The sequence below is a fragment of the Corynebacterium marambiense genome, from assembly GCF_016342275.1.
GTDB lineage: Bacteria > Actinomycetota > Actinomycetes > Mycobacteriales > Mycobacteriaceae > Corynebacterium > Corynebacterium marambiense.
Genome location: NZ_JAEIOT010000007.1, coordinates 288,358 through 519,043 on the forward strand (window position 1 = coordinate 288,358; position 230,686 = coordinate 519,043).

Here is a 230,686-nt window from a genome sequence, read left to right on the forward strand (position 1 = left end):
AGGACCGTGGACGTTGTGGTGTCACTCACCGCAACAGTGTTGAAACTGTCCCGGGGAATTCCAGAAAATTCGAGGACGATCTCGCGGGGAAACTCGTCGACCGTGGCACCGTCTGCGGGCGTTGAGTCGAGCACGACATCGTGTGCTACGGCGTAACCGCTGGACCAGGACGGACCTAAGCCCGATTGACAACCCACTATCACGACAGGGGCACTCAACGCAGCTGCGGCGATAGCCGCAAGCCTGCGGTACCGATGTCCGTACTGTCGGGTCACGATCAACTCCATGGTCGTTGTTGGGTGGCCTGCCGTAGCTCGGAAGACGGAGACATGGGACACCAGACGGTTCCCATTTTTTGAGGGCCTCTTCCACTAGTCGGTTGGTCCGGGCAGAAAGTTCCCGACCGACGGGACCAACCGGCGCGGCTTTGTCGAGCTGCATCTTCTCCGGGCCTTCTCCAGCGCCTGCTTCGGGGGTGAACGGCAACTGTTTCTGTCCCCACCCAGGGTACGCCGAACGGGCAGCCCGGACATCGGACTTGCCCTGGGAACAGCGGAAAAGCCCGGCCATAGTATGGTGGCCAGGCTAGTTGCGGTGGTCCCAGCTGGGATCGAACCAGCGACCTTTCCGGTGTGAACGGAACGCTCTTCCACTGAGCCATGGGACCTTCGACGAGTACGCCTCGCCTGCCTAGTAAGTTAACACGATCGCCGAGCGCTCACCTAATCCGCTGGTGGTGCACCGGTGTCTCCGCGACACTCACCGGGAGCAGTCCCCGTGCCTACCGGGACCCGTTCGGCGACAGGTGTGCCCCGTCACCCCCGGGTGACCGTAATCCAGTTCTGTGGAACGAAGAAATCTCGCGACAGGTGTGCCCCGTCACCCCCGGATAACCGTACCGAGGCTTCCGAAAGAACAGCCCGAGGAACATCGACCGGGTGCATCCCAACTGCCGATTTGTGCCCGAGTCCCGAATAGGGCTAGAGTTTGGTCTCGCACCACACCGGGTCCACGGATCCAATAAGTGTAGTGATGCGGATGTAGCGCAGTTGGTAGCGCATCACCTTGCCAAGGTGAGGGTCGCGAGTTCGAGTCTCGTCATCCGCTCTGGTATGGTTTTCGTACCTGCACAGCCACGGTGGAATGGCCGAGTGGTGAGGCAACGGTCTGCAAAACCGTGCACACGGGTTCGATTCCCGTTTCCACCTCCAATTTTATAGTCCTGCGCGTTTAGCTCAGCGGGAGAGCGCTTCCCTGACACGGAAGAGGTCACTGGTTCGATCCCAGTATCGCGCACCGGAGTAGCACAACTCCTAAAAATGTGCGTGCGGATGTAGCGCAGTTGGTAGCGCATCACCTTGCCAAGGTGAGGGTCGCGAGTTCGAGTCTCGTCATCCGCTCTGGAAATACTGCACCGCAGTCTTTCTCCCCGCGCGTTTAGCTCAGCGGGAGAGCGCTTCCCTGACACGGAAGAGGTCACTGGTTCGATCCCAGTATCGCGCACCGGAGTAGCACAACTCCTAAAAATGTGTGTGCGGATGTAGCGCAGTTGGTAGCGCATCACCTTGCCAAGGTGAGGGTCGCGAGTTCGAGTCTCGTCATCCGCTCAATGATCACAGTGGCCCGGCCCTCGACGGCCGGGCCACTTTTGTCATGCGGTGCCACGGACTATCCTTGCCCTCCATGAGCGATTTCCCAGGTGCCGTCCCCGCGGACGTACTGATCGGACCGACGCAGCCAGTCGGGATCTCTCAGATTCGCGCCGTGTCCGCCGTGACACTGACCGGAGCGACCACGATTGGCGGCACATCGGGACCGCTCGGCAACGCCACGGACACGAAACTGCTCCTCGCGCTCCGATCATGGAGTGATGTCATTCTCGTCGGCGCCGCGACCGTTCGAGCCGAGAACTACGGCAGGGTCGTCCTTTCCCCTGGCGACCGCGCCCGCCGAACGTCGGAGGGACGTCCACCGCTACCACGGGTCGCGGTCGTAACCCGTTCCTTCAACCTCTCCCCGGATTCCCCCTTGTTCGCCGACAGTGAGGTCCCGACGCTCGTTCTCGTCCCGGCACAGGCATACGCGGACCCGAGACTGGCGGGGCCTCGCGACGCGATCATCCGTGCGGGCGGGCGGATCGTGTCGACGGAAGGTGGCACACCGGGCGAAATCATCGGATGCCTCCGGGAACAGGGCCACCGTCGGATCATCTGCGAAGGCGGGGCACAGCTCCTCGGACAGCTGGTGCGGGCGGATCTGATCGACGTCCACCACATCACCATTGACCCGAGCCTCACCCTCCCTGTCCATCCGGGACTGATCGCCGAGGTGGACACCCGACCGAAGGACCCGCAGGAACACCACCGCCTCTGTCTCGACGAGGTCCGCGCCACATCGGACGGGTGTGTGTTTCTCCGGTATACCAGGAAACACCCCGGCCTCGCTCCCTGATCAGGGAGCCTCCCGCGGTATGGTGGGACAGTGACTGACCTAGCCCACTCCCGCTTGACCACGATCTGGAACTCTCCCGGCCCTCGTGTACCCCCGACGGCACCGACGCCCAGGACAACCGGTTTCGACCGTGTGGCACAGATGGTTTTCTGGCCCCTGTCACTCATGCTGATCATCCACCGTATCCTCGTGCTCTCGGTCAACGGGTCCGTGACCGACGACTTCTCCACGGTCTACTACGCTCTCCGCCGGTTCCACGACGGTGTGCCGATCTACAACGAGATCTACCACCACGTCGATCCCCACTACCTCTACTCCCCTGGCGCGACGCTCGTCCTGTCGCCACTGGGACTGCTGACTGATTTCGACAGTGCCCGGATGTGGTTCATCTGCATCAACGCGGCCGCGATCGTCACAGCACTCGGCGTGCTGACCAGAATGTTCGGTTACGCCCTGTCGTCGGCCGTGTTCCCGGGTGCCGTGTTCTTCGCGTTCCTCACCGAGGCGGTCCAGAATACGCTGGTGTTCTCGAACATCAACGGTGTCCTTCTGCTCGCTCTCGCCGGATACCTCTACTGTCTGCTCCACGAGCGGCGGTGGGCCGCGGGTATCCTCATCGGCCTCGCCATCCTCGTGAAGCCGATCTTCGCCCCCCTGCTCTTTCTTCCCTTCGTGAAGCTGAACTGGCGGACCGTCGGCACCGGTGTACTGGTCCCGGTCGTCACGAACGTCATAGCCTGGCCCATCGTCCCCGGTGCCGGAGACTATGTGACCCGAACCGTGCCTTATCTGGGTGAGGTGCGGGACTACGCCAACAGCTCGCTGCCCGGCATCGCAACCTACTACGGTATGCCGTGGTGGCAGGAGAAGTTCTGGTTCGTCTTCTTCGCCGTCGTCGTCGCGGTCGGTGTAATCGTTCTCCTCAGGTGGCGGTACACCGATCCCCTGCTCTGGGTCAGCACCACCACCGGCCTGCTCCTCGCCGGCGTCTTCCTATTGTCCTCTCTCGGACAGATGTACTACTCAATGCTGCTGTTCCCGCTCCTGTTCACAGTGCTGCTCCGGCGTTCAGCGATGCACTCGCCGGTCGCCTGGGTCGCCGTCTACTGCTTCCTCTCCGCGGATGTCTGGTTCTCGGACGAGTGGCTGGATCTCGGGCGCGCCATGCACTATCTCAAGCCGACCGTCGGTTGGGCGCTCATCATCCTGACGATCACGGTGGCCGCGGTCGTATGGTGGTGGCAGGAGCGTCACGGTCACGCAGCCACAGCCACGGAGCCACCGGCGACTACGGGCGACGGGAGCGGACAGGTCGCTGTACCCGCACGTCAGGACACCATCAGGACCACATTCACCCCGACGACGACATCCACGGAGAATGACGATGACCGATTTCAGACTCATCAGTGACGATCAATGGCGCGAGCGGCTGAGCGCCGAGGAGTACCGGGTGCTGCGTCGTGCCGGAACCGAGGCTCCACACACCGGACGGTACACCGACACCGAGACCGAAGGCGTCTACTCCTGCAGAGCCTGCGGTACCGAGCTGTTCCGTTCCACGGAAAAGTTCTCCGCCCACTGCGGTTGGCCGGCGTTCTTCTCCCCGCTCGCCGGGGACCGTGTCATCGAACGTGAGGACCGGTCACTCCCGGGCCGACCCCGCGTCGAGGTGTTGTGCGCCACCTGCGACTCCCACCTGGGGCACGTGTTCACAGGTGAGGGATACGATACCCCCACGGATCAGCGCTACTGCATCAACTCGATCTGTCTCACCCTGGAGGAGAAGCCCATCAGCTAGCAGCGGAGACGACGGACGCCCGTCGTCCCGGAATGGGGCCGACGGGCATCATTTCGCTCCGTACATTTTCGTCGCGATCACGGCATGACCGCGATGATCTCCTCGACATCATCAACCCGGCGACCGGAGAAGAATGGGATCTCCTCGCGCACGTGTCGGCGAGCCTCCGTGTAACGCATGCGGTACATCAGGTCGACGATGCGGTGCATCTCGGGTGCCTCGAACGCGAGGATCCACTCGTAGTCACCGAGGGAAAACGCGGGGACGGTGTTGGCGCGGACATCCGGGAAGTCACGCGCGGCCATACCGTGCTCGACGAGGATCTTCCGGCGTTCCGCGTCGTCGAGCAGATACCAATCGTAGGAACGGACGAAGGGGTAGACGGAGATCCACCGGCCGGGTTCCTCCCCCATGATGAAGCTCGGGAGATGCGACTTATTGAATTCGGCCGGCCGGTGCAACGCGGTTCCCGTCCAGAACGCTTCGGTGCACCGGCCGAGTGTGGTGGTGCGTCGGAAGTCGTTGTATGCCCGCTGGATGTCCTCGATCTCTTCGGAATGCCACCAAATCATCACGTCAGCCTCGGCACGGAGCCCGGAGATGTCGTAGATGCCACGGACGGTCACGGGGCCTTCCCCAAGTCCCCTGAAGAACTCTCTGGTGTCGGCTATCGCCTGCGTGCGGTCATCGCCGAGCGCCCCGGGTATGATCCGGAAGGCGGCGAACTGGGAGTACTGCTGCATCGAATTGAGTTTCTCGAAATCCTTGCGCTGGGCCACTGTATTCAGGTTCCTTTCATGGTGGGGCGGTCCCTGCAATGGGGCCTCCGGTAGACGCCGACAACGCGGTGTTCTCCGTCGTCGGCCGCTGGTCTCCATCATAAGTTGGATACCCGTCCACGGGTGCCACCACCCCGGTCGGCGCGCCTCCCCGCCCATCATGTTTCCCGGAGTTAGGTTGAGAGTCGTGACCGAATCCGAAGCCCCCCAGCATCCCGCATCCGCCGGGACATCGGCCGACACCGACGCACCCCTTCTGTTCAACGAAGCTGTCAAGTCAATGCATCGTGCCCGGCTCCGCTCCGAGGTGTCTCTGGGAACGATCCGTCCACCCCAGCGTCTCGCCCCATACAGCCACGCCGTCGGTCTCGAGGTCGAACGCGCCATCGACGACAACGGCATCGCCACGGACAGTGATGGCGACGCTTTCGGTCGGCTCATCCTGCTCCATGATCCCGGAGCAGAGGAGTCTTGGGAGGGAAAGATGCGGCTCGTCGCCTACATCCAGGCGGACATGGATGATTCGGTGGCGGGTGATCCGCTTCTTCCCGATGTTGCCTGGGACTGGCTGAAGGAGTCCCTCGATGAGTCAGGGGCCACTTACACGAATCTCGGTGGAACCGTCACCTCGACAGCGTCCGTCCGGTTCGGTGACATCGGCGGTCCGCCCCGCGCATTCCAGGTTGAGATGCGCGCCTCATGGACAGCCGTCGACAACGATCTGTCCGATCACGTCACCGCGTTCGGCGAACTGCTCGGACACGTCGCGGGCCTCCCGCCGGAGGGGGTCATTCCGCTCGGCAGACTCCGTGGAATGCCCCTTCCCTAAGCTATTGTAAGGCGTTTAGAAGTACACGGCGACGGGTCGGCCATCAACCTCGGTCACGGTCAGGTCGACGTCGTAGAGAGACGCCAAGTTCTCCGTGGTCATCAGTTCCGCGGGAGTGCAGTAATGTACCAGACGACCGTTCTTCATGGCGATGATGCGGTCGGAGTACGCGGCCGCGAAGTTGATATCGTGGATCACCACCACGACCGTCCGTCCGAGTTCCTCGGCGGTCCTGCGCAGGAGTTTCATCATCGCCAGTGAGTGTTTGATGTCCAAATTGTTCAGTGGCTCATCGAGCAGGATGTAGTCAGTCTCTTGGGCGAGAACCATAGCGACGAACGCGCGCTGGCGCTGACCACCGGATAATTCATCGAGGTTTCGTTCCGCAAACTCCTCAAGCTCCAGGTATTCCATGGCACGCTCGATCGCTTTCTCGTCTTCCCAGGTCAACCGGCCCGCGCTGTGCGGAAAGCGTCCGAAGGCGACGAGTTCCCGCACCGTCAGCCGGACTGCGACCCGGTTGTCCTGCCGCAGCACCGAGAGTATCTGCGCAAGTTTTTTCGACGATGTGGTCGACACGTCGTGACCGTCCACGCTCACCGATCCACCGTCGGCCCGAATCAGACGGCTCACTACTCCGAGCAGGGTCGACTTGCCTGCACCATTGGGGCCGATGACGCTGGTCACTCCCCCGGCGGGAATGTCCACGCTGATATCATCGACGACCGTGTCGGAGTCATATGTCTTGGTCACACCAGAGATCCGGATCAACGGCCCAGGCCTTTCTTTGACAACAGGAGGTAGAGGAACAGGAGTCCGCCAGCGAACTCGATAATCACCGACAACGAGGTGTCGAAGGAAAATAGTCTGCCGAGCACCCACTGGCCGACGACGAGAAACACCACACCGAGGGCGGAGGCGGCCGGGATGGTCCATCCGTGTCTGTCGCTCCGGACGAGCAGGTACGCGAGATTGGCGACGAGCAGACCGAAGAAGGTCACGGGGCCGACGAGGGACGTCGACACACTCACGAGTACCGAACAGATCACCAGCGCCGTGATCACCTCACGCCGGTGATTCACACCGAGGGACACGGCGGTGTCCCGACCGAGGAGCAGCACGTCAAGCTGCCTGCGGCGGTACAGAAAGATCCCGACGCACACGATGGTCACCAAACCCGCCCAGGGTAGGAGTTTCTTATCGACCACCGAGAATGTCGCGAAGAAGACATCCTGGAGTACCTGGTACTCCCCCGGGTCCAGCATGCGTTGCAGCAGAGCGGACAGGGAACGGAAGAAGACACCGGTCACGATGCCGATGAGCAGGAGCAGGTCAATCGAGGTACGTCCCCCAGCGAATACGGTTCCGAAGAGTAGGAGGGAGAATCCCACCATGATGACCGTGTTGACCAGGAACATCGCGGCGGACGGCACCGTTGAGAAGAACATCGAACCCAACCAGTAGACGATGACCGTCTGGACGAGCAGATAAAGACTGTCGAAGCCCATCAATGCTGGGGTCAGTATCTTGTTCGCGGTAATCGTCTGGAACACCACCGTCGATGCCCCGATGGCAACGCCGACGATCACGAGTCCCGCGACCGTCGAGACACGTAATTTCAGCGCGAACTTCCAGACCGAGGGAAGGTCCCAGGTCAGGAAGAAGGCAATGCCGAGTACAGACAGGAGGATCAGACCAGCGACGAGAAGTCTGCGGAACCGGTCCGCCCTGCCCCGCCGTGCGTGCTGCTCCCCGGCGAGGGATGGGGTGTTCGGTACTGTGGTTTCAGCTGCGGACACGGGAATTCCTCCGGTATAGGATAGCCAGGAAGATGGCGGCGCCGATGACACCCATCACGGTGCCGACGGGCATTTCATAGGGGAAGCGGATCGTCCTTCCGAGAATGTCGCAGACCATGCACATCATCGCCCCGATGAGAGCGACCCAGGGAAGCGAACGTCTGGTGTTGTCCCCCATCACGAAGCTCACCAGGTTCGGGACGACGAGTCCGAGGAACGGGATCGCACCGACGACGGTGACCGTCACTGCGGAGACGACCGCGACGACAGCCAGACCGAAGGTCTCTACGGCGCGGGCGTTGATGCCCGCGTTCACCGCGTAGGAGTGCCCGAGCCCGAGGATCGTGAATCTGTCGGCGGCCACGTAGCTGACAACTACCAGTATCCCGATGATCCACAGCAGTTCGTAGCGACCGCGCAGCACTCCCGCGTAGCTACCCAACTGCCAAGACCCGAGGGACTGGAGCAACCCGTAGTTGTAGGCGATGAAGGTGGCTAGTGCCCCGATGACGCTACCGAGCATGATGCCCACTAGTGGAACGGTGAACAGGCCGGGATTCGGTATCCGCCGAATAGCTCCGAGAAACAGGGCTGTTCCGGCGAGAGCCGTCAACGACGCCGCCACCATCTTCCACCCAATCGGGGCTGCCGGGAAGAAGAGGGTGACTAGGAGCAGCCCAAGTGCCGCCGACTCCGTCGTACCGACCGTCGACGGCTCGACGAAGCGGTTGCGCGCCAGCAGCTGCATTAGCAGTCCCGCCACCGCGATCGTCGCTCCGGAGAGCAGAATGGCGACGGTCCGGGGGATCCGCGAGACGACCATGATCCGCCAGTCCGAGTCGGCGACGCCCACCAGCAGACTGACGGCGGACAGCACCGAGAGCGCCAGAATAGCCGGAAGTAGCAGCGTCGTTGAGTTGAATCTCATTCCGCCGGGTCAGCCCCTGTACGCGGAGCCTGCAGCGTCGATCATCTTGGACATCGTGGTCAGACCGCCGACGACGAGGTACCAGTCCGAGGAGTCGAGGTAGACGATGTTGCCGTTCTTGGCGGCCTTCGTGTTGTTGATCAGCTCGTTGTCGAGAGTGGCCTGGGCGGTGTTGCCGTCACGCCCGATCGCGGCGTCTCGGTCAACCACGAAGAGGTACTCTGGATCGGCGTCCGCCACGAACTCGAAACTCACGGGGTCACCGTGCGGTCCGGCTTCATCCAGCTTCGCCGCGGGAGTGTAGCCAAGGTCGAAAATCATTCCGAAGCGGGATTTTTCGGAGTAGGTCGACAGTTCTCCGCCGTTGGTCATGATGACGAGCGCGGTAGGAGCACCGGCGGAGATCTTCTTTTTATAGTCGTCAGCCTTCTTCTTGAGCTCCTCGGCCTTCTCCTCAGCCTTGTCTCCGACACCGAATGCGGCGCCGACCATCTCGGCGGACTCGGCATTGGATTTCAGGTAGTCGTCGTACTCAACCGTGACATCGATGGTGGGGGCGATCTCGGACATCTGCTCGTAGGTTCCCGCCGTGCGTCCACCAATGACGATCAGGTCCGGTTCGAGGGAGGCGATGGCCTCGTAGTCGGGCTCGCGGAAGGAACCGATGGTCTGCTTATCCTGGAAGCCGTCGAGAATCTCCGGAGCAGCACCAGCGGAGGTGACACCGACGATGCGGTCGCCGTAGCCGATTGAGACCAGGTAGTCGACGCCCGAGTAGTTCATGGCGACGATCTTCTGCGGCTCGGCTTTGATCTCGGTCTCGCCCTGACGGTGCTTCACCGTGACGGGGTACTGGGCCGCGACCTTGCCGTCGTCCGACTTCGTGGTAGCCGAGCTGGCGGAGCTGGATCCGGTGGTGGCGTTCTGGTCTGCGTCGTCATCTGCGGACGAGCAGCCTGCGAGCGCGAATGCTGCGACTGCCGCCACAGCGGTGACACGGGTCCTGATGGTCATAATCTTCCTTTTCCTTCTGCGAAATTTCGGGATTTGGGCCACCCTTGTCACACCCTGTGGTACATCCGGGTCCAACCGGATACACACATTTCCGGGCGGGCCCATCTGTCCGCCACGCACAAACGGGGGGTACCTCGGCTCATTGGACAACGCATGTCCAAACTTCCGACTGGGGATTACCCCATTTGCGGACGGCCGTGCCAGGATAGCCCAGCCTCCCCTACACGGACCACCGTGGACTACCCACCCCCGTCAACTTCACCCCCGATCGTTCATATTTCTGAACTTAACCTAAACAATATCTGAACATTCTGAGTGGAACCCATTCCGGCGTCTTTGGAGAACATCAGGGGCACGGACCGCACTACACTTAGGGGCCATGGCAGTACCGCTGACTTCACCGACCGGTGGCACACCGAAGCTCATCGACAGCGCCCGGGGTTTCAGTGCCGCGGCACAGGCGTTGTCCGCGGGGCGCGGTCCGATAGCCGTGGACACCGAGCGCGCATCCGGATACCGGTACGACGAAAGAGCATTCCTTATCCAACTACGTCGCCGGGACACGGGAACCTTGCTCCTCGACCCGGAAGGACACCGTGACGAGCTCCGCGAGGCGTTCGCCCCGGTCTTGAATTCCGCGACCTGGATCATCCATGCCGCCCCCAGTGATCTCCCGTGCCTCGCACAGTTGGGGCTGTACCCCGCAGATCTCTTCGACACAGAACTGGCAGGCAGGCTCGCCGGCATGGACCACGTCAATCTGGCGGCCATGACCGAGGACATCCTCGGGTACACGCTGTCCAAGGGACACGGGCAGGAAGACTGGTCGACGAGGCCGCTTCCCGACGAATGGTTGGATTACGCCGCTCTGGACGTCGAACTGCTCAATGAGCTCGCCGAGGCCATGGTTGAGATACTTGATGCCGGGGGGAAACTCGACTGGGCTGTCCAGGAATTCCAGCACATCAGACGTCTCCACGCCCCAGGGGCTAGCTCCATCCCACCGACGTGGGTGCGGGCCAAGGGCATCAACGGCCTGAACCGGCCGGAACAGCGGGTTGTGGCGCGGGAACTGTGGCTCGAACGGGATCGTATCGCACGGAAGCGGGACTGCGCGGTCCACCGAATCCTCAAAACAAGAACGATGATCGAGATCGCACGAAGGCTCCCCGAATCTCCTCGGGATCTGACGACGATCAGCGGATTTCCCAAGCGTGACGAACGAGCGCGGGCCAGATGGATGTCCGTGGTCGACAGGGCGCGACGCAGCCCCCGTTCTTCCTGGCCAAAGCTCCCCGAACACGGGTCGTGTCACGTTCCGGGACGATCGGCGATGGCCTCTTATCCGGAAGTCAAGGAGACTCTGACCCGGGCCAGGGAATCACTCTCGGAGGTCGCCGAACAGGTTGATGTCCCGGTGGAGAACCTTCTCGCCCCCGCTACGCTCCGTTCCACCGTCTGGAACGCCGTGGAGACGGGGACGATCCGGTCTGTGGGGCAGCTGGTCGATCACCTCGAGGGTCTGGAGGCCCGGCCCTGGCAGATCGATCTTACCGTCCCGGTCCTGGCCCGGGAGCTGCTCTGACCCGGCCCCGCGCGGACCGGACCACAATGTCGAAGTCAGCGGCCTGCAGGTGTCTCCGGTGTGTCGGCAAACCCAATCCCACGGAGCCACGAGTCGATCTGTGCCGTGACACCAGCGGTGTCGAGCCCCAGATCTCTGAGAACCTCGCCGCGTGAGGCATGATCGAGGAAACGTTCTGGGACAGCCATCTGCCGCAGAGGGGTATCGACCTCACTCGCGTTGAGTGCCTCGGAGATCATCGAACCGATACCTCCGTGCACGACCCCGTCCTCGATTGTGACGACGAGATCATGATCTGCTGCCAGCGCGAGAACAGATGGTGCGACGGGGATAACCCACCGGGGATCGATCACGGTCACGTCCACCCCCCGTTCCCCGAGCTCCGTCGCCGCCGCAACCGCGGTGTGGGCCATCGCCCCGACCGAGACGATGAGAACCGAGGGTGCCTCAGGATCGTCTGTCGCATCCGTACCGGGGCGCTCCTCCGGCCCGAAGGAATCCGAGTAGACGAGAACATCGACACCGTCCCCGAGGGTGAAGGACGCCGGGAGTTCATCGGGCAGCGGCCCCTTCGGGAAACGCACGACGGTGGGTCCGTCGTCGACGTCGGTGGCCTCGCGGAGCAACTCCGACAGCCGCCGACCGTCCCGGGGCGCAGACACCCGGATGCCCGGCACGATTCCGGTGACCACCATGTCCCACACCCCGTTGTGACTCGCGCCGTCGGAACCGGTGACTCCAGCCCGGTCAAGGACGAGTGTGACGGGCAAATCGAGGAGGGCTACGTCCATCAGCAGCTGGTCGAATGCCCGGTTGAGAAAGGTCGAGTAGACCGCCACGACCGGATGCAGGCCCCCCAGCGCGAGGCCGGCCGCTGACGTCAGCGCATGTTGTTCCGCGATACCGACGTCGAAGAAACGGTCCGGATAGGCTTCCCCGAACCTGGTCAGCCCCGTGGGGCCCGCCATCGCCGCGGTGATGGCAACGATGTCGTCCCGTTCCGCGCCGATCTCGACGAGGTCCGCAGCGAAGAGCCCCGTCCACCCGGGAGCGGAGACTCCCACGGCCTCGCCGGTCGCGGGGTCCATGACTCCGGTGGAGTGCATCAGATCGGCGACGTTGTTCTCCGCCGGAGCGTAACCGCGTCCCTTCTCGGTGACGCAGTGCACGATGATCGGCCCCTGGTGCTCCCGCGCGTAACGGAAAGCGTTCTCCAGGCCCGCCAGGTCGTGTCCGTCGACCGGGCCGATGTACTTCATACCCAGTTCCGGGAACATCTCACTGGGGATGACGGAGTGCCTGACACTCTCCTTGACAGCGCGGAGAGCCTCGAACGTGCGCCGACCAACCCAGCCCATGGAATTCAGCGTCGTCTTGCCCTGTTCCATGACCCGGTCGTAGAACGGCTGCATCCGCAACGAGGCGAGGTTCTCCGCGAGACCACCGATGGTGGGTGAATAACTGCGTCCATTGTCGTTGACGACGATCACGACCCGCCGTTCGTATCCGGCGGCGATGTTGTTGAGCGCCTCCCAACACATGCCACCGGTAAGTGCTCCGTCGCCCACCACGGCGACGACCGTGCGGTCCGTCTGACCGGTGATCTCGAAAGCCTTGGCCAATCCGTCGGCGTAGCTCAGCGATGCTGACGCGTGGGAGGATTCGGTCCAGTCGTGCTCGCTCTCACTTCGACTGGTGTACCCCGACAACCCGCCTTTCTGCCGCAGGGAGTCGAAACGATCTGCCCGCCCGGTGAGTATCTTGTGCACGTAGGACTGGTGGCTTGTATCGAAGATCATCGGGTCATTCGGGGAGTCAAACACCCTGTGCAGCGCGATGGTCAGTTCGATGACACCGAGATTAGGGCCGAGGTGCCCACCCGTTGCGGAGACCTTCTCCACGAGGAAGTCGCGAATCTCCTCCGCGAGTCCCTCCAGCTCAAGATCACTGAGGGTGCGGAGGTCAGCGGGAGTGTGGATGCGGTTGAGGATCTCCATTGGCGTGAGTCAGACACCTTTTCTTTCGTCGGGCTCAGTCGGTGGGTGACCGGGAGCCCTGGTCGGGCGTGCCGTCCGGCTGGGAACGGCGTGATGGTCGGGAAACTGGGTCACACTCGAGCCGTCGCCTCGAATCAGGAACATCACGTGTTCCTGCCGGTATCCGTGACGCGATCCGTCTAGGACCTGTGCTGCGGTACCCGACTCCGTCCGGACCGGAACGGGTCCGGGTGCGGCGGAACGACCCGGGTGTGGTTGTTCCGCCAATCCTACCCCGTGTCGATTTGCCTATGCCATCTGGGAAAGGAACCGCCCCCGGGTCCAGATGCCCGATTCATTAACCATGGTCCGGTACGAGAAGGCCGAACGCCTCCAGATGGTGGGTCCCCGGGAAAGCCCCGATGACCGCCAACCTGGCCAGTCGGAACCCGGAGGCGGACCAAGCGGCAATATCCCGTGCGAACGTCGCCGGATCGCAGCCGACATGAATAACCGCGGACGGGCGGGCGCCGGCGATTGCGCTGACGGTGTCAGCTCCGGCTCCGGTCCTCGGTGGATCAAGCACAACCGCTCGAGGTGCCGGTAACTGGGGAACCTCCGCGTCCACCTCCCCAGTTCGGAACTCTACGGGCAGGTCAGCGAGTGCCGACCGGCCGCATTCCCCGGCCATCGCGGACTGTTCAACGGAGATGACGGAGGAATCAGAGTACCCGGAGGTCTCCCGCAGAGCATCAAGCAGAGCGGGCGCGAACAAACCTGCACCTCCATAGAGGTCCCAACCGACAGGTGCACCGGGTGCTGACGGCACCGCATCTGTGTCAGAGGATAGCGCGTCGGTGAGCCACGACCGGACGATTGCGGTGAAGGTCGCCGGGGCCTCCTTGTGCGCCTGCCAGAAAGCAGTGGCCGGGAGGTGGTAGGTGTGCCCGCCAATCTTCTCGGTGCAGACGCCGCTCCCCTCCAGCGTCCGTTGGATCGCCTCCGTTCTCCGACCGCGTGCCGCCCGCCGCGATTCAACCACGTGGCGGTCACCGGTGGAATCGACGGCGACAATGAGCTCGGCGCCTGGCGTGAACCGTCCGGCCCCGGGACCGACCACTCCCTCAAGCATGCCCGGGAGCGCCTGCATGCAGGCGATCGATAGAAGCTCGTGACTACCGGCGATCCTCGTCCCGGCGTGCCCGGTCGCGTCCACGCCCAGGCGGACGCGCGTCCGCCACCCCGAGACCGGTTCCAGGGCAATGCTCTCGACCTCCGGAATATCCTCGTCGCTGAGACGTCCGATCCGGTGGAGCTGATCGAGCAGTACCGCACGTTTGAGCGCATCCTCCGCCGCCGGGTCAACATGCCCATAGTCACAGCAGCCCGCTCCCCGTGCGGCAGCTGCGCACCGCTGGGGGACCCGATGTGGAGACGACTGGACCACGTCGATGATCCGGGCCGCAGTAAACCGCTTCTTTACCTTGGTGATCTCGACCCGGAGCACATCACCGGGAATCCCACCGCGGACGAAAACGATACGACCGTCCGGCAGATACGCGATCCCTTCACCGCCGTGGGCTGGTCGATCAACGTTCACTGTGATGCGGTCACCGACTGCGACGGGGTGCTGCTCCGTCGGACGGGAACTATCGGGGGATATATTTTCGGTCACTGGGGTCCAATCGGTTCAAGGTTGAGAATGGGGAAACTGGTGAATGGTGCCTCGCCGCCCGAGGTCAGGTTGGCATCCCGGGTCCGGAGGCATCCGGTTTCCCGGTTGTCTCCGCCGCCGCCATCGCTTTCGATGCATGACGTACCGCCCACACGGTCAGGAGCGCAGCGACACCGGTGAGGGGCCACCCCATGGCGATCCGCGCGACCGCGAGAGCGTTCGTCGCGTCAGCCTCGTAGAGATTCCACTGCACGAGGAATCTGGCGAGAAACACCAGCGACCAGGCAATCGTCGCCCCGGAGTAGGCGCGTCGCGCCCCGGGGATGAGGCGCCAGGTCATGTCATGACCGTTCAACCCACGCCAGGCGACGCCGACCATGGGCCAGCGCACCACCACGGAGGTCAGGAACACGACCGCGAAAAGCAGCGACATCCAGATCCCGTAGAGGAAGTAGGCCTTCGCGTCGCCGGTGAACAGGGCGAAGGCAGCACCAATCGCCACACCGAAAAGACCGGATATCGCCGGCTGGAGATTCTCCCTGCGGGCGAGCCGCCAGGTGAAAATCGCGACGGCCACGGCGAGTGAAGCGGTGAGCGCCCAAATCAGCCCGAACCGGTTGTTGACCGGGATCAGGACGAGGATCGGGAGCGTCGAGGAGACCAGGCCCCCGAGTCCACCCATCTGTTCGAGCAGCGTCGGGGTCGGCGGTTCAGCTGACGCCGCACCGTCCGCGACAACCTGTTCCTCGGCGCTGCTGTGGTCGCCGGCCACTACCGGTCCGTCTTTCGGATCTCCTGCATCGCAGATGCTTCAACCCGCGGGCCGGAACCAGGGTCCTCGGTCGTCTGCCGGTTGCCGGGACCGTCGGCGTGGCTTTCGGGGGAAGCGTCGGCAGGAGTTTCCGCGGTACGCTGCTGCTGTGCGGCCTCCTCTGGGGTCGCGGTGCGCGCCCGCAGGTCACGGGTGTCCATCTTCCCGGTCTCCTGCGCCTTCTTCAGTCGTTCCTGCATAGCCTGGGTGACCTGCCTGGCCAGGGCTTCGGGGAGTGCGACGGGGAGCGACTGTCCGGCCGGCATCGGCCCGTCGCCGCGGTACACGAATGTCCGGGCGGTAACGTCTCTCCCGAGTTGAGCGAGCTCATCGGCCGATCCCGCAGGCGCAGCGAGGGTCATCCGGAGCATCCACCGGGGACCGTCGACGCCGATGATCCGGATCACGGCTTCACCCGCTGCACCCACGACCTCACGGCCCCAGGGACCGTGTTCGACATGCACGGTGAGACCGTCCTTCCGCATGCCCTCGACGATTTCTCTGGTCGACTCCCGCCACTGGCCGGCTGACCGCGGGGCAGCGAACGCAACCGGTGTGATGCGACCGTACGCCGTGATGATGTGCAGCATCCGAGGGCCCTTTTCCCCCATCTCCACCTGGACCTCAGAGCCACGGGGCATCGGCACCGCGAGCGATCCGAGGTTGAGCACGCCGTCTGCGAAGTCGGAGAAATCGAATTCCCGGACATCGACGGACTCTCCGTCGAAGGGGCCGACCTCACCGGAGACAGCATCGTGGAGTGAGTCGGGGCCGTCGATCTCGATGCTGTTCTGTGTCCCAACCTCTGACTCCACCTTCGCTGAATCTCCGCTGTCGTCAACACCGGAGAGAGACACCTCCTGGGGCTCAGGTGTATCCCAGGACTCGTCATATGACGGATTGTCCTGCTGGCCTTTTTTCTTTCCGAATCCGAATAGCGCCATGTGCTGTTCAGTCTCCTTCCCCGTGTCACCGGTGTTCTGATGCCGACGGCACGCCGAATCGGTTGCGGGTTGTAGTTGTTTGTCGTTGTGTTCCAGCCCAGGTCGCATCTGCCCCGGCCGCCACCGGAACCGGTGCCGACCTCCATTATGCAGCTACCCGAGCAACCGCCGTCGTTGGATGAGGCTGTTCGGTGTCCCAGCTACCGCCGGATCCTCAACCGATCCCGGTGGAACCGTACCCGGATGCACCGCGCACCGTTTCATCCAGTGCGTCGGTCTCGACGAAATCACAGAGTTCCACCTTCTGGATCACGAGTTGTGCGATGCGGTCCCCGGGTTCGATGGTGATCGGCTCCCGCGGATCGAGATTGATCAGGCACACCTTGATCTCACCCCGGTAGTCGGCGTCAATGGTGCCGGGAGTATTCACGATGGACAATCCGTAGCGTAAGGCCAGGCCGCTCCTGGGGTGGATCAGACCGACGTAGCCGAGAGGCAACGCGATGGCCAGACCGGTACCAACCAGGGCTCGTTCACCCGGTTCGATTACGGTTCGCTCCAGGGCGGCGAGGTCAACCCCTGCGTCTCCTCGATGGGCGCGGCGGGGTATGACGGCACCCGTGTCGAGCCTGAGGAAACGGATTGCCGGGGCAGTCTGATTCGTATGAGTCACGCCCCCAACACTACGCAACGTGCGACGGGTCCTCGCGAGGCCCACCCGAGCCGGCCCGAGTTCGCGGTGCAGTAGAATACCCCGTGTGAGTGAATCCGTATCGAACGCCACCAGGGTCGTCTACCGCGAGCGGCAGTGGGTGCCGTGGTCGTGGTGGATTTTCGGTGGCCTTATTGTTGCGCTGCTCACCGGACAACTGGCCCACAACCGGTCGGAGATCTGGCTGTACGCCCCCGGAGTCATTCTCACGGGAACGGCAGTCTGGGTGCTGCTGTCACTCTCAGGAACCGTTATCTCGGTTGAAGAGGACGAAGAAGGTGTCCGCTGGCTGCGCGCGGGAGACGCGATCCTCCCCGATGACGCGGTCTCGCGGACGCTGGCAGTACCTGCGTCCGCCAAACGGAACGCGATGGGCCGGCAGCTCGACCCAGCCGCCTTCGTCGTCTCCCACGGGTGGGTCCCGGAGATGGCGATGTTCGTTCTCGACGATCCGGAGGACCCGACCCCCTACTGGCTCATCGGGTCCAGGGATCCGGAGTCATTGATCGCGGCATTGCTACCGGAACAGCACACTCCCGCCGCGTAACACCACCGCACCCACACACCCCGCTGGTGCCAACCGCCAGACTGAAGAGGTGCGCCCGGTACATCCCATATCCAGGCGCGACCCAGTGTATGGACGGCTTCGGGATACGGCCCCGGCTCAGATCAGATCAGGCGCAGTCGAGGCAGATCTGGTCGCCGTTCTCCTCGACGTGTGAGAGCCGGTTCTGGCGTTGCACGAGGAAACAACTTCCGCAGGTGAACTCATCGGCCCGCCGGGGAACAACCTGGATGTTGAGTTCCTCCCCCGAAAGATCCATCGCCGGGAGTTCGAAGGGCTCGACAATCTCTCCGTCATCATCCAGGACGGTCTGGGCGCTCTCGGAAGCCTTCAGCCCTTCGAGGGAATCGGTCTCGATGTCGTCATCGGGCCGCAGCCTGGGGGCGTCGTAATCGGTAGCCATGGTGTCGGCTCCTTTGTCTCACAATGTGGTCGGGCGGTGCAGATCAGGTAGCGGGGCCTGGCCCGCCATCGTATTGCATGTCGACGCGCATATTAAGCCTTAAACGCGCCCTTGTCATATTCAGCTCTCCTCAACACAGTTTCGGCAGTTCACAGCGTCGAGAGCAAAGGATCTACCCACCAATGCCGCCGGGATACGGTGTCATTCTGCGCTCTGGACTCTGGCAACGGCACCACACCGTTCCAGAAGGGCCCCGAAGTCGTCTGCCACGGTCTCGGCAGCCGCCCAGATCAGTTCCCCGTCCGCTGATCTCGAGTCCAGTGTCGGCGCCACCACGCGGGCCCCCGACTCCCGGGCTATCACGATTCCCGCGGCGAAGTCCCACCCGTTCAGTGCGTGCTCGTAATAGGCGTCCACGCGCCCACACGCCACCTGACAGAGATCGAGCGCAGCACTGCCCATCCTCCTGATGTCCCGCACCCGGGGCAGCATCCGGGCGAGCATCTCAGCCTGACGCCCACGGAGCGCGGAATCATAGGAAAACCCGGTCGCGACCAGTGCATGACCGGTGTCACTGACCTCGTTGCACCGCAATCGGCGCAGCCGGTCATTGGCCCCGGTGACGAACGCGCCACAACCGGTCGCTGCGGAGTAGAGTTCGCCGGTTGCCGCATTCAGGACGACACCCGCGACGGGTGTCCCGTCAACGGCGGCCGCGATCGACACCGCGTACATCGGAACACCGTAGAGGAAGTTCACCGTTCCGTCGATGGGATCGACCACCCAGTGGACAGAGGTCGAGGATTCCCTGTGCGCGCCTTCTTCCCCGATGAGTCCGTCCCCCGGCCGCTGCTCCGCGATGAGAGAGGTCACCAGTTCCTCGACGGCTCTATCCACGACGGTGACGGGGTCCACCTCCGAGGATTTGAATGTGACGGACGCACTGAGATTATCTATCCGCGACAGTTCGCTGACGATGAGGTGGTGGGCCCGGCGCGCCCACCCGATCGCGAGGTCACGGAGGATTCGCGGATCCGTGGTCTGCTGTTTGTCCCCATCTGCCGAAGCGTTGATCTCGTTCATACCTCCATTGTGCCGCCAGTGACCCCGGACGTCACGACAGCGGATCCGGGAAGTTGAGTTCGTCGAATTTGTACAATGAACCCATGACAAACATCGGTTTTGGAATTGACGTCGGCGGATCGGGTATCAAAGGCGCCCGGGTCAACCTCGACACCGGCGAATTCATCGACGACCGTATCAAGATCCCCACACCGCGACCGGCGACACCCGAGGCCGTGGCCGGGACCGTCGAGGAGATCGTGCGCCTGGCAGATTGGGACGGCCCCGTAGGTATCACGGTACCTTCGGTCATCCGGGAGCAGCGCGCCCTGACCGCGGCCAATATTGATCCCACCTGGGTCGACACCGATGTGAATGCGCTCTTCCACGAGACCGTCGGCCACCGACGCATCAGTGTTCTCAACGACGCCGACGCCGCCGGGCTCGCTGAGGTCTCCTTCGGGAACCCTGAGGCCCGAACGGGATCCGTGATTCTGTTGACCTTCGGTACAGGTATCGGAAGTGCGTTTCTTATGGATGGGGAGCTGTTCCCGAACACCGAACTCGGCCACCTGCTGATCGACGGCACCGAGGCCGAACACCTCGCTTCCTCAGCAACGAAGGTTCGTGAGGATCTCGGGTACGGGCAGTGGGCCCGCGAACGCGTGTCCCCGGTGCTCCGAGAATATGAACGCCTGTTCTGGCCGTCGCTGTTCATCGTCGGGGGCGGAATTTCCCGCAAGGCACACAAGTGGGTACCCAAACTCGAGTGTTCCACCCGGGTCGTACCTGCTGAATTGCGGAACCGTGCCGGAATCGTGGGAGCGGCCATGGCCGTGGACCGGAACCTCGCCCCGTAGCCGCCGCGGGACGGGAGCCGCCTTTCCACGGCGACAGCGGCGGCTGTGGGTGTACCGTCGGCCACGAACACCTCGCAGTTCATCTATACTGGCGAGTTGACCGTGAATTAACCTCGTCTCACTGTAGCCGTCACAACCGATCAGGAAACCGGCCTTGAACCGGTGGTAATACAGCCCACTCCGTCGGATGGGACCGCGGTGAGCGCACCTGATTCACCCATGTGGCCGGTGCTGGTATTCGTGGAGCTCATTGTTCTGCGGTCAGCTCCCGCCCCTGAGCGGACCTCCTGACGGGGCTCAACTGGGGGCAAGCATCCAGCACCGGACACAGAACACGATCTCAAGGCGAAAGGGCGCACGTGGCAGCCACTGATTCTTCAGACCTGGCCCGACCGGAGGACTCTGAGAGCTCCTCCTCGGACACACCCGCAGCACGCAAAACGGTAAAGAAAACAGCCCGGAAAACCGCGCGCAAGGCATCGGCCCGGAAGGCCACCCCACGAACTGCGCGCACCGCGGCAGCGACTTCCGCGGCCGGGAACGGTGACGCCGACGAAGCCCAGGAAACCACCTCCGTCCCGGTGAAGAAAACGGCAAAGAAGACGGCCAGGAAGAGCACCCGGAAGGCAACGCCGAAGAAGGCCACGCCGACAGCCAAACCGAAGACCGCACCCGACTCCACCCCCGCGACCGCGGAGGAAACAGAGACGACGGGGACGTCCGCGACCGCCAAAGCCGTGAAGAAGCCCACGAAAAAGACGGCAAAGAAGACAGCCCGCAAGGTTCCGGCCACAAAGGCGGCACCGAAAAAGACCACAAAAACGGTGGCGCCGAAGAAAACGGACAAGGATCCAGACGTACCGCAGGATGACACAGACGAGGTGGTCATCACCGCTGATCCTTCGGACGATGAGGACTTCACGGGCGGTGATCTTCCCGCCGACGAGGACAACGAGGTCACCGACACAGACGATGTGACCGCGTCGGACGATGAGGACGAAGATGGATCCTCCGTCTGGGACGAGGACGAGTCCGCCGCGCTCCGCCAAGCCCGCAAGGACGCGGAGCTGACCGCGTCCGCCGACTCTGTGCGTGCCTATCTCAAGCAGATCGGTAAGGTCGCGCTGCTGAACGCCGAGCAAGAAGTCTCTCTCGCAAAGCGGATCGAGGCGGGACTGTACGCCACGTACCGCATCGAGCAGATGCAGGAGGCGTTCGCCGCCGGCGACAAGGATGCGAAACTCACCCCTGCCGTCAAGCGGGATCTCCGGGCGATCGCCCGCGACGGTAGGAAGGCGAAAAACCACCTGCTTGAGGCGAACCTCCGCCTCGTGGTCAGCCTGGCCAAACGCTACACCGGTCGCGGCATGGCCTTCCTCGATCTCATCCAGGAAGGCAACCTCGGACTGATCCGCGCGGTGGAGAAGTTCGACTACACCAAGGGCTATAAGTTCTCGACCTACGCCACCTGGTGGATTCGCCAGGCGATCACCCGCGCCATGGCGGACCAGGCCCGCACCATCCGTATCCCGGTCCACATGGTCGAAGTCATCAACAAGCTCGGTCGTATCCAGCGTGAACTGCTCCAGGACCTGGGCCGCGAACCCACCCCGGAAGAGCTCGCGAAGGAGATGGACATCTCGGAGGACAAGGTCCTCGAGATCCAGCAGTATGCCCGTGAACCGATCTCCCTCGATCAGACGATCGGTGACGAGGGCGACAGCCAGCTGGGTGACTTCATCGAGGACTCCGAGGCGGTTGTCGCCGTCGACGCGGTGAGCTTCACACTCCTCCAGGATCAGCTCCAGGATGTCCTGCAGACACTGTCTGAGCGTGAGGCTGGTGTAGTCAAGCTGCGTTTCGGCCTGACCGACGGCATGCCCCGGACCCTCGATGAGATCGGGCAGGTCTACGGCGTGACCCGCGAGCGGATCCGGCAGATCGAATCTAAGACGATGTCGAAACTCCGGCACCCGTCACGGTCCCAGGTTCTGCGGGACTACCTCGACTAGACAGGCGACAGGCGCACCCCCGAGCACCCGTAGCGACGGCCCGGATCGTGATCGCCGGTATCGCAGATCCGGGCCGTTCTGTTGTCTCCTGCCCAGCCAAGCCGGGATTTTCCGGGTAGGGGTCAGTGCTCTTACCTACCCGGCTCTCCCCGGTCATCGACGATCGGATCGCGGCCGGCCACCGGCTGGCCCCAGTGCCGCGGTAGCCCCGCTCTCCCGTAGGCGAGCCTGCGGTGCAGCCATTCCAGCGGGCCAGGACGACCGAGACGCTCGAGCACCACGGCGATCACCACCGTCACGAGCCAGACGACGATTCCTGCGGCGGTACCCGCGGCAGCGCTGCCCGGGGTGACCAGATGGAGCCCGAAGGAGGAGAGGAACACCACGCACAGCACCGACTGGAGGACGTAGCCGGTCATGGACCGCCGCCCGAGGGCGATGAGGGCCCTCGTGCAGAAATCCGGTCGATGCTCATCCCCCGCCGCACGCGCGGCATCAATCCTCCGCTGGAGGGGCACGCTGCCCAGGGCGATCGCCGCGACGAGGCCCGGTCCGGTGAACATCCCGACGATGGCGTTGACCGCCTCCAGCCGTGGCGCCCAGCCGACCGGAGCCCAACCCGCCATCGACAGTCCCCACGGAAGCCCGACGAGAACCATGACGGCGACCGCGGCCCCGACAGCGGTCCACAACACCCGCAGGTGTCTCTCCGGATGTGTGAGCACGCCGTTTCGGGCGGCGACGAAACCGACGATGATCACGGGTGCGATCATCGCGAACTGGACCGGGAACAGGAACAGGGACCCGATGAGGACCATCCCGCCGACCGCGACGTATTCGCCGTAGCTGCTGAAGTCCAACGATCCCTGCATGTCGAGATCCGAGCTGAACATGATCATCGGGATCAGGAACAGCAGCGCGATCGCCTGGAGCACCGCGGCGATGATCAGCAACGTCCGGTCCCTGAGCGGGAGAAGGAAGGCGAGGATCACGCCCATCAGCCCGTAGAAGGTCATGATGTCGCCGTAGTAGAGCACCAGCATGTGCACGGCACCGAACGCAGCAAGGAAACCGTAGCGCCGGGCGAGTACCGCACGCGCCCCACTGACCGGGAAACCCCGGCGCCACAGACTGAGGGCGAGGAGCCCGAATCCGTAGCCGAGGAGCGTGGAGAACATCGCGACACCGCGGACGTGGATGAACAGTGCCCCGAACACCACGGCGAGACGGTCGTAGAGGCTGCCATCCGCGATTCCGCCCGCGGCGGCCGCCAGATCGGGTTCGTCGCCAACCGGGGCCAGCCAGGTACTGGTGATGTTCGCGATCGCGATACCGAGGAGCATGAGTCCCCGGGCGAGGTCCGGGCTCACGAGCCGCGCCCGCGGGGGCACCGTTGATGCACCGGTCGCGCGGTGTGAGTCGTCTCCGGACTTCTCCGGCGGTTTGTGTGAGGGGGATGTGCTCACTGTTCTCCTGGTACGGATGTCGGGGACATTGTTCTCATGAGGTGCCGAGCCTACGCCCGTTCCACGCACTTCGGTGTCTCGGACTTCTCACCAGTCCCGCAGGTAGGCGATCCGGTCACGGAGTTGCTCCGCCGTACACAGTGCGGTCGGCGGGCCGCCGCAGTTCTGCCGGACCTCGTTGTGGATGGCTCCATGTGGGCGCCCGGTCCTGCCGGAGGTGATGGACACCAGCGTGTTGAGTTCCTTACGTAGCCGGGGAATCTCGTCCGACGCCGTGGATTTCGTCTCCTCCTCCGCCTGGTTCCGTTGCACGGACCTTCTCTCCTGCTCGTGGCGGTGGTCCTCGGCGCGCGCCTCCACCTGTTCGGCCTGGCGCTGTTTGAGCAGCTGGCGCATCTGCTCCGCATCGAGCAGCCCCGGTAGACCGAGGTAGTCGGCTTCTTCGGCGGAGCCGGCAATTGTGCCGGTTCCGTAGGTTGAACCGTCGTAGATCAGCGAATCGAGTTCCGCCTCCGCGCCGATTGACTCATAGGACTTCGTTTCGTCCGGCTCGTTCTTCTCCCTGTTCGCCTCCACGAGGAGCTCGTCGTCCCAGCCCTCCTTCACCCGGTCCGGTTTCCCCAGGACATGGTCGCGCTGGGTTTCCAGCCGGGAGGCGAGATCAAGCAGAACGGGAACCGACGGGAGGAACACCGACGCGGTCTCACCGGGCATCCGGGAACGCACGAACCGGCCGATGGCCTGAGCGAAGAACAACGGCGTCGATGCGGAGGTGGCGTAGACACCGACTGCGAGGCGCGGCACGTCGACGCCCTCGGAGACCATACGGACCGCGACCATCCACTCGTCCATCGAGTTCGAGAAGTCCTCGATGCGTTGCGACGCCCCAATCTCGTCGGAGAGCACGACCGTGACCGGGGTCGAGGACATGCTACCGAGGATCTTGGCGTAGGCGCGTGCCGTGGTCTTGTCCGTGGCGATGACCAGGCCACCGGCGTCCGGCATCCGCTCACGCAGCTGCATCAACCGCGTGTGCGCACCACGGAGGACCGCCGGGATCCAGTCACCCCTGGGGTCGAGGGCCGTCTTCCAGGCGCGGGCGGTCTGCTCGGCGTTGAGTGGTTCCCCGAGCCGCGCGGCGAACTCCTCCCCCGCCGAGGTACGCCAGCGGGCCTCACCGGAGTAGGCGAGGAACACGACCGGACGCACCACTCCGTCGGCGAGCGCGTCGGCGTACCCGTAGGTGTGGTCGGCCCGGGACTTGAGGTAGCCCTCCCCGTCGTCGGTGTACCGGACGAACGGGATCGCCGCATCATCCGAACGGAACGGGGTACCGGTCAGCGCGAGCCGACGTTCGACGTCGTCGTAGGCCTCCCGGATACCGTCGCCCCAGCTCTTAGCGTCACCACCGTGGTGGATCTCGTCGAGGATCACCAGGGACCTGTGCGCCGTCGCGACGGCGCGGTGCTTGTACGGGTGCATCGCGACCTGCGCATAGGTGACCACGATGCCGTGGTACTCGGGATTGACTACACCGGCAGTGTTGGTGAAGTGCGGATCCAGCGAGAGCCCCACGCGCGCGGCCGCCTGGGACCACTGCACCTTGAGGTGCTCAGTCGGCACGACCACGATAACCCGGTCGACGGTCCTGTTCCCCACGAGTTCGGTGGCGAGCCTCAGCGCGAAGGTCGTCTTGCCTGCACCCGGGGTTGCGACGGCGAGGAAGTCCTTCGGCTGGGCGGCCATGTACTTGTCCAGCGCCGCACGCTGCCAGGCGCGTAGTCTGCCGCCGCTCACTTCTTGCGCAGGGACCGGTAGACACGCTCACAGTCGGGGCATACCGGCGATCCGGGCTTGGCCTGCTTGGTCACGGGAAAGGTCTCTCCGCACAGCGCAACCACCATGCGGCCGGAGACGGCCGACTCGACGATCTTGTTCTTCTTGACGTAGTGGAAGAACTTCGGGGTGTCGTCGGACGTCGTCGTGTCTTCCCGGACATCGGGACGTTCAATGGTTTTCGTCGTGGTGTTCACGGAACCCATCATGCCCCAATCCCGGCCCCCCGGGCACAACAGGGTTATCGTGGGATCATGGTGCAGCAGCGGAGCGACGATGAGTCCGGAGGTGATTCCGGTGGTCACACGTCCGCCGACCGATCCTCCCGGGACAGCGTCGCCGCCGCGGCATCGGCGCCCGCGCGGCGCCGGGGACTGCGCCGGTTGCTCCCCCGGCGCGGCCGGGTCGAGCTCATCACCGACGCCCGCCAGACCCCGCTGGACAACCTGAACGCGAGACGCAGGAAGTACGCGATCCTGCAGGGTTCTCGAATCCCGTTTCTTCTCGCGAGTGCGGCGACCTGGGTCTGGTGGGAGAACACGTGGATCTCGGCGATTCTCTTCCTCATTTCGGTCCCGCTGCCGTGGATAGCGGTCGTCATCGGCAACGGCGCCGGTGAACCCCGGGACCCCAGGGTGAAACAGGTCTACAAACCGGCCGTGATCCGCGAACGGAACGCCCAACATATACTGCAGACCGACAGAACCCCCGAGCTGGGGCCCACCATCGTCGATTCCGAAGGAGACGGAACGACATCCCCCGGGTCCGCGGACTCCGGTGGGCCCGTCATAGATCACGACTGACCCGCCGGACCAGTCCCGGCGGAGGCAATCCACCGTTCTTCCGAGGAGTTTCCCTTGCCCGACGCCCTTTCCGCAGCTGTACCCCACCTCGTCCGGGTCTTCGGGGAACATGGTTTCACCGAGAGCGGGATCTCGGCCCAGTTGGGCGCGGCCGCGGCCGCGGCCCTGCTCCGCGGCGAGTCCGCGGCGGTGCTGCGGGCGACGGACGGATCGGGCGACCCCGGTAGGGCCGAGCTCATCCGGGTGTTCCTGCTCCGGCAGCCGACCGGACGCCGGGAACTCGCCGAGCTTCTCGGCACGAGGACGGTCGGGCTCCTGGATGACGCCGGGGTGTTGGAGCATGAACCCGGATCCGGCAAGGTCCGGATCTCGGTGGACATTCGGCCCCGGACGATCGACGGCGCCGACCGGTGGGTCTTCGCGGACCCGGATCCGGCGGTGAGCGACCGGAGCCCCGACCCGGATCACGTCCCGGGTGTCGGTGCGGCCTCACTCTCTCTCCTGCAGGCGACACCGACCACCCCGGTGGACAGCGTTCTCGACCTCGGAACGGGGTGCGGGATTCAGTTGCTCGGGCAGCTGAGCTGCGCGGAACGGATAACCGCCACGGACATCCACGATCGTGCCCTCGACTTCGCGGAGGCGACTCTCGCAGGCACCGGGATCCCGGTGACCCGGGAGGGACGGCGGGTGAGCCGCACCGAGTCCAGCAGCGGCGGCGTGGCGATGGTGGATCTGCGCCGCGGGTCGTGGTTTGAACCGGTCTCCGGGATGCGATTCGACCGGATCATCGCGAACCCGCCGTTCGTGGTCAGCCCCGGTGGCGGGTTCGTCTACCGGGACTCCGGTCTCGACCTGGATGCCGCGAGTCAGCTCGTCGTGTCAGGCGCCGTGGAACACCTGAAGCCCGGTGGTACCGCGCATCTACTGGCCTCGTGGGTGCATACCGCTGCAAGCTCCTGGACCCAGCGCGTGGCGTCATGGATCCCGGACACCGGTGTGGCCGCGTGGATCCTCCAGCGGGATGTCGCGGATCCGGAACTGTACGTCTGCACCTGGCTACGGGACGGCTCCGTCGATCCCCGCTCCCCGGAAGGGGCGCGGAGCACGATCGAGTGGCTGGACCACTTCGCGGACAATGACGTTACCGGCATCGGGTTCGGGTTCGTCGCTCTCCAGCGGATCGATGACGACCTGCCCTCCGAGGTCACCGCGGAGGACTTCCGGATGAATGACACCTCCGACCTCGGCACTGAGGTGACCGAGTTCTTCACCCGCTCCGCCTGGCTTCGGGGCAGGACAGCCGACGAGGTGGCGGACTCCCGGTTCCTGGTGCGTCCCGGGGTCGCCGTGGAGGATGTCCGCACCACCGATGACGAAGCGTGTCGGGGTTTCCGCCCAGCGGCCCTCCGCATCAGCCGGACCGAGGGGCCACGGTTCACCCACGACATCGACGAACACCTGCTGGCGATCCTCTCCGGGCTCCACCCGGAGGGCCTCAGCCTCGCGGAAACGGTGGAACTCTACTGCGCCGCACGGGGACTGGATTTCTCCCTGGTTCTCCCCGAGGCCACCGCCGCGGTCGTGGATCTCATCCGTCACGGTATCGTGTTGCCCGCGGACATCACCGTCAGCGACGACGAGGCACACGAGGTGCCCCGGTAGTTCGAAGGAGGATTCCTTGAAAGCTGTTCTGACCCGAGTTTCCCGTGCCAGCGTCGCCGTCGACAATCAGGTGGTGGGTGAGATCAACTGCCCGGACACCTGCGGACTGCTCGCTCTCGTCGGCGTCGCCCGCGGCGACGGCGAGAATCCCTCACGGGTTGAGACCATGGTGCGGAAGATCGCCGAGCTGCGGATCCTGCCGGACGAGGAATCCGTGGAGTCGGTCGATGCTCCGGTCCTCCTCGTCAGCCAGTTCACGCTCCAGGGGCGCACCGCGAAGGGGCGTCGGCCGAGTTGGTCCGACGCCGCCCCCGGTGACGAGGCCGAGCCGGTGATCGCCGCCATCGCGGAAGGTCTCCGTGCCCGGGGGATCACCGTCGCCGAGGGCCGGTTCGGGGCGATGATGCGGGTCTCCTCCGTCAACGAAGGGCCGTTCACCGTCCTCGTCGACTGCTGAATTACGAGATTCCGTATTGCCAACCTGCAGATACTGACCCCCGGAGTCTCCGGGAACTATCCCAGCACCTTGTCCGTTAAACGGATTGAGAACCCGATGAAAGCAGGAGGCCAGTATGACGACCACGTCCCAGCAGGGCATCGATGTCGAGGAGCCCGACCGCGGATCACGTCGGGGCCAGACCAATGACAATCCGTCAGCTGACCTGGTCCGCGTCTATCTCAACGGAATCGGGAAAACGGCACTCCTCACTGCCGAAGACGAGGTGCATCTGGCTCAAACCATCGAGATCGGCCTGTACGCCGACCATCTGCTCGCAGACCCCGGCAAGAAGCTGACGCGGGCGATGAAGCGTGATTTGAAGGTCCTGTCTAAGCAGGGAAAACAGGCTCGGTCGCACCTGCTCGAGGCCAATCTGCGCCTCGTGGTCAGTCTGGCGAAACGCTACACGGGCCGCGGAATGCCCCTTCTTGATCTCATCCAGGAGGGCAACCTCGGTCTCATCCGCGCGATGGAGAAGTTCGATTACACCAAGGGGTTCAAGTTCTCCACGTATGCGACCTGGTGGATCCGTCAGGCGATCACCCGTGGCATGGCGGACCAGTCCCGCACCATCCGTCTCCCGGTTCATCTGGTCGAACAGGTCAACAAGCTCTCCCGGATCAAGCGCGAGCTCTACCAGAGCCTCGGACGCGAAGCCACCAACGAGGAGCTCGCCGAGGAGAGTGGCATCGACGAGTCCAAGATCGAGATGCTCCTCCGGCAGTCCCGAGACCCAGTAAGCCTCGATATGCCCGTTGGTGCCGATGAGGAGGCGCCGCTCGGGGATTTCATCGAGGATTCCGATGCGACCGATGCCGAAGCAGCGGTGGTCGCTTCCCTCCGGCACTCAGACGTCCGCGCGGTGCTCGCATCGTTGGAGGTCCGTGAGCAAGAGGTCATCCGGCTGCGGTACGGACTCGATGACGGCGTGCCCCGAACACTCGATCAGATCGGCAGGCGCTTCGGGTTGTCCCGGGAGCGGGTCCGTCAGATCGAACGCGAGGTGATGAGCAAACTCCGCGACGGGGAACGTGCGGACAAGCTCCGCGCCTACGCAAACTGAGTCCCTGGACTGTCGAGTTCCGCCTCATTCATCGCACGTCTGCCCCACTTCTCCCTACGAAACGGTACGCTAGTTCGATAACGGATATCCGCCGGAGGTCCGGTTCATAACCAGCTTCACTTCTTGATTTTGTACCGAGGCGGTACTCCCGCTCGCCGCATGGAACCGTGAGAACCGGCAACACGTGGGGGACAGCGGGGGTAGTCACGCTGTCCCACGGGAACAACATGGTCCCTTTTCTCGTTGATCGGTATGCGACGGTAGTAGACGTCCAGACCAACCACCGAACGTGGTCCTGGCTCCGTCGGACTTCCGGTGCTCGATGAAGTGAATACGGCATAATTATATTTATCTATCGGGCACATTAAAACCTGAGGAAAGGCGTTATCTCCGTGAAGGACCTGGTCGACACCACTGAAATGTATCTCCGCACCATCTACGAGTTGGAGGAAGAAGGCGTCGTCCCACTGCGCGCACGCATCGCGGAGCGCCTCGAGCAGTCTGGTCCCACGGTGAGTCAGACCGTGGCCCGGATGGAGCGCGACGGACTCGTCCACGTCGCCCCTGACCGGAGCCTCAAGATGACGGACATCGGCCGGTCGACCGCCATAGCGGTCATGCGCAAACACCGACTCGCGGAACGTCTCCTCACCGATATGATCGGCTTGGACATCCTCAAGGTCCACGCAGAAGCATGCCGGTGGGAGCATGTCATGAGTGTTGAGGTCGAGCAGCGGCTCGTCGCCGTACTCGATGACGTTTGCTCGAGCCCCTTCGGCAATCCGATTCCGGGGCTGAAGGAGCTTGGTGTCGAGAACGCGAAGGAGGTCGCGTTCGGGGAACGAGCAGTCGACCTTCCTCAGGATCAGACACTGACGTGTCGGGTACTGCAGTACAACGAGATCCTCCAGGTCGATGTGGAACAGCTGAAGGCCCTCATCGATGCCGGGATCACGATCGGCACCGAGGTTGAGGTCACGAACACCGATGGGGTCGTCACTCTCACCCTGGACGGAAACAGCGTCACCGTGGATCAGGATCTCGGACACGCGGTCCGCCTGGAACGCCTGGGCTGATTCGCGCTGGACCGGGCTGTGGGGCCGACCTGATCGGTCGGCCCCACAGCCATATCAACGGCAGCTTTCGAGTATGAGATCGAAGCGTCCACGCCCGTAAGCGGAAAGCAACAAACCGGTCAACCGGTGTGACGGATTCTCCTCGTACGAGTTCCGGAGCGCGGACCAGACCCTCGTGGTCCGGCCACACGCGATCACCGCAACGGTATAAACGCACAGCGCATTGCACCGGATGTCGCCGCTGAAAGTCCGTGCCACAGCGAGCATGAGCTCGGCCAGCGGGGGAGCAACCTCCGGTCCGGTCGCGACTCCGAGTACAACATCCCTGGCCTTGGTGTGAGCGACGAGTCGGGCCGCGCCGGAAAGCAAATCTTTTTTCTTCAACAGGTTCTCCCCTTCGGCAAGCAACCGACGCGTCTCATCGATCAGGCCCTCGACGAAATCGGCGAGGAACATCCGGAAATCAGAACTCCGATGATCATCACACAGTGCATCAACTATCCCGGTGCCGCGATCCACCACACCTCTGGTGATTCGCTCGACGACGTCAACGGGCAGACCTACCGTGGTCCGGGCGAAAAACTCCAGGGCCTCTCCCCTGTCCACCGCCGGTAGCATTCCACCGCCGGAAACCAGTTGACGTACCGCAGCATTGGCGGCGATATCCGGGATAACACCGCTCTCCCACCCACCGTCATCATCGTGTGAGTTCGACCCCGTGGTGTCCAAGAGAATCCGGTACGGGGTACCTGACAAGATGCACGGCACCCACCACACCCCGAGGATCCGGATGTTCCGGTCGGACGCCTCCTGGTGGAGGAGGGCTGCAGTCTCTCTGTCGGGGATATCACCGTTCTTTCCTTCCCCAATGAAGAAGGCGAATGCCGATGTGGCACCCACATCGCACAGTGCTCCGAGCGTCGCGGTGACCGAATCGCCGTCGGTGATGTCCGCCCTGGTGATTGGACCGATCCGGGAACACCCCGGCTGCGTCGAACGGGGATTGAGGGCCACCATGACCAGCGAGTTGCTCGGGTAGAAACCCAGGAATGCGGGGATACTCGCGATGAGGTCGGCCGGCATGGATAGTGTTTCTGTCATGACGCCGAGGGTGGCACGCTGCGCTCCTCGGTGCCTTCACCCGAGACCACGACGTACGCGCTGGGCCCTACCGGAGCGGCCATGCACAGCCGACGATCACTGTCATGGCGGATGAAGTACGAAGCGGTGTATCCTTATGGGTCAGTCTCTATTACCCTGATTTTCTCGCGCCACGGTGGATGCGGTGAACTCAGTGGATGCGGTGGAGGACTGCGATCGCGATGGGCCGGTGGAACCACTGACGGTCTCGGCGAAACGACATCCGGGTAATTCCACCCGGAATATCCTCCCGCCGAATCATGTTGACGGATATGGAGCATCCCTCAGCAGGGTCTGCGGGAAAATCGGCCACTGGCCGGAGGACGAGCGCACCGACGTACGAAGGAGAAACACACATGCAGGACAACAGCCGCCGCATGTATGAGCTGGAGTACCCCGCGCCCGAGATGAAGCCGAAAAACGGAACCACTCTCGTGGTGGCCCTGCAGGGCTACGCGGACGCGGGTCAGGCCGTGGACTCCTCCGCCAGTCACCTGTTGAGTTCCCTGGAGAACAGCCCTGTGGCGGCGTTCAACAACGACGAACTGATTGACTACCGGTCACGCCGTCCCGCGGTCCGGATCTCCAACCACGAGGTCGTCGGCATGGACGAACTCACGCTCGGGCTCTACGCCATGCGAGATTCTGCGGGCAACCCGTTTCTGCTGCTGGCGGGACCAGAACCCGACATGCGGTGGAACGCCTTCACGGATGCCGTCATCGATCTCTCAGAACGATTCAACGTCAGCCGGACGATCTGCCTGTACTCGGCGCCGATGACGGTCCCCCACACCCGACCTTTACTCGTCACCGCGCACGGTACCGCAGATGAGATCACGCGCCGACACTTCCGGGTGAACAGCAATATGACGCTGCCGGGCTCAGCTTCCCTCCAGCTCGAGTACGTGCTGGGATCGAAGGGACGGTCTGTCGCGGGATTCACGGCGCACGTCCCCCACTACATCGCGGCGTCAAATTATCCCGAGGCTACGTTGAAGCTCCTGCGAGCGGTGGAAACGGCCGGGTCACTGTCCCTTCCGTTGGGTAGTCTCGAACAGGACTCGGCGAAGATGATGACACTCCTCCGGGAACAGGTCGATGATTCCGGAGAGATCGCCGCCATGGTCCAGTCCCTTGAGCAGAGCTACGACGAGGAAATCGAGTCCTACCGCGAGGACAATCCCGAAGCACTACTCCCCGGCGCCACGGAAGCCACGGATGCTGATGCCCTCGCAGAGGAGTTCGAGAGATTTCTCGCTTCCGTCGACAAACCGGCGGATCCCCGGGATGGAGAGGACGATTCCTCCGATATCTCCGGGGACGGCGAAGATCCGGCACCGGGCCCCGACGATCGGGATTCCTGACCGATACTGCCAATGGCGTTGGTCCGGGCCGTCCGGTTACGCTGGAGGACGTGACCCTCACCCAGATTCTCCCCGACCTGTCCGATGTCCCCGAATCCCTCATCGACGACTGCATCTGGGATTCCTTCACCGGGTGGACCAGGGACAAGGGGATACAACTGTATCCGGCCCAGGAGGAAGCGGCGCTCGGGATCCTGGCCAGTAACAACGTGATCCTGGCGACCCCCACCGGCTCCGGTAAGTCCCTGGTGGCCACGGCAGCGCACTTCATTGCCCTCGCCCGGGGACAACGGACCTTCTACACCGCTCCGATCAAGGCACTGGTGAGTGAGAAGTTCTTCGCTCTCTGTGACATCTTTGGCCCCGAGTCCGTGGGCATGATGACCGGCGATGCCACCGTCAACAGCGGGGCGCCGATCATCTGTGCGACGGCGGAGATCGTCGCCAACATTGCGTTGCGCGACGGAGCGGACGCCGACATCGACCAAGTCATCATGGACGAGTTCCACTACTACTCGGAGCCGGACCGCGGCTGGGCCTGGCAGGTGCCCCTGCTCGAACTGCCCAGGGCACAGTTCCTCCTCATGTCTGCGACACTCGGCGACACGGCGTGGCTCGAAGCGGACCTGACCCGGCGTACCGGCCGGGACACCGAGCTGGTATCGGGGAGCGAGCGTCCTGTCCCACTCGAATTCTCCTATGTGTACACGCCGGTCCACGAGACCATCGAAACTCTCATTCAGGAGAATAAGGCACCCGTCTACGTCGTTCATTTCGCTCAGCGGGAAGCGATCGAGCGCGCGCAGGCACTGACATCGATGTCCATCATCAACAAGGAGACCAAGGAACGAATCGTCGCCGAGATCGGGGACTTCCGTTTCACCACCACGTTCGGCCGCACGCTGTCGAAACTGCTCCGCAAGGGCATCGGTGTGCACCATGCAGGGATGCTGCCGAAGTACCGGCGTCTCGTGGAAAAGCTCTCGCAGACCGGTCTCCTCAAGGTGATCTGCGGTACCGACACCCTGGGAGTGGGAATCAACGTCCCGATTCGGACAGTCCTACTCACCGGCCTGTCGAAGTTCGATGGGACGAACCAACGGATGATCAAGTCCCGTGAGTTCCACCAGATCGCGGGGCGCGCGGGGCGCGCCGGGTACGACACGATCGGGCACGTCGTCGTGGAGGCACCGGAACATGAGATAGAGAACTACCGCCTGCGGCAGCGGGCCGGGAGTGATCCCAAGAAACTTAAGAAACTACGCAAGAAGGCTGCCCGTCCGGGTGAGGTCAGCTGGACGGAGAAGACGTACCAGCGGCTGACTACCGCAGAACCGGAGGCACTGAGCAGTCAGTTCCGAATCTCCACCTCGATGCTGCTCAATGTCATCGCGCGGCCAGGCGACGGATTCGCGCACATGCACCACCTCCTGCGGGACAACCACGACACCCGCCGGAAACAGAACGAAGATATCCTGACGGCGATCGAGTTGTTCCGTGGTCTGGTGTCGGCAGGAATCGTCCAGCAGGTTCCTGATGGGCCGGATACTACCGGGCGTCACTGGCACCTCACCGAGGATCTCCAACGGGACTTCGCACTCAACCAGCCACTGGCTCCCTTCGCATTGGCCGCACTCGACTTGCTCGACCCCGATTCGAACACCTACGTCCTCGATATCATCAGTGTCTTCGAGTCGATCCTCGACGACCCCCGTCAGCTCCTGATCGCGCAGCAACGCACCGCGCGCGGCGAAGAGATCGCGGCCCTGAAATCCGAGGGTGTGGACTACACGGAGCGAATGTCCATCGTCGAGGACATCAGCTGGCCGAAGCCACTCGAGGAACTGCTCGAAGCGGGCTACGAGTCCTACGCGGAGGGCCACCCGTGGGTCAGGGAGTTCGAGCTGCGTCCGAAGTCCGTCGTCCGTGACATGATCGAGCACGGCATGACCTTCTCAGATCTCATCGCTACCTACGGCCTCGCACGTAGCGAAGGTGTGGTTCTGAGGTACCTGACCGACGCGTGGCGCACCCTGCGCCAGTCAGTGCCTCCCGAGCACACACCGGAGGAACTCGAGGATGTCATCGTCTGGTTGGGTGAGATGATCAGGCAGGTTGACTCCTCACTCGTCGATGAATGGGCACAGCTGGCCGATCCGGACGCCCCGGTATCCCGGGAAACCCTGGAGCGCGAGCTGGCCTACGGTGTTGAGGACCCGACAGCGCTCACCGCCAACCGTCGGGCCTTCACGATCATGGTGCGTAACGCCATGTTTCGGCTTGTGGAGCTGTTCGCCTACGAGAAGGAGGATCAGCTCATGGAATTCACGGAGTACCTCGACAACCCTCCGGACTTCGGAGCAGGTATGGACGCGTACTTCGAGGAGTACGCGGACATGGATACCGGTCCCGCAGCCCGGGGGCCCGAGTTTTTCCGGGTGGCCCAGGAGGGCCGACTGTGGACGGTCCGGCAGATCCTCAAGGATCCCGAGGGCGACAACGCCTTCGCCTTTGTCGCGGCCATCGACCTGGATGCCTCAGATGCCGCCGGTGAGGTGCGCTTCGCGGAGCTGGCCCTCGAGCACAACTAGTCACCCGCCTGCATGCGGCGTGTGGTGGCCTGCCCCTCGCAGTCGAACGTGACGTAGTGAACCTCGCCGCGGGCGTCCGAGACGACCGTCGCGAGGTTCGTTCTCCCCTCCGGCAGCAGCCGGACGGTGACCTGTCCGTCGACAGCTGAGTCGATGATCTCAGCTGCGGCCGAACGAACCCCGACGAGCACGGCGCACTCCGAATCCGGGTCCCCTCCGGGCACACCAAGGAGAGAAGTGGACTCTGACCGCTCGTCGAGAAGCACGACCCGCACCCCCCTCGATCTGGCCTCCCAGACAGCCCGATTCACCCGCGGACGATCAAGCAGGGGCGATCTGATCGCGTCCCGGAGCCTCAGTTCGAGGCGCTTCGCGTCCCTCCGCCTGTCGGCCTCCGGGCGTGCGTCATCCAGGATGACACGGACGAGGTCACCGACCCATTCGCAGCTTTCCCCGAGATAGCTTGACCGGGTGGTGTCCCGGGACAGTCCCGCACTTCGCATTCGCGTCGCCTCGACGGCAACCGGGAATCCCGCAGTGGCCCGCCGAACGAGCACTGGAACCAACGCCCCGGTGATGGTTGTCGCCGTGAATATGAGGATGCCCGTGTCCGCTCCCTGGACCTCGGTACCAGCCAGCACCAGTGCGCGGACGAACGCCGCGCAGACGAACGTCGTGGCCAAGGCGATACCGGCCCGGCACCGGATTGCCAACAGCGGGAGTGAAACCTGTGTGGCGTACACCCACCACCCGGCGGGCCACGCGTCGGTAGATCTGGTACCGGTGAATGCACCAGCAATGACCATCACCATGACGGAGAGGACGACGATCGCGGTGGCCCGGCCCCCCAGTTTCTCGGTGGTTCCGGAGGTCACCGCGAATACCGAGGTGATCAGTGCGGCGATCCCGATCGCCCACGGGAGGCCATGGGCGCATCTCTCATCGACGAGTGAAATACCGGTGAATATCGTGATTGCGACCAGCGCGAACCACGGGCTGTGGGTGATGTACATGCCGGTCAGTCGGTATAGCGGAGGCAGAGCAGGCTCTTCCCGGTTGCCCGCGTCCGCAAGGGCCCGGCCCGGGCGGCGGCGCCAGTTGAGCGTGACCCGGGTACCTGAGCCCAGACTGGAACGGACATCGACGGAGCATCCGGGGGTTGCGGCGACGCGCCTGGTGATAGATACCCTGACGCCGGCGCGGTTCTCCGGGACGGAAGCAGGATCGAAACCGATGCCGTCATCGATGAATTCCACCCGGAACCCACTGAGTTCGCCTCTGATTGTGTTCCAGCTAATCATGCAGCGCCGGTCATCGGTCTGCGCATGGCGGATCGAATTCAGTGCCGCTTCACCTACCGCGCCACAGATGGCCGTGACCACCTGACCGGGTAGTCCTGCACCGACTGGCAGCGGCTTCTCGGTCACGATGACTCTGCTGCCCGGAGCAGCTTCCATCACGACCTCACGCACCATCCGGACAGCCTCAGCGACGGGTATCCCGGTCTCCGGGGTTGGGACCTCTGCTGGAGCGAGATGGGACAGGATGACGTCCTTGTCCGGTGGGAGGCCACCGGATGCCACCGCGCGTAGGAGCGTGAGAACCGTGTCATGGATGTGAGCGAGGAACTGGGCTTCAGTCTCACGCAGTTCCCGAGAACGGATTTCACACAAGATCTCCCGATGCGCGCGGCTGATCCTCGCGTCCAGTCGCCGAGCCGCTCTGAGGCCCATGGTGAAGGCGACGAAGAAAGGCAGAGGCACGATCCAACCGTGTCCTACCGACAACAGCTGGAGGACCGGCGTGCTGACCTGGTTGTTCGCAATCGCCGACACCGCAGTCATTATGAGGGCGAGAATGAAGCCCAGAGGCAGACCGAGGGCCGCCGCGATCATGATTGCCGGAATCCCGCAGTAGTCCCCCAGGTGCACCGGTTCAAGCCGTGAATGCCCCCGGGAAAAGAACAGGGTCACGTCGATCGTCAGCATCAGCAAGTAGATACCTCCGCCGGCCGCCATGGCGAGCCGGTAGGCGAAGGCACGCTCGGAGAAACAGGCCACCAGCTGGACCAGGGCGCAGCCCACCAAGATCGCGTACGCCCCTGCGACGAGAGGATCACCACCGACGCCTCCGCTACCCGTCGTGGTCCGCGACGTATACGAGGCCACCAGATGCAGCAGCAGGGAGATGCCCGTGACCAGAGCCGTTATCCGCAGAACCGACACCTCTGCATCCTGGTGGCGGGCGAGACGGGCGAGAAATTCCTCGGAGATCCGGCTTCCCCGGTGCGAGGGAGCGGATGAGAAGAGCCCCTCGGCAGGATCGGGGGAGTCATCCACTGGATGCGGTACCGGCGGGGCGGTATTCCGGGGAGCACACGTCGTGCTGTCGGAGGACGAGTGCGGCATGGTCGGTGTCAGTGGTCCAGGGGACCCCGAATATAGCCGTCCTGCTGGGCACGGCGGTAGAGCTCTACCTTGGTGACTGCAGCGCGTCCGGCATCGACGTACTTACGGCGGATTCGGTTCAGGTGGTCCTGAACTGTCGGCGCCTTCAAGCCTGTGGCCCGGGCCACGGAATCCGCGGTCATCCCGCTCGCGTAGAGAACGAGGATCTCCTGTTGCCGTTCAGTGAGGTCGATCGCCTCCGCAAGTGGGTCCGAGTCGATCAGTGATGCCCAATCACTGGTGGCGTAGGTGTCGTCGGCGGCGGCTATCTTGATCGCACCGATCAGTTCCGCCGAATCCACGGACTTCTGAACCATCCCGTTGACGTCAGCCAGGAGTGCCCGCCGCATGAAGAAAGGACTCTCCATTGCGGAGAACACGAGGACCTTGAGCCCGCACTGCCGCAGACGCACGACGTTCATGTATGGATCGGATTCGTCTCCGAGCCGTAGATCCAGGAGTACGAGATCGACTGGTGGTGCGTCGGGCGCACGGAGAAACTCCGTTAGGGAGTCGACGTTCGGGAAACCTCCGACCAGATTGCACTCATCGGATTCCTCGAGGACGCACCGGATACCAACCAATGCGACATCATGGTCATCAACTGCGACGACATTGATAGACATGAAAAACTATAATAGTAGTTATGCAGCGGAATAGCGCCTGTTTTCGGTCTGACTCCCCCCGCATGGGTTGACCCGACCGGTACCAGTGGCGGCGCGCTGCCGCCGCCCCGCAGCACACGACGGATCCCCGACCCTGACCCGAAGGAAACCGGAACGGGGATCCACATCGTGCGACGCGGGAACCGACTGACCGCCTTCCTAGCGGGCGGCCTCGATCTGGACGGCCTGGGCGACACCGGAGATCGTCGCGGCGATCTTGACCGCCTCGAAGACCTGTTCCTTGGTGAGTCCTTCGCCACGGACGGTCTTGTCATGGGCCATGGTGCAGTCCGGGCAGCCGTTGATCGTGGAGACAGCCAGGGACCATAGCTCGAAATCGACTTTGTCGACGCCGGGTTTACCGATGATGTTCATCCGCAGGCCCATCTTGACCTGACTGTAGTCGTCGCCGAGGAATTCCTTGGCACGGTAGGCGACGTTGTTCATCGCCATGATGGATGCGGCACCGAGGGAAGCCTCCACAGCTTCGTCCGAGAGGTGGCTCGAGGCCTCCTCGGAAATCTCGGAGAAGACGGTGTCGTTGCGGGTTGCCGCAGCACAGGCGAGGAAGGTGCCCCAGAGCTGCTGCTCACTGAGCTCGGTGCTGCGGGCAAGGCTGCTCAGGTTGAGCTTCAGATCCTTGGCGTACTCAGGAAGTCCGGACTTCAGGTTATCGATCGACATTTACTTGAGCTCCTCCTTCAGGACGTCCATCTTGTCGATGGTCTTCGTGGGATCGTTCTTCTGCCAGTTGCAGGCACAGACCTCTTCGGACTGGAGCGCATCGAGGACGCGGAGAACCTCGTCGACGTTACGGCCGACAGCATCCGGGGTGACGGAGACGAACTGGATAATTCCGTCGGGATCAACGATGAAGGTGGCACGGTCGGCAACACCCTCAGCGTTCTCGACACCGAGTGCGCGCATCAGGTCGTGGCGGATGTCGGCGAACATCGGGAACGGAACGGTCTTCAGCTCGGGGTGGGTGGCACGCCAGTTGAAGTGGGAGAACTCATTGTCGCCGGAACCGCCGAGAACCTGCGTGTCGCGGTCCTGGAATTCCTCGTCGAGCTTGCCGAAAGCGGCGATCTCGGTGGGGCAGACGAAGGTGAAGTCCTTCGGGTAATAGAAGAAGATCTTCCATTTGCCCGCGTACGAGTCATTGGTAATGGTCTCGAAGTAATCCTCGGGCTGGTTGGCCTTCACGTCGTGGAGGGAACCGCCCTTGAGTGCGGTAAGTGAAAACTCCGGGAACTTGTCGCCGATGGTCAGCAATGCCATGTCATGCCTCCTGGTAGTGATTCAGTGAACGATTGTCAGTTCTTTCAGCGGCCCGATGTACCGGCTGAGCGACTGTCTTCTGCCTGCCGGTGTCGAACACAGTCGAGTATGCCCGGATCCATCCGGCACGTCAAAAGGTTTATCTTTAGGGTGTGTTATATAGTGATAGGTATGAGCAATAAAGAGTACCGCCCGACACTCGCGCAGTTGCGAACATTCGTCACCATCGCCGAAAACCGCCACTTCGGGACGGCTGCAGCGAAACTGTCGATCTCTCAACCGAGTCTGTCCCAGGCACTGGTGGCGCTCGAGACCGGACTGGGGGTACAGCTGATCGAGCGCTCCACCCGGCGCGTGATCGTCACCCCGACGGGTGAGGAACTGCTTCCATCCGCGAAGGCGACCCTCGACGCCGCAGAGACGTTTCTCGCCATGGCTCGTGGAGCCTGCGGAAGCCTCACCGGTCCACTGGCGCTCGGAATGATCCCGACCGTCGCCCCGTACATCCTTCCGAGGCTCCTCCGGCACGTCACCTCGGAGCTACCCGATCTCCAACCCTGCATCATCGAAGACCAGACCAAACACCTGCTCGAACAACTCCGGGACGGACAAATCGACTGCGCCGTGGTCGCGCTTCCCGTAGCGGGGACCGGGCTCGCGACCGATGCTCTCTACGATGAGAATTTCGCCATCGTCGTGCCGGAGACCTCTCCGCTGGCGGGCCGCGAGGACGTGACTCTCCCGGAGGTCAGGCAACTGAACCTCCTGCTCCTTGATGATGGCCATTGCTTACGGGACCAGATCATCGATCTCTGCCAGAGCCCGGACTTCTCTCCGATCTCCTCAGGACCGGGAACAGCGACGACCCGCGCGGCAAGTCTGTCGACAGTGATGCAGTGTGTGGCCGGCGAGCTGGGAACGACACTGGTCCCGGTCAGCGCGATCCCCTCCGAATGTAACCGCCCCGGCCTTGCCGTCGCACACTTCGCCCCGGGGATCGACGCGCACCGGACCATCGGGCTCGCTTACCGCGCATCCTCGGCACGGCGGGAGGAGTTCCAGCAACTCGGCGAACTCATCCGCTCCGCCTACACGGAAACCGTGTCCGGGCTCAGCGGCACGTCAATGCCACACGCCACAGATGCCGATTGACAACACCCTCCCCTCACCGCCACCGCCACCGCCCGCGACTCCGCACCCGGTTAAGATGAACCCCTAGTGATGACAACGACTGACTCCAGCCCCCAGGCCACCGCCCCATCGAAGAAGGACCTCACCGAACGTCTCCACGACGTGTCCCTCGCCGATGAGAGATCCCTCCGTCGGAGACTCCGTAAGGCACGCTCCCCCCAGGCGTTGCACGCTATCGCGCGTGACATCGGTACCGCACAGGTGAAGATGGCTGCCCGGGTTGCGGCGATCCCCGCCATCACTTTCCCGGCCCAACTCCCCGTTACCGCGCGGCGCGAGGACATTGCGGACGCAATCCGGGACAACCAGGTGGTGATCATCGCCGGGGAAACCGGTTCCGGCAAGACCACCCAGATCCCGAAGATCTGCCTCGAACTGGGCCGCGGACGGCGTGGGCTCATTGGACACACACAGCCGAGGCGTCTGGCTGCCAGGACCGTGGCAGAACGGATCGCCGATGAGCTCGAGCAGAGCGTCGGCGAGTCCGTCGGCTACGCCATCCGCTTCGATGACCGGGTCTCGGCATCGACATCGGTCAAGTTGATGACCGACGGTATTCTCCTCGCCGAGATGCAACGTGACCGGTACCTCTACGCCTACGACACGATCATCATCGACGAGGCCCACGAACGCAGTCTCAACATCGACTTCCTCCTCGGGTATCTCAAGCAGCTGCTCCCTCGACGGCCGGACCTGAAGGTCATCGTCACCTCGGCGACCATCGATCCCGAGGCATTCGCGGAGCACTTCCACGACGCCGGGGGAAGACCCGCCCCGATCATCGAAGTATCGGGCCGGACCTTCCCGGTCGAGATCCGGTACCGGCCCCTCGAGTTCGAGGTAGACGGTAAGACCGTCGACCAGGATCCACTCGATGGGCTTCTCGACGCCATCGAGGAGCTCATGACCATTGGCCCCGGTGACATCCTCTGTTTCTTTGCCGGGGAAAGCGACATCCGGGATGCGATGGAGGCCATCGAAGGGCGCCGATGGCGGGGTGTGGAGGTCACTCCCCTGTTCGGCCGGCTCTCCAACGCCGAACAGCACAGGGTGTTCTCGAGCCACCGAGGCCGCAGGATCGTCCTCGCCACCAACATCGCCGAAACCTCGCTGACTGTCCCCGGAATCCACTACGTCGTCGACACCGGTCTGGCCCGGATATCGCGCTACTCCGTCCGGACGAAGGTGCAGCGCCTTCCCATCGAACCGATCTCGCAGGCTTCCGCTAACCAACGGTCCGGCCGCTGTGGACGCGTCGCGGACGGCGTCGCCATCCGCCTCTACTCGGAAGACGACTTCACCACCCGACCGGAGTTCACGGATCCGGAAATCCTCAGGACGAACCTGGCCAGCGTGATCCTGCAGATGGCGTCCCTCCGGCTCGGGGACATCACCGACTTCCCGTTCATCCAGGCACCTGACAACAGGTCTGTCCGCGACGGTCTTCTGCTTCTCCACGAACTCGGAGCCTTAGCCGAGGGCGAAGACAACGGCGCACCCGAGCTCACACCGGTGGGCCGACAACTCGCCCGTATCCCGGTCGATCCCCGCATGGCCCGCATGCTCGTCGAAGCGGAGAAGCTCGGTTGCCTGCACGAGGTCATCGTCATCGTCGCAGCACTCACGATCCAGGACGTCCGGGAACGGCCCCTCGATCACCAGGCACAAGCCGATCAGTCGCACGCTCGGTTCAAGGACACTACCTCGGATTTCCTCGGCTACCTCAAGCTGTGGGGCTACCTCCACGACACACGCGACGAAGTGAGCGGAAACGCATTCCGGAAACGGATGAAGAAGGAGTTCCTCCACTACGTCCGGATCCGCGAATGGTTCGATCTGGTCAGGCAACTGCGTGGTGTCGCCAAACAACTCGGGTGGACTGCGGCCGAGGACGTGGCGACAAAGACCGACCCCCGTTCCGTTCATACCGCGTTACTCTCCGGTCTCCTTTCCCACATTGGCATGAGGATCGGCGATTCCCGGGAGTTCCAGGGCGCCCGCGGAACAAAGTTCATGGTGTTCCCCGGCTCAGCCCTCGCCAGGAAGCCGCCGCAGTTCGTCATGGCTGCGGAGCTCGTCGAAACCTCAAAGCTGTGGGCCCGTGATGTGGCAGGAATCGAGCCCGAGGCTGTCGAGCGAATCGCGCCGCATCTGCTGCGCCACTCCTATTCGGAACCGTTCTGGTCGGCCAAGCGGACGGCGGCGATGGTCCACCAGAAGTCAACGCTCTACGGGGTCACAATCATCGCGGATCGGAGTGTGCCGTACCACCGCGTTGATCCGACCGCGGCCCGGGACATGTTCATCCGGCACGCGCTCATCGACGGCGACTGGACGACCCACCACAGTTTCTTCCACGAGAACCGCGAGATGCTCGAGGACGCCGCCGGCCTCGAGGACAAGGCACGCCGTCGCGACATCGTCGTCGACGAGGACACGCTCTTCGAGTTCTACGATGCCCGCCTACCAGAGACCGTGACCACCGGCCGGAACTTCGATTCCTGGTGGAAGAAGACCCGCCGGAGCGACCCGGAACTCCTCAACTTCGATCCCAACGCGCTCATCAATGAGGGAAGCCACGGCATCGACGAGGAGGCATTCCCCGATTTCTGGCGTCAGGGCAGCCTCGATTACGCGCTGACCTACCACTTCGAACCCGGGGCCGATGATGACGGAGTCACCGTCCGGATCCCGATCCCCCTTCTCGCCGGGGTATCGGACGCGGGATTCGACTGGCTGGTGCCGGGCGTACGCCGGGAGCTGGTGACTGAGCTGATCCGGACCCTGCCTAAGGCGCTCCGCCGATCCGTTGTCCCGGCGCCAGATTTCGCCGAGCGTGCTCTTCCCCTGCTCCGCCCCTACTCGGGAACGATCTGCGGTCAACTCGCTGATGTCCTCCGTGGTCTCGGCGGGACCGGCATCAACGATACCGATTTCCGTCCCCGGAACCTGCCGGAGCATCTCCGTATCAGTTTTGCGGCAGTGGACAAACGGGGAAGGGTGGTGGACCGAGACCGAAGTCTCGGGGCTCTGAAGCAGCGCAATGTGGAGCAGATCAACGCCTCCGTCAACCGTGTCAGCAAGGGTATCCAGCGGGCCGCGGCGAAAAACTGGGATGCAACGACCATCGGCAACATTGAGCCCGAGGTTCTGACCCACGTCGACGGACAGGAGGTAACTGCATACCCTGCGTTGGTAGCCACCCCTGAAGGAGTCGCCGTCCGGGTCATGCCGACAAAACAGGCAGCGGACTCGTCAATGCTGACAGCCACGCTCACCCTCCTCATGCGGGAGATAAAGGTGCCGACCAAGCAGATGCTCAAGGGCCTGCCGTTGAAGCAGCGGGTCGCCGTCGAGAACTATCCGCACGGAGGTGCCGACGGGCTGGTGAATGATGCGCGGGTCGCCTCGATCCGGGATACTCTGCTCGAGGCAGGTGGGCCGGTACGGAAGCCCGATGCTTTCCGGGGACTCGTGGACAAGGTCGCACCCGAGGTTCCCCGACGGGTACGGGAGGCGGTCACCGGCCTGGCACCGGGACTCGTGGACTATCACCGGGTCGCGGACGAACTGTCCCGGTGGACCGGAGAGGCGATCGAGGACATGCGCGCCCAGCTCGATTTCCTCGTCCCGGATCATGCGGTGTCGATCCACGGGATCAGCCATCTCAGGCACCTCCCCCGATACCTGGAGGCGATGGCGATCCGCCTCGATTCGATGGAACAGGAACCCGACCGGGATGCGGACAATCAGGAGACCGTACAGGCGGCCGCCGATTACCTCGAGGACAAGCTGCGCAAGCTACCGGCGGGCCGCGCGAAGACAGCGGAGGTGAAGGAGATCCGCTGGATGATCCAGGAACTCCGGGTGAGTCTGTTCGCACAACGGCTCGGAACCCCCCGGCCGGTGAGTCTCAAGCGGATACAGAAGGCAGTTGATCGGCTCCGCTGAGAACGTTCTTCCCCTCAGGCTTCACGGGAGCGACGACGCATCAACCGGATCTCCGATTCGAAGTCACCGGCCGATTCGAAGGACTTGTAGACCGACGCGAACCGCAGGTATGCGACCTCGTCGAGCTCACGAAGGGGCTTAAGGATCGCCAACCCGATCGTGTTCGCCGGAACCTGCGAACTACCGTGTTGACGGACGGTCTCCTCCACCTGCTGAGCGAGGCGTTTGAGCGCGTCGTCAGAGACATCCCGCCCCTGGCACGCACGCCGTACACCGGTGATAACCTTCTCCCTGCTGAATGGCTCGGACACCCCGTTTCGCTTGACCACCATCAGCACAGCCTTCTCGACGGTCGTGAACCGACCGTGACAGCTACTGCACTCACGACGCCGTCTGACCGCCGAACCACCGTCGACGGTGCGCGAATCGATCACTCGGGACGTTGACTGGTGACAGAAGGGGCAGTGCACTGGCGGATCCTCATCAACTCGGAGATTCTGGGGCCGGACCTCGGACCTCCATCCTAGTTCGGACGCGGTGCATCAGTGAACCGCTGCCGAGGGCTAACGCAGGACCGCAACGGAGCTCGTGGAAGATTGCGTCCCCTCCCCTGCGGGCGCACCACCGGACGGTGCGGAGATGAACAGCCCCGCGAACAGGGCGCTACCGATAAGCGCTCCTGCGAGATACGTCCGCAACGCTGCACCCCGACCCGCTGCACGTCCGACAGCCCAGCCGTCACGTCCAACACCGTCATCGCAGTGCTCCCGCGGAGTTGGACCGGGTGTTCTATATTCGCATTTTATGATTCGAACGCCACCACCGCCATACGGGGAGATGGGCCAACACTGGCCATTCCAAACGGCGGCCGCGGAAGCACCGGAAGATCTGGCGAATTCATTGCCCTGACGTCGGGATACCCTGTTTCCTACATTGCCGTTCAGGATGGTCACGTTCTGTTCCTTCGTCATGTCGGTGAGCGTAGCTGAAGCATCGGACCTTTCGAACATTGTTTTCGTTCAAGTGTTCGAACTGGACCGTATGTTCGATTTATAACAGGCGACCGGGACATTGTCTAGCCCCAGCCCCAAATTTTCGAACACGCGTGTTAAGATCGTGCAAAACTATGTAGGGTGGAGTGCACCATTAACACCACTTCCTCACCACCTCAACGAACTGTTCGAACGCCGAAGAGAAGCCTGAGACAGCGAGGAGACAATGCTGGGGGCGACCTGGAATCACCGGCCGCTTCGCAGAGTCCCAGCTAAACCTCAAACCCAAAGGCCTATAGGACACGGCGGCCAAGACCTCCGGGCCCACGTTCCCACCAAGCAACAGGCCCCGCACCACACCACGACGACAACCAGGAGACCCAGATGTCGACCGCCAGAAAATACGACCCGTCCGAACTCTCCCCACGACAGCGCCGAATTCTCGAAGTCATCCAGGATGCCGTGGTACTACGTGGCTACCCGCCGAGCATCCGCGAAATCGGTGATGCCGCAGGCCTCCAATCCACCTCCTCCGTGGCCTATCAGCTCAAGGAACTCGAGAAGAAGGGCTTCCTCCGCCGAGACCCGAACAAGCCTCGCGCCGTGGACGTGCGCAACATGCCCGGCCCGACACGGAGCCGGGCCCGGAAGGTTCAGCAGCCGGAGTCCACAGATCAGGCTCAAACCAGCATGGTCCCCGCTCTCGGCGCCATCGCGGCAGGCAGCCCGATTCTCGCCGAACAGAATGTGCAGGAGTATTATCCGCTCCCCACGGAGTTCGTGGGAGACGGTGAGCTCTTCATGCTTGAGGTCGTCGGGGAGTCCATGCGTGACGCGGCGATACTCGACGGCGACTGGGTCATTATCAGGAGTCAACCGGTTGCCGAGCAGGGTGAATTCGTTGCAGCGATGATTGACGGCGAAGCCACCGTCAAGGAGTTCCACCGCGATTCATCTGGTGTCTGGCTGCTCCCCCACAACGACGCATTTTCGCCGATCAACGGCGACCACGCTGAGATCATGGGCAAAGTCGTCTCGGTCATCCGTAAGCTCTAACCACCACCGGAAACGACCCCAGGCGACACGAGGCCGATATCGGGCAACTACACGCGATCGGGGGGTTGTTGTCTGTTTCTCAGAAAACACCAGCCGGTTCCCCCAATCCGGTTTCCGAATCCCACATATTCCCGTTAAGCTGCGATTATATGTGGTTTTCTATATCTTCTCCACGAAAGGACACCTGCTGAACGCCTGTGAATTTGTGGTTTTGCTCTCCTACCAGCGCCCTATTTCGTCCGTTTGTTTCGTTTTTGTGGGAGACTGGAACAGTTAATCAAAAAGGCAGGCCAAGTCACCGACTGTCGATGATCCTCCCCCACGTCGCACCCGAAACAATCATCATGCCCGCGACGTATTCATCATCCAGCCGTTGTTCCCAGTGGTGGAACACTGTTCCCACCACAACAGGTTCCTGCCGTGCACCAAGGAGGACCCATGTACGCAGAGGAACGCCGTAGGCAGATCGCGTCACTGACCGCTGTAGAGGGCCGTGTCAATGTCACCGAATTGGCAGAACGCTTTGAGGTGACCGCGGAGACCATCAGGCGAGATCTCGCGGTACTCGACAGTGAAGGAACCGTTCACAGGGTTCACGGTGGCGCTGTCGCTAGTCAGAACTTCCAGACGGCCGAGTTAGCAGTTGATGTTCGGGCCAAGAGTGCGTCATCAGCCAAATCCGCCATCGCCCGCGCCGCCGTCGATTACCTACCGGATCCCCAGGGCGGAATGTTCCTGGACGCCGGAACGACGCTCGCCGCACTCGCTGACCTCATTTCAGCCCATCCGATGGGCCCGCGCTGGTCCATCGTGACGAACTGCCTTCCAATCGCCCTCAAGATGGCTTCCGCCGGATTGGATGAAGTTCAGCTCCTCGGTGGATCTGTCCGTTCCATTACCCAAGCGGTCGTCGGGGACACAGCACTTCGGACCCTCGCTCTCATGCGGGCGGACGTCGCGTTCATCGGGACCAACGCCCTGACACTCGACCATGGGCTCTCCACGGCTGACAGTCAGGAAGCCGCTGTGAAGCGGTCGATGATCATCAACGCACGGAAAGTCGTCGTCCTCTGCGACGCGACCAAGATGGGGTGCGACTACATGGTCAGTTTCGCGAGTGTCGATGACATCGACGTCGTCATCACCGATTCCGCGGCACCCCGGTCCTTCGTTGATGCACTTCGGGAACGCGATATTGAGGTCGTGATCGCGGAGTGATTCTCACGGTTACTCCGACCCCCGTACTCGAACGGTCAGGCGTGATCGGTGTCCCTCTCACCGGTGGTGATGTCCTCCGGCTCCAGCAGGTGGACACCTACCCGGCAGGGTGCGGGGTGACGGTGTCACGTCTGGCCTACCTCGCCGGACATCGGACACACGCCATTTTCCCAGCGCCGGAGATCAGCCAGTACCTCCGAATGATCGGACTCGTGGGGCTACCACACGACTATGTTCCGGTTGCCGGCCCAATCCAGACCCGGTTCCTTATCACAGACAGCACCGGCGAATCCACGCAGTTCCTAGATCCGGCGATGCCCCTTGATGCTATTCAACTCGCACAACTCCGGGATCTCACGGTGACCAGGGCCGAGGACGCCGAGTGGGTTGTCCTTGGAGGTCCGCTCCCTGACGTCGCCCCGAATGGGTGGTACGTCGAGGTCATCCGGGCCCTCGCCCTCTACCATCCAGGGGTCCGGACCGCGGTCGCCACCTCCGGGGGACCACTCCGCGCTCTCCTCCGACAGCTTTCAGCCATCACACCGTCCGTCCTTGCGCTTCGCAACGAAGACATCACTGATCTGCTCCCCGGGTCGACGTTGGCTGCGGTCGACGTTGCTCTCCGGGCCGGTGACTTGGCACTGCTCGGGCCGGCCATCTGCCCTATGCTGGAGGCCGGTGTGTCAGAGGTTGTCGTCAGCTGTCCGCCGGATACGGCAGTAGTCTTCGGAACCGGTTCCGGCTACGTCGCCCGGTCCACCTTACGTACAGCTGCCGACGGTGACCGTTTCCGGGAAGTTCTCCTCGCGGGTTACCTCATGAGTGACGCAGACGACGAGCGGGAGAAAGTGTCCTCCGCACTCGCCTATGCCACGGCCGACGAGTCTCTCCACGACGACGAGCTACCCACCCCGGACCTGGTGGACCTCGGAACGGTGTACGGAACCAGGCTGAGCTACTGAGTTCGGATCTTCCGGTACCAGGATTCTCCGGTCGCCCACGGACAGAAAAGCCGCCCCAGAACCTCGCGGTTTCCGGGACGGCCTTCTTGTTGGACCTACACCTGCGGAAGCGGGATGATGTCCCGGACCGCATCCCGGGCAGCCGTGGCGCCCTCGGCGTCAAGTGCAGCCTTCGCTGCGCGGACACAGGTGTCCAGATCAACCTCGGCGAGCTGGGCGCCCACCGCCGCCAACGCCGTCGATGCCGCAGACAGGGAGTTAACTCCAAGGCCCGTCAACACGCACGCGAGCAGCGGGTCAGCTGCGGCCTCACCGCAGACACCGACCGGAGTCTCGGTCTTCCTGCCTTCATCGCACGTCATCTTGATGAGCCGGAGCACTGCGGGCTGCCACGGATCAGTGAGATAGGCGAGCTGCGGCGACATCCGGTCGGCCGCCATCGCGTACTGCGTCAGGTCGTTTGTCCCGATCGAAACGAAGTCGAGGTGGGGCATGATCTTGTCGGCCATCAGCGCAGCTGCCGGGACCTCGATCATCGCTCCGGCAGTGAGACCACGCTCGGCACAGAGCCCGGCGAACCACTTCGCCTCTCGGGCGGTGGCAACCATCGGCGCCATGACCCAGGTAGGCGTTTCTTCGCCTCTTCCGAGGTCCTCAGCGGCCTTCGCGATAGCGTCGAGCTGCCGGATCAGCAGACCTTCGTTTGCCCTGGCGATACGCAGACCGCGGACACCGAGTGCCGGGTTCATCTCGTCGGCGAGGGTCGCGAAGGCGACGGGCTTGTCAGATCCGGCATCCAATGAGCGAACAACCACCTTGGAATCAGGGAACGCCTCGAGGACCTTGGTATAGACCTTGGCTTGCTCCTCGACGGAAGGCTCGGACGTGGCCGACAGGAAGCACATCTCGGTGCGGAACAGGCCGATACCCTCGGCTTCCGTTTCAGCCGCGGTTGCAGCTGCCTTGCCGTCCTGGACATTGGCAAGCAGCTGAACGCGGTGTCCGTCACTCGTCTGCGCCGGGCCGCGCCACAATGCCACTTTCTCAGCGAGAGCCTTAGACTCGGCGACCTGCCTCTTGGCGTCTTCGGGATCAGCACCGATCTCAATGCTGCCTTCACCGCCATCAACAAGAACCATCTCGCCTGCGGCGATTTTGTTCACGTCTTCCCCGACCGCGACGATGCACGGCACGTTGAGCTGCCGGGCGATGATGGCCGTGTGGCTCGTTGGTCCACCAAGCTCGGTGACGAGTGCCGTGAACTGGGTGGTGTCGAGTGCTGCGGTGTCCGCGGGGGAAAGATCATCGGCGAAAAGCACGACCTCCCCGTCGACCTCCGGGAGTCCGGGTTCGTCCTCGCCCCGAATCTCGGCGATGGTCCGATCACGGATGTCCCTCAGATCGGTGACTCGCTCCGCCATGATTCCACCGGCTGCCTCGAACATTGAGATGAACTTGGTCGTCGCCGCAACCACCGCATAGTCGGCGGGATGTCCGGCTGCGGTGTTCTTCTTCACCGCTTTGCGCCAGCCACGGTCTCGAACCAGACCTGCCGTGGCATTCAGAACCTCGCTGGCAGCTCCGACCGCGCGTTCCCCCCTGGCCGAAAGCCGTTCAGCAACCGTATCGGCAGCGGCCACGAAACGCTCGTACTCTGCGCCACGCTGCCCCTCGTCGACCTGGGCACCCGCCTGCGGTAGCTTCGGCCGCGGCTTGATCCACACCGCCTTCGCGTACCGGATCCCCGGAACAACCGCGGTTCCGTGAAGCACTGTGTCTTTCGTGTCCTGTGTCACATTATTCATATTCCAGTTCCTGTCCTCACTATTGCTGCAGTGCTACCGAAGATACCACCGACAGAACCGGAACGTCATGGGTTCCCACATATCCCACACAGGAACGGGAGAATTCGGACAGAAACACAGTATCAAGGGGTAGTTCCCCGCCCTTGGATTAGGTTTTCTTTCCCCTCCGCGACCTGCCGTCACCTGCAGCTGGTGGCAGCCGGACCGGCTGAGGGAACCGTATCCGGGGACATACCGAACTGAACCACTGCTCTCGACCGCACCATGGTCCCCGCCGCCTGCTACGGTTGTCGCAGCCTCAGCAGAGCACGCCGCGTCGCCCCACCCGGTGCAGACCGGACTCCGTGGGAGGTCCGGGAGGACCGGGGTCCACCTGCATCTTCCGAGGAGCCCTGCAATCCAGCTCGTGTATCCCTCTGCGCCACCGATCAAATCTGAGGACCTCCCCTTGATTCTCACCCTGACCCCGAATCCGAGTATCGACCTCAGTCTGAGTCTTCCGACTCCGCTCCAGCCGGGCGGCGTACAACGCCTCACCTCCGTCACCCAATCACCCGGAGGAAAAGGGATCAACGTCGCACACGCCTGTCATTCCGCCGGAGTCGACACACTCGCATTGTTCCCCGCCCCGGCACAGGGGACGTTCGTCCGGCTCATGTCGGAGACCGGAGTCCCCTACCGGATCATTCCGGGTGGTGTCTCAGTCCGAACGAACACGACGGTAACAGAACCGGACGGGACGACGACAAAACTCAACGGCCCCGGTAACCCACTCTCCCCCAAAGCTGTCAAGGCTGTTGAGGAGGCACTCATCATCGCCGCTGGCGCAGCGGAATGGGTTGTGCTGAGCGGCTCCCTCCCGCCGGGTGCGCCGCATGGTTGGTACCAGGATCTACTGGGCCTGGTCCGCGACACCTTCCCCGACATCCCAGTGGCGGTAGACACGTCGGACGGCCCCCTCCTCGAGTTGGCCGACCGGGTCCGCGGTGGAGCACCCGCTCCGACGCTAGTCAAGCCCAACGGACACGAGCTCGGACAGATCACCGGGATCGACGGATCAGTGATCGAGAACTCGGCACTCGACGGTGATTTCGCTCCCGCGGTCGACGGTGCACGGCAGATTCTCCGGTACGGGGTGCAGCGGGTCCTGGTGACGCTGGGTGCCGCCGGTGCCGCTCTGGTGACCCCCGAAGGAGCCTGGACGGCCCCGGCACATCCGATTCGTCCGGTCTCGACAGTGGGCGCCGGTGACTGCACCCTGGCGGGCTATCTCATGGCCGATGTGCGGGGCGCCGTACCGGCGGTCGCGCTCGCGGAAGCGGTGGCCCTGGGGGCCGCAGCGGCGAGCCTGCCGGGCACATCGATCCCGCGTCCCGGGATGGTCATCCCGGATGCAGGTCTCGTCCGTAAATTCCAGTAACGGGTCAGCACAACCGGACCTGAAGCGGACATGCAGCGGGTCCGTGTCGTCGCCAGAGTTGTGAAATTCACCCTGAACTGCAAGAACAAGGAACCCTGATGTGGTCTGGGCAACCTTTCCAACCTCCTTGTGGCGCATGTCGCGGGATAGTGCGTAGAGTTGTAACCGGTACCTCACCGCCTGCCCCACAGGATCGACCCCCGTGCTCCAGTGGGCGGCAGAGGTTCGTAAACAGCTAAGGAACCACTTCGCCCATGCCTCACGCATGAGGTAAGAAAGGACTGCCACATGGCTTCCAAGACCGTTACCGTCGGCTCTTCCGTCGGACTCCACGCCCGACCTGCAACCATCGTCGCTGAAGCAGCTGCCGAGTACGATGAGGATATCTTCCTCTCTCTCGAAGGTGAGGACGCGGACGAAGACCCCACTGACGCCGCATCGTCGATGATGATCATGGCCATGGGCGCCAACTCCGGAGACCGCGTCACCGTGACTTCCGAGAACGCGGAAGCTGTTGAGAAGATCGCCGCGCTGATCGAGAAGGACCTCGACGCCTGATTCCCACCCGTGCGGCCGGGGCGTTCCCCGCACCGGTCTCGCACAAGAAAAGCCTCGGTACCGCAGTCGCAGTACCGAGGCTTTTCTTGTGCGAGGGAAGGCGTCATCACCGACCAGAGATCAGAGGAACTGGCCTTCGCCGATATACCGGTAGAGGCGGTTGAGGATCGGGTAGACGATGATGATACCTGCAGAACCCCAGGCGATTCCCTGGAGCTCGAGGCCGAACACGGTGAGCGTGAGATTACCGATTCCCGCGATCATCGCGACTGCAGCGGCCATCAGGTTAACCGGGCTGCTGAAGTCAACCCGGTTATCCTGCCAGATCCGAACGCCCAACATCCCGATAAGTCCGTAGAGCACGATGGTGGCTCCGCCCATAACTCCACCGGGAACGGTGTTGATCAGAGCCCCGAACTTGGGAACGAAGGCCAGCGCCACCGCTGTACCCGCAGCCACCCAGTAGGCAGCCGTGGAATAGACGCGCGTCGCGGCCATCACGCCGATGTTCTCGGCGTAGGTCGTCGTTCCGGAACCACCGAATCCCCCGGCCAGCGTCGTCGCCAAACCGTCCGCGATGAGCGCATCGCCCGCGACATTATCGAGATCCCGGCCGGTCATGGCAGATACCGCCTTGACGTGCCCCACGTTCTCCGCGATGAGCACGATGACGACCGGTAGGGTGACCAGCACAGCGGATACCTGGAACGATGGCGTGTGGAACGTCGGGAAGCCAATCCAGTCTGCTGCGGAGACCGCTTCCGTCGCGCCTTCACGGAGTTGCCCGGTCACGGCGGCGAACACCCAACCGACGATGACACCAGTGAGGATCCCCAGCCTGGCGATCATTCCCCGCCCGGCCACCGAACAGAGCAGAATCACCGCGAGGGTCACGGCCGCCACCCCAGGCTGCGCGGCGAAGTCCGAGGCCGCTACGGGAGCGAGATTCAACCCGATGAGAGCCACGATCGCGCCGGTGACGGCGGGCGGCATCACGGCGTCCAGAACCCGCTTCCCAGCGAGTTTAACGACCGTTCCGACCCCGACCAGCACAAGACCCGCGACGACGATGCCACCGAGCTGGACCGCGATCCCCTCCCCCTGCGTCGCGATGAGGGGGGCTATGAACGCGAAGGAGCTACCCAGGTAGCTGGGGAGCCGGTTCCGCGTGATCACCAGGAACAGCATCGTTCCGAGACCCGAGAACAACAAGGTCGTGTTGACCGGGAATCCAGTCAGGGTGGGAACCAGCAGGGTCGCGCCAAACATCGCAATGACATGCTGCATACCGATGCCGATGGTACGCGGCCAGCTTAACCGTTCCTCAGGGTTGACAACCGCACCGGGACTGATCTTCTTGCCGTCGCCGTGGACGGTCCATCCGCATATTTGGCTCACAACGTGCCATTATTCGCCGGAGAGTGTCCGTTAGGCAATCTGACCACCGTCGAACGCCATTAAGTGTGTCCTCAGGATGGGATGACTGTCCCGAGGGTTACCCGTCAAACGGCCGCGCCGCCTCGATGCGTCGTGTGATCTCGAGCAGCGCCGCTGTATCGGTGTCCGCGGTGTCGATGGTCACCGCATACTTGCCGAACACGTCCACAGCGAGATTCTGGGTCACCGGAATCAGCGGAACAGTGGCCCGGGCTGCGCCCCCTGCGGTGAGCTCCAGCAGTCCTTCGGACCTGCCGACAAGCGCCACGCCGCCCTGCTCCGTCATCAGGCCATGGATCTTCTCGACGAGCTGGCGGCCGCGGTCGAGGACCTCATTCGACTCCTCGAAACTCATCTGGGACGTCAGTCCCTGTTCGATCAAGGTGATTCCGTAGGGTGCCGCCTCCGGGTGCTGCCGGTAGTACTCGACGAGGTCGTGGAGATTTTCGAGGCGCCCGGAGGGGTTTCCGGAGAAGTAGGTTTCCATGGACGGGCCGACGCCGGCCACTAGAGCGTCGATGAACGGGAGATTCTTCAGTTCCTCGATGGTCTGCTGGAGCTCGGTACTGGGTTCCACGACGGTGATGTGGGCACGGTCGAGCGCCTTCACGAGTACCGGATCGAGTCCCATGCCGATGACGGTGAGCTCGGCGCCCGTCGCTTTCGCCGGGTTGATACCGCAGGCGGCCCGGAAACCGAGGGCTAGGTCGGCTGCACTCCGCCCGAACACCCCAGGCGAATCGACGCGATCGTCGATCGGGACGATGCCGCGGATGTCACACTCACCGTAGCCGGCCTTCGCCCCGTAGACCCCCGCGACCATGGCCGGCGAGATGACCGACCCCTGGGTCTCGGTTCCGAAGGTTAGGTCCGCGTAGTCGAGGGCGATGGCGGTGGCCGATCCCGTCGAACTGCCGGAGGGATCCCGGTTCAGTGGGTCCCGCGCATCGAGGGTCTGCCCGCCGACAGCACTGAATCCGTTGGGCCCTTCGAGGGTGAGGAAGTTGGCTAATTCGCTGAGATTGGTCCGGCCCGCGACAATGGCTCCGGCTGCGCGAAGTTGCTCGACGAGCGGCGAGTCCGCATCCGCCACCGCGGAATTCAGTGCCCTCGATCCCGAATCATTCGGCAGCCCTGCAACCGCAATGTTTCCTTTGACGAGGACCACCGCACCACGGAGGGGATGATCCTCGCTGGGACCGACTCCGCGGGCATCGAGCTCCGCTGCCTTCTCCACGGCCGTCGGATCCAGCTGCAGAACAGAGCGGTAATAGCTGTTCGATTCCCTCATGTTCGCCACGTAGTAGGCCAGCGACTCGGTGTTCGTCACGCCGAGATCCCGCCGCGCCTGCGCCCGTCCGGCGAGATCCCGCCCCTCGAAAGCGAGGGAAATCTGGTGGTGCCGCTCCGGACTCAGGTCCGCGAGGATGCTGTCGTACGGTGCGTAGTCGATCTCCGTCTGGCCTGTGTAGGAGTTCACCTCCTCATCGAGGGTGAAATCACCGTCGAGGCGCCGCTGGAGGGAACCATCCCGGCTGCTGAGGTTGTTGTAAGTGATGACACCGGCGACGGTGATGACGCCGATCGCGATGATCGAGGTGACGACTCTGGTTATCGTGCGCATGATCCGGCTCATTTCTCGTGGACGGGTGATTGGTGCTGCATGGTTGGGAGATGGCCGGAGCACGGCTTGCGGCCGTCCTCCGGTCTCCACACCTCACACATTGTTTCTACTCGGACGGACGGGACACCGTGGGTAGTTCAGTGTGTCGCAGGTCGGTGCAGAGCGTGTCAGTGTCCGGTGGTGTCCCCGGGGACCGTGAACTCGGCGAGTTCGGCGGCCACCGACTGCGGGAGCCGGACGTCCACGATCGTGCCCGTTTCGCCGTAGGTCTCCGACAGTACGGTCCCCTGCTCATGCAGCCTCGCGACAATGTCTCCACGACTGAAGGGGACATCGAGGTGGACATGGGCGTCGAGCGAGTTCAGGAACGCCTCGACCCGTTGCTCCAATTCAGGGATGCCCTCCCCCGTCAATGCCGAGACGAAGACAATGTCATCGATGGCATGGCGGAGTTCCGCTAGGACTAGAGGATCTGCGGCATCGATCTTATTGACGACGATGAGTTCCGGAGGCGCGGATACATCGAGTTCGCGGACGATGTCGGTGATCACCCCGTTGACTGCCTCGATCTGCTTCAGCGGGAACGGATCCGAACCGTCCACGACGTGCAGCACAAGATCTGCCTCCACGACTTCCTCGAGGGTGGAACGGAATGCCTCGACGAGCTGCGTCGGTAGGTGCCTGACGAATCCGACGGTGTCGGTGAACACGACTGCCCGACCATCAGCGAGTTCAGCTCGCCGAGTCGTCGGATCGAGTGTCGCGAACAGTGCGTCCTCGACGAGGACCCCAGCGCCGGTCATCGCGTTGATCAGTGAGGATTTACCGGCGTTGGTGTAGCCTGCGATCGCGATCTGAGGAATGGTCGAGCTCCGACGTTTCGACCTCTTGATGTCCCGCGAGGTCTTCATCCCCGACAGCTCCCGGCGTAACTTCGCCATGTCCTGACGTAGTCGTCGGCGGTCTGCCTCGATCTTCGTCTCACCCGGACCACGCAGTCCGACGCCGCCGTTGGACCCGGCACGCCCGCCTGCCTGGCGGGACAGCGCCGAACCCCAGCCACGAACCCGGGTTATCAGGTATTCCATCTGGGCCAGAGAGACCTGTGCCTTACCCTCCTTCGACTTCGCGTGCTGGGCGAAGATATCGAGGATGAGCATCGTCCGGTCGATGACCTTGACGTCGAGGGCCTTCTCGAGCGCAATGAGCTGACCCGAGGAAAGCTCGCCGTCGCACACCACGGTGTCCGCACCGGTCGCGGTCACGATCTCCTTGAGTTCCCGGACCTTCCCCGAGCCGATATACGTTCCGGCGTCCGGGCGGTCCCGCTTCTGGTAGATCATCTCGACTACTTCAGAGCCCGCGGTCTCGGCGAGTGCCTTCAGCTCCGCCATCGTCGCCTCGATCTCCGCGGTCGTTCCCTCCATCCAGACACCGACGAGGACGACACGCTCGAGTCGCAGCTTCCGGTATTCGACGTCGTAGCCGTCGGACTGTTCGGTGGTGTGGGTATTCGCGCCACGGGTGAGTCGGCGGAGGCTGGTTCGGGCCTCGAGGTCGAGTTCGCCGGTGGTCGGATCATGCTTCGGAGCACCTACATCCTTGCTCGATGTGGCGTCACCGACGGTCTCAAGCTGGGCGTCGGGCGCGGACTGATTCCTTGGATGGTCGACCGGATTTCCGGGGGCGTAGCCCGCGACATGATCCTCGAAGGCGGCTGCGAGCAGGTCATCGTTGTTTCTCTGAGTCATTGCCGTCCATTGTGGCACAAACCCACCGGACTGGGGCCGGAGTTGATCCAGCGGCGTCTGATCACGCGGTCGCATCACCCCGGCCCCTGGCATCCCAGGTGCCCGAAGCAGCTTCCCCGAACATCACCACCTAGAATCGGTGGCATGAGTGAAGATCTCGCAAGCATCGGCCTCCAGTACGACCGGTGGCAGGACGCCGTGGAAGCTGCCATCGCCTCCGGACAGCTGTCCGTGACCGGGGAGGTCAGGGGTGGTCAGTTGATCCAGTTCACGGACCCATCGGGCGCGTGCATAAACATCCTCGCGGTGGAGCCGTTCGCCACCTGGGCCGGGTTTGAGTCGACCACAGATGCTCTCGGACACGTCACCATGCTCACCGATGTGCTGGCGTTCTGTGATGTCGTGACCGGAGACGGTGAGCAGGTCGCCTCCGTCACCGCGAATCTCGCACAGGGACCGTTGCTCGTCGACGAGAACGCCCAGCAGTGGCAACAGCTCGCAATCACCGCCCTGGCGGTGGACACCATGGTGTATCCCTCCGCCGACGACTTCACGACACAGAAGGGTGGCGAAATCGGGATGCTGGTGAGTCACGGAGCCGCGGTGGTTCTCGCGGGGGACGGATCGCGGGCTCCCGATGCGGGAGCGACTCTCACAGCAGAGGTGCGCTCCGCCGAATACCGGACCACGGCACTCTCCGGACAACGCTTCATCCACTGTGACATCGAGGCGCCGTTCCCGATGGACCTCTGTCTTCCGGATTCGCCGGAGTTACCTGCCCCTGGTTCCGTGGTCGCCGGTACCGTTATGCTCACCGCCGCGGTCAAGATGCCCGCCGGTTGTGGCTCCGGCAGTGGTGGCTGCGGTTGCGGCTCCGGCGGTTGCTCTTAACCCCGGCTCCCGGATGACTGACGGGGCGGTTCCACCGTCACCTTCCTGAACAGTGAGGATGTGAGCGATCATGGACGACGACACACTCCCCGAACGGAGTGGTGGTGGCAGTCCTGTTGCGGCATGGCCACTCGTGGTCACCGGTTTCCTCTGTCTCCTGCTTGCCTCATGGCTGAAGCTCGAGGGGATCATTCTCGGGGCGCTCATCATGTCGATGGCCTATTTCGTGCTCCACCACCGACCTGATGGAGCGGAAGCGGAGTCCCTCGCCACCTCCATCCGACTGTCTGCCGAGGACATCGCCGATGTCATCGAGGAATTTGAGAGATTCCGTCACGGTACTGATGCGGACACTGTGGCGGACAGATCGCAGAAGCGTCCGGCACTGGCTGATCCCGATTGCAGCCACCCCGACATCGAGACCTTCTACCTGGAGTACGGGACGGCACGACGTTTCCTTGATCGCCTCGATGAGCGGCTCTCGGGTGATCTGAGTGTTCCCCAGTTGGAGACCCTGCTCGGGGTCACCGACCGGAAGGCGTTGGACCTCCGGGACGCCTGGGCCAGAGCACGGCGGGCGGCGCTCCACCTCGGCGCCGACTACGACTGATCCACCGATCACCCCTAGGATGACCACCATGATGCATCCCGTTGATCCACGTCCCACCACCGGTGCCTCCGGTGCCGAACCAGCACGTGGTTCGACCCCCGACGCCCTCGCCCATATCCCGGACGGCAACGGGGTGGCCATCTTCGCCCTGTGTGTCGCAGGGCTCCTGGGGGTCGGATTCCCTCTCTACCAGGAGTACCCGGTGCTCCAGTGGGTCCTGTTCAGCATGTCGACACTGGTGGGTGTCCTCGCGGTCCGGCGGGCGCTGCAGATACCCCGCGGCCAGCAGGGCCGCAGACTCGTGATGTCGGTCGCCGCGATACTCATCTCCCTGTTCATGTTGTGTTTCACGGTCTGGTTGGAGTTCTACGTCATCCGCGGGGGCAACCCGATCCCCGGACTCGAACAGTTCGTGACGGTCCCCGGCCAGGCCTGATCCTGGACACCACCGCAGCCGACAATCGTCTCCGGGCGTCCGGGATCCTCCCCTTTCTTTTACCGTCCGGTGACGTCGAGTGCATCCCGGTCGATGACTCCCTCTGCGACGATCAATGACGGACCGGTGAGCGTCGATCCATTCTCCCGGATTGTGACCGTGATTTCACCTCCAGGGACAACCACAGTCACCTCACCAATAACCTCACCGGCGTCGGCGAGCGCCGCGACGGCGGCCGCTACTGTGCCGGTACCGCAGGAGAGCGTCTCTCCCGCACCACGTTCGTGCACCCGCATGTGGATCCGACCGTCGGTGAGCTCCGTGAGGACCTCAACGTTGGCACCGTCCGGGAAGAAATCGGGATCGAGATCGAAAGGCTGATCCACGGGAAGCGTAGCGAGTCCCGCCGGATCCAGGCCTGGCAGTACGCAGGCGAGATGGGGGTTACCCATGTCGATCCCAATTCCACCGAAACGCTGCCCTGAAACGGTGCACGTACTCACACCGGTCACCTCCGGTATGCCCATCTCCACGGCAATCTCCGCGGAGGTGCCGGAGCAGTTCTCGATCCGGACCTGTCGGAGTCCGGCCCTGGTGCCCACCCGCACTGCGTCCCCGTCGACCGTCCCGCTCGACCGGAGCCAATGTGCGAACACCCTGACTCCGTTGCCGCACATCTCCGCCGTCGTGCCGTCGGCGTTGCGGTAGTCCATGAACCAGTCGTCCGCGGCGACTCCGCCGGGCAGACCCTCGAAGACTCCGGCGTCGACCAGATCCTCAGCCCGGGCGACCCGCAGAATACCGTCGGCACCGATGCCCCGGTGCCGGTCACAGAGCGCCCGGATAAGACCCGGTGAAAGGTCGATCCGAGCCTCAGGATCGGGGAGAATGATGAAGTCGTTGCCCGTGCCGTGGCCTTTCGCGAAGGAGAGCTGTCGTCGCTGGTTCGTCATGGGTCACGAGTCTAGCGATTCCAGTGCCTGCGCCAGGCTGTCCGCCGTCGCATCCAGCCAGACGGTTCTCGGGTCACGCCGGAACCAGCTCCGCTGCCGCCGCACATATCGCCTGGTCCCGGTGATGGTCCGCTCCACCATTTCTTCGGCCGTGAGTTCACCCCGATGGTGGGCGAATACCTGTGCGTATCCGATCGCGCGCCCGGCCGTGGACTCCGCGACGAGCCCCGATTCCCGCAGTCGTTCTACCTCATCGACGAGGCCCTCGTCGAACATCCGGCGGGTCCTGAGCTCGATCCGTGGATTCAACCAGCCGGGGTCTGCCTCCAGCCCGAGGATGCGGGTCCCCCATCGGGCCGGAGCATCGATCGGCGGCTGCGAGGCAGCGAAGGGGCATCCGGTGAGCTCGATGACTTCGAGCGCCCGGACCGTCCTGCGCGGATCATTGACCTCTATCACCGCGGCCGCCGCGGGATCGAGCTCGGCAAGTTCCGCGTGGAGTGCAGTGACGCCAATCTCGTCGAGCCGCTCCCGGTATTTCTTGCGGACCTCCGGGTCCGTGGGCGGGAAGTTCCAGTCGTCGACGAGAGCCTGGACGTAGAGCATCGATCCACCGACGAGAACAGGGGTCTTTCCCCGCCCCAGGATCTCCTCGACGTCAGCGACCGCCTCTCTCTGGTAGCGGGCCACGCTGGCGTTCTCGGTGACGTCGAGAACATCGATCTGGTAATGCGGAACGCCCTCTCTCTCCGCGACCGATAGCTTGGCTGTACCGATGTCCATCCCTCGATAGAGCTGCATCGAATCGACATTGACCACCTCGCCGTCGAGCGCGTGCGCGAGGGCTATCCCGAGCGCTGACTTTCCCGATGCAGTGGGTCCCACAACGGCGACCGGCGTCTGGACCTTCATGCGTCGATCCCCCATTCCGCGATATAGCGGCCGACGCCAGTCGTCGTATCCGCCGCGACGAGATCCGCCCGGTCCGGGCGCACCTCGGCTAGTTCCAACCAGAGGTCGGGTTCGATAATCCCACCTTCGCGCAGACCATCGGTGGTCATCGGCTCCGGAGGTTCGCCGGCCAGCAGGGCCCTACACCAGGCGTCGACCGATTCCGCGCCGGCAATCAACGCCAACGGCGCTCTCTCGGTCAGCCCCGCGGACCCATCAACCGCAACCACCGTGAGAACTCCGGGGTCGGGGTGGCCGAGTTTCCCACGGACGTCGACAACCCGCTTCCGATTATCCGCCCCCAGCAGGAAACGCTGGACCAGCTCCGGGAGATGATCCCCCGCCCCCACGTCCACAGACGCATCCCCCCACGCCGCGAACGATCCCCAATGGCAGGTCCACCAGCGGGGATCCCTCGATCCGACGAGATGCACGGGAATATCCCGGTACCGGCCGAGAACCCGCCCGGCCGCGGCCCGCAGCCAGGAGCCCGCGGGATCAGCGTCGCCGGACAGGACGAGCGCCGGACTGGCCGGTACCACGACCACGGGACCGGGCCTGACACGGGATTCGGCGTCGGGTGCTTTTATTTCAATCACGGGACCAGAGTAAACCAACGGTTTCCGCTGTCCTCTTCCGCCAGTATCTTCACGCTGCCATCCCGGGGGCTGTATTCTCGGTGAGAGAGTCCTTTTTCAGGTACTCCCCATCTTTCACGGCTGCCGTGTCGCGCGGCGATGATTCCCTAAGGACGTTGACCATGAGCACGAACTCCACTCCCAAGCCCGGCCCCCGACCAGGTCCCCGGCCCGGCGCCATGCCTGCCGTCCGTCCGAAAGCTCCGGCCACACCACTGGTCTCCCGGAGTGATCCGAGCAAGTGGGGCAGGGTCGATGATAGTGGCAACGTGTACGTAACCACCAGCAACGGCGAACGCCTCGTCGGCTCCTGGCAGGCCGGTACCCCGGAGGAGGGCCTCGCCCACTACGGAGTCCGGTTCGATGATCTCGCGACCGAGGTCGAGCTGCTCGAGGCCCGTTTGAAGGCGCACCCAGACGAGGCCCAAAGCATCCGAGACACCGCACTCCAACTCCGTGAGACACTGCCGACCGCGGCTGTAGTCGGGGACCTCGACGGTCTCGACCGCAGGCTGGCTGAAATCATCAATGAATCGGAGGAAGCCGGGGAACGCGCTAAGGCCGAGAAAGAGGAACGCCGAGCGAAGGCGATCGCGCGCAAGGAGGAGCTCGCCGCTGAAGCTGAGGAGATCGGCGATAGTTCCACCGAGTGGAAGGCCGCCGGAGACCGCCTCCGGGACATCCTCTCCGAATGGAAATCCATCCGTGGCATCGACCGGAAGACCGATGACGCACTCTGGAAGCGGTACTCGCGTGCCCGCGATGCTTTCAACCGGCGCCGAGGCTCCCACTTTGCGGAGCTCGACCGCGGTCGTGCCGCAGCCCGGAGGGCGAAGGAGGCCCTCGTCGAACGCGCTGAGGCTCTCAAGGACTCCACCGACTGGAATGAGACTGCCCGGGCGTTCCGGGATTTGATGACCGAGTGGAAGGCCGCCGGGCGCGCACCCCGCGAGGTCGATGACAAGCTCTGGGCCGCGTTCAAAGCCGCTCAGGACCACTTTTTCGAGGCTCGAAACGCCCTCAACGAAGAACGTGAGCGCGAGTTCGAGGAGAACGCCGCACGGAAGGAGGCACTGCTCGCGGAGTACGGACCGCAGATCCGCCCGGACGAGGATCTCGGGAGCGCCCGAACGAAGTTGCGCGAGCTCCAGGAGAAATGGGAGGAGATCGGGTTCGTCCCCCGTGCGCGTATCCGCGAGTTCGAGGACAGGATCGGAGCCATCGAACGCAGTGTGTCAGAAGCCGCAGACGATCAGTGGCGTCGTACCGATCCCGCTGCCCAGGCCCGCGCCGCACAGTTCGAGGAGAAGGTCAGGGACTTCACCACACAGGCGGAGGCCGCGGAAGCCCAAGGCAACACAAAGAAGGCAGAGAAACTCCGCGCCCAGGCAGCACAGTGGTCCGAGTGGGCAGAAGCCGCCAGAGCAGCCATCGAGGAACGCTAGCCGTCAGAACGCGGGGCGCATGGTGGGACGATAGACTGTCCTCCCATGCGCCCCGTCCAATTCACCACGCCCCCACTCGGGACTTCTCCGGACACCGCCGCGGAATCGGTCCGGAACTGGACACTGATGCTCGGTGTCCACGGGCAACAGGTCACCGGCACTGCGGACGCGTCCGTATCGGTCGATTCGCTGCTGAACACGTTGTCCGGTGGCCCGGATGTCCGGGTGATCGGCCTCGCCATCGCGGACGATGGCGACCCCGGGACAGCGCGTGCCATCGCGACCACCGACATCTCCGACCTCGGGTACCCGCTGATTCCCGCCACCGGTGATGACCGCGCGCCAGTGCTCTACGCGTGGGCGGCGATCTCGGTTCCCCTCCGGGAGAACCTGTCCGTATGCGGGCTGGAGATTACCCTCGACGTCCCGTTTCTTCCGCTGCCCGGTGAGCCACTGGGTGACGAGGGCAAAGCGGCGGTCGACGCGATCATCACCGAGGTCGGAAAGATGAGCGGTCTTCTCGGGAGGAGTGTGCTCCAGGTACGGCAGTTGACGGAACCGGATCCCGCCGCCGGGGATCCCCTCGATTCCCTTTACCGCACTCGTGGATTCGTCCCCGCACTAGTCGAGGAGCAGGCAGCGGTTCCGGTGCCGGCTCGACTGCCCCGGTGCGACCTGCCAACCGGGTACTCGTCCCGGATTCTCGTCGGCATGAATCCGGTGGCCACGGAACCGTGTGTCACGGATGGGCTGTGCAGGTTGCTCGAGGTGTTCTCCGAGGATATACCGCTGGGGAACCTGGTCTCTGAGCCACAGCGGTGGGACAGGGCACGGTTGGAGCGGGCCGACGCCGACACCCGCTGCACGGGGCGAGCGGTCGTCTGGGCGGTGGTCTGCGACGGATCCGGGATGCCCGTCGCGGCGTCCGCCTTCTCCCAGGACCTCGCGGACTCACCCGATGTTGCCGCACAGATGATGACGGTGGTCCACCGCGACCACCGCGGCCGGGGACTCGCCCAAGCCGTGAAGAACACCCTGCTCGGGGCCGCACACGACAGGGGTGTCCGCCGCATCCACACATCCACAGCCACCGGTGCAACGGCGATCCGTGCACTCAACGCGAAATACGGCGCGGAACTGCGGGCACGGAACGTCTACTGGCAGAAACCGCTCGACTTCTCCGGGATCTAGGGGGAATCAGACGGTCCCCTCGACGGGCCCCTCTGGGCGATCCCGGCCCTCACGGCGTGCCCGGTCGCGGTTGGCCCGGCGCCGCTTCGCGGCACGCGAGCGCCGGTCGTCCACGTAGACATCGTGGCTGTCCCGCTCTAGCTGCGCAGCGAGCAGCTCTTCCTGCACCTTGTGCACCGCACTCTCCTGCGGGGTGTGTCGTCTCGCCTCCGCGAGCGCATTCTGGAAGCTCGACCGTCGGAGCACGATACGGGTGAGGCTCAGTGCCACCATGGTGACGCTGACGGCCCCGAGGATCAGGCCATACGATGGTCCGACACCGGGTTCCGTCGGGGGGCGGGACTGGCGCATCCAGATCGCGAACAGCGAATAGAACATGCACGCCCCTGAGAAGAACCACGACAGGTAGGCGATCAGCGATGACCGGGTGACGATCGTCGCGCCGGTGAGCAGGAGGATCCCGGTGACGCCGGTCCAGGCGTAGATGCGTTCCGGCCAGGTGGTGACGAAAGCCTTCGCGGTGTCGGAGAAGAACAACACGTCCAGTCCGAGCACCTGACCGGAATGCGGCAGGAAGAGCGACAAGAGGAATCCGAGCATCCCGATCCCGAGGAACACCTGCTGCGGGCCGAGATAAAGAGTCTGCGCCGCCCGCTTCTCGGCGTTCGGTAGATCGTCCATGTAGGGGGCGAGTTTCTCGGCCCTCAGACGTCGACGTTTCTCGACCGCAGATTCTTCCGGTTCTCCGGCAACGGAGTGTTCCCGGGAGGGGTTGTTGTCACTCACGGCGTCGGGGTGCTCCTTCATTTGGTGATTGGATTCATGCGGTGGACACATCCAACTATGCCACCTGTGGTCCGGACCGCGACTCTCAGCACCCGCAACCTGAGGCGGACGCTGTTGTGATCCGTTCAGCGGGAGGTCCGAACGCGGGTAGTCCCAGGCCGACACCCGTCGGCCTTGTGGTGGGAGTCTTCCCGGCCTCGGACATGTCCCCGGCGGTGGTCCGACGGTGCGTGAGCACCCCGTGGTCCGCGATCAGGTAATGCGGTGCTGAGGACGTCACCGTCGCGGTGACGATGTCGCCAGGCCGAATCTCCCGGTCGACGGCGGTTGGTTTCTGCGGGGCCGCCACCGGGTTGAGGTGGACGAGGCGGCCATCCCGTGCGCGTCCGGAGATCCGGTGGGTCCGATCGTTCTTTCGCCCGCCGTCGGCCTGGATGAGCAGTTCCACCTCGGTGCCGATGAGGGCGGCATTTTCCTCGGCACAAATGCGTTCCTGCAGCTCCATGAGCCGTTCGAAGCGCTCCTGGACAACCTGTTTGGGAATCTGGTCCTCGTATTCGGCTGCCGGGGTTCCGGGGCGGGGACTGTACTGGAAGGTGAATGCGGAGCTGAATCGGCTGGCCTCCACCACGTCCAGCGTCGCCTGGAAATCCTCCTCGGTCTCCCCCGGGAAACCCACGATAATGTCCGTCGTGATCGCGGCGTGCGGGATCTTGGACCGGACCTCATCGAGGATCCCGAGGAACTTCTTCGACCGGTAGCTGCGCCGCATGGCCTTCAGTACCCGGTCGGAACCCGACTGGAGCGGCATGTGCAGCTGGGGACAGATGTTGGGGGTCTCGGCCATCGCGTCGATGACGTCGGAGGTGAACTCAGCAGGGTGCGGGGAGGTGAAGCGCACACGCTCCAGCCCCTTGATGCCGCCGCAAGCCCGCAGCAGTTTCGAGAACGCCGAGCGGTCACGTTCGAGCTCCGGATCGGCGAAGTGCACGCCGTAGGCGTTGACGTTCTGTCCGAGGAGTGTCACCTCGACAACGCCCTGGTCAACTAGTGCCTGTACCTCGGCGAGGATGTCCCCGGGACGCCGATCGGCCTCTTTGCCGCGGAGTGAGGGGACGATGCAGAACGTGCAGGTGTTGTTGCATCCGACGGAGACACTGACCCATCCGGCGTAGGCGGATTCCCGTTTCGCCGGGAGCACAGACGGGAACTGCTCCAGCGAGTCGACGATCTCGACCGCGGCCTCCCGGTTGTGGGCCGCCCGGTTTAACAGAGCGGGGAGAGACCCGATGTTGTGGGTACCGAAGACGACGTCGACCCAGGGGGCCTTCTCGACCACGACCTGCTTGTCCTTCTGAGCCAGGCACCCGCCGACGGCAATTTGCATGTCCGGCTTCGTGCGCTTCACGGCACGCAGCGCGCCGAGGCTGCCGTACAGCCGTTGATCGGCGTTCTCCCTGACGGCACACGTATTGAACACGACAAGATCCGGATCGACACCGGTTCGGGCGCGTTCGTAGCCGGCTTCCTCGAGGAGTCCCGCGAGCCGTTCGGAATCATGGACGTTCATCTGGCAGCCGAAGGTACGGACCTCGTAGGTACGGATGGGCTGGGATGTCAGATTCTGCTGCAACACAATGGCTAATCATAACCCCTAGTACCCCCATCAACCGACCCGCAGCACTCCCCGTATTCAACCGCGAGTGATCGTGCCTGCGAACGCCTGAAACAGGGCTGAACAGTGGGGAATGAGAATACCCCCGATCCACCAAAAGCGCTGCGAAACCCCGTCCGCCGAGGAGACTTCCACCCCCCCGGAGAGGATTTGTGTCCTGCATTACATTAGGCTTCCGCTATGGCGAACAACACTACCGACACCATGATCCGCATGCGGAACGTGGAAAAGTATTTCGACAACTTCCATGCTCTGAAGGACATCAACCTCGACATCCCCAGAGGGCAAGTTGTCGTCGTACTGGGCCCCTCCGGTTCCGGGAAATCCACCCTGTGCCGCACGATCAACCGTCTGGAGACAATCGACTCCGGTGAAATCTACATCGACGGCGAACTCCTACCCGAGGAGGGGAAGGATCTCGCCCGTCTGCGTGCGGATGTTGGCATGTGTTTCCAGTCCTTCAACCTGTTTCCCCACCTGACCATCAAACGCAATGTGACACTTGCGCCGATGAAGGTCCGCGGGATGAAGCGGGAGGAGGCGGACGCCGAGGCGATGCGCCTGCTCGAGAGAGTCGGAATCGCCGAACAGGCGGACAAGTACCCGGCGCAACTGTCGGGCGGCCAGCAACAGCGTGTCGCCATCGCACGCGCACTCGCCATGAACCCGAAGGTCATGCTGTTCGATGAACCGACATCGGCTCTCGATCCGGAGATGGTCAATGAGGTCCTTGACGTCATGACCGACCTCGCCAGCGGCGGCATGACCATGGTCGTCGTGACCCACGAGATGGGTTTCGCACGCAAAGCCGCCGACCGGGTGCTTTTCATGGACGCCGGAAGAATCGTCGAGGACACCGATCCCGCGACCTTCTTCGACCGCCCCGAATCCGATCGGGCTAAGGACTTCCTCGGGAAGATCCTCGGACACTGAGGCCCCCAGGGGCCTTCTCCCACCCACATTCTTCCCACGGCGTCACCGACAGCCCTGGGCCGGAGCGAGAATCCCGCTCCACCGACAATTAAGGACACTCATGAACAAGCTCATCAGAAACACCCTCGCTATCACCGCTGCCGGTGCCATGGCCCTCTCCCTCGCGGCATGCGGCGGCGACAACGACGCCGACAGCGCCGGTCTGCTCGGAGCCATCGAGTCGGGCAACGTCAACATCGGGACCAAGTTCGATCAGCCGGGACTCGGCCTGCGCACCCCTGACGGCAGCTTCACCGGGCTCGACGTCGACGTCGCGACCTATGTCGTGAACCACATCGCCGAAGAGAACAGCTGGGACACCCCGGAGATCACCTGGAAGGAGACCCCTTCCGCACAGCGTGAAACCATGATCAAGAACGGCGAGGTCGATATGATCGCTGCCACCTACTCGATCAACGCCTCCCGCGCGGAGGCCGTGAACTTCGCCGGCCCGTACCTCATCACGCACCAGGCGCTCTTGGTGCGCAAGGACGACGACAAGATCTCATCCCTCGAAGACCTCGATCGCGGCGGAAAGCTCTGCTCCGTGTCCGGTTCCACCCCCGCACAGAAGGTCAAGGACGCGCTGCCTGGAGTCCAGCTGCAGGAATACGACACTTACGCATCCTGTGTTGAGGCTCTGAGCCAGGGCAAGGTTGACGCGGTCAGCACCGACGCGACGATCCTCTACGGCTACGCCTCCCAGTACGACGGCCAGTTCCGGGTCATCGAGATGGTCAAGCCCGACGGCGAAGCCTTCACCGACGAGTATTACGGCATCGGGATGATCAAGGATGACGCGGACGCGACGGACGCTGTCAATAAGGCGCTGACCGAGATGTACTCCTCCGGAGAGTTCACGAAGCTTCTGAAGAAGAACCTCGGTGACGATGCCTCCGTGGTCGAAGAGGGAACCCCCGGCGACCTCTCCTTCCTGACCGCCAAGTAGAACGAACACCGGAGGTGGTCGGCTCACCCCGACTGCTTCTCCGACACCGATAAGGAGTCTGCACCGCTTATGAACGCCATGTGGAGCGACCTCGCGCCGGCACTCTGGCCTGCGTTTTGGGTTACCATTCAACTGACGGTCCTGTCGGCCATCGGCAGTTTTCTCCTTGGTACGGTGCTCACCGCGATGCGGGTCTCCCCGGTCTCGATCATGCGGCGATTGTCCGTTCTCTACATCAACACGGTACGGAACACGCCACTAACGCTGATCGTCCTGTTCTGTTCGATCGGGTTATACGGGAATCTCGGGTTGACGCTCGCCCCGGACAACTCCCATTTCATCGAGTCGAACAATTTCCGGCTCGCGGTCCTGGGATTCGTCCTGTACACCTCCGCCTTCGTGGCGGAGTCCCTGCGCTCCGGCATCAACACCGTGCACTTCGGGCAGTCCGAGGCTGCGCGGTCACTGGGACTGACGTTCCCGCAGATCTTCGCGTCGGTGATCTTCCCGCAAGCCCTGCGGGCGGCAATCGTCCCACTGGGCAACACGTTGATCGCCCTGACCAAGAACACGACGATCGCTTCAGTCATCGGTGTCGCTGAGGCCTCGCTCCTGATGAAGGCGACCATCGAGAACCATGCAGCGCAAGGATTCCTGGTCTTCGGGATCTTCGCCCTCGGATTCCTCATTCTCACGCTGCCCATGGGTCTCCTGGTCAGCCACTACTCGACGACATTGGCGGTGAAGAACTAGATGAGCAGCAGCGTACGCGCAACAGTTCTCTATGACGCTCCTGGTCCGAAGGGACGACTCACCAACCGGATCCTGACGGTCATCACGCTCCTCGGGGCGCTGGCGATCGGAGTCTGGATACTCCAGGTTCTCCACGACAACGGTCAGCTCGAATCGGGGAAGTGGACCCCCTTCCTGAAGTCCACCACGTGGACGACCTATCTCCTCCCGGGTTTGTGGGGCACACTCAAGTCGGCGTTCTGCTCGATCATCCTTGCACTCGTGCTCGGTACGCTCCTCGGGTTGGGTCGTCTCTCCCCTAACCGGCTGGTGTCCATTTTCTGTGGCATCATCGTCGAGTTCTTCCGGGCGATTCCGGTCCTGATCCTCATGATCTTCGCCTACCAGATGTTCGCGCTCTACAACCTGGTTCCGTCATCACAGCTCGCGTTCTCCGCGGTGGTGTTCGGACTGACCATGTACAACGGCTCGGTGATCGCAGAGATCCTCCGTTCCGGTATCCGGTCTCTACCGAAGGGTCAGATGGAGGCCGCCAGGGCGCTCGGCCTGTCACACCGTAAGGCGACCTGGTCAATCCTTCTCCCCCAGTCGGTGGCGGCAATGCTGCCTGCCCTGATCTCACAGATGGTCATCGCCCTCAAGGACGCGGCTCTCGGCTACCAGATCGGTTACATCGAGATCGTCCGCTCCGGTCTGCAGTCGGCATCCGCATACCGTAACTACTTCCCCGCACTCATCATGGTGGCGGTCATCATGATTGTGATCAACTACGCGCTGACACGACTGGCTGAACGGATCGAACGCCAGCTGCGGGCAGGACGCGCACGCAAACTCATCGTCGCGAAGGTTCCGGAGCACCCCGACCAGGGCGTCGAGACCAAGGACCGCGCCGTCGTCGACTGGCACGAGCCATCTCACCGCGACCTGCGTCCGCAAGGGGAATGATCCCACCGCGACGGTGACACTGACGAGGGGTCACGACGCTACCCCGTGGTGCCGACATCCGGGTCACCCGCGTCCGGGTCAGGAGAGTTCCGAGATCCGTTCTTCGAGAGCTTCCCGCGCCAATTCCATGGACATCCCTTGGGGGAAGCCCCGGCGCCCCAGGACGCCGAGTATGCGCCTCAAAGCACGATCCCGGTCCGCGCGTTCCCGCGGCGCACACGCCACCGTGGTCTGTGCTTTCTTCCGGGCCAAGTGAAGGGCCATCGCCCGCTCGTCCGCCTCCGCGATTTGGTCGAGCGCGCGGATCCGCAGCTCGGGTGCGACACCTTTGTCCCGGAGTTCCCTGTCCAGGACGTCCCGTGACTTCCCCCGGCGCCGGTGACGCTGACGAACCCACTCGTACGCGAAGGTCTCATCGTCGATGAGACCGACCCGTTCCAGATCGTCGAGGACATCAGCGACGACTCCGGCCGGAAACTCGAGGTCTCCGAGTCTCCGGTCAAGTTCCTGCCGCGACCGTGATCGGTGGTCCAGGAGACGAAGAGCCCGGTGCCGGACCGCAGTCCTGTCTTTCTCCGCCTCGATGTCAATGAAGACGGGATCCTTGGATTCAACGGCGTGGACCGCATCCCGGAGGCGGTCCACGGTCAGCTGTCGGGCTCTCCACTCACCGTCAGCGGTATCTTCCTCCCTCATCATGCTCCTGTGATCCTCTTCCGTCTGCTGTGCGGTACGACAGGTTCAGCCGCGCCTCTACTTACCGGCGGTGTCATCGTCGATGTCGTCGAAATCGACATTCGGGATGACATCCACCGGATCATCACTCAGTGCGTCATCATCGGTGTGTCCGGCGACACCCAGCTTGGCGAAGATCTTGTGCTCGATCTCGTCGGAGATATCCGGGTTGTCCTTGAGGTAGAGCCGGACCTTCTCTTTACCCTGTCCGAGTTGATCGCCGTTGTAGGTGAACCACGATCCGGATTTCTTGACGATTCCATTCTCGACGCCGAGATCGATGATCGAGGACTCCCGTGAGATACCCTCACCGTAGATGATGTCGAACTCGGCGAGCTTAAACGGTGGGGCCACCTTGTTCTTCGCGACCTTCAACCGGGTCCGGTTACCGATCGCATCCTGCCCGTCTTTGAGGGTCTGGATACGCCGCACATCACAGCGGACCGAGGCATAGAACTTCAGCGCCTTACCGCCTGTGGTGGTTTCGGGGGAACCGAACATCACACCGATCTTCTCACGCAGCTGATTGATGAAGATCGCCGTGGTACCGGAGTTGTGCAGGGCCCCGGTCATCTTCCGCAGAGCCTGACTCATCAGCCGGGCCTGAAGCCCCACGTGGGAGTCACCCATCTCACCCTCGATCTCGGCTTTCGGGGTCAAGGCCGCCACGGAGTCGATGACGATGATGTCGATGGCCCCGGAGCGGACCAGCATGTCCGTGATCTCCAGTGCCTGTTCGCCGGTATCCGGCTGACTCACCAGAAGATTGTCGGTGTCGACCCCAAGCTTGCGGGCGTAATCCGGGTCGAGGGCGTGCTCGGCGTCGATGAACGCCGCGATCCCGCCCTCCTTCTGCGCCTGTGCGACCGCATGAAGTGCCACGGTGGTCTTACCGGAGGACTCGGGACCGTAGATCTCGACGATTCGGCCCCGCGGAAATCCACCGACGCCGAGAGCGATGTCGATGGCGGTGTTTCCCGAGGAGATCGCTTTCACCGGTGGCCGGTTATCGTCTCCGAGCCGCATCACCGCGCCCTTACCGAAGTCCTTCTCGATCCGTGACATAGCCACATCAAGGGCCTTGCGACGCTCATCTCCGGTAGACGCTGCGTTGGTCTTCTTCTTCGTTGCCATTGCGGTGGGAACCTCGTGCTCTGTTTTCGGTGGTACTGGAATGTTCGGGTGAGCGGAAAGCTCAGGGCTCCGCCGACGGGCGGAACGGTTGTTCCCAGCCTGGATCACCGCGGCAGGGAAGCTACCCTACGTGGGACCCGCGGCAGGGGCGAAAAGGATCCCGCAAGTTCCGTCTCACCCCCGTGGGAGTGGTCTGACGGACTTATGGGTGACCGCGTTCGTCGATACCCAGGGGAGTCAGGTCGTATGGTATCCGGGGTCCCTGACACGGCTCGAGCGTACACGCACACGTGTTCGATTTCAACGCGACACGGAGGTGCGGGAAAATGGCGTTTCCCCTCCCCAGAGGTCATTCGTCGGGCCCGAGAGACCGATCCTCCGGAATTTCGAAATCACGACAGATCTCCCACCAGACATCCCGAGGATCGACGCCGCCCTCGATGAGTTCGAGCGCTGTCCGACCGCGGCGCGACAGAACGTGGGACCTCATGATCCACATACCGTGCGAATGGCCGAATTCCGCGTCAATGAGTCGATCGAACTGATGCAGGCGCATGACGGCAATCCTACAGTCGCGTCGCGCCATCGCCGCCGCGGGACGCACCCCCTCAGACATGAACGCTGTTCAAGTGCTGCACATCCGGGTACTGTCTGCACATGTGAATGCCAAAAGTATATTTAACGTCCGTGACCTCGCCTACTCCGCGGTCTTCGCCGCCCTCATCATTGTCCTCGGGTATATCTCGATCCCGGTGGGAGGCGCAGGAGTACCGATCGTCCTCCAGAACGCCGCATGCATCATGGCCGGCCTCATCCTCGGTCCCCGCAGAGGCTTCCTCGCCCTCGTGATCGTGTTTCTGCTCGGCATCGTGGGTCTACCCGTCCTCTCCCAGGGCAAGAGTGTCCTCACCGCCCTGAGTGGCCCCACCGTCGGATACCTGCTGGGATACCTCCTCGCGCCGCTCATCGCCGGCGTGCTGAGCGCCCGGGCACCGCGCCACCGCCGCGGCATGGCGATCAACTTCACCCTCGCGTTCCTCGCGGCGATGCTGGTCCAGTATTTCTTCGGTATCCTCGGCCTCATGTGGCGTCTCGACATGACGCTGGTCGAGGCTCTCAAGGTCCAGATCCCGTTCATTCCGGGTGCGATCATTAAGACCATCGTCGGTGTGATCATCGCGGTGGGCGTCCACGCTGCACTCCCGGATCTCCGCAGGTTCAGTTCCGGTACGGAATCCGGGGTGCGACCCGCGGCGAACCCGAAACCGGAGTAGCCATCGCGGACGCCACCCCCTACCCCGGGTGCCCCCGGTACCGCAGCCCCGGTACCGACCACCGGCACCGGGCCTCCGTAACTTCCCGGTCGCGCCGTGTGGACAGAAGCGCACACGGGTTCTCACGACGGGATCCTGATCCATTTTCCCCCGGGGCTGCGGGGCGCGCGCGAAAGGTCGACGACGAATGCCCCGGATAGTCTTCAACGAGGTCTCGGCTGTCTTCGACGGCAGGACCGTCCTCGAGCCCGTCTCTCTAGAACTCACAGAATCACGGATCGGGGTTATCGGAGCCAACGGAGGCGGAAAATCCACACTGATACGAATGATCAACGGTCTGGGTGAACCGACGACAGGAACGGTCACCGTCGACGGTGTCGATTCCACGACTCACGGCCGCGATATCCGGCGCAAGGTCGGTTTCGTGTTCTCCGATGCGGAGAACCAGATCATCATGCCAACGGTACGGGAGGACGTGGCGTTCTCCCTCCGTCGGATGAAGCTCAGTCGGCGGGACCGTGATGCCCGCGTCCACGCGATGCTCGACAGGTTCCGGATCGGCCATCTGGCGGATTCCTCGCCGCATGTGCTCTCCGGTGGCGAGAAGCAGCTGCTCGCGCTCGCAGCGGTCCTCATCATCGCACCCGATGTGATCATCGCTGACGAGCCTACGACCCTGCTCGATCTCCGGAACCGCCTCCGGATCAGACGCGAGTTCGACCGCCTGGAACAGCAGGTGATCGTGGTCACCCATGATCTCGATTTCCTCACGGGATTTGACCGCGTGATCTGTGTCCACGAGCACCGGATCATCGCGGATGGGACACCCGACGAGGTCGTCCCCCTCTACCGCGATCTCATGACCGGGGATGGGCACTGATGGCACGGGCGATCATGTCATCGATCCCGATGGGGGTGTACGTCCCCGGTAATACCCCGGTTCACAGAATGAATCCCACATGGAAATTCCTACTGCTCATCGCTTACATCATCACTTCAACGGCGTTGATCCATTCGCTCCGGGGAGCCGTTGGCTGTCTGCTCGCGGTCATACTGTTGATTACCCTAGCTCGGATACCTGTTCGAATCGCCTGGGGACAGATATGGCCGGCTCTCCCGTTGCTCGGCTTCTTCGCCGCGTTTCAGTGGTGGCAGCAGGGCTTCGAACCGGCAGCGGTCGTCTTTCTCCTGATCAGTTCCTCCATCATGGCGGCGACGCTGCTGACGCTGACGACCAGGGTATCCGCGATGATGGAAGCTCTTGAGGACAGTCTCCGGCCCCTGGAGCGGTTCGGGTTTCCCGCCGCGAAGATCAGTCTGGCGATGTCCCTCACCATCAGGCTGATTCCGCTCCAGCTGGCCACCGTCCGCGAGGTGCTGGATGCGCGGAAGGCCCGGGGAGCAACGATGTCGGTGGCGGCATTCGGCACCCCGGTTATTATCCGGTCCATCCGGCGTGCGCAGCGTATCTCCGATGCACTTCTCGCCCGGGGTGTCGACGACTAGACCTCTCGCCCGGGGTGTCGACGACTAGACCGTGGCGGTCCCCACCCGGCGGCCGAAACATGGGCCATCTGAATGGCCGAAGGACGGCTCTGCCGTGAGGCCAGTGCCATCCTCTTGCGAATCCTTGTCCGGGGATACGGAACCTACCTGTTCTCCTCGCGCAGCTGGCGCATCTTCTCTTCCACCGCGGAATCAGCGATATTCGGGGTGTTCGACTGCGGCTCCCACTCCAGTGCCTTGTCAGGGCTGCCGCTCTCGAGTTTCTCGGCAGCCATCTGGGCGCGGATCTGCTCAAGGCGACTGTGTCCAGCAAGGTGGACACCGGCCTGCTCGACCTCAGCCATGCGGTTCTCAACTGAGTTCTCAGCCAGTTCCGCCTGGCCCAGTGCATTCGCGTAGCGGCGCTCGATTTTCTCCCGGACCTGGTCCAGATTCGGGGTACTGCCTGAAGCGGTCATCGAGTTCATCGACCGCAGGGACTCGGAGACCTTCTCCTGCATCTTCGCCTGCTCGAGTTGACTGAGCAGCTTGGTGCGCTCACCGACCTTCTGCTGCAGCATCATGGCATTCCGTTCGACGGCCTTCTTTGCCTGAGCCGCCTGCTGCAGGGCCTGGTCGTGGAGCTGCTTCGTGTCCTCAACGGACTGCTCCGCAGTGACGAGCTGAGCGGAGAACGCCTCGGCGGCGTTGGTGTATTCGGTGGCCTTAGCGGTGTCACCTTCAGCTGCAGCCTTATCCGCCAGCTCCAGTGCCTGACGCGTGTTCGCCTGAAGCTTCTCGATCTCGGCGAGCCGCCGGTTCAACTGCATCTCGAGCTGACGCTGGTTGCCGATAACCGTCGCGGCCTGCTGGGACAGCGCCTGGTGCTGCCGCTGAGCGTCTTCAATGGCCTGCTGGATCTGGATCTTGGGGTCGGCGTTCTCCTCGATTTTCGAGTCGAAGAGCGCGATAACGTATTTCCATGCTTTGACGAAGGGGTTAGCCATTGTGAGAGTCGAGCCTTCCGTTCATTAAGGTTCCGCCCACGGTAGCTACGACAGTGGGCTCATGATGAGGTCTGAGGCACGGAGTGTACCGGGCAGCCGCGGATCTATCCGGGCCGAGAACGGCCCCGTCCTGCTACCAATCTAGCCGCTATGACACTACACCGCAGCAAGGTCCGCCTCGGCGGTGTGAACCGCCATCGAACCGGCTGCCTCGATGAGAACATCAGAGACCGTCGCGCCGAGCGCGTGACAGACGGCTGCGAGCAGCTCGGAGGATACTTCCTTCCTGCCGCGTTCCAGCTCCGACAGGTACCCTGGGGAAACCCGCGACGCCTCGGCGAGTTCACGCAAAGTTATCCCCCGGTCGGCCCGGAATGCCCGCAGCGCAGAACCAAGCGCTTCACGGAGCAGAGGCTCACGGGGTTCATCAGCACGTGCCGGTGCGCGAACCGGCTGGTCGAGAAGAGCAGTGTAAGTAGCCATCACTACTATCAACGTCGCAGGTACCGGATTTGTTCCCTGATCCGGGGAGATCCACCCGGCTGGGTCGCTGTGCTGGTGTTTTCAGGATCCGGTGCTTCCCGAGTCGTAGGCCACCACCGCACGAAACAGCTGCCGAAACGCCTCCGAAACAGCCTCCGTGCGAATGGCGTCCCGGCCCCCGGGGAGAAGGCCGCCACCGGCCAGGATCGCCCGGGCCCTACCCCCCGGTGGCGCCAGTCCGATCCAGACCTCGCCGACGGGATGACCGTCCTGCGAATCCGGGCCCGCGACCCCGGTGAGCCCAACACCCCAACTGGATTCACAGAAGTCCCGGGCACCCACGGCCATGGCTGCCGCGCACTCCCCGGAGATGACACCATAACGCGCGACGAGGTCCCGCGGCACCCCCGCGAGCCGGATTTTCAGATCAGTCGCATAGGTCACGAGACCACCGCGGAGAACAGCGGACGCGCCGGGGACCTGGGCCAGGGACGCAGACGCCAGGCCTGCGGTTAGGGATTCGCAGAAAGCGACAGTCTGCCCCCGCTCCCTGAGCTCACCAACCAGATCAGCGGCCAGCGGGGCGAGACGAGCCTGCCGTGTCACCGCGTTCTCACCGGCGCTGCGAAACCATCAGGTACTGGACGCCGGTGGCAACGGTGACCACGACGGCCAGGAGCATCACTAAAACGACAACGGGGTGCAGGAAGTCCGGCAACGGGACCAGGTACAGGGCGACGGCGACTGACTGCAGAACAGTCTTCAGCTTCCCGCCCCGTGAAGCGGGAACAACCCGACCGGCACGCAGCTGGCCCATGCGCCACAGGGTGATGCCGAGTTCGCGGGACACGATCACGACGGTGACCCACCACCACAACGCCCCGGTGAGGTTGAGACAGACCAATGCCGCGATCATCAGGGCCTTGTCTGCGATGGGGTCGGCGATCTTCCCGAAGTTCGTCACCAGCCCACGGGCGCGGGCGATGTCTCCGTCGAGTTTGTCGGTGATCATCAGCGCGATGAACAGCGCAAAGGAGGACCACATCCACCCTGCGTGTTCGCTGCCGCTTCGAAGTACCAACCAGGCGAACAACGGAATGGCGATGATCCGCAGCGAGGTGAGGACGTTGGGCAGGTTGAGGTTCGACGGCTGCTTCGCCGTCCCGCTGGATTTCTTCATGGCACCACTCACAGTTCTCTACACTACTCATATCGGTGGCCCGCGCCCCCGCGGACCATAGTCACTACAAACTCCCGCGGACCACAGTCACTACAATCGGTGTACATGATCACTTTTGCCGTTGAGTACTCGTATTCCGCTGATTCCGATCTGATCACCGAGGTCCGGCCACGACACCGGGAGTTTCTCGCAATGCTCAAGAAGAAGGGGCAGCTGATCGGATCCGGTCCCTACACCGACGGTGACGGCGGAGCACTCATCGTGATCCGCCTGCCCGAGCCCGCCTCACTCGACGACGCGCGGAAGCTGATGGACCAGGATCCGTTCCATACGGAAGGCGCACTCACCGCGCGGGTTTTCCACACGTGGAACCCGGTACTCAACGTCTTCAGCGACTGACTCTGTCCGGAACCGGCGGCGCCGGAGGGAAGTCGTCATACCTCCTAGAAGCCGATGCCCGGTGTGGATGACGGCTTTCGCACGTCGGGGACCATCCGGCGTCAGTTGGCGGAAGCATCGTCGTGGATGTGCTTCGCTCTGTTCCATTTGGGGGCCACAGCGCCCTGTGCCTCATCACGCTTGGTCTTGATCACCGAGGCAATCGTGGTGAGGACGAGGGTGACGACGATGAACACCAGGGAGAACACCGTCGAGACTTCCGGGACGTGCATCGACTCGCCGCCGTTGAGGAACGGCACGCTGTTCTCGTGCATGGCGTGGAGAGTAAGTTTGACGCCGATGAATCCGAGGATCGCCCCCAGCCCGTAGGGCAGGAACACAAGACGGTCGAGAAGTCCGTCAAGCAGGAAATACATCTGACGGAGACCCATGAGCGCGAAGGCGTTCGCAGTGAACACGATGTAGGGCTCCTGCGTCAGGCCGAAGATAGCTGGGATCGAGTCGAAGGCGAACATCAGGTCGATGAAACCGATGCTGACGAGGCAGATCATGAGCGGTGTGACCATTTTTCGACCGTTGACGCGGGTGAACAACCGGTCCCGGTCGAAGTTACTGGACACAGGGACAGCCTTCCGGACCGTTCTGACGACGAGCATGTCATCCACCTCAGTCTCTTCCACACCCCGGATCTCATCAACGATCAACTTGACCGCGGTGTAGAGGAGAAAAACACCGAAGATATAGAATACCCAGCTGGCCGCGTTGATTGCTGCCGCGCCGAGTCCGATGAAGATCCCCCTGAAAAGCAACGCCAGGGCGATCCCGATGAGCAGCACCTTCTGCTGGTACGCCCGGGGAACTTTGAATGAACCGATGATCAACGCGAAGATGAACAGGTTGTCCACGCTCAATGAGAGCTCGGTGATGTAGCCGGCGAGGAACTCGATGCCGTGCTGGTGGTTCCCTTCTGGACCTCCCCAGGTGAACCAGAGGAATCCACCGAAGGCGCAGGCCAGGAGGACGTAAAAGACCATCCACCCGGCGGCCTCCTTCATGGAGGGTTCGTGGGGGCTGCGGACATGACTGACGAAGTCGAAAACGATGAATCCGAGCAAGACGGCAACGGTGATAACCCAGGTTAGGGCGTTTACTTCCACTTGGAAAAGACCTCCGGTCTCAGGGTACGACGTGAAAACCGGAGGTCTCCCCCGCTACGCGGGACGCGTAGCCGACGCAGCCGGGGAACCGTTCCGCTGGGCCGGCGTCGCGGTGCGGGACGGCCACCGTGTTGACGACCGGCGCCGATGGGTGGGGTACTCCCCTCCATGAACGAGACCACTCTACAGCGGCTTCGCCCGCCGGTGCCACAACCGGGCTCCCAGGACACTGATGCGGTTCAGAATACCCCGCCCGCGGGGTTCGTCGTCACCGCCGCGGTACCATCGCCGGCGTCATCGTCGGCGTGAGCATCGCCGCCGTGATCACCGCCGAAGTCGTCTTCCCTGGGGGCCTCAGCGGGATCGGCTCCCTTGATCATCCAGACGATCGTGTCCAATTCCTCGGGTTTGACGAGTACCTCACGGGCCTTGGATCCTTCAGAGGGACCGACGACACCTCTGGTCTCCATGAGGTCCATGAGGCGACCTGCCTTGGCGAATCCGATCCGGAGTTTCCGCTGAAGCATCGAGGTGGATCCGAACTGGCTGGTCACCACCAGTTCAACAGCCTGGAGCAGATCGTCGAGATCATCTCCAATGTCGTCGTCGATGTTCTTCTTGGCTTCACCGGCCTTGTCCTCCGTGACTCCCTCGGTGTAGTCCGGTTCCGCCTGTGCCTTTACCGCATCGACGACGGCCTGGACCTCTTCATCGGTGACAAAGGCACCCTGGATCCGCTGCGGTTTCCCGGCACCCTGGGGAATGAACAGTGCGTCACCCATCCCGATCAGTTTCTCGGCGCCCGCCTGGTCGAGGATGACCCTGGAGTCGGTGAGCGACGAGGTGGCGAATGCAAGCCGGGACGGGACGTTCGTCTTGATCAGGCCGGTGACCACGTCGACGGACGGACGCTGGGTGGCTAGCACCAGGTGAATGCCCGCTGCACGGGCCTTCTGGGTGATCCGCACGATGGAATCCTCGATCTCCTTCGGAGCGGTCATCATAAGGTCGGCGAGCTCGTCGACAACACACACGATGTATGGGTACGGGAGGTATTCCCGCTGGGACCCTTGCGGCGCGGTGACCTCCCCGACGAGGACCTTGCGGTTGAAGTCCTTAATGTGCCGGACGCGTGCGGACTTCATGTCCATGTAGCGCTGTTCCATCTCCTCGACGAGCCACTGCAGCGCCGACGCAGCCTTCTTCGGCTGCGTGATGATCGGTGTGATCAGGTGCGGGATGCCCTCGTAGGGGGTGAGCTCGACCATCTTGGGATCAACCAGGATCAGCCGCACCTGCTCGGGTGTCGCACGGGTCAGCAGGGAGACGAGCAGTGAGTTCACGAAGGCGGACTTACCCGAACCAGTCGCACCTGCGACGAGGAGGTGAGGCATCTTCTGCATTGAGTGCGACACGAACTCGCCCTCAATGTCCTTGCCGAGGCCGATGAGCATCGGGTCGTGGTTATCGACGGTCGCGGGTGCGTTCAGCACATCACCCAGCCGGACCATCTCCCGGTCGGTGTTCGGGACCTCGATACCGACGAGTGACTTGCCCGGGATGGGTGCCAGGATCCGGACGTTATCGGTGGCGACGGCGTACGCGAGGTTCGACTGCAGGTTGGTGATCTTCGAGACCTTCACGCCAGGGCCGAGTTGGACCTCGTACCGGGTGACCGTCGGGCCGCGGGAGAACCCAACGACCGAGGCGTCGACGTTGAACTCGCTGAATACCTCGGTGATTGCCTCGATCATCCGGTCGTTGGCCTCGGACCGGGTCTTCGGCCGGTTTCCGGGGATAAGCATGTCGGCGCTCGGGATGACGTACTCGTCGGATCCTGCAACCACCGACGCCTGTTCCGGTCCTGCCTCTCGCAGACGAGCGGTGTCCCGTTCGCTGGCGGGAATGGCTGCGGGCACCGCTGCGGCATCGACTCCCGATCGGGCGACGATAGCATCACGAACCGCCTTCCTTGAGGCGGACACCGCATCATCGATCCCCTGGGAGGCCACCGTCGCCGCCCCCACAGCAGCGCCGGCCCCCGCGGCGCCCGTAGCCGCCTGGGACGCGGCCCCCGCAGCCGCACGCACCGCGGCTGCACCGGTACCGACGGCATCCGGCAGCCGCCGTTTCGCCGCGGACTGGGGGGTATCGGGAACCACGGGCAGTTCATTGGTGTCGGAGGCGGACGGGGGCTGCTTGCGTACGGTACGTGCAGGCCTCTGCACGGGTGGCACCGAGAACAGGGTGTGTTCTTCGTCCTCGTCATCATCAGACAGCGGGTACGCATCCATCGGACTGGCCGGTCGACGGCGCGGCATCGTCGAGCGAGTGGGGCGATAGGTCTCCTCATATTCCGCGAAATCAGCGTCGCAGTCGGCACCGTCGTCACTGTCGCGACCGTCGGCGTCCGCCCGTCCGTTCGCCGGGTCAGAGACCCCACCGAAGCCGAAGAAGGCGGCGAGCCCCCCGAGGAAAGAGGGACGTCCACTCTCTAGTTTCTTGCTGTCACTCCGCTCGAGCAGCCCGCCGAGATAGGTGCTGAACTCCCGGACCGTTATACCGGTCACCTTCAGCGCCCCGTAGACGATGACAAGGAAGAGCAGCGGCACCGCGATATAGGGGGTGAATCCCCGGGCCGCGACGTCGCCAACCAAGGCTCCGACCGTTCCGCCGGCATCACGCCGTCCGGGGATGTCGGAGGGCAGCCCCGCGAAAATGTGGATCAGTCCCAGCATGGACACAACGATGAGGACGACCCCCACCACGATTCGCTGCGTGGGTGCCGGTGATTCGTTCTTCTGAGCACCCTGGCCGATCATGAGGGAGACGGCACCCACGATAAGGACGATGGGCAGGATGAGCGCCCCAGCCCCGATGAGCCACCGCACGCCACCGTCGATCGCGTGGCCGACGGGACCCGCGACATCGAGCCACACGGCACCCCCGAGAACGACGGCGAGGGCGATGAGAGCCAGTCCAAGTCCGTCGTGAGGGGAGCTTTGCGGCTTATTGGGATCAGGCTCCGAAGGGTCATTCACCTCGGTTCCGGCTTCGCGGCGCTGCGCGTCACGACCGCCCCGCCGTCTACCGCCGCCGGTTTCCGCGCTCACTGTCCGCCTCTTCCGGTCATCTGAGTACGTGATTTCCTCAGTCCTCTCATCCCCGAGTTCGTCTGCTACCACGTCATCCCGCGCACTCATCGACCGGGTGGCGTCTCCGATCCCCCTGGCCGCCGCACCGAACACTCCCCGGATACCTCCACCGACGGCCCGGAAGGCACTTCCGGTCCGTTCGTCGGAGGTCACTGCCGCGCGCTGCGCCGGACGCGTCTGAACAGCGCGGGGTGCGCTCCGCTGGCTGCGCGAGGTACCGGGGCGCTTGCTGTCTCGTCGTGTGGTTCCGGGGCGGCTCTTGGCTGGCATGACTGAAAGAATAGACGCATCCGACACTCCAGTAACAGGTGCCACACCGGAACGCGGTTGAGAAGGTTACCGCTTCCCTCCCCCCCCCGCCACACGGCAGTCCCTCTCAGATACTCGTGAACCGGATCCTGTCCCGGTCGCCGGTCACCTTCACAACCGCTTCCTTTCTGCCGAAACAAAAAAGCAGGAGCTCACCCGCGAAACCGGATACACGGACGACATCCGACCCGTAGCTGGCGACACCGCGGCGCTCCGCGGCGACGATCGACGGGGCTCCGTCAGGATCGAGGATCACCGGCCCTTCCGACCCCCGGAGCAGCCGGGCACCGAACCGGCGGAGAACGGTCAGCAGAGCCTGCGCGTCGTCGGTTCCGAAGATGCGCGGCTCCCAGCCTTCGCGGGCACGCCGCACATCCTCGTGGTGGATGAAGTGCTCCCCGACATTCAGCTGGGTGTCGAGAAACCGCAGTGGGCTGAGTCGTGACGGACCGGAGACCCATTGCCGCACGATGTCCGCGTAGTCGCGTGATCCGACCTGCTCGCTCACCGAGCGGAGATGACCGTGGAGCGCAGGCAGGAACATGCCCGCGGCCGCATCTGGACGGTTCTCCCGGACGAGCAGATGGATCGCCATGTCCTTCGTGGTCCACCCCTCACAGAGGGTTGGTGCGTCAGGGCCGAGTTCGAGGAGGAGTGAGCCGAGTGCGGCCCGTTCGGATGCGGCAAAAGTCATGGCCCCAGCCTAGTCGTACCGGTTCGGTGGACCGATTCGACAGGGCCGGGGCCATGCCAGTGATCATCGTGGCGGATCAGCGGGTCTCGCGGGCCTTCTGGACAGCCTCGTCCGGGACCGGGCTGTGGCTATCGGAGCTCATGGGAACGACGGTCGGGATGACCATCGGCTTGCGACGCCACTTTTGCTCCACGAAGCGGGACACCTTGCGACGCAGCTGCCGGACCATGCGGTAGGGATCGTTCTCGCCTTCACCGGCGAGCTGACGCATGGTGTTGTCGACCAGTTCGGTGATCTCCGGCATCATCGCCGTCGCATCCTCCGAGAAACCCTTGGCCTGAACGGTCGGACGTTCCAGCGGGCGTCCCGTGCGATTGTCGATGACGACGGTGATGGAGATGAGACCACCTTCGCCCATCTCAGTACGGTCCGCGAGCACCTCATCGTCGATGTCACCCATCGTGACACCGTCGACGTAAAGGTTGCCGATCGGGATCTGACCGACGACCTCGGCCTTACCATCGACGAGGTCGACGACGACACCGTTCTGCGCAAGCATGACACGCTCGCGGTCGACGCCGGTCGACACAGCCAACTCCTTGTTCGCACGGAGATGACGCCACTCACCGTGGACGGGCATGGCGTTCTTCGGGCGAACAGCGTTATAGAGGAACAACAGCTCACCGGCGTATCCGTGACCGGAGGTGTGCACTTTCGCGTCTTTGCCCGTGATGACGGTGGCACCGATCTGAGCGAGCATGTTTATAACTCCGAACACCGCCTCCTCATTGCCGGGGACGAGCGATGACGAGAGAATGATCAGATCACCGTCTCGAACGGTGACCTGGCGGTGCTCGCGACGCGCCATACGGGACAGTGCCGCCATGGGCTCGCCCTGGGTGCCAGTGGTGATCAGCATGACCTTGTGCGGGGCCATCCGACCGGCCTCATCCATGCTGATGAAGGTTCCCTTGGGGGCCTTGAGATAGCCGAGCTTCTCGGCGATCTCCATGTTGCGGATCATGGAACGACCGTTGAAGGCGACCTTGCGGCCGGTCGCGACGGCGGCATCGACGGCGGCCTGGACGCGGTATACGTTCGAGGCGAAAGATGCGAGGATGACCCGCTGCTTGGCCTCACCGATCAGACGGCGCAGTGTCGGGGCGATATCAGACTCGGATCCGGACATACCGGGGGTCGTGGCATTGGTGGAATCACAGAGGAACAGGTCAATGCCCTCGTCACCGTAGCGCGAGATCGCCGGCAGGTCGGTGGGACGACCGTCCGTGGGAGTCTGATCCAGTTTGATGTCACCGGTGAGAAGAACCGTACCGGCCTTCGTCTTCAGCACGACGCCGAGGCAGTCCGGGATGGAGTGGTTCACGGCGAAGAAGCGGACGTTGAACGGTCCGTAGTCCTTCTCCGAGGCCTGGTCGACCTCGATCAGTTTCGGGCGTAGTCGGTGTTCGCGGCACTTCGCGGCAATCAGAGCGAGCGTGAACTTCGAGCCCACGATCGGCAGATCGGGGCGCATCTTCAAAAGCCACGGAATGGCGCCGATGTGATCCTCGTGGCCGTGGGTGATCACCAGTGCGTCGATGCGGTCGAGTTTGTCCTCGAGGTACGAGAAGTCTGGCAGGATCAGGTCAACGCCGGGCTCACCGGAGGAAGGGAAGAGCACGCCGCAATCCACGATGAGGATGCGGTTGTTATACTCGAAGACCGTCATGTTGCGGCCGATCTCCGAAATACCGCCGAGCGCGATAACACGGAGGCCGTTCTTCGGCGGCTTCGGGGGCTCCGGGAGACGACGGGTGAGGTCTGCTCCCTGCATCGACTTGACGACGTTCCGGCCGTTACCTGCGGAGCTGTTGCGGCTGTTGCCGCGGTTGCCCTGGGCACGTTCGTTACCGCTGCCGTTGTTGCTGCGGTTGCCACCTCCGGAGTTATTGCCACGTCCACGGCGGTTACTACCGGAGTTCCGGTCGTTACCTCCGCTGCGATCATCCTTACGGTTGCCGCGTGCCTCGTTCTGCGAACCGGCATCGGACTTCCTGGTGCCCCGGTTGTCGGTTCCGGCATCACCCTCCGCGCCTTCGGCTGCGGGGGTGGGCTGCTCGGGGGCCTTGAACTCGGGGGCCTCCGGCGGACCCGCCTTGCGGGTCACCTTCCGGGATCGATTACGGGTGTCAGACATATTTATAGGACTCCAGCCTGTTCTAAATCGGTGCGGAGTTCCCCGAGCTGCGCCTGATCCACGGGGATCTGCGGCAGCCGGGGTTCTCCGGCGTCGAGGCCCTGCAGTCGCAGGGCCCCCTTTGAGAAGCTGACTCCACCCAGGCGTGCCTGGGCGCGGATCAGCGGGGAAAGTTTATTGTTGATTGCCCGCGCACGGACGAGATCGCCTTCGGCGAAACTCGTGTGCAGCTCGCGCAGTTGGCGAGCGGCGACATGCCCGATCACCGAGATGAAACCGGTGGCCCCCAGCGACAGCCAGGGGAGGTTGAGCGGATCATCTCCCGAGTACCAGGCGAGACCGGTCTCGTTGATCAGGGGCGTGGCGGCGGCGAGGTCACCTTTGGCATCCTTGACGGCCACAATCGTGCGGTGTTCAGCCAGACGTCGAATGGTATCAGATTCAATCGGTATCACCGAACGGGGCGGGATATCGTACAGGCATACCGGAAGATCGGTGGCGTCGGCGACGGCGACGAAGTGCCGGTAGATGCCCTCCTGCACCGGTTTCGAGTAGTACGGTGTGACCACGAGCAGCGAGTCAGCTCCCGCGTCCGCGGATGCCTTCGCGAGGGCGACAGAGGCCGCGGTGTCATAGCTTCCGGCTCCGGCGATGATCTTCGCTCGATCGCCGACCTCGGCTTTGACCTCGCGCAGCAGGGTGAGCTTCTCATCGACGGTCGTCGTCGGAGACTCTCCGGTGGTGCCGGCGAGAACGAGGGCGTCGCACCCCTCGTCGACGAGGTGTGCGGCGAGGCGGCGACCGGTTGCGATGTCAAGGTCACCGTCACGGTTGAAAGGGGTGACCATTGCGACGGCTACGGTGCCGAAGTGCTCGGCCCCGGTGCTGACTGTCATACCTGTGCTCATGTCACACGAGGTTACCCGGTCAGCTGACCGTGCCGGGCATTGCGGCCCCTCCGGCGTGTGGCACCGGCCCCTTGGATCAGCTGATCCGGCGGTCAGAAGTCGGTCACGTACGGGCTGACCGCCATCTCGGACCCGTCCGAGACCGTGACGATGTCGAAGTCTCCGAAAATGGTCGGGGCTATCCCCTGGAGCAACCGGAGACATTCGACGGCGACAGTCCGAATCTCGATGTCGGCATGCTCGGTCGCCCGCATCCCGATGAAATGGCGCCAGGCCCGGTAGTTTCCGGTCACGACGATTCGGGACTCCGTCGCGTTCGGGAGAACCGCCCGGGCCGCCTGCCGCGCCTGCTTCCGACGCAACAGGGCGTTCGGCTCGTCCACAAGCTTCTCCTCAAGTGCCGCGAGCAGCTCGTTGAATGTGAAACGTGCCTCATCAACGCCCTGCATGAAGAGCCGGGTGAGTTCCTCATCCTCGGCGATCAGGCGCGGGACCACCACCTCGCTCTGCTCCGAGTGCACGAAGCGCTGAGAGAGCTGGGAGAAAGAAAAGTGCCGGTGTCTCACGAGCTCGTGGGTTGCGGATCGCGAGATTCCCCGGATGTACATGGTCGCGCTCGAGTGCTCGAACAGCGCGGTGTGACCGACCTCCATGATGTGCCGCAGGTACGCGGCGTTCGACGCGGTCCGCGGGTTCGGCTTGTCGAATGTCTCGTAGCAGGCGCGCCCGGCAAACTCGGCGAGAGCTTCTCCGTCTGCGGCGTCAGTCTCCCAATCGATATCCTCGGGCGGTGTGAAGGTGGTGTGCGCAATCAACTGCACCTTCAGGTCCACGGGTCGGGCCACGGAACGTGTCTCCTCGTTTTGATTCGGGTGAAGCGGGGTACAGGGGGCAGGGTCAGAGATCGAGGAAGTTCTCGAGCCCGACGGTGAGACCGGGGAACTCATGGATCCGCCGGATACCGACCAGGACACCGGGCACGAAGCTCGTTCGGTCGTACGAGTCCTGCCGGATGGTCAGCGACTGCCCCTGGGAGCCGAAAATGACCTCTTCGTGGGCGACCATTCCGGTCATCCGAACCGCATGTACCTTGACCCCTTCGACATCCGCTCCCCGGGCACCGTCGAGGGACTGATCGGTGGCATCGGGTTGCGCTCCCAATCCCGCGTCCCGGCGGGCTGCGGCGATCCCCTCTGCGGTGTGGATCGCGGTGCCGGAGGGGGCATCGAGTTTGTTCGGGTGGTGGTACTCGACCACCTCGGCGGAGTCGAAGAACCTGGCTGCCTGCTTCGCGAACTCCATGGTCAGTACGGCGGAGATCGCGAAGTTCGGGGCGATGAGGACACCGACGCCCTCGTGGTCCGAGTCGGCGATCCACGTACTCACCTGCTCAAGACGTTCCGGTGTGAACCCCGTCGTTCCGACGACACAGGAGATCCCGTTGCTGATGCAGAACTCGAGATTGCCCATCACGGCCGAAGGCGCGGTGAAGTCGACGATGACCTCGGCACCGGCATCGACCAGTGCACGGAGAGCGTCCTCGCGGTCGATCTCCGCGACTAGTTCGAGGTCCGCCGCGTCACGGATCCCCTCTACCACCGCCTGTCCGACGCGGCCGCCGGCTCCGAGAACTCCCACCTTGCTGAATCCGCTGTTTGCCATATCTGCTCCTCAAGTCCTTCTCTGGGTCTCCCGGTGGACCGACACCGCCCAGGGCGCGTGGCCGCGGGCGTCGGCGCACCGTTCTCCCGGACCAGTGTAGGCACCGCGCCTGGTTGATTCTTCCCGGGGTATGTCCCGGTGGGTGGGGTGACACCGGCGGTACCGGAGGCCCCTGCCGGTTGGACCCATCTTGTACGACGCGGACCACCGCCCCGGGCGGAGCGAATTCCGTTGGGAATCCACCCGCCCGGAGCGGTGGCTCTGGTCGGCGTGTCCGCCGGGTTGGTGATTACTCCGCGGCGTCTTCCTCGACGGGCGCGAGGGAGATCTTCCCGCGATTGTCGATGTCCAGGATCTCCACCTGGATCTTGTCGGCGACGTTGACAACGTCCTCGACGCGTTCGATCCGCTTCTTGCCGCCCAGCTTGGAGATGTGGACGAGTCCGTCGCGGCCCGGCAGCAGGGAGACGAAAGCACCGAAGTTAGTGGTTTTGACGACAGTTCCGAGGAACCGTTCGCCGACCTTCGGCATCTGCGGGTTCGCGATGGAGTTGATCTTCTCGATCGCAGCGTCCGCGGCTTCCCCGGAGAACGCGGACACGTAGATGGTGCCGTCGTCTTCGATGGAGATGTTGGCGCCGGTGTCCTCGGTGATCGAGTTGATGGTCTTGCCCTTCGGGCCGATGACCTCACCGATCTTGGACTGCGGCACGGTGACCGTGACGATGCGGGGCGCGAGGGCGCTCATCTCGTCGGGGCCGTCGATGACCTCAGACATGGTCTCGAGAATCGCCAGGCGGGCATCCCGGGCCTGGGACAGCGCACTGGCGAGAACCTCGGACGGGATGCCGTCGAGTTTGGTGTCAAGCTGGAGGGCCGTAATGAGGTCCTCCGTGCCGGCGACCTTGAAGTCCATGTCGCCGAAGGCGTCTTCGGCACCGAGGATATCGGTGAGCGCCACGTACCGGGTCTCCCCATCGACTTCGTCGGACACGAGGCCCATGGCGATACCGGCAACGGGGGCCTTCAGCGGCACACCGGCGTTGTAGAGCGACAGCGTCGACGCGCACACCGAACCCATCGAGGTCGATCCATTGGAGCCGAGGGCCTCGGAGACCTGTCGGATCGAGTACGGGAATTCTTCGCGGGTCGGGAGCACCGGTAGGACGGCGCGCTCGGCGAGCGCCCCGTGGCCAATCTCGCGGCGCTTCGGAGAACCGACGCGTCCGGTCTCGCCGACGGAGTACGGCGGGAAGTTGTAGTGGTGCATGTAGCGCTTGTGGTCGACGGGCGACAGCGAGTCGATCTGCTGCTCCATCTTCAGCATGTCCAGGGTGGTGACACCGAGGATCTGCGTCTCGCCGCGCTCGAAGAGCGAGGAGCCGTGAGCACGAGGAATGAGGTCGACCTCAACGCCGAGATCACGAATATCGGTGATGCCGCGGCCATCGATGCGGAAGTGATCCGTGAGGATTCGGCGCCGGACGACGGCCTTCATCACTGCGTTGTAGGCGTTGCGGATCTCCTTGCCGCGCTCCGGGAACTCCTCGATGAGCGCAGCCTCGATCTCGGCCATGTGCTCGTTCGTGGCATCGTCGCGGTCCTGCTTGCCTGCAATGGTCATCAGCTTCGTCAGCTTGGACTTGGCCTTCTTCTCCACCGCGGCGTACACGTCGTCGGCGTAGGGCGGGAAGAGCGGGAACTCCTGCGTTTCCTTCGCGGCTTCCTTAGCCAGCAGCCGCTGGGCCTCGCAGAGCTTCTCGATGTAGGGCTTCGCTGCTTCGAGTCCCTCGGCGACGACGGACTCCGTCGGGGCGGGCGCCCCCTCAGCGACACGGGCCATGACGTCTTCGGTGGCGCAGGCCTCGACCATCATGATCGCCACATCGTCGCCCGATTTACCGCCCTTCTTTCCGGAGACGATGCGCCCCGCGACGACGATCTCGAACAATGCCTGGGCGTGCTGCTCGTGGGTCGGGAACGCAACCCATTGACCCTTCGGGTGCTTCTCGTCGACGACGAGCGCCATCCGGACGCCACCGACGGGGCCGGACACCGGCAGACCGGAGAGCTGGGTTGCAGCGGAGGCGGCGTTGATCGCCACGACGTCGTACATGTCCTTCGGATCCATCGACAGAACGGTGATCACGCACTGGACCTCGTTGCGCAACCCCTTGACGAAGGTCGGGCGCAGCGGGCGGTCAATCAGACGGCAGGCGAGGACGGCCTCCGTGGAGGGGCGCCCTTCCCTGCGGAAGAATGAGCCGGGGATCCGCCCGGCGGCGTACATGCGTTCCTCGACATCGACCGTCAGCGGGAAGAAGTCGAATCCCTCACGGGGATTGCTGGAGGCGGTGGTGGTGGCTAGCAGCATCGTGCCCTCATCGAGGTACGCGGTGACTGATCCGCCTGCCTGGCGGGCCAGCTGGCCCGTCTCAAGGCGAATGGTGCGGGTACCGAAATCGCCGTTATCGATCGTGGCGGTGGCCTCGACGATTCCGAATTCGGTGTCATTGGTGATTGTAACGTCGCGCAAGCGAGTTCTCCTTTTCTCAGCCTTCTGCTCGGCGATCTTCGGTGTCGCCGTTCATGTCTTCTTCGTGGAAGGCTCCGCACCAGGTTACCAGCACATTGGACAGCCTTACCCGTATTTTTCGATGTCCCGATACCTCCACCCCCACGACGTATGCCCCGGAACGTCAGTCCGGACCTGGTTCAGAGACCGGGCACCGGGCTCCGGAAACGCCCTGGATACGCAGCCGGAGCAGCCACTCCGCCCCTGTGGCGCAGGCGACTCCGATGACCACATCACAGAGGTATCTGACTAGACCAGGCACCCCGCACGGGGGATGGTCCGGAGCGATCGACGCACCGGATAACGCCGTACGACGTAGGTTTTCCGGCCCCGGTCAGGAGGGATCAAAGACGATAATCCAGGAGCAGCGCGGCAGTCGCGCTGTCCGTGACGAGTGCGGGGTTGACGTCGGAACGGGCAATGGCCGAAATCGCCGCCACCTTCTCCCATCCCCAGGCCACCACCAGCGGCAGATCTATCTTCTTGAGTCTTTCGGGCGCGAGGGAAATAGTCCGGTCGCAAAGAGCGGTGTGAACATGACGTCCCCTCACATCGAAGTGGTGCCCGGAAAAGTGCGCCACTACGTTGTACCTCTTGAGTTCGCGGGTTATCTGCGGGGTGACGAACCGCTGGAGCAACGCGCTGGAACTACCCTGTCCCACCGACCCGACCCCGACGACAGCGATATCCGCACGAGCCGCGAGTTCCAGGGTGGTCACCATCATTTCTTCACGACGTGCCCACCGGGCTGCGGTCGCCGAGCGCAGAACGATGGGTACGGGGAGCAACCGGTATCCCCCGCCGAATTGCGCAGCGAGACGCCGGGTCAGATCTGGTGCGTCCACAGCATGGTGCTCCGATCCACCGTAGGAACCGACCATCTGACAGACAACGGACAGCGGCCAGTTCTGCTGCGGCATTGCTTCGACCACCGCAGCAACCGAACGTCCGTTGGACAGGGCGACAACTGCCTGCCGATGGCCTGCACTCTCGATGATGTCGGCGGCGAGCCTACCGACGTCCTGGGCTGCGGTGTTCTTCCCCGAGGAGGAGGCGACGAAAACCCGCTCCAGACCAAGATGACGGCGTAGCTGGCGTTCCAACTCGAAGGACTGCTCCAGGGGGTGGTGGACCGTCGTCCGCACCATGTGGCGTTCCCGGGCCTCCTTCAACAACCGCGATACCCGTGACCGCGAACAGAACTGTTGCTCGGCGATCTCGGCCTGCGAGAGATGCTGCTCGTAGTACAACCGGGCCACGGTGAGAAGCTCTTCAACTCTCTCCCGTTCGCTATGTCCTCTATCCGCGCACATAGTTGCAACCTTCTCAATCAGTTGGTTTGCTACATGCTCCACCGTATACTTCTTTTCCTGCGAAAACAACGATATTGACGAATGGTGCGGGAACTGGTCTGCACATTTGTGCAGATTAGCACTCCCAACGCTGCTGCAGCTCTGGCAGCGTACGACGCAGGCGAAACGCCTTTCGCGTCAATTTCAAGGAGTGAAACTATGTCACAGTTTGTACGCACCATTTTCGGAGACGTGGCCCCTGAGAGTCTCGGCGTGGTCAACGCCCACGATCATCTGATCAGGGTTGGCGCTGGTGAGGTCTACATCGACGCCGACCATCAGCTGGCGGACGTCGACAAGGCCGTTGAAGAAGCCACCTACTTCGTCGAGGCATCGAGGAACTGGGCCGACGGTGGAACCGTGGTCGACATGTGCCCCGTCAACTGCGGCCGCGACCTCGATAAACTCGCCGAGGTCAACCGCCGCGTCCCGGGCCTGCAGGTCGTGGCCACCACCGGTTTCCACCGCGAGCACGTGTACCTCGAAACGCAGTCCCACTGGGTGAGCCGCTACAGCGTGGATCAGATCGCAGACCTGCTCATCGCCGACATCACCGAAGGAATCGACCGGCACGACTACTCCGGGCCGATTGTCGACCGCACCGAGTACAAGGCCGGCTGCATCAAGGTCGCCACCGCCTACGGAAAGATCACGCCCTTCGAACGCAAGTGCATGGAGGCCTGCGCCAAGGCCTCCCTCGAGACCGGTGCACCGATCAACACCCACACCACCTACGGCACGTGCGGGCTGGAACAGGCGCAGCAACTGATCGAGATGGGCGTACCCGCCGACCAGATCGCGATCGGTCATATCCAACGGAACGCCGACGTCTACTACCTCCAGCAGATCCTCGACACCGGTGTCTGGTTGGAGATCGACGGTACGTACCGCATCAAGTATCAGCCGGAATCGAACCGCATGATGGAGCTGAAGGAGCTTGGTGAGAAGGGCTACGGGGACCGCATTCTGCTGGGCACGGATTCCGGGAAACGGAGCTATCAGAAGGCCTACGGCGCAGTTACCGGAGTGGATTTCAACCCTGCCGTCGACGGACCGCGCATGCTCGATGAGGGATTCGATCCGGAGTACGTCACCAAGCTGCTGGTGACCAATGGCCAGCGGTTCTTCACCATGCGGGGAGCTGAATAGCAATGAGACCACAACTTCAGGTCGCGGTGGACTCCCTCGACATGGTCTCCGCTTTGGGTCCTTTGAACAAAGCGGTCGAGCACGTCGACGTCATCGAGTGCGGAACGATTCTGGTGATCGCGGAGGGCCTCCGGGCCGTCCGCGAGATCCGTGCTCTCTATCCCGGTAAAACCATCCTCGCCGATGTGCGGATCGCCGAGGCGGGTAGCCTCATCGCCCGCCAGTGCTTCGAAGCCGGTGCCGACTGGGTCTCCTGCGTAGCAGGCGCATCGCTCGCCACCATCGAGCAGGTTGTCAAGGTCGCCCGGGAATACGACGGCCAGGTTCAGGTCGAGCTCGGTGAAACCTACTCCGCCGATCGGGCACGATTCTGGCGGGACCTCGGGGTTCAGCACGTCATCGTGAAACGGTCCCGCGACCGGGAGGCGGCCGGAGACCTGTCGTGGGGAGACGCTGACATCCAACGGGTCAGCGAACTCGCCGAGATGGGTTTCACCGTCACCGTAACGGGCGGCATCAAGGCCAGCGAACTCGGTGTCTTCACCGGTCGCCCGGTTGGGGTCGTGATCGCAGGCCGCGAGATCATGAAGGCAGCGGACCCGAAGGCCTCCGCGCTCAACCTCCAGCATGCAATCAGCCAGGTCTGGCCATGAGTACCATCCGTCTCGGAATCTACGAGAAGGCTCTCATCAGTGGCCCCTGGCCCGAGTTCTTTGAGCAGGTCAAGGCCGGAGGTTTCCACTTCGTTGACCTGTCCGTCGACGAAACCCCTGAGCGGGCTGCACGGCTGGACTGGTCGCAGGAACAGCGAGATGCGGTCCGTGGAGCCGCCCGCGATGCGGGAGTGCAGATCGGAGGAATCTGCCTCTCCCTGCACCGGAGAATCATGCCCGGATCCGCTGATCCCGAAATCCGGGAACAGGCCCGCGAAGTGTACCGGAAAGGTATCGACCTGGCTCATGACCTGGGGGTATCGGTCGTACAGGTCGCCGGGTACTACGCCTACTACGAGGAGGATGATCCCGGCAGCCGGATGCGCTACATCGAAACGCTAAAGGACGCGATGCCGTATGCGGCGCACCAGGGCATCATCCTCGCGATCGAGAACGTTGACGGGAATGACATCTCCTCGGTGCAGGACGCGATGGCGGTGGTCGATGAGTGTCACAGTCCGTGGGTACAGATCTACCCCGATGTCGGCAACATCGCGGAACACGGCGGGGACGCGACCGAAGAATTGGCGGCGGGTTCCGGGCACATGGTCGCCCTGCACGTCAAGGATGTCCTCCCCGGTGAGCCGCGCCGGATCGCATTCGGCACCGGTATCGCCGACTTCGACGCGGCATTCACGGAACTCAAGCGACAGGACTGGGACGGGCGAATCATGCTCGAAATGTGGAATGACGATTCCCCGGATTCGCTGGAAACCTGCACAAACGCCCGGCGCTTCATCGAAGAAAGACTCATTTCCGCCGGTTGCATCGTGCAACCCCGACACAGTGAAGGAGGCAACACCGAATGATGCTCAAGGAACTACGGGAGCAGGTCTGCGAAGGCAACCTGGCGCTTCCCCGGCACGGTCTCGTCGCATGGACGGGAGGTAACCTCTCGGCACTCGCCGACTCCGGTGACCGGATCGTCATCAAACCATCCGGCAGGCTGTACACCGAAATGACCCCGGATGACATGGTGATCGTGAGCCTCGACGGGCGCATCATCGAAGGTACCCACGGGCCCAGCTCGGACACCTCCTCACACCTCGGGATCTACCGGGGCCGTGACGACGTGAAATCAGTGGTACACACCCACTCCACCTACGCGACCGCCTGGGCGGCACTCGGAGAGGAGATCCCCTGCTGCCTTACCGCAATCTCAGATGAGTTCGGAGGACCAATCCCCTGCGGCGGCTACGCGCGAATAGGAGGCAACGCGATCGGAGAAGAGATCCTCCGCAGCATCGGCCACTCACCGGCAATTCTCATGAAACAGCACGGCGTCTTCACCATCGGCCCAGGAATCCAGAAGGCGCTCCAGGCCGCCGTGATGGTTGAGGACGTTGCACATACCATGTGGGCCGCACGGCTCATGGGTACACCAATCCCGCTTCCCGAAGAGGAAATCGCGGCCAACTTTGACCGCTACACCCATCGTTACGGGACAGCCCAAGCATCCGAAGGGGTGACTGAAAATGTTTGACATCACATCCATTGGCGAAGGCCAGATCCGACTGACAGTGATCGAGGGGCGACGACTCGTCAGCTCCACAAAGGTTCTGCTCAACGCTGCATGCTCGGAAGCGAACGTGTGCGGAGTTCTCTCCCAACTCGGACGCGCCACATCATGGTGCTCAATCCTGCCCGAGGGCGACCTCGCGGAGCGTTGCCTCTCCGAATACCGCTCCGTCGGCGTTGATCTCTCCAACATGATTCGTGTGCCCGAGGGCCGGACCGCACTGTACTTCATGGAGCCCGGCAAATCACCGATGCCGTCCCGGGTAACCTACGATCGCCAGCACACCCCGTTTCGAGATATCCGGGTCGATGACGTCAACTGGGATTCCATGCTGGACACCAAGCTCGTGTTCGTCACCGGAATCACCGCCTCACTGACCGACAACACCGGTGAAGTCATCACCCATTTCGTCAACTCCGCCGCCGATAGGGGCATCGACGTGGTTCTCGACGTGAACTACCGGGGTCTGCTTTGGTCCCCGGAGAAAGCCGCAGAAGTGCTCACCCCCCTCGCGGAGAAATCCACTGCGCTGTTCTGTTCCCGACGCGACGCCGAGATCGTCTTCGGTATCACCGGCGACGGCCCCGGGTGCGCTAGGACCCTGCGCGAGCGTTTCGGTGCGACATATGTGGTGTCGACGGATCAGACGAATCCGGTGTACTACGCGGGGCCGGACGGTGAAGACAGCGTCACCGTCGAGACCGTCCCCATCGTGGATCGCCCCGGAGCCGGTGACAGCTTCGTCGCCGGTTGCCTGCACGGCTTCCTGTCCGGGGACATGCGCAGAGGTGTCGAATACGGCAAGGCGATCGCGAAGTACGCACTCACCCACCACGGTGATCTGACGAGAATCAATCCGGCAGAACTGTCCATCCCCACCACCGCAGACATCATCCGCTAGCGGATTGTCCAGAGATTAAGGATATCCCCATGTCCAACACGCCTACTGCGCCGGTGATGACTGCCGCCAGTCAGATTGACGCCGGGAAACTCACCCGGAACCAGAAGTCCATCGTCGGCCTCGTCATCACGGGCAACATCGCCGAATTCTTCGACATCTTCCTCATCGGCTTCGTGGTGTCGCTCCTGGTCAAACCGTGGAATCTCTCAGGCTTCGAAGCCGGAGTCATCCTCGCCTGCTCCGGACTCGGAACCGTGGCCGGAGCCATCCTGTGGGGCCGACTGGCCGACAAGGTCGGACGTAAGGGTGCATTCTGGTGGTGCATCGTCCTCCTCGTGGTTTTCACCGCACTGTGCATCATCACCCCGGATCGCGGCTGGTGGATGCTCGCGATTCTTCGGATCGGCGTCGGCATCGGTGTCGGCGGTCTCAACATCACCTCGATCCCCTACGTCCAGGAATTCGTCCCCGCCAAGCACCGTGGACTTCTCGCCGGTCTCGCGTCCGTGTTCATTCCCGTCGGCCTGCTGTTGGGCGCCCAGGCACAGCAGTGGCTCGCCGAGCCCATCGGCTGGCGCGGCCTGATCGCACTCGGCGTCATTCCGGTGTTCCTCCTGTTCTGGCTGGCACGGGTCCCCGAATCCCCCCGCTTCCTGCAGACCCACGGCCGGGCCGAGGAAGCCAAAGAGGCGTACGCCTGGGCCCTGATGGTTCCTGTCGGAGAAGTCGGTGACCTCCCTGAACTGAAGAAGGAAAGCTCCGCCAGCTTCAGCAAACTTTTTGAATCCCACAAGAAGTCCCTGGCACTGATCACCCTGGGTTCGTTCTGCTTCATCCTGGGTTCCTTCACCATCCAATCCTGGGGCCAGACCCTCCTCAAGGACGGTTTCGGCTACACGGCCTCTATGGTCGGACTAATGTTCACGTTCGTCTCGCTCGCGGACATCATCGGGCGCCTCAGCTCCGCGTGGCTGTCCGACATCATCGGCCGCAGGTGGGTCATGTTCAGCTTCGGAATGCTCGGTGCCGCAGGCTGCGTGATATCCGCCACGGCCTCCACGGGAACCGTCTTCTTCATCGGTATCCTCATCGCGATGATGTTCGGTGACGGTGCGTTCGGCATCCTCAACGCCTTCGGTGCCGAACAGTTCCCGAACGATGTGCGCTCGACCGGCCTGGGACTCGGCTACGGTATCGGCGCTTCCGCGAAGATCTTCGGACCGGCGCTCATGGGATTCCTCATCGGCGGTTCTGCGATCCGGCAGGATGTGACCCTTGATGCGGTGCCACCCGCGTTCTTCCTGTTCGCGGCGCTACTGGCACTCGGTGGTATTACCTACCTGTTCGCCAAGGAGACGAAGGCCCTGCAGCTGGAGAAGATCTGACCTCTCCGCGAGACGCGGTTCCCATGGAAAGAACACCGTTTTACCCGGATGCATGACTGTTAGACCCTGAGTCGGCGGGAAGGTTCATCACGACCTTCCCGCCGATTCTCCGTCGGCTCCGGGCGCATGTGCCCCGGGCGATCCTTCCCCTGCGTGCTGTCACACACGTCGAGCAGATGGCACAACGGCCAGGCGGAGCATTCAGTCATCGCGCACGAGAGTCTTTCTGCTCCGGCACCACATCTGGTGCTCTCGGCTGCGGTCGAGCTATTCACGACACAGAAAAACCGCCGACCCGGAAACCGGGAACGGCGGCTGAACGTTGTTACGAAAACCTCAGCGGCGCAGACCCAGGCGGGAGATCAGGTCGCGGTAACGGTCAACGTTGTTCTCCTTCAGGTACTTCAGCAGGCCGCGGCGACGACCGACCATGAGAAGCAGACCACGGCGGGAGTGGTGATCGTGCTTGTGGAACTTGAGGTGTTCGGTGAGCTCACGGATGCGCGTGGTGAGCAGCGCAATCTGAGCCTCCGGCGAACCGGTGTCGGACTCGTGCAGACCGAATTCGGCCAGGATTGACTTCTTCTTCTCGGTGGAAAGTGCCACGGAGTATTCTCCTCTTACATAATTTCAGTCCACATGAAAATTCCGTGCGCCCAGCGTCACCGCTATCCGGCGTTCGACCGGATCGCGGGTGTACCCCGCACACGGGGAGCAACTGCTGTGGACCGCAGTCGCAAACCTCGGGCCACTATAGCACGCACGACTGTCGACGTTCTCACCCGTCCGACCGGTGCGCCTCCATGATCCTCCGGGTGCGACGCACATCCCGATCCATGGCGGTCAGCAGATCATCGACACCATTGAACGTCTCCATTCCCCTGAGATGCTCGATGAACTCGATCTCACAGTGCCTGCCGTAGAGATCCGCCTCCCGGTCGAGGACGAAGGCCTCGACACTACGGCGCTCATCACCGAAGGTAGGGTTCGTGCCGACCGAGATCGCGGTGATGTATCGGATACCCGGCTCCATGTTCCCGTCAACCGGACCCGCACCGGGGTCATCACCGATGGTGAACCAGCCGCAGTACACGCCGTCGGCGGGTATTGCGACGGTGTCCGGGAAGTAGAGATTGGCCGTCGGATAGCCGAGCTCCCGACCACCCCGACCAGCGCCACGCACGACCTCCCCAGACAGGCGGAAGGGCCGCCCGAGAGCCCAGTTCGCACGGGCGACGTCACCCTCATGCAGTAGCCCCCGGATGACCGAGGATGAGACGGTCATCCCGTCATCGGTGAGAAGATCCTGAACATCAACCTCGATACCGTACGCGGTGCCGAGCTCACGGAGGGTGTCGATGGTGCCGGAGGCGCGGTGTCCGAAAGTGAAGTTCTCCCCCACCACGACGGCGGCGGCTCTCAGCTTTTCCACGAGGACCGACGCGACGAACTCTTCGGGAGTCTGTTTCGCCATGCTCGTCGTGAAGGGGACGACGAGCATGTGGTCGACACCGAGCTCTCGGGCGAGATCGGCCCGGGTGGTCACGGTACCGAGCATCGGGGGAAGTTTGTCGGGGGCAAACACCGCCATCGGGTGCGGATCGAAGGTCATGAGGACCGCGGGAACCCCGAGCTCGCGAGCCCGACGCGTCGCCGCCGCGATGAGTCTCCGGTGTCCGCGGTGGACCCCGTCGAAGACGCCGATTGTCACCACCGAACCTTCAAGGTCGGCGGGTATCTTCTCCAGTCCGTGCCAAATGTCCACTGGTTCAGATTACGTGATCGCCTAAACTGTCCGCATGACTGATCCCCTCGCCACATCCGGACTCGTTATCGTGGACAAGCCTGTGGGGCTGACCTCGCACGATGTGATCGCCCGCCTCCGTCGGGCCTTCGGTACACGGAAGGTCGGGCACGCCGGCACACTCGATCCGATGGCAACCGGGGTCCTGGTCGTCGGCCTCGAGCGTGGCACCCGGTTCCTGGCCCACCTGGTGGCTGAGACGAAGTCCTACACGGGAACGATCCGGCTCGGTGTCTCGACGTCGACAGACGATGCGGACGGAAAAATCGTCGCCACCGCAGCGGCGGGTGCGATAGCCGGGCTGGATGACACTACGATCACCGCAGCGCTCGAGAATTTGCGGGGGCCGATCATGCAGAAACCAAGTGCTGTGAGCGCGATCAAGATCGACGGCAAGCGGGCGTATGAGCGCGTGCGGGCGGGAGAGGCCGTAGACATCCCGGCTCGACCGGTGACCCTCCACCGGCTAGAGGTCACGGATCTGCGTCGCGACGCAGAACACGTCGACATCGATATCGACGTCCTGTGCTCCTCCGGGACGTACATCCGTTCCCTCGCACGCGACCTCGGGGCGGCACTCAGCGTCGGGGGCCACCTCACCGCACTCCGACGCACGTCGGTGGGGCCATTCGATATCTCTCGTGCCCGCCCACTGGCGGAGATCATGGATCAGCCGGAGTTGTCCCTGAGCCTCGACGAGGCGCTCGTTGCGTCCTTCCCGGTGCTCGAAATCACCGATGGCGAGGGGGCTGCTCTCGCGATGGGGAAATGGCTGGAACCCCGTGGCCTGGAGGGGGTCCACGCCGCGGTCACACCCGACGGCCGAGCGGTGGCCCTGGTGAAGGAGGGGCGGAAGCGTCTCGCAACAGTGTTCGTCGCCCGTCCGTCGACCCTCTGACCCGTCTCTAGGTGACCGCCGTGGTTGCGATCACGTAGCCGTCCCGCATCACCCACCTGCCTGCGATGAACGGCACAGGAGTCGGGCGGACCAGCAGGTAGGACACGAAAGTTCCGTCGAGGCGCAGATCGATCTCGGCCTGTTCGAAACCGAGCCAGCGGTGGGTCAGCGGAAACCACGCTTTGTAAGTGGCTTCCTTCGCGCAGAACAACAGGCGGTCCGCCCCCCTGATGCCCGCGTCCCGGAACTTCTCCAGCTGGGGAAGCTCGCCCTCCCGCGCGATCGAACCGAGTATGCCCTCGGGCAGCTCCTGTGCAGGTTCGGCATCGAGCCCGAGTGATCGGACGAGGAGGGACGGCGCGACCACCGCCGCGCGGAATCCCCCGGTGTGCGTGAGCGACCCGGACACCGCGGGCGGGAACAGGGGCATGCCGCGTTCACCCCTCAGGATCGGCGTCCCCGTCTCCCGGCCCAACTGGTCGAGTGCCCGGTGCGCGCACCAACGGGCATCACCGAACTCCGCCTTGCGGACATCGAGAGAGTGGGTCACCAGGGCCTTCTCCAGGGGGTGCAGCCCGTTGAAGTTGGTGAGGTCGTTCACCCCGATCTCGGTCTTCACCCAGCAGAATCTGGCGGAGTTCGGGAACAGATCACCGTCAAGCATCCCGCACCTCCAACACCGGGTACGGCCAGATCCACTCCCCCAACCGGTGCCGGTTCCATTCCCGTGGATAGCCGAGCGAGACCTCAATGTGCGGAACACCGTCGACCACTGTGATTCCGGGAGTGTGCAGATGCCCGTAGACCACGGCACGGGCCCCGTACCTTTGCGCCCAGGTACGCGTGTGTCGGGTACCGCACCAGAGCGACAGTTCGGGGAAGGCGATCTTCTTCACCGGTTCGATGACCAGGGGCCAGTGGTTGATGAGGATGGTCGGACCGTCGACCTTGCTGAGCCGTTTGATCGAATACGCGAGCCGATCCCAACACCAGGCGCGGATATCGACGAAGGGGGCGATAGCGAACTGATCGGTCATGACGACCTGCCGGTCGTGCGCGGCTTGGATCGCCTGTTCCACGGTGTATCCGGTCTTGCGGAACGAGTAGTCGTAAAGGGTGAACAGGGGAACGATGGTGACCCCGTCAAAAACCGGGTACGGATCCTCGGGGGTGAGCACGTCGATCCTCCGACACCCGGCCACCAGCTCGTCGTACTTGGCCCGCCCCTGGTGTCTATCCGTGGATCGGCAGAACAACTCGTGGTTGCCGGGTGCCCAGATCACGCAGGCGAAGCGCTTGCGGAGCCGGGTGAGGATCTGCAGCACCAGGTCTGTGCGTTCAGCCACGTCCCCGGCGACGATAAGCCAGTCTGAGGGATCACGCGGTCGGATCGAGTCGATCATCTCCGCGTTGTCCTTCACTGCCCCGTGCAGGTCGGAGACCGCCCACAGGGTCCGTGTGACTCCGCCCGGTGAGTCGGACCCGCCGGAACCTCTGGAGGACGGTGACATGCGGTTCATTATGCCGTACCCGTGGCACTCCGGTCATCGGTTACCCCGCTTAACGCGGAGCTACCGGCCCGCGCCCACCTCATCGAGATGAATCGCCGGACCACGAACCCGAGTCGCAGAACCATGAAGGCCGTCAAACCGCACCAGACACCGGTGAGGCCCGTCCCGGTGAACAGCGCGAGCCACACCCCGGGAACGAAACCGATGAGGACGGATGCAATCGTCGCGTTTCGGAGATAGGCGACATCTCCGGCGCCGAGCAGGACCCCGTCGAGGGCGAACACCACGCCACCTGCGATGATCATCGCGACCATCAACCACCAGGGACCGCCCATGGCGCTCAACGTCTCCCCATCGGCGGTGAACACCCCGGGGATCACGGAATACCCGAGCACGAAAACGGCGGCGAGGACGGTGGCCAGGCCGCAGGAGAACACTGTGACCCGGGTACCGACCCTTCGTGCCAGCTGGGAGGTGCCGGCTCCGAGCGCAGCACCGGTCAAGGCCTGGGCAGCGATCGCGAGGGAGTCGAGGACGAGAGAGATGAAGTTCCACAGCTGCAGCAGCACCTGGTGGGCTGCGAGCGACGCCGCACCGAACCGGGCCGCCACCGCGGCCGCGGAAATGAACGCGACCTGGAACGACAGGGAGCGGGCGATGAGATCACGGCCCATCACCAGCTGCGTGCGCATGATCCGCAGGTCCGGTCGCCAGTCTCCTCCGTGCATCCGGGCGAGGCAGATCAGGAAGAGTATCGCGGTGACGGATTCACCGGTGAGATTCGCCCAGGCCGAACCGACGATTCCGATATGCCCCACGAGGTACGGGACGAGAATCGCTGACGGAATCACGCCGGCGAGGGTGAACCACAACGGCAGCCGGGTGTTCTGGATGCCCCGCAGCCATCCGTTTCCGGCCATCGTCACGAGTATCAGCGGGATGCCCATGCCTGCGACCCGAAGCCACGTCGTGGCTTCTGCGGCGACGACCGCATCACCGGCCAGCCACAGGGTCAGCCATGGCGCGCCGGCGAGGATCACCACCGCTATCACCAGACCGACAGTCAGTGCCACCCACGTCGCCTGGATGCCTTCACCGACCGCGGCGCGCTTCTCCCCTGCACCGTAGAGTCTGGCGGAGCGCGCGGTAGTTCCGTAGCTGAGGAAGGTCAGCTGCGTGGTCACCATCGCCTGAATGGTGGTGGCTGCGCCGAGGGCTGCGAGTTCGTGTTGCCCGAGACGCCCGACCACGGCCGTGTCAAGCAGGAGATAGAGGGGTGTCGCGGCGAGCACACCGAGTGCCGGGAGGGCGAGGCCGAGAATCTCTCCGAGGCTGACCTTCTCCAGGTTCCTGGCCGTCCTGTCGGTCACGTGTCATTCTCCGGCGTGTGCAGGGCGTGTGCGTGTTCACCGACGGCACGGCGCACCACCGACAGGACCGTGTCCCTCGTTCCCCGGACGGTCGCGCCTGCGGCCAGGAGGTGCCCCCCGCCCCCGAGCGACATCGCCACAGAAGCGACGTCATGGTCCGTGGAACGCAGTGAGATGGACCAGACGTCGGGCTGGTTCTCCTTGAGCAGAACACCGACTCCCTGTCCCGTGGCCCGGATGAATTCGGTGAGGGCTTCGACCGTCTCCGGATTCGTTTCCGTGATGATGGCATGGTCGGCGGTGAGCAGCGTCATACCGGGGCCGTCGGAATAGACCTCGACTCCGGCCAGTACCCGCCCGATGATCTTCAGGGAATCCGGGGTCGTCGCATCCATGAGATCGACGGCGATCGCCCGGGTATCGATGCCCCGTTCCATGAGGTCGGCAGCCATGAGATGCATGCCGGGGCTGCCCCAGCGGAAACTGCCGGTGTCGGTGACCAGCCCGGCGTAAAGCGCGTGGGCGATGTCCCGGGTGATGTCGTCCCCCGCACCGGTGAACCAGCGGTACAGGATCACGGTCGTTGATTCAGCGTCCGGATCAATGAGGTCGACGGTCCCGAAACCCGTGTTCGACGCATGATGGTCGATGACGAGAACCCGGTCGTGTGCATCGATACCCTCCGCGCAGGCACCGGTACGCCCGAGATCACCGCAGTCGACCGTCACGACCAGGTCCGTGTCCGGAAGCCGGTCCACGAGCCGGATGCCGCGGGAGCCGGGGATGGTGTGCAGGTTCGCCGCGATGGGATCATCCTGCCCAATAACACCAATCGCGTCGATCCCTCGCTGACGGAGCACCGATGCCATCGCGCACACGCTCCCGATCGCGTCGGCGTCGGGACGGATGTGCCCGACGACGACGGCGCTGGAAACAGAGTCCGTGTCAATCAGTTGCTCAGCGGCGGTGAAGTCCCGGTCCGCCACGGTGTCAGTTCTCCTCAGTGCGGTACGGGTTTTCCTCCCCCACGGGCTTCGCGTTCTGGCGGAGCTTCGCGAGCTCCTCATCGCGGGCCCTGGCCTTGGCGAGCAGCTGCTCCATGTGGTCCGCCGTCTGCGGAACGGTGTCGTGTGCGAAGACGAGAGTGGGCGTGAACCGGACACCGAGATCGTCACCGACAAGCTTGCGGAGCTGGCCACGGTAGCGCTTGAGCGCTTCTGCCGCGCTGGGGACGTCCGGTTTTTCGTCGAGGGTTGCGCCGCGGACGGTGTAGAAGACCGTCGCCTCATGCAGATCCCCGGTAACCTTGCAGTCCGTAATGGTGATCAGCTCCAGGCGTCGATCGTTGATCTCGTTCTCGATCGCGGTCGCGACGATCATCTGGATGCGCTTGGCCATGCGGGCGGCGCGGGCGTGGTCGACCATGGTCGGGACTCCTCACGGATTCGAGGGACGCTGTGTGTCCCCGGGGATTGCTCCACCGGTGTCCGGATCGGTATTCGGCCCAGTGGTTGTACGGTGCCCGATCCTACCCGTCCTGGAGCGAGTGTCCGCTGTCACCCCTCCCGGATGTCGCCCATCCGTCTGTCGCTGTGGACCCGGGGAATGACGGTGGGGTCGCGAGAAGGGATGCGGGAACCGCCACCGGATCGAACCGTGCCTGTGAAGACTCCTCCGACGGTGAAACACGAAACCACCCCGTCCCCCGGAGACTCCCGGGAACGGGGTGGTTCGTCAGAGCCTCACCGATCAGTCGCGGGGAACCTCGACCTGCTCGTAGGCCTCAACGATGTCACCGACGGAGATGTCCGGGTAGGACAGCACCATGCCGCACTCGTAGCCTGCGGACACTTCGGTGGCGTCGTCCTTCTCGCGGCGGAGAGAGACGATCGTGGCCTTCTCCACGACGACGTTACCGTCGCGGATGAGACGGACCGACGCGTTACGGCGGACCTTGCCGGATTCGACCATGCAACCTGCGATGAGGCCGACTGCGGAAGCCTTGAAGAGCGCCCGGATCTCGGCGCGACCGATCTCCCGCTCCTCGTAGACGGGCTTCAGCATGCCCTTGAGGGCCTGCTCGATCTCCTCGATGACCCGGTAGATGACCGAGTAGTAGCGGATCTCGACGCCTTCGGTGTTGGCCTCTTCAGTGGCCTTGCCTTCGGCACGGACGTTGAAGCCGATGATCACGGCGTCTGACGCCGCGGCCAGTGAGACGTTGGTCTGCGTGATCGCACCGACACCACGGTCGATGATGTTCAGCTGGACCTCGTCGTCGACCTCGATCTTGAGCAGGGCCTCCTCCAGCGCCTCGACGGAGCCGGCGTTGTCGCCCTTGAGGATGAGGTTGAGTGTCGAGGTCTCCTTGAGCACCGCATCCAGATCCTCGAGGGAGACGCGCTTGCGGCTCCGCGCGGCGAGCGCGTTGCGCTTGCGTGCGGCGCGCTTGTCGGCGATCTGGCGGGCAATCCGGTCGTCCTCGACCACGAGTAGGTTGTCTCCGGCACCACAGACGGCGTTGAGTCCCTGCACCTGGACCGGACGCGACGGTCCGGCTTCTTCGACGTCATTGCCGTACTCGTCAACCATGCGACGGACACGGCCGTGAGCGCCACCGGCGACGATGGAGTCGCCGACGCGGAGGGTACCGCGCTGAACGATGACGGTGGCAACGGGGCCGCGGCCACGGTCGAGGTGCGCCTCGATGGCGACACCCTGAGCGTCCATATCGGGGTTGGCGACGAGTTCGAGCTCGGCATCGGCGGTCAACAGCACGGCTTCGAGGAGTGCCTCGATGTTCGTGCCCTGCTTAGCCGAGATGTCGACGAACTGGGTATCACCGCCGTATTCCTCGGGAACGAGACCGTACTCGGTGAGCTGGCCGCGGATCTTCTCCGGGGAGGCACCCTCCTTGTCGATCTTGTTCACCGCGACGACGACGGGGACGTCAGCGGCCTTGGCGTGGTTGATCGCCTCGACCGTCTGCGGCATGACACCGTCATCCGCCGCGACCACGAGGATCGCGATGTCCGTTGCCTTGGCACCACGGGCACGCATAGCGGTGAAGGCCTCGTGACCGGGCGTGTCCAGGAGGGTCAGCGCGCGCGGCTGATCCTCGAGGTTGACGGTCACCTGGTAGGCGCCGATGCCCTGGGTGATTCCGCCGGCCTCGTCACCGCCGACGTTGGTTTTGCGGATCGTGTCGAGCAGTCGGGTCTTACCGTGGTCGACGTGGCCCATGACGGTGACCACCGGGGGACGCTTGGCGAGTTCTTCCGCGTCGCCTTCGTCCTCACCAAACTGCAGGTCGAAGGACTCCAGCAGCTCGCGGTCCTCGTCCTCAGGCGAGACAACCTCAATTTTGAAGTTCATCTCCTCGCCGAGGAGAACCAGGATCTCGTCCGACACGGACTGGGTCGCGGTGACCATCTCGCCGAGGTTGAACAGGACCTGGACCAGGCTCGACGCATCGGTGTCGATCTTGTCGGCGAAGTCCGACAGGGAGGCACCACGGGCGAGCCGCAGGCTGGCGCCGCGACCGTCGGGCAGACGAACGCCGCTGACGACGTTCGGGGCCTGCATCGCCTCGTACTCGTTGCGCTTCTGCCGCTTCGACTTGCGTCCACGACGGGGAGCGCCACCGGGGCGTCCGAATGCACCGGCGGTACCGCCGCGGCGACCGCCGCGACCGCCACCACCGCGCCCGAAGCCGCCGGGACCGCCGGGGCCACGTCCACCGGGACCACCGGAGCGTCCGCCGCCGGCGGACTTCTGCGGCATGGCACCGGGGCTCGGGCGTTCCGGCATCATCGCCGGAGTCGGACGACGTCCACCGCCCTGGCGCTCCGGAGAGGATCCGGTTCCCGGACGCCCGCTAGGACGCCCGCCCTGGGCGCCGCCCGGACGGGGACCGCCACCGGGGCGAGGTCCTGCAGCACCGGGACGTCCCCCCTGGGCGCCACCGGGGCGCGGGCCACCAGGACGGGGACCACCACCCGGACGTGGGCCGCCACCGGGGCGGGGCTGGGTGCGCTCGGTACCGGTAGAGAAGGGGTTGTTGGCTACGCGGGGTGCGCGTGCTCCGGGCTTGGGGCCGGGCTTAGCCATGGGACGCGGCATCGGGGAACGTCCCTCGGATGCGGACTTATCCGCATCGTCCTTCTTCGGCGCGGCGGAAGCCGGAGTCGCCTTGGCTGCTGCGGGGGCCGCATCAGCCGGGGTCGGTGCCGAGGGCTTCTTGGCCGGCGGGGTGTCATTCTTGGTTTCCGCGACGGCCTCGACCGGGGTTGCGACGGGCTTCTCGGCAGGCTTATCCGACGCGGACTTCGCGGCTGCGGGTTTCGCGGCTGCGGGTTTCGGCACGCTACCGGGCTTCGGCGCAGGACCGGGCTTGGCACCGGGCTTCACGCCGGTGGAGGTCTTCTTGTCGCCGGCAGGCTTGTCACCACCACCGTTGTCGACACCGATCCCCTTCTCGGCGTAATAGGCCTGCATCTTCTTCACGACCGGTGATTCAACGGTCGATGATGCTGTCTTGACAAACTCGCCCTGCTCTTTGAGCGAGGCAAGCAGTTCCTTGCTTGTTATACCGAGCTTCTTAGCGAGCTCATGTACACGTAGCTTTCCGGGCACTTCTCTCCTTGTAGGTTTAGCTCCAGGCGGATCGAAGGCCGGCGGACCGCGCGTTCTTCAGATCAGCAGGCTGCCGGGTTCTCCGAGCGCCTGAAGATGTAGCGTGTGACGTTCATCGCTGATGCTTCATCGTGTGCTCATCAGTGTTCGTGTCTTTCCTGGGGTAGGTGGTTCGACGGCGTGTTCCCGTATCCAGGTACGCACCGCCTCGGTGTCCACGGAGGTGGACACCCGCAGCGCACGGTTAAACGCGCGCCGTTTCTCTGCCAGCTCCAGTGCCTCCAGGCTCGGTGTGAGCCATGCGCCACGCCCCGGTTTCCGGCGGGCCGGATCCGGGATGAGGCGCTCGGAATTGGAAGCGTCGACGACAATCCGCAGTAACTGCGTATCCGCTGTGCGTTCACGGGTGGCTATACAGGTACGCATACGGATACCGGTAGGTGCCTCGGCACTAGGTCCGGTCTTCCGCATTCGTCTCCTCGTTGCACTCGTCACCATCGGTGTGATCCGGCGGTGCGTCGGGCAGAGCAATCGTGTCCCACCTGGGACACGTCATCTGTCTCGACGTCTGTTAATGTCGCCACGCGCTTCATCGGGTGATGATTCTCCGACAGTGACTCGGGCGATTCCCGGGGATCCACTCCCCCACTAGACACAGCGTTTCCACTGTCTCCACTGTTCCCACGTTTCCACTGCGCTCACGGGGAGAACAGGGATGATCAGGAGAGATCGCAAATCCCACGGTCAAGCGCCTTCGTCGGCACGGGCCTCATACAAGCCTACGCGAAGAAGCCCACAAATGTGAACCCGCCCGACGCCCCCGCGCAGGGGCATCGGGCGGGCGTCAGGCAGTAAGCAGCCGGGAATTACCCCGTTGTGGTTATCGGCTGACGGTCGAGCCGGAAGAAATCAGCGTTCCACCGGATCGGCATCGGAGTGGATATCGATCTTCCATCCGGTAAGCCGCGCCGCCAGGCGGGCATTCTGACCCTCTTTACCGATCGCGAGCGAGAGCTGGTAGTCCGGCACGGTCACCCTGGCGACCTGCATGTCGGGGTCAATCACCTCGACGCGCACAACCTTTGACGGCGCGAGAGCGTTTCCGACGAACTCCGCGGGATCCTCCGAGTAGTCGATGATGTCGAGCTTCTCCCCATCAAGCTCACCCATGACGTTCGAGACGCGTTGCCCGCGCGGCCCGATGCAGGCGCCCTTCGCGTTGAGTCCTTTGACGGTTGCGCGGACCGCTACCTTCGATCGGTGCCCGGCTTCTCGGGCGATACCTGTGATCTCCACGGAGCCGTCGGCAACTTCGGGGACCTCCAGTTCGAACAGACGCCGGACCAGTTCAGGATGTGTGCGGGAGAGGTTGATCTGGAGGTTGCGCTGTCCCTTGGTAACACCGACGATGTAGCACTTCACACGGTCACCATGCTTCAGCTTCTCTCCCGGTATCTGCTCGGCGGGCAGCAGGATACCGTCCTGGCCGTCCACCTCAGTACCGAGGCGAACGACGACGATGCCCCGTTCGTTCGCGCGGGCGTCTGCCTGGACGATGCCGCTGATGACTTTTCCCTCGAATTCCGCGTACTCACCGAAGGCGCGTTCGTTCTCCGCGTCCCGCATCCGGCGGATGATCGCCTCCCGGACCACACCGGCGGAGACCCGGGCGAAATTGTTCGGCGTGTCATCGAACTCGGAGACGACCTCCCCGTCACCATCGAACTCGGTGACGATGACGGCGACGGACCCCGTGGAAGCGTCGATGTCGATCCGAGCCCGGGTGTTCTCACCGGTGTCTCCGGTATGCGTGTGGTAGGCCTGCAGGAGCGCCCGTCCGATGGTGGTGAGCATGTCGTTGACGCTGATACCGCGTTCCTTCTCGATACTCTTCAGTGCCGCGACATCAATATTCACTTGTTTTCCTCCCGCTTGGACAGCGCATCTTCGTAACTGAGATCCGCCAGAGCGGCTTCTGCCGCCGACGGTTGTGAGAACTCAATTTCTACCACTGCGGTGGTATCGGACCCAATCCCGGCCAGCCGGAGTGTGTCGATGGTCACGTCCTTACGGCCTTTTTCCGGCCTGCGGATGAGGATGACGGCACTCTCCTCCTCATTGAGCGCGCCGATTCGCCCGAATTCCGTGTGCCCGTCCCTGGTCAACGCGACGAGCCTGCCGCGGTTCCGGCGCCAGTGTCGGGGGCGAGTCAAGGGATGCTCGATTCCCGGTGTCCCCACCTCGAGGGTGTAGCCCTGTCCACCGAACTCGATGTCCCCCCGTTCCTCGGCGCCATCGAAAGCCGCCGAAATCTCCTGGGAGACGCTCTCCAGGAGGTCCAGATCGGGACGTTCGTCACCGTCGAGAGCCACCGTGACGGAGGACTTCGCCCCGGCACGATTCACACGGAGTTTCTCGACGTCGAGAGCGTGCGCCCCCGCGATCGGTGCGACCAGTTCGGTCAGGGTCTGTTCAGTTGGGAATGCCATGGACCCAACCCTACCGTGCCGGAACATCCACCCGGGTACACTGATGCGCCGTGAAACGCCGTCGCTTCAGCCGTCCCATGATGGCTCCCGTCACCACGCTGTCCCTGCTCCTCGCCGGGTGCCTCTCGGCCTGTCAGATCACGCCGTCCCCGGAACCTGACCCGGCCCTCGCCGTGCTCTCCGCGGACGCGCATATCGATGTCGCGGAGTTGTCCGGTACCGACCCCAGGGGCGCAGCGGTGCGAGAGCGGCACGCCGAAGCTCTCGATGCCGAGATCCGGCGACTGTGTGGTGTGCTGGAGGACGGGTCGACACCGGACTCCTGCACCGTGCCGGTGTCGACTGATGCAGCGGTTTCGGTTGACACCGGATCCGGTGACGTTCTGCCGGACTCCGCCGCGTTGATCGCCCGCAAAGCGGCCTCCGCACCGAAGGACTCCGTCCTGAAGCTGGCCCGCATGCACGGGGAACTCGCGGTCATCACCGGCACCACCCCGGAACCGTCGGCGACCGGGAAGTTCGTGGACGGCACCGTCCTCGCCCCTGACTCAGCCGACCTGAAGGCCGCGGAACGGGCCCTGGAGTGGCAGTATTCCGCGATCTACGGTCTCGGGGTGGCCCAGGCCTGGGCCGATTCCGGGACCGCCGCGGTAATCGGAGAAGCGGTGGATGTCCACCGGCAGCTGGCGAACCAACTCCATGAACTTCTGTCCGGGGTCCCGGGAGCGCGGTCGCCCGTGCCCGCCGCCGGCTACGAGTTCTCAGGCGGCGACGCGCCGACCGATCCGGATTCGGCCCTTGCCGCGGCCGTCCGGATAGAGACCGATTCGGTGCTGATGTGGCAGGCCGCTGCGGCTGGCGCCGAGAAGCCGGGTTGGCGGGTGTGGTGTCTGCTCGCCGGTTCGACCGCGACGCTGCGGGCAGTCCCGCTCCTCGCGATAGCCGGAACAGATCCGGCCGCGGCGGGCCTGCTCGACCTGGAGTGACCAGAGCGTCAGCCTCGTCAGATCGGTTGCCACTCGGGCTTGTTGTCGAACGCATAGCGGTAGTAGTCCGCGTTGACGAGCCCGCCCGCAGCGTCCTCGTCGATGATGACGGTCGCGTGGGGGTGGAACTGCAGTATCGAGGCCGGGCACAGGGCGGATACCGGGCCCTCGACCGTCGCCGCTACCGCAGCCGCTTTCCCCCCACCGGTGGCCAGCAGAAGGAGGTGGTCCGCCTCACTGATCGTCCCCAATCCTTGGGTGAGCACGTGGTGGGGGACCTTGCTCTCGTCGTCCCCGAAGAACCGAGCGTTGTCCGCGATGGTCTGCGGATGGAGGGTCTTCAACCTGGTCCGCGACCGCAGTGACGAGCCCGGCTCGTTGAACCCGATATGCCCGTCGGTGCCGATACCCAACAACTGGACGTCCACTCCCCCGGCCGCCGCAATCGCCTGATCGTAGGCTATCCCGGCCGCCGTCGGGTCATCGGCGAGCCCGTCGGGACTGTGTACATCGGCATCCGGGATATCGATGTGGGAGGTGAAGTTGTCGCGGATGAAACGGTAGTAGCTCTGCTCGTGGGTACGGGCGAGACCGACGTATTCATCGAGGAGGAAGGCCCGACAGTGCGCGAAGCTCAGGCCTTCATCCCGGTGTCTGCGGATGAGCTCCCTGTACATCGCCAGCGGCGTGGAACCGGTGGCTAAGCCCAGGGTGGCGGAATCGCGGCGCGCGTACTCGGCGAAGACATCAGCGGCGACGCGTGCGACGGCGTCGGCGTCGGGTTGAATGATGACCTCCATGTCAGGGGTCGTCCTTTCTCCTCGGGGTCGTGACCATCGGTTAGATACCGGTGGAACAGCCGCCGTGTGCGGCACCTCCAATTCAACACCAAACGCGGCGTGTCAGACAGGAAAATCGGCGAAGGGTGTTCCCTGCCGCCGATTTTTCTTTGCCCGAAACTCAACACACCTAGTTGTCAGACAAGGGACCGTACCTCGTTAAGAACATCCGACACCGGAACCTCACGTACCTCACCGGACTCACGAATACGGAGTTCCACGATTCCATCCGCGAAACTACGCCCCAGAACAACAACGAAGGGCATACCCAACAGTTCGGAATCCTTGAACTTCACGCCGGGACTGACCTTGGGTCGATCGTCGAAAAGCACCTCAAGGCCCGAGTCGGACAGTTCTCCCACTAGCGTCTCCGCGGCTTCGGTCGCGTCAACGTTCTTGTTCGCCACCACAACGTGGACCTGGAATGGCGCGACCGACACAGGCCAGTTCAGCCCCTTCTCGTCATAACGCTGTTCGGCGATGACCGCGACCAATCGCGAGACACCGATTCCGTAGGATCCCATGGTGGGGACGGACCGCTTGCCGTTCTCATCGAGGATCTGCAGTTCCAGCGCTTCGGAGTATTTGCGCCCGAGCTGGAAGATGTGGCCGATCTCGATGCCCCGGGCGAGACGCAACGCGCCCTGGTTGTCCGGCGCCGGGTCTCCTTCCCGGATCTCAGCGGCCTCGATGTAGCCATCCGGGGTGAAATCCCGACCGGCAACACAGTTGACCACGTGGCGTCCCTCAGCATCCGCACCCGTGATCCAGGACGTACCGGGGACCACCCGGGGATCAGCGAGGACCGGCACGCCGTTGGCGGCCAGTCCTCGGGGACCGATGTACCCCTTGACGAGGAACGAGGTGGCGGCGAAGTCCTTGTCAGAGACGAGCTCGACGGCGGAGGGTTCCACTGAAGCCTCTAGACGCTTCATGTCGACCTCCCGGTCACCCGGGACGAGAATGCCGGTCAGTTCCGGCTCCTCGCCAGGGCGGGTGATCTTCACCACAAGGCACTTCAACGTGTCCGCGGCAGTGACCTCCCGCTCATCGACTCTGATTCCCGCACGATTGGCCCACTCCACCAGTTTGTCGATCGTCTCGCATTCGGGACTGTCGTACTCCAACGCCGCAGGCTGCCCCTCGATGGGCTTCTCCTCGGCCCGCGGCGTGATGACCGCCTCCGCATTCGCCGCATAGTCTCCCTCCGTCGCACGGACGAAGGTGTCTTCCCCGTTCTCGCAGACGGCGAGGAACTCCTCCGAAGCTGATCCACCCATCGCACCGGACGTGGCGGCACAGATGACGTAATCAATGCCCATACGATCGAAGGAGTTGATGTACGCCTGTCGGTGCTTCATGTAAGCGGCGGCCAGCCCATCATCGTCCATGTCGAAGGAATACGAATCCTTCATCGTGAACTCACGGCCCCGCAGGATACCCGCACGCGGGCGCTCCTCGTCTCGGTACTTCGTCTGGATCTGGAACAGGATCGCCGGGAAATCCTTGTAAGAGGAATACATGTCCTTGACTAGCCCGGTAAACATCTCCTCATGCGTCGGGCCAAGCAGGTAGTCATTTCCCTTGCGGTCCTTGAGTCGGAAGAGGTTGTCGCCGTACTCCGTCCATCGACCGGTCTGCTCATAGGGTTCCCGGGGAAGCAACGCGGGCAGGCAGATCTCCTGCCCACCGATGGCCTCCATCTCCTCGCGGACGATGCTCTCGATCTTCCGCAGCGTGCGCAGGCCGAGCGGAAGCCAGGAGTACACACCGGGTGCCGCCCGGCGAATGTACCCGGCGCGAACCAGGAGCTTGTGGCTGGGGACCTCAGCCTCAGCCGGGTCGTCGCGCAGAGTGCGCAGGAATAGGGTGGACATGCGTGTGATCATGAGCGCCAATATACCCGCCCGCCCCCACGGGTTAGGGTGGTGACCATGCTCATTGTCCTGCCCCCTTCCGAAACCAAAGCCAACGGTGGCGACGGTGCCCCACTCGACCTCGGCGCCCTGTCCTTCCCTGAGCTCAACCCCGTTCGCAAGTCAATCGCGGATGCACTGCTTGCCCTCGATGACGTCGCGATGCGCGAGGCGCTGAAGATCAGCACGAAGCTGGACGGTGAGATCACCGCGAACCGCGAACTCTGGGCGTCACCCACGATGCCCGCGATCCGGAGGTACACCGGCGTACTCTACGACGCTCTCGACGCCGGTTCCCTGGATGCCGAAGCACTGTCGCGGATCACAATCGGTTCGGCATTGTTCGGTCTGGTCCGCGCCACAGACCAGATCCCCCACTACCGGCTGTCGGGTGGTTCAAAAATTCCGGATACCGGTGCGGCCACGTCACCGACGATGAAATCCCGCTGGGGAAAGAGGATCACCGAAGCACTGCGCGCAGCAGCGCCGTCGAAGGGGCCGGTCGTGGACCTGCGCTCCGGCGCCTACCTCACCCTCGGTCCTCTACCCGGCGCCATCACCGTGCGGGTGGAATCGGTGCAGGAGGACGGGTCCCGAAAGGTGGTCAGCCATTTCAACAAGCACTACAAGGGAATCCTTGCCCGTGTCCTCGCCACCGCCCAGATCGACTTCGGTCCGACAGACGGGGCGCCGGAAATCGCAGCCGCTGCCCGGGATTCCGGATTGTCTGTCGAAATCACCGGATCGGACTCGCTGACACTCATCGTCTGACGGCCTGCACGGCAGAGCAGCTCAGGACACCTGAGCCGTTTTCTCGTCCGCCGTGACCAGGAATGATTCTCACCATCCGGAACGTGGCCTTCCACTAATAAAATGTTAGACCCATCATTACTGCATATCTGAGGAACGTCCTGTTGGGGCTCCCCTACACCCCCGGTATGGGGACGTTCTCCACATATCCCCCTATTCCGGGACAACGATTGGTAATACTCTGACATCAGGCCCATATGTCGGACGGAAGTACTCGGCAGGCGCCCCTGGATGTGACGGGATCGCCAGAGACATAGCGGGTCCAAACACAACCAACGCGACCCCAGGAAGCCAGAATGTCAGGGAATACTCGTCACCAGGTCACCACAACACCATGGGCACTGGGAATAGACGTCGGAGGTACAGCGATCAAAGCCGCCATCGTCGATCAGACAGGGGATACACACCACCCGCTCACCATTCCCACCCCCTCAGACCCACGCGTCTTCGCGGATACAGCGGTGAAAGTCACCAGAGAGCTTACCGGTTGGGCACGGTCGAATGGTGTCAGTACCGTCGACACCATCGGCATTAACATCCCCGGCATCATCGATGAGGTGCGCGGAATCTCGGTCTTCTCAGCGAACCTCGGATGGCGCAATGAACCGATCGCCGCGATGCTCGAAGATTCCCTACGCCGTCCCGTGGCACTCGGACACGACGTCCGCAGCGGAGCCCTCGCCGAATCCCGGTGGGGCGTCGCCTACCCCGATTTCTTCTTCCTCGCAATCGGTACCGGGATCTCCGCCGTCGTCATCAACGGACACCAGCCGATGACCACCTGGCAGTGGGCGGGTGAGATCGGACAGGTCCTCGTTCCCGGTTACGACGGTGCGCTGATGCCTCTCGAACAGGTCTGCTCGGCAGCCGGCATCGGACACCGGGGAGCGAGCCTCGGACTCGTACCGGAAGGCGCTGGATCCCGTGAGGTCTTCGAGCTGGTGGATCAGGGCAATGTACAAGCCACCGAAATCGCCGACACCGCCTGCGAGACGCTGGGCCGATTCCTGGCGCCAGTTGTCGCTACCCTGGGCCCCATCCCCGTCGTCATCAGCGGCGGCATGGCCGCACGAGGAGACAAACTTCTCACCCCGATACGGGAAGCACTGACTAGATACCTCGGTGTGGTCCCCGCACCAACCCACATTGAAGTAGCTCGGCTCGGTGTCGATGCCCAGGTCCGGGGTGCAGCGCTGAGGGCTTTCGACGCCTCCGGTTGCAAGATTCAACCGCAGAAAACACAGGAGACCGGGACTGACGCCGAGCCCTCCAACTAACACCCCGGTCTGTTCTGTCCCACCACAGGACAGGTCCACCGGACGACAGTGGGCGAATGAGCTCGTTGACGCCACACCTCCCATGGATATGACTCCTGGCAGCTCTTCCATTGCCGTCATCACACTTACCTTGTCACCTTCCGTTTCTTCCTACGGGGAATAACCCGTACAGAACCACCTGAAAGGTCAGTCATGTCCTTCATCCGTGATCTCAAATCCGCTCCCCCGGTCGGGCGTGCCATCGCACTCACCGCAGCGGCCCTCGGCATCACCTACGGCTACGACATTTCCAATATCGCGGCCGCACTGCTGTACCTGGAGAAAGACTTCGGTCTCGACACCACCGGGCAGGCGACGATGGCCACCGCCGTCGTCGTCGGTCAGATCTTCGGCGCGATCGCCGGCGGACCGATGGCCAACGCCATCGGACGGAAGAAGACGATGCTCATCGTCGCCGGTGGGTACGTCATCTTCTCGGTCGCCAGTGCCTTCGCCCCGACCGCCGGCCTCCTGGTGTTCCTCCGCGCGCTGCTCGGCGTGACCATCGGCCTGTCCATCACCGTCGTTCCGGTGTTCATCGCGGAATCCTCCCCCAACAGGATCCGTGGTGGCCTCCTCACCTCCTACCAGGTGACCACGGTCCTCGGTATCATCGTCGGTTACCTCGTGGGTTGGGGCCTATCCTTCTTCGAGAGCTGGCGCTGGATGCTCGGCGCCGCCGCCATCCCCGCGGCCATCGTGTTCGTCGCACTGCTCAAGATCAGCGAGACCCCGCAATGGCTGGTCATGAGGGGACGCACCGCAGAGGCCCGGGCTGTTCTGCTGAACATCAACTCACCGAAGGAAGCGGAGGAGGAATTCACATCTATCTCACAGTCCGTCAACCAGAACCGTGGCGGAAACGACCTCAAGCGTCTCGGTGAGATGTTCCGCGGTCCCATCTCCCGTGCGACGATCTTCGCCATCGCGCTCGGTTTCTTCATCCAGATCACCGGTATCAACGCGACCATCTACTACGCGCCCCGGATCTTCGAGCAGATGGGCTTCCACGGCACCGCTCAGCAGTTGCTCCTCCCCGCAGTCGTGCAGACCTTCGGCCTCGCCGCCGTCCTGGTCTCCATGGTGGTCATCGATTCCTTCGGCCGCCGCAAGGTTCTTCTCAGCGGCATCGCCACGATGATTCTCGCCGACATCCTGCTGATCCTCGTCTACCGCATGGGTTCCGAGTCCTCCACGGCGTTCCTGGTCCTCGGATTCATTGGCATCGTGCTCTTCACAATGGGGTTCACCGGTGGCTTCGGCGCGATCGTCTGGGTGTACGCCGGGGAACTGTTCCCCACCCGGTACCGGGCGCTCGGCGCTTCTCTCGTGCTGACTGCGGACCTCATCGCCAACGCCATCGTCGCGCAACTCTTCCCGCCGCTGCTGGAGGCGGTCGGCGGTGCCGGGGTGTTCGCCATCTTCGGTGTGTTCGCCGGGATCGCCTTCGTCACGGTCTTCCGTTACGCTCCGGAGACGAAGGGCCGCAAGCTGGAGGATATCCAGAGCTACTGGGAGAACGGCGCCACCTGGTCGGGGCCGGTCAAGGCCTGACATCTCCAGACTCCACCGGCGTCGCTGTCTGAACCCACGATACCGGCGGTATCGGAGCCCGGGCACCTGTGCATTTCGCACGGTAACCGGGCTCCATCTCACTTTCACCAGGTGGGAGGTTGTCCGGGTATAGGCGGCCTCCCGGGGCGATTCATCCGGTACGGCCGCCGACGATCCACGCGGGCCCGCCGCAATCACCGACCTGTCCGACTGGCCCCGACGCCGGTCAGCGGATCGCGCGTCTGGCGTCGGACCACCATGCGAGACCCCCCAGCACGACCACCCAACCGACCAGCGCGATACCACCCTGGAGCGGCGTGGCCGTGATACCCGGGATGGAGATTCCGTTGGCTATCCGCCCGGACAGGAAGGGGAGCACCCAACCGAGGTCCTTCAGTGTCTGGACGTTCAGGGCATAGACCATGGACTCGATGACGAAGACATCAGCGGCGAAGATCAGGGATGCGAGCACCGTCGAACGGGTTATCACGGCCAGAAGCGCGGCGAAAAGAACCGCGATGATGAACTTGATGAACTCGAACCGGAACTCCCGGAAATCCTCGTCTGAAATATCGACCGGGAGATGCTCCCCCATGAGGAGAAGGGCACCGTGGGCGAGTGCCAGTCCCAGGACGAGGGCCATGAGAGCACCGCTCAGGAGAACACCGATACGAATGGCGGTCCCTCTGCTCCTGTGATTGTCCACCATCCACATCCAGGCGATGGAGTGGTGCCGGTAGGCTCCTCCGACGATCGCTGCGGCAGCGAAGCCCGCAATGAGGAAGGACAGATCAGTGCCGACTGTGAGGTCACGGAGTGTCGCGGGCTCATCGTCTCCGGCGAGCCGTATCGCTACCGTAAGTGCCGGAATCACGAGTATCACGGCGGCGAGGAAAACCAGATGACTGCGGACCGACGTCAGTTCCGTGATAACGGCGGCGAGCAGCCCTCCGTAGCAGGGACGCCGATCTGTTCCGGTGGTCGGGAAAACCGGGGTTGAGGCGGTCATGATGAGGAGCTCCTGTAGGTGGTGGTGTCGGCTGTTGCAGTGAGGAAGACGTCTTCGAGGGACTGTTCCCGGGAAGCCAGGTGTGTGATCACGATTCCTGCCCCCTGGCACAGCCGGGCGATGCGCTCAGCGGTCGTGGTGTCCGCGCTGACGGTGATCAACCCGTCGGGCGCACGGTCGGCGGTGATGCCATGCTCTGCGAGGACCCGGACGGCGGCGTCCACATCGGTGCACCTGATCTCGTACATCGCATCCCCGACGAAGTCCGAGAGCGGTCCCTCCGCGATGAGTCTTCCCTGTCCGATGATCACGAGCCGGTCCGTGGTCACCGACATTTCGGAGAGCAGGTGTGAGGACACCAGCACAGCGCGTCCCTCCTCCGCGAGCTGCCGGGTCATCCGGCGCATCCAGATGACCCCTTCCGGATCCAGGCCGTTGACGGGTTCATCGAGGATGATGTGGCTGGGATCGCCGAGCAGAGCGCACGCGAGACCGAGCCGCTGCCGCATGCCGAGACTGTATCCGCCGACCCTCTTGTGCGCGACGGAGTGCAGGCCCACCCGGTCGAGCACAGTATCGACACGATCGACGTCGATACCGCCCGCTCGCGCCATCATGCGCAGATGTGCCTCTCCGCTTCGCCCCGGATGGAACCAGGAGGCATCGAGCAGCGCGCCGATGACGCGGGCCGGTGCAGGCAGCGTGGTGAAGCGATGTCCGTCGATGAGGGCGGTGCCCTCGTCCGGGCGTTCGAGTCCGCAGATCATGCGCATGGTGGTGGATTTTCCGGCACCATTGGGTCCGAGAAAACCCGTGACCTGCCCGTCGGGCACGGTTAAGGAGAGATCGTCGACGGCGACGGTACCGCCGTATCTTCTGGTGAGTGAACTGACTGTGATCATGTCTCCACGATCCCGCACCGGAGGGGTTACCCGCGTCCTCCCCTCCGCCGATTCCCCGGATATCAGTCCCCGGGGTGAGCGAGCAGCTCCGCGCGCCCCACCAGACCGGTGCGGTAGGCGTAGAGAACCGCGTGCACCCTGTCCCGGGAACCCGTTTTCGCGAGAATGTGCCGGATGTGGGTCTTCACCGTAGCCATGGACACGAACTCACGGGCAGCGATCTCATCATTGTTGTAGCCGAGCGCGACCAGGCGCAGGATCTCGGTTTCCCGTGGCGTGAGCGGATCAACGAGGGACAGTGGAGGGGGACTCTGGTCTTCTGCCACCTCCGCACCCGTGTGCCCCGGTGCCCGCAGTCGTTCAAGCAGGTCTGCGGTTACCGACGGAGCGAGGACCGCCGCCCCGGAGTGAACGGTGCGCACGGCGTCGAGAAGCTCCTCCGGTTGAGCGTCCTTCAACAAGAATCCGGACGCTCCCGCAGCGATCGCACCGCTGACGAAACGCTCATCGTCGAAGGTGGTGAGCATGATGACGCGGACGGTGCGGTCACTCGCGAGCACCCGTCTGGTCGCCGGAATCCCACCGATCCGGGCCATCTGGACATCCATCAGAATGATGTCGGCACCCGATTCCCCGTCGGGAATCTCATCACCGTCACCGGCCTGCCAGGCAATGTCCATGTCATCCTGGCTACCGATGAGCATGGCGAAACCCGCGCGCACCAGGGGCTGATCGTCGACGAGTCCGACTCGGATCATCTCGGCACCACCGCCCTCACCACGAACTGTGCACCCGAGTCCACAACACCTAGCTTGCCTCCGATCGCCCCGAGGCGTTCCCGCATCCCGGTGAGCCCGAATCCCCTGTCCGAAGTTCCCGTCTTCGGACCAGTCGGATTCGTGGCGGTCACTGTGACTTCCCTGTCACTGCTGTCCACCGTGAGATCCCCGGTGCCGGTCCCGTGCCGGAGCATGTTCGTCAGCATCTCCTGGACCAACCGGTACAGAGTCATTTGCGACAACGGGGACAAGTCCGTCGGGATCTTCTCCAGCCCCTCTGCCCGCAGCACCAATCCACTCCGTCGGGCATCGGCGACCAAGCCGGGAATATCAGCGACCCCGGGTGGAGCCGTCTCTGAACGCCCCTCATCCTCCCGCAGGACGCTCAACAAACCTCGCATCTGAACCAGCGACTCCCGGGAGGTCTCCGCAATCAGTTCCAACGTGTCGACCGCCACCCGCGGATCCTTAGGCGCCGCAAATCTGGCGCCGTCAGCGAGCGAGATCACCGCAGCCAATGAATGCGCCACGATGTCGTGCATCTCGCGAGCAATCCGGGTGCGTTCCACCACCCCGGCGAGTTCCGCCCGTTGGCGAAGTACCTCAAGGTCGCGGTGACGCCGACGCGCGGCATCGCCGAGCATCCAGAAGAATGCCACCCAGGTCCACGACGAGAAGATGGCCGCCATGAGCATCACCACGGGCCACCTGTCTCCTTCGGGGAAGAGAGAGATGTTCCACAGCATCAACAGGGCCACGGTGGCACCGAGCAGCATCGCGCCGAGGTACACGAAGCGGATCCGCGATGTTATGCGCGCGGCGGTGAGGAACGCACAGTACGCCACGGCCACCGCGCCGACCACAGGTCCGCCGGGTAGACCGCGCAACAGGATCGCCAGCAACGCGATGCCCGTGGTTCCGACGGTGGCCTCCGGGTACCCCGGCGCAACGAGTAACACGCAGGCAATGAAGAGATAGAGGACCGAGGAGAGTGTGTCAGTCTGTCCACCGGCATCCAAGAAGATGACCCCGGACGCACAGAACACGTAGCAGAACGCGTTACCGGGTCCGCCGACAGCGACGCGGACACGCTCCAGAAGCGCGGCGGAGGCTCCGGAACGGGTGAAGGGTGGCGGCATCGGACAGATCTCTCGGATCGGGTGCGGGTCCACCTACCAATCGTAGGACCCAGCGGGCGGGAGAAAATCAGCCTCAGGGATGACTGTAGATCCGTCCGGAACGGGTCCGCCGGATACCCACCAGGAAGCACTCTCGGTCACCTGCCTGGCCAACAGTTCCTCCCCGGAGAGGCTTCACTCCGGCGAATCCCCACGATGTACCGGGCACCCACCGTGGGATCGATACACCGCGCTATCCCAGGGTGCTGGCTTTCTCCGCTTCCCTACCCTCACGGATCTGTTCCGGGGTGAAACGAACGAAGACCAGGGAGATCATCACGACGGCGATCGCCAGGCCCGCGCAGATGAGCAGTGATGAGGTGTAGCCCGTTCCGAGCGCCGCACGTGCCGCGTCATTGAGTGCAGCGCGGTCAATCGTGTCGAAGGCCGCACCGAGAACTGAGCGTGCCCGGTATTCGGCGTATGCGGTGACGGCCGCGAGTCCGAGTGGTCCACCGAGGGTCTGGGAAACCAGCGACGTGGCGGTCAGTGGACCGACATCGATGGGTTTCACACCGGCGACAACGGACAGAGTCAGTGGGATAAGGACAACGCCAATGCCGAATCCGATAATGAGGATCGGGACGAGGAGATCGGGGAGATAGGTCGTGTCCACACCGAGGGTCGATCCGTAGACGAATCCGGCGACCAGAATGAGGCCGCCCGCGGCGATGATGAACCGGGGTGCGGTCCGCTCCACGACGAGCCCGGCGATCCAGCTTCCCGCCCCGAGCGCGAAGGCGAAGGGGATGAACGCCAGTCCCGCCTGGAGCGGGCCGTAGCCGACGACCTCCTGGACGAACAGCGCGACCTGCACGGTCATCGCCATCATGAGCGCACCGACGAGAAGCAGGCAGATGAACACAACGGCGCGCGAGCGCTCCGCGAACATGTGCAGCGGCAGCACCGGGTTGGGGACCCGACGCTGGGAGAGAAAGAACGCGACGAGGGTGGCTGCGCCGAGGATCAGTGCGCCGACGACGACGGGCGAGTATCCGGTGCCGCCCTCCGCGAGGCCGAACACCAGGAGGGTGGACGCACCCGTGGCAAGAATCGCCCCCCGGACATCGAGCCGGATCCGTTCGAATGCGGGTGTGCGGGCGAGCACTTTCACACCGACGGCGAGGATCAGTAGCCCGATGGGGACGTTGATGAGGAAGATCCACCGCCAGCTCGCTTCGGTGAGGGCTCCGCCGGCGACGAGGCCGAGCACACTGCCCAGGCCCGTCATCATCGCGAACACGGAGAACGCCTGGTTCCGCGCCTTGCCCGGGGCGAAGGTGACCACGATGAGTGCCATCGCGGTGGGTGACGCGATGGCCGCACCGATCCCCTGGATAACCCGTGCTATGAGCAGGATCACGGGGGTCGTCGACAGACCGCAGGCCAGGGAGGCGAGGGTGAACAGCCCGACACCGGTCAGGAACACCCGCTTCCGGCCGAAGGTGTCGCCGAGCCTCCCGCCGAGCAGGAGCAGGCCACCGTAGGCCAGGGCGTAGGAGGTGACGACCCAGGAGCGGAGGTTGTCCGTGAGGCCCAGCTCGATCTGGATGCGTGCGAGCGCGAGATTGACCACCGTCCCGTCGAGAACCACCATCAGCTGCAGCGCCGAGAGCACGGCGAGTGGCCAGCCGAGGGCGGAGGCGGCTACCGGTGGGGCGATCTCCCGGGCGCCGGGACCGGTTCCACGCGCGGTCACAGGTCGGCCACCTCTCCGATGACGATGACGGCGGGCGGGGTGATCCCGTTGTCGGCTATCAGCGCACCGAGACCGCCGAGGACACCCCGGAAACTGCGCTCCCGTGCCGTGGTTCCCTCCTGGATCACGGCTACCGGGGTTTCCGGACTGCGCCCGGCGGCGATCAGTGCGGTCGCGATGGCCGGGGAGTTCTTCACCCCCATGATCACGACGAGGGTGCCGCCGGTCCGGGAGAGAGCCCCGTAGTCCACGAGTGACTGCGGATGTCCGGGCGGAAGATGCCCGGAAATCACGGTGAAGGAGTGCACCACTCCTCGCTGGGTGACCGGGACGTCGGCTGCTGCGGGAACAGACACCGCGCTGGTCACCCCGGGAACGACCTCGCACTCGATCCCCGCCTCGCGGCAGGCGACGAGTTCCTCGAATCCCCGGCCGAATACGTAGGGGTCCCCACCCTTGAGTCGGGCGACGGTGCGCCCGGCGCGGGCGTGGGTGATCAGCAGCTCGTTGATCTTCTCCTGCGCCATCTGCCTGCCGTACGGCAGCTTCGATGCGTCGATGACCTCCTTGCCGGTCAGGTCGCAGAGTTGGTCCAGCTGGTCGGTCGGTCCGAGATGGTCGGCGACGATGACGTCGGCGGCCCGGAGGCGGTTCATGCCCCTGACGGTGATGAGGTCGTGGGCTCCCGGCCCGCCGCCGATGAGGGTGACGTGGCCGGATGCGGGCTGTCCGGTACCGGTGCTGGTGGGTGAACTCATAGGTGTCCAGTGTAGTCGTTCGGTTCAGGCTCACCTGGGTTGGAGTCCGGTCGGTGGAGAACACCCAACCGAACGGTTGATTCGTCAAATGGCTAAACGAACTGTCCGTTTCTGTCCGGTTTTCCGATTCCACAGGCGGATAATCCGCGCAGACTGGAGGACAGTTCCCACCAGTCCGACCCTGAAGGAGGAGTTTCCCCGATCATGTTCCTCGCTCTCCGCGACCTGCGGGCCGCCCGCGGCCGGTTCGCCCTCATCACCGTCACCGTGGCGATGATGGCCCTGCTGGTCAGTTTCCTCTCCGGCCTCACGGGAGGCCTGACCCACCAGAGCATCTCCGCCCTGTCGACCATCGGCGGTGCCTCCGCGACCCTATCCGACACGGGTGAGGCGAACCTGGACCGGTCACGGCTCGATCCGGACTCCACCACGGCGCTTCTCGACGCCGCAGCAGCGGCCGGAACCCCCGCCACCGCAGTGGGAATCGACCGGAGCCTGCTCGGCGAGGAATCCGTGTCGGTGCTGGCGACCCGGCCCGCGGCCGACGGCCCGGCGGATGCGTCCACTCCCCTGCCCGGACCGGTTCACGTCGTCCTCTCCGAGGCCGCGGCGAAGGCCACGGGACTGGCCGCCGGGGATTCGGCGGACCTCGGCCGCTACGGCACGGTGACGGTCGACGACGTGCGTGGCGACGACCACTACTCGCACCAACCGGTCGTCTGGGCCCATCTCGACGAGGATGCGCCGGCCACGTTCATCGCCTCGGGCGACCCACTCGACGGGGTGCCCGGCACGCTGGGCATCTCCGCCGGGGACCTGCCCGGCACGATGGCGTCGCACAAGGCGGAGTCGACCTCCCTGACCATGATCAACGTGATGCTGCTGATCATCACCGCGTTGGTCACCGGCGCCTTCTTCACCGTGTGGACCATCCAACGGAAGCCCGACATCGCCACCCTGAAGGCCCTCGGAGCCACGAGCGCGGCCCTCGTCATTGACGCTCTCGGCCAGGCTGCGGTGATCCTCGCAGTGGGGGTCGGTGCGGGACTCGCGCTGACCCTCGCCGCCGCATCGCTGATCGGCGACGGACTTCCGTTCGTGGTGTCGACCTCCACGACGCTCTACCCGGCGCTCGCCATGTTCGCACTCGGCCTGGTCGGTGCCGCCGCAGCACTGTCTTTCCTGAGATCCGCATCCCCGCTTTCCGCTCTCGGAGGTAACCGATGAACTCCCGTCCCGTCCTCACCCTCGACGACGTCACCCTGACCTTCCCCGACGGCGCCGGTGAGATCACCGCGGTCGATCGCGCGTCGCTGTCCCTCGACGCCGGTGAACTCATCGCCATCACCGGCCCCTCCGGTTCCGGCAAGTCCTCGCTCCTGGCCGTCGCCTCCACACTGCAGCCCCCGACCTCCGGGTCGATCCAGCTGCGCGACCGGGAGCTCGCCGGTCTCTCCTCCCGGGAGGCCGCCGCCGTCCGACGGAACGACATCGGGATCGTCTTCCAGCAACCGAACCTGATCGGATCACTCACCGCCACCGAACAGTTGATGATGACCCGGCACCTGGAGTCCCCGTGGCGGAGACGCTCCCCCGAAGCCGCGACGCGGGACCGTGCTCTCGAGCTCCTCGAGCGTCTCGGGCTCGCCAAGGCCCGCGACCGGAACGTCGGCGCACTGTCCGGCGGCCAGAGGCAGCGTGTCAACATCGCCCGCGCCCTGATGAACTCCCCGGCACTCCTCGTCGTCGACGAGCCGACCTCCGCACTCGACTCCGGGCGTTCGGCGGACGTGATGGACCTGCTCCTGGAACTCGTCGCGGAGGAGAAGGTCGGGACGCTCCTGGTCACCCACGACGAGGAGGCCGCCCGGCGCGCCGACCGCCGGTGCACCATGGTGGACGGGAAGCTCACCGAGGATCACCGGGCGCTCGTCGGCGGCTAGCCGCAGGCGGCCACGAACCGTTCGATGGCTCTCGGGGTCGCGGCCGGATGACAGTGCAGATAGGACGCGTGGACGGTGTCACCGGCGAAACCCTCCCGGACACCCCGCCCGTCCCAGCCACGCCAGCCCCAGGCGGGTGACCAACCGGCGACGGTGGTGTCGGTGAGGGCGGTGTGGTGGAACTCGTGGCCCGTGAGTCGTTCGCCCTCCCGGTGGAGCACCGAGTCGGACAACGCGACGGCTTCCCGGTATCCGAGGGTGAGCCGCCGCCCCATGGCGGCGTGGGTGTCGATCACCCCGAGCATCGGATGCGCGTCGAGGGTCGCCGTGAGCCACAGCAGACCCGCGCATTCCGCGTGGACGGGCATGCCGTCGGCGATCCGTTCACGGACCCGCTGACGGAGGCCGGTCCGCCCGGCGAGATCCTCCACGTGTTCCTCGGGGAATCCACCGGGAATGATGAGTCCGTCGCATTCCGGCAGGTCATCGGTGAGCGGGTCGAAGCGCACGACCCGGGCACCCGCCGCTTCGAGGAGCTCGGTGTGCTCGGCGTAGGCGAAGGTGAATGCGGGTCCACCGGCGATGGCGATGGTCGGGCTGCCCGCCGGCGCCACCTCGGCCCGCGGATTCCACGCCTCCCCGTTCCACGTGCAGTCGGCGACGGCGATAAGGCCATCCAGGTCGAGGTGCTCCTCGACGAGGTCGGCCATCCGTTCGACGGCGGTGACCGCGGCGCCACCCTGCTCTACTGCGGTCACCAGCCCCAGGTGGCGGGAGGGCACCTCGATGTCGGCGAAGCGCGGCAGGGAACCGAGGACGGGGACACCGACTGCATCACACGCGTGGCGGCAAACCGCTTCGTGGCGTCCGGTTCCCGCCCGGTTCAGGATCACCCCAGCCAGGCGCACCCCGTCGACGGCCGTCGCGAATCCACGGACCATCGCGCCGATCGACTGACTCATGCCACGGACATCCACGACGAGTATGACCGGCATTCCCAGGGTGCGGGCGATCTCCGCGGTGGAGCCGGGTGCGCACACCGGGTCCGAGCCGGCCGCGATGCGGCCGTCGAACAGACCCATGACACCCTCCACGATCGAGATGTCACACCCGGTCGACCCGTGGGCGTAGAGCGGTCCGATCCGGTGGCTCCCGCACATCACGGAGTCGAGGTTGCGGCCGACCCGCCCCGCGGCGAGACCGTGATACCCGGGGTCGATGTAGTCGGGGCCGACCTTGAATGGGGCTACCTCCATCCGGCGCGCCAGCGCCCGGATCAGGCCCGTTGCGATGGTGGTCTTCCCAGTACCGGATGCGGGTGCCGCGATACACAGACCGGGTACTACCACTCGATGCCCTTCTGCCCCTTGCGTCCTTGGTCCATTGGGTGCTTGATCTTCGTCATCTCGGTAACGAGATCGGCGACCTCGATGAGTTTCGGGTCCGCATCCCGACCGGTCATGACGATGTGCTGACGTCCCGGCCTGTTGGCCAACGTTTCAATCACCTCGTCAACGTCGATCCAGCCCCATTTGATGGGATAAGTGAACTCGTCCAGAACGTAGAAGTCGTGGGTTTCCGCCTCGATCCGACGCCGGATCTCCGCCCATCCCTCGGCAGCGTCGCGGGCGTGATCCTCCTCTGCCCCGGGTTTTCGGGCCCACGACCATCCCTCCCCCATCTTGTGCCACTCGACCGCTCCGCCTTCCCCGGTCTGCTCGTGTAGTTCCCCGAGGCGCCGGAACACGGCTTCCTCCCCGACCTTCCATTTCGCCGATTTCACGAACTGGAACACGCCGATGTTCATCCCCTGGTTCCACGCGCGCATGGCCATTCCGAATGCTGCGGTGGATTTTCCTTTACCGGGACCGGTGTGCACCGCGGTGACGGGCAGCATGCGACGTTGCCGGGTTGTCAGCCCGTCATCGGGGATGCTTGCTGGGTCGAGTTTTCCCTTGGGCATGGGGAGTATCCTTCGGTGCGTCGGGTTCGGTGGTTCTGGGTCATCCTATCGCGACGGCAGTTGGGCCACGTGGGTTATCCGGTGACTAAACCGAACCGAAGCCTGCGGAAAATGACCGTACCCCGCTCTCCTTTTTCGGGGAGCGGGGAACAGTTTCACTGGTCGGGATACCGGGTCCAGGTCCGGGGAAACGGGTATCTAGGAGCGCATGCCCGGAATCGAGGGGAACTGGAAGGCACCGGGGAACTGGATCTTGACGAAGTGGAACAGTGCCGCGATCATCGCGACGATTCCGCCAACAGTCAGGAGCGAGACGAGGCTCAGCCCACCGGACCCCAGCATGAGCTTGCCGGAGAGACCATCGAGTTTGTCATTTACATCGGACGACATGCCGTCGTGGTCATCGGGTGTCACCGGGGTAGACGTCACCGGGGTAGACGTCGCCGGAGTAGACGTCGCCGGAGTAGACGTCGCCGGAGTAGACGTCGCCGGAGTAGACGTCACCGGAGTAGACGTCACCGGAGTAGACGTCACCGGAGTAGACGTCGCCGGAGTAGACGTCGCCGGAGTGTCGTCACCCTTGAGCGGCTCGTTGTCATCGGAGGACCCGAGTTCGACGACCTCGAGGGTGTCATCAGATGTGCCGACGGTGAGACCCTCTCCGCTGGTGGAGACCTTGATGAAGGTGAGGGTCTCGTCGCCACCGAAGTCGTTGACACCGGAGATGAAGATGTCGTCACCGACGAACTTCAGGGTTTCCGCCGCCTGGCCGTTCGAGTACTGCAGGGTGGAGCCGACGGTGGTGCTCGAGATCACCTCGAGGGTGGTCGGGTCGAGAACGGCGAGTTCGTGGCCGTCACCGGCGCTGGCCATCACGAGGTTGCCGTCGGCGTCGAAGGTTGCGCCGGTGATGAAGTCGAAGGCAGCGACCTTGTCGGCGGTGCTCTTCTTGGTGAAGGTGCCGTCGGAGTAGGTGTAGACGCCGACGGACTCGAAGTCATCGCTCACGCCGTTGTAGAACACGATGTTTCCGTCGACGATGCTAGCGGTACGTCGTCCGCCGCCGTACAGCACCGACTTGAACTGCTCCTTGGCTGCCCCGATCTCCACGGCGGCCGGGGTCTGGCCCGGGCGGATGTGCAGCGGCGTGCTGCCTGTGCGACCATCGGGGCCATCGAGGATGTCGTCGAGGATGTAGACGAACGTGCCGTCGGGAAGGGCACGGAGGCTGACGGCATCACCGGTGGGTCTGGAGTAGCCGTAGGTGCTGTCGAAGTTCCCGCCGTCTCCCTTGGGATCAGTTCCACGGACCTCGCTCATCGGGGGCAGCTCTGTCTGGGTGGAGGTGCCGTCCGCGAGATTGAACACCGTGATCACGCCCTTGCGCGTACCGGGGTCGGCGGTGAGGACGCCGAGGGTGTCGTTACCTTCGGCGTAGGCGAGACCGGTGACGTTCGAGTTCGGAACGGTCCCCAGTTCCATTACGGCACCGAGCCCCGCTGCGGTTGCGTCGGCGTAGCGGATCGTGTTTCCGTCAGCCCAGTAGAGGGTGTCGGAGGCGGACTTCAGCGCCGAGGGGTTGCCCGTGTTGACGGTGAAGTCGTCGATCGCGGTGAATGTACCCAGGTCGTTGTCTGCGATGACGATCTTGGAGTCACTCGCCTCCTTGCCGCGGGTGATGTGCAGGACAGAGCCGTCTTTCAGACCGAAGAGCCGGTTCGCCTTGCCACGGGGGAACACAGTGACGGCCTCCGTCTCCAGGCTGAGCTCTTCCGTGACACCGGTGGTGGTGCCGAAGGTGACCGGCCCCGTGAAGGAGAGGTTGAGGGCGTCGAGGTCGTCGTATCCCTTCGGGTTTCCACTGAGTGCCGCCCGGCCTTCTTCGGTGACGGCGACCGCGATGTCACGAACGGTGGAGGTCTCGCCGGATCGGTACTTCGCCTTCGAAAGATCGAGGTTGGCCATCACGACGCGGGAGGGACCGACCCATTCTTTCGTCTTCTTGTCCAGCGAGTGCACGATCATCGAGAGGTTGCCGGTGCCGTCGGACGGATTGATGGTCACGGTGGGTTCACTGAGGGTCAGATCGAGCTTGCAGTTTCCCCGCTCGTCCTTGGCGCGGTAATCCGGTCCGCAGAAGTTCATCACGTTCGCGGTACCGGCGTAGTTCACTACCACGGTTCCGTCGTCGGAATCAGTCCGGGAGACGAAGGCGAAGGACGGTACACCCGAGTGGAGCGTCGCCCCGTCGAATACCCGGTCGAAACCGCCGGATGCCTGCCGGAAGATCTCCAGCACACCCCAGGCGAGAGCTGGGGTCTCCTCCGCATAGCTGCTGGTGGAGGCGACATGCTCGATGCCGAGCTTCGTGTTCTCGTCCGCCCCGGATATAGCGGGGGCGACGAGCGAGATCGACATGGACAGGCAGGCGACGGCAGCGAGACCGGTCCGGGAGAGACGACGGGTGGGCTGTTTCATGGTGCGTTACTTTCTGGGTATCGGGAGGATCACGGTGGTGCACGGATCCGGCCCCGGTTCAGCGATGTTTCACCGCCGGATGACGGCCGGGACCCATCCCCCAACGTACCTTAGGCATACCTCATCCAGCACTGTTTTTCTGAAAGAACATTCATATTTCTATCAGGTTAATCTTTGTCTAAATGTTCCCGGATTATATCTTCCGGAATATTCGAGGCCCGATATCCGTTGATCCGGGTGACCCGCCCGTACACCACACTCCCCCACGACCCCCGAAGGAACACCACTAGTGTCGACCCCATCCTCCGTACCCGAGTTTTCCGATTCCTCCCGCCTCGTCGGCGTCTACAACGCCAACGGCAGTGTCCTCGGTGAATTGTCCTATGTCATCGGCAAACTCCGGGGTACCACCCACTGCAGTCTCTGCGACATCAGCCACGGCAGGTCCGTCCGACAGCGGAAGGAATGGAGTACCGCCATCCGGAAGCTGCCTCTCCCCTTAGAGACAGTGCATCTCAACGAGATGGATACCGCCACTGCCCGGGTAGCCGACGGGGTCAGCCCAGTCGTCGTCTACCTCGATGGAGACCACGACCGCATCCTGCTCACGCCGGCGGACTTGGATTCCTGCGCCGGCCGGGTCGATGAGTTCCTCGAACTAGTCACGAACCGACTGGCGGAGACCCCCTGATCTAGTGGGGGCCCCAGGGCAGCCGGAATCCCGCCGGCATCTGGGTCCGGAGAAAGTGGATGATGCCCGCCACGAGCGCGAGGAAACCACCGATGGTCAGAACCGGGATGAGACCGGGCAGCCCAGCGGAATCCGAGCCACTGGATCCACTGAACAACATTCCGAGGAGCTTCCCCGGATCGGTCGACCCTCCAGCGGCTCCATCAGCGTCTGCCCCGACCACGAAGGCGGCGATCGCCTTGTCCACGCTTCCATCGGGGTAGGTGACCGTCACGACGACACCGATGGTCTCCCCGACATCAGAGGCTGCAGGTGTTAACGTGACCACCCCGGTGTCGGGATCCACCACTGCACCTCCGGGCCGGTCACCGTCGAGCGAATAGCTCGCGGCACCTGGGGTGCGTCCGCTGTCCGAGGTGAAGGTGGGGGTGGGCGAAGCGGCCTTTCGTCCGGATACCGCCCGCGTCACCGGGTAGACCGGGGTGAGTTCGTGGGCATCGGTCACCGGCGTGGATGGCGTACCTGTGAGCGATTCGTCCATGTAGAACGGGGTGATCGACGGATCGAGTTTGCCCGCGGCGGTGGCTTCCTCCAGCACCTGGAGTCCGATGTAGGTGTTCAGGTCAGAGTCCGGGTTCTCGGTGCTCGGCCGGCCGTCGATCACGACGATCCTCCCGCCGGTTGCGACAACCCCGTCGTTCTGGTTGCGTTCGGTTCCCTTCATGTAACTCGAGAGGGTTGCCGAGTCCAGTACCTCGAAAGTAACGGGATCGATGATGGCCAGGGTGGACTTGTCGGCGTCGGTGAGTACGAGATTGCCGTCATCGGTGAAGGCACCACCGGCGAGATGCGCGAGGTTCACCCCGTCCACTACTACCTTGTCCCGGCCGTGCACCTGCGTGAAGGTTCCGTTGTCGTAGGCGTAGGTGGCCACCCCCTGCCCTTCCTGGTCCGCGTAGTCGTTCCAGATCGCGATCTGGTTGCCCCGGACTGCGACGCCGTCGTTGGATGCGACGAACTCGTACTGCGGCCAAGCAGCGGTGACCAGCGTCGCGGTGACATCCTCCTTCGGCGTGACATGGATCGGTACGGCACCACGTTTCCGCGGTCCGCCAAAGCCGTCGTCCGTCCCCTCGACCGGTGTCGTCCCGTGATCATTCACCGACAGCCAGGTCCCGTCCGGTAGCCCGAGGAGTTTCGATGCGCGCCCGTTCGGGATGGATTCGCCGTAGGCGCCGTCCGAGTAGTACTTGTCATCGACGGAAATACCGAACAGCTGGCTTCCACTGGGCAGATCCACGGTGGTACGCTCACCGCCCGGAGCGATCGTGGTGAATTGGTCCTCGCCCTTGCGGGCCTGATGGATGATGCCCACCTCGCCGGTCGAGGCGTTGAAGCCCATCGAGGTGACGCGGTGCGGGAGGCGGGTGATGAGCTCCGGTTCACCCACGCCTGCCGCCGTGACCGCGACCTTGTAGACAGGGGTGTCCACGACCGGATCCAGGAATCCAGCGGGCTCATTGTATCCGGCGAAATAGAGCACGTTCTCCGTCGGGTCGTAGGCGGAGGGGTTGTCCGAGTCGAGATCGATCGTGCGTTTCTCGCCGATCGGCTTCATGTCCCGCCCGATCAGGACGGCGGTGTTGGCCGCGTGGTCACCCGCGACCAACACCAGCGATCCGTCACTCCGCGGGAAGAGACGCACCGCGTGCTCGAGGACGATCCCTGTGTGCTCCGCGACCGTCGTCGAGTAGCCGCCGTCCCCGGCACCCGTGAACCCGGGGGCACCGGTGTAGGTGAAGTCCAGGAGGGACAGTGCGTCGCCCTCGTCGAGGATGTCGCTGAACGCGTGTGCACCGGCGACGGTCAACGCCGAAGGAACGTCCGCCCATGTGGTTAAGCCATCCGAGGTGTTGTACCGACCGTTCTTCAGGTCGAAGGTGGCTAGGTCAAGCCGTTCGGGCCCCTCCCACTCACCGGAGTTACGGTTGACGGTGTGCACGACGGCGCTGAACACTCCCCTCCCCGTGGCCGGGTCATAGGTGATCCACGGACGGGAGAAGGTCAGGTCCAGCTGGCACTGACCGCGCACCTCCTCGGGGGTCTCACAGAAGCTGCGGATGTTGGCTGTTCCCTGATACTTGAGCAGCACCTGACCGTCCGAGGTCGTCTCCCGTCCCACGAAGGGCCAGATGATGTCGCTCGTCCCCTGCCTCGCTCCATCGAGTGTGGTGTCGGCACCGCCGGAGATCTGCATGAACAAGTCGCGGATGTTCCAGTACATCGCCGGTGTGTCATCGGCGTACTCGGTGACCTCTGCCGTGTGCGTGATCCCGATGGGATTGGTCTCATCCGCTGTGGCCGGAGAAACCACCAGCGGGGAGGCGGTCAGGGCCACGCATGCGAGCGTGCCGATTCCCGCGCGTCGGATTCGGTGGATTCTTCTGGTCATGAGGTGTCCTCTGGGAGATCGGAAAAGGTGCGGTACAGCAACGCGAGCCCGGGATCTCCCTTGCCGCAACAGTGCTGCCTCTACCAATACCTTAGTTTAGGCTTGGCTATACTCGACGTGTTCATGGAAACTGTGAGACAGTCCTCAAGCTCCCGCCCTGTCTCACACGGCCTCGATGACTCCGGCCACAGAATCAGCCGACACCTCGTCCAGCCGGACGCAGACACCCTCTAGCCGCTTCGCTAGATCTGCGGCCAGACCGAGCCGGATACGTCCGCTCCGTTCGCAGTCGATCACCAGACTCCCCGCGAGTCCGCGGTCCCGGATGACGGCGGCCGCACGGCGAACGCCGACGGTACCAGAGGCCCCGGTTGCACGCCCATCCGAGAGCACGACGAGCAGAGCGCGGCGCCCGGGTTCCCTGCGGTGTTCCCGTTCGATCAAGTCGTGGGCCATCATCAGGCCCTCCCCGAGGGGTGTGCGCCCGCCGGTCGGTGCTCCTTCGAGCCGACGCACCGCGGTCGCGGTCGAGCCGGTCGGGGGAAGCAGGATCTCAGGGGCCGATCCCCGGACTGAGATAACCGCAATCCGGTCGCGGCGCTGATAGGCGTCCCGGAGCATGGAGACCACGGCACCAGTCACCGCGGAAAGCCGGTCCTTTCCCGCCATTGATCCAGAGGCGTCGACGACGAAGACGACCAGGTTCGATTCCATGCCACGGCGAAGAGATCCGCGGAGATCCTCCGGCCGGAAGTCGATCAGGCCATCGATGATCCGTGCACCACGGTCGGCCGCGGCGAGCACAGATCCGACCATATTCAACCCACGTCCACCGACGACGGCCCGGACGTTCTGTCCCTGCACGGACCATGCCTTGGACCTTCTACCGGGGATGCCCTCGTCCCCGGGTCCCTTACGCCTGAGAACCCTGGGGACGAAAGGGGGCGCCCTGTTCGGCGCGACCTACCTTTCCATCATCGGTCGGCTGTTCGGACGGTTCCTCCGGTTGCCGCTGAGGTTCCGGGCTCTGCTGGTCCTGAGCATCGTCCGGCTCAGGGTTGTCATCCGGTTCCGGTACGTACGACTCCGCCTGCGACTCGGGTTCCGGATGCTGGTCGCGGGCCTCATCCATCGTCTCGTCGAGTTTGTCCTCATCGAGTCCGGGCTCATCGAAGGGGTCACGGCGCCGCCGGTGCGGAAGCGCGAGCTGTGCCGCGGTCCGGATGTCCTCGTCAGTGACAGCGGTGTCGCCACGGTAGGCGGCGCAGGCCGCCGCGGCGCGCGCGATGACGAGATCGGCGCGCATTCCATCGACGTCGAAGCTGGCGCAGATGTGCGCGATCCGGGCGAGGTTCGTCCCCGTCAGCTCGACTTCGGGCAAGATCTCCCGCGCCCGAGTGATGCGGGCGGCGAGATCGGCGTCCTCCCCCTCCCATGCCGATGCAAATCCCGCGGGATCTGCCTCATAGTCCAGACGCCGCCGGATGATCTCGGCACGGATCTCGACGTCACGTGATGCGGCGACATCCACGGCTAGACCGAAGCGGTCGAGCAACTGCGGTCGCAGCTCTCCCTCCTCCGGATTCATCGTGCCGACGAGCACGAAGTCCGCCGGGGAGATGTGTGAGATGCCGTCACGCTCAATGGTGACGCGGCCGGTAGCCGCCGCATCGAGAAGTGTGTCCACGAGGTGATCGGCGAGGAGATTCACCTCGTCCACGTAGAGCACACCTCCGTCTGCCTGTGCCAGCAGTCCCGGATGGTATTCGGCGCGGCCGGTGGTCAGTACGGTCTCGACGTCGAGTGAACCGACCACGCGGTCTTCGGTAGCGCCGATGGGCAGGTTCACGAGCGGCGCCCCATCGAGAAGAGCTGCGAAGGCCCTCACCGTGGTCGTCTTCGCCGTGCCTTTCTCCCCACGCACGACGACACCCCCGATCCGGGGCGAGATCGCATTGAGGATCAGGGCCAGCCGAAGCTGATCCTGACCGACGACCGCAGTGAACGGATAACCGGCGTCGGGGGTGGAGTGCGTCACTATTAGTCCTGGTCCTCCAGCTTGAGGGTCTTCTGGGTACGCTCCCAGGTCTCATGGAACAACTTCTCATCCATGGCGAGCTTGATGCCGTAGGTCGGCACCATCTCCTTGATCTTTGGGCCCCACGAAACCATGTGCGAACCGAAGCAGCGTTCCAGGAGTTCGAGCATAGCGGCAGGAGCGATGGAGGCCCCAGGAGATGCTCCGAGGATGCCCGCGATGGAACCTTCCGCGTTGTTGATGAGTGCGGTACCGAACTCGAGGGAACCGAACCGCGGTCCCGCGACAGGCTTGATCACCTGGACGCGCTGACCGGCGGTGACCAGCTCCCAGTCCTCGGAACGGGCGTTCGGTATGTATTCACGGAGCGATTCCATGCGGGCCTCGGCGCCCTTCATCACCTCGGTGATGAGGTACTTGGTCAGCCCCATCTCCTGTAGGCCAACGGCCGCCATCGAGGGAATGTTGGTGAGCCGCAGGGATTTGGCCAGATCCAGCCAGGACCCCTGCTTCAGGAACTTCGGGGTCCACCCTGCGTAGGGACCGAAGAGCAACCCCGTCTTCCCGTCGATGACGCGGGTGTCCAGGTGCGGCACGCTCATCGGGGGTGCACCGACGGAGGCCTTGCCGTAAACCTTGGCGTGATGCTGGACGATGATGTCCTCATTGGTACAGCGCAGCCACTCGCCGGAGACGGGGAATCCACCGAATCCGCGGATCTCCGCGATCCCGGACTTCTGGAGCAATGGAAGGGCCATTCCTCCGGCTCCGACGAATACGAAGTTCGCCCGCACCACACTAGTGTCACCGGTGTGGACATTCTTGACCTTGATTTTCCACTTGGCCCCATCTCGGATGATGTCGGCAACCTCGTGTCCGTACCGGATCTCGGTCCCGGACTCTTCCGCATTGCGGAGGAACTGACGGGTCAGCGCACCGTAGTTGATGTCCGTTCCGGCATCGATCCAGGAGATGGCGACCTTCTGTGCATCGAAGTCGCGGCCCTCAGCCATGAGGGGGAGGAACTCGGCGAACTTCTGCTGGTCGTCAGTGAACTGCATGCCCGGGAACAGCGGATGGACAGACAGCGCGTCATAGCGCTTGCGCAGATACTGGACCTGATCATCGCCTTGGGCGAAGGAGACATGGGGTACCTGGTTGATGAAACCACGTGCGTTGTCAAGCTGGTTGTTCTCCAGGAGGTAAGCCCAGAACTGGCGGGACACCTGGAACTTCTCGTTGACGGCAACGGCCTTGGCGGTCTGAACCTCGCCGTTGACCTCCGGGGTGTAGTTCAGTTCGCACAGCGCAGAGTGTCCGGTACCGGCGTTGTTCCACGGCGAGGAGGATTCCTCGGCGGGACCGTCGAGCCGTTCGACGACGAGCTGCGACCATCCGGGTTCAAGCTGGCGCAGCATCGCACCGAGGGTGGCGGACATGATGCCGGCGCCGATCAGACAGACATCGACCACGTCTGTCACATGAGCTGCAAAAACCTTGGAGTCAGACACTGTATTCAACCTTCGCTAGTTCTTCGAATTGTGTATTCGCCCCAGTCCCGGTAAGCGGATCCGCTCCGGAACCACACCCATCACGTCATCATCCACCGTTCCGCCTGGACAGACCGTCCGGTGCCCACTCACCCCTGCCCACGATCCGGATGACACGCGCGACATGACACGACACCGACGGAGCCCTGCCGAGCATCCCGATCGACCACCGCTAACCGATGCTTCCGTCACCAGCACCGGCGCGGCCCAAGATGAGGATTCCCGGACTGGCCTATCGCTGTAACACATTACGCCCTGCACCTCGGGGGTATCAGCACGGCCCCGATTTCAAGGTCCAACTACCCCCACAAACACCCCCGTGCGCCGCAGTATCACGCCACCCACCACGGCGAACTCGCCGCGATCTCGAACGGATTCCCAGGGAGAGAAGACCAAAAGGAGAGCCGCCACTACTAAAAACACCCCCACCATCGCCCCCGAACCGTCCCACGCCGCGAGTTCCATCGCATACGGGAGGTGGAGCAACTCGGCGCCCGTCACCTGAAAATCTGATAAATATTTGGTGACCATGTCCAGGGATCTACTACCAGAGAGTTAGATTTCCCACTGAGTACACCGGAATCGCCCCTCCCGGGACCAACTCCCCAGAAAAAGGAAAACCACGCGCATGCTCACAACCTCCCTCAGCCGACCAACGACCGCACTGCTGGTAGCCGCTGCGGTTGTCCTCGGAGCCACCTCCGCAGTCAGCCCCGCCGCCGCTGACGAAATGACCGTCCCCCAGTACGGATTCAAGAACCAGTACATTCCGATGGGTACACCGGATGAAGCCACCACCCCTCCAGCAGGGTTCGAGCAGGTCTACACCATGGTACTGGGTCGCCACGGTTCCCGGGGAGCAAGTTCTTCCTCTCGGTTCAAGAACACCATGAAATACCTCAAGAGTGCGAAGGAACAGCCCGGCGCGCTCACTCCTCTCGGAGAGCGGGTTCTCGTCGAGATCGACCAGGCGCTCCAAATCACGAGGAACTTACCGGAGAACAGCCACCTTACCCCTCCGGAGAAGGGCGGATATGGAACGCTCACAACTCTCGGAGCACAGGAATGGCAGGCCATCGGACAGCGTAACTACGCCCGTAACCGCGACTTCTATACCCGGATCGCGGCTGCCGGGGAAAACGACAAACTCAGGTACCACAGCTCGCCAAGGGGTCGATCGCAGTTCTCCGGAGTCAACTTCGCCATCGGTCTGCACAACTCGGACAACGCCCTCGACCCCTTGATGGGGTACGACACCGCTGCGCCGGTCCCCATTAACACCGGTGTCTTCGGCGCCGACGGTGAACAGACCCCCCAGTCCAAACTGATGGTCGAGTACAAGAACACGCAGAGCCCCGCATATCCGGAGTACAAGGCCTCCCAGAATCTTCCCGATGAGAAGCAGGCTGGCGAGGCATCCCACAGTGATCCGGCCGTCATCAGCGCCGCCCGGGAGATCCTGGGACATCTCTACTCACCCCAGTACCTGGCAACCCTGGACGATGAGGCCGCCATCTCGCAGGCTCACCAGTTCTACTCTGTCAACGGCTACGCCCGTTTGCTCACCAAGGAAGCCGGGGCACCGACGGGCGGCTGGGCCACCGAGGAGTACATGACCCCGCAGACCGCCCGGGAGATGCGGTATCTCTACGAGGTCCACGACTTCTACACCTTCGGTCCCGGACGCGAGGGATCCTCGGATTCCTACCGGATCTATGATCCCCTCATCCGACTGATGCTCAAGGACGTCGATGACCGTGCGAACGGAGCATCGGAGGTGGCGGGCAACTTCTACTTCACCCACGGCGAAACCCTCGGCCCCGTCGAGAGCTACCTGCAGATCCCGCAGGCGAACCACCCGACGCCCCCCGGCAAGTACTTCGACAAGGACAACGCCTGGAATTCATCGGTGACCGTGCCGATGGCCGCCAACATCCAATGGGACGCATTCCGGAACAAGGCCGGGATCACACTGGTTCGGATGTTGTTCAACGAAAAGGAGACCCCCTTTGGGCCGAAGTGTCAGCCCATCGCCGATGGCTCCCCGTTCTACACACTCAAGGAGCTCCAGGCTTGTGTACCGCTGGACTCCGTGTCAGACCACTCCAACGCCCGTCCTGCGGCAATCTGGGCACCCGGGCTCTCGACGGAACCGGTCAACGTCTGCGAGGGTGAACCCCTCGATCCGAGGGCCGGAATCATCGGACTGCCGGACGACGCCACAATTGAGGTCGTGGCGGCCGCGGACACAGGTACGGCGGGCGAGAAGAAACAGGAGATCAACGTCAAAGTTCCTGGTGAAAAGACCCGGGAGCTCACCGTTCCGGTCAGTGTCATCAAGTGCTCTACCGAAACCGCCACCACGACCGTGACTAGCACCAGCATCGTCACCGAGACGGCTGATCCGAAGACCGTCACGGAGACGCCTGACCCAGTCACGAGTGTGACCAACGAAATCCCCGAGCCGGTCACCACAACGGTGACCACGACTCCGGAGCCGGTGACGGTTACCGCAGAACCGACCCCCACCACGGTCATCGTAACGAAGGACCCGACTCCCACCACGGTCACGAAGACCCAGACACCCGCGACTGTCACCGAGACGCCCGCGCCGGTTTCCACGACGGTTACGGAAACCTCGACCGTTGTAACGACGACGACGATATACCCGGAACCGACGACGGTAACCGCAGTTCCGGCACCGGCCACCGGGACCGTGACAGTGACCGAGACCGTCGGACCGAGCACCGTTACGGTAACACCGGAACTGACCGTGACCACCGTCACCGAACAGCCCCGCCCCGCTGATTCCCTCCCCGCCATCGCAGGCGTGATCGCGCTCGTGGGATCGGTGCTGGCAATCATCACCGCTCTCAATCTCCCGACGATTCTCAGCGGACTCACAGGCGGTGTCACCAATCTCTTCCTCCCGCAGTTCAACAGCGGGGTACTGGAGTCGTTGCTGGCTGTGATTCGCTCCTGGCAGAACCTGTAGGGGCTTCACCCGCTCCGGGTTGGACCCCGCTGGAGCACCCTCCCGGAGGCGTGCCAGCGGGGTTCACTCGCGATTAGTCTGTGCCGGTGCACCGGTACAAGATCTCATCCTGCGTCCGCGGTACAGGGTCGGCGTGATCTGTGTCCCCGGGATAGGGTGATCCACATGAACGATCTGCCGATCTCCGAGACGTACACGGACGACATCCTGGGCGAAGGATTTACCCGACGCACCCTGCGACTGGGGGAAGACCCGGAGGGCGACGGCCCCGTGGTGGCGACGCTAGTCCGGTATCTACCACGGGGCTGCGGTGATTTCAGCGCCCGGCCAGCCATGATCTTCGTCCACGGAATGAGCGACTACTTCTTCCATCGACACGTCGCCGAGCGCTTCCACAGTGAGGGATACGCCGTGTACGGCGTGGATCTGCGAAAATGCGGGCGCTCCCATCTGGCGGGACAATTGTGGCACGACGTACGAGATGTCCGCCGGTACTTCGAGGATCTCGACGCGACCCTGGATGCGGTGCGGCAGGACCACCACCAGGTGATCATCCAGGCGCATTCCACAGGTGGTCTGATCGTTCCCCTCTGGCTGGATCATCTCCGGAGGGCGGCGGTCGCCGGGGACCCCGTGTCCGCAGCGCGCCACTCCGTGGTCGCTGCGACGGTCCTCAACAGCCCGTGGCTCGACCTCATGTTCCCCGGTCCACTCGACCGGTGGACCCGTCCACTGATCCGAGCGCTGGGTGACCGCGCACCGGAGCTCACCCTCCCGGGCGGACTCGCCGGTTACGGCGAGTCAATCCACGCCGATCACTACGGCGAGTGGGATTTCGACACCCGGATCAAGCCGATTGCAGGTCACGCGAAGAACGCGGGCTGGTTCGCAGCCGTCGTCCGCGCGCAGGACACGGTGCACGGGGGAGGGGTGGAATGCGGGACCCCGGTTCTGGTGTTGTGTTCTACACAGTCCTGGCTCAACAAGCCGTACTCAGCGGTGACGGACACCTCGGACGCGGTGCTCAATGTCGATCAGATCCGGCAGTGGGCACCGTCACTCGGCGCAGATGTCACCGTGACCCCTGTCGAGGGTGCTCGACACGACGTGTGGCTCTCGCTCCGACGCCCCCGGGAACGAGCTTTCACCGCCGTGATCAACTGGTTGGCCAAAACCCTGACCGACCGGCCCTGAGACGAATTCCCGCGACAAGAACAGCCGATCCACACACGAACCCGACACGACAAGGAATTGCGAACCACCTGTTATGACTATCTCCTCCCCCACCCACTACGACCTCATCATCATCGGAACCGGATCGGGTAACTCGATTCCGGGTCCGGAGTTCGACGACAAGAAGATCGCTATCGTAGAGAAGGGACGCTTCGGCGGTACCTGCCTGAATGTGGGCTGCATCCCGACGAAAATGTACGTCTACACCGCTGACATCGCGGAGGAGATCCGCAACGCCGCCACCTACGGGCTGGACGCTCAGCTCAACGGCGTGGACTGGGCATCGATCCGCGAGCGTGTCTTCGGTCGCCGCATTGACCCGATCGCCGATGGCGGTGAGGCTTACCGCCGCGGGAACGAGACCCCCAACATTGATGTCTACGACCACGCCGCGCGCTTCGTCGGTGAGCGAACCATCGAGACAGGTTCAGGAGACGAACTCGTCACCATCACCGGTGACACGATCGTCATCGCCGCCGGGGCGCGCCCCACAATTCTGCCGGCGATCGCGGAATCGGGCGTGACGTACTACACCAACGAGAACATCATGCGCCTGGAGGAACTGCCTAAAACGATGACCGTCCTCGGCGGCGGATTCATCGCCGTCGAGTTCGCCCACGTCTTCGCGTCCCTCGGGGTCGACGTCACGCTGGTCAACCGGTCGGAGCGGTTGCTGCGGAAGACGGACACCGCCATCTCCGACCGCTACACCGAACTCGCCGCGAAACGACTCAACCTCCGGCTCGGTGTGACCCCGACCGGGGCGACCGAGGACGGGCGTGGCGTGACGCTGAAGCTCAATGACGGCTCCGAGGTGACTTCGGAGGTACTCCTCGCCGCAACCGGCCGCACCCCCAACGGCGATCAGCTGAACCTTGATGCGGCGGGCATCGAGATGGACGGCGCACGCATCAGAGTCGACGAGTACGGTCGGACCACAGCCGAGGGTGTCTGGGCTCTGGGTGATGTCAGCTCGCCGTACCAGCTCAAGCACGTCGCCAACGCGGAGATGCGCGCAGTGCGGCACAACCTGCTTCACCCGGATGACCTCAAGCCGATGCCGCACGAGAACGTCCCCGCTGCGATCTTCACCCACCCGCAGATCGCGAGCGTCGGTCTCACCGAGGACGAGGCCCGCGACGCCGGACACGACATCACCGTCAAGGTGCAGAACTACGGCGATGTGGCCTTCGGTTGGGCGATGGAGGACAGCACCGGCTTCGCCAAGCTAATCGCCGACCGTTCCAACGGGCGGTTGCTCGGTGCACACATCATCGGCCCGCAGGCCTCCACCCTGATCCAACAGCTGATCACGGTGATGGCTTTCGACCTCGATGTCCGTGAGGTCGCCCGGGACCAGTACTGGATCCACCCGGCTTTGCCCGAGCTCATCGAGAACGCGCTGCTGGGACTGGAGTTCGGGCCCCAGTAGCCGCGAGTACCTCGGCGCCCGCGCTTCCCTGCCTTCGGTTTCGGGATGCTCGCGGGTTCCGGTCGGTTTCCCGGACGCAGTAGGATTGGCCGCTATGTCCACTGCCACACAGTTCGAGGATCGCCGAACGGGCATTTTCTCCCACGGCTTCGGCGCGACCACCGTCGGTCTGCTCATGGCGATCACCGCCTGCGCCTTCGATAACACGGCGGTGACGGCGGTGATGCCGCGGATCACCCACGAACTGGGCGACACGGGAGCCTACTCGCTGGCGTTCTCGATTCCCTTCGCGGTGTCCATCGTGGCGATGGTCGCCGCAGGAATCGCGACCGACGTCGCCGGTGCCAGGTTATCCATGGTGGCCGGAACCGTGATTCTCGTGATCGGACTGGTGCTCGCGATAGTCGCATCCGATATGACGGTGTTCCTGTTCTCCCGCGGTATTCAGGGGTTCGGGATCGGTGCGGTGATCGTGGCCATCTATGCGGTGATCGCGCAGGTCTATCCCGCTCCGTTACGTGCCCCGATCTTCGCCGCGTTCGCCGGGGCATGGGTGGTTCCTTCACTGGTCGGGCCAGCGTTGGCCGGGCTACTCACCGAAGCGTTCACCTGGCACGCGGTATTTCTGTTCACCCTGGTGCTGCTCGTCATCGCGGCAGTGTTGCTGGGGCCTGCCATCCGGAGACTACCGGTACGGCGAGGAACGCTCTCCCGCACGAGCGTCCGGATGCTCGTCGCGGCGCTGATCCTCTCGATGGCGGCGGGGGCACTCAATTACTCGCCGCAGCTTGCGCTCGGGGCGGGGCTGGTGGCATTCGTGCTATCTCTCCCGGTAATCGCGCTGGCGATCCGCCCCCTGGTGCCGGTGGGCACGCTACGGGGCCGGGCCGGGGTGCCCCGTCTGGTCCTTTCCCGGGTCCTGACCGACATGGTCCTTGGCGCCGAGATCTACATCCCGCTGCTGCTCGCCCAGGTCTACGGACTGGGCCCCACCCTCACTGGACTGGGGCTCTCCGTCAGTGGCGTGACCTGGTTCATCGCCTCACAGATACAGGGGCGTTTCAGCGCGGAGTGGTCGATGCCGGCCGTCGCCAGGATCTCCGCCGCAGCGATGAGCACCGGATTGATCATCGTGGCACTCACCGTGGGGTTCGGGGCGCCCTGGGCGATCGCGGTCGCCGGCTGGGGTCTCTCGGCGTTCGGAATCGGCTTCATCTATCCCCGTCTTTCCAGCGAACCTCTCGAGCTCTGTCCACCGGAACAAAGTGGATTCATAGGTTCCGCCCTTCAGGTCGCCGGAATCACTGGAATGACCATTTCCATAGCGGTGGGAGCCCTGACAATCGCGGCGTTGGACTTCACCAACGTGAACGCCCGTTTCCTGGTCACCTACCTGGTACTGACCTGCGCCATCGCTCCCTTCGCGTGGTTGTGGCGTCCCGGTGTGGAGGCGGTGTCCCCACCCACTCGGGGGTACTGAATTCTCTGGGAAAAATACGGACCTGGCAATCCCTCCGCCGACCTCTACACTGGATGGTCGACCATCCCGCATCAGGCAAACGGATGCGGGGCGCCGAGAAAGGACCCCGTGCCCCCCAGCTACTCACCCCACCGAACACTCAGTGTCGTCATACCGTGCCTCAACGACGCCGGCCTACTCACCCGGTGCCTGCGTGCACTTCTCCATCAGACGGTGCCCGCAAGCGAGATCATCGTCGTGGACAACGGCAGCATCGACGACTCGGCGGTGGTGGCTCGTGGACACGGCGCCCGTGTGGTAGACGAACCCCGCCGGGGTATCACCTGGGCGACCCGCACCGGCTTCGACACTGCGACATCGGATGTCATGTTACGCACCGACACTGACGTTGCACCGGCCCCCGATTTCCTGGAGAGGCTCCACCGGGCCTGGGATCTGGCCGAGGATCAGATGCGATCCGGGGCGAGTCGGCGTCGGATCGTCGGCGTGACCGGGTCAGGGCGATTCGAGTTACCCGGGTGGCGGGGCTCGTTGGCCAGTGCCGCCTACCTGGGGGCGTATCGGGCCAGCGTCGGTTCCGCTCTCGGCCATCAACCGTTCTTCGGGACAAACTACTGTATCCGGCGGGACTGGTGGCTGAAAATCCGCGATGAGGTGGACATGAGTGACACCGAGGTGCACGAAGACATGCACTTGAGTTTCGCGGTACACCCCGACGAGACCGTCTGGTTGCAGTCCGATCTGACGCTGGCGATGGATGCCCGTGCAGTGGAACCTGGGCCACAGATGCTGCGTCGTTTCCGCCGGGGCTTCCACACCATCGCGGTAAACTGGCGCCGCGAAAAACCCTGGCACCGTCTCGATTCCCGGGGGCTCCTGCCCACTCTGCACCCATCGAAGGACACTCTCTCATGACCAGTACCACTACACCACGGACAGCCGTCATCATCGGGGCGGGGGTCGCTGGGCTCGCCACCGCCGCCCTGCTCGCCCGTGATGGTGTGTCAGTCACCGTCGTCGAACAGGGATCCACTATCGGGGGACGGGCCGGCACGCTCACAGTAGACGAGGCGCCCGGTTTCCGATGGGACACCGGCCCGAGCTGGTATCTCATGCCTGACGCCTTCGACCATTTCTTCCAGTTGATGGGCACCAGCACGGACGCCGAGGTCGGACTGACGTCCCTTGATCCGGCGTATCGAGTGTACACCGAAGGCCATCCGCCACTGGATGTTCCTTCAGGACGGAACGAGGCCGCAGCATTGTTCGAGTCCATCGAGCCCGGAGCGGGTGCTCAGCTCGGGGAGTACCTCGATTCCGCGGCGGACGCGTACCGGATCGCGGTGGAGCGGTTCCTCTACACCACGTTCACCGGGCCCGCCGGATTCATCAACCAAGATGTGGGCCGTCATCTGGGGGTCCTGGCTACGTTGCTGACTACTTCACTGGAGGATTTCGCTGCCCGCTACGTCGACGACGTCCGGCTGCGCCAGATACTGACGTACCCGGCGGTGTTCCTGTCTTCCCGTCCTGACCAGACCCCTGCCCTCTACCATCTGATGAGCCACACCGACCTGGACCAGGGGGTGCGCTATCCGGTGGGTGGATTCACCGCCCTGATCCAGGCCATCGACCGGGTCGCCCGCCGGGCCGGAGCAGTGATACGGACATCGAACCGGGTTCTCCGGATCACCACCGACGATCACGCGAGATCGACGCGGAGATTCCCGGACCGGTTCGGGCGCCTCCGCCCGACGAAGGCCAGGGTGACCGGGGTACAGGTACTCGCCAGCGACGGTACAGTGGAGACCCTCACCGCAGATGTGGTGGTCAGCTGCGCCGACCTGCACCACACGGAGACCGCTCTGCTTCCCGCTCATCTGCGCAGTTACCCCGAAAGCTGGTGGGGTACCCGGAACCCGGGGCCTGGTACCGTCCTGGTGATGCTGGGTGTTCGGGGCGCGCTACCCCAGCTCGCACACCACACACTGTTGTTCTCCCGCGACTGGGACGCCGACTTCGACGCCGTATTCAACGGCCCGGGCATCGACCGGGAACTCCCCGCCTCCCGCTCGATCTATATCTCGAAGCCCTCGGCCACCGACCCGGATGTCGCACCCGAGGGGCACGAGAACCTATTCGTCCTCATCCCGGTCCCCGCCGATCCGCAGCTCGGCCGCGGTACCGCTTACGCGCCGAATGCGGCCCCCCTGGTCGAAAGTATCGCCGATGCAGCGATCGAGCAGATAGCTCGGTGGACCGGAGTCGAGGATCTCGCCGAACGAATCGTGGTCCGCCGAACCCTCGGGCCCGGGGATTTCTCCGAGCGGTACAACGCGTGGCACGGCGGAAGCATCGGGCCCGCGCACACCCTCGCGCAATCAGCTTTTCTCCGGGGCACCAACGCCAGCCACCTGGTGGATGGTCTGTACTACGCCGGCGCCACAACCCTCCCTGGGGTCGGCGTACCGATGTGTCTGATCTCCGCGGAGAACGTACTCAAGCGTCTGCGTGGCGACAGGACACCTTCGCCGCTACCGGAGCCGATCTGAGATGGACCAGTGGCTCTACCTGGCGAGTATTCTCGGCTCGATTCTGGCGATGGGGTTGTGCGACTACCGATGGCGTCTAACGTTCACGGCGGCACCCGCACGTGCGACAGTGACCAGCGTCCTTCTGGTGGGGGTATTTCTGGCGTGGGACGGCATCGGGATCGTCAGCGGAGTCTTCTTCCGTGGTACATCACGGTGGATGAGCGGAGTGGAACTCGCCCCCGAATTGCCGCTGGAGGAGCCTTTCTTCCTCTTCTTCCTGGTCTATCTGGCGCTCAACCTCACCTCCTTCACCCGCATGACGATATCCAGGACGGTGGTCATCCGATGACGTATCTGCTGATCAGTCTTCCATTCGTGCTTGCCGCCGCGGCGGTGTGGTGGACCAGGAGACACTCGGTTCCCGGGCAGACCACCGTGACCGCGGTGGTCGTCACCACGCTCGTTGCCCTCACCATTGTCTTCGACAATCTCATGATCAGGGCTGGACTGGTGGGTTATGATCCGGCACACCACACGGGTCTGGCCATCGGCGTGATGCCCGTGGAGGATCTCGCGTACGCGGTGGTCGCGGGGATAGCCGTACCCGCGATCTGGCCGGGGAGGGGAAGCCGCCGATGATTTCCGCCCTCCTGCGCATCCTGGGCGCCTCCCGACCGTTGAGCTGGGTCAACACCGCCTTCCCGTTCCTCGCCGCCTACCTCGTCACCGGTGGCGGCATGGACACCCGGTTCTACCTGGGCACCTTCTTCTTCCTCATCCCCTACAACATCGCGATGTACGGCATCAATGATGTCTTCGACTTCGAGTCCGATATCCTCAACCCGCGGAAAGGCGGCGTCGAAGGAACCGTCCTTGCCAGGGAACACCACCGGACCCTGCTGTGGGCTGCGGCGATCAGTTGCCTGCCGTTCGTGGTGTACCTCTACGCGGTGGGCACGCGGGCATCCGGAATCTGGTTCACGATGTCGCTGTTCGCGCTCCTCGCTTACTCGGTGCCCGGTCTCAGATTCAAAGAGCGCCCTTTCCTCGACTCGGTCACTTCCTCGGTGCACTTCGTTTCACCGGCGCTGGTCGCCGGCACCATGATCCCGGGTGGGGTAAATACGTGGTTCATGTGGTGTATGGTCGCCTTCTTCCTCTGGGGCATGGCCAGCCACGCTCTCGGCGCAATCCAGGACGTCACCGCCGACCGCCAGGGCGGGCTGTCCTCGATAGCGACGGTCCTCGGTGCGCGCACCACCGCGAGGCTCGCCACCGCCCAGTATCTCGTCGCGTCACTGATCCTGTTCCTCCTCCCCCATCCGAGCTGGATAGCGGGCCTGGTCATTCTCCCGTACGCAATCAACTCAGCGAGATTCCGGTTCATCACCGACGAGACGTGCACCCGCGCCCGCTCGGGATGGCGTTTCTTCCTCTACATCAACTTTTTCGCGGGCTCCGTACTCAGCATCACCATGCTGTGGGTGGGTCTCCGGTAGCACCGCTGGCTGGCCGATGTGTGTCCGCGGTCCTACCGCGACAGCGGACGGGGCGCCTAATCTATCTTCATGGATGCTCTTCATGATCTGCTCACCCGCGACCGGATCGCCGTCGGTGTCCCCGCACGCGACTGGCGGGAGGCGATCCGCCGCGCCGGAGAACTACTGGTGTCGACGGATGCGACCGACGCCGGGTACACCGACGAGATGATCGGGACCGTCGAAGAAAACGGTCCCTACATCGTCATCGCTCCCGGCGTCGCGTTCGCCCACGCCCGCCCCTCCAGATCCGTTCACCGCACAGCTCTGTCGTTGATCGTTCTGACGGACCCGGTGTCCTTCGGTCATCCGTCCAATGATCCGGTGGATATCGTGGTCGCTCTGTCCGCCACCGATCCGGACACGCACGTGAAAGCGATGAAGGTTCTCGCCCGGGGTCTGGGATCCGAGGAGCTTCGCGCCGCCCTACGCGAGGCGGCCACAGCTGATGAGGTGATTGAACTCATTGATCGGGCCACGACACGGACACGGATCACCCGCGATACGTCACCGACACCGAGGGACACCCCAGCACCTAGCGGTGCCGATGAAACCGTCCCCAGCAAGGGCCTGATCCTCACGGTGTGCGGAAACGGCCTCGGCACCTCCCTGTTCCTGAAGAACACCCTCGAGGACGTGCTCGACGAGTGGGGCTGGTCGCGGTACATGACGGTTGAGGCCACCGACACGATCTCCGCGAAGGGGAAGTCCGGGGACGCCGACTGCATCCTCACCTCCGGGGAGATAGCCCGGGCCCTCGGGGACCTCGGGGTCCCGATGCGGGTGATATCCAACTTCACCTCCACCGACGAGATCGACGCCGCCCTCCGCGAGATCTACGCGGTCTGACCGGCACCACCACACAGAAAGGACTTCCGACATGGTTGTCATCGAGTTCCTGGTCAACCAGATCCTCTCGGTCCCGGCGTTCCTCATCGGCATCATCACCGCGGTGGGGCTCGCGGCACTCCGCAAATCGACGGGCGAGGTCATCGGAGGCGCGGTCAAGGCGACCCTCGGTTTCCTGCTCATCGGCGCCGGTGCCGGTCTCGTCGTCACCTCCCTGGAACCATTGGGCACGATGATCACCGGTGCCACCGGGGCGCGGGGCGTGGTGCCGACCAATGAGGCGATCGTGGGGATCGCGCAGGAGAACTACGGCGCACAGGTCGCCTGGTTGATGGTCCTCGGTTTCGCGGTGTCGCTGCTGCTGGCGCGATTCACACCCCTGCACTACGTGTTCCTCACCGGCCACCACGTGCTATTCATGGCGACGCTGATCACCATCGTCCTGGCGACGGCGGGCTTCTCGGCGGGTGTCACCGTTCCGCTCGGGGCAGTGCTGCTGGGGATCCTCATGGTGTCCCTGCCTGCGTTCGTGCACCCGTGGACCAGACGGATCACCGGCGACGACTCGATCGCCATGGGACACTTCGGTACGGCCGGGTACATCGTCGCGGGTGGTGTCGGCTCGCTCGTCGGCGGACGGAAACCGGAGAAGCTGTCCCCGTCCACCGAGAACCTCAAACTGCCCGAGGGACTGAAGTTCCTCCGGGACTCGATGGTCGCCACCGCGCTGTCCATGGCGCTGATGTACGTCATCCTCGCGGTGATCTTCCTCATCCGGGCCGACCGGGACGAGGCGTTCGCCGCATTCGAGGACGGTGCCTCCGATGTGGGGGCGTACCTGATGCACTCGTTCACCCTGGGCCTGCAGTTCGGTGTCGGCGTGGCGGTGATCCTGTTCGGTGTGCGCACCATCCTCGGTGAATTGGTGCCGGCGTTCCAGGGCATCGCCGCGAAATTCGTGCCCGGAGCTATCCCGGCCCTCGACTGCCCGATCGTCTTCCCCTACGCGCCGAACGCCGTGCTCATCGGGTTCATCTCCTCCTTCATCGGCGGGCTGGTCGGCCTGGCGCTGCTGCAGGTCGCGTTCAACCCGCTGTTCGGTGTCGTGCTGATCCTGCCGGGACTGGTCCCCCACTTCTTCACCGGTGGTGCGGCGGGTGTCTACGGCAACGCCACCGGCGGACGACGCGGTGCCGTGGCCGGCGCATTCGCCAACGGTCTCTTCATCACCCTCGGCCCCGCGTTCCTCATGCAGGTGCTGGGCGTGTTCTCCGGGGAGAACACCACCTTCGGCGACGCCGACTTCGCCTGGTTCGGCATCCTGATCGGCGCCGCGGCGAAGACCGGGACGATCGCGGGAACGATCCTGCTCCTGCTCATCGGTGCGGCGATCCTCGGCGGTGCGATCCTCGTGCAACGGCGCGTCGTCGACACCGGTTGGGATCCGAGTCCCGCACGCGCGGTCGTGTCCACGGGCGCCGTGGTCAGTGGTTCGCCGACGGCCTCCCCGCGAGCCGCCTCAGGCCCGGACGTCTCCTCCGGGTATCCGAAGATCGCACCTCCCAACGGCGCACCGGTTCCCCCTCCCCGGCGCGCGCACGAACCTGACTCTCCGTCGTGACAGGCTGCCACGGCACCCGGCGTGGAGGGTCGGACGTGGCTAGAATGAGGGGCCGCAACCGCCGCTGACCCGACGATGACGAAAGCTGCACATCTTTTCACCGTGACTCCCCTACCACCGTCCCCGCGCCACCGTGATGTGCCCGCTGCAACGGCCTCGATCGCCGCTGCTGTGGCGCTGCTGTTGGCGACCCTGGGGTTAAATTACACGAGGAGTCACGTCGGCTACGCCGGACTGGCCGCCGCGACGGTGGCATTCGGTGCGGCGAGTGCCCTCGCTCAGTTGTATCGCCCGGGCAGGGTTACGGTGTTCCGGGCGCTGTCCGCGGCCGGGGGTATCGCGTTGCTCATGCTGGGGGTACTCGTCGCGGCGAGCCGAGTCACGTCCCTGGACGAGGTATTCACGGTGACCACCCTGGCGACGGTGTATCTCACTCCCCCGGCCGTCATCGCGTGTCTGGCTGGCGGGCTCGGTCAGCTTCCCGGGCAGTGGATCCCCAGGGTGGGCTTCAGCGTGGTCGGTGCGGCGGCAGCCGGCTGGTTCGCGCTCGGCCCCGATACCCCGGCGACCCGCGGGCTCGTGGTCGTCTCCGCGATCCTCGCTCTCCTCGGTTGTGTACCGGTGCTCACCGGAGCCCGCAACTGCAGCGTGCGCGATCATGGCTGGCGGTGGACTGCGGTCACCGCCGCCGCCGGGATTCTCGCGGCGACGATGCTCTATGCGGTTGTTCTCGCGGCCACTCCGATCACCTGGTGGCCGGCCCAGGCCCCGAGCATCGTGCTGGCGTGGGCCTACATCATCGCCGCGGCCCTACCTGTGGCGGCGGGCGTAACCTACCGCGATCGGCCGGCCCACCCCGAGATGACGGGCTAGTTCAGCTGATCTTCACCGAGGGTGATCCTCGTGATCGCCCGCCCGTTGATGCCGCCCGGGACCTTCACATCGATCCTCGGGTAGCTGGCGACGGCAGCGCACGGCCCTTCGCCGACGCCCGGGCGGAGCCCTTCGACGGCGGCGACGCCAACGGTGTTCGGGGTGGTGGTGACCACGCCACGGACTCCGTAGCAGCTACTGTCACCGGAGGGGATCGTCATGCGGATGGTGTCGTTGTCGATCACGGTGTAGAAGAAATCGGTCTGGTGCTCGGAGTGCATGCCGGTCGCGGGTTCTCCGGTCGTGCCGGTATGCGGGTGGAGGGGCATCCCGAACACCTGGATGATCTGTCCGATGAACCACTCGAGGGTGGACTCGGAGGAGTTGGTCCCCGATGAACCGAACACGTGCTCATCCGCGGAGGCGACCGCGGGGGACGCGCCGAGGAGCAGAAGGGTTGAGGCGATGGTGGCGGTCATCCGCCGGGGCAGCTTGTGCATGATGGAGACTCCTGGTGTGCGGTGCGGGAGGGACAACGCCCGTTATAGCAGATTCTCTTTTCTGCACGGCCCGAAAATCATCCCCGTAACCGATCAGATCGGGTTCAGGTTTCCACCGGTGCGCAGCGGTCGTCCACCGATTGGCGTCGTGCAGCGGGGGTTGCCGGGTCACCTTCGCCCGATGATGCCGTCCAGATCGAGGGCCTGCTCCACCGCGTCCGCGATCAGATCCAGCTGGCGGAGGCGTTCGGCGTGGAAGGAGGTGTCCGCCGCGAGGACGAACCCGCTCCGCCCGGTGGCTGCGGCGATGTCCCGGAGGAAGGCACGTCGGTGTCCGTCATGCTCCAGGTGGCCGTGCCGGTGGGTACCGAAGCTGACACCGCGTCTGGCTCCCTCGTCCCCGATCCACGGCTGTTCGGTGGAGCGCGCAACCCTCCCGTGGTGCACCTCGTAGGCTCCCCCCTCGTGCCGGATGAGGGTCTTGTCCGGGTGGAACACGATGTCTGTGTCGAACACCCCGAGGCCGTCGACGGGGCCGGTGGAACCGGACTCCACTGGATCGGTGATGCTGCGGCACAGCATCTGGTAACCACCGCAGATCCCGAGCACCGGCCGGTTCTCCCGGACACGCGCGGTGACGGCTGCCGCGATCCCCGTCCGTCGCAGCCAGGCGAGATCGTCGACGGTGGCACGTGTCCCGGGGAGAACCACGAGGTCGGCGTCGGCGATCTGGTCCGCGTCTGCCGACCAGACGACACTCACCCCGGGCTCGCAGGCGAGTGCCTCGACGTCGGTCGCGTTCGAGATCCGCGGCAGCCGGACGGCCGCGACCCGCAGGCGCTGGGTGCCAAGGGCGGGTGTGGCGGGTCCGACGCTCGCGCCGAGTGGCGACTGGAGCGAATCTTCGGCGTCGATCCACAGCCCGTCGATGAACGGCAGTACCCCGACGGTGGGTACCCCGGTCAGTTCCTCGAGTTGGACGAGGCCCGGGTCGAGGATGGTCTGGTCACCGCGGAACTTGTTGATGATGAACCCGCGGATCCGGGCCCGGTCCCCGGCGTCGACGATCTGGTGGGTGCCGTAGAGATGGGCGAGCACTCCCCCGCGGTCGATGTCGCCGACGATGTAGACGGGCAGGTCGCAGGCCTCGGCGAGGCCGAAGTTGGCGACGTCGGTTGCCCGGAGGTTGATCTCCGCCGGCGAACCCGCACCCTCGCAGATGACGACGTCGAACCGGCGGCGCAGGTCGGTCAGGCACTCGGCCGCGACCTGTCTGAGGTGGGTGCGGTGCTCGATGTAGTTCCGGGCGCTCACCGAACCGGTGGCACGCCCCCGGACCACGAGTTGGCTCGTGCGGTCGCTGCCGGGTTTGAGGAGTACCGGGTTGAAGTCCACGCTGGGGTCCAGCCCGCACGCCGCGGCTTGCAGTGCCTGGGCGCGCCCGATCTCTCCGCCGTCGGGGCAGACGGCGGAGTTGTTCGACATGTTCTGCGCCTTGAACGGCGCGACGGAGACACCACGGCGCGCCAGTGCCCGACAGATTCCGGCGACGATGACGGATTTACCGGCGTCGGAGGTGGTTCCGGCGATGAGGATTGCGGACACGGTCGTGCCGGATCAGCTGTCGTGGCCGTAGGAGTCGATGTCGGCGTCAGGGATGGTCAGGATCTCCGGGCCGTCCTCGGTGATGACGAGGGTGTGCTCGAACTGGGCGGTGAACTTCCCATCCCGGTTGGCCACGGTCCAGCCATCGTCCCAGATGTCGTAGGGCAGGTCGCCGATGTTGATCATCGGTTCCACGGTGAGCGTCATGCCGGGTTCGAGGATGGTGTGATCCTCCGGGTTGTCGTAGTGCACGACGACGAGACCGTTGTGGAACGTCGGGCCGACGCCATGTCCAGTGAAGTCGCGGACGACGGAGTACCCGAACCGTTTCGCGTAGGACTCGATGACCCGGCCGATGACGTTGATCTCGCGGCCGGCTTTCGCCGCCCGGATGCCCCGCATCGTGGCGGTGTAGGTGCGTTCCACCAGTAGTCGGTGCTCCTCGCTGACGTCCCCGGCAAGGAAGGTCCGGTTGGTGTCACCGTGGACGCCGTTCTTGTAGGCGGTGACGTCGATGTTGACGATGTCACCGTCCCGGACCACCGTCGAATCGGGGATGCCATGACAGACGATCTCGTTGAGCGAAGTGCAGCAGGACTTCGGGAAACCGCGGTAGCCGAGTGTCGACGGGTAGGCACCGTGGTCACACATGTACTCGTGCGCGATACGGTCCAGCTCGTCGGTGGTGATGCCGGGAGCGACGGCCTGGCCTGCGACGGCGAGGGCGTTCGCGGCAATACGACTGGCCTCACGCATCGCCTCGATGGTCTCCGGGGTCTGGACAAGCGGCTCTCCACACGCTTCCCTGACGGTGTCTTTCCAGGCGTACTCCGGGCGCTCGATGTGCTTGGGTACCGTGCGGACGGGGCTCTGTTTTCCGGGGGTCAGGCGTGCGCGTGCGTTAGACATGTTCTCATCGTAGCGCTGCCAGCCGGTATTCCGACGGTGAGGTACCGGTGCACCGAACTTTGTTCCGCACCCCCACGCCGGTTCTGTTCTACAGGTAGGGCGGAGGCACCGCCGCAGTATTCTCCGCCTGTGCGGGAGCTGCGGGTGCCACCGCTGCGGGGGCAGGCTCATCCTCCGGTGCTGGTGGGCGGGAAGCCTCCTGTGGAGGCAATAGTGATGGGTCGTCGAGGGCCCGGAAGAAGTGGTCGGTGATGGCGACGGAGGTCTCTGATCCGCCGCCGAGCACCACAAGCGTGGCGAAAGCGATGTCGTCATCACGGAAACCCGCAAACCAGGCGTGGGAGCCCCCGGCGATCTCGGCTTCACCGGTCTTGCCGTGGATCGCTCCCCCGGCCTGCATTCCGCGGGCTGTGCCGGTAGTGACCACCTGCCGCATCATGCGCTGCAACCCCTCAATGGCCTGCGGGGTGGGCGGGTCGACGTGCTCGCTCACGGTGGTCTCTCGGCCGTTGATGAGCACGGGAACGGGAGTACGTCCCGTCGCTGCAGTGGAGGCGACGAGCGCCATACCGAAGGGGCTGGCGAGGTCCTTTCCCTGGCCGAATCCGGCCTCGGTGCGGTCGACCAGTTCGTCACCGCGCGGGATGGATCCGGTGACGGTACCGAGCCCCTCAATGGTGTAATCGAGGCCGAGTCCGAATTGTTTGCCGACCTGCTCAAGTTCTCCGGGGTTCAGGCGCGCGGAGATGTCGGCGAAGCTGGTGTTGCAGGATGCTGCGAATGCACGTTCCAGAGGAACCGACCCGAGGGAGAAACCGTTGTAGTTGGTGACGATGCGGTGCCCGATCTCCATCGCACCGGGGCAGGGCACGATGCTGTCGGGCGTGAGGTCCTCGTCCATCATCCCGGCGGTCGCGGTGATGATCTTGAACGTGGACCCGGGAGGATACTGGCCCATGAGCGCGATCGATCCGTCCCGATCTGCCGCGGCGGTCTGCGCGATCGCGAGGATCTCTCCAGTGGAGGGGCGCATCACCACCATCATCGCCTTCATCCCCGAGCGGAGGTCGACTGCCGCCTGTGCCGCCCGCTGGACGTTGGTGTCGAGGCTGACCCGCACAGCGGGTGCGGGCGTCGGGGCGTGGATCTCCAGCGTGTCGATCTGGGCGCCGTAGGCGTTAACCACGGCGATCTGCCAGCCGCGCTCACCGTCGAGATCGTCATTGACGATGCGTTCGACCCGGGAGATGATGTCGGGTGCGAGATCACGGTCGGTGCGGACCATCGCCGCCTCGGGGTTCACGGTGACGGCATCGACACCGTCCAGTGCCTCCAGGACCTTCGGTCCCTCGATGGCGTCGACCAGGCTGACGGAGTACATGCCCTTCGCGCGGCGAAGGTTGTCCGCCAGTTCGTTGGCATTGACCGTGGCCACGCTCCGGTCCCGCGAATGCGCCGCGTCGAGTGCACGGGCGATGGTCCGGGCTGTGGAGTCCGCGTCCTTCAGCCCCTTGGTGTTGACGAGAACCCGGTAGGTGGTCCCGGGTTCCAGGAGTGCGACGCCGTCGTTGCTGATCACCCTGGCGCGCTCCGCGTTGATACCCCGGAGTTCGAGGTGCTGGCTCGCCCCCAGCCGGGGATGCAGGAGATTCGGCTGCCACCGCACGAGCCAGTCTCCGCCGACCCTACTCAGCGACATCCTGGACGGATAGCGCAGCTCGCGGTCTCGCGGGAGTGACCAGTCGACGGTGAACTCAGCGGTGGCGGTGTTGTCACCGGTGGAGACGCTGTTCAATTCCGCGCCGATCTGCTCGGCCTGCAATCCCTCGAACGACTCACGGAGCATCTCGGACGCCGCCGACGGATCATCGGTCAGCGCCCCGGCGGCGTCAAAGTCGCCGTCTGAGACGGCCGCGAAGAACGCCTCGACTGTTCCGTCTACGGGTGGGGTCTTTGGGGTACAGCCCACCAAGCCGACGGCGACCATCATGATCACCGTGAGCAGCGCGGACGTCTTCTTCATGGGGATCAAGGTAGCAACAGGCATGGCCCGGGGGCCGGAACCTCGCGGCGTGCCGGGACGGGAGACACGAAGTTGTGACACATGGGACTGATGGGATATGTCGGCCCGTCAACGACCCGCACCGTACGCCCCAGGGAAGACACGTCGGCGCACAGGAGCCACGCGGAGGGCTCAGGAGGTGACCTTCACCTCGGGGGAACCGCTGACGCTCCCTTCCTCGAGGCCGAGTTCCTCGGCGATTTTCATCGCCTCCTCGATCAGGGTCTCCACGATCTGCGACTCAGGCACGGTCTTGATGACCTCACCCTTGACGAAGATCTGGCCTTTACCGTTTCCGGAGGCCACTCCGATATCCGCGTCGCGGGCCTCACCGGGGCCGTTGACGACGCACCCCATGACGGCGACACGCAGGGGAAACTCCATCCCGTCGAGAGCCGCAGTGACCTCCTCGGCGAGCTTGTACACGTCGACCTGGGCACGGCCACAGGACGGGCAGGACACGATCTCGAGCTTGCGCGGACGCAGGTTCAGGGACTGCAGGATCATGTCACCGACTTTGATCTCCTCCTCCGGAGGAGCCGACAGCGACACACGGATCGTGTCGCCGATCCCCTCCGCCAGCAGCGCGGAGAACGCCACGGAGGATTTGATGGTGCCCTGGAACATCGGGCCTGCCTCCGTGACACCGAGGTGCAGCGGATAATCGCACTGCGCGGCGAGCTGACGGTAGGCCTCCACCATGATGACCGGGTCATGGTGCTTGACGGAGATCTTGATGTCCCCGAAACCGTGATCCTCGAAGAGACTGGCCTCCCAGAGCGCCGATTCGACGAGGGCCTCCGGGGTGGCCTTGCCGTACTTCTCCATGATCCGCTTGTCCAGCGAACCGGCGTTGACGCCGATGCGGATGGGGATACCGGCAGATCCGGCCGCAAGCGCGACCTCCTTGACCCGGCCGTCGAACTCCTTGATGTTGCCGGGGTTCACGCGGACCGCCGCGCACCCGGCGTCGATGGCCGCGAAGATGTACTTGGGCTGGAAGTGGATGTCGGCGATCACGGGGATCGGGGACTTCTTTGCGATGATCGGCAACGCTTCCGCATCGATCGGCTTCGGGCACGCCACGCGCACGATGTCGCAGCCCGTGGCTGTGAGCTGGGCGATCTGCTGCAGGGTGGCGTTGATGTCGTGGGTCTTCGTGTTCGTCATTGACTGCACTGAAATCGGGTGGTCCGATCCGACACCGACGCTGCCGACCATGAACTGCCGAGTCTTGCGTCTCGGGGCGAGCACCGGCGGCGGCGCCTCAGGCATGCCAAGTCCGATGGGGATAGTCACTGTGAAAGAACTCCTTGTCGCGCACCGCCTGCAGGTCGGTGCTCGTGGGTGAGATTCTGGCGGGCCGTCGTGGTCGATGGTATCACCGGCTCCGAGACTCGTCCGGTGCGGGGATCCGCGCGCGGCGGACCGTCAGCCAGGTAGCCGGATCGGGTTCACCACATCGGCGGCGATGACGACCATCCCCACCGTCAACAGGAGCGCGGCAACCGTGTAGGTCAGCGGCATGATTCCTCGGTAGTCCGCGGGTCCCGCCGGTGGCAGCCCTCGGAGCCTCCGCACGGCATCCCGCAGCTTCTCCCAAAGGACGACGGCTATGTGTCCGCCGTCGAGCGGCGGAAGCGGCACGACGTTGAACAGCGCGAGGAAGAAGTTCAAGCTGGCCAGCATCATCAGGAACGTGGCCCATTCGCTGCGTTCCGCTAGTTCGCCACCGATGCGGGTCGCACCGACGACACTCACCGGCGAGTCCTGGGCGCGTTCCCCGCCGAACACCGCAGCGGCGACGCCGGGGATCTTGGCGGGGAAGGACTTCAGTCCCTCGACGGTGCCGGAGAACATCAGACCGGCGAAACGGAGCGAGGCACCGATTCCGTCGACGGGGCCGTAGGCGCGGAACACGTTCTCGACCGGTGCCCGCGACACGCCGATGGCGCCGACGGTGACCTCCTCACCCGCGGCGTTGAGCCGGGTGGCCTCGGCGACGGTGACCGCGACCTCGCGGGCCGACCCGTCGCGTTCCACGGTGAGCTCCACCGTCTCGCCAGGTCTCGCCATGACGGTGTCGCGGAGCTCAATGAAGGTGTGCATGCGCCGACCGTCGACGGCGGTGATCCGGTCGCCGACAACGATGCCTGCCTCCGCTGCGGGCCCCGCACCGGAGCAGGGTGACAGAGTTCCGTCGGGGTTCTGGGCCGGAGCGACACAGTCGGTGCCGTCGACGGTCGGTGTGAGATCGATGTCGGGATCCGGGATACCCGCGCTCACAGCGACGGTGTAGATGAGGACGAGACCGACGAAGACATTCATGACCACACCGCCCGCGAGAACCGCGATGCGCTGCCACGCGGGCCGCCGACACATGGCGAACGGCTCCTCATCCGGGGTGAGCGGATCGTTGGCCGTCATTCCCGCGATATCGCAGAACCCGCCGAGCGGTACCGCCTTGAGCCCGTAGGTGGTGTGCCCTCGGGTGAACTGGCCGACGGTCGGGCCGAAGCCGATGAAGTACCGGCGGACCCGCATTCTGAGCAGACGCGCCACGCCCATGTGGCCCGCCTCGTGCAGCGCGATGGTCAGCGCGATACCGAGGGCGAAAAGAATGACGCCCAGCAGATAACCCACGGTGAGGTCACTCTCCTTGCATGTCTGTCGGTGTTCCGGTTCGGCCCGGTGGCCGTTATTGCGGGGTCAAGTCTCGCACACCGGCGGATGGTTCAGCGCTTCCCCGCGAGAATCTCCCCCGCCAGCCGGCGGGAGTGCTTCTCCACGTCGAGGACGTCGTCCACCGTCCCGGCCGGTCGGACGAATCTCGAGGCCCGGTCCAGAACCTCGGCGACAGTGTCGACGATCTCCGGGAACCGGATACCCCCCGCGAGAAAAGCAGCGGCGGCCTCCTCGTTGGCGGCGTTGTAGACGGCGGGCCAGGTTCCCCCGGCCGCAACAGCCTGAGCAGCCAACCTGACCGCGGGAAACGCAGCGTGATCGACGGGTCCGAAGTCCCAGGAGAACACGCCGGAGAAGTCGAGCGCGGGCTGCGCGTCCGGGACCCGCCTGGGCCAGTCCAGGGCAAGGGAGATCGGCAGTTTCATCGACGGCGGGGACGCCTGGGCAATGGTGGCTCCATCCACGAAGGTAACCATCGAGTGCACGATTGACTGCGGGTGGACCACCACGTCGATCCGGTCCCCGGGAATCCCGAACAGAAGCGAAGCCTCGATGAACTCAAGTCCCTTGTTCACCAGAGTCGCAGAGTTCAGGGTGTTCATTTGCCCCATGGACCACGTCGGGTGGGCGGCGGCCTGCTGCGGTGTGACGTCCATCATCTGCTGTCGGGTCCACCCCCGGAACGGGCCTCCCGACGCGGTGAGCACCAGTCGGGACACCTCCCGGCTGTTCCCCGCCATCAGGCACTGCGCCATCGCCGAGTGCTCGGAGTCGACCGGAACGAGTTGCCCGGGTTCCGCGGCCCGCAGCACGAGCTCACCACCGGCGACCAGTGATTCCTTGTTCGCCAGCGCGAGGACCGAGCCACTTTCCAGGACCGCGAGTGTCGCCGCGAGCCCCATGGAGCCCACCAACGCATTGAGGACGGTGTCGGCCTCCACGACGCCGACGAGATCCCGCGCGGCGTCAGGGCCGCTGATCACCACTCCCCCGAGCGCCCGGGACACCTCAGCGGCTGCCGTGGAGTCGGCAACGGCCACCCGGCCTGCATCGAGACGTAGGTGTCGGGCCTGGGCGATGATCTGCGCCGGGTCGGACCCGCCCGCGGCGATCCCCACGACCTCGAAGGCCTCCGGATTGGCGTTGATGACCTCGATGGCCTGGGTCCCGATGGAACCGGTACTTCCCAGAATAAGAACGCGTTTACTCACCCATCCCATTGTTCCATTGATCCGTTGCGGGCGTGGAACCGGACCCGAGAGGCCACATCAAACTTTCCACTACACCCGAAAGGGGCGGGATCTGCGGCCCACCACCGCGGCGAGCGGCAGAAAACCCGGTTCACGGACTGGTTTTCCCGCGGGTTTGTCACGTCCCGCCACCGGATCGTCGAGTTTAAGTCGCTGTCGGCGGAATGTTATGAGATGATGGCGGCAACAGAATGCGATTTCGGTACGTGTGCTTTATCCCATAAGGAGTTTGACGTGTCTGGTTCCGACCACAACGTTCCCCAGGTCCACAACGGAGTGTCGACCCTCGACGAGCCCTCGGCGGCCTGGGGCTGGCACGGTCTCAGCCGTAACGCCATCCAGATCTCCGGCTGGATCTCGGTCGCTTTCCTTTTGGCCTACCACTTCGGTAACCACCACGGCCACGTTGAGACGATCTGGTTATTCGCAATTACCGCTCTGATCGTTGTCGGCCTCCTGCTGAACCTGTTCCAGCCGAACCTGAACCAGGTGCGCACGGTCACCGCCCACAACAAGCCGATCGACCACGTCGAACCCGACTGGGCCCATGATCAGCACAACCTCACCGGTGTCTATGGCAATCTCACCGATTCGCAGCTGCGCTCCCTGAACATCGACCCGGCCACCGTTCCCGGTCGCTCCAGGCACAACTCGATCGACGCGTAGCACTCCGCACAGTTCTGGCCGAACCGCGATCCGCGCCCCGGATCGCGGTTTTTCTGTCCTCTTCCGCCTCCTCCGTGTCCGTGTCCTGGGCGGGGTCCGTCAGCTACAGACCCGGTGACTCCGGAAGTCTTCTCGACGGAACCGGGGTCCTTCCTCCACGTCGGCGGTCCCGTGATTCGGCACAGCCTGAAGCGCGTGGAAAACGGACGGCCGGGTGGCGGAGTTCCACTATTCACCTGACCCTCCGGCCCTCCAGTTGACGAGGATGCTGCACCTCAGCGTTCCTCCGCAGCCAGCTGACCACACGCCGCTGCGATCTCCTGGCCTCGGGTGTCGCGGACGGTGCAGGCAACGCCCTGCGCCGCGACGCGGCGGACGAACTCGTTCTGCCGGTCCTTCGGCGATGCGTCCCACTTCGATCCTGGAGTCGGGTTCAGCGGGATCAGGTTCACGTGCACCCGGGCCCCCAGGGCGTTCCTGAGCTTCTTCCCGAGCATGTCCGCGCGCCAGTCCTGATCGTTGATGTCGCGGATCAGTGCGTACTCGATGGACACCCGGCGCCCGGTCTGATCCGCGTAGTAGCGGGCCGCATCTAGGACCTCGTCCACCGACCACCTGTTGTTCACCGGTACGAGCGAATCTCGGAGTTCGTCATCAGGCGTGTGCAGGGACACCGCGAGCGTGACGGACAGCCCCTCATCCGCCAGACGCCGAATCGCGGGGGCCAACCCCACGGTGGACACCGTCACGTTGCGCTGGGAAATCCCGAATCCCTGGGGGTTGGGTTCGGTGATCTGCCGGACGGCGTGGACAACCCGCTTGTAGTTCGCGAGAGGTTCCCCCATCCCCATGAACACGATGTTAGAGAGCCGACCACCCTCGTCGCGCATAGTCTTGGCCGCAGCGCGGACCTGATCCACGATCTCCCCGGTGGAGAGGTTGCGGTCCAGTCCGCCCTGGCCGGTGGCGCAGAACGGGCAGGCCATTCCGCATCCCGCCTGGGACGAAATGCACAGGGTCGAGCGGTCGGGATACCGCATGAGCACCGACTCGAGGAGCGTGCCGTCATGGAGGCGCCAGAGCGTCTTGCTGGTCTGCCCCGCGTCGCAGCTGATACTGCGGACGGGCGTCATCATGTCGGGGAAGAGCGCCTCCCGAACCGTGTCGCGTTGCGCGGCCGGCAGGTCCGTCATCGTGCGGGGATCCGCCTCCAGCCGCCCGTAGTAGTGCCGGGCGAGCTGATCGGCACGGAACCTGGGTAGACCGAGGTCACCGAGGGTCGCGATGCGGCGGTCGGCGTCAAGGTCAGCGAAATGGGTGGGCGGCATACCCCTTTTGGGGGCGGCGAACACCAGGGGTAGTTCTTTCGTCATAATTCCCCCATCATTACACGTCGCAGTGTCATTGGTGGAACTGGCGGGTTGTGTAACCCGCCCCGGAGCCGTTGAATGGGGGTATGAACCGAAACAACGAGGCCGAGCACTCCGCCGACACCACTCCGACGCCAGACGCGTCACCAGAGGTTCCAACCTATCCCGACACCGGCGCCTCGACATCCACGACGACGCCGGAACCGGCGAATGTGAGACGCCGTACCCTCGCCGGCAGCACCTGGGTCTCGATGATCGTCGGTGCCCTGCTGCTGATCCTCTTCCTCATCTTTATCATGCAGAATCAGCAGGCGGTGGACCTCACCCTCTTCGCCTGGGAATTCACCGTTCCCGCCGGTATCGGGGTTCTGCTCGCCGCGATCGGCGGAGCACTCATCATGGCCCTCGTCGGGGGTGTCAGGATGCTCGAACTGCGTCGTGAGCTGAAGAAGTTACGCTGAGTCTCACCGACAAAGAGAGAAACGCCCCGCCGGTCTGGACAACCGGGCGGGGCGTTCTGTGTTCACGGGCGCAGACAGGCAGCTCAGGACTGCAGGAAACTGAGCACGAGCCAGGTGACCATCGCAGACGGGAGCAGTCCATCTAACCGATCCATCAGCCCACCGTGCCCCGGCAACAGGGTCGACATGTCCTTGATGCCGAGTTCCCGTTTGAACTGGCTCTCCACCAGATCCCCGAGGGTCGCACAGATAACGAGACCGGGACCGAGGATCAATCCCCGCCACCAGATGTCGTCAAGGAGGAAGTGCACGAGCAGCACACCGGAGACGGTGCCGAGGAACAGGGAGCCTGCGAAGCCCTCCCAGGACTTCTTCGGGCTGACCGCCGGCGCCATGGGGTGCGCACCGAACAGAACCCCGAAGATGAAGCCGCCGATGTCCGAGGCAATGACGCACACCATGAAAGTGACGATGAACATATGCCCCGGAACCCCTTCCCTGGTGATCAGGGAAAGCATCGCGGCGAAGGACGCAAAGAGGGGGATCCAGGTGAGGACGAAGATGCCGAGTGACGTGTCACGAAGGTAGTTCTGCGGCGCGGTGTTCGCACCGTGGTGGAACAGTCGGCCGAACATCAGCGCGAGCACACTCACCACGAATCCCGCGACCAGGCCCTTGGTCCCGAAAGGCCACGAGAGCCACAGCATCAACTGTCCCCCGACCAAAAGGATCACCCGCGGGATAACGTACCCACTCTCCTTTAGCCGCGAGTGGACCTCCCAGGTGGCGACGCCGACGGCTGCCGCCACGAGCGGATACCAGCCGAAAGGGACGACGAAGATCATCAGGAGAACCAGCGCGCCAAGTCCCGCACCGACACCGATCGCCTTCTTCAGGTCCCGTCCGGCGGAGTTGCGGGGTTTGGGAAGATGATCGAGGCCCAGTGCACGGAGTGAGTCGGTGACGTCGCTGCTACCGCCGCGAGATCCCCCCGAGAACAGGCGCCTGACCAACTCCTCCGAATCAGTCAGATCCTCCGCATCGGCGTCGACGGGGTCACCGGCCAGCCACGAGTCCGGAAGCCCGATATTCGAGGCGTCTCCTTCGCGGTACTTCCTGGGTGATATGTGATGTTCAGACATGACGGATCCGCACTGACGACCCCCGGGACAGCGCGCACACGACCATGGAGGGAGTTTCCAGGGTGTCCGCCGGCGCAGGCCGTGGTCTCCTACCGGATTCGATGGTGGCCATCTAGACCTCCATCAGCTCCTTTTCCTTCTTCTCCACGAGTTCGTCGACCTGCGCGACATACTTCTGCGTCGTCTTGTCGAGCTCCTTCTCGGCGGCAATCACCTCATCTTCACCGGCCTCGCCGTCCTTCTGGATCTTCTTCAGGATCTCCATGTGCTTGCGACGGACGTTGCGGATCGCGATCTTCGCGTCCTCGCCCTTCGACTTGGCTAGTTTGACCATGTCCCGACGACGTTCCTCGGTGAGCTGGGGCACGGTGACCCGCAGAACCTGGCCGTCGTTGGTGGGGTTGACGCCGAGGTCCGAGTTGCGGATCGCGTTCTCGATCTCATTCATCACGTTCTGCTCGTAGGGACGGATGATGAGCATCCGTGGCTCCGGCACAGAAATCGTCGCCATCTGGGTGATGGGGGTCGGCACACCGTAGTACTCGGCGACGATTCCGTTGAACATTCCGGGGTTCGCACGCCCAGTGCGGATGGTCGTCAGATCCTCCCGGGCGTGCTCGACGGAGTTGGTCATGCGTTCTTCGGCTTCGAGGAGAGTGTCATCAATCATGGTAATTTCGTCTATTCCTTAGGACTTGGCCAGTCCGCCTCCCACTCCGCACCACCGCAGACGGTGACGCGGCGCAGTCACGTCAGGAAGGGGCACGCGAACTGGCCTGGACTGATTTATTCTGTTGCTCCCGATAAACCTATCAGGACTGGACGAGGGTTCCGATACGTTCGCCGGTGACGGCGCGTGCGATATTCCCCTCAGTGAGCAGATTGAACACCAGGATGGGCATGTTGTTGTCCATGCACAGCGAAAACGCCGTAGCATCGGCGACCTTCAGACCCTTTTCGATGCAGTCCCTCGGGGTGATCCGGTCGAAGAGCTCGGCATCCGGGTTCGTCCGGGGATCGGAGTCGTAGACCCCGTCGACACCCTTCGCCATGAGGAGGACCTCACAGTCAATCTCCAGGGCCCGCTGAGCGGCTGTCGTGTCGGTGGAGAAATAAGGCATGCCCATACCTGCACCGAAGATGACGACGCGCCCTTTCTCCAGGTGGCGCTTCGCGCGCAGCGGAAGATAAGGCTCGGCGACCTGCGCCATGTTGATCGCCGTCTGGACTCGACAGTCGATTCCGAGCTGGACCAGGAAGTCCTGCAGGGCGAGGCAGTTCATCACGGTGCCGAGCATGCCCATGTAGTCGGAGCGGGCACGGTCCATGCCCCGCTGCTGGAGCTGCGCGCCGCGGAAGAAGTTTCCCCCGCCGATCACGACCGCGACCTCGGTGCCATTCTGCACGACCCCCGCGAGCTGCCGTGCAACGTTCTCCACGACGTCCGGATCGATGCCGACATTACCCCCGCCGAACATCTCCCCTCCGAGCTTCAACATCACCCGTTTGAATCCCTGACGTCTGGCGCCCGCTTCGTCGGCCATGCCGCACTGTCCTTCCGTTGTAAATCTCGTGGTTCGGATCGTTGTTGCACGTCTTCAGTGACTTGCTCTACCGACAGACCAGCTTACCCGAGGACCGCCGCACCATTCGACGCCCAGACACCTCAACTGCGGATCCACGGCAGCAGACTCGTCCACCAGTCTTGAGTTGCTTCCTGAAACGTGTGACCCTGCTCAGGGGAAATTGCCGCAATTCTCTTGATTCTCCACCTCCTGGACCTAGGTTTAAATTACCCAATCCCAATTTAGGAGCGTCATATGAAAGCCCCCTTCACAAGGAAATCAGTCACCGCGGCTGTACTCGTCGCGAGCATGACCCTCACCGGAGTCACTCCTGCAACCGCGGACCCGCTGTTTCCTCCCGCCGAGATCGCCATCGCTGATGTCACCGACCCGGTAGCCGATACGCCGGAGCCCGAGCTGACGGAACCGGTCGATCAGAGTGACACCGATGTCGTTGAACCCCAGGAAAATGACGTCATCGCCGACTTCGTCGCAGGTCTCCCCCAGCTTCCCGCACTGCCCCCGTTGCCTCCGCAGCTGGTTCAGGTGCTCGGAGTCATCGGAGGCGGGCTGATCATCGGCTTGCTCGCCATGATCTTCGGCGGCGGCGGAAGCTCAGGGAATATAGCCAACAGTTCACCGGGTGGACTGTCCCCCGAACCCACATCGAAGCCCACGCCCAAGCCTACCCCCCAAACCACCACAAAGCCCAAGCCAGAACCCAAACCGACACCCAAGCCCCAACCCAAACGCACATCTAAAATCGTCGCGAATGCCCGACTCACAGCAGGGCAGCAGCTGACGTCAGAGAACGGTGAGTATTTTGCTGCGGTTCAGGATGACGGAAACTTCGTGATCCGGCGTACCAAGGACCGATCTCCTATCTGGGCAACCGGAACTGAAAAGGTTGCTGGAAGGGATGCGTACCTGCGTATTCAGAAGGACGGCAACCTCGTGCTCTATTCCGGGGGCCAAGCTCGGTGGGCATCGGACACCGCAGGTACCACCGCCCGTATCCTTGAACTCGGTAACGATGGGGTTCTTCGGGTCAAAGGGGAGAACGGCCACGTCTTCTGGATGCGTCCGAAGCGCAAAGACAGCAGCTCCACCAAAGCAGACAAAGTGATGGACCGCTTGATCTCTCAGACACGGGGCAAACAGGTCTACAACCACGGTGCGAACCAGTGTGTGGCCCTCTTCAACCACTACAACGAGAACATTCTCGGACACGGTTTCATCTCGGTGATTCTCGCACGGCAGCTGTACTCCGCAGCACCGGATTCCCACTGGGAGAAGCTCCCGGCCAGCGCCAAACCACGCCGCGGTGATGTCGCTATCTGGGGCAAGGGCTGGCCGTGGGACACGGAGGCAGGTCACGTGGCGATGGTTGTTTCCGACGACGGCTCGCACGTCAAGGTGTGGACCCAGAATCCCGGAGCGGCGCATGAAGCACGATTCACGAAGTCTTATCTCATCGGCTATCTGAGGCCAAAGCTCTGATCACGGTTCTCGCGTAGCGACGATGGCGGACCGACACCTGAATCGGTCCGCCACGGGCACAACAAAAACACCGTGGGGCGTCCCTACCGTCATTGGTAGGGGCCCAACGGTGTTTTATCTGTACCGAAAAGCTCGGATCAGTGCTGGCCGACCTCGTAGCGGACGAAACCGGTCAGCGTGACGCCGGCCTCCTCCATGATGGCCTTGACGGTCTTCTTGTTGTCCGTCACGGAGGCCTGCTCGTTGAGACAGACATCCTTGAAGAAGCCGTTGAGACGACCCTCGACGATCTTGGGCAGCGCCTTCTCGGGCTTGCCCTCCTCTCGGGAGATGGTCTCGGCGATGTTGCGCTCCTTCTCGACGATGTCGGCGGGCACATCCTCACGGTTGAGGTAGGTGGCCTTCATCGCGGCGACCTGCATCGCGGCGGCGTGGGCGGCGGCACCGGCTGCCTCGCCCTCGCCGGTGTAGGCGACGAGCACGCCGACTGCGGGGGGCAGATCAGCGGCACGGTGGTGCAGGTAGATGGCGACGTTGTCGCCCTCGATGGTGACGGCACGGCGCAGCTCAAGCTTCTCACCGATCTTGGCGGACAGCTGCTGGATGGCCTCCTCGGCGGTACCACCATCGACCGGAGCATTCTTGAGCTCTTCCGGAGTGTTCGCCTTCACGGAGGCGGCAGCCTCGGCGATCTTGGCGGCGAAATCCTTGAACTCGTCGTTCTTCGCGACGAAGTCGGTCTCGGAGTTGACCTCGACCATGGTGTTGCCGGAGACTGCGATGAGGCCCTCGGCGGCGGTGCGCTCGGCGCGCTTGCCGACGTCCTTGGCGCCCTTGATGCGCAGGAACTCGATGGCCTTGTCGAAGTCGCCGTCGTGTTCCGCGAGGGCCTTCTTGCAGGCCATCATGCCGGCGCCCGTGATGTCACGGAGCTTCTTAACGTCTGCAGCGGTGTAGTTCGCCATTATGGGGCGATCCTCCTTGATTGGTTGTGAAAGTAGAAATCTGTGCGGTGACGTTCGTCGTGGACGAGCTTAGCCAAACGCAGGCACGCCATGTGCCGGGCGTGGGGCATCCGCGACGCGTGGAATCCTCTCGGCTTTCCAGTGTGCCTGACCACGGGCCGATTCGCAGCGTAGGTGTGCGAACGGAGGTACCGCGTACGACACGAAACCCCCCGCGCCTGTGTCCTCCCCGGCCCCCACCCACGGTCGGTGGGTGGTCGCTGTGCGGTCGCGGAGTATTCTCCGCCACCGAACAGTGGCTGGGTCGCGGCGAGGGGGTGTGATCAGGCGGAGGTGGTGACTACTCCGCGGCGGCGGTATCCTCGGCGGACTGCTCAGTTGCGGCAGCCTCTTCCTTCGGAGCAGATTCCGCGACAACCTCGGTGGCTTCTTCCTTAGAAGCGGATTCCGCGACGGCCTCGGTAGCCTCGACCTTCGCGGCGACCTCGACCTTGGCGGTCTCATCGCCAGCCTCGATCTTGGTCTCGCCGGCATTCTCCTTGGCGGCGGCCAGCTCACGGTCGGAGCGAGCCTTCTTGCCCGCCTCGACAGCGGAGGAGATGATGCGGCTCAGGACGGAGATGGAGCGGATCGCATCATCGTTGCCGGGGATCGGGAAGTTGACGACATCGGGGTCGCAGTTCGTGTCCAGCACGGCGACGACCGGGATGTTCAGCTTGTGGGCCTCGCTGACGGCGATGTGCTCCTTGTTGGTGTCAACGATCCACAGTGCGGAGGGCACTCGGGTCATGTCGGAGATACCACCCAGGACGCGCTCGAGCTTGGTGCGCTCGCGGGTCAGCATGAGGATTTCCTTCTTGGTGCGGCCCTCGTAGCCATCCTCGGCCGCATCCATGGCCTGCAGTTCCTTCATGCGGTGCAGACGCTTGGACACGGTCTGGAAGTTGGTAAGCATGCCACCCAACCAACGATGGTTGACGTACGGCATACCGACGCGATCAGCCTCGGTGGCGACAGCTTCCTGAGCCTGCTTCTTCGTACCGACGAAGAGGATGGTGCCGCCGTGGGCGACGGTCTCCTTGACGAACTCGTAGGCCTGGTCGATGTAGGTCAGCGTCTGCTGCAGATCGATGATGTAGATGCCGTTACGGTCCGTGAAAATGAAACGCTTCATTTTCGGGTTCCAACGGCGGGTCTGGTGCCCGAAGTGGACACCGGCGTCGAGAAGCTCGCGCATGGTCACAACTGCCATGGTGATGCTCCCTTTCTGTGCTCGGAGTTTCGGTTTTTGATTGTGCGGGTTTTTATCCCACACCCTGGCGACCGACACCCGGCCTCTCACCCGCACACCGTACCCCGTGTGAACAGGGGCGTTGAGCGGGACCTTGAGTGGCCCATATCAGGTTTCCGGCAGCTGGCCCGACCGGTCGCGGACCCCGGAAAACGGGATCGGATCGATCAGGTGCGTCCGGCACGCGGCCGCGCGTAGTCAGCACACCCGGGAACGGGCACACTGCTAACCGATGATTATAGCCCTGAACTGCCGATTGAACCAAAAGAGCGATCCAGCACACTCCGGATTCCGGAACCTGGGCACCAAGGGCAACAGACGCCCCATCATCCACAGGTTGTCCACCGCTCGCGCATCCCGTCACGGACTCTCGACCAGGATCAGGGCCATGAGCAACTGGAGCAGGAACACCCGGTGGCCGCGTCGCATCGCGGCAGTCGCCTCCCTGACCCTTCTGTTTGCGCTTCCGACGACCGTCCACCCCGACGCCGTACCCACTGTAGGTGCTTGGGTCTCCCCCACAACCGGCCGGGGAGACCCCGGGGTGGTCCTGCGTCCGTTCGATCCGCCCGCGCACGACTGGCTCCCGGGGCACCGGGGTGTCGATCTGGCGCTCCCCCGCGGCGGGCCGGTCCGGGCGGCGGGCGACGGCACGGTGTTCTTCTCCGGTGCGGTGGCCGGAACAGCAACAGTGTCCATCGATCATCCGGACGGAACCCGAACCACCTACCAACCGGTAATCGCCACGGTCACCGCCGGTGACACCGTCACGGAGGGGCAGGTCATAGGAACGCTGGGAACTGATCCGCGCGGTTGGCCCGGCCTGAGCTGGGGCGCCCGCCGGGACGGGGCGTACGTCAATCCGCTCGGTCTCCTGCCGCGGCCGTTGATCAGGCTCAAGCCCGTGGATGGGCCTGCCTGAACGCCTCCCCCAGGCGCGCGGTGGAGACGTGGGTGTAGATCTGCGTTGTCTGCAGCGAGGAATGTCCCAGCAGTTCCTGGACCTCCCGGATGTCCGCCCCGCCGTCGAGCAGATGCGTGGCGGTGCTGTGCCGAATCCCGTGGGGGGTCAGCCCCTCCGCGCCGGCCGCAGCGGCTGCGGCGTGCACGATGCGGCGGACCTGCCGGGGATTGATCCGCCCACCCCGGACGCCAACGAACAGGGCCTTCTCCGCGCACGTAGCGAGATGCCCGCGCCCTTGGTCCAGCCAGGCGGAGACCGCTTTCACGGCAGTTGAGCCGAACGGGAGGATTCGCTGCTTATTGCCCTTACCTGTGACCCGGGCTGTTCGTGCGGCGAGATCGACATCGGCGACGTTAAGTCCGCAGAGCTCGGATATGCGAACCCCGGTGGCGTAGAGGAACTCGAGCATCGCCGCATCCCGGAGCTGCTCCGGTTCACTCGCGGCGTCCGCGGCTTCCACGACACCGACGGCCTCGTCGACGTTCAGGACCCGCGGCAGATGTCGTGCCGTCTTGGGCGTCGCCAGCCTGGCGGCGACATCGGTGTCGAGATACCCCTGGCGGGCGGCCCAGGAACTGAATGAGCGGGCGGCGGCGGTGCGCCGGGCCATGGTTGCGCGGGCGAGACCGGAACGATGTGCGTCGGCGAGCCACGTCCGCAACGCGGCCTGGGTGAAGTCGCCCCACCCGGACATCGAACCGAGCAGTGGCGAGAGGTCGCTCCGGTAGGCGCGCACCGTGGCGTCCGAACGGTTCTCCACGAGCGAGAGGTGCTCACAGAAGTCCTCGAGAGCCTCCGGGAGCGGACCTGTTGGTGTCGTTGGACCCTTCACGGCTCTCCCCTTCCGTAAGTGGCTGGTCGGTGAGTGGTGCCGGACCCAGGACATGCAGAAGGCGGCACGATCATCGCTGACCGTGCCGCCTTCGCATCTGACTCACCCATATGCATAACCCTAGCGCCTTCATCAGCCTCATCCAGGACTTGGAGGTGCGGACACCGCCCGGTGCGTGAGAAGCTTCAGAGGCAGTTGCTACAAGGAACCAGCCCGAACCTTGAAGCAGTAACTTAGGCTTGCCTCTGTAACTTTAGGGTTGGCTTTGTCATCATGCAACCCTCTGACTGAAATTTCTTCCGCCGATCAACTAACCGGACCGCCGCCACGAAACACCATCCCGCTGCACCAAACCCTTCTGCTGCAGGTCAACCAGTATGTGAACCGCCAGAGGGACTGTGATGCCCGCCTCCGCGGCCACAACTTCTGTGACACGGCTCTCACTGGAGGTGGCGTCGAAAACCTTCAGTTCCGTGTGACTCAACGCCTGAATCCTGTCGGGTGGGAAAGCACACTCGTACTGGGCTTGCGCATCCACGGTCCCGAGCGGCTCGATCAGTTCCCGGACCTGTTCAGCCGATGTGACCAGTTGCGCGTCCCCGTTCCGGATCCGCTCGTGACAACCGAGCGATCCGTGCCCCGTCACCGGACCGGGTACGGCCATCGCCACCGAGCCGAGTCGCGCCGCCCAGGTGAGGGTGTTGAGTGCGCCGGAACGCCACGCCGCTTCCACCACAACGGTTCCGCCGCTGAGCGCCGCGACGAGCCGGTTTCTGGTGAGGAACCGGTGCCGTGCCGGATGGACACCGGGTGGATACTCCGAGATGATGGCACCCCGTGTGCCGTCACCGGCGATGTGGTCGAACAGGGCGGCGTTGCGGGCCGGGTAGGTCCGTCCCGGGCCGCACGCCGCAACGGCGATGGTTGGGGTTCCGTTCGCCAGTGCGGTCTCGTGTGCCACGGTGTCCACCCCGAGCGCCCCTCCGGACACGATCGTCCACCGGGACGCCGCAAGCCCTTCCACGAGCATGCGGGTGACCTCCCAGCCGTATCGGGTGATGGCACGGGTGCCGACGACGGCGACCGCCCGCTGCGTCAGCTCCGCCGGTGATCCGCCCCTGGCCCACAGCGCGTGCGGTGCCACGGCATCCCGACCACCGGATCGCCCGACGTAGTCGCTCGCGGCGCCTACGAAACCGAAGGCCCTGTCCAGGGGGTCAGACGGCCATTCTGCATCGTCCGGGGTGATGAGCCTGGCGCCGTTTCTGTCGGCCGTGAGGAGATCCTCCGCGGCACTGTCCGTCCGGTACCGGGCAGCCGTCTGCCCGAGCAGTTGCCCGATCCACGGCTCCCGCCGCCTGACCCCGTACGCGATGGCCTCGACGTCCCGGTCCTCGGCGAGCAGCTGCTGGAGCGGCGCCGACGGACCCTCGATCACCCGCGAGAGGTAGGCCCACGCGTGTCGCCGGGCCGACCATCGGTCGTTGATCGTGATTCTCTCAGGCATCGGTGTCGCCACCGTCCAGTACGCCGGAATGACCCAGGGCACGGGCGACGTGATCCAGATCAGGGATGTCCTTGCCCTCCAGATCCGCGAGTGTCCAGGCGACCCGGAGGGTCCGGTCGACGCGCCGCTGGCTGATCCGGCCCCGCGCCGTGTGCGCGGCGAGCAGCTCCATGGCCACATCGTCGGCGGGATGCTCCCGGCGCAGCACCGTTCCCCTGACATCGGCGGTGAGTATCATATCCAGCCCGGCACGCCGCCACCGGTCCGCCGCCCGCTCCCGGGCAGCGGCCACCCGTCCGGCGATCACTTCCGAAGATTCCCCGTCCCCCGGTGTAATGACGGTTGACCTGGCCCGGGTCCTGACGTGGAGGTCGATCCTGTCCCGCAGCGGACCGGAGAGATTGTTGAGGTACCGCGAACGTTCCCCGGAACGGCACCGGCACCGACGGGGATCGTCTGACGCGCAGCGACACGGGTTGGCGGCCATCACCAACTGGAACCGGGCGGGGAATGTCACGTCCTGCCCGGCCCGGAGGATCCGCACCGCACCGGTGTCGAGCGGCGTCCGGAGACAGTCGAGGATGCGGGCCGGAATCTCACTGACCTCGTCGAGGAAGAGGACACCGTGATGGGCGAGACTCACCGCCCCCGGCAGCGGGCTCCCTCCACCGCCGAGCAGCGCCGCGCGCGTGACGCTGTGGTGGGGAGCGATGAACGGAGCCCTGGACACGACACCGGTGAACGTCCGCCCGGCCACGGAGTGCACGGCGGTCGCCGCCAGGCACTCCCGCTCCGTCAACGGCGGGAGAATCCCCGGGAGACGTGCCGCGATCATGGACTTCCCGGAGCCGGGCGGACCGATCATCAACATGTGATGGCCACCGGCCGCGGCGATCTCCGCGGCCAGCCGGGCCTCCGGCTGGCCCACGACATCCGCGAAGTCCGTGTTCGCCTTAGGCTCGACGACGCTGGATCCGACATCGCCTGCTGCGGTCAGGTCACCGGCACCGGTCGCCCACCGGAGAACCTCATCGAGGGTGTCGGCGATCATGACGGGAAACAACGGAATCAGTGCCGCTTCACCGGCGTTGCCCCGGGGAATGACGGCTCCGGTCAGTCCCGCCGTGCGGGCCGCGAGTAGACACGGCAGTACGCCCGTCACCGGGCGGATCGCCCCGTTGAGACCGATCTCCCCCAACACCAGCGTCGAAGCCAACCGGTCACCGTCCGCGGGGACCGATCCGCCGGCGTTCAGGATCGCGAGCGCCATAGCGAGATCGAACCCCGACCCGGATTTCGGCAGTGAAGCCGGTGAAAGACTGACCACGATCCGGGTGCGCGGCCACGGCAGGCCCAAGTTCTGGCACGCCGTGCGGATCCGGTCCCGCGCTTCACTGACAGCGGTGTCCCCGAGCCCCAGGACACTGATGCCGGGCAGCCCACGTCCGGTACTCACCTCCACATCGATGACGGCGGCCGTGACACCCCTGACCGCTGCGGTGCGGGTCCTACCGAGCGCCACGGTCGATGTCCTCCCAGCACTCGATCGACCAGTGACCCGCGTGCGGGGTCACCAGAACCGCGTCGAAACGCACCGAATGCGCGGGATGCCCCGCCAACCAGACAGCCGCAGCGCGCCTGATCCTGGAGAACTTGCGGGGCGAGATCGCCTCGATCCCACCGAAATTAGGCGTGGAACGGGTCTTCACCTCGACGAAGACGACAGTTCCGTCAGCAGCCTCGACGATCAGATCGATCTCTCCTTGAGGGCAGGACATATTCCTGGCGAGGATGCGGTCGCCTTTGGACGTGTAGTGCCGGGCGGCGGTTTCTTCACCGGCACGACCGAGTTCAGCGGGTGTGGGAATGGGCATTCGGGCGACTCCCGGGGATCGGTGGCAACGGCTCCGCCCCGTCTTATTCAACGGCGGTGGCTGACCTCACCGTCCCCCGAAACACATGCGTCGGACATTCCTCATGTCCGGTCGCTGTGTACAACACGCCGGAACCGGTTGTTGTCCACCGGAAGCCGGGAACGATATGAGAAGAAAATCGGCGCCAAATGTGGCTGGATATGTTTGCTGCACGGAAGGTGACCCGATCACGATCAGGAAGAGCCCTCTTCCGGCGGACCAGCTCCCAGACGATCCGGAGGGTTCGATCGACGCACGGGACTGATGCACGATCAGGTGACAGTTGGGTGCCAGGCCGCGGGACTCACTTCAGGTTTTATGATCGTCTGATATAGCGTTCGCATGCTGATAAGGAAGGCATCCGGGGCACCGACAGTCATCGGCGCCGAGGCTGACCCACGCTTTTCGAGTGCCCTGCAGTCCCTCGACCCAACAGCACCCGTGACGAGACAACCGAAATCCGGCTCGCACTCTGCGGCGCCACAGTCTTCTTCATCCACCATCTGGTGTTCCGCATGCTCGGGGTGTTCTTCGTGTGCAGTCCGTCACGGCCAGAGAGTCGCGTTTCGGTGGCCGTGTCGGCGTCCTACCTCCTGACCACGGCATCGACTCTGGTGTCGGTTTTTGCCCATCTCCCGGAACACGGTTGCATTCCACTCACCGGTGTGGAAACACTGGGCGTTGTGACGATGAATGCAGGCGCCGGACCTGACGTGCGCGACAGACCGTGCACCGGCCAGGCGTGCGGGGTACGAACCCAGGCCGAGGCCCCGATGCAATGGGATCGCGCATGACGAGCAGCGTCGCACTCTCTGAACTGGAGCGGGTAGCACGCGCTCATTTCGTAGCAGCAGCTCTACCCGGAGCCGTCCTCCATGTGGTCACCTCCGACGGGCCCCTGCTCACCGTTGAACACGGTGAACTCTCGGTGAGGACCCCGGTGATGCTGGGATCGACCAGCAAGTCGATGACTGCCGCGCTGCTGTTGCAGCACGTCGACGAAGGACTGGTCAGGTTGGATGACCCGGCGAAACGATACCTGACTGAGGCGGATCTCCCAGAGGACATCACCCTCAGCGACCTCGCCTGCCACGTCAGTGGCCTGCGCACGGACGCCACTCCCGGGCGCCTCACCCGACAACACGACCGGAGCTTCAGCTACGCAAACCAGAACTACAACCTGCTCGGGCAGGTCCTCAGCACGGCCTCGGGGGTCTCGTTCGGACGCCTCCTATCCGCTCGGATCCTGGAGCCGCTGGGTATGCGACACAGTGGGTCCGCACCTGATGTCATCGGCACGCGCGGCCGGACAAACGTCTTCGGAAAGAACTGCCCGGCTATGCGGGCCGACTTCGGCCCAGAATCATGGATCCAGGGGCCGTCCGGAGGCGTCATTGCCTCATCTGAGGATGCAGGCCGGTTCCTATCGATGATCCTGTCGGGCGGCACATTCTGCGGTCGACAGATACTCTCACAGTGCGCGATCGACACGATGTTGAATTCCGGTGTCACCGTGCGACGCAGCCCAGCAGTCAGCGACGCCTTCGGTGACTCCGGCGTGTACGGCTTCGGATGGGTGAAGAAGGACATCGCGGGTCATGCCGTCCACACGCACAGTGGTAAAGTCCCACAATCCTCGAGCGTCTTCGGCCTCGTACCTGATCTGGGCATCGCGTTCGTTCTGGTAGCCAACCTCGGTGACTTCCTGGTGCGTACGCCATTGCTCGAAGACTTGGGCGGGGAGATCATTCGTGTGCTGCTCAACCTGCCGATCAAGGAGCTCCCGGCCAAGCAGAAGGCACGAATACGACAGAATATCCTGAATCTGGCCTATGCCGCATTCCTGACGGTCGGAGTCTTTGGCTGGCACTCTCGCACGCGACCCCGACGAGTGGAGGGATCGCTGCTGTACCACGCCGTACTACCGACGGCCCTTATGCTCGGTATCCGTCGGGCGTCCGGGACGCCGTGGCCGTGGCTGTTCCGCTTCGCCCCCGACGCAATCGGCGTCCTGACGGTCGGCTGCCTCAGCATGCTCACCAGTGGACTGGAACGCATGGCGACCGCAAAGCGAAAGCACGGCCCGACCGGCACCGCGTGATAGACCCGGCGATCAACCGACTCACCTTGATTCTCATTCACCAGACTCGGAGCCGAACCCGGGACAGTTCAGCCGGGGTTGCATGCCGCACCTCTCGCGCCGAGGGCTTGCCCTGACGAGGCGCAACCGTCACCGAATGAAACCACCCTCACTGTTGATCACCTGACCTGTGACCCACCTGCCATCGTCCGACACCAGCCAGTCGATCAGGCGCGCCGGATCATCAGGCTCGCCCCACCGACCGAACGGGAAGCGATCAGCCAGCATCTGGCGGAGTTCGTCCGTCACATAGGAGTCCGTATCGACCGGTCCCGGGTTGACGCAATTGACCGTGATACCGCGCGGAGCGAGCTCGTGCGCCACGGTCGCGAGGATGCCTACCAAGGCGGCCTTGGCGGCCCCGTAGGCAACCTCGCCGGGCATGGGCCCGAGGTTCTGGCCTGAGGTCATCATGACGATTCGACCGCCCGGACGACCGTCGTGCTGGGCCGCGAACTCCTTGCAGAGCAGAAGGGTGGAACGGGCGTTGACGGCCCAATGTTCATCCAGGGACGCAGACGTTTGCTCAAGCAGGGGACCATCGCCGCCGGAGCGAGCATGGTTGGCGACCAGGACGTCGATATGACCAAATGCGGTCCGCGCCTCGCCGACCAGACGAGCTGGCGCATCGGGTTCAGCAAGATCGCCACCGAACGCCTCAACTCGCCGCCCGGGCTCCAGCCGATCGCGAATGGCTGACACCACTGCGTCAACGTCATCCGCACCCCACGGTTGATCGGCATCGTGCGGCGCGTGATGGGCGAGAACAAGATCGAACCCACGCGCCGCCAATCGTGAAGCAACGGCGAAGCCTATTCCACCACGCCGAGAGACACCGGTGATGAGGGCCACCCTTGACTGCTCCATACCTCATTGAACCACACCCCTGAGCAGATCCTGCCTCGTGACCACGAGTCGGACACCAGTCGAGCACGGGCTGCCCACGCCCGGTCCTCACCTCCACATCAATGACGGCGGCCGTGACACCCCTGACCGCTGCGGTACGGGTCCTACCGAGCGCCACGGTCGATACCCTCCCAGCACTCGACCGACCAGTGACCCGCGCGCGGGGTCACCCTTCCAGCCGAACAAGAAGGACGGCGCAAAAGTGACCAGTAGCCCGCGTGCGGGGTCACCAGAACCGCATCAAACCTCACCGAATGCGTGGGATGCTCCGCTAACCAGACAGCCGCAGCACGCCTGATCCTGGAGAACTTGCGCGGCGAGATCGCCTCGATCCCACCGAACGACGCCGTGGAACAGGTCTTCACCTCGACGAAGACGACGGTTCCGTCAGCAGCCTCGACGATCAGATCGATCTCACCCCGGTGACAGGACATGCTCCTGGCGAGGATGCGGTCGCCTTTGGACGTGTAGTGCCGGGCGGCGGTTTCTTCACCGGCACGACCTAGTTCAGCGGGTGTGGGAATCGGCATTCGGACGGCTCCCGGAGGATCGATGGCAACGGCTCCGCCCCGTCTGACACAGCGGCGGTGGGTGACCTCACCGTCCCCCGAAACACATGCGTCGGAGGTTCCACATCGCTTGGCGCTCTACACAACGCACCGGAACCGGTGGTGACTGTCCACCGGTGCTCGGGAATCACCTGAAGTCGAGTCTGAAGCGGGTTCGACTACTCCAGTATCGACGGGAAGCCCTTTGTGCTGACAGCATGGACGATCTTCCCACCCTGGAGACATACAGTGAACACGCGACCCTACACTTCGAGCCACAGCATCCTTCTGACACCGAGAGCAACAAATGTGCCGTTAGACAGGATCCGGAGAAGCACAGCCAGGAAATGCTCCATACAAATATCTGTCACGGTCAACTGCCCTGGGGCCAAGAACCAATAAAATTAGCGATTCCAAATGTCTACAATCACGCGAATGAAAAAGAAATTTCCCAAAGACCAAACTCCCACTCAGTTCCAAAATCCTTCAATGTGAAATCGAACACATTGAGGAACGCCCTTCGGACATATTCACGCAACTCAGTCAACTGAGACACTGATACCTATTGCAGCGAAAGTGGAGTTCGTCAAAAACTGCAGCCCCGATCATACGAATAGAATATACGGCCCCGAATCTGCACATCTCGACACAACATTCCGACCAGTCTAGCCGGAGCCAGAAGAGATTGCCACATCTTTACCGAGCAGCGGACAACACATTGACCCAACAACCTCCCACACACTCGAGACACCTTCCGTTCATCGTTGAAACTTAACACTTTTGTTGCACTATTCACGTTTCTTTCATTTCTACCAGTTGGAATCACTCCTCAATCAATAACTAATGACACTTTGAAACTCAACATATCATTTTGCCACACAGAAACCAGGGCTAAACTAGTCTTCAACGACTTGGACACCAGATACGTACATGCACACATTTCCATCGAGAATCCTGAGGGCTGAAATTTTCGGGTGGATTCATTTCAGCTTTCTGTGAACATTTGCCCTACATGGCCGAGCCGCAATCCAGATACCGAGTAGCGTTCTTCCTTCTTCTGAACTTTCGACGACGCGAAAAAAGCAGTCCAGAACGGTGCTCCCTGCCACCTCGCTACGCGTAGACCAATTGTCTCTCGCTATAGTAGACATATGTGCACACGCGTATTTGAAGTTTTTGACCTTGCCTGGCAACGATGAATCGACCGGGATACGTCGATCGCAGCAAGCTGCAAAGTTGGGCGAACACGCGTACCTCGCAATCCCAGTTTCCGCGTCTCGTGCGGCGACTCATTCAAGAGACCACACCTTGTCTGGTGGAACTTGAGATGCCCGCTGGCGACGGAGTCGCCGCTGGTGGCTGGGATGGTTCTGTAAGAACGACCAAGGCGACACCATGGGTACCCGAGGGTTTGTCCGTCTGGGAACTGTCGGTCAACGCGAGCCCCAGCAAGAAGGCTGACGAGGACTATGCCAAACGAGCTGAAACTCCAGATGGCACACCAACCGACGGCTGCACCTACGTCGAAGCGATTCTACGACCTTGGACAACCCGTAATGCGTGGGCAACGAATAAACGAGAGACGAAAGTTTGGAAGGACGTTCGAGCACTCGGGCTCGACGACATCGAGACATGGCTAGAAGCTGCTCCCATCACCTGGGCATGGCTGTCAGAGGAACTGGAGCTTGCTCCTTACGGTCTTCGCACAGGTTTGACATGGTGGCACAACTGGGCAGAACAGACTAACCCAGTACTGACACCAGACGTTGTACTTGCAGGTAGAGGTGCTGAAGTACAGGAGTTGCAGAACCGAATCGAGTCGGCAGATTCGATAGTTACCTTATCTGGAGCATCGATAGAGGAGTTGTGCGCGTTCGTTGCGGCGGTCGCGATCAATCTTGATGGACAAGGTAAAGGTCAGATGCTCGCTCGTCTCGTATTCGTCGACGCCCTCACCACGTGGAGGCATTTGATTGCCTCGCCCCAACCGCTTCTCTTGGTCCCTCGTACATCCCAGTTAGCTGATGAAATCCCCGTCGATACCTCCCATACCATCTGTGTTCCGGTCCTCGCTAACGAAAACGCGGACATCACTCTCCCCGCGTTACATGCCACCGAGTTGGCGGCCGCACTAGAGGGCGCAGGGGTACAGAACGAAAAAGCCGATACTCTAGGCCGACTCGGCCGTCGAAGCTTGACTGCGCTCCGCCGGAAAATTGCGGTGAAGCCGGAGCTGCAGCGACCGCGATGGGCCGAGACACCTCCATCTCGGAGCTCCCGGGCGATCCTGCTCGCCGGCGCTTGGAAAGAAAACTCACTAGCTGATCGATCGATCATCGAATTACTATCCGGTTGCGACTACGAATCGTTTAAGGAAGAGATCACCGGGCCTTTGGACCACCCTGCCGATCCGCTGGTTATGCAGACCTCGGGAACCTGGCATCTCGTTTCAGCTGTGGACGCCTGGATCTTGTTGATATCGAAGCTAACACACGAGGATCTACAGCGATTCGAGGCCGCTGTCGAGACAGTCCTTACCGAGGCAAACCCAGCTCTCAATCTACCCCGCGATAAGCAGTGGAGAGCCACGATTGATGGCAACATCCGCCGTCATTCCGACGACCTCCGTCGAGGTATCGCTCAGTCACTGACCTTGTTGGGAACTTATGGCGGGAACGTCACGACTCCAGGCGGGGCATCAGGTTCAGAGTTTGCCAACTATATCGTCAGAAAACTCCTTAAGTGGGCGTCATCCGACACCTCCGGACACGGTTGGGAATCACTCGCCGACATTCTGCCCCTTCTCGCTGAGGCAAGTCCCGAAGAGTTTCTTGATGCAGTTAGTGCAGATTCCAGGGGTGATGAGCCCTTGTTGGCCAATATGTTCCAGGACAAGTCAGACGAATACCATCTGTTCTCCGGTAGTAGCCCTCACACCAATCTACTGTGGGCTCTCGAGCGCCTATCTTGGTCAAAGCGGCACTTTGCGCGTGTAGTGACTCTTCTAGCTCGACTCGATGAGATCGATCCTGGTGGACGCCTATCGAATCGCCCTTCGGCCTCACTCGCCGCAATATTCTGTCCCTGGCATCCCGAGTCATCGGTTGAACTAGATCGTCGAATCAAAGTCCTCGACATGTTACGCCGCAGACATACTGATGCTGCTTGGAAATTGGAATCCAGCATGCTACCAGAAATTCACGACACCCACTTTGCGATAGATTCCCCAACATTCCAGACTTGGAAACCGGATTCGATCTCGATAACATACGGAGTTCTTTGGAATACGACTAGCCAGGCAATCGAGCGGTGTATAGAGGACGCACACACTGACATCCAACGCTGGACAACGATCCTTGAGCACACCGGTGCGATGCGGCCAATCGACCGAAATCGAGTAATCGATACTCTCGACTCATTCATCGATCAGCCCGACCTCCCAGCTGACTTCCGAGAATCAATTTGGCGGGCTCTTGAAGAGTTGATTGATGAGCACCAAGAGTTCTCAGATGCTGAATGGGCACTTCCTGACGAGGATCTGTCCAAGCTGAAAAAACTGGCCGGACGGTACCACCCGAACTCCGAATACTCACGATTAGCCAGGCTGTTCCAGTCATGGAATCCGTTTATCGGCAAGCGCTATTCTGGTGATTACGAACGCTACGAACATGAACTCGCACGCCATCGCATCGCAGCCATCAAAGCGATCGAATCAGAGGGTGGATTCGAAGCCATCACTAGGCTGGCTCAAGATGAATCATCAGTTCCTTGGGCCATCGGCACCGCCCTAGCTAGCATCGACACCTCACATGATGAGGAACTTCTTGGATGCCTGGCAGTTGATGAGCCGAATCTATCCGACATAGCAATGATGTACTTCTCAGCTCGCTACAAACGGGAAGGCTTCGAGCTCATTACAGATATACTAGCTCGAGATAACCTCACAGTTGATCAGCGTGCTCGACTCCTGCTTGTTGCGCGCGATAATCTTCCAGAAGTTTGGAACATGATCGCGGCAGACCAAGAGCTGAAATACCGTTACTGGACAGAGTTCCAACCGTTCGGCCTGGGCCACAGGTTCGACAGACTGGATGAGGTATGTGAGGGGTTCATGAAGGTCGGTCGTTATGCCGATGTACTTCAGCTGATAAGCATGTACGCACGCGTCGAGAAGGAATGGGCTCCAGAGATAGCCAAGCGTACTGTCCAGGCATTGGACGCACTTCTAGCGGACGAGAAAGGCCAAGCGGCCGCTTCTAGCTTACAGACCTACATCTTCCAGCAGGTGTTCGACTACCTCGAAGCCATGTCCGAACACCTCGACCCCGGCGACCTAACCAGACTTGAGTGGGAGTACCTTCCAGCACTCGGATATGAGACAAGAGTACCTACCCTATCCCAGAGTTTGGCGACCGATCCCACACTGTTCGTTAAAATCGTATGCATACTCTACCGAGCTAAAACCACATCTGAGAATCGCGACGCTGTCAAAGGGGATGACGGCGAAAAATACAGTACGTTCACCTTAGATAAAGCATATCGGCTACTTAACGCTTGGGATTCGCCACCGGGGCTAGTGAACGGCGCCATGCATGAACCAACACTTCGAGCTTGGCTGGACCAAGCGGTGGAACTTTTACAGGCGTGTGGACGCGTTGAAGTGGGACTGCAACAAGTTGGGCAAGTTCTCGGTCATACACCACCGGACCCAGATGGGATCTGGCCCGGAATTGTCGTGCAAGATCTTCTCGAGAGTGTGGAGCTGGAGCACCTCGAAAAGGGCCTGTACTTGTACATCGTAAACAGTCGCGGTATAACGAGTCGTGATCTGGATGAAGGCGGCGATCAAGAACGCGAGCTCGCCACTAAATATCAAGAAAAAGCCGAGGCTTTTTCTGACAGCTCACCCCGCGTGGCTGCAATATTTCGGCGAGTAGCCGACTCGTACGAAAGGGAAGCAAGGTGCCACGAAGCCGACGCCGAACGCTTTAGACGTGGCCTCCAATGACCGTCAAATTAAGGTCTGCTATACGGTAGATTACCGGTCGAAATTACCCCGCCACCGCGAAAACAAATCGAGTTCATCATAACCGAAATCGATACACGTCAAACGACCCCGCCTGATGAGATCAGCTGACATTCGGGACGGCTAGCCCCTGCTACTGGCGTCCACCTACCCCGCATCCCGGTAGCAACCCCGGGAAACCGAGAGCACTTCAGAGCGGATGCCCGAGAATCTGGTCAGCCTTGACGTCCAGCTCGATGCCAACTTCACCGAGAAGGTCGGGCACCTCCCATATTGCTGCCTTTACCGACGCTGGTGCTCAAATCCGGACGCGAGTAATTAACCGGTGTCGATCCAACTGAATCTTCGCTACCAGCGACGGTGTCCCACCAGCGGCACCCGGACGGTTCACTTGGCGAGTTACGCGTGACTACGAGGCCGGAAACCCGTTCACGCGGTCAGTCAACCACCACCGGTTCCCAGATCAGAAACGAGCGATGCCCGGATACAACGCGTGGGGGCAAAGCAAAGAGATTCGTGACCGTACAACGAATGTCCGCTATCGGCGTCGGGGAACAATACGGCGTTCCGGCTCTCTGAAAAGAGCCGACCCCACAGAGCACCACGGTACGAAGTCACCGGCGAACCTGCCGGGATGTAATTCGGAAGCCGAAACCCCGCCGGGCACGGAACCCGCCTCGAAATCACTGTCTCCCCGAATCACTCCGGGATGATCATCTCCGGTTTGTCGAGTTCCTCGATGTTGACGTCCTTGAAGGTGATCACTCGGACGAAGCGCACGAAGCGTGCGGAGCGGTACATGTCCCAGACCCAGGCGTCGGACATGCGTACCTCGTAGTACACCTCGCCGTTGGCGTTGCGCGGGATGAGTTCCACGGCGTTGGCGAGGTAGAAGCGGCGCTCGGTCTCGACGACGTAGGAGAACTGGCTGACGACGTCCCGGTACTCGCGGTACAGCGACAGTTCGACCTCTGCCTCGTAGTTCTCCAGTTCCTCGGCGCTCATTCGTGCCAGACCTCCTCGGGGCCGCGTGTGACAGCTGACGCTGACCCGGCGCACCACTGTCGGTGTGCCGTGGCCACATTGGCGTAAGTGTAGCGGTGCACGGGGCTTGCGCCGTGGCGGCGCACCGCGTCCATGTGCGCGGAAGTTCCGTATCCCTTGTGTGCGGCGAAGCCGTATCCGGGGTGTGTGCGGTCGAGTTCGACCATGATCTCGTCGCGGGTCTGTTTCGCCAGGACGCTGGCTGCGGCGATGCACCGGGCTGCGGCGTCGCCACCGATGATCGGCAGGCTGGGTGCTCCGAAGCCGGGGACCCGCATGGCGTCGGTCAGGACGTATCCCGGCGGGGTGGCGAGCTGGGCGACTGCGCGGCGCATTCCGGAGATGTTGGCGTGCTGGATGCCCCAGCGGTCGATATCGGCGGCGTCGATGAGCACGACCGACCACGCCAGTGCGGTGTCCTTGATCAGCGGTGCGAGGCGGGCGCGGAGCGCGGGGCTCAGCTTCTTCGAGTCGGTGAGGCGTTCCAGTTCGGGAATGGGCCGGTCCGGGAGCACACACGCCGCGATGGAGATCGGCCCGGCGCAGGCGCCCCGCCCTGCCTCATCGACTCCGGCGACGGGGCCGAGACCGTGTTTGTCGAGGGTGTGCTCGAGGGTCCGGGCGTGGGGCATCCGCCGGACCCGGACTTGGCGTACGACGTCCACCGCCACGGTGGTCAGTTCTGGATGTCGGGATCGTCGACGAGGCCGATGCGGCTGATCGGCAGGATGATGGCCTGCACCTTGCCGCGGATGTTCTCCTCGGGGATCGTGCCCTGGAACTGGTCCCCGAGGTGGTAACGGGAGTCCGCGGAGTTCGTGCGGTTGTCCCCCATCACGAAGATGTTGCCCGCGGGGACGGTGATCGGGCCGAAGAACGCGCCGCCGCACTCGACGGATCCGGTTCGTTCGTCGATGGGGTAGGTCGGGGGCTTCTGGATGAAGGAGTCGTCTACCTTCTTACCGTCGACCATGACACCGGGGTCGCCCGCCTGACATTCGATGGTCTGGCCGCCGGTGGCGATGATCCGTTTGACCAGCGTGTTCTCATCAGGGGCGACGAGCCCGACGTAGGAGCCGAGGTTCTGCAGACCACGGATGGCGGGGTTTGTGGAGCGGTGCGTGGTGAACTGGGCGTTCCAGGATTCCGTCCCCTTGAACACGACGACGTCGCCGGGTTTGGGGTCGCTGAAGCGGTAGGTCAGTTTGTCCACGGCGATCCGGTCGCCGGTGCACCCCTCACAGCCGTGCAGGGTGGGTTCCATGGACTGCGAGGGGATGAGATAGATCCGGCCGACGAACAGCTGCATGATCGCCACCACAACGAGGGTGAGGACGACGACCACGGGGATCTCGACGTACCACGGATAGGAGCTCTTCTTCTGCCCGCGGGGCTCGTCTGCGGGATCTGTGGCGGCCTCCGCGTGGTCGTGTGCTTCCGCCTCTTCAACCTCGTGTGGGGTCTGGTCGGAGTCGGGGGTGGGGTTCGTCGGTTCGTTCACGTCGGACCACGTTACCAGCACCACCGCCGCATTCATCGGAGCAGCACAGCCGGGTAATCGTGGGCTGGAAAAAGGAAAACCACCCCACCTCCCGCCGGGGCGGGAGGTGGGGTGGTCTGGTGCTGCATCCGACGGCGCGTCAGCGCCTGTCGGGTGTGGGTCAGCGCTTCTCCTTGATCTTGGCTGCCTTGCCGCGCAGGTTGCGCAGGTAGTACAGCTTGGCACGACGCACGTCACCGCGGGTCAGTACCTCGATGTGGTCGATGTTCGGGGAGTGGACCGGGAAGGTACGCTCCACACCGATGCCGAAGGAGACCTTGCGGACGGTGAAGGTCTCGCGGATGCCACCGTTCTGGCGACGGATGACGACACCCTTGAAGACCTGGATACGGGACTTTTCGCCCTCGATGACCTTCACGTGCACGTTGACCGTGTCGCCGGCGCGGAAGTCCGGGATGTCGTCGCGCAGCTGTGCGGCATCGACCTTGTCGAGAATATTCATGTGTTGATTCCTTAGCTTCTGGTGCTGGACAGAGGACCCTGGCGGCGTCTCCCGGTGTCGGGCGCTCGGCCGGTTCGTGCCCGGTACATGTGCGTCGCCTCCGGACTTGGTCCGGTATGACAACTGCACAAGTATGCCACCATCAACGCGCGTGCACAAACCCGGAACGGGCACCGCCCGCGCCGGTCCACGGCTCTTGCCGGGCGCGCGGTACACCGGTGCGGGAGCACATGGGGCATGATCGGATGCATGAAGAAGATGATCTGCGTTCTCGTCCTCGGCTCGACACTGCTGGCGTCCTGTGCCGGAGGGGGCGATGCCCCGGAGAACGACGCCGCCACGACGGTCACGTCGACCGGATCGGCGGGCGCATCGACGCCGGCCACCCGGGTCCCGGAATTCGACGGCGGGCACGTCTCCCCCGCCGAGTTCGCGGCGGCAGTTGATTCCGGTGCGACGGTCCTCGATGTGCGGACCCCGGAGGAGTACCGCGAGGGGCACATCCCGGGAGCCCTGCTCCTCGACGTCAACGCGGATGATTTCGATGCGCTGGCCGGGCATCTGAACGAGGACACCGACTACGCCGTCTACTGCCGCAGCGGATCCCGTTCCCGCGAGGCGATCAAACGCCTGCGAAAGGCCGGGATCCGGCGGACCGTCGGGTTGGACGGCGGGATGAATGCGTGGCCGGGTGACGTGATCCCGGGCGAGCCGAGCTAGCCGCCAAACCAGTCTGGGCCCCGTCAGTTCCCGAAGCCGGCCTTTTTCAGCGCGTCCGCGAGTGACCCACCGGGGGCGGGCCTGCCGTTGGCATTGCTGCGGGTGCCGTCTCCCCCGCCGCGCCCCTTCCGGCCGCCACGGTTGCCACCACTTCGGTTGCCGCTACCCGCACCGCCACGCTGTGGTTTCGGGGCGGGTGCACCTGGTTCGTCGTCGAGCCGCAGGGAAAGCCCGATGCGTTTGCGGTCGACATCGACCTCCATGACCTTGACCTTGACGACCTGTCCGGAGCGGACGACGGTGTGCGGGTCCTCGACGAACTTTGTGGACATGGCGGAGACGTGGACGAGTCCATCCTGGTGGACGCCGACGTCGACGAATGCGCCGAAGGCCGCGACGTTGGTGACGGTGCCCTCGAGGATCATGCCCGGGGTCAGGTCGGAGATCTTCTCCACACCTTCCTTGAATGTCGCCGTGGTGAACTCGGGCCGGGGGTCGCGGCCCGGTTTGTCGAGTTCGGCGATGATGTCCGTGACGGTGGGCAGGCCGAACTTGTCGTCGGTGAAGTCTGCCGGGTCCAGGGACCCAAGGACCCGGGAGTTGCCGATGAGGTCAGCGACGCCGAGGCCGGTCGCTGTCGCGATGCGACGGACGACGGGGTAGGCCTCGGGGTGGACGGCGGAGGCGTCGAGGGGGTCTTCGCCGCCGGTGATACGGAGGAAGCCGGCGCACTGCTGGAAGGCCTTGGGGCCGAGCCTGGGCACGTCCTTGAGGGTGCGGCGGGAGGGGAAGCGGCCGTGCTCGTCGCGCCAGCCGACGATGTTGTCGGCGAGCGTGGAGCTGATTCCGGCGACGCGGGTGAGCAGCGGCGCGGAGGCGGTGTTGAGGTCCACGCCGACGGCGTTGACGGCGTCCTCGACGACTCCGTCGAGGGTGCGGGCGAGCTGCGTCTGGTTGACGTCGTGCTGGTACTGGCCGACACCGATGGATTTGGGGTCGATCTTGACGAGCTCGGCGAGCGGGTCCTGGAGCCTGCGGGCGATGGACACCGCGCCACGCAGGGAGACGTCCATGTCGGGGAACTCGGCGGCGGCGAGGCTGCTCGCGGAGTAGACGGAGGCGCCTGATTCGCTGACGACGACGGTGGTGGGTTTGCGCCCACCGGCTTTGGCCAGGAGGTCCGCGACCTGGTGGGAGAGTTTCTCGGTCTCCCGGCTGGCGGTGCCGTTGCCGACGGCGATGAGTTCGACGCCGTGGGTGGCGCACAGGTCGGCGAGTTCGCGCACGGCGCTGTCCCACCGGTTCTGCGGCTGGTGCGGGTGGATGATGGTGGTGGCCAGGACCTTTCCGGTGGGGTCCACGACGGCGGTCTTCACTCCGTTGCGGTAGCCGGGGTCGAGGCCGAGGGTGGCGCGTTGGCCGGCGGGCGCGGCGAGCAAGACGTCGCGGAGGTTGGTGGCGAAGACATCGAGGGCGCCGGCTTCGGCGTGCTCCTTGAGGCGCATGCGGACGTCGAGTCCGGAGGAGACGTAGAGCTTGGTGCGCCAGCCCCAGCGGACGGCGTCGGCGAGCCAGGTGGAGGCGGTGACGTCGAGGTCGAAGCGGTCGGCGATGAGTCCCTGGTAGAACTCGTCGTCGCCGGCGTCGAGGTCGAGGTGCAGCATGCCCTCCTTCTCCCCGCGCAGCAGGGCGAGGATCCGGTGGCTGGGCAGCCGGGTGAAGGGTTCGGAGAACTCGAAGTAGTCCTTGAACTTCGCTCCCTCCTGTTCCTTGCCCTCGATGACGGTGGCGGACATGCGTCCGCGGCGGTACATCTCCTCGCGGATCTCGCCGACGAGGTCGGCGTCGGTGGCGAACCTGTCGATGAGGATGGCGCGCGCCCCGTCGAGCACTTTCTTCGTGTCCTCGAAGCCCTCGCAGATGTAGCCGGCGGCGGCTGTCTCGGCGTCGGTGCCCTGTTCGGTGGTGAGCGTGTCGACGAGGGGTTCGAGGCCGGCTTCCCGCGCGGTGTCGGCCTTGGTCTTGCGGCGCTTCTTGAACGGCAGGTAGAGGTCCTCGAGGCGGGCCTTGGATTCGCAGGCGGTGATGAGCGCCCGGAGGTCGTCGGTGAGTTTCCCCTGCTCCTCGATGGCTGTGAGAATGGCGGCCTTGCGGTCCTCAAGCTCGCGCAGGTAGCCGAGCCGCTCCTCCAGTTGCCGGAGCTGGGTGTCGTCCAGGCCGCCGGTGGCCTCCTTCCGGTAGCGGGCGATGAAGGGGACGGTGTTGCCTTCATCGAGGAGGGCGACGGTGGCCCGGACGTGGGCCTCCGGGACTCCGAGTTCACGGGCGATGGTGGAGATGATCATTCGCCTCAGTCTAGTGGCCGGCGCCGGGGCCCTTGACACCCCTTCAGATAGTGCTAGTTTAATTAGCACTAGCAGTTCTTTACTTTTCGGGAGGTCTCCCGTGCTGATCACCCTCGACACCTCGTCACCGATGCCCGTCTACACCCAGCTCGTCGCGGCACTGACCCGGTCGATCACCGACGGGGAGACACCCGCGGGTGCAAGGCTGCCGTCGGCCGGGGAGCTCGCCGAGGCACTCGATCTCAACCGGAACACGGTGCTGCGCGCCTACCGTCAGCTCCGCGACCAGGGACTGGTGGAGCTGCGCCGGGGAAAGGGCGCCACGGTGCTCCGGCCACCCGAACGGATCACCGCCGTGGAGAACGCGCTGGACGCCCTCGCCCGCCTCGCCCGGGAATCGGGGATCTCCCTCGACCAGCTCGCCGCGTCCCTCGCCGCACGCGGCGTCACCGGATGACTCTGAAACGGAGCCCACCCATGAAGCCAACGACACGCTTCCGTACCCTGGCCCTCGGAATACCGCTGTTCATCGCCGTCGCCCTCACCGGGGTCGCCGCCGTCATGGTGCGGGGACACCGGGGCGAACTCGCTACGCACTTCGCCCTCGATGGAACCCCCGACGGCTTCGACTCCCCCACCGCGTTCCTCCTGGTCGTCGGCGGCATGGCCATCGGAACCACAGCGCTGATGGGCGCCCTGGCCGGAACCCGCCAGCGGTTCCTCGCGGGCTGCGCGGGCTTCGCCGCGACCTTCCTGGGCGCACTGGAGATCTGGACCGTCCACGTCAATCTCGTGGCCCCCTCACCTCAGGATGTCCGACTGCGCACGGTCTCGGTCCTGCTTTTCCTGGCGCTGTCTGTGGCGGTCGGGGCGCTGCTGGCCCGGGCGGCGACGCCCGTGCCGAAGGAATCCGACGGGGAGCTGGTTGCCGCGGTGGTGCCGGTCTCCGCGTCCCGGCGCGCCGTGTGGTTCGGGCACGCGACCGCCCGCCCGTGGCTGATCGCGGTGACGGTGGGCATCGGCGCCGTGTTCACCGCCATCGGACTGCTGTTCCCGGACGACACCGGTGGCGCGGACCGGGTGATGATCGGCTCAGGCCTCGTTCTCGCCGTCGTCGGACTGATGTTCACCCGGGTCCGGGTGCGCGTCGACCAGCGTGGCCTAACCTGGTCCCTGTGGCCGGGACTCATCCGTTCCACGATCCCCCACGAGAAGATCACCGGGGTCCGTGCGATCGACCTCGACCCTCGTGAATGGGGCGGCTGGGGCTGGCGTCTGAGCGGAAACGGTACCGCCCTCGTCCTGCGCGGCGGGCCGGCGATCGTGCTCTCCCGCCGGAACGCTACCGATTTCGCCGTCACCGTCGATGACGCCGACACCGGGGCGGGGCTCGTCCAGGGATATCTCGACGCTCTCCGGGATGGAGGGAAGAGCTAGGGCCTCCAGGCGCAGGCGGCACCCGAGCCGGGCTCGGTGTGTCCCTCCTTGGAAGTCCCATACCAGTAGGTGTCCTCCGGCAGTTGGGCGATGACGGCCTTCGTGACGGCCCGGAGATCGAGGGCCGAGACCCCGTTGACGATCACGCGGTGCAGCACCTCGGAGGTCGGTGCATGCCCCTCGGCCTGCATGAACTGGGCGACGAGCATGTTCTCCGGCTCGCAGGACAGCGAGATCTCCTCGGCGTGCACGGTGGCTTCCAGATACCCGGCGCGCTCCAGACCGCGGCCCAGCTTCCGCGAGATCTTCCGCCATTCACCGGGAGTGATCAGCAGGTTCAGGTCGGTGGACACGGCGCGTGGGGTGGGGTCCGCGAGGATCTTCTCGTCGTCGGTGCTCAAGGCGTTCTCCAATCGTAGTTTCTCGATGAGTTCGGGACGTCGCGCAGCGGTACAGAGCAGTGACTGTTCCCGCCGCCAGGCGTCGATGTGGGCGTGGTTGCCGCCGATCAACACCCCCGGGACCTCGAGGCCGCGCCACTCGCGGGGTTTCGTGTAGCTCGGGCCCTCGAGCAGCCCGTCGGAGAAGCTGTCGTCCACGTGGCTCGCGGCGTTGCCGAGGACCCCGGGGATCAGCCGGACGATGGCCTCCGCGATGACGAGGACCGCGACCTCACCGCCGATGAGCACGTAGTCACCGATGGAGACCTCGCGCACCCGGTAGCGGTGGGCGGCATCGTCGACCACGCGCTGGTCTATGCCCTCGTACCTGCCGCAGGCGAAGACGATGTGGTCCTCGTGGGACCAGGCGCGAGCCATCTCCTGGGTGAAGGGCGCACCGGCCGGGGTTGGGACGATGAGCAGCGGTGCGGTCCCGTCCTCCTCGGCGCGGACATCGCGCCGGGTGTCGTATCCGGTGAAGCCCGCACCCGCCAGATCGTCGTGCCGGGGGCGATCGACGTGGGGCTGTGCCGAGTCGAGTCTGTCGGCGACCGCGGCGGGGCCGGTTCCGGCCGAGATATCGTCGAGTGCCGGACCCCACACAGTGGGTTTCATCACCATTCCGGGGCCACCGCCGTAGGGCGGGCCGTCGACGGAGCGGTGCACGTCCGTGGCCCAGTCGCGCAGATCGTGGACACCGACGGAGAGGATCCCGCGCTCGATGGCCTTGCCCAGCAGGGCGTGCCGCAGGGGATCGAGATAGGCGGGAAAGATCGTCGCGACGTCGATGCGCAGCCCGCTCACAGGTCCAGCAGTCCTTCCGGCGGGGTGATCGTGGCGGTCCCCGCCCCGAGATCAACGTCGGGGACGATGGCGTGGACGAAGGGGATGAGCACGTCCTTCCCGGTGTCCAGGCGGACCTCGAGCGTCTCCCCAGCGGGGCCGTGCAGGACGCCGGTGACCTCGCCGATCTCCGCTCCGTCCTGCACGATGCGCAGTCCCTCGAGCTCGTGATCGTAGAAGCCCTCCTCACCCGGCTCCGATTCTCGAGGTTCCCCGAAGAACCGGGTACCGCGCAGGGAATCGGCGGCGTTCCGGTCGGCGATCTCCGCAAACTTGATCAGCAACCGGTTCTGGTGCCCGCGCACCGAGTCGATGGTGAGCTGGTGCTCGCGCCCACCCTGACGCCCGGTGAGCACCTCACCAACGACGAAGCGGGCCTCCGGTTCATCGGTGGTCACCTCCACCGAGACCTCACCCCTGATTCCGTGAGACTTCACCACACGCCCGACCAACAGCTCCACATGATCCATGGGCAGTGATCCTATCCGACCCGGTATCGACACCCGCACATTCGGGAAGACAAGAGAACTTTGATTAGGCTTGCTTGTGTACGATCTTTCCTTCATTGTCAGGAGAACACCATGCCCCAGAAGCCGTCCGAGAAGCCGCAGAACTCCTCTACCCCCCTTCCCGCGAGCGACCGGGAGGCCGGCAAAGCCCCCGGGCACTGGCTGCTCGCCAGGGTCGGGAAGAAGGTCCTGCGCCCGGGTGGACGGGAGACCACGGAGTGGGTGATCAACCACCTGCCCGTCGAAGACCACGCTGTCGTAGAGTTCGCCCCGGGACTCGGGGTGACGGCCGCGGAGCTACTCGCCCGGAAGCCGTCGAGTTATATCGGTGTCGACGCGGACGCGGATGCCTGCGCGATCACCGGCGCCAAGCTCCCGCAGAATAACCCCAACTTCCGGATGCAGCTCGGTTCCGCGAAGGAGACAAACCTCGACGACGAGTCGGCCGATGTCGTCATCGGCGAAGCGATGCTGACAATGCAGACCGACAAGCACAAGCTGGAGATCATGCGGGAGGCGCACCGCATCCTGCGGCCCGGTGGCCGGTACGGCATCCACGAGCTCGGGCTGCACCCGGACAACCTGGATCCGGTGATCAAGAACCGCATCCAGAAGGACCTCGCCCGCGCCATCAAGGTCAACGCCCGGCCCCTGACGACGGCGGAGTGGACCGAGCTGGCGGAGGAGGCCGGCTTCCGCGTCGTGGACGTCTACCACGCGCCGATGGCACTGCTCGAACCGAAGCGTATGGTCGCTGATGAGGGCCTGCCACGGACCCTGAAGATCATCTTCAACGTGCTCCGGCAGCCCGAGATCCGTAAGCGGGTGATGACGATGCGCCGCACGTTCACCACCTACGCCGACAACCTGAACGCCATCGGTATGGTGCTCGAGAGGAAGTGACAGGAACATGGAGATCCCGGTCAACCAGCCGGACACCTTCGGTAAGCCCGAGCGCGAGTCAACCGGAACGATGACCGTGCTGGACCTCATCGGGGAGGCCGCGGACGCCAATCCGGACCGCAGAGTCCCGGCCGTGAAGCGGATTCTCGAGGGCAACGGAGCGAACATCATCACCTTCAGCTTCGCCCCGGGTCAGCGACTCAACGACCATAAGGCCGCACATCCCATTACCGTGCAATGTCTCCGTGGAACCCTGGACTTCAGCTGCGAGGACACCACGGTCCGCATGACTCCGGGGACAGTCCTCCATCTTGACCCCTATGTGATGCACCGAGTGCAGTGTCCGGACGATACCGCGGAGGAACAGTCGATCCTTCTCCTTCACATGCTCACCGGAGAAACCCCCTAACCTAGCCATCCTCCGTAACCTGACCGGCGGCGACGGTGAGTACTCGCGTCGCCCGGAAACCATCGCGCATCCGTCGATCATGTGTCACCAGTAGCACAGTACCGCTGAACCGATCCGTGGCTTCCTCCAATTGTTCGATGGCAGGCAGATCCAAATGATTGGTGGGTTCGTCAAGAACCAATACATTTGTTCCTCGAACCTGCAAAAGCGCTAACGCGGCACGCGTGCGCTCCCCCGGCGACAGTGCGGCACATGGTCGGGTCACGTGATCGTCGCGGAGACCGAACTTCGCCACCACGGTACGCAACTCGGAGGGAGAAAGATCGGGCAGTTCGGAGCTGAGCGCGTCGAGAAGCGTCCGCTCCCCGCTCACCACCGCGCGTGCTTGATCGACTTCCCCCACACGCACGCCAGCCCCCAGATTGTCCGGGTCCAGCATGAGACGTAGCAGCATCGATTTTCCTGCACCATTTGCCCCGTTGATCAGCACCCGGTCCCCGTAGTTGATCTGTAGCGTCACCGGACCGAGCTGAAAGTCACCGGCACATACCACCGCGTCACGCACACTGGATACCACTGTGCCGGAACGGGGTGCCGCCGCAATATCCATCTGCAATATCCATTCCTTACGCGGCTCAGCCACCTCCTCCACGCGTTTCATAGCGCGCTGCGACTGCGCGATCTTTGCCGCTTGCTTTTCACTGCGTTGCCCCGCCCGGTGCCGAATGTGTTTGTCATTATCCGGGGCGCGTCGAATAGCGTTCTTTGTCCCCCGATCCAACCACGTCTTTTGGGTCTGCACGCGCTCCTTTAACCCGGCGATCTTCGCGGCGTATTCCTCATAGTCGGCTCGTGCCTGTGCCCGCGCACGAGCGCGCTCAACCAAATAAGATTCCCATCCGCCTTCATACACAGTGATCTGTTGCTGTGCAGAATCAAGTTCCACCACCCCGGTGACCGTGCACGCCAGAAACTCACGATCATGGCTCACGATCATCATGGGCCGATGATCGGACAGAACAAACGCTTCAAGGATCTCCAGTCCTTCAAGGTCAAGATCATTAGTTGGTTCATCCAAAAGCAATACGTCATGACTCGACAGCAAAATGACAGCAAGATTGACACGAGCGGCCTGTCCACCGGACAACGCACTCATCGGCAGTGCCTCATCCACCGTCAGCCCCAGTCGCGCGGCAACGTGAGCATAGCGCTCTTCAAAGTCCGCGCCGCCGAGCGCCAACCAGGTATTCAGCGCATCGCTATAAGCGTCATCCACGGTGTCGTCCCCCGCCGCCATCGCGGCCGCATACCGTTCCATATCGTGTTGTGCGGCGGCCACCCCAGTACGACGCGCGATGAACTCACTGACGCTTTCCACACGGCGTTGAATCTCCTGATGAAGGAAACCCACTGTCATATCGTGCGGTGAGCGCCGTATCGTACCGCGTATTTCCGCGGCACCGGGTGCCCCCGCTAACGCCGAAAGAACAGTGGATTTTCCCGCGCCATTCGGTCCAGTCAAACCCCAACGATGCCCCGAATCTATCACCAGATTAAGGCCATCAAATAAGGTGCGCGCCCCATAGTGGGCACTCAACGAGGTGACCGTGATCGTACTCATGCCGCGATAGTACCCGCGGTATTTTCAATGCCCAATAATGCAGAAATAGCACACCTGCTTTGTGGCTCCCGACACATTTCATAACTTTTTCGGAACAAAATCTTTCCCTCACCGGCCATGTGGCAATAGGATAGCCTCACCTTAACCATGTCGTGTATCTATGATTTCCTTACGCGCTCATGGTTCCCCATTCAATAAACACATATGGAGACTTCCATGGCTTTGCCTTCTCGTTCCACCCGCGCCGGTCGGCACGCTCTCGCAGCGCTTGCATCTACGGCCCTTATCTTCGCGATCGTCCCTGCGGTAGCACCCACCGCCTACGCCCAAACCACGCACAACGACGCAGCAAGCGACACCGCCACGGCACCGACCGCAGCGGTCACGAGTTCGTACACCTACGTGACGAGCTTCGGCCGCATTGATGCCGGTTACTTCGTCACGGTCACCGGACTTACCCCTGGAGTGCCCCTCACCGCAACCGTTGACGGCAAGCCCGTTAGTTTTTGGTTTGAAGGGGACGAACTGAAGCCGACCAGGACCATCGACTCCGCGGAGAGCGCTTCTGTGGAAATCACCGGCAAGGCCGGCGAGATCTTCGGTGGTATCGAGCACACCATCGCAATCACCGACGGCACGCACACGGCTACGACCACCGCAATGCTCGACCCGCTATTTAATCTGGGCAGCCCTGAGGCCCCTACCTTGGCAAACACCGCTATCGGCACCACGAACTTGCAAGTCAAGGTGCAGAACCTCGCCGCGGGCAGCAAGATCACCGCAGTCGGTGTCGATGGTGCCAACTGGCTTACCCCCAACGCCACGTACGTCACCGATTCGGCGGGCAATCTCACCATCCCCGACGTACACATCCCCAACGATCCATCGCTGATCAATAAGACCGTCAAGGTGTCTTATCTCGCCCCCGGCGAAACCACGCCCCGTGAGTACGACACCGACGAGGAGATCCAACCGCCGTCGCCGGTGCTCAACCCCGGCGCCAACGAGATCGTGTCCACCGTATTGGGTCGTGGTCTCTATCAGAGCGCCTACGCACCGACGATGAACAAGCTGTTTGTCACCCGCGCATCCCGCGATAGCGACAAGGCGGGCACCATCTACGTCATTAACCCCGACACGCTTGCGGTGGAAAAGAGCTTCGATACTATCGACCGCAACGGAAAGAAGAACACCACCGAATCGCAGCCGCACGGCATTGCTATCGATGAGGTGCACAACAATATCTGGGTGAGCAACAGCCACGGCGACTCCGTGAGTGTCTACGATGCCACCACGGGTGCACTCAAGCACATCAGCGCTCCAGGTGAGGTCAATCACCCGCGTAGCTTCGCCATCGACACCGCCGCCAACCGCGTGTACGTGTCCGAACCGCTCCAGCACGACCAGGAGAGCATCTCCGTTTTCGATGCAACGACCTTCGCCAAGCTCGATTCTCTGCCGACACCGGGTTACGCCGGCACGATGCAGTTCGTCTTGGATCCAGCGACGCATAGCCTCTACACCAACAACTGGAAGGGGACGAGCGCCGCACGGATCAACACGGAAACCGGAAAGATGGACCTCTTTACGCTGCCGGGTGATGGTGAATCACGACGCGGCTATTCAGCTCTTGACCTGAAGCGCAACCGTCTCTACGTTGCCAGCCAGTTCCCGTCCGCTGTGTACGCGATCGATCTGAACACCGGGGCCGTTGTCAATAGCGTCGAGGTCGGCGGGCAAACCCTTGGTGTCGCATATGACCCGTCTATCGACACGATCGGTGTGGTCAGCCGGACATCGGGTACATTCACCACCATCAACCCCGACACCTTCGCCATCGAATCCAACCAGGCCGTAGGCCCTTTGGCTAACGATGTCTCCACCGATGGTGCAGGGCACTTCTTTGTCACCACTGCCCCCAGCCGTGCCCAACTCCAGGGCGGCGACACGCTGCTGCGTATCAGCCCGAAGAAGACTCAGGATAACGGCAGCACCCCCGGCTCGACATCGAGCAGCGCCGGACTCCTTGGTGTCTTTGCCGCTATCGCAGCTCTCTTGGGCGGCCTAGCGTGGATCTTCCATTACCCCGCACAGCAGTTGCTGGGTGCTATCCACCTTCCGCAGCTCCCCCAGCTCCCCCGTTTCTAATCTCGGGTGAGTTATAGCAGCGCCACGCTGGGCCCCTGACGGGTCGTCCAACGCGGCGCTGCTTGAACCTTAAAGCAAAAGATGTAAGCAACAATAAACCCCAGGACGCTCATGCGTACCTGGGGTTTATTGTGTGCACCGGATAACCGGAATCACTGATACCGACTACTCAGCAGCGGCTTCCTCGAAAGCGGCAGCCTCTTCAGCAGCGTCCTCGGCCTTGACCTCGTCAGCGGCGGCCTTCTTGGCGGCCTCTTCCTTCTCGGCGCGGGACTTGCGCTTCTTCTCCGTGATGGCCTCGGCGGAAGGGCCCTCGTTGGCCTCGGCGAGCGCGGCATTGAACAGGTCCAACTTGCTGGGCTTCGGCTCAGCGACGCGCAGGATGCCCCTGGGCCCCTGCAGGCCCTTGAACTTCTGCCAGTCGCCGGTCACGTTGGTTCCGCGCACCTGCAGCAGTGCGCGAGGGCGGCGCGGGTCCGCTCCCCCGGTGAGAGGGAGTCGCAGACGCGGTGGACGTGGTCCCCGGTGAAACCGAACGTCGCGAGCAGGGTCCGTAGCTCCACGATGGCGAGATCGGGTTTCTCCGCACCGAACACGTCGACGAGCGGTTCGGAACCATGGAATACCTCGCGTGCCTGGTCGATGCGCCCGAGACGGACACCGGACCCCAGAACCGAAGGATCGGTCAGCATTCCGAGAAGCGTGGATTTACCCGAACCGTTGACACCGATGACCAAAATCCGGTCCCCGTAGTTGATCTGGAGATCGACGGGCCCGAGTCTGAAATCACCGAGATCCACCACGGCACCGTTCAGCGTCGCCACAACATACCCGGAGCGGGGCGCCGCCGCGATGTCCATCTGCGACACCCATTCCTTCCGCGGTTCCTCCACTTCCTCGAGCCGGTCGAGGGCACATTCGGACGGGCGATCGTCCCCGCCTGCTTCTCGCTACGCTGCCCGGCACGATGTCTGATGTGTTTGTCGTTGTCGGTGGATTTCCGGATCGCGTTCTTCGTCCCCTTGTCCAACCAGATCTTCTGGATCTGAACCCGGGTCTTCAGTGCCCCGACCTTGTCGGCGTATTCCTCGTATTCCTCCCGAGCCCGCTCCCGCTCGACGAGGAAGGACTCTCAACCGTCGTTGTAGACGGTGATCTGGCGCTGCGCCGAGTCAAGTTCCACGACACCGGTCACGGTGCGGGAGAGGAACTCGCGGTCGTGGCTGACGATCATCATGGGCCGGTGATCAGAGGCGACGAAGCCCTCCAGGATCTCCAGGCCCGCGAGATCGAGGTCATTGGTCGGCTCGTCAAGGACAAGGACGCCGTGCCCGGTGAGCAGAATCACCGCCAGGTCGCGCGCGCCGCCTAACGTCCGGAGAGCGCCGTCATGGGCAGATTGGAGGCGACGTCGAGCCCGAGGTGCACGGCGACGCGCTCGTAGCGTCCGTCGAAGTCGGCTCCCCGAGAGCGAGCCATTCCTGGAGCGCGGCACTGTAAGCGTCCCCGGTGGCCAACGCCTCGGCGAGGGCGTCCATCCGGTGCAGAGCAGGTTACACCGGTGCGCCGGGCGATGAAGGCACAGGTGCTCTCCTCCCCGCGCTCCACCTCCTGTTCGAGCAGACCGACGGTCGCGCCGGGCGGTGAGAGCAGGCGCTCGCCGGCGATCTCCGCTGCAATGTCCACACCGGCACAGACGGCGAGGAGCGTCGATTTCCCGGCGCCGTTCGGACCCGTCAGCCCCCACCGCTATCCGTCCGCGACCACCACGTCGAGATGCTCGAAGAGGGGACGCGCGCCGTGGGCCGCGCCGAGATCGCGGAGGGTGACGGTGGTCATGCAGCCAGGGTACAGCCGACCCCACCGGACGACGGAAAGCGACGGATGATTCTTCCGGCGGCGCCATCGGGGGAACACCCCGACCGCGGTGCAGGTGCTTCACCAGGCCATAGGGTGTCCTCGGGTCCACCGTGCGGTACCGCCGGGGTATTCGGATCCGGACGTCGATCTTCCCGAAAGCTGCACATGTCGGGAGAGTAAGCGGTGACACAGCGGGGGCACCTCATGAGGGAAACAACGTAAGGCACATAATGGGAACATGACTAGCTCACAGCAGGTCGGGGAACCGGCCAGAGAGAAGACCTTCTTCGGCCAGCCGTGGGGACTGGCCAACCTCTTCGGGGTGGAGATGTGGGAGCGATTCAGCTTCTACGGCATGCAGGCCATCCTCGTGTACTACATGTACTTCTCTGCGACCGACGGTGGCCTCGGTATGGACAAGGCGCAAGCCACGTCCATCATCGGCGCCTACGGTGGCCTGGTGTACATGGCCTCCCTCGTCGCAGCCCTGGTCGCCGACCGTTTCCTTGGCTCCGAACGCACGCTCTTCTGGTCTGCGGTGCTGGTCATGGTGGGTCACATCTCGCTCTCCGTACTCCCCGGTGTCGCCGGGCTCGCCATCGGCCTCATAGCCATCGCACTCGGATCCGGTGGCATCAAGACCAACGCGTCCGTGGTGCTCGGACAGCTCTACTCGCGTACCGACTCGCGGCGTGACGCCGGTTTCTCGATCTTCTACCTCGGCATCAATATCGGCGCTCTCGCCGGTCCGATCCTCACCGGCTGGCTGCGGGTATCCAACGGGTTCCACTGGGGCTTCGGCCTCGCCGCGGTGGGCATGTCCATCGGGCTCACCCAATACATCCTGATGCGGAAGACAACCATCGGCGCAGCCGGGCACGAGGTCCCGAACCCGCTGCCCAAACGCCAGTACCCGCTGTGGTTAGGCAGCGTCATCGCGATCGTCGTGGTCTGTGTACTGCTCATCGGCACCGGCACGGTCAAGGTCCAGTGGCTGTCCGACATCGTCACGGTCGTGGCGCTCATCTCGGCGGTCGTGCTCTGGTGCCAGATGTACTTCTCTCCGCTGACCACCGCCACCGAGAAGTCCCGCCTCATCGGTTTCATCCCGATCTTCATCTCAGGATCGCTGTTCTTCGGCGTCTTCCAGCAGCAGTTCACCGTCATCGCGATCTTCGCTGAGACCCGCCTCGACCGGAACGTCCTCGGTGTCGAACTCGCCCCCGAGTTCGTGCAGTCGATCAACCCGACCTTCATCATCCTGTTCTCCGTCGTCTTCGCCACACTGTGGACGAAGCTGGGTGACCGCCAGTGGTCGAGCCCCGTGAAGTTCGGCGTCGCGAACATCATCATCGGCGTCTCGCTGTTCTTCTTCCTGCCATTCGTCGGGGGTGAGGAGAACTCCACGCCGGTCTATGCCATCGTCTGGATCCTGTTCCTGTTCACCATGGCGGAGCTCCTCCTGTCGCCCATCGGCAACTCGCTCGCCACCAAGCTCGCGCCCGAGGCCTACCCGTCACGGATGTTCGCCGTCTGGATGATGGCCATCGCGACCGGTACCGCACTGGCGGGCAGCCTCGCCGGCCACTACCACCCGGAGGACCCCTCCTCCGAGCGCACCTTCTTCCTCGTCATCGGTGTCGGCTCGGTCATCCTCGGTGTCCTGCTGATCGCGGCGAAGAAGTGGATCATGGCGAAGTTCGTCGACGTCCGCTAGAGCCCACGCCGCTGCGGCGGTCCTGATGGACTGTGCCCCGGTACCTCGGTGAGAAGGTACCGGGGCACAATCATGCCGCCTGCTGCTTCCCCTGCGCTACGGGCACCGGACGGCCACCGAAGGAGTCGGGGCTGCGGCGTGCTCCGCGCGGATGTTCTCACGGGGCCGAGCAACAGTGTCCGGACTCTTCCGCAGTGGTTCTCGCGGTACCCGTCCACCGGCCCGATTCCGCGCACCGGTACCGGTTCATCCGGTCCGGTCCCCCGGGGTCGTGGTCGCTGCTCAGGATTCCCCGCGCTGGGTGTACGACCCCGGGCCGCGTATCTCCCCGGCGGGCATGCCCGGGACACGAAAAAGCGCGCCGCGACCGAAAATCGGTGGCGGCGGGCTTTCTCGGGATTCCACAGGAAAGGCGGAACAGAGAGCTGGGTCAGAAATTACTCCGCTGCCGCTTCCTCTGCCTTCTCCTCGGCCTCGTCCTCGGCCTTGACCTCGTCAGCGGCGGCCTTCTTGGCGGCCTCCTCCTTCTCGGCGCGGGACTTGCGCTTCTTCTCCGTGATGGCCTCGGCGGAGGGGCCCTCGTTGGCCTCGGCGAGCGCGGCGTTGAACAGGTCCAGCTTGCTGGGCTTCGGCTCGGCGACGCGCAGGGTGCCCTCGGCGCCCGGCAGGCCCTTGAACTTCTGCCAGTCGCCGGTCACCTTGAGCAGTGCGAGAACCGGCTCGGTCGGCTGAGCGCCGACGGAGAGCCAGTGCTGTGCCCGCTCGGAGTCGATCTTGATGACGGAGGGATCGGACTTCGGCTCGTAGATGCCGATGTTCTCGATGACCTTGCCGGAACGGCGGGTGCGGGCGTCGGCGACGACGATGCGGTAGTGCGGGGTACGGATCTTACCGAGACGCTGCAGCTTGATCTTGACAGCCATGTGAGGCTCCTTCTTGTTGTTCGGTCACCGGGCAGTACAGGCACCCGCCGGACCGGCGGGCCGGTTCAGCCCTTGGATTTAACCTGCGCGTGACCACCGTTCGACCGGGGTCGGGGACGGTGTTACGCAGGAAAGTCTCGTGCTCGTTGCCGTGGACGCCGGGTGAACTCCCAGGTTAACCGGAAAGTTCGCCGAGTCACCCCGGAGAAGATCCGGGCATCGGGTTACCGGCGGTTCAGCGACGGGATTCCACCGCTTCGACAACCTGCAAAATTGTACCAGCTGTCCGGGGAAGGATCCAACGATCCTGGCCCGAACCGAGCGCGTCTCCCCGGTGTCCAGCCGAATATCTGGCAGGGTTGGGTGGCATGAACACCAGTGAACGTACGGCCCGGGCACTCCTCAGGGTCCAGCGGGCGAGTATCGAGGAGGCCGAGGCCGTCGAGCGACTGCGGCAGTCCGTCACCCGTGCGGTGCGTTCCGGCGCGTCCTGGGCGCAGATCGCCACGCATCTCGGGGTGACCGAACGCGCGGCGAGACGCCGTTTCGGTTCTCCACCCGCACCGGAGGACCAGACCACCCTGTTCTGATTCCCGATGGGCCGGTGCGCTACTTCTTCCCGCCCTGCCCGAAGTCCAGGTTGTCGAGGTCGATGTTCTCCATCCCCTTGGGCATCTTCGGCATACCAGGGAGTTTACCCAGCCCGCCGAGCCCGGGTAGCTTCCCACCGCCGCCCATCTGCTCCTGGAGTGCCTGCAGCTCCTCCATACTCGGCATGCCTGCGCCACCCATCCCGGGCATTCCCGGCATGCCACCGGGCATACCGCCCGGCATCTGCGGCTGCGAGGGTCCCTTCTTCGGGGGCTTGCGCTTGCCGTTCTTCTTCCTGCGGCCCTTGGGCTTCTTCTTCGTCGCTTTCCGGCTCATGCCGGGCATACCGAACTGGCCGGCCATCTGCCCCATCATCTTCTTCGCTTCGAAAAAGCGCTCGACAAGCTGATTCACGTCGGACACGGTGACACCGGAGCCAGCGGCAATGCGCTTACGTCGGGAGGCGTTGAGGATCTTCGGGTTGGCCCGCTCCGCGGGCGTCATGCCCCGGATGATGGCCTGAATACGGTCGAGCTGCTTCTCGTCGACCATGTCGGCCATCTCGTTCATCTGCTTGCCGCCGGGCAGCATCTTCAGCAGGTTGCCGATGGGGCCCATCCGGCGGATCATCAGCATCTGGTCGAGGAAGTCCTCCAGGGTGAGTTCCCCGGAGCCAAGCTTCGCGGCCGTGGCCTCCGCCTTGGAGTGGTCGAGCATCGACTCGGCCTGCTCGATGAGGGTGAGCATGTCGCCCATACCGAGGATCCGGCTGGCCATGCGCTCGGGGTGGAAGACGTCGAAGTCCTCGAGCTTCTCGCCCGTGGAGGCGAACATGATGGGCTTGCCGGTGACCTCACGAATCGACAGTGCGGCACCACCGCGGGCGTCGCCGTCGAGCTTGGTGAGCACGACACCGGTGAAGTCGACACCATCGCGGAATGCTTCGGCGGTCTGAACGGCGTCCTGACCGATCATGGCGTCGATGACGAAGAGAACCTCGTCCGGATCGACGGCATCACGAATGTTGCGGGCCTGCGTCATCAGGGTCTCGTCGATGCCGAGGCGACCGGCGGTATCGACGATGACGACGTCGTGCTGCTTCGCGCGGGCTTCCTCGATACCGCGGCGGGCGACGTCAACGGGATCACCGTGGGAGGTGCCCATCTCGTGATCGGAGGAATCTACGGTGGTACCGGGGTCCGGGGCGAAACAGGGCACGCCGGCGCGCTTGGCGACGATCTGCAGCTGCTGGACGGCGCCCGGGCGCTGGAGGTCGCAGGCGACGAGCATCGGCGTGTGCCCCTGCTTGCCGAGATGATGCGCGAGCTTACCGGCGAGGGTGGTCTTACCGGCGCCCTGCAGACCGGCGAGCATGATCACGGTCGGCGGGGTCTTCGCCAGCTGGAGCCGACGGGTCTCCCCGCCGAGGATGCCGACGAGTTCCTCGTTGACGATCTTGATGACCTGCTGCGCCGGGTTGAGGGCCTCGGAGACCTCCGCACCGGCGGCGCGTTCCTTGATGCGCTTGACGAAGCCGCGGACGACGGGCAGGGAGACGTCGGCCTCGAGGAGGGCGAGCCGGATCTCGCGCGCGGTGGCGGCGATGTCGGCTTCACTCAGCTTGCCCTTGCCCCGTAGCCCCTTGAGGGCTCCGGTCAACCGGTCAGACAGAGACTCAAACACGTTCCACTCCCTTATTGGGCGGCTCGACAACACTGGTAGTTTCACCATGGTAGCCCACCGGACCACGGCACCCTACCTGCAGGTGACGGTCGCGCCGCGCCGGACTACGCCGCGTTGAGCACCCGATTGACGTCCCGTTCGATCTTGGCGCGGTCTGCGGTACCGCCGCGGAGTCGAAAGCGGGCGACCATCGTGGCCCCGGGTGTGGCGGCCTCCATCCAGTCGATCTCGGGCAGGACGCTCATCACCGCGCCGATCACCCCAGGGCGGTCGACGGTGCGGACCTCGAGGGTCCTACCGGTCCAGGCCGTCGCGGTGGCCGCCGGACGGACCTCCGGGAGCGTGGAGAACACACCTGACGCGTAGGCCTGGATGAAGGCGTGTTCGTCGACATCTCCGGGTCGTTTCGCCGCACGGGGCCGGACGTCGAACTCCGCCCGGCAGCTGCCGTCGGAGGCGTCGGTCACCATGCGCGAACCCTGGATATTCCAGCCCTTCGCCGCAATGAGGGCGAGTACCCGGACGATCTCCCGCTGATAGGCCCCACGCCAGTGCACCCGGAGCTCCCCATTGTCCCGTACCACCAGTCCGAGCGGCGTGGGTGCGGTGACGAAGGGGCGTGTCGCGACGACCGCTGTGAGTGCGCGGCGGGCACCGGCGGCGAGGCGGTTTACGGACTGCTCCGCGCGTGCGGTCCACACCCCGGGACCGGTCGACAGCGCATCGGCGCGGGTGAGCTGCTGCAGCAGATCGAGGGTCAGAAGGTCGTAACCGACGGCGTCGAGCAGCGCGCGGACTGTCTCCGGGTCGGTGGGGTCGTGGCGCAGCGCGAACTTCATCAGTGTGGTGTGTTGGGCGACGATGGTCTGGGCGCAGCAACGGTCCCGGAAGCCGAGGCCCATCCGCGCGGTCATCCGGGCGATGATCTCGGCGCCGACCTGGGAGTGGGGTCTGGAGGCGCCCTTGCCGATGTCGTGGATGAGGGCGGTGAGCAAAAGCAGATCCGGTCGCGGCACGTTGACGGTGGATTCGGCGCATCTGCGCACCGTGGCGATCAGGTGCCGGTCGATGGTGTGCACGTGGCTGCGTTCCCGGGGCATGAGCCCCCTGATCCGGGACCATTCAGGGACGAGCGGGGTCCACAGGCCGTGCCTGTCCATGCCATCGATGATGGTCTCGGTGTGCTCCGGGGATGCGAGCAGCGCCACGAAGTCGTCAGCGGCGTGGGCCGGCCACGGGTCCGGGAGCGCGGGAACCCGTTTCAGTCGTTCCCAGACCGCGTCGGGGACCGGCAGTCCCGTTCGGGCGGCGGCGGCCGCGACGCGCAGAACAAGGCAGGCATCCTCCATGTCCGGGTCCCGGGAGAGGGTGATGTATCCGCCCCCGTCGACGACGTCAACGTCGAGGGGACGCCGTGGGGTACGGCGTATGCCGCCGGGTGTCGGGAGGATCGAACGGGCGGTGGACAGGGCATCGGTCAGGGCATCATCGGTGGCGCGGGCCGCGCGGGCGATGGCGCGGGCGAGTTCATAGCGGTCGGGGTAGCCGAGTCGGAGGGCGATGTCGTGGGCGAACTCGGGATCGAGGACGTCCCGCGGGCGGCGGGCTTCATCGTGGAGCAGGGTGCGGATGTCGAGCAGCAGGCCACGCTGTTTAGCCAACGGCGGGGCGTCGCACAGGTTGCCGAGGGCGAGGGCCGCGATGAGTTCCCCGTCCCGCAGCCCACCGCGTCCGTGCTTGAGATCCGGATGGGTCATCGCCACGACGGATCCCGACCGGCGCCACCTGTCGATGGCGGTGTCGGTGATGTGGTTGAAGCGTTTCGGCAGGGTCCGGCGCCACTGTTGCAGGACCCGGCGGCGGGCGTCGGCAACGAGGTCCTCGTCGCCGGTGAGGTGGCACAGGTCCAGCAGCCCGAGAGCCGCGGTGGTGTCCTCCGCAACAATGTTCACACAGTCGTCCGGGGTACGGACGGAGTGGTCGAGGCGAATGTGGGCGTCCCAGACGGGATACCAGATGTCGGCGGCTTCGGCCGGTGGAGATCCGGTGTGCAGGAGCATCAGGTCGATGTCCGACTGCGGGGTAAGTTCGCCGCGGGCCAACGACCCCGTGGCGGCGAGGGCACAACCCGCCGGAATATCGATGTCCGCGATGATACCCAGCGCCCGCGTGAACGCGGTCTCCCGGAGTTCGGGGGCGCTGGGCTGGGCGGAGGTGTCCGCGGGATTGCCTGGCATCGTGCGCTAGACCGCGTCGGTGCCGCGTTCGCCGGTCCGAACACGGATGATCTCGTCGACGGTGGTGACCCAGACCTTCCCGTCTCCGATCTTTCCGGTGCGCGCGGCGTCGACGATCGCCGTGACGGCTTCCTCGGCGCGGTCTTCAGTGGTGACGATCTCGATGCGGATCTTCGGGACGAAGTCGACCGCGTATTCGGCCCCGCGGTACACCTCGGTATGCCCCTTCTGCTGGCCGAAGCCCTGCGTCTCGGTGACGGTCATTCCGTGGACGCCGATCTGCTCGAGGGCATTCTTAATGTCGTTGAGTGTGAAGGGCTTGACGATGGCGGTGACGAGTTTCATCTGTTTCTCCTGGGGAAATCGCTGTGGGAAGCGTTGATGGAGGTCCGGGCGCTGGTTCTCCCGGACACTCTACCGCCCGGGGCAGGCGGGGCCGGTGGATCAGCGGATCGCGCCACCGGCTTGCTCGTAGGCCGACTCTCCGTGCAGTGCGAAGTCGATGCCGTTGTGCTCTGCCTCCGGGTCGATGCGCCAACCAATGGTGGCCTTGATCGCAAGGGCGATCACCACGGTCACCAGCCCGGAGAGCACCATCGCCACGAGGGCGACGAGGATCTGGATGATGAAGAGCTGGAACCCCGCCCAGCCGCCGCCAGTGAACCACCCGGTATCTGTGGCGAACAGCCCGACACCCACGGTGCCCCAGAGTCCGGCGACGAGGTGGACGCCGACGACGTCGAGTGAGTCGTCGAACTTGAAGCGGTACTTGAGCCCGACACCCAGGGCGGCGAGTCCACCGCCGATCGCCCCCAGGATCAGGGAGGTCACCGGGGTCAGGGCCCCGGCGGCCGGCGTGATGGCGACCAGACCCGCGACGACACCGGAGGCGGCGCCGAGGGAGGTGGCGCGACCGTCCCGGATGCGCTCGACGATGAGCCAGCCGCCGATGCCGGCTGCCGCGGCGGCCGTCGTGTTAAGCCAGGCCAAACCGGCGATTCCGTTGGCGGCGAACGCGGAGCCGCCATTAAATCCGCACCAGCCGAACCAGAGGAGGCCTGCGCCGAGCATGACCATCGGCAGGTTATGCGGACGCTGGACGCTCTTCAGGAAGGTGCGACGGTGTCCGACGATGACGGCGAGGACCAGGGCCGCGGTGCCCGCCGAGATGTGGACGACGGTGCCGCCGGCAAAGTCGATCGGTGCGATCCGGGCGATCTTCTCGCCCTCTTCGAGAACGGTTCCAAAAATTCGGGCGGAGATGCTGCCGTCATGGTGACTGAGCAGTCCCCCACCCCACACCATATGCGCGAGCGGGAAGTAGGCGAGGGTGACCCAGATCCCGATGAAGATTAGCCAGGAGTTGAACTTGACCCGGTCCGCGAGGGCGCCAGAGATCAGGGCACAGGAGATGACCGCGAAGGTGAGCTGGAACCCGATGTCGATGACGTTGGCGTAGCCGGCCGCGCCCGCAACATAGGTTCCGTCCGGGTTCACGATCGAGTCCCGTAGTCCGAAGAACTCGAACGGATCAGCCACGAACCCCCCGAAGGAGTGGGTGCCATAGGACATCGACCAGCCGACGAGGATGTAGATGACGGTGACCACAGCGAGCGCGCCGAAGGACATCATCATCATGTTGAGCACGGATTTCTGACTCGACATACCACCGTAGAACAGTGACAGAGCCGGTGTCATGAGCAGGACGAGGGATGCGGAAATGAGGATCCACGAGGCATTTCCTGATGCTGCCATTGTCATGTCTGGGGTCACGGGGGCCTCCTGGTCGAACGCGGGCCCCATCGGTTTCGGGACCCTCTGCGTGTGGCCGGAGAAGCGATCGCCTCCTGCTCCACGCCTCTAACTATAGTCCGACAGGTTTAGTTTTCTATAACTGGACAGTTTTTACACTCAACCCCTCCGACCCTCCAGGCAAACACCCATCGCAGGAGCGGAACCCGACACATCCACCATGGGGAGTGTCCGCACACTTGCGACCGGGCGACAATAGGGATACCTTGACCACTACTTAGGGAAGGCGTCCCTTGTTAGGAAGGTCTCCCTTATTCGACCCTTCGACCACTGGAGTTTCTTTGCCCTATACACGCAGCCATCAACTCGGACGCCGTGCCATCGCAGCAGTCGCGAGCGCCGCGCTCCTCTCCACCGGGATCACCGCAGTCACCGCACCGCAGGCTTTCGCCGTCGAAGCCGAGGCATCCACGGCTGCGGTGGCAATCAGGTACGCCTACACCTACCCAGCAGGAGACATCACCGCCGCCGTCTTCGAGGTCACCGCGACGAACCTCGCACCCGGCGCCACGCTGACAGCGCTGATCGACGGTGAACCCGTCGGGTTCCACGCGGGTGGCCTGAATATCGCACCCACCGCAACAGTCAACGAGGACGGTACCTACACCGGCCGCGTCGTCGGAATGGCGCCCGCTGTCGCAGGTGGCGTCCAGCACACGGTCACTCTCTCTGACGGCACGAACACGGTCAGCGCGGATGAACAGCTCGACCCACAGATCACCTTCGGTAGCACAGAAGCCCCCGAAGTGGAGAACACCGCCATCGGTACCACGGATCTCGCCATCCACATTCTCAACCTCAAGCCCGGTTCCGTCATCACCCGCGTCAGCGCCGGCGATCTCAACCTGCTCTCCGACGGTGTCACACACACCGTCGATGACAGCGGCAACCTCACGATCCCCGGGCTCTCCATCCCGAATGACCCCGCGCTGATCGGGCAGGAATTGTCCGTCACCGCCAAGGTCTCCGGATCCGAGACGGAGACCACCTTCGATGACACCGCGACGATCTCCCCCGCTTCCCCACTGAAAAACACCGACGGATTCGCCGTCACCTCAAAGGAACTGGGCCCCGGCCTCTATCAGGTCGCCTACTCCGCCAAACAGAACGCACTGTTCGTCACCCGCTCCCAGTTCTTCGGATCAGAGAATCCCACCTCGATCTACAAGGTCAACGCCGACACCCTCGACATCGAGGCCACCTACACCCCCGTCACCGCCGACGGCACGACGGGAACGGACGCCACCAAGGTCTTCGGACTCGCCATCGATGACTCCCGCGACATCCTCTGGGTGACCAACACCCTCAACAACTCCGTCAGCGCATACTCCGCCGTCTCCGGTGAACTACTCAAGGCGTTCCCCGAGGGATCGGTCACCCACCCGCGCGCCGTAGCCGTCGACGAAGCCACCGGTCGTGCCTACGTCTCCACCCCGACCTCCCCCGAGGAATCCATCGCGGTGTTCGACGGAACGACCCTCACCCAGATAAATTCTCTCGCAACACCCGGATTCTCCGGCGCGATGGAACTGCGTTTCGACTCCGAGGCGCAGGTCCTCTACACCGTCGGATTCAAGAACGGCAAGGCCGCCCGTATCTCCCTCTCTGACGGCGCCACCACCGTCTATGATCTCCCCGGCGATGACACCCCCAGAGGCGGCGGAGTCGCCTTGGACACCAAACGCAACCACCTGTACGTCGCCAACCAGAACCCCTCCACGGTCAACGTCATCGACCTCGCCGACGGTTCCGTCATCTCCACCATCGTCACCGGTGCAACTCCCCTCGACGCCATCTACGATGCCGTCAGCGACCGCGTCTTCGTGGTCAACCGCGGCAGCGGCACCGCCACCGTCATCAACCCAGAAACCCTGGAGATCACGGGCAACCTCGACGTCGGCTTCTACCCGAACGATCTCGCGACCGACGGTAAGGGCGCCATCTACGGGGTGAACAAGCCGACCAGCGGCAACTACGGCACCGCCGACTCCATTTTCAAGATCGAACCGATCACCGAGACCCCGGCCCCCGGCAGCTCCACGCCGGCGGGCTCCGTGGCCGGGTCCGCCGCAGGATCCGCAGTGGGCGTCATCGCGATCCTGGGAGCACTTGCCGCAGTTCTCGGCAGCTTGTTCCATCTCATCACCTCAGCCACCCTCCCCACCGAGATCACCAACCTCATTCCCTGGCTGAAGAAGTAATCGCCACGCCCGACCGCTAGCACGAACCAGCACCGACGGGCGGGTGTACACATCCCATCACCTCCCTCCTCCAGCACCACCGGAGGAGGGAGGTTTCACCATGTCAGAAACACCCAGACCGAACACGGGAGGGACAAGAGAGAGCAGCCACGGTTGTCCCCAGTTCCGAGGCATTGCCAGACCGGGGGGAAGAACGCTACATTTCCCCTAACGTCTTTAGATAGGGATGCCTTCCCTAAATTAGACAGTCATTTATCCTTACCCCTCGAGCCTTGGAGTTATCTGTGTCCCTATCCACCCACCGTCTCATCGGCCGCCGCAGCATCGCGGCGATCACCACCGCCGCACTGCTCTCCGCAGGCATGGCGGTCGTAACCCCGAATGCACTGGCCCAGGAGGCGGAATCCACTCCCACCAGTGAAGCCGTCAACGAGTCACGTGCAGCCGCAGAAGAGAATCCGGCACCGGCGAACCTGGAAACCACAGCGGAGGCTGCCGTTTCTGTTTCCCGTACCTTTATCACCGCCCGGAACGGAATCGTCGCCAGTGTCTTCGAGGTCAAGGCGACCGGATTCGCCCCCGGTGCGACGCTGACCGCCGGGATCGACGACACCGAGGCCGGATTCCACGCGGGCGGTTCCACGGTGGTCTCAACCGCCACCGCAGATGAGAATGGTGAATATAAGGGCCGCGTTGTGGGCCCCGCAGACACGTTCTTCGGTGGAACCGAGCATACGGTGACCCTCACCGCTGGAGAAACGAAAGCTGCAGCCTCCGCGTACCTCGAACCGGCTGTTTCCTTCGGCAGTACAGACGCCCCTGATGTGGAAAACCTCTCCGTGGGTGCTACGGACCTCGCAGTCACGGTCCGCACCCTGAAGCCCGGCTCCACCATCACCGCCATCGGAGTCGACGGCGCCAACTGGCTTCCCGCAGGAACTACCTTCACCGTTCCGGAAAGCGGCACGATCACCGTTCCCGACCTGAGCATCCCCGCAGATGATTCACTCATCGGCAAGAAGATCGCGGTGACCGTCCGCGTCGCCGGGTCCGACGCTGACGTCACACTGGCCAAGACCGGGACCATCGCCCCCGGACTAGGACTGTTTGGTTCCGACCAGTACAACGTCTCCTCCCGCGAACTCGGCCCCGGCCTCTACCAGATGGCCTACTCCGCAAAGCAGCATGCCGTGTTCGTTACCCGCAACAACTTCGGCGACCAGACCTCCTCCATCTTCAAGGTCAATCCTGAAACCCTGGAGCCCGAGAAGGAATTCGCCACCGTCGATGCGCAGGGTATGAGCTCCCCCGCGGCAGGTGTGTTCGGCGTCGCAGTCGATGATGTGCGTGATCGCCTGTGGGTCACCAACACCCTCAATGACTCGGTCTCCGTGTACTCCACCGTCACAGGTGAACTACTCAAGGCATTCGATAAAGGCCTCGCCCCCCACCCGCGCGCCGTCGCCGTCGATGAGAGCACCGGCTACGCATACGTATCCATTCCCACCAGTGGTAAAGAAGAGATCGTCGTATTCGGCGGCGACTCACTGGACGTTCGCAGCCCGCTGCAGACTCCCGGATTCTCCGGTCACATGGAACTGCGCTTCGATGCCGCAACCAAATCCATCTACACCGTGAGCTTCAAGACGGGCAAGGCCGCCAAGATCAGCGTCGAAACCGGCCAGGCCGACATCGTCAACCTCCCGAACGCCGATGCCTATCGTGGTGGCGGCGTGGGCCTCGACACCAGGCGTGGTCATCTGTTCGTCGCCAGCCAGATCCCGTCCTCCGTCGATGTCTTCGACATCAACACCGGCGCACTGTTAAAGACCATCCGCACCGGCGCAGGTTCTCTGGACGCACTCTACGACGCGGTGACTGACCGCGTCTACGTGATCAACCGGGGCAGCCGGAGCGCGACCGTCATCAATGCCAAGACCTTTGAGGTCGTCGCCAACCTGGATGTTGGTTTTAATCCGAACCATCTGGCGACCGACGGCAAGGGCACCGTCTATGTCGTGAACAAGCCCGCCATCGGCAACGCAGCCGACAAGGACTCCATCGTCAAACTCACCCCGAAGAACCTCATCCACATCCCGCCGATGTCCGGTGGCGAGACCAGCTCCGGTAAATCGGACGGGTCAACGATCTTCTCGGGTTCCACGTCCACCGGTTCCACGTTCACGGGAATCTTCTCCTTCCTCGGCGTCATGGTGACCATCTTCGGCAGCTTGTTCCACTTCCTCACCTCCACGGTTCTGCCGCCGCAGATCGCCAAGTTGATCCCCGGTGGTTCCTCCGCCCGCTGATCAACCCCCACATCAACCGTGTGCTAGCGCGGTTTGAGTGCAAGACGCCCCGGGAAGCAGGTGCTTCCCGGGGCGTCTCTCTACCCCATCATTCAACTCTGTCCCGAGTTGCCCATGCGCTTCTAGCCGAGCAGGGCGTCGACGAAGCTCTCCGGCTCGAACGGCGCCAGGTGGTCCGCGCCCTCACCTAGTCCGACGAGCTTGACCGGAACACCGAGTTCCTCCTGGACCTGGAACACGATGCCGCCCTTGGCGGTACCGTCCAGCTTCGTCAGAACCACACCGGTGATGTCGACGACGTCGCGGAAGATACGGGCCTGGGTCAGGCCGTTCTGCCCGACCGTCGCGTCCAGCACGAGCAGGACCTCATCGACGTGGGTCTTCTTCTCCACGACGCGCTTGACCTTGCCGAGCTGGTCCATCAGGCCGGTGGAGGTGTGCAGGCGACCGGCGGTGTCGATGAGCACCACGTCGACGCCCTCGTCCACGCCACGGGCGACGGCGTCGAAGGCCACGGACGCCGGGTCCGCACCTTCCTTACCGCGCACCGTCTGCGCGCCAACCCGGCGACCCCAAGTCTCGAGCTGGTCGGCGGCGGCGGCACGGAAGGTATCGGCGGCGCCGAGCAGCACGTTGTGCCCCATCGACACGAGCACCCGGGCGAGCTTGCCGGTCGTGGTGGTCTTACCCGTGCCGTTGACGCCGACGACGAGAACGACGGCGGGCTTGCCGTCTGCCGGCATCGCACGGATCGAGCGGTCCAGTTCGGGCTTACATGCCTCGATTAGGGTCTCACGCAGCATGGCACGGGCCTCCGCCTCGCTGGACACACCGCGCGCTGCGATCTTGTCCCGGAGCTGATCCACGACCCGCATCGTCGTCGGCGTGCCGAGGTCCGCCATGAGCAGCGTGTCCTCGATCTCCTCCCACGCGTCCTCATCCAGGTCACCCGCAGAGAGGATGCCGAGCACGCCCTGGCCGATGACGCTCTGCGACCGGGCCAGCTTTCCCCGCAACTTGCCGAGCCTGCCCTCCGCGGGGGCGATCTCGTCGATGTTGCGCTGCGTGGCGGCATCCACCGATTCCGGCTGTGCGGGTTCTACGGGGGCGGGCGTCTCGACGAGCGCGGCCTCCGCAGCCTCGGCGGCGGCCTGCGCGGACTCGGCCGCTACAGCGGCCTCGATCACGCGCGGATCGTCGTCGGTGGCTTCCTCAATGCTCTCTGGCTCCTCCGCGGTGTCGGCTTTATCGTCCTCGGCGGCGAAGGTGTCGGCGTCGACCGCATCGGTGTCGTCGGCGAGCTCCCGGAAGATCGGGGTTGCGGGTTCAGCGCCGGACGGCTCATCGGTGGTGTCGGCCTTTTTCACGATCGTCTCGTTCTGAGCCGGGGCCGGAATTGGGGTCACGGACTCACCGGAAGCCAACCGGTGGACCGGGGTCTCCCCCGCCTCTGAGGACTGTCCCGGGACCTGGGGATCAACGACGGGTGCTGCGTCCGTCGGCGGTGCCGGGGTGCGCTGCGGTTCGGAGTGCTGCTGTGGTTCAGGTGCGGGCTCCGGCTCGGGTTCACGCACCGGCTGTGCTTCCGGGGATGGGGCGGGAATCGGCGTGACCTGCGGTGCTTGTTCCTCGGCTACCGGGTTCGACGGGGCCGGAGTCTGTTCGCGATCCCGATCCGGAAGGGACGCAGCAGCCTCAGCCTGCGACGTGGCAGGCTTCTCCGGCGTCGCGGCGCCACTGCGCTGCACCGGCTGCGGCTCCGCCTTCTTCTCCTTCACCGCAGGGGCGAAGTTGAAACCGCCCTGCGGGGTGTAGTTACCCGATTTCTCCGCCTGGGTGAGCTCCTTCGGCTCCTCGGCCTCCTCCTCGCCGAAACTGATCGTCTTGGCCTTCTTGCGTTTCAGGCCCCAGACGATGAGAAGTATAAGGATGAGCAGCACCAGCACGACGCCGGCGATGATCTGGTAGGTCGGGTTCGTGGCGAACTGATCCATCACGTTCTGCAGGTTGTCCATGCGTACATGGTTTCACATCCGGGAGACGTACGCTTGTGACGCCTCGCCGGAGAGATGTCAACCGATCACAGTCGCCGATCATCTGATTCTGCGGATGGGTGGGAACGGCCCCTCCCGAATGCTTCAAACATCTCCCCGAAAGCACGTTCACAGCTCTATACTCTGCAAGGTGAGCACACGTGTACCCAGCAGGGACGATATTTACGACGCACTGCGAACGGGCAAAGCGCTGATCTGTACACCCGGCGAGAAACCCGACGTTGGGGCCTGGCTCGACTTCACCACAGCCTTGCTTGAGGTGCTCCGCGATCCCGACATCACACCCCACCCCGATGGGATGAGGATCCGGGGCGCCTATTTCGCCGGCGGGCTGAAGCTAAATAACTACACGATAAACCATGACCTCAGCTTCGAGGACTGCACTTTCCCTCTTCCCGTGGAGGCGAAGTACGCAAACTTCCATTCCCTTTATTTCAGCGAATGCACGATACAATCAATCAGGTTGGTGCTTTCCTGCATCGATGGTTCATTCATCATTGAGAAAACCAACATAAATAGCGCAATCGAACCAGCCCTCAATTTTTTCTGCACAAAAATAAAAAGAGGCTTCAGCGCTTCAAACGTTCATATATCAAGCGAGTTTAATGCGTATCGGGCCGAAATTGACTGCTTTTTTATTGTCGAGCACTCAACATTGACAAACCCCGAAGACCACGCCCTCAAACTCGACGGCGCCACCATCACCGGCGGCCTGTTCGCCCAAAAGCTCGAAGCCGAAGGCGAAGTCCGCGCCCTTGGCGCCACCATCAACGGACAACTCGCTCTCACCGACACAACACTAACCAACCCCGAAGGCCACGCCCTCAAACTCGACGGCGCCACCATCACCGACGGCCTATTCGCCCAAAAGCTCGAAGCCGAAGGCGAAGTCCGCGCCCTTGGCGCCACCATCAACGGACAACTCGACCTCACCGACGCAACACTAACCAACCCCGAAGGCCACGCCCTCATACTCGACGGCGCCACCATCACCGGCGGCCTGTTCGCCAGAAAACTCGAAGCCAAAGGCGAAGTCCGCGCCCCTGACGCCACCATCAACGGACAACTCGACCTCACCGACACAACACTAACCAACCCCGAAGGCCACGCCCTCAAACTCGACGGCGCCACCATCACCGACGGCCTATTCGCCAGAAAACTCGAAGCCAAAGGCGAAGTCCGCGCCCTTGGCGCCACCATCAACGGACAACTCGACCTCACCGACACAACACTAACCAACCCCGAAGGCCACGCCCTCATACTCGACGGCGCCACCATCACCGACGGCCTATTCGCCCAAAAGCTCGAAGCCAAAGGCGAAGTCCGCGCCCTTGGCGCCACCATCAACGGACAACTCGACCTCACCGACACAACACTAACCAACCCCGAAGGCCACGCCCTCATACTCGACGGCGCCACCATCACCGGCAGCCTGTTCGCCCAAAAGCTCGAAGCCAAAGGCGAAGTCCGCGCCCCTGACGCCACCATCAACGGACGACTCGACCTCACCGACGCAACACTAACCAACCCCGAAGGCCACGCCCTCAAACTCGACGGCGCCACCATCACCAATCTGTTTCTTAACTACAAGACCGTTGATGGATCAATCAGACTGGCAAAGACCAGGATTTCATACCTTCAACCCCCAGACGTGATTGAACCCAGGCATGGAAAAATTCTGGCAACCGGCTGGAAGGTGGATTCAATAGCAGGAGCTCTGCACACTAATCCGGAGACCGCCAAGAAGTGGCTCGCCACAACACCGGACAATGAGTTCTCTCCTCAGCCGTTCATGGAGTTGGCGCGGTATTTCGATCGTGTTGGTCTCCCCCACCGTGCACGTCATCTTCGGGTGTATTCGCACAGTCAGGTGACGAACAATATGCCGCTCAAGTCCCGGCCGGGGCGGTGGATGCTGCATGTGACGAGTGGATACGGCGAACGTCCCTGGTACGCACTGGTATGGATCGTGCTTCTGTTCGGGTTGACGTGGCTACTGACGTGGTGGCAGGCCGACCACTTGGAGGCTGCGGATCAGGTGCGGGACGTCTGCCGGGACGGATGGCGGATCACCGAATACGCGGGAAAGAACGCGATCCCGAGTTTCCCCGGGGCGACAACCAAATGTTCGCTGGCTGATGACACCCCGATCTGGCTGCGCCTGAGTTTTGCGTTCACCGCCGGGCTTTCCTGGATCTTGCTCACGATCTTCCTTGCTGGTGTCGCGGGCATCCTGCGCAAACCCGCGGATTCGTCCACGTCCTGACCCTGCACGAAGTCGCGGCGGTTAACTCCTGACTGCCGCCACCACCGACACGGATGGACCTCCCTCCCCTAGTCCCCGATCCCGGGATTCGTGACGGCGAGGACCATCGCCTCGGCGGCGATGAGGTCGCCGGTGACGAGGTCCGGGGTGAGGTCGGCGAGGCGGCTCCATCCGGGGGTCGCTGCGGTGAGCAGTTTGGATTTACCCATCAGCCCGTGGGCGTGCATGCGGGCGGCGAGCGCGAAGACGAGGGACACGACGGGGGCGAGTGCCCAGGTGTTCGCGCCGGAGTCGGTGTCCACGCCCTCGAGTTTGTCAAAGCGGACCCGAGCCGAGGAGTACAGGCGCCGGTTCGCGCCGCGCATCGCCTTCATCAGGGCCGCGGCGGAGGTGACCATCTCACGGTCGGCGAGCAGGGCGTTGAGTTCGTGGCGTTTGTTGAACGTCTCGAACACGGCGAGGAGCCGGGCGCTGTCGTCCATGATGGGGCCGGGGACGATCTCGGCCTGGGCGAAGAACATCTTGAGCAGTGATTCCTGCTGGGCCTCATCCATCTGGGCGATCTGGACGGTGGACTGGTCGATGCACGCGGTGTCGAGGGTGGCGTCGCGTCCCGTGGACAGCGTCTCCACGAGCCGCTTTCCGGCGACCTCCGCCAGCCGGTCGAGCAGGGCGCGGAGTCGGGCACGCGGTTCGCCCTCTTCGACTGCGGTGTGGACGGCGGGGAGCTGCGCCAGGAGTTCGAGGGTTCCGATCCACGCGGTTCGGTGGATGGCGACGTCCGTGTCCTGCGCATCGGCTGCGTCGGCGTCGGCTGCGTCGGCATCCGTGCCATCGTCTGCGTCGGCGGCGGGTGCGGCGAAGGGGCCGTGGACGAGCCCGGAGACGACGACCTTTCCGGGTTGCGCTTCGCTGGGAACGAGGGATGCGGAGAGTCCGGCGAGCGCGGCCGCCGGGTTCGCCGCGAGTGCGGTGCTGACCGCCCTGCGGAGTTGGATGGCTGCGTTTGCCGCTTCGTTCTCCGGATCGGTGGGCGCCGTGACCTCGGGTGTAAATCCGGCGAGGAAGTCCCAGAGTACGGGCATGACGGAGGTATCGGTGGGGGCTGTGTCGGAGTCTCCGGAGAGGAACGCGGAGAGTTCGTTCAGTGGTTCGCTGCTTCCCGTGTAGTGCCCGGACTGGGCCACGGTGAATGCGGTGGATCCGGGGACGATGGGCGCGCGGAGAACGGAGAACGGGTCGGCGGAGTGGAGTTGGACGGTGAGATCGCCCGCGTCCACGAGGTCAGCCGGTAGTTCGGTGCGCTGGCCGGTGACGGGGATGGTGCGGCCGAACACCCACGGCGCGGCTGCCGGCCACACCCAGGCCGCGAGATTCCGGTCGCGGGCGAGCCCCTCGAACACCAGGTGACCGTCCTCCACCGTGACGCCGGTGGCGTGCGGGGTGGAATCGATGAGGGCGAGGTTGACAGAGACCCGCCGGTCGCTGCGGGGGTCGGTCCACTCGAACTCCATGCGCCCGCCGGGTAGAACGGCGGTAGACGCGGCGAGCTGCGTCATGGGCGCGGTGTAGGTGCGACCGTCCTCTGCGGTGAGCCGCACGGTGCGCAGTGGTGCGCCGTGGTGGTTGCGGACGGTGACCTTCGGATCGCCGAGTTCCCCGGTGGCCCGGATGCGGAGGGTACCGTCTGCGTCGAACTGGCGGGCACCACAGATGAGGCGGGTGGTGCGCCACATCGGCGGCTGGGTGGTCAGGGGCACCTCGAAGGTCAGGCGGGGCGGGGTGAACCGCAGGGGCATCGCATCGCCTTCGTCGGTGGTGATGACGGTGCCGCCGCCGGCTTCCTCCGGGTCGACGTGGATGGTGCGGGGCTGCGCGGTGAACGGTTTGGCCCCTGCGCGGACGGTGCAGCTCGCTTCGCTGAGGCCTCCCGCGGCCGGGATGCGGACGGAACGGCAGGCTCCGTGGATGTCGGTGGAGGCGTTCAGCCCTTCCACGATGGCGTATTCATGACGGAAGGATTCATTGCGGGGGCCGCGTAGGCGGACGAGGTATTCCCCGACCCAGGGTGCGTCGTAGAGTTCGGGGTCGAAGATGTCGAAGACGCCACCTTCGGCGGGGATGATGAGCGGTTCGGCGGGTGCGACCTCATCGCCGGCGTGCCCGGTTCCCGCGTATGCGGAGATGGACAGCCACCAGGTTTCCTCGGCCCCGGAAACCGTGGGCGGGAACTCGGCGAGGAGTGACGCGGAGTGGATGGGCAGTCCGCCGAGGCTGCGGAGGTCGGCCACCGGTGCGGCGGGGTCGCGGAACATGACCCGCTGACGGGGGTCGACACAGCGCACGTTGTGCATCGGTGAGGGGGTCTGGCCCGGCCGTAGCACCTGGAGTGATGCGGCCTGTGAGGTGTCCACGCGGCGCGCGGTCCAGCCGGCCCAGCCGTCGACAGTCCCGGATGAGATGACCGGGATGTCGTCGCCGGTGACGACATCGACGAGGCGGGAGTCATCGGGGGTGACGACGATGAGTTCGGGGTGGTGCAGGGAGGCGAGTTCGGTGAGGTTCTGTCCCTTCACCGAGAACACGAGGACGGGATCCTCGGAGTCGACGACCGGCACGACCCAGGTCGTCTCGTTGGTGATGTCCGCCACGGTGAGTTCACGGAGCTGACGTTCAACGTGGAGGTCGAGCAGTTCGGAGTATCCTCCGGTCTCGCCCCAGCTTCGGCCGGTCCGGTAGATCCGGGTCGTGCCGTCGACCGATACGCGCCACTGGACCTCGGCGTCCTGTCCTTCAGGCAGCGCCTGCTCCGGAAGCCGGAGACACACCTTGCCGCGTGCCGCGTCGAAGATGATGCGGGGGGTGTGTTCGCGGGTGGCCACGCCGACGGCGGACCCCCGGTTCTCTGTTCCGACGGGCCGTTCCCTAAGCTCTGCAGCGAGTGTTCCCCGCAGGAGGACGGGGAGCGATCCGTTATTCTGGGTGTCCCGCCCGGTGTCCAGAGCGCGCCATCCGAGGGGATCGGTCCGGGTCAGTTCGCGCAGGTCGATGACCCGGGTGATGACATCGGTGAGCATCTCGGGTGCCGCTGCGGCGACACCGACGGTGACCGGAAGAAGTTCCCCGTCGGATTCCTCGTCCTCTGCGGGCAGGAATCCCACGTAACTGCCATCGGCGAGCATGTCCACGATGCCTGCACCGGTGAGTTCGTGCCCTGCGTCCTGCAGGACATCGAGAAGCTCCAGCAGCCCCGGGACCTCATTACCCGTGATCCCGGCGTGCGCGGCGAGCAGCAGCACCGGGTCATCCAGCTTCTCGGGAACCACAAGCCCGACCCTGCGGACAAGGTCGATCGTCACTCCCGAGAGCTCTTCATCGAGTCCGTTCGTCGGGGCGAGCCCGAGACCATGGAGGTACTCGACGAAGAAATTGGTCTGGTCGGTCATCCGTGCCGCCCGGGAAACCAGCGTGACGACGGCGACCGTCGGGGTGACATCCATCAGGGCGTCGAGTGTCGCACCCGCCGCCATCTGCCGCGACAGGAACGTGCCGTAGAAGCGTTCGATGCACTCGATGTCATCGCACTTCAGCCCTGTTCCGGTGACCCGGTCCCGGTCAGCGAGGACCTGCGCAAGTTTCAGTTCGGTCTGGGAAGCCCAGCCGAGGAGGGAATCGTTCAGGTCCGCGATCGGATTGGTGCTGCCGCTCATAACGTGGTGTGTGCCCCTTGGAATGTGTGGCGGTTGATGTGTGCCTGCGGCGAGCAGGCCAGTTGATTCTAGCGTCCGCGTCCATGTCGCGTGCGGGCACCATCGAAACCGCGGATCAACTGCACTGATCGGCTGGTTTTGTTGCTCAGGTGGAGGTGTCGGCGGGTTCGGTGGCGCCGTCCCGTGCACGCGTGGTGGGCGACATGCGCTGGCTGATCACCCGCGTCACTCCGTCGCCGCGCATGGTCACCCCGTAGAGCACGTTGGCGACATCCATCGTGGGTTTCTGGTGGGTGATCACGATGAGCTGGCTGGATTCACGCAGTTCCTCGAAGAGGTTGATCAGGCGGCGCAGGTTCACGTCGTCGAGGGCGGCCTCGACCTCGTCCATCACGTAGAAGGGACTGGGCCGGGCGCGGAAGATCGCGACGAGCATCGCCAGCGCAGTGAGGGACTTCTCCCCGCCGGACAGCAGAGAGAGGCGTTTGACCCGTTTCCCGGGTGGTCGGGCCTCCACCTCGATGCCGGTGGTGAGCATGTCGTCGGGGTCGGTGAGCACCAGCCGCCCCTCCCCGCCGGGGAAGAGAGTTGCGAAGACGCGGGGGAACTCGTCCTCAACGTCGCGCCAGGCGTCGGTGAACAGTTGGAGGATCTTGGCGTCCACCTCCTCGATCACACCGGTCAGGTCACGGCGAGCCTGTTCGACATCGGAGAGTTGCGTGGAGAGGTACTCGTAGCGTTCCTCCAGGGCCTTGAACTCCTCGAGGGCGAGCGGGTTGACCTTGCCCAGGGAGGCGAGGTCCTTCTCCGCCTGTTTGAGCCGTTTCTGTTCGGCGGCGCGGTCGAAGTCCTCCCCCGGGGTGTAGTCGGCAAGGATCACGTCGACGGTGAGGCCGAGCTGCCCGGTGATCTGTTCCTCGGCCTGTTCCATGCGCACCTGCGCCTGGCTGCGGGCGATGTCGGAGGCGTGCGCGGTGTCGGTGAGCCGGTTGAGGTGCATCCGGGCGGCGTTGACCTCGTCCTTGGCCCGGGCGAGCCGCGTGCTGATACCCGCCCGCGCCGAGTTGAGTTCGTCCCGCTGGGCTGCAGCCCGCGCGGTGGCGTCCGCGGTGCGGTCCGCGACCTCACGGGCACCGCGTTCCACGGCGGCAGCGAGTTCGGCCGCCGCCCGGCGGGCAGCCATCGCCTTCTCGTGACGGGCCTTCGCCTGCCGTTCGTGCTCCGCCTGACGGCGCAGCGCATCGCCTTTCCCGCGCACCTGCCCGGTGCGTTCCTCGGCGGTGCGGAGCGCGAGACGGGCCTCGACCTCCATCGCCTTGATCTGGGCGAGGGCGGATGCCGCCTCGTCGCGGGCTGCGGTGGAAGGCTCGTCGGGTTCGTCGGTGTCCTCGACGCGGGCCAGGCGGTCGAGGGTTTCCTCGAGCTGTTCGGCGAGTTCATTCCGGCGGAGTTCCGCTGCGGTGACGCGCGACGCCATGCGCTGGTGTTCGGCCCGAGCCGCGTCGTGGCTCTTGGCCAGTCGTGCCGCATCCCGGTTGAGGGTCTCGAGGTCACGGTCGTGTTCGCGGAGGGCGGCTTTCGCGGCGGCCGCGTCAACCCGCGCCTCTTCGGCGGCTGTCTCGGCGCCGGAGAGCGTCCCGGCGAGTTCCGCGAGTTCGGCCTCGGCGGTGGCGAGTTCCGCGCGGGCGGCATCGATCTGCGCGGTGATCTCCACGGCGGTTCCGGCTCCCTGGCCGAGGGTCAGCCAGCCGTGTCCGCGGAGTGTGCCGTCACGGGTGACGGCCTTCAGTCTGGGGTCGTCGCTGATCACCTGCCGTGCCGCCGCCTCATCATCGGTGAGCACGACGTCGACGAGGAGCCTCACGACGGCTGCGCGGACACCGGGATCGAGTTCCAGGTGGTCGAGGAGCCAGGAGCATCCGGGCGGCAGATCGGTGTCGAGGCGCCAATCCCCGCTTCCGGTGCCGGTCGTGTCGATGAGTGTGGTCCGGGGGATGTTCGCGTCGGACAGGCGGCGGAGGACGCTCTCTTCGAGGTCTCCGGCGACGGCTTCGGCAACGGTCCCGAGGGCCGCGGCGACGGCTTTCTCCGTTCCCGCAGCCGGGTGGATGAGGGCGGCGAGGGGTGCGAAGCCGTCACCGAGTAGCTCGGCTGCGTCGACGGTGGGCACGGTGGATTCGAGGGTGTCGATCCGGGAGGTCAGCGAGGACACCCGACGTTCCAGGGTGCGTTCGGCGTCCCGTAACTGGTTGAGGCGCGCGTCGGCGGCCTGTGCCTCTGCGGACGCTCGGGTGTGCGCCTGTTCCAGTGGTTCGCGGTCGCCGGTCGTCTCGTTGATGCGGGACGCGATCACCTCGGCCTCGGCCCGCGCTGCATCGGCCCGCCCGAGGGTCTCCTCGAGTTGCTCGGTGAGCCGCTCGATGTCGGCGTCGGCGGCCTCGATCTGGCTGCGCTGGGATTCCTCGGCGGCGAGGAGCCTGACCACGCCCTCACGACGGTCGGCAATGGCCCGCATCTGCGCGAGGTGCTCGCGTTCGAGTTCCCGGGCGGTCTGTTCGCGTTCCTCGACCTCCCCGCGGATGGATTCGAGGCGCTCGGTGGCCATCTCGACGGCCTCCTCGAGACCAGCGAGTTCCTCATCGGCGCGGTCCGCGCGCCGGGCGAGATCATCGGGGTCCGGGCCGGAGTAGCTGATGTCCGAAACCTGGTTCGCGGCGCGGTCGGCGGCGATACGTACCGTCGCAGACACCCGTTCGGCCAGCGCGGACAGGGTGAACCACAGGTTCTGGGCGGCCTCGACCTCGGGCGTGATGCGGGCGAGTTCCTCGTCCAGCTCGAGCTGCCTGCCGGTGGCTTCCTCAAGCTGTTCGGTGACGCTGCGGACCTGAGCGGCGAGCAGCTCCGCCTTTGCCTCGGCATCCTCGGCGTCGGCGCGCAACCGCACCAGGCGGTCACCGGCGAGCCGGAGCCGGGCGTCACGGAGTTCGGCCTGCACCGTCGCCGCACGCTTCGCGGCCTCGGCCTGCCTGGCCAGCGGCTTCAACTGACGTTTGAGCTCACCGGTGAGATCGGTGAGCCGGTCGAGGTTCGCCTGCATGCCGACGAGTTTCCGGTGCGCCTTCTCTTTACGTCTCCGGTGCTTGAGCACACCGGCGGCTTCCTCGATGAAGGCGCGCCGCTCCTCCGGTTTGGCTTCGAGGATCTGGGCGAGGCGCCCCTGCCCGACGATGACGTGCATCTCCCGGCCGATGCCCGAGTCGGACAGCAGCTCCTGGATGTCCATCAGTCGGGCTTTCGTCCCGTTGATCTCGTACTCGCTCGCGCCGTCGCGGAACATCCGGCGGGTGACTGAGACCTCGGAGTAGTCGATGTCGAGGGCACCGTCGGCGTTGTCTATGGTGAGGGTGACCTCGGCGCGGCCCAACGGTTTACGGTCGCCAGCCCCGGCGAAAATGACGTCCTCCATCTTCCCGCCGCGCAGGGTTTTCGCGCCCTGCTCCCCCATAACCCACGCCAGCGCGTCGACGACGTTGGATTTACCCGACCCGTTCGGGCCGACGACGGCGCAGATGCCCGGTTCGAATTTCAGGGTCGTCGCAGACGCGAAGGACTTGAATCCCTTGAGCGTCAACGATTTCAGATGCACCGGAAAATAGTAGCACCGGCCCCGGTCAGCGGTTTCGGGTGAGTTCCCCCGGTTCCAGCTCGTCGAGGAGCACGATCTCCCGGTCCCCCAGATCACGGGAGAGCGGGACGTCGACGGCGGCGAAGCGCGCCTCCTCGGTACAGGGGCCGTCCGTGCCCGGAAGGGTTCCGGCGACGAGCGCGAGCCGAACCTCGTTGTCGGTCTCGTCCACGACGGGTCGGACTCCGAAACACCGCGCGGTGCCCGTCATCCCGGCGATCCGGATGGTCCGCTGATCGATGACCGCATGGTCCTCGATGCGGGCGATATGTTCGTCGCGCATCCTGTCGGACGCCCTGTCCACCGGATACTCTGCGAGGGGCACCACACCGGTTCCCGCGTCATCGCCTTCGTCCGGGAGCTCCGCAGTTGAAGCGGTCGATGATGCGGGTCGTGCTGGATCGGTGTCAGCACCCTGCGGCGAGCATCCCGCGAGCATCGCGACAACCGCAACCGAAGCGAGAATCAGCGGGCGCATCAGTATCCTCATCGTTCGGTGAATCCCGATTCGCCCCGGGGCTCGGACCACTGGTCGATCACCTTGTCGACCCGCCCGGGGCGTCGGGTGGTGCTGGGCTGCTCGGCGAGCCGATCGAGGAGCGCGACGCACGCCCGCTCATCCCCTTCCGCGACGACGAGCACACGCCCGTCCGGATAGTTGGTCGCGGAACCGGCGAGCCCGAGTTCCTTCGCCTGGCAGCGGGTCCACCAACGGAACCCGACCCCTTGGACGTGTCCGTGCACCCATGCCGTGAGCCTCGTCGTATCCCCTGCACCCATCGTTACCAGTCCTCCGTGATCATCAGCGTGGTGAAGATCTGTCCTGCCGTTCACTGTACCGAGGAATAGACACGCGGAACGGGGCACCACCCGGCATACCGGATGGTGCCCCGTTGACGGAGATCGCTGCGCCTACTTCACGCGGCGCGAGACCTCGTCGTAACGCTCATCACGCTGGAGGATGGCATCGGTGCCGTCCCAGCACTCCATGTTCTCCCAGCCACGGAGCTTGGGCAGATCGTCCCGGTGGAACACGGGATTGAGGCCCTTCGCCCGCTGCTCCGAGAAGTGCCTGAGCAGCGCGACGGCCACGCCACCCAGCGGGATGATGGCGATGAGGTTGGCTGTGGCCATCAGGCCGGAGAAGGTGTCGGCCAGTGCCCAGACGAGCGGGACGGAACCGAGCGCGCCCGCGAAGACGCAGAGAACCACGAGGCCACGGAAACCGTTGAGGACCGACTTGGACCCGGTCAGGAACTCGATGTTGGCCTCGCCATAGTAGTAGTTGCCGATCACGGAAGAGAACGCGAGGAAAATGATGATCACGGTGAGGAAGTGGATTCCCCACGTGCCGACGCTGTCCGCGAGAGCGTTCTGCGTGAGTTCCATGCCACCGTGTCCCTCGCCGTACTCGGGCTTGGACAGCAAGATGATGAACGCGGTGACGGAGCAGACGACGACGGTGTCGAAGTAGACACCCAGTGTCTGGATGAGGCCCTGCTTCGCCGGGTGCGAGACCGTTGCGGTCGCCGCAGCGTTAGGAACGGAACCCATACCGGCTTCGTTGGAGAACAGGCCCCGGCGGACGCCGTTCATGATGACGGTGCCGATCGCGGCACCGGAGACCGACCGGAAGCCGAAGGCCTCGGCCCAGATGTTGCCGATCATCGCCGGAACCTCGCCGATGTGGATGAAGACCACGATGAATCCGACGATGATGTAGGCCACCGCCATGATGGGAACGATGATCTGGGTGACGGCACCGATCCGCTGGATACCACCGAAGATCACGGCGGCGGTGACCAGAGCGAGGACGGCGCCGACGATGACCTTGACGACGGTCGGGTTGGACGCCTCGAAGGAGGTGCTCATCGACGCGGCGATGGAGTTCGACTGCACGGCGTTGAACACGAAGCCATAGGTGAGGGTGATCAGCACCGCGAAGGTGACGGCCAACCAGCGCCAACCGAGCGCCTTGGTGATGTAGTAGGCGGGGCCACCACGGAACGAGTCCTTGTCCCGCACCTTGTACACCTGGGCGAGCGTTGACTCCACGAATGAGGTCGCACCGCCGATGACAGCGAGCATCCACATCCAGAACACCGCTCCGGGACCACCCACGGCGATGGCGATGGCGACACCGGCGACGTTGCCGGTACCGACACGGGACGCCGCCGAGACGGTGAACGCCTTGAAGGCCGAGATGTTCTTCTGCCCCTTCTCAGCGGGGGCCCGCTCGACGATCGAACGGAACATGTCCGGGATGAACCGCAGTTGGACCACGAGGGTGGTCCAACAGAAGTAGAGCCCCGCGCCGACGAGTAGAACGAGGACCAGTTGCCAGTATGTGTCGTTGAACTTGCCGATGAAGTTCTGAAGTTGTTCCATGCGGAGAAACGTTAACCTAAAACTAGGCAAAAAGTCAGTATCTTCGTTGACAATTTCCGCAGAAATGACTGGACCGGTTCATGAACTGCTCACGAGTCACGGGAAAACCGCAGCGCACACAGTCCCTCCCGGTTCTACCGTAGACATTGAGCGAACGGTCAAAATATCCTGAGTCACCGTTCACGTTCACGTACAACGCATCGAACGAGGTTCCGCCCTGGGCGAGTGCGTCACGCATGACGTCGATACCCGCCCCCAACAGGTGTGTGATCCGCGTCACCGACATGCGTGAGGCGCGCTGCCGGGGATGGACCCGCGCCCGCCACAGCATCTCGTCGGCGTAGATGTTCCCGATCCCGGAGACGATCTCCTGGGCGAGCAGCAGTCGCTTGATCTCGGTGTCGCGGGTTTTCAGGGTTCGTGCCACGGTACCGAGATCGAGATCGGGTTCGAGCAGGTCCGGGGCGATGTGGGCGACCCGGAGCGGAACCCTCCTGGTATCTGGACCGGCGGTGGACCGGCCGTCGACGAGGGGGCCGGTGGACCAGTAGCCGAAGGTCCGCTGGTCCACGAACCAGACTTCCCGGCCGTCATCGAGGACGGCGAACGCCCGCCGATGTCGCAGGTTCGGGTCTCGTTCCCCCGCCCCGGGATCCTTGATCAGCATCTGTCCGCTCATGCCGAGGTGCACGAGAAGCGCGTCGTCCCCCGGGGCGAGGACCAACCAGAGGAACTTGCCGCGGCGTTCGACGGAGGAGACAAGTCGGTCTTTGAGGGCTGCGGAGACCTCTCCCTGCCCGCCGGCGTTGTTGCGTGCCGCTCGGGGATGAAGCACCTCAGCCCGGTCGATACGCGCCCCGGTGATTAGGTTTGCGAGGCCCGATCGGACGGTCTCTACCTCAGGGAGTTCAGGCATGGACGGTCGTCAGGACCGGTTCCGGCCGGAGGCGGCCTCCCGGGCGATGGTCTCGGGGGAATCGGGCCCGAAGTCGAGCTCGTCGCGCAGTCGCGCGTACGCGATCGCCGCGGCGTCCTGTTCGGCGGTTTTCTTGCTTGTTCCGTGTCCCGCGCCCAGGTCCCGGCCCGCGACGGTGATCCGCGCGGTGAACTGACGATCGTGATCCGGCCCTTCGGAGGTGACGGAATACTCCGCCATCGGGAGCTTCCGCTCCGCGAGTCGTTCCTGCAGGGACGTCTTCCAGTCGTTGTGCACGCCGGTGGCCGCGGCCGTCTCGATGAGGTGGGAGAACAGCCGAAGTACCACGGAGCGAGCCACCTCGAAGCCGTGTTCGAGGTAGATCGCTCCCAGCAGCGCTTCGGTGGTGTCCGCGAGGATCGAGTCCTTGTCGTCGCCACCGCTGGCCCGCTCTCCCTTGCCAAGGAGGATGAATCGACCGAGGCCGATGTCTCGGGCGACTTCAGCGAGTCCGTACCGGCTCACGATGGAGGCGCGCATCTTGGAGATGTCGCTCTCCGACCTCGTCGGGTGCAGTTGGTAGAGCTTGTCCGCGACGGAGAGACCGAGTACGGAATCGCCCAGGAATTCGAGGCGTTCATTGTTGGGAAGATGCCCGTTCTCGTTGGCGAACGAACGGTGTGTCAGCGCGAGCCGGAGCAGATCTTCGGGGAGTTCGACCCCGAAGCTGGCCAGCAGGGGCGCATGGTCGACGGCACCGAAAGACTTCTGGAGTGCCTCTATTCCGGTGAGCCGTTTGCGGGGGCTCACCGGAACTTCTCCAGGCCTGCCCAGCGGGGGTCCGGAAGATTCTTCTCGTCCTCCCCCGATACACCGTCGGGTTCCGGGGTGTGCTCGGAGTCGCATTCACCGATCCCGAAGTAGTCGCAGGTCGGAGAGAAGGGCAGGTTCAGTCCGACGACGTCGGTCAGCGCCTGTTGGATGTCGAGTTCCGTTCCCTCGATCCGCGGGGGGTTCTCATCCGCGTCATCGTCCGCGGCGTCGCCGCTGACAAAATCGTCGGAGGCGGCGAACACCTCGTTAACGTGGAAGGAGTGCTCGACATCCAGGGGGCGGAGGCAGCGAGCGCATTCACCCATGAGTGGGGCGGTGACGGTGGCGTCGACGAGGACGGCGTCACCGAGCGGTGAGAGGAAGGCATCGACGGTGACGTCGGCGCCTTCGTCGATAGCGACCAGCGGGAGCCCGATCCGTAGCGGACTGGGGCCGGTCTGGGTGCGCTGGGTTGGTGTGGCCGAGGAGCGCAGCAGGGCTGCGACATCAAATACAAATGGTGAGTTCATGACGTCC

195 protein-coding genes, 7 tRNA genes and 3 pseudogenes (1 of these 205 cut by a window edge) are annotated in these 230,686 nt (G+C 64.0%); 84 read left to right on the forward strand and 121 right to left on the reverse strand.

Features of this window, described 5'->3' with window-relative positions; all coding sequences use genetic code 11:
• Positions 1 to 134, reverse strand: partial view of a copper resistance CopC family protein gene (locus JDV76_RS06400; RefSeq protein WP_248140815.1) — the 5' end (the start) only. 334 nt of this gene lie to the left of the window's left edge; 134 of the gene's 468 nt are visible here — the first part of the coding sequence; it begins with the start codon at positions 132 to 134; the stop codon falls past the left edge of the window.
• A 461-nt stretch (positions 135 to 595) separates the two neighbouring features.
• A tRNA-Val gene (locus tag JDV76_RS06405) sits at positions 596 to 667 on the reverse strand.
• Between the two features lie 367 nt (positions 668 to 1,034).
• Between JDV76_RS06405 and JDV76_RS06410 the strand changes: the two genes are divergently transcribed.
• The 9 genes from JDV76_RS06410 to msrB all read left to right on the forward strand — a co-directional run bounded on the left by JDV76_RS06410 (position 1,035) and on the right by msrB (position 4,249).
• A tRNA-Gly gene (locus JDV76_RS06410) sits at positions 1,035 to 1,107 on the forward strand.
• A gap of 30 nt (positions 1,108 to 1,137) precedes the next feature.
• A tRNA-Cys gene (locus tag JDV76_RS06415) sits at positions 1,138 to 1,211 on the forward strand.
• 13 nt (positions 1,212 to 1,224) lie between these two features.
• A tRNA-Val gene (locus JDV76_RS06420) sits at positions 1,225 to 1,296 on the forward strand.
• Positions 1,297 to 1,327: 31 nt separating this feature from the next.
• Positions 1,328 to 1,400 (forward strand) — tRNA-Gly (locus tag JDV76_RS06425).
• A 31-nt stretch (positions 1,401 to 1,431) separates the two neighbouring features.
• Positions 1,432 to 1,503 (forward strand) — tRNA-Val (locus JDV76_RS06430).
• Positions 1,504 to 1,534: 31 nt separating this feature from the next.
• Positions 1,535 to 1,607 (forward strand) — tRNA-Gly (locus JDV76_RS06435).
• Between the two features lie 76 nt (positions 1,608 to 1,683).
• Positions 1,684 to 2,451, forward strand: a complete 768-nt coding sequence (locus JDV76_RS06440; protein WP_198736034.1) for a pyrimidine reductase family protein — start codon at positions 1,684 to 1,686, stop codon at positions 2,449 to 2,451.
• 141 nt (positions 2,452 to 2,592) lie between these two features.
• Positions 2,593 to 3,861: a glycosyltransferase family 87 protein gene (locus JDV76_RS06445; protein ID WP_232959059.1), complete on the forward strand. Its 1,269-nt coding sequence runs from the start codon at positions 2,593 to 2,595 to the stop codon at positions 3,859 to 3,861.
• The gene (msrB, locus tag JDV76_RS06450; RefSeq protein WP_198736036.1) at positions 3,836 to 4,249 is read left to right on the forward strand and encodes a peptide-methionine (R)-S-oxide reductase MsrB; all 414 of its coding nucleotides are present in this window, start codon (positions 3,836 to 3,838) and stop codon (positions 4,247 to 4,249) included. The genes JDV76_RS06445 and msrB overlap by 26 nt, the downstream gene beginning before the upstream one ends.
• 77 nt (positions 4,250 to 4,326) lie before the next feature.
• On the opposite strand, the gene hemQ is transcribed toward msrB, so the two are convergent.
• Positions 4,327 to 5,028, reverse strand: a complete 702-nt coding sequence (hemQ, locus tag JDV76_RS06455) for a hydrogen peroxide-dependent heme synthase (RefSeq protein ID WP_323374269.1) — start codon at positions 5,026 to 5,028, stop codon at positions 4,327 to 4,329.
• 187 nt (positions 5,029 to 5,215) lie between these two features.
• Here hemQ and JDV76_RS06460 point away from each other — a divergent pair, with 187 nt between their 5' ends.
• Positions 5,216 to 5,857 (forward strand): DUF3000 domain-containing protein, encoded by a 642-nt coding sequence (locus tag JDV76_RS06460; protein WP_376992919.1) that lies wholly within the window; start codon positions 5,216 to 5,218, stop codon positions 5,855 to 5,857.
• A 15-nt stretch (positions 5,858 to 5,872) separates the two neighbouring features.
• Here JDV76_RS06460 and JDV76_RS06465 read toward each other — a convergent pair whose 3' ends face one another.
• Genes JDV76_RS06465 through JDV76_RS06480 form a run of 4 tightly spaced genes read right to left on the reverse strand, consistent with a single transcriptional unit; the run spans position 5,873 to position 9,598 of the window.
• A complete protein-coding gene (locus tag JDV76_RS06465) occupies positions 5,873 to 6,628 on the reverse strand; it encodes an iron ABC transporter ATP-binding protein (protein ID WP_198736038.1) in 756 nt (251 codons plus the stop codon).
• Positions 6,625 to 7,656 carry an iron chelate uptake ABC transporter family permease subunit gene (locus JDV76_RS06470; RefSeq protein WP_198736039.1) on the reverse strand — a complete coding sequence of 344 codons (1,032 nt, stop codon included), beginning with the start codon at positions 7,654 to 7,656 and terminating at the stop codon, positions 6,625 to 6,627. The genes JDV76_RS06465 and JDV76_RS06470 overlap by 4 nt, the downstream gene beginning before the upstream one ends.
• On the reverse strand, positions 7,643 to 8,584 hold the full coding sequence (locus JDV76_RS06475) for an ABC transporter permease (RefSeq protein WP_232958945.1): 942 nt from the start codon (positions 8,582 to 8,584) through the stop codon (positions 7,643 to 7,645). The genes JDV76_RS06470 and JDV76_RS06475 overlap by 14 nt, the downstream gene beginning before the upstream one ends.
• Before the next feature lie 9 nt (positions 8,585 to 8,593).
• Positions 8,594 to 9,598: a siderophore ABC transporter substrate-binding protein gene (locus JDV76_RS06480; protein WP_198736040.1), complete on the reverse strand. Its 1,005-nt coding sequence runs from the start codon at positions 9,596 to 9,598 to the stop codon at positions 8,594 to 8,596.
• A gap of 379 nt (positions 9,599 to 9,977) precedes the next feature.
• Between JDV76_RS06480 and JDV76_RS06485 the strand changes: the two genes are divergently transcribed.
• On the forward strand, positions 9,978 to 11,183 hold the full coding sequence (locus JDV76_RS06485; protein WP_198736041.1) for an HRDC domain-containing protein: 1,206 nt from the start codon (positions 9,978 to 9,980) through the stop codon (positions 11,181 to 11,183).
• A 35-nt stretch (positions 11,184 to 11,218) separates the two neighbouring features.
• On the opposite strand, the gene dxs is transcribed toward JDV76_RS06485, so the two are convergent.
• The 5 genes from dxs to dut all read right to left on the reverse strand — a co-directional run bounded on the left by dxs (position 11,219) and on the right by dut (position 17,232).
• On the reverse strand, positions 11,219 to 13,180 hold the full coding sequence (gene dxs / locus JDV76_RS06490; RefSeq protein WP_198736042.1) for a 1-deoxy-D-xylulose-5-phosphate synthase: 1,962 nt from the start codon (positions 13,178 to 13,180) through the stop codon (positions 11,219 to 11,221).
• A gap of 337 nt (positions 13,181 to 13,517) precedes the next feature.
• Positions 13,518 to 14,822 (reverse strand): class I SAM-dependent RNA methyltransferase, encoded by a 1,305-nt coding sequence (locus JDV76_RS06495; protein WP_198736441.1) that lies wholly within the window; start codon positions 14,820 to 14,822, stop codon positions 13,518 to 13,520.
• A gap of 76 nt (positions 14,823 to 14,898) precedes the next feature.
• A complete protein-coding gene (locus tag JDV76_RS06500; RefSeq protein WP_198736442.1) occupies positions 14,899 to 15,516 on the reverse strand; it encodes a DUF3159 domain-containing protein in 618 nt (205 codons plus the stop codon).
• Between the two features lie 89 nt (positions 15,517 to 15,605).
• Positions 15,606 to 16,589, reverse strand: coding sequence for a DUF3710 domain-containing protein (locus JDV76_RS06505; protein ID WP_198736043.1), 984 nt, complete (start codon positions 16,587 to 16,589; stop codon positions 15,606 to 15,608).
• 214 nt (positions 16,590 to 16,803) lie between these two features.
• Positions 16,804 to 17,232: a dUTP diphosphatase gene (dut, locus tag JDV76_RS06510; protein WP_248140837.1), complete on the reverse strand. Its 429-nt coding sequence runs from the start codon at positions 17,230 to 17,232 to the stop codon at positions 16,804 to 16,806.
• A 115-nt stretch (positions 17,233 to 17,347) separates the two neighbouring features.
• Between dut and JDV76_RS06515 the strand changes: the two genes are divergently transcribed.
• Positions 17,348 to 17,848: a DUF3093 domain-containing protein gene (locus JDV76_RS06515; RefSeq protein WP_198736045.1), complete on the forward strand. Its 501-nt coding sequence runs from the start codon at positions 17,348 to 17,350 to the stop codon at positions 17,846 to 17,848.
• Positions 17,849 to 17,975: 127 nt separating this feature from the next.
• Here the strand turns inward: JDV76_RS06515 and JDV76_RS06520 are convergent, their stop codons facing one another.
• Together JDV76_RS06520 and JDV76_RS06525 are read right to left on the reverse strand one after the other, a co-directional pair.
• Complete coding sequence (locus tag JDV76_RS06520) at positions 17,976 to 18,269, reverse strand: DUF4193 domain-containing protein (RefSeq protein ID WP_198736046.1); 294 nt, start codon at positions 18,267 to 18,269, stop codon at positions 17,976 to 17,978.
• A 201-nt stretch (positions 18,270 to 18,470) separates the two neighbouring features.
• Positions 18,471 to 19,352, reverse strand: coding sequence for an inositol monophosphatase family protein (locus JDV76_RS06525; RefSeq protein WP_198736047.1), 882 nt, complete (start codon positions 19,350 to 19,352; stop codon positions 18,471 to 18,473).
• 83 nt (positions 19,353 to 19,435) lie between these two features.
• Between JDV76_RS06525 and ppgK the strand changes: the two genes are divergently transcribed.
• Positions 19,436 to 20,191, forward strand: a complete 756-nt coding sequence (gene ppgK / locus JDV76_RS06530; protein WP_198736048.1) for a polyphosphate--glucose phosphotransferase — start codon at positions 19,436 to 19,438, stop codon at positions 20,189 to 20,191.
• 359 nt (positions 20,192 to 20,550) lie between these two features.
• A complete protein-coding gene (locus JDV76_RS06535) occupies positions 20,551 to 22,203 on the forward strand; it encodes an RNA polymerase sigma factor (protein ID WP_198736049.1) in 1,653 nt (550 codons plus the stop codon).
• Between the two features lie 131 nt (positions 22,204 to 22,334).
• On the opposite strand, the gene JDV76_RS12905 is transcribed toward JDV76_RS06535, so the two are convergent.
• The 4 genes and pseudogenes from JDV76_RS12905 to JDV76_RS06550 form a co-directional block, all read right to left on the reverse strand.
• Positions 22,335 to 23,669, reverse strand: coding sequence for a DUF418 domain-containing protein (locus JDV76_RS12905; RefSeq protein WP_198736050.1), 1,335 nt, complete (start codon positions 23,667 to 23,669; stop codon positions 22,335 to 22,337).
• 87 nt (positions 23,670 to 23,756) lie between these two features.
• Positions 23,757 to 23,942: pseudogene (locus JDV76_RS13035) on the reverse strand (ATP-dependent helicase); the annotation flags it as partial.
• 68 nt (positions 23,943 to 24,010) lie between these two features.
• A pseudogene (locus JDV76_RS06545) lies at positions 24,011 to 25,415 on the reverse strand (DEAD/DEAH box helicase); the annotation flags it as partial.
• A gap of 47 nt (positions 25,416 to 25,462) precedes the next feature.
• Positions 25,463 to 25,702 carry a DUF3039 domain-containing protein gene (locus tag JDV76_RS06550; RefSeq protein WP_198736052.1) on the reverse strand — a complete coding sequence of 80 codons (240 nt, stop codon included), beginning with the start codon at positions 25,700 to 25,702 and terminating at the stop codon, positions 25,463 to 25,465.
• Positions 25,703 to 25,759: 57 nt separating this feature from the next.
• Between JDV76_RS06550 and JDV76_RS06555 the strand changes: the two genes are divergently transcribed.
• The 5 genes from JDV76_RS06555 (at position 25,760) to JDV76_RS06575 (ending at position 30,611) form a co-directional block, all read left to right on the forward strand.
• Positions 25,760 to 26,308, forward strand: a complete 549-nt coding sequence (locus JDV76_RS06555) for a DUF3099 domain-containing protein (RefSeq protein ID WP_198736053.1) — start codon at positions 25,760 to 25,762, stop codon at positions 26,306 to 26,308.
• Positions 26,309 to 26,362: 54 nt separating this feature from the next.
• Entirely contained in the window at positions 26,363 to 27,973 is a 1,611-nt protein-coding gene (locus JDV76_RS06560) for a DUF7782 domain-containing protein (RefSeq protein WP_198736054.1), read from the forward strand.
• A 16-nt stretch (positions 27,974 to 27,989) separates the two neighbouring features.
• Positions 27,990 to 28,430 carry a D-aminoacyl-tRNA deacylase gene (gene dtd, locus JDV76_RS06565; protein ID WP_198736055.1) on the forward strand — a complete coding sequence of 147 codons (441 nt, stop codon included), beginning with the start codon at positions 27,990 to 27,992 and terminating at the stop codon, positions 28,428 to 28,430.
• A 115-nt stretch (positions 28,431 to 28,545) separates the two neighbouring features.
• Complete coding sequence (locus tag JDV76_RS06570; protein ID WP_232958948.1) at positions 28,546 to 29,535, forward strand: sigma-70 family RNA polymerase sigma factor; 990 nt, start codon at positions 28,546 to 28,548, stop codon at positions 29,533 to 29,535.
• Between the two features lie 392 nt (positions 29,536 to 29,927).
• Positions 29,928 to 30,611 carry an iron dependent repressor, metal binding and dimerization domain protein gene (locus JDV76_RS06575; RefSeq protein WP_198736056.1) on the forward strand — a complete coding sequence of 228 codons (684 nt, stop codon included), beginning with the start codon at positions 29,928 to 29,930 and terminating at the stop codon, positions 30,609 to 30,611.
• 54 nt (positions 30,612 to 30,665) lie between these two features.
• Here JDV76_RS06575 and JDV76_RS06580 read toward each other — a convergent pair whose 3' ends face one another.
• The gene (locus tag JDV76_RS06580; protein ID WP_198736057.1) at positions 30,666 to 31,712 is read right to left on the reverse strand and encodes a DUF4192 domain-containing protein; all 1,047 of its coding nucleotides are present in this window, start codon (positions 31,710 to 31,712) and stop codon (positions 30,666 to 30,668) included.
• A 395-nt stretch (positions 31,713 to 32,107) separates the two neighbouring features.
• Here JDV76_RS06580 and JDV76_RS06585 point away from each other — a divergent pair, with 395 nt between their 5' ends.
• Positions 32,108 to 33,115: a PAC2 family protein gene (locus tag JDV76_RS06585; RefSeq protein WP_198736058.1), complete on the forward strand. Its 1,008-nt coding sequence runs from the start codon at positions 32,108 to 32,110 to the stop codon at positions 33,113 to 33,115.
• A 50-nt stretch (positions 33,116 to 33,165) separates the two neighbouring features.
• The gene (locus JDV76_RS06590; RefSeq protein WP_198736059.1) at positions 33,166 to 35,706 is read left to right on the forward strand and encodes a DUF3516 domain-containing protein; all 2,541 of its coding nucleotides are present in this window, start codon (positions 33,166 to 33,168) and stop codon (positions 35,704 to 35,706) included.
• Here JDV76_RS06590 and JDV76_RS06595 read toward each other — a convergent pair.
• The 4 genes from JDV76_RS06595 to JDV76_RS06610 all read right to left on the reverse strand — a co-directional run bounded on the left by JDV76_RS06595 (position 35,703) and on the right by JDV76_RS06610 (position 40,099).
• Positions 35,703 to 38,045 (reverse strand): ATP-binding protein, encoded by a 2,343-nt coding sequence (locus JDV76_RS06595; protein ID WP_198736060.1) that lies wholly within the window; start codon positions 38,043 to 38,045, stop codon positions 35,703 to 35,705. The genes JDV76_RS06590 and JDV76_RS06595 overlap by 4 nt on opposite strands.
• 77 nt (positions 38,046 to 38,122) lie before the next feature.
• Entirely contained in the window at positions 38,123 to 38,779 is a 657-nt protein-coding gene (locus JDV76_RS06600) for a DNA-binding response regulator (RefSeq protein ID WP_198736061.1), read from the reverse strand.
• Between the two features lie 198 nt (positions 38,780 to 38,977).
• Positions 38,978 to 39,502 carry an alkylhydroperoxidase, AhpD family gene (ahpD, locus tag JDV76_RS06605; protein WP_198736062.1) on the reverse strand — a complete coding sequence of 175 codons (525 nt, stop codon included), beginning with the start codon at positions 39,500 to 39,502 and terminating at the stop codon, positions 38,978 to 38,980.
• The gene (locus JDV76_RS06610; RefSeq protein WP_198736063.1) at positions 39,503 to 40,099 is read right to left on the reverse strand and encodes a peroxiredoxin; all 597 of its coding nucleotides are present in this window, start codon (positions 40,097 to 40,099) and stop codon (positions 39,503 to 39,505) included.
• Between the two features lie 171 nt (positions 40,100 to 40,270).
• Here JDV76_RS06610 and JDV76_RS06615 point away from each other — a divergent pair, with 171 nt between their 5' ends.
• Both JDV76_RS06615 and hrpA read left to right on the forward strand, forming a co-directional pair.
• Entirely contained in the window at positions 40,271 to 41,251 is a 981-nt protein-coding gene (locus JDV76_RS06615) for a hydrogen peroxide-inducible genes activator (protein WP_198736064.1), read from the forward strand.
• Between the two features lie 69 nt (positions 41,252 to 41,320).
• On the forward strand, positions 41,321 to 45,241 hold the full coding sequence (hrpA, locus tag JDV76_RS06620; protein WP_198736065.1) for an ATP-dependent RNA helicase HrpA: 3,921 nt from the start codon (positions 41,321 to 41,323) through the stop codon (positions 45,239 to 45,241).
• Between the two features lie 14 nt (positions 45,242 to 45,255).
• Here hrpA and nrdR read toward each other — a convergent pair whose 3' ends face one another.
• On the reverse strand, positions 45,256 to 45,711 hold the full coding sequence (gene nrdR, locus JDV76_RS06625; RefSeq protein ID WP_198736066.1) for a transcriptional regulator NrdR: 456 nt from the start codon (positions 45,709 to 45,711) through the stop codon (positions 45,256 to 45,258).
• Between the two features lie 906 nt (positions 45,712 to 46,617).
• Here nrdR and lexA point away from each other — a divergent pair.
• The 3 genes from lexA to JDV76_RS06640 all read left to right on the forward strand — a co-directional run bounded on the left by lexA (position 46,618) and on the right by JDV76_RS06640 (position 49,469).
• A complete protein-coding gene (gene lexA / locus JDV76_RS06630) occupies positions 46,618 to 47,289 on the forward strand; it encodes a transcriptional repressor LexA (protein ID WP_198736067.1) in 672 nt (223 codons plus the stop codon).
• Between the two features lie 438 nt (positions 47,290 to 47,727).
• Positions 47,728 to 48,507, forward strand: coding sequence for a DeoR/GlpR family DNA-binding transcription regulator (locus JDV76_RS06635; protein WP_198736068.1), 780 nt, complete (start codon positions 47,728 to 47,730; stop codon positions 48,505 to 48,507).
• Positions 48,504 to 49,469: a carbohydrate kinase family protein gene (locus tag JDV76_RS06640; protein WP_198736069.1), complete on the forward strand. Its 966-nt coding sequence runs from the start codon at positions 48,504 to 48,506 to the stop codon at positions 49,467 to 49,469. The genes JDV76_RS06635 and JDV76_RS06640 overlap by 4 nt, the downstream gene beginning before the upstream one ends.
• A 95-nt stretch (positions 49,470 to 49,564) precedes the next feature.
• Here JDV76_RS06640 and ptsP read toward each other — a convergent pair whose 3' ends face one another.
• Positions 49,565 to 51,274 carry a phosphoenolpyruvate--protein phosphotransferase gene (gene ptsP, locus JDV76_RS06645; RefSeq protein WP_198736070.1) on the reverse strand — a complete coding sequence of 570 codons (1,710 nt, stop codon included), beginning with the start codon at positions 51,272 to 51,274 and terminating at the stop codon, positions 49,565 to 49,567.
• A 448-nt stretch (positions 51,275 to 51,722) separates the two neighbouring features.
• Here ptsP and JDV76_RS06650 point away from each other — a divergent pair, with 448 nt between their 5' ends.
• Both JDV76_RS06650 and JDV76_RS06655 read left to right on the forward strand, forming a co-directional pair.
• Complete coding sequence (locus JDV76_RS06650) at positions 51,723 to 52,694, forward strand: 1-phosphofructokinase family hexose kinase (RefSeq protein ID WP_198736071.1); 972 nt, start codon at positions 51,723 to 51,725, stop codon at positions 52,692 to 52,694.
• A 288-nt stretch (positions 52,695 to 52,982) separates the two neighbouring features.
• Positions 52,983 to 53,252: an HPr family phosphocarrier protein gene (locus JDV76_RS06655; RefSeq protein ID WP_198736072.1), complete on the forward strand. Its 270-nt coding sequence runs from the start codon at positions 52,983 to 52,985 to the stop codon at positions 53,250 to 53,252.
• Positions 53,253 to 53,372: 120 nt separating this feature from the next.
• Here JDV76_RS06655 and JDV76_RS06660 read toward each other — a convergent pair whose 3' ends face one another.
• From JDV76_RS06660 to hflX, 3 genes are all read right to left on the reverse strand, one after another.
• Positions 53,373 to 54,650, reverse strand: coding sequence for a uracil-xanthine permease family protein (locus JDV76_RS06660; RefSeq protein ID WP_198736073.1), 1,278 nt, complete (start codon positions 54,648 to 54,650; stop codon positions 53,373 to 53,375).
• 97 nt (positions 54,651 to 54,747) lie between these two features.
• Positions 54,748 to 56,313 carry an amidase family protein gene (locus JDV76_RS06665; RefSeq protein WP_198736074.1) on the reverse strand — a complete coding sequence of 522 codons (1,566 nt, stop codon included), beginning with the start codon at positions 56,311 to 56,313 and terminating at the stop codon, positions 54,748 to 54,750.
• A 167-nt stretch (positions 56,314 to 56,480) separates the two neighbouring features.
• A complete protein-coding gene (gene hflX, locus JDV76_RS06670; RefSeq protein WP_198736075.1) occupies positions 56,481 to 58,064 on the reverse strand; it encodes a GTPase HflX in 1,584 nt (527 codons plus the stop codon).
• Positions 58,065 to 58,208: 144 nt separating this feature from the next.
• Between hflX and JDV76_RS06675 the strand changes: the two genes are divergently transcribed.
• From JDV76_RS06675 to JDV76_RS06685, 3 genes are all read left to right on the forward strand, one after another.
• A complete protein-coding gene (locus JDV76_RS06675) occupies positions 58,209 to 58,955 on the forward strand; it encodes a hypothetical protein (protein WP_198736076.1) in 747 nt (248 codons plus the stop codon).
• A gap of 70 nt (positions 58,956 to 59,025) precedes the next feature.
• Positions 59,026 to 59,565 (forward strand): hypothetical protein, encoded by a 540-nt coding sequence (locus JDV76_RS06680; RefSeq protein WP_198736077.1) that lies wholly within the window; start codon positions 59,026 to 59,028, stop codon positions 59,563 to 59,565.
• Between the two features lie 28 nt (positions 59,566 to 59,593).
• Positions 59,594 to 60,001, forward strand: coding sequence for a hypothetical protein (locus tag JDV76_RS06685; RefSeq protein ID WP_198736078.1), 408 nt, complete (start codon positions 59,594 to 59,596; stop codon positions 59,999 to 60,001).
• Between the two features lie 59 nt (positions 60,002 to 60,060).
• Here JDV76_RS06685 and dapF read toward each other — a convergent pair whose 3' ends face one another.
• Genes dapF through JDV76_RS06700 form a run of 3 tightly spaced genes read right to left on the reverse strand, consistent with a single transcriptional unit; the run spans position 60,061 to position 62,504 of the window.
• Positions 60,061 to 60,954: a diaminopimelate epimerase gene (dapF, locus tag JDV76_RS06690; protein ID WP_198736079.1), complete on the reverse strand. Its 894-nt coding sequence runs from the start codon at positions 60,952 to 60,954 to the stop codon at positions 60,061 to 60,063.
• Positions 60,955 to 60,957: 3 nt separating this feature from the next.
• Entirely contained in the window at positions 60,958 to 61,866 is a 909-nt protein-coding gene (miaA, locus tag JDV76_RS06695) for a tRNA (adenosine(37)-N6)-dimethylallyltransferase MiaA (protein ID WP_198736080.1), read from the reverse strand.
• Entirely contained in the window at positions 61,863 to 62,504 is a 642-nt protein-coding gene (locus tag JDV76_RS06700) for a hypothetical protein (protein ID WP_248140810.1), read from the reverse strand. The genes miaA and JDV76_RS06700 overlap by 4 nt, the downstream gene beginning before the upstream one ends.
• 161 nt (positions 62,505 to 62,665) lie before the next feature.
• Here JDV76_RS06700 and JDV76_RS06705 point away from each other — a divergent pair, with 161 nt between their 5' ends.
• Both JDV76_RS06705 and JDV76_RS06710 read left to right on the forward strand, forming a co-directional pair.
• On the forward strand, positions 62,666 to 63,988 hold the full coding sequence (locus tag JDV76_RS06705; protein ID WP_198736081.1) for a DUF349 domain-containing protein: 1,323 nt from the start codon (positions 62,666 to 62,668) through the stop codon (positions 63,986 to 63,988).
• A 45-nt stretch (positions 63,989 to 64,033) separates the two neighbouring features.
• Positions 64,034 to 65,179: a GNAT family N-acetyltransferase gene (locus JDV76_RS06710; RefSeq protein WP_198736082.1), complete on the forward strand. Its 1,146-nt coding sequence runs from the start codon at positions 64,034 to 64,036 to the stop codon at positions 65,177 to 65,179.
• Between the two features lie 6 nt (positions 65,180 to 65,185).
• Here the strand turns inward: JDV76_RS06710 and JDV76_RS06715 are convergent, their stop codons facing one another.
• Both JDV76_RS06715 and miaB read right to left on the reverse strand, forming a co-directional pair.
• On the reverse strand, positions 65,186 to 65,965 hold the full coding sequence (locus tag JDV76_RS06715; RefSeq protein ID WP_198736083.1) for an Rv2732c family membrane protein: 780 nt from the start codon (positions 65,963 to 65,965) through the stop codon (positions 65,186 to 65,188).
• Positions 65,966 to 66,050: 85 nt separating this feature from the next.
• Positions 66,051 to 67,601 carry a tRNA (N6-isopentenyl adenosine(37)-C2)-methylthiotransferase MiaB gene (gene miaB / locus JDV76_RS06720; RefSeq protein WP_198736084.1) on the reverse strand — a complete coding sequence of 517 codons (1,551 nt, stop codon included), beginning with the start codon at positions 67,599 to 67,601 and terminating at the stop codon, positions 66,051 to 66,053.
• A gap of 243 nt (positions 67,602 to 67,844) precedes the next feature.
• Here miaB and gluA point away from each other — a divergent pair, with 243 nt between their 5' ends.
• The 4 genes from gluA to JDV76_RS06740 all read left to right on the forward strand — a co-directional run bounded on the left by gluA (position 67,845) and on the right by JDV76_RS06740 (position 71,259).
• Positions 67,845 to 68,573 carry a glutamate ABC transporter ATP-binding protein GluA gene (gene gluA / locus JDV76_RS06725; protein ID WP_198736445.1) on the forward strand — a complete coding sequence of 243 codons (729 nt, stop codon included), beginning with the start codon at positions 67,845 to 67,847 and terminating at the stop codon, positions 68,571 to 68,573.
• Positions 68,574 to 68,673: 100 nt separating this feature from the next.
• Entirely contained in the window at positions 68,674 to 69,561 is an 888-nt protein-coding gene (locus JDV76_RS06730; RefSeq protein WP_198736085.1) for a glutamate ABC transporter substrate-binding protein, read from the forward strand.
• A gap of 69 nt (positions 69,562 to 69,630) precedes the next feature.
• Positions 69,631 to 70,314, forward strand: coding sequence for an amino acid ABC transporter permease (locus tag JDV76_RS06735; protein ID WP_198736086.1), 684 nt, complete (start codon positions 69,631 to 69,633; stop codon positions 70,312 to 70,314).
• Complete coding sequence (locus JDV76_RS06740; RefSeq protein WP_198736087.1) at positions 70,315 to 71,259, forward strand: amino acid ABC transporter permease; 945 nt, start codon at positions 70,315 to 70,317, stop codon at positions 71,257 to 71,259.
• Positions 71,260 to 71,337: 78 nt separating this feature from the next.
• On the opposite strand, the gene JDV76_RS06745 is transcribed toward JDV76_RS06740, so the two are convergent.
• The 3 genes from JDV76_RS06745 to JDV76_RS06755 form a co-directional block, all read right to left on the reverse strand.
• Complete coding sequence (locus JDV76_RS06745) at positions 71,338 to 71,958, reverse strand: regulatory protein RecX (RefSeq protein ID WP_198736088.1); 621 nt, start codon at positions 71,956 to 71,958, stop codon at positions 71,338 to 71,340.
• Between the two features lie 54 nt (positions 71,959 to 72,012).
• Entirely contained in the window at positions 72,013 to 73,128 is a 1,116-nt protein-coding gene (recA, locus tag JDV76_RS06750) for a recombinase RecA (RefSeq protein WP_198736089.1), read from the reverse strand.
• 349 nt (positions 73,129 to 73,477) lie between these two features.
• Positions 73,478 to 73,684, reverse strand: coding sequence for a DUF3046 domain-containing protein (locus JDV76_RS06755; protein ID WP_198736090.1), 207 nt, complete (start codon positions 73,682 to 73,684; stop codon positions 73,478 to 73,480).
• A 103-nt stretch (positions 73,685 to 73,787) separates the two neighbouring features.
• Between JDV76_RS06755 and JDV76_RS06760 the strand changes: the two genes are divergently transcribed.
• The 3 genes from JDV76_RS06760 to JDV76_RS06770 all read left to right on the forward strand — a co-directional run bounded on the left by JDV76_RS06760 (position 73,788) and on the right by JDV76_RS06770 (position 75,908).
• Positions 73,788 to 74,402 carry a biotin transporter BioY gene (locus JDV76_RS06760; RefSeq protein WP_376992952.1) on the forward strand — a complete coding sequence of 205 codons (615 nt, stop codon included), beginning with the start codon at positions 73,788 to 73,790 and terminating at the stop codon, positions 74,400 to 74,402.
• Between the two features lie 187 nt (positions 74,403 to 74,589).
• Positions 74,590 to 75,282 (forward strand): energy-coupling factor ABC transporter ATP-binding protein, encoded by a 693-nt coding sequence (locus JDV76_RS06765; protein WP_198736091.1) that lies wholly within the window; start codon positions 74,590 to 74,592, stop codon positions 75,280 to 75,282.
• A gap of 14 nt (positions 75,283 to 75,296) precedes the next feature.
• Positions 75,297 to 75,908, forward strand: a complete 612-nt coding sequence (locus JDV76_RS06770; RefSeq protein WP_198736447.1) for an energy-coupling factor transporter transmembrane component T family protein — start codon at positions 75,297 to 75,299, stop codon at positions 75,906 to 75,908.
• 143 nt (positions 75,909 to 76,051) lie between these two features.
• Here JDV76_RS06770 and JDV76_RS06775 read toward each other — a convergent pair whose 3' ends face one another.
• The 4 genes from JDV76_RS06775 to pgsA all read right to left on the reverse strand — a co-directional run bounded on the left by JDV76_RS06775 (position 76,052) and on the right by pgsA (position 78,557).
• Positions 76,052 to 76,894: a PspA/IM30 family protein gene (locus tag JDV76_RS06775; RefSeq protein WP_198736092.1), complete on the reverse strand. Its 843-nt coding sequence runs from the start codon at positions 76,892 to 76,894 to the stop codon at positions 76,052 to 76,054.
• A 156-nt stretch (positions 76,895 to 77,050) separates the two neighbouring features.
• Positions 77,051 to 77,377 carry a helix-turn-helix domain-containing protein gene (locus JDV76_RS06780; RefSeq protein ID WP_198736093.1) on the reverse strand — a complete coding sequence of 109 codons (327 nt, stop codon included), beginning with the start codon at positions 77,375 to 77,377 and terminating at the stop codon, positions 77,051 to 77,053.
• 81 nt (positions 77,378 to 77,458) lie between these two features.
• Positions 77,459 to 77,983, reverse strand: a complete 525-nt coding sequence (locus JDV76_RS06785; protein WP_248140808.1) for a CinA family protein — start codon at positions 77,981 to 77,983, stop codon at positions 77,459 to 77,461.
• A 7-nt stretch (positions 77,984 to 77,990) separates the two neighbouring features.
• Entirely contained in the window at positions 77,991 to 78,557 is a 567-nt protein-coding gene (gene pgsA, locus JDV76_RS06790) for a CDP-diacylglycerol--glycerol-3-phosphate 3-phosphatidyltransferase (RefSeq protein ID WP_198736094.1), read from the reverse strand.
• A gap of 105 nt (positions 78,558 to 78,662) precedes the next feature.
• Here pgsA and JDV76_RS06795 point away from each other — a divergent pair, with 105 nt between their 5' ends.
• Positions 78,663 to 78,956: a YciI family protein gene (locus tag JDV76_RS06795; protein WP_198736095.1), complete on the forward strand. Its 294-nt coding sequence runs from the start codon at positions 78,663 to 78,665 to the stop codon at positions 78,954 to 78,956.
• Positions 78,957 to 79,057: 101 nt separating this feature from the next.
• On the opposite strand, the gene JDV76_RS06800 is transcribed toward JDV76_RS06795, so the two are convergent.
• The 9 genes from JDV76_RS06800 to JDV76_RS06840 all read right to left on the reverse strand — a co-directional run bounded on the left by JDV76_RS06800 (position 79,058) and on the right by JDV76_RS06840 (position 92,926).
• Complete coding sequence (locus JDV76_RS06800; protein WP_198736096.1) at positions 79,058 to 80,113, reverse strand: TerC family protein; 1,056 nt, start codon at positions 80,111 to 80,113, stop codon at positions 79,058 to 79,060.
• 239 nt (positions 80,114 to 80,352) lie between these two features.
• The gene (locus JDV76_RS06805) at positions 80,353 to 83,538 is read right to left on the reverse strand and encodes a DNA translocase FtsK (RefSeq protein WP_198736097.1); all 3,186 of its coding nucleotides are present in this window, start codon (positions 83,536 to 83,538) and stop codon (positions 80,353 to 80,355) included.
• Between the two features lie 106 nt (positions 83,539 to 83,644).
• Positions 83,645 to 84,271, reverse strand: coding sequence for a TIGR03085 family metal-binding protein (locus tag JDV76_RS06810; RefSeq protein WP_198736098.1), 627 nt, complete (start codon positions 84,269 to 84,271; stop codon positions 83,645 to 83,647).
• Between the two features lie 76 nt (positions 84,272 to 84,347).
• Entirely contained in the window at positions 84,348 to 86,468 is a 2,121-nt protein-coding gene (locus JDV76_RS06815) for a ribonuclease J (RefSeq protein WP_198736099.1), read from the reverse strand.
• Positions 86,469 to 86,470: 2 nt separating this feature from the next.
• Positions 86,471 to 87,376, reverse strand: coding sequence for a 4-hydroxy-tetrahydrodipicolinate synthase (gene dapA / locus JDV76_RS06820; RefSeq protein WP_198736100.1), 906 nt, complete (start codon positions 87,374 to 87,376; stop codon positions 86,471 to 86,473).
• 92 nt (positions 87,377 to 87,468) lie between these two features.
• The gene (gene thyX, locus JDV76_RS06825) at positions 87,469 to 88,221 is read right to left on the reverse strand and encodes an FAD-dependent thymidylate synthase (RefSeq protein ID WP_198736101.1); all 753 of its coding nucleotides are present in this window, start codon (positions 88,219 to 88,221) and stop codon (positions 87,469 to 87,471) included.
• A 52-nt stretch (positions 88,222 to 88,273) separates the two neighbouring features.
• Complete coding sequence (dapB, locus tag JDV76_RS06830) at positions 88,274 to 89,038, reverse strand: 4-hydroxy-tetrahydrodipicolinate reductase (protein ID WP_198736102.1); 765 nt, start codon at positions 89,036 to 89,038, stop codon at positions 88,274 to 88,276.
• A gap of 289 nt (positions 89,039 to 89,327) precedes the next feature.
• Positions 89,328 to 91,574 carry a polyribonucleotide nucleotidyltransferase gene (locus JDV76_RS06835; RefSeq protein ID WP_198736103.1) on the reverse strand — a complete coding sequence of 749 codons (2,247 nt, stop codon included), beginning with the start codon at positions 91,572 to 91,574 and terminating at the stop codon, positions 89,328 to 89,330.
• A 383-nt stretch (positions 91,575 to 91,957) separates the two neighbouring features.
• Positions 91,958 to 92,926, reverse strand: coding sequence for a sugar-binding transcriptional regulator (locus tag JDV76_RS06840; protein WP_198736104.1), 969 nt, complete (start codon positions 92,924 to 92,926; stop codon positions 91,958 to 91,960).
• Between the two features lie 198 nt (positions 92,927 to 93,124).
• Between JDV76_RS06840 and JDV76_RS06845 the strand changes: the two genes are divergently transcribed.
• Genes JDV76_RS06845 through JDV76_RS06870 form a run of 6 tightly spaced genes read left to right on the forward strand, consistent with a single transcriptional unit; the run spans position 93,125 to position 98,632 of the window.
• A complete protein-coding gene (locus tag JDV76_RS06845; RefSeq protein ID WP_198736105.1) occupies positions 93,125 to 94,114 on the forward strand; it encodes a phosphotriesterase family protein in 990 nt (329 codons plus the stop codon).
• A gap of 2 nt (positions 94,115 to 94,116) precedes the next feature.
• Positions 94,117 to 94,767, forward strand: coding sequence for an orotidine 5'-phosphate decarboxylase / HUMPS family protein (locus tag JDV76_RS06850; protein WP_198736106.1), 651 nt, complete (start codon positions 94,117 to 94,119; stop codon positions 94,765 to 94,767).
• On the forward strand, positions 94,764 to 95,636 hold the full coding sequence (locus JDV76_RS06855) for an L-ribulose-5-phosphate 3-epimerase (RefSeq protein ID WP_198736107.1): 873 nt from the start codon (positions 94,764 to 94,766) through the stop codon (positions 95,634 to 95,636). The genes JDV76_RS06850 and JDV76_RS06855 overlap by 4 nt, the downstream gene beginning before the upstream one ends.
• Positions 95,633 to 96,310 carry an L-ribulose-5-phosphate 4-epimerase gene (locus JDV76_RS06860; protein WP_198736108.1) on the forward strand — a complete coding sequence of 226 codons (678 nt, stop codon included), beginning with the start codon at positions 95,633 to 95,635 and terminating at the stop codon, positions 96,308 to 96,310. Before JDV76_RS06855 ends, JDV76_RS06860 begins: the two co-directional genes overlap by 4 nt.
• A complete protein-coding gene (locus JDV76_RS06865) occupies positions 96,303 to 97,247 on the forward strand; it encodes a sugar kinase (protein ID WP_198736109.1) in 945 nt (314 codons plus the stop codon). Before JDV76_RS06860 ends, JDV76_RS06865 begins: the two co-directional genes overlap by 8 nt.
• A 29-nt stretch (positions 97,248 to 97,276) precedes the next feature.
• A complete protein-coding gene (locus JDV76_RS06870; RefSeq protein WP_232958951.1) occupies positions 97,277 to 98,632 on the forward strand; it encodes an MFS transporter in 1,356 nt (451 codons plus the stop codon).
• 336 nt (positions 98,633 to 98,968) lie between these two features.
• Here JDV76_RS06870 and rpsO read toward each other — a convergent pair whose 3' ends face one another.
• Positions 98,969 to 99,238 (reverse strand): 30S ribosomal protein S15, encoded by a 270-nt coding sequence (gene rpsO / locus JDV76_RS06875; protein ID WP_198736110.1) that lies wholly within the window; start codon positions 99,236 to 99,238, stop codon positions 98,969 to 98,971.
• Positions 99,239 to 99,410: 172 nt separating this feature from the next.
• On the reverse strand, positions 99,411 to 100,397 hold the full coding sequence (locus JDV76_RS06880) for a bifunctional riboflavin kinase/FAD synthetase (protein ID WP_198736111.1): 987 nt from the start codon (positions 100,395 to 100,397) through the stop codon (positions 99,411 to 99,413).
• Between the two features lie 34 nt (positions 100,398 to 100,431).
• Between JDV76_RS06880 and truB the strand changes: the two genes are divergently transcribed.
• Positions 100,432 to 101,334: a tRNA pseudouridine(55) synthase TruB gene (gene truB, locus JDV76_RS06885; protein WP_198736112.1), complete on the forward strand. Its 903-nt coding sequence runs from the start codon at positions 100,432 to 100,434 to the stop codon at positions 101,332 to 101,334.
• 7 nt (positions 101,335 to 101,341) lie between these two features.
• Here the strand turns inward: truB and JDV76_RS06890 are convergent, their stop codons facing one another.
• The 9 genes from JDV76_RS06890 to rimP form a co-directional block, all read right to left on the reverse strand.
• Positions 101,342 to 101,998: a 4'-phosphopantetheinyl transferase family protein gene (locus JDV76_RS06890; RefSeq protein WP_198736113.1), complete on the reverse strand. Its 657-nt coding sequence runs from the start codon at positions 101,996 to 101,998 to the stop codon at positions 101,342 to 101,344.
• The gene (locus JDV76_RS06895; RefSeq protein WP_198736114.1) at positions 101,991 to 102,845 is read right to left on the reverse strand and encodes a metallophosphoesterase family protein; all 855 of its coding nucleotides are present in this window, start codon (positions 102,843 to 102,845) and stop codon (positions 101,991 to 101,993) included. Before JDV76_RS06895 ends, JDV76_RS06890 begins: the two co-directional genes overlap by 8 nt.
• 8 nt (positions 102,846 to 102,853) lie before the next feature.
• Positions 102,854 to 104,215 (reverse strand): MATE family efflux transporter, encoded by a 1,362-nt coding sequence (locus JDV76_RS06900; RefSeq protein ID WP_198736115.1) that lies wholly within the window; start codon positions 104,213 to 104,215, stop codon positions 102,854 to 102,856.
• Positions 104,212 to 105,201, reverse strand: coding sequence for a DHH family phosphoesterase (locus JDV76_RS06905; RefSeq protein ID WP_248140806.1), 990 nt, complete (start codon positions 105,199 to 105,201; stop codon positions 104,212 to 104,214). Before JDV76_RS06905 ends, JDV76_RS06900 begins: the two co-directional genes overlap by 4 nt.
• A gap of 4 nt (positions 105,202 to 105,205) precedes the next feature.
• A complete protein-coding gene (gene rbfA, locus JDV76_RS06910) occupies positions 105,206 to 105,640 on the reverse strand; it encodes a 30S ribosome-binding factor RbfA (RefSeq protein WP_198736117.1) in 435 nt (144 codons plus the stop codon).
• Between the two features lie 324 nt (positions 105,641 to 105,964).
• A complete protein-coding gene (gene infB / locus JDV76_RS06915; protein WP_198736118.1) occupies positions 105,965 to 108,850 on the reverse strand; it encodes a translation initiation factor IF-2 in 2,886 nt (961 codons plus the stop codon).
• A 126-nt stretch (positions 108,851 to 108,976) separates the two neighbouring features.
• On the reverse strand, positions 108,977 to 109,321 hold the full coding sequence (locus JDV76_RS06920) for a YlxR family protein (RefSeq protein WP_198736119.1): 345 nt from the start codon (positions 109,319 to 109,321) through the stop codon (positions 108,977 to 108,979).
• Between the two features lie 438 nt (positions 109,322 to 109,759).
• Positions 109,760 to 110,767: a transcription termination factor NusA gene (nusA, locus tag JDV76_RS06925; RefSeq protein ID WP_198736120.1), complete on the reverse strand. Its 1,008-nt coding sequence runs from the start codon at positions 110,765 to 110,767 to the stop codon at positions 109,760 to 109,762.
• A complete protein-coding gene (gene rimP, locus JDV76_RS06930; protein WP_198736121.1) occupies positions 110,764 to 111,339 on the reverse strand; it encodes a ribosome maturation factor RimP in 576 nt (191 codons plus the stop codon). The genes nusA and rimP overlap by 4 nt, the downstream gene beginning before the upstream one ends.
• A gap of 50 nt (positions 111,340 to 111,389) precedes the next feature.
• Between rimP and JDV76_RS12910 the strand changes: the two genes are divergently transcribed.
• Positions 111,390 to 112,325 (forward strand): DUF4439 domain-containing protein, encoded by a 936-nt coding sequence (locus tag JDV76_RS12910; RefSeq protein ID WP_198736122.1) that lies wholly within the window; start codon positions 111,390 to 111,392, stop codon positions 112,323 to 112,325.
• A 17-nt stretch (positions 112,326 to 112,342) separates the two neighbouring features.
• Here the strand turns inward: JDV76_RS12910 and nagB are convergent, their stop codons facing one another.
• On the reverse strand, positions 112,343 to 113,125 hold the full coding sequence (gene nagB, locus JDV76_RS06940; protein ID WP_198736123.1) for a glucosamine-6-phosphate deaminase: 783 nt from the start codon (positions 113,123 to 113,125) through the stop codon (positions 112,343 to 112,345).
• 176 nt (positions 113,126 to 113,301) lie between these two features.
• Positions 113,302 to 115,053 carry a proline--tRNA ligase gene (locus tag JDV76_RS06945; RefSeq protein WP_198736124.1) on the reverse strand — a complete coding sequence of 584 codons (1,752 nt, stop codon included), beginning with the start codon at positions 115,051 to 115,053 and terminating at the stop codon, positions 113,302 to 113,304.
• Between the two features lie 45 nt (positions 115,054 to 115,098).
• Between JDV76_RS06945 and yaaA the strand changes: the two genes are divergently transcribed.
• The 3 genes from yaaA (at position 115,099) to JDV76_RS06960 (ending at position 118,760) form a co-directional block, all read left to right on the forward strand.
• Complete coding sequence (gene yaaA / locus JDV76_RS06950) at positions 115,099 to 115,851, forward strand: peroxide stress protein YaaA (RefSeq protein WP_198736125.1); 753 nt, start codon at positions 115,099 to 115,101, stop codon at positions 115,849 to 115,851.
• Positions 115,852 to 116,186: 335 nt separating this feature from the next.
• The gene (locus JDV76_RS06955; protein ID WP_198736126.1) at positions 116,187 to 117,167 is read left to right on the forward strand and encodes an ROK family protein; all 981 of its coding nucleotides are present in this window, start codon (positions 116,187 to 116,189) and stop codon (positions 117,165 to 117,167) included.
• 192 nt (positions 117,168 to 117,359) lie between these two features.
• A complete protein-coding gene (locus tag JDV76_RS06960) occupies positions 117,360 to 118,760 on the forward strand; it encodes a sugar porter family MFS transporter (RefSeq protein ID WP_198736127.1) in 1,401 nt (466 codons plus the stop codon).
• Between the two features lie 226 nt (positions 118,761 to 118,986).
• Here JDV76_RS06960 and JDV76_RS06965 read toward each other — a convergent pair whose 3' ends face one another.
• The 6 genes from JDV76_RS06965 to cobA all read right to left on the reverse strand — a co-directional run bounded on the left by JDV76_RS06965 (position 118,987) and on the right by cobA (position 125,085).
• On the reverse strand, positions 118,987 to 119,769 hold the full coding sequence (locus JDV76_RS06965) for a hypothetical protein (protein WP_198736128.1): 783 nt from the start codon (positions 119,767 to 119,769) through the stop codon (positions 118,987 to 118,989).
• Positions 119,766 to 120,671: an ABC transporter ATP-binding protein gene (locus JDV76_RS06970; RefSeq protein ID WP_198736129.1), complete on the reverse strand. Its 906-nt coding sequence runs from the start codon at positions 120,669 to 120,671 to the stop codon at positions 119,766 to 119,768. The genes JDV76_RS06965 and JDV76_RS06970 overlap by 4 nt, the downstream gene beginning before the upstream one ends.
• A 62-nt stretch (positions 120,672 to 120,733) precedes the next feature.
• Positions 120,734 to 121,429 carry a response regulator gene (locus JDV76_RS06975; protein WP_198736130.1) on the reverse strand — a complete coding sequence of 232 codons (696 nt, stop codon included), beginning with the start codon at positions 121,427 to 121,429 and terminating at the stop codon, positions 120,734 to 120,736.
• Positions 121,426 to 122,622: a histidine kinase gene (locus JDV76_RS12915; RefSeq protein ID WP_248140804.1), complete on the reverse strand. Its 1,197-nt coding sequence runs from the start codon at positions 122,620 to 122,622 to the stop codon at positions 121,426 to 121,428. The genes JDV76_RS06975 and JDV76_RS12915 overlap by 4 nt, the downstream gene beginning before the upstream one ends.
• 199 nt (positions 122,623 to 122,821) lie before the next feature.
• Positions 122,822 to 124,327, reverse strand: coding sequence for an MFS transporter (locus JDV76_RS06985; protein ID WP_323374267.1), 1,506 nt, complete (start codon positions 124,325 to 124,327; stop codon positions 122,822 to 122,824).
• Entirely contained in the window at positions 124,324 to 125,085 is a 762-nt protein-coding gene (cobA, locus tag JDV76_RS06990; protein ID WP_198736132.1) for a uroporphyrinogen-III C-methyltransferase, read from the reverse strand. The genes JDV76_RS06985 and cobA overlap by 4 nt, the downstream gene beginning before the upstream one ends.
• A gap of 204 nt (positions 125,086 to 125,289) precedes the next feature.
• Here cobA and JDV76_RS06995 point away from each other — a divergent pair, with 204 nt between their 5' ends.
• Positions 125,290 to 126,312 carry an FtsX-like permease family protein gene (locus JDV76_RS06995; RefSeq protein WP_198736133.1) on the forward strand — a complete coding sequence of 341 codons (1,023 nt, stop codon included), beginning with the start codon at positions 125,290 to 125,292 and terminating at the stop codon, positions 126,310 to 126,312.
• On the forward strand, positions 126,309 to 127,028 hold the full coding sequence (locus tag JDV76_RS07000; RefSeq protein WP_198736134.1) for an ABC transporter ATP-binding protein: 720 nt from the start codon (positions 126,309 to 126,311) through the stop codon (positions 127,026 to 127,028). Before JDV76_RS06995 ends, JDV76_RS07000 begins: the two co-directional genes overlap by 4 nt.
• Here the strand turns inward: JDV76_RS07000 and JDV76_RS07005 are convergent.
• The 3 genes from JDV76_RS07005 to JDV76_RS07015 form a co-directional block, all read right to left on the reverse strand.
• Positions 127,025 to 128,377, reverse strand: a complete 1,353-nt coding sequence (locus JDV76_RS07005; protein WP_198736135.1) for a cobyrinate a,c-diamide synthase — start codon at positions 128,375 to 128,377, stop codon at positions 127,025 to 127,027. The two genes, JDV76_RS07000 and JDV76_RS07005, sit on opposite strands and share 4 nt — an antisense overlap.
• A complete protein-coding gene (gene cobO, locus JDV76_RS07010) occupies positions 128,371 to 128,991 on the reverse strand; it encodes a cob(I)yrinic acid a,c-diamide adenosyltransferase (RefSeq protein ID WP_198736136.1) in 621 nt (206 codons plus the stop codon). Before cobO ends, JDV76_RS07005 begins: the two co-directional genes overlap by 7 nt.
• Positions 128,992 to 129,189: 198 nt before the next feature.
• Entirely contained in the window at positions 129,190 to 131,469 is a 2,280-nt protein-coding gene (locus JDV76_RS07015; protein ID WP_198736137.1) for an HtaA domain-containing protein, read from the reverse strand.
• Positions 131,470 to 131,758: 289 nt separating this feature from the next.
• On the opposite strand from JDV76_RS07015, the gene JDV76_RS07020 reads away from it, so the two are divergent.
• The gene (locus tag JDV76_RS07020; protein ID WP_198736138.1) at positions 131,759 to 132,160 is read left to right on the forward strand and encodes a hypothetical protein; all 402 of its coding nucleotides are present in this window, start codon (positions 131,759 to 131,761) and stop codon (positions 132,158 to 132,160) included.
• Position 132,161: 1 nt separating this feature from the next.
• Here JDV76_RS07020 and JDV76_RS07025 read toward each other — a convergent pair whose 3' ends face one another.
• The 5 genes from JDV76_RS07025 to JDV76_RS07045 form a co-directional block, all read right to left on the reverse strand.
• Positions 132,162 to 134,612 (reverse strand): HtaA domain-containing protein, encoded by a 2,451-nt coding sequence (locus tag JDV76_RS07025; protein WP_198736139.1) that lies wholly within the window; start codon positions 134,610 to 134,612, stop codon positions 132,162 to 132,164.
• A 162-nt stretch (positions 134,613 to 134,774) separates the two neighbouring features.
• Positions 134,775 to 135,428: a vWA domain-containing protein gene (locus JDV76_RS07030; protein WP_232959095.1), complete on the reverse strand. Its 654-nt coding sequence runs from the start codon at positions 135,426 to 135,428 to the stop codon at positions 134,775 to 134,777.
• Between the two features lie 97 nt (positions 135,429 to 135,525).
• Positions 135,526 to 136,650, reverse strand: a complete 1,125-nt coding sequence (locus tag JDV76_RS07035) for an AAA family ATPase (RefSeq protein ID WP_198736140.1) — start codon at positions 136,648 to 136,650, stop codon at positions 135,526 to 135,528.
• A 2-nt stretch (positions 136,651 to 136,652) separates the two neighbouring features.
• The gene (gene mqo / locus JDV76_RS07040) at positions 136,653 to 138,161 is read right to left on the reverse strand and encodes a malate dehydrogenase (quinone) (RefSeq protein WP_198736141.1); all 1,509 of its coding nucleotides are present in this window, start codon (positions 138,159 to 138,161) and stop codon (positions 136,653 to 136,655) included.
• Positions 138,162 to 138,488: 327 nt separating this feature from the next.
• Positions 138,489 to 138,731 carry a hypothetical protein gene (locus JDV76_RS07045; protein WP_198736142.1) on the reverse strand — a complete coding sequence of 81 codons (243 nt, stop codon included), beginning with the start codon at positions 138,729 to 138,731 and terminating at the stop codon, positions 138,489 to 138,491.
• 97 nt (positions 138,732 to 138,828) lie between these two features.
• Here JDV76_RS07045 and JDV76_RS07050 point away from each other — a divergent pair, with 97 nt between their 5' ends.
• From JDV76_RS07050 to JDV76_RS07105, 12 genes are all read left to right on the forward strand, one after another.
• Positions 138,829 to 141,195, forward strand: a complete 2,367-nt coding sequence (locus tag JDV76_RS07050) for a histidine-type phosphatase (protein ID WP_198736143.1) — start codon at positions 138,829 to 138,831, stop codon at positions 141,193 to 141,195.
• Positions 141,196 to 141,360: 165 nt separating this feature from the next.
• On the forward strand, positions 141,361 to 142,389 hold the full coding sequence (locus JDV76_RS07055) for an alpha/beta hydrolase (protein WP_198736144.1): 1,029 nt from the start codon (positions 141,361 to 141,363) through the stop codon (positions 142,387 to 142,389).
• A 73-nt stretch (positions 142,390 to 142,462) separates the two neighbouring features.
• A complete protein-coding gene (gene mtr, locus JDV76_RS07060; RefSeq protein WP_198736145.1) occupies positions 142,463 to 143,860 on the forward strand; it encodes a mycothione reductase in 1,398 nt (465 codons plus the stop codon).
• Between the two features lie 94 nt (positions 143,861 to 143,954).
• The gene (locus tag JDV76_RS07065; RefSeq protein WP_198736146.1) at positions 143,955 to 145,340 is read left to right on the forward strand and encodes an MFS transporter; all 1,386 of its coding nucleotides are present in this window, start codon (positions 143,955 to 143,957) and stop codon (positions 145,338 to 145,340) included.
• Positions 145,341 to 145,448: 108 nt separating this feature from the next.
• Positions 145,449 to 146,255, forward strand: a complete 807-nt coding sequence (locus tag JDV76_RS07070) for a glycosyltransferase (protein ID WP_198736147.1) — start codon at positions 145,449 to 145,451, stop codon at positions 146,253 to 146,255.
• Positions 146,252 to 147,892, forward strand: coding sequence for a phytoene desaturase family protein (gene crtI, locus JDV76_RS07075; RefSeq protein ID WP_198736148.1), 1,641 nt, complete (start codon positions 146,252 to 146,254; stop codon positions 147,890 to 147,892). The genes JDV76_RS07070 and crtI overlap by 4 nt, the downstream gene beginning before the upstream one ends.
• A gap of 1 nt (position 147,893) precedes the next feature.
• A complete protein-coding gene (locus JDV76_RS07080) occupies positions 147,894 to 148,223 on the forward strand; it encodes a lycopene cyclase domain-containing protein (protein WP_198736149.1) in 330 nt (109 codons plus the stop codon).
• Positions 148,220 to 148,513 (forward strand): lycopene cyclase domain-containing protein, encoded by a 294-nt coding sequence (locus JDV76_RS07085; protein WP_198736150.1) that lies wholly within the window; start codon positions 148,220 to 148,222, stop codon positions 148,511 to 148,513. Before JDV76_RS07080 ends, JDV76_RS07085 begins: the two co-directional genes overlap by 4 nt.
• Positions 148,510 to 149,373, forward strand: coding sequence for a prenyltransferase (locus JDV76_RS07090; RefSeq protein WP_198736151.1), 864 nt, complete (start codon positions 148,510 to 148,512; stop codon positions 149,371 to 149,373). The genes JDV76_RS07085 and JDV76_RS07090 overlap by 4 nt, the downstream gene beginning before the upstream one ends.
• Before the next feature lie 69 nt (positions 149,374 to 149,442).
• The gene (locus JDV76_RS07095; RefSeq protein ID WP_198736152.1) at positions 149,443 to 150,261 is read left to right on the forward strand and encodes a PTS sugar transporter subunit IIAB; all 819 of its coding nucleotides are present in this window, start codon (positions 149,443 to 149,445) and stop codon (positions 150,259 to 150,261) included.
• Between the two features lie 31 nt (positions 150,262 to 150,292).
• Entirely contained in the window at positions 150,293 to 151,882 is a 1,590-nt protein-coding gene (locus tag JDV76_RS07100; protein ID WP_198736153.1) for a PTS ascorbate transporter subunit IIC, read from the forward strand.
• Positions 151,883 to 151,984: 102 nt separating this feature from the next.
• Positions 151,985 to 152,755: a hypothetical protein gene (locus JDV76_RS07105; protein ID WP_198736154.1), complete on the forward strand. Its 771-nt coding sequence runs from the start codon at positions 151,985 to 151,987 to the stop codon at positions 152,753 to 152,755.
• On the opposite strand, the gene JDV76_RS07110 is transcribed toward JDV76_RS07105, so the two are convergent.
• The 7 genes from JDV76_RS07110 to dxr form a co-directional block, all read right to left on the reverse strand.
• Positions 152,752 to 153,255, reverse strand: coding sequence for a hypothetical protein (locus JDV76_RS07110; RefSeq protein ID WP_198736155.1), 504 nt, complete (start codon positions 153,253 to 153,255; stop codon positions 152,752 to 152,754). The genes JDV76_RS07105 and JDV76_RS07110 overlap by 4 nt on opposite strands.
• A 168-nt stretch (positions 153,256 to 153,423) precedes the next feature.
• Positions 153,424 to 154,860, reverse strand: a complete 1,437-nt coding sequence (locus JDV76_RS07115; protein ID WP_198736156.1) for a cobyric acid synthase — start codon at positions 154,858 to 154,860, stop codon at positions 153,424 to 153,426.
• 12 nt (positions 154,861 to 154,872) lie between these two features.
• Complete coding sequence (map, locus tag JDV76_RS07120; RefSeq protein ID WP_198736157.1) at positions 154,873 to 155,769, reverse strand: type I methionyl aminopeptidase; 897 nt, start codon at positions 155,767 to 155,769, stop codon at positions 154,873 to 154,875.
• An 88-nt stretch (positions 155,770 to 155,857) separates the two neighbouring features.
• Positions 155,858 to 157,792, reverse strand: coding sequence for a penicillin-binding transpeptidase domain-containing protein (locus JDV76_RS07125; RefSeq protein ID WP_198736158.1), 1,935 nt, complete (start codon positions 157,790 to 157,792; stop codon positions 155,858 to 155,860).
• Positions 157,793 to 157,963: 171 nt separating this feature from the next.
• Entirely contained in the window at positions 157,964 to 159,106 is a 1,143-nt protein-coding gene (ispG, locus tag JDV76_RS07130) for a flavodoxin-dependent (E)-4-hydroxy-3-methylbut-2-enyl-diphosphate synthase (RefSeq protein ID WP_198736452.1), read from the reverse strand.
• Between the two features lie 156 nt (positions 159,107 to 159,262).
• On the reverse strand, positions 159,263 to 160,474 hold the full coding sequence (locus tag JDV76_RS07135; RefSeq protein WP_198736159.1) for a M50 family metallopeptidase: 1,212 nt from the start codon (positions 160,472 to 160,474) through the stop codon (positions 159,263 to 159,265).
• A 92-nt stretch (positions 160,475 to 160,566) separates the two neighbouring features.
• On the reverse strand, positions 160,567 to 161,736 hold the full coding sequence (dxr, locus tag JDV76_RS07140) for a 1-deoxy-D-xylulose-5-phosphate reductoisomerase (protein ID WP_198736160.1): 1,170 nt from the start codon (positions 161,734 to 161,736) through the stop codon (positions 160,567 to 160,569).
• Between the two features lie 264 nt (positions 161,737 to 162,000).
• On the opposite strand from dxr, the gene JDV76_RS07145 reads away from it, so the two are divergent.
• Complete coding sequence (locus tag JDV76_RS07145; RefSeq protein WP_198736161.1) at positions 162,001 to 162,432, forward strand: DUF2631 domain-containing protein; 432 nt, start codon at positions 162,001 to 162,003, stop codon at positions 162,430 to 162,432.
• A 275-nt stretch (positions 162,433 to 162,707) separates the two neighbouring features.
• Here the strand turns inward: JDV76_RS07145 and rlmN are convergent, their stop codons facing one another.
• On the reverse strand, positions 162,708 to 163,805 hold the full coding sequence (gene rlmN / locus JDV76_RS07150) for a dual-specificity RNA methyltransferase RlmN (protein WP_198736162.1): 1,098 nt from the start codon (positions 163,803 to 163,805) through the stop codon (positions 162,708 to 162,710).
• Positions 163,806 to 163,888: 83 nt separating this feature from the next.
• Between rlmN and JDV76_RS07155 the strand changes: the two genes are divergently transcribed.
• A complete protein-coding gene (locus JDV76_RS07155) occupies positions 163,889 to 164,263 on the forward strand; it encodes a LapA family protein (RefSeq protein ID WP_198736163.1) in 375 nt (124 codons plus the stop codon).
• A gap of 83 nt (positions 164,264 to 164,346) precedes the next feature.
• Here JDV76_RS07155 and JDV76_RS07160 read toward each other — a convergent pair whose 3' ends face one another.
• The 3 genes from JDV76_RS07160 to pyrH all read right to left on the reverse strand — a co-directional run bounded on the left by JDV76_RS07160 (position 164,347) and on the right by pyrH (position 166,949).
• Positions 164,347 to 165,405, reverse strand: a complete 1,059-nt coding sequence (locus JDV76_RS07160) for a phosphatidate cytidylyltransferase (protein WP_198736164.1) — start codon at positions 165,403 to 165,405, stop codon at positions 164,347 to 164,349.
• Between the two features lie 112 nt (positions 165,406 to 165,517).
• Entirely contained in the window at positions 165,518 to 166,075 is a 558-nt protein-coding gene (gene frr / locus JDV76_RS07165; RefSeq protein WP_198736165.1) for a ribosome recycling factor, read from the reverse strand.
• Between the two features lie 142 nt (positions 166,076 to 166,217).
• A complete protein-coding gene (gene pyrH / locus JDV76_RS07170) occupies positions 166,218 to 166,949 on the reverse strand; it encodes a UMP kinase (RefSeq protein ID WP_198736166.1) in 732 nt (243 codons plus the stop codon).
• Positions 166,950 to 167,225: 276 nt separating this feature from the next.
• Between pyrH and JDV76_RS07175 the strand changes: the two genes are divergently transcribed.
• Positions 167,226 to 168,470 carry a CHAP domain-containing protein gene (locus JDV76_RS07175; protein WP_198736167.1) on the forward strand — a complete coding sequence of 415 codons (1,245 nt, stop codon included), beginning with the start codon at positions 167,226 to 167,228 and terminating at the stop codon, positions 168,468 to 168,470.
• 137 nt (positions 168,471 to 168,607) lie between these two features.
• Here JDV76_RS07175 and tsf read toward each other — a convergent pair whose 3' ends face one another.
• Both tsf and rpsB read right to left on the reverse strand, forming a co-directional pair.
• On the reverse strand, positions 168,608 to 169,435 hold the full coding sequence (gene tsf / locus JDV76_RS07180) for a translation elongation factor Ts (RefSeq protein WP_198736168.1): 828 nt from the start codon (positions 169,433 to 169,435) through the stop codon (positions 168,608 to 168,610).
• 340 nt (positions 169,436 to 169,775) lie between these two features.
• The gene (gene rpsB, locus JDV76_RS07185; RefSeq protein ID WP_198736169.1) at positions 169,776 to 170,687 is read right to left on the reverse strand and encodes a 30S ribosomal protein S2; all 912 of its coding nucleotides are present in this window, start codon (positions 170,685 to 170,687) and stop codon (positions 169,776 to 169,778) included.
• Positions 170,688 to 171,114: 427 nt separating this feature from the next.
• On the opposite strand from rpsB, the gene JDV76_RS07190 reads away from it, so the two are divergent.
• The gene (locus JDV76_RS07190) at positions 171,115 to 171,648 is read left to right on the forward strand and encodes a murein hydrolase activator EnvC family protein (protein ID WP_198736170.1); all 534 of its coding nucleotides are present in this window, start codon (positions 171,115 to 171,117) and stop codon (positions 171,646 to 171,648) included.
• On the opposite strand, the gene JDV76_RS07195 is transcribed toward JDV76_RS07190, so the two are convergent.
• The 4 genes from JDV76_RS07195 to JDV76_RS07210 form a co-directional block, all read right to left on the reverse strand.
• A complete protein-coding gene (locus JDV76_RS07195; RefSeq protein WP_248112727.1) occupies positions 171,623 to 172,522 on the reverse strand; it encodes a tyrosine recombinase XerC in 900 nt (299 codons plus the stop codon). The genes JDV76_RS07190 and JDV76_RS07195 overlap by 26 nt on opposite strands.
• A gap of 310 nt (positions 172,523 to 172,832) precedes the next feature.
• Entirely contained in the window at positions 172,833 to 174,029 is a 1,197-nt protein-coding gene (gene dprA, locus JDV76_RS07200) for a DNA-processing protein DprA (protein ID WP_198736172.1), read from the reverse strand.
• Positions 174,022 to 175,551: a YifB family Mg chelatase-like AAA ATPase gene (locus tag JDV76_RS07205; RefSeq protein ID WP_198736173.1), complete on the reverse strand. Its 1,530-nt coding sequence runs from the start codon at positions 175,549 to 175,551 to the stop codon at positions 174,022 to 174,024. Before JDV76_RS07205 ends, dprA begins: the two co-directional genes overlap by 8 nt.
• Entirely contained in the window at positions 175,538 to 175,903 is a 366-nt protein-coding gene (locus JDV76_RS07210) for a YraN family protein (RefSeq protein ID WP_198736174.1), read from the reverse strand. The genes JDV76_RS07205 and JDV76_RS07210 overlap by 14 nt, the downstream gene beginning before the upstream one ends.
• An 829-nt stretch (positions 175,904 to 176,732) precedes the next feature.
• On the opposite strand from JDV76_RS07210, the gene JDV76_RS07215 reads away from it, so the two are divergent.
• Complete coding sequence (locus tag JDV76_RS07215) at positions 176,733 to 178,043, forward strand: serine hydrolase domain-containing protein (protein ID WP_198736175.1); 1,311 nt, start codon at positions 176,733 to 176,735, stop codon at positions 178,041 to 178,043.
• A 129-nt stretch (positions 178,044 to 178,172) separates the two neighbouring features.
• On the opposite strand, the gene JDV76_RS07220 is transcribed toward JDV76_RS07215, so the two are convergent.
• Positions 178,173 to 178,949, reverse strand: coding sequence for an SDR family oxidoreductase (locus tag JDV76_RS07220; RefSeq protein ID WP_198736176.1), 777 nt, complete (start codon positions 178,947 to 178,949; stop codon positions 178,173 to 178,175).
• A 143-nt stretch (positions 178,950 to 179,092) separates the two neighbouring features.
• Positions 179,093 to 179,518 carry a YraN family protein gene (locus JDV76_RS07225; protein ID WP_198736177.1) on the reverse strand — a complete coding sequence of 142 codons (426 nt, stop codon included), beginning with the start codon at positions 179,516 to 179,518 and terminating at the stop codon, positions 179,093 to 179,095.
• 1,333 nt (positions 179,519 to 180,851) lie between these two features.
• Between JDV76_RS07225 and JDV76_RS07230 the strand changes: the two genes are divergently transcribed.
• Positions 180,852 to 184,544 (forward strand): hypothetical protein, encoded by a 3,693-nt coding sequence (locus tag JDV76_RS07230; protein ID WP_198736178.1) that lies wholly within the window; start codon positions 180,852 to 180,854, stop codon positions 184,542 to 184,544.
• Positions 184,545 to 185,261: 717 nt separating this feature from the next.
• On the opposite strand, the gene JDV76_RS07235 is transcribed toward JDV76_RS07230, so the two are convergent.
• The 4 genes from JDV76_RS07235 to rplS form a co-directional block, all read right to left on the reverse strand.
• Positions 185,262 to 185,567, reverse strand: a complete 306-nt coding sequence (locus tag JDV76_RS07235) for a DUF2469 domain-containing protein (RefSeq protein WP_198736179.1) — start codon at positions 185,565 to 185,567, stop codon at positions 185,262 to 185,264.
• Positions 185,564 to 186,238 carry a ribonuclease HII gene (locus JDV76_RS07240; RefSeq protein ID WP_198736453.1) on the reverse strand — a complete coding sequence of 225 codons (675 nt, stop codon included), beginning with the start codon at positions 186,236 to 186,238 and terminating at the stop codon, positions 185,564 to 185,566. The genes JDV76_RS07235 and JDV76_RS07240 overlap by 4 nt, the downstream gene beginning before the upstream one ends.
• A gap of 44 nt (positions 186,239 to 186,282) precedes the next feature.
• Positions 186,283 to 187,143: a signal peptidase I gene (gene lepB / locus JDV76_RS07245; RefSeq protein ID WP_198736180.1), complete on the reverse strand. Its 861-nt coding sequence runs from the start codon at positions 187,141 to 187,143 to the stop codon at positions 186,283 to 186,285.
• Between the two features lie 124 nt (positions 187,144 to 187,267).
• Complete coding sequence (gene rplS / locus JDV76_RS07250) at positions 187,268 to 187,609, reverse strand: 50S ribosomal protein L19 (RefSeq protein WP_198736181.1); 342 nt, start codon at positions 187,607 to 187,609, stop codon at positions 187,268 to 187,270.
• A 249-nt stretch (positions 187,610 to 187,858) separates the two neighbouring features.
• Here rplS and JDV76_RS07255 point away from each other — a divergent pair, with 249 nt between their 5' ends.
• Positions 187,859 to 188,329, forward strand: a complete 471-nt coding sequence (locus tag JDV76_RS07255) for a rhodanese-like domain-containing protein (RefSeq protein WP_198736182.1) — start codon at positions 187,859 to 187,861, stop codon at positions 188,327 to 188,329.
• A gap of 23 nt (positions 188,330 to 188,352) precedes the next feature.
• On the opposite strand, the gene JDV76_RS07260 is transcribed toward JDV76_RS07255, so the two are convergent.
• Entirely contained in the window at positions 188,353 to 190,674 is a 2,322-nt protein-coding gene (locus JDV76_RS07260; RefSeq protein WP_198736183.1) for a Tex family protein, read from the reverse strand.
• 100 nt (positions 190,675 to 190,774) lie between these two features.
• Between JDV76_RS07260 and JDV76_RS07265 the strand changes: the two genes are divergently transcribed.
• Together JDV76_RS07265 and JDV76_RS07270 are read left to right on the forward strand one after the other, a co-directional pair.
• Complete coding sequence (locus tag JDV76_RS07265; RefSeq protein ID WP_198736184.1) at positions 190,775 to 191,131, forward strand: GntR family transcriptional regulator; 357 nt, start codon at positions 190,775 to 190,777, stop codon at positions 191,129 to 191,131.
• A gap of 20 nt (positions 191,132 to 191,151) precedes the next feature.
• A complete protein-coding gene (locus tag JDV76_RS07270) occupies positions 191,152 to 192,111 on the forward strand; it encodes a hypothetical protein (protein ID WP_198736185.1) in 960 nt (319 codons plus the stop codon).
• Here the strand turns inward: JDV76_RS07270 and trmD are convergent.
• Together trmD and rimM are read right to left on the reverse strand one after the other, a co-directional pair.
• Positions 192,108 to 193,346, reverse strand: coding sequence for a tRNA (guanosine(37)-N1)-methyltransferase TrmD (trmD, locus tag JDV76_RS07275; RefSeq protein ID WP_198736454.1), 1,239 nt, complete (start codon positions 193,344 to 193,346; stop codon positions 192,108 to 192,110). The two genes, JDV76_RS07270 and trmD, sit on opposite strands and share 4 nt — an antisense overlap.
• Before the next feature lie 5 nt (positions 193,347 to 193,351).
• The gene (gene rimM, locus JDV76_RS07280) at positions 193,352 to 193,864 is read right to left on the reverse strand and encodes a ribosome maturation factor RimM (protein ID WP_198736186.1); all 513 of its coding nucleotides are present in this window, start codon (positions 193,862 to 193,864) and stop codon (positions 193,352 to 193,354) included.
• A gap of 111 nt (positions 193,865 to 193,975) precedes the next feature.
• Between rimM and JDV76_RS07285 the strand changes: the two genes are divergently transcribed.
• Together JDV76_RS07285 and JDV76_RS07290 are read left to right on the forward strand one after the other, a co-directional pair.
• Positions 193,976 to 194,806 carry a class I SAM-dependent methyltransferase gene (locus JDV76_RS07285; protein WP_198736187.1) on the forward strand — a complete coding sequence of 277 codons (831 nt, stop codon included), beginning with the start codon at positions 193,976 to 193,978 and terminating at the stop codon, positions 194,804 to 194,806.
• Between the two features lie 7 nt (positions 194,807 to 194,813).
• Complete coding sequence (locus JDV76_RS07290; RefSeq protein WP_198736188.1) at positions 194,814 to 195,215, forward strand: cupin domain-containing protein; 402 nt, start codon at positions 194,814 to 194,816, stop codon at positions 195,213 to 195,215.
• Between the two features lies 1 nt (position 195,216).
• Here the strand turns inward: JDV76_RS07290 and JDV76_RS07295 are convergent, their stop codons facing one another.
• Positions 195,217 to 196,836 (reverse strand): ABC-F family ATP-binding cassette domain-containing protein, encoded by a 1,620-nt coding sequence (locus JDV76_RS07295; protein WP_198736189.1) that lies wholly within the window; start codon positions 196,834 to 196,836, stop codon positions 195,217 to 195,219.
• A gap of 216 nt (positions 196,837 to 197,052) precedes the next feature.
• Between JDV76_RS07295 and JDV76_RS07300 the strand changes: the two genes are divergently transcribed.
• The gene (locus tag JDV76_RS07300; protein WP_198736190.1) at positions 197,053 to 198,984 is read left to right on the forward strand and encodes an NHL repeat-containing protein; all 1,932 of its coding nucleotides are present in this window, start codon (positions 197,053 to 197,055) and stop codon (positions 198,982 to 198,984) included.
• 165 nt (positions 198,985 to 199,149) lie between these two features.
• Here the strand turns inward: JDV76_RS07300 and JDV76_RS12565 are convergent.
• The 4 genes and pseudogenes from JDV76_RS12565 to JDV76_RS12580 all read right to left on the reverse strand — a co-directional run.
• Positions 199,150 to 199,476 (reverse strand): annotated as a pseudogene (locus JDV76_RS12565) (30S ribosomal protein S16); the annotation flags it as partial.
• A complete protein-coding gene (locus JDV76_RS12570) occupies positions 199,413 to 199,844 on the reverse strand; it encodes an ATP-binding cassette domain-containing protein (RefSeq protein ID WP_232959107.1) in 432 nt (143 codons plus the stop codon). The gene JDV76_RS12570 and the pseudogene JDV76_RS12565, both read right to left, overlap by 64 nt.
• A 272-nt stretch (positions 199,845 to 200,116) precedes the next feature.
• A complete protein-coding gene (locus tag JDV76_RS12575; RefSeq protein WP_232958953.1) occupies positions 200,117 to 200,332 on the reverse strand; it encodes a hypothetical protein in 216 nt (71 codons plus the stop codon).
• Positions 200,333 to 200,352: 20 nt separating this feature from the next.
• A complete protein-coding gene (locus JDV76_RS12580; RefSeq protein WP_232958954.1) occupies positions 200,353 to 200,670 on the reverse strand; it encodes a hypothetical protein in 318 nt (105 codons plus the stop codon).
• Positions 200,671 to 201,082: 412 nt separating this feature from the next.
• Here JDV76_RS12580 and JDV76_RS07310 point away from each other — a divergent pair, with 412 nt between their 5' ends.
• Positions 201,083 to 202,561 (forward strand): peptide MFS transporter, encoded by a 1,479-nt coding sequence (locus JDV76_RS07310; protein WP_198736191.1) that lies wholly within the window; start codon positions 201,083 to 201,085, stop codon positions 202,559 to 202,561.
• Positions 202,562 to 202,998: 437 nt separating this feature from the next.
• On the opposite strand, the gene rpsP is transcribed toward JDV76_RS07310, so the two are convergent.
• On the reverse strand, positions 202,999 to 203,484 hold the full coding sequence (gene rpsP / locus JDV76_RS07315) for a 30S ribosomal protein S16 (RefSeq protein ID WP_198736192.1): 486 nt from the start codon (positions 203,482 to 203,484) through the stop codon (positions 202,999 to 203,001).
• Positions 203,485 to 203,852: 368 nt separating this feature from the next.
• On the opposite strand from rpsP, the gene JDV76_RS07320 reads away from it, so the two are divergent.
• Positions 203,853 to 204,074, forward strand: coding sequence for a helix-turn-helix domain-containing protein (locus JDV76_RS07320; RefSeq protein ID WP_198736193.1), 222 nt, complete (start codon positions 203,853 to 203,855; stop codon positions 204,072 to 204,074).
• 19 nt (positions 204,075 to 204,093) lie between these two features.
• On the opposite strand, the gene ffh is transcribed toward JDV76_RS07320, so the two are convergent.
• The 4 genes from ffh to JDV76_RS07340 all read right to left on the reverse strand — a co-directional run bounded on the left by ffh (position 204,094) and on the right by JDV76_RS07340 (position 209,768).
• On the reverse strand, positions 204,094 to 205,758 hold the full coding sequence (gene ffh / locus JDV76_RS07325; RefSeq protein ID WP_198736194.1) for a signal recognition particle protein: 1,665 nt from the start codon (positions 205,756 to 205,758) through the stop codon (positions 204,094 to 204,096).
• A gap of 104 nt (positions 205,759 to 205,862) precedes the next feature.
• Complete coding sequence (locus JDV76_RS07330) at positions 205,863 to 207,995, reverse strand: [protein-PII] uridylyltransferase (RefSeq protein WP_198736195.1); 2,133 nt, start codon at positions 207,993 to 207,995, stop codon at positions 205,863 to 205,865.
• Positions 207,996 to 208,001: 6 nt separating this feature from the next.
• The gene (locus JDV76_RS07335; protein ID WP_198736196.1) at positions 208,002 to 208,340 is read right to left on the reverse strand and encodes a P-II family nitrogen regulator; all 339 of its coding nucleotides are present in this window, start codon (positions 208,338 to 208,340) and stop codon (positions 208,002 to 208,004) included.
• A gap of 99 nt (positions 208,341 to 208,439) precedes the next feature.
• Complete coding sequence (locus JDV76_RS07340; protein ID WP_376992934.1) at positions 208,440 to 209,768, reverse strand: ammonium transporter; 1,329 nt, start codon at positions 209,766 to 209,768, stop codon at positions 208,440 to 208,442.
• 320 nt (positions 209,769 to 210,088) lie between these two features.
• Here JDV76_RS07340 and JDV76_RS07345 point away from each other — a divergent pair, with 320 nt between their 5' ends.
• A complete protein-coding gene (locus JDV76_RS07345) occupies positions 210,089 to 212,008 on the forward strand; it encodes a YncE family protein (RefSeq protein ID WP_198736197.1) in 1,920 nt (639 codons plus the stop codon).
• A gap of 284 nt (positions 212,009 to 212,292) precedes the next feature.
• The gene (locus JDV76_RS07350; protein WP_198736198.1) at positions 212,293 to 214,317 is read left to right on the forward strand and encodes a YncE family protein; all 2,025 of its coding nucleotides are present in this window, start codon (positions 212,293 to 212,295) and stop codon (positions 214,315 to 214,317) included.
• Between the two features lie 122 nt (positions 214,318 to 214,439).
• Here the strand turns inward: JDV76_RS07350 and ftsY are convergent, their stop codons facing one another.
• The gene (gene ftsY / locus JDV76_RS07355; RefSeq protein ID WP_232958956.1) at positions 214,440 to 216,332 is read right to left on the reverse strand and encodes a signal recognition particle-docking protein FtsY; all 1,893 of its coding nucleotides are present in this window, start codon (positions 216,330 to 216,332) and stop codon (positions 214,440 to 214,442) included.
• 169 nt (positions 216,333 to 216,501) lie between these two features.
• Between ftsY and JDV76_RS07360 the strand changes: the two genes are divergently transcribed.
• Positions 216,502 to 218,637 carry a hypothetical protein gene (locus JDV76_RS07360; RefSeq protein WP_198736199.1) on the forward strand — a complete coding sequence of 712 codons (2,136 nt, stop codon included), beginning with the start codon at positions 216,502 to 216,504 and terminating at the stop codon, positions 218,635 to 218,637.
• A gap of 68 nt (positions 218,638 to 218,705) precedes the next feature.
• On the opposite strand, the gene JDV76_RS07365 is transcribed toward JDV76_RS07360, so the two are convergent.
• The 8 genes from JDV76_RS07365 to JDV76_RS07400 all read right to left on the reverse strand — a co-directional run bounded on the left by JDV76_RS07365 (position 218,706) and on the right by JDV76_RS07400 (position 230,679).
• Positions 218,706 to 222,347, reverse strand: a complete 3,642-nt coding sequence (locus JDV76_RS07365) for a hypothetical protein (RefSeq protein WP_198736200.1) — start codon at positions 222,345 to 222,347, stop codon at positions 218,706 to 218,708.
• Between the two features lie 145 nt (positions 222,348 to 222,492).
• Positions 222,493 to 225,993, reverse strand: coding sequence for a chromosome segregation protein SMC (gene smc, locus JDV76_RS07370; protein WP_198736201.1), 3,501 nt, complete (start codon positions 225,991 to 225,993; stop codon positions 222,493 to 222,495).
• Positions 225,994 to 226,018: 25 nt separating this feature from the next.
• Positions 226,019 to 226,510, reverse strand: a complete 492-nt coding sequence (locus JDV76_RS07375) for a hypothetical protein (protein ID WP_198736202.1) — start codon at positions 226,508 to 226,510, stop codon at positions 226,019 to 226,021.
• 8 nt (positions 226,511 to 226,518) lie between these two features.
• Positions 226,519 to 226,812, reverse strand: a complete 294-nt coding sequence (locus tag JDV76_RS07380) for an acylphosphatase (RefSeq protein WP_198736203.1) — start codon at positions 226,810 to 226,812, stop codon at positions 226,519 to 226,521.
• Between the two features lie 132 nt (positions 226,813 to 226,944).
• On the reverse strand, positions 226,945 to 228,420 hold the full coding sequence (locus JDV76_RS07385; protein WP_198736204.1) for an alanine/glycine:cation symporter family protein: 1,476 nt from the start codon (positions 228,418 to 228,420) through the stop codon (positions 226,945 to 226,947).
• Between the two features lie 34 nt (positions 228,421 to 228,454).
• Positions 228,455 to 229,336: a bifunctional DNA-formamidopyrimidine glycosylase/DNA-(apurinic or apyrimidinic site) lyase gene (mutM, locus tag JDV76_RS07390; protein WP_198736205.1), complete on the reverse strand. Its 882-nt coding sequence runs from the start codon at positions 229,334 to 229,336 to the stop codon at positions 228,455 to 228,457.
• A 9-nt stretch (positions 229,337 to 229,345) separates the two neighbouring features.
• On the reverse strand, positions 229,346 to 230,146 hold the full coding sequence (rnc, locus tag JDV76_RS07395; protein ID WP_198736206.1) for a ribonuclease III: 801 nt from the start codon (positions 230,144 to 230,146) through the stop codon (positions 229,346 to 229,348).
• A complete protein-coding gene (locus tag JDV76_RS07400; protein WP_198736207.1) occupies positions 230,143 to 230,679 on the reverse strand; it encodes a YceD family protein in 537 nt (178 codons plus the stop codon). The genes rnc and JDV76_RS07400 overlap by 4 nt, the downstream gene beginning before the upstream one ends.
• Positions 230,680 to 230,686: the final 7 nt, after the last annotated feature.

Excerpts from the sequence above, each read along its gene's own strand:
- JDV76_RS07090 (WP_198736151.1), top strand. The coding sequence starts at position 148,510 with ATGATTTCCGCCCTCCTGCGCATCCTGGGCGCCTCCCGACCGTTGAGC.
- JDV76_RS07285 (WP_198736187.1), top strand. The coding sequence starts at position 193,976 with ATGCCCCAGAAGCCGTCCGAGAAGCCGCAGAACTCCTCTACCCCCCTT.
- JDV76_RS07365 (WP_198736200.1), bottom strand. The coding sequence starts at position 222,347 with ATGAGCGGCAGCACCAATCCGATCGCGGACCTGAACGATTCCCTCCTC.
- JDV76_RS06960 (WP_198736127.1), top strand. The coding sequence starts at position 117,360 with ATGTCCTTCATCCGTGATCTCAAATCCGCTCCCCCGGTCGGGCGTGCC.
- JDV76_RS07045 (WP_198736142.1), bottom strand. The coding sequence starts at position 138,731 with ATGGTCACCAAATATTTATCAGATTTTCAGGTGACGGGCGCCGAGTTG.
- JDV76_RS07000 (WP_198736134.1), top strand. The coding sequence starts at position 126,309 with ATGAACTCCCGTCCCGTCCTCACCCTCGACGACGTCACCCTGACCTTC.
- JDV76_RS07095 (WP_198736152.1), top strand. The coding sequence starts at position 149,443 with ATGGATGCTCTTCATGATCTGCTCACCCGCGACCGGATCGCCGTCGGT.
- JDV76_RS06765 (WP_198736091.1), top strand. The coding sequence starts at position 74,590 with ATGCCCCGGATAGTCTTCAACGAGGTCTCGGCTGTCTTCGACGGCAGG.
- JDV76_RS07380 (WP_198736203.1), bottom strand. The coding sequence starts at position 226,812 with ATGGGTGCAGGGGATACGACGAGGCTCACGGCATGGGTGCACGGACAC.
- JDV76_RS06970 (WP_198736129.1), bottom strand. The coding sequence starts at position 120,671 with ATGATCACAGTCAGTTCACTCACCAGAAGATACGGCGGTACCGTCGCC.
- JDV76_RS06680 (WP_198736077.1), top strand. The coding sequence starts at position 59,026 with ATGGACGACGACACACTCCCCGAACGGAGTGGTGGTGGCAGTCCTGTT.
- JDV76_RS07030 (WP_232959095.1), bottom strand. The coding sequence starts at position 135,428 with ATGGTCGGATCTGTGCTCGCCGCGGCCGACCGTGGTGCACGGATCATC.
- JDV76_RS06555 (WP_198736053.1), top strand. The coding sequence starts at position 25,760 with ATGGTGCAGCAGCGGAGCGACGATGAGTCCGGAGGTGATTCCGGTGGT.
- JDV76_RS06920 (WP_198736119.1), bottom strand. The coding sequence starts at position 109,321 with ATGCGGAAGACCGGACCTAGTGCCGAGGCACCTACCGGTATCCGTATG.
- rplS (WP_198736181.1), bottom strand. The coding sequence starts at position 187,609 with ATGAATATTCTCGACAAGGTCGATGCCGCACAGCTGCGCGACGACATC.
- JDV76_RS07015 (WP_198736137.1), bottom strand. The coding sequence starts at position 131,469 with ATGAAACAGCCCACCCGTCGTCTCTCCCGGACCGGTCTCGCTGCCGTC.
- yaaA (WP_198736125.1), top strand. The coding sequence starts at position 115,099 with ATGCTCATTGTCCTGCCCCCTTCCGAAACCAAAGCCAACGGTGGCGAC.
- JDV76_RS06855 (WP_198736107.1), top strand. The coding sequence starts at position 94,764 with ATGAGTACCATCCGTCTCGGAATCTACGAGAAGGCTCTCATCAGTGGC.
- dxr (WP_198736160.1), bottom strand. The coding sequence starts at position 161,736 with ATGGGATGGGTGAGTAAACGCGTTCTTATTCTGGGAAGTACCGGTTCC.
- JDV76_RS06520 (WP_198736046.1), bottom strand. The coding sequence starts at position 18,269 with ATGGCTACCGATTACGACGCCCCCAGGCTGCGGCCCGATGACGACATC.
- JDV76_RS07320 (WP_198736193.1), top strand. The coding sequence starts at position 203,853 with ATGAACACCAGTGAACGTACGGCCCGGGCACTCCTCAGGGTCCAGCGG.
- JDV76_RS07385 (WP_198736204.1), bottom strand. The coding sequence starts at position 228,420 with ATGGAACAACTTCAGAACTTCATCGGCAAGTTCAACGACACATACTGG.
- JDV76_RS06810 (WP_198736098.1), bottom strand. The coding sequence starts at position 84,271 with ATGACTTTTGCCGCATCCGAACGGGCCGCACTCGGCTCACTCCTCCTC.
- JDV76_RS07215 (WP_198736175.1), top strand. The coding sequence starts at position 176,733 with ATGACGAGCAGCGTCGCACTCTCTGAACTGGAGCGGGTAGCACGCGCT.
- pyrH (WP_198736166.1), bottom strand. The coding sequence starts at position 166,949 with ATGGCCGACGAAGCGGGCGCCAGACGTCAGGGATTCAAACGGGTGATG.
- JDV76_RS07330 (WP_198736195.1), bottom strand. The coding sequence starts at position 207,995 with ATGCCAGGCAATCCCGCGGACACCTCCGCCCAGCCCAGCGCCCCCGAA.
- JDV76_RS07080 (WP_198736149.1), top strand. The coding sequence starts at position 147,894 with ATGGACCAGTGGCTCTACCTGGCGAGTATTCTCGGCTCGATTCTGGCG.
- JDV76_RS06480 (WP_198736040.1), bottom strand. The coding sequence starts at position 9,598 with ATGACCATCAGGACCCGTGTCACCGCTGTGGCGGCAGTCGCAGCATTC.
- ahpD (WP_198736062.1), bottom strand. The coding sequence starts at position 39,502 with ATGTCGATCGATAACCTGAAGTCCGGACTTCCTGAGTACGCCAAGGAT.
- JDV76_RS07100 (WP_198736153.1), top strand. The coding sequence starts at position 150,293 with ATGGTTGTCATCGAGTTCCTGGTCAACCAGATCCTCTCGGTCCCGGCG.
- JDV76_RS07225 (WP_198736177.1), bottom strand. The coding sequence starts at position 179,518 with ATGCCGATTCCCACACCCGCTGAACTAGGTCGTGCCGGTGAAGAAACC.
- JDV76_RS06745 (WP_198736088.1), bottom strand. The coding sequence starts at position 71,958 with ATGATGAGGGAGGAAGATACCGCTGACGGTGAGTGGAGAGCCCGACAG.
- JDV76_RS06845 (WP_198736105.1), top strand. The coding sequence starts at position 93,125 with ATGTCACAGTTTGTACGCACCATTTTCGGAGACGTGGCCCCTGAGAGT.
- ftsY (WP_232958956.1), bottom strand. The coding sequence starts at position 216,332 with ATGGACAACCTGCAGAACGTGATGGATCAGTTCGCCACGAACCCGACC.
- JDV76_RS06600 (WP_198736061.1), bottom strand. The coding sequence starts at position 38,779 with ATGTCTATCAATGTCGTCGCAGTTGATGACCATGATGTCGCATTGGTT.
- JDV76_RS06710 (WP_198736082.1), top strand. The coding sequence starts at position 64,034 with ATGCGCCCCGTCCAATTCACCACGCCCCCACTCGGGACTTCTCCGGAC.
- JDV76_RS06890 (WP_198736113.1), bottom strand. The coding sequence starts at position 101,998 with ATGCTTGACGGTGATCTGTTCCCGAACTCCGCCAGATTCTGCTGGGTG.
- crtI (WP_198736148.1), top strand. The coding sequence starts at position 146,252 with ATGACCAGTACCACTACACCACGGACAGCCGTCATCATCGGGGCGGGG.
- JDV76_RS06870 (WP_232958951.1), top strand. The coding sequence starts at position 97,277 with ATGTCCAACACGCCTACTGCGCCGGTGATGACTGCCGCCAGTCAGATT.
- JDV76_RS06755 (WP_198736090.1), bottom strand. The coding sequence starts at position 73,684 with ATGCGCCTGCATCAGTTCGATCGACTCATTGACGCGGAATTCGGCCAT.
- JDV76_RS06705 (WP_198736081.1), top strand. The coding sequence starts at position 62,666 with ATGAGCACGAACTCCACTCCCAAGCCCGGCCCCCGACCAGGTCCCCGG.
- cobA (WP_198736132.1), bottom strand. The coding sequence starts at position 125,085 with ATGAGTTCACCCACCAGCACCGGTACCGGACAGCCCGCATCCGGCCAC.
- JDV76_RS06665 (WP_198736074.1), bottom strand. The coding sequence starts at position 56,313 with ATGCGCACGATAACCAGAGTCGTCACCTCGATCATCGCGATCGGCGTC.
- JDV76_RS06805 (WP_198736097.1), bottom strand. The coding sequence starts at position 83,538 with ATGCCAGCCAAGAGCCGCCCCGGAACCACACGACGAGACAGCAAGCGC.
- JDV76_RS06610 (WP_198736063.1), bottom strand. The coding sequence starts at position 40,099 with ATGGCATTGCTGACCATCGGCGACAAGTTCCCGGAGTTTTCACTTACC.
- nagB (WP_198736123.1), bottom strand. The coding sequence starts at position 113,125 with ATGGAGGTCATCATTCAACCCGACGCCGACGCCGTCGCACGCGTCGCC.
- JDV76_RS07335 (WP_198736196.1), bottom strand. The coding sequence starts at position 208,340 with ATGAAACTCGTCACCGCCATCGTCAAGCCCTTCACACTCAACGACATT.
- msrB (WP_198736036.1), top strand. The coding sequence starts at position 3,836 with ATGACCGATTTCAGACTCATCAGTGACGATCAATGGCGCGAGCGGCTG.
- rpsP (WP_198736192.1), bottom strand. The coding sequence starts at position 203,484 with ATGGCTGTCAAGATCAAGCTGCAGCGTCTCGGTAAGATCCGTACCCCG.
- JDV76_RS06445 (WP_232959059.1), top strand. The coding sequence starts at position 2,593 with ATGGTTTTCTGGCCCCTGTCACTCATGCTGATCATCCACCGTATCCTC.
- JDV76_RS06485 (WP_198736041.1), top strand. The coding sequence starts at position 9,978 with ATGGCAGTACCGCTGACTTCACCGACCGGTGGCACACCGAAGCTCATC.
- ppgK (WP_198736048.1), top strand. The coding sequence starts at position 19,436 with ATGACAAACATCGGTTTTGGAATTGACGTCGGCGGATCGGGTATCAAA.
- cobO (WP_198736136.1), bottom strand. The coding sequence starts at position 128,991 with ATGCCCAAGGGAAAACTCGACCCAGCAAGCATCCCCGATGACGGGCTG.
- JDV76_RS06840 (WP_198736104.1), bottom strand. The coding sequence starts at position 92,926 with ATGTGCGCGGATAGAGGACATAGCGAACGGGAGAGAGTTGAAGAGCTT.
- JDV76_RS07310 (WP_198736191.1), top strand. The coding sequence starts at position 201,083 with ATGACTAGCTCACAGCAGGTCGGGGAACCGGCCAGAGAGAAGACCTTC.
- JDV76_RS07375 (WP_198736202.1), bottom strand. The coding sequence starts at position 226,510 with ATGCGCCCGCTGATTCTCGCTTCGGTTGCGGTTGTCGCGATGCTCGCG.
- frr (WP_198736165.1), bottom strand. The coding sequence starts at position 166,075 with ATGATTGATGACACTCTCCTCGAAGCCGAAGAACGCATGACCAACTCC.
- JDV76_RS06635 (WP_198736068.1), top strand. The coding sequence starts at position 47,728 with ATGTACGCAGAGGAACGCCGTAGGCAGATCGCGTCACTGACCGCTGTA.
- JDV76_RS06655 (WP_198736072.1), top strand. The coding sequence starts at position 52,983 with ATGGCTTCCAAGACCGTTACCGTCGGCTCTTCCGTCGGACTCCACGCC.
- dapA (WP_198736100.1), bottom strand. The coding sequence starts at position 87,376 with ATGAGCACAGGTATGACAGTCAGCACCGGGGCCGAGCACTTCGGCACC.
- JDV76_RS06615 (WP_198736064.1), top strand. The coding sequence starts at position 40,271 with ATGAGCAATAAAGAGTACCGCCCGACACTCGCGCAGTTGCGAACATTC.
- JDV76_RS07235 (WP_198736179.1), bottom strand. The coding sequence starts at position 185,567 with ATGAGCGCCGAGGAACTGGAGAACTACGAGGCAGAGGTCGAACTGTCG.
- JDV76_RS07220 (WP_198736176.1), bottom strand. The coding sequence starts at position 178,949 with ATGGAGCAGTCAAGGGTGGCCCTCATCACCGGTGTCTCTCGGCGTGGT.
- dapB (WP_198736102.1), bottom strand. The coding sequence starts at position 89,038 with ATGGCAAACAGCGGATTCAGCAAGGTGGGAGTTCTCGGAGCCGGCGGC.
- rimM (WP_198736186.1), bottom strand. The coding sequence starts at position 193,864 with ATGGATCATGTGGAGCTGTTGGTCGGGCGTGTGGTGAAGTCTCACGGA.
- JDV76_RS07210 (WP_198736174.1), bottom strand. The coding sequence starts at position 175,903 with ATGCCCATTCCCACACCCGCTGAACTCGGTCGTGCCGGTGAAGAAACC.
- truB (WP_198736112.1), top strand. The coding sequence starts at position 100,432 with ATGACTGATCCCCTCGCCACATCCGGACTCGTTATCGTGGACAAGCCT.
- JDV76_RS06675 (WP_198736076.1), top strand. The coding sequence starts at position 58,209 with ATGAGTGAAGATCTCGCAAGCATCGGCCTCCAGTACGACCGGTGGCAG.
- JDV76_RS06865 (WP_198736109.1), top strand. The coding sequence starts at position 96,303 with ATGTTTGACATCACATCCATTGGCGAAGGCCAGATCCGACTGACAGTG.
- JDV76_RS06475 (WP_232958945.1), bottom strand. The coding sequence starts at position 8,584 with ATGAGATTCAACTCAACGACGCTGCTACTTCCGGCTATTCTGGCGCTC.
- JDV76_RS06585 (WP_198736058.1), top strand. The coding sequence starts at position 32,108 with ATGCAGGACAACAGCCGCCGCATGTATGAGCTGGAGTACCCCGCGCCC.
- pgsA (WP_198736094.1), bottom strand. The coding sequence starts at position 78,557 with ATGAAGAAATCCAGCGGGACGGCGAAGCAGCCGTCGAACCTCAACCTG.
- dxs (WP_198736042.1), bottom strand. The coding sequence starts at position 13,180 with ATGGAGATCCTCAACCGCATCCACACTCCCGCTGACCTCCGCACCCTC.
- JDV76_RS07110 (WP_198736155.1), bottom strand. The coding sequence starts at position 153,255 with ATGCACAAGCTGCCCCGGCGGATGACCGCCACCATCGCCTCAACCCTT.
- JDV76_RS07295 (WP_198736189.1), bottom strand. The coding sequence starts at position 196,836 with ATGAGTACGATCACGGTCACCTCGTTGAGTGCCCACTATGGGGCGCGC.
- miaA (WP_198736080.1), bottom strand. The coding sequence starts at position 61,866 with ATGAAGGTCCAGACGCCGGTCGCCGTTGTGGGACCCACTGCATCGGGA.
- JDV76_RS07255 (WP_198736182.1), top strand. The coding sequence starts at position 187,859 with ATGAAGAAGATGATCTGCGTTCTCGTCCTCGGCTCGACACTGCTGGCG.
- JDV76_RS06795 (WP_198736095.1), top strand. The coding sequence starts at position 78,663 with ATGATCACTTTTGCCGTTGAGTACTCGTATTCCGCTGATTCCGATCTG.
- JDV76_RS07125 (WP_198736158.1), bottom strand. The coding sequence starts at position 157,792 with ATGAAGAAGACGTCCGCGCTGCTCACGGTGATCATGATGGTCGCCGTC.
- dapF (WP_198736079.1), bottom strand. The coding sequence starts at position 60,954 with ATGACGAACCAGCGACGACAGCTCTCCTTCGCGAAAGGCCACGGCACG.
- map (WP_198736157.1), bottom strand. The coding sequence starts at position 155,769 with ATGTCTAACGCACGCGCACGCCTGACCCCCGGAAAACAGAGCCCCGTC.
- hrpA (WP_198736065.1), top strand. The coding sequence starts at position 41,321 with ATGACAACGACTGACTCCAGCCCCCAGGCCACCGCCCCATCGAAGAAG.
- JDV76_RS06945 (WP_198736124.1), bottom strand. The coding sequence starts at position 115,053 with ATGATCACACGCATGTCCACCCTATTCCTGCGCACTCTGCGCGACGAC.
- rimP (WP_198736121.1), bottom strand. The coding sequence starts at position 111,339 with ATGGCATTCCCAACTGAACAGACCCTGACCGAACTGGTCGCACCGATC.
- lepB (WP_198736180.1), bottom strand. The coding sequence starts at position 187,143 with ATGAATGCGGCGGTGGTGCTGGTAACGTGGTCCGACGTGAACGAACCG.
- JDV76_RS07065 (WP_198736146.1), top strand. The coding sequence starts at position 143,955 with ATGTCCACTGCCACACAGTTCGAGGATCGCCGAACGGGCATTTTCTCC.
- JDV76_RS12570 (WP_232959107.1), bottom strand. The coding sequence starts at position 199,844 with ATGGACATCGCGGCGGCGCCCCGCTCCGGGTATGTTGTGGCGACGCTG.
- JDV76_RS07240 (WP_198736453.1), bottom strand. The coding sequence starts at position 186,238 with ATGCCCCACGCCCGGACCCTCGAGCACACCCTCGACAAACACGGTCTC.
- JDV76_RS07085 (WP_198736150.1), top strand. The coding sequence starts at position 148,220 with ATGACGTATCTGCTGATCAGTCTTCCATTCGTGCTTGCCGCCGCGGCG.
- tsf (WP_198736168.1), bottom strand. The coding sequence starts at position 169,435 with ATGGCGAACTACACCGCTGCAGACGTTAAGAAGCTCCGTGACATCACG.
- JDV76_RS06860 (WP_198736108.1), top strand. The coding sequence starts at position 95,633 with ATGATGCTCAAGGAACTACGGGAGCAGGTCTGCGAAGGCAACCTGGCG.
- JDV76_RS06580 (WP_198736057.1), bottom strand. The coding sequence starts at position 31,712 with ATGACAGAAACACTATCCATGCCGGCCGACCTCATCGCGAGTATCCCC.
- JDV76_RS06965 (WP_198736128.1), bottom strand. The coding sequence starts at position 119,769 with ATGACCGCCTCAACCCCGGTTTTCCCGACCACCGGAACAGATCGGCGT.
- rbfA (WP_198736117.1), bottom strand. The coding sequence starts at position 105,640 with ATGGTCGACCACGCCCGCGCCGCCCGCATGGCCAAGCGCATCCAGATG.
- dprA (WP_198736172.1), bottom strand. The coding sequence starts at position 174,029 with ATGCCTGAGAGAATCACGATCAACGACCGATGGTCGGCCCGGCGACAC.
- lexA (WP_198736067.1), top strand. The coding sequence starts at position 46,618 with ATGTCGACCGCCAGAAAATACGACCCGTCCGAACTCTCCCCACGACAG.
- rlmN (WP_198736162.1), bottom strand. The coding sequence starts at position 163,805 with ATGACGAAAGAACTACCCCTGGTGTTCGCCGCCCCCAAAAGGGGTATG.
- JDV76_RS06735 (WP_198736086.1), top strand. The coding sequence starts at position 69,631 with ATGAACGCCATGTGGAGCGACCTCGCGCCGGCACTCTGGCCTGCGTTT.
- JDV76_RS07025 (WP_198736139.1), bottom strand. The coding sequence starts at position 134,612 with ATGACCAGAAGAATCCACCGAATCCGACGCGCGGGAATCGGCACGCTC.
- mutM (WP_198736205.1), bottom strand. The coding sequence starts at position 229,336 with ATGCCTGAACTCCCTGAGGTAGAGACCGTCCGATCGGGCCTCGCAAAC.
- JDV76_RS07050 (WP_198736143.1), top strand. The coding sequence starts at position 138,829 with ATGCTCACAACCTCCCTCAGCCGACCAACGACCGCACTGCTGGTAGCC.
- JDV76_RS07270 (WP_198736185.1), top strand. The coding sequence starts at position 191,152 with ATGAAGCCAACGACACGCTTCCGTACCCTGGCCCTCGGAATACCGCTG.
- JDV76_RS07175 (WP_198736167.1), top strand. The coding sequence starts at position 167,226 with ATGAAAGCCCCCTTCACAAGGAAATCAGTCACCGCGGCTGTACTCGTC.
- JDV76_RS06770 (WP_198736447.1), top strand. The coding sequence starts at position 75,297 with ATGTCATCGATCCCGATGGGGGTGTACGTCCCCGGTAATACCCCGGTT.
- JDV76_RS06740 (WP_198736087.1), top strand. The coding sequence starts at position 70,315 with ATGAGCAGCAGCGTACGCGCAACAGTTCTCTATGACGCTCCTGGTCCG.
- JDV76_RS07055 (WP_198736144.1), top strand. The coding sequence starts at position 141,361 with ATGAACGATCTGCCGATCTCCGAGACGTACACGGACGACATCCTGGGC.
- JDV76_RS06850 (WP_198736106.1), top strand. The coding sequence starts at position 94,117 with ATGAGACCACAACTTCAGGTCGCGGTGGACTCCCTCGACATGGTCTCC.
- JDV76_RS06775 (WP_198736092.1), bottom strand. The coding sequence starts at position 76,894 with ATGGCTAACCCCTTCGTCAAAGCATGGAAATACGTTATCGCGCTCTTC.
- JDV76_RS06500 (WP_198736442.1), bottom strand. The coding sequence starts at position 15,516 with ATGGGTGGACTCGGGGGCCTGGTCTCCTCGACGCTCCCGATCCTCGTC.
- rpsB (WP_198736169.1), bottom strand. The coding sequence starts at position 170,687 with ATGGCAGTTGTGACCATGCGCGAGCTTCTCGACGCCGGTGTCCACTTC.
- JDV76_RS06780 (WP_198736093.1), bottom strand. The coding sequence starts at position 77,377 with ATGGCTACTTACACTGCTCTTCTCGACCAGCCGGTTCGCGCACCGGCA.
- JDV76_RS07300 (WP_198736190.1), top strand. The coding sequence starts at position 197,053 with ATGGCTTTGCCTTCTCGTTCCACCCGCGCCGGTCGGCACGCTCTCGCA.
- JDV76_RS07160 (WP_198736164.1), bottom strand. The coding sequence starts at position 165,405 with ATGTCTGAACATCACATATCACCCAGGAAGTACCGCGAAGGAGACGCC.
- JDV76_RS07400 (WP_198736207.1), bottom strand. The coding sequence starts at position 230,679 with ATGAACTCACCATTTGTATTTGATGTCGCAGCCCTGCTGCGCTCCTCG.
- JDV76_RS07290 (WP_198736188.1), top strand. The coding sequence starts at position 194,814 with ATGGAGATCCCGGTCAACCAGCCGGACACCTTCGGTAAGCCCGAGCGC.
- JDV76_RS06525 (WP_198736047.1), bottom strand. The coding sequence starts at position 19,352 with ATGAACGAGATCAACGCTTCGGCAGATGGGGACAAACAGCAGACCACG.
- recA (WP_198736089.1), bottom strand. The coding sequence starts at position 73,128 with ATGGCAACGAAGAAGAAGACCAACGCAGCGTCTACCGGAGATGAGCGT.
- gluA (WP_198736445.1), top strand. The coding sequence starts at position 67,845 with ATGATCCGCATGCGGAACGTGGAAAAGTATTTCGACAACTTCCATGCT.
- JDV76_RS06815 (WP_198736099.1), bottom strand. The coding sequence starts at position 86,468 with ATGTCTGACACCCGTAATCGATCCCGGAAGGTGACCCGCAAGGCGGGT.
- JDV76_RS06730 (WP_198736085.1), top strand. The coding sequence starts at position 68,674 with ATGAACAAGCTCATCAGAAACACCCTCGCTATCACCGCTGCCGGTGCC.
- JDV76_RS06440 (WP_198736034.1), top strand. The coding sequence starts at position 1,684 with ATGAGCGATTTCCCAGGTGCCGTCCCCGCGGACGTACTGATCGGACCG.
- hflX (WP_198736075.1), bottom strand. The coding sequence starts at position 58,064 with ATGACTCAGAGAAACAACGATGACCTGCTCGCAGCCGCCTTCGAGGAT.
- JDV76_RS06895 (WP_198736114.1), bottom strand. The coding sequence starts at position 102,845 with ATGTCACCGTCCTCCAGAGGTTCCGGCGGGTCCGACTCACCGGGCGGA.
- JDV76_RS06570 (WP_232958948.1), top strand. The coding sequence starts at position 28,546 with ATGACGACCACGTCCCAGCAGGGCATCGATGTCGAGGAGCCCGACCGC.
- JDV76_RS06975 (WP_198736130.1), bottom strand. The coding sequence starts at position 121,429 with ATGATCCGAGTCGGACTCGTCGACGATCAGCCCCTGGTGCGCGCGGGT.
- JDV76_RS07260 (WP_198736183.1), bottom strand. The coding sequence starts at position 190,674 with ATGATCATCTCCACCATCGCCCGTGAACTCGGAGTCCCGGAGGCCCAC.
- ptsP (WP_198736070.1), bottom strand. The coding sequence starts at position 51,274 with ATGAATAATGTGACACAGGACACGAAAGACACAGTGCTTCACGGAACC.
- JDV76_RS06955 (WP_198736126.1), top strand. The coding sequence starts at position 116,187 with ATGTCAGGGAATACTCGTCACCAGGTCACCACAACACCATGGGCACTG.
- JDV76_RS06995 (WP_198736133.1), top strand. The coding sequence starts at position 125,290 with ATGTTCCTCGCTCTCCGCGACCTGCGGGCCGCCCGCGGCCGGTTCGCC.
- JDV76_RS07190 (WP_198736170.1), top strand. The coding sequence starts at position 171,115 with ATGAGCAACTGGAGCAGGAACACCCGGTGGCCGCGTCGCATCGCGGCA.
- JDV76_RS06685 (WP_198736078.1), top strand. The coding sequence starts at position 59,594 with ATGATGCATCCCGTTGATCCACGTCCCACCACCGGTGCCTCCGGTGCC.
- mtr (WP_198736145.1), top strand. The coding sequence starts at position 142,463 with ATGACTATCTCCTCCCCCACCCACTACGACCTCATCATCATCGGAACC.
- JDV76_RS06505 (WP_198736043.1), bottom strand. The coding sequence starts at position 16,589 with ATGGCGCTATTCGGATTCGGAAAGAAAAAAGGCCAGCAGGACAATCCG.
- ispG (WP_198736452.1), bottom strand. The coding sequence starts at position 159,106 with ATGCCTGAGGCGCCGCCGCCGGTGCTCGCCCCGAGACGCAAGACTCGG.
- JDV76_RS07155 (WP_198736163.1), top strand. The coding sequence starts at position 163,889 with ATGAACCGAAACAACGAGGCCGAGCACTCCGCCGACACCACTCCGACG.